This window comes from Pannonibacter phragmitetus (genome assembly GCF_050510895.1).
GTDB classification, from domain to species: domain Bacteria; phylum Pseudomonadota; class Alphaproteobacteria; order Rhizobiales; family Stappiaceae; genus Pannonibacter; species Pannonibacter phragmitetus_B.
Genome location: NZ_JBNINT010000001.1, coordinates 2453234 through 2681997, shown reverse-complemented (window position 1 = coordinate 2681997; position 228764 = coordinate 2453234). Strand labels below are relative to the sequence as shown.

Here is a 228764-nt window from a genome sequence, read left to right as displayed (position 1 = left end):
AATGACATCGCAGTGCTCCACTCCCTCGGACAGGGCAAGCTGCAGGGCATCGCGCCGGTCCGGGCAAATACCGAGATCCTTGATGATTGCCGGGCAGCTTTCCAGCAGCGATGTCAGCAGGAAGTGATTGGCATCATAGAGCCCGCCTGCGCCAAGGGCGGTGCCGGGACGGACGAGTTCATCCCCTGTCGATATGACGCCGGCGCGGATCCGCGTGAACACGGGGATCCGGGCTGTCCCGGTCGAGGCGATGGCTGCAAGGTCCTGGGCCCTCAGCCGGTGGCCCTGGGCAAGGATCTGGGTGCCGGCCGCAAGGTCTTCCCCGCCAGGCGCCGGTTGGCGCCCTTGGGCAGGCCTGCGGGAACGATAACAACACTCTGGCCGCCGCCGGTTTCAAGGTGGCAGTCTTCCTGCATGGCCACCGTGTCGGCACCTTCCGGCATCACGCCGCCGGTGAAGATGCGGGCAGCTGCCCAGGGCGTCAGGGATTGCGCGGCGGGGTGGCCTGCAGGAATGCGCGTTTCCAGCCGGAAGAAGCCGCCGCAGGGGTCGAAGTCCTGATGGCGGAAGGCGTAGCCATCCACGGCCGAGGTGTCGTGCTGCGGCACGTTGCGCGGAGCCGTGACGGGCGCCGCCAGAATGCGGCCGCGCCCTTTGCCGAGGCTGACGGTTTCATGGCCGGGCGAGGGCAGAGGCAGGCGTGCGAGCAGGTCCAGCGCCTCGTCATGGAGCAGGCGCTTGTCATCCGCCGCGAAACAATCCTCACCCCGCATCCGCTTTTCCCGCTGTCCCCGTGCCGCTGTTCCAGTGCCGCCTGTGTGCGGCTGCCCCGAACATTCCCTGCTTTGCAGCGCCGTGCAAGCTGGTTCAAGATCCTGCATCAAGAGGTCAGTGTGATGTCAGGCCCGCGCGCTCCCGTCTGGCAATGATCCGCTTTGCTTCAGCAAGATCTTCAGGCGTGTTGATGTTGAAGAACGGGTCCGTACCGTCTGCATCCAGCGGGAACTCCACTTCGGCGGCGCCGCATTCGCCCAGGAACTGGCCGGCACGGGCGTTGCCTGCTGCCACCCAGTCCTGCAATCGGGGCAGCAGCGAAACTGGCCAGCAGGCGAACAGTGGATGTCTGCGGCCATCGGATACCGCTATGGCCGGAGTGTCCATAGTGCTGGCCGCGGTGAGCCGCTCGACCAGCGTTGCAGGGAAGAATGGGCCATCGCAAGGAACGCTCACGAAATGATTGCATTCTGGGAGAGCTGCCCTTGCGTAAAGCATTGCCGTAATAATACCGACAAGAGGTCCGCCACGTCCCGGCTGAAAATCGCGGATGACTGGTAAATTCAGAGTTTCAGGCAAATGGCTTGGGTTGTTATTTATAACTATAACAGCCTCAACTTGCTTTTGGAGCAATTCCGCCACATGCGAAATCAGAGGTAGTGCCGTAAGTGTAATTGATGGCTTGTGGCCAATTTTCATCCGGGATCCAGTACCTCCAGCAATAATAAAGCCAGTTCTCATTGTGATGTCTAACTTTCCCGTGTTTGAGAGGGTTGATTGCACCATTTTTTGAGCAGGCCTTGTTAACTTCACCTAGAGATTCAGCTGCCTATTGTTGCGCAATCCAGAACAGGAGCTGTCATGTTTATCTCGACCGTTCGTGCGAAGCTTTTTGGCGGATTTGGCGCATCTGTTGCCGCCCTGCTTGTCGTATCGTACATCGGCTACAGTGGTTTGCAGACTGCTGCCACCTATTTCAGCCAATTCCGCGAAACTGCAAGGCAGAGCCTGACTGGTTATGAGGCGCAGGCCGCGCTGATGGAAGCCCGGCTTGCCGTCTTGCGGTATCAGCTGGAGGAAACTCCGGACAGCGCCGCCCAGGTGAATGACCTGATCGGGAAGATCAGCGCAGGCGCATCGCAGATCGAAGAGGTCTTCGCCGGGTCTCCCTGCTGGCGGAACTGCAGGACCTGATCCAGCAGGTTGATGCCTATCAGGCCGCCTTTGACGAACTGCGTGCGGTGAATGAGGAAGTCGCTCTCAGCCTGACCCAGGTGAAGGAGGGCGGAGATGCCTTCCGCGAGAATATGGCCGGCGTGATGCAGAAGGCCATTGAGGAGCAGAACTACCTCGTCCTCGAGACCGTGGCCCCGGCCATGCAGGAATTTCTGCTGGCGCGGATTTATGTCGAGCGTTACGCGAGCGGCGGAAACGTGGACGACCTGAACGAGGCCATGAATTATTACGATGAGGCCACGTCCCTGCTGCAGCGGCTGCAGTTTGCCCAGAAGTCGCCGGAGCTGAACCGGCTCGTGGCACCGCTGCCCGCGCAGATGGAGGATGTGATCAGCGAGGCGTCCTATCTGGAAATCGCTATCTCCAAGGCTGCCGACATTCGTGAGAACAAGCTCGAGAAGCTTGGGCCGCTGATCATGTCCGGGTATCAGACGGCCGTCGACAAGCTGATCGATGCGCAGAACGAAATGGGGCCGGAGGCCGCAGCCGGTATTGAAAACACCAGCTCGACGACGCTGACGCTGGCAAGCCTTTTCACGCTGGTGATGGCGGCCATTGCCGTGTTTCTGGGCACATCCATTTCCCGTGCCATCAACTCCATTACGGCCTGCATGCGAGCGGTTGCGGCCGGTGATCTGACCATGAAGGTCTTCGGCGCGGGCCGTTCCGATGAGATCGGCGAGATGGCTGCGGCTGTTCAGGTTTTCCAGGCCAACGGCATCGAGAAGGAACGGCTGGAGAGCGAGCAGGCTGCTGTCAAGGAGCAGCAGGAGGCCGAGCGCCGCAAGCTGATGAACGACCTGGCCGACAGCTTCGAACAGGCGGTGGGCGGCATTGTCGAGACAGTGTCCACCGCATCGCGGGAAATGCAGGCTGCGGCGAACACGCTGAGTGCCTCGGCAGAACAGACGTCGCATCAGTCGACGGCGGTTTCCGCCGCATCGGAAGAGGCGGCGGTCAATGTGCAGACGGTTGCGGCCGCCACCGAGCAGCTGGCAGCCTCGGTGCGCGAGATCGGCCGTCAGGCAGAGGAATCCTCGACCATGTCGCACCGGGCCGTCGGGGACACTCAGACCGCCAGCGAGCGCATCGCCTTCCTGTCTTCGGCCTCGCAGAAGATCGGCGACGTGCTGAACATGATTTCGGACATCGCTGGCCAGACGAACCTGCTGGCGCTGAACGCCACCATTGAGGCGGCGCGCGCTGGTGAGGCCGGCAAGGGCTTTGCGGTAGTGGCAACGGAAGTGAAGGCTCTGGCTGAGCAGACCTCCCGCGCCACGCAGGAAATCTCCGGCCAGATCGCCGAGATCCAGGCGGCGACCAATGCGTCGGTTGACGCGATCCAGAACGTCGGAGACACGATTGAGCGGCTGAATGGCATCGCCTCGACGATTGCCGCCGCCGTGGAACAGCAGAATGCGGCCGCGCTTGAGATTGCCCGCAACGTGCAGCAGGCCTCGGCCGGCACGGTGGAAGTCTCCTCCAACATCACCGGCGTCAGCCGGGCTGCCGAAGAGACGGGGGCTGCAGCTTCAGAGGTTCTGGGTTCCGCAGGCGGACTTGCCAGGGATGCGGAGACCCTCAAGGTCGAGGTCGCCCGATTCATCGCGCAGGTGCGCGCCGCGTAACACCAAGGCTTTCGATGCTGACGCATCATGCCTTGAAAATGCTTAAGCGCCGCGAGGGCCTGAGCCCTGCGTGAACCGTGACATCTATCAAGCGCTGATATCAGACGCAGCACAGGGCCGGGCAGCAATGTCCGGCTTTTTGCTGTTTGCTGCGGGTCTGGCTGCGTGCGGCTCCCGCTGGGAGGGCGAGGCGATGCCGGGCGGTCAGGTTTTTATGCCGCAGGTGCTTGCCGTACCGCTGTTCCCGACGTCAGAAATGCAACCTTTGGTGGATATGGCAAAAATTTACAATAGTTAAAATTAACAGTAACTCTGCGTCAGGTTTTCTCTGATGGACCATGTGCGGCTGGCTTGCGGTGACCTAGGATAAATTCCCTTCGTAAAAAGCAAACATGTAATAAATCATAGGGAGGAGCTTCGATTGGGGTGCTGTTTATGATGAACGCTCTGAAAGATCAAGCTTTCTGCAGATTTTTGCCCGTATGCAGCCCGGGGCTTGACTCAGTGCAAAGTGTGGCAATCTTTGGGCGCCAATCAGAGATAATCTTTCTTCCGTAGAGTTTTGTTTTGAATTTTGAAGATTTGACGTTATTATTGATGGTGGCTTAAATATATCAGAATCATTGTCTGCCGTTGATGCGTTAATTCAGGTTTTGTTTGGAGCTCAGGGCTGTTTTCTTAGATTCCGTCCTTGCTGTTAACTATGTATATATTGTTTTGGTTCAGCCTGAAGGGACCTGTTAACCGGGGATGAAAATGCTTAACCTCACTGTGCGCTCCAAACTCTTCGGCGGCTTCGGGCTTTCTGTCGCCGCGCTCCTTGCTGTGTCCTGGCTGGGCTACAACGGCCTCCAGACCGCCTCTGACTATTTCGATGACTACCGGACTGCGGCCCGGCAATCGCTTGTGATCTCTGAGTCGGCCACAACCCTGACTGAGGCTCGTCTGGCTGTGATCCGCTATGCGCTGTCGCCCAATGACACGGACGGGCAGAAGGCCGAGAAACTGCTGTCCGAGCTCAAGGCCAGCAAGGCGCAGGTCAGCCAGTTCTTTGCGGGCTCCCCCGGCTTGCCGAGTTGCAGGCGCTTGAGAGTGATGTTGTCGCATATGAGCGGGCTTTCCTTGATTTCCGCACCTCCAATACTGCCGCATTGAAGGGGCTGGAGGGACTGCAGAAAGAGGGCTCGGAATTCCGTGGGCTTTTGACGGAGATCCTCGAGGAGGCCATTGCCGAAGGCAATAACGCCGTTCTGGCGGCTGCAGCGCGCACGATGCAGGAGTTTCTGCTCGCGCGGGTGTTCATGGAACGCTATGGCCTTGCTGCCAATCCGGCTGACCTGACCACGGCCCAGACCCGCTATGCAAATGTGGAGCCGCTGCTGAAGGCGGTTGCTTCGGCACAGCAGAGCCCCAAGCTGTCTCAGCTGACAGGCAAACTTGCCGTGGAGTTCGAGCTGGTGCGCCAGCAGGCGGCTGCCGTTGAAACCGGGGTTGCGGCCCAGCAGGAGGCGCTGACCGAGCGCATCTTCAAGATCGGCCCTGCGATCTCTACGGCCTATCAGAAGATTACCGATGAGGTGGTTGCGGTACAGAACGACATCGGCCCGAAGGCCTCTGCCGGCATCTCGAGCACCCTCTCGACGACGCTGACGCTGGCAAGCATCTTCACGCTGGTTATGACGGGGATTGCTGTCTTCCTCGGCATGTCCATCTCACGTGCCATCAAGGCGATCACCGATTGCATGAAGGCTGTTGCGGCCGGCAACCTGACCATGAAGGTCTTCGGCTCTGGCCGCTCTGACGAGATCGGCGAGATGGCGTCTGCGGTCGAGGTGTTCCAGGCCAATGGCATCGAGAAGGAGCGGCTGGAGCGTGAGCAGGCGGCTGTGAAGGGGCAGCAGGAAGCCGAGCGCCGCCGTATCATGAACGAGCTGGCCGACAGCTTCGAGCGTGCTGTGGGCGGTATCGTCAACACAGTGTCTGCTGCCGCTCAGGAAATGCAGGCCGCAGCCAATACCCTGAGCGCTTCGGCAGAAGAGACGGCGCAGCAGTCCACTGCCGTATCCGCAGCCTCGGAAGAAGCTGCCGCCAATGTGCAGACGGTGGCCTCTGCCACCGAACAGCTGTCGGCCTCCGTCAGCGAGATTGGGCGCCGTGCAGAGGAATCCTCCAGCATGTCCCAGCGCGCTGTGGGGGATACCCAAACCGCGAGCGAGCGCATTGCCTTCCTGTCTTCGGCTTCGCAAAAGATCGGCGATGTGCTGGGCATGATCTCCGAGATCGCCGGCCAGACCAACCTGCTGGCGCTGAACGCCACCATCGAGGCAGCCCGTGCCGGTGAGGCCGGAAAGGGCTTTGCCGTCGTGGCAACCGAAGTGAAAGCCCTGGCTGAACAGACGTCCCGCGCCACGCAGGAAATCTCCGGCCAGATCGCCGAAATTCAGGCTGCGACCAGTGCGTCCGTAGATGCAATCCAGAACGTTGGTGACACTATCGCCAAGCTGAATGGCATCGCTGCCACCATCGCGGCGGCTGTCGAGGAGCAGAACGCGGCGACTTCGGAAATCGCCCGCAACGTGCAGCAGGCGTCTGCCGGTACTGTGGAAGTTTCGTCCAACATCACCGGCGTGAGCCGCGCAGCGGAAGAAACGGGAGCCGCAGCTTCGCAGGTTCTTGGCTCAGCCGGAGGCCTTGCGAAGGATGCGGAAACGCTGAAGATGGAAGTCACCCGCTTCATCGCGCAGGTGCGTGCGGCGTAAGCTTCAGCCGATCACGTTAAACAGCGAAGGCCGGGCAGCAATGTCCGGCCTTCTTGTTTTCTCAGCCTTCCGCTTCCTCGCGCAGCATTTCCAGCTCCAGCCACTGCTCTTCAGCTGAATCCCTTTCGCCGGTAAGCCGGGTGATTTCGGCAGAGAGCTTGGCAAAGCGGTCCGGATTTTTGGCGTAGAGGTTCGGATCGGCCATCTCCGCCTGCAGTTTCTCCAGCTTCTTCGTCAGGCTGTCGACAGTTTCCGGCAGGGTCTTGAGAAGATGCAACTGGGTGAAGGAGAGCTTCACCTTTGATGAGGTCTTGGCTTCGGTTGCAGCTGGCGCGGGGGCTTTTTCTGCCTTGGCTGCCTTCTCGGCCTTGCGGGCGGTCACGCCATCGCCGCGCTGGGCCACCATGTCGGAATAGCCACCGGCATACTCCTGCCACTTGCCATTGCCTTCCGAGACGATGACGGAGGTAGCCACACGGTCGAGGAAATCACGGTCGTGGGAGACGAGAAGGACAGTGCCTTCGTAGTCGCTGAGCAGCTCCTGCAGGAGATCCAGCGTCTCAAGGTCGAGATCGTTGGTTGGCTCGTCGAGCACCATCAGGTTCGACGGACTGGCGAGCGCCCGGGCGAGCATGGCGCGGGCACGTTCGCCGCCGGACAGAACGCCCACAGGGGTGCGGGCCTGCTCGGGGGCGAAGAGGAAGTCCTTCATGTAGGACATGACATGCTTCGTCTCGGTGCCCAGAATGACCGTGTCGCCGCGCCCGCCGGTGAGGACGGTGGCCAGCGTGTCGAGCGGATTGAGGTTCTCGCGCTTCTGATCGAGGGTGACCATCTGCAGGTTGGTGCCGAGGCGCACGGTGCCGCTGTCCGGCTCCAGCTCCCCGGTCAGCATCTTGAGAAGCGTGGTCTTGCCGGCTCCATTGGCGCCGATGAGGCCGATGCGGTCGCCGCGCTGGATGCGGCTGGAGAAATTCGAAACGATGGAGCGATCGCCATATCCCTTGGAAATGGACTTCGCCTCGATCACCAGCTTGCCTGAGGTCTCGCCTTCGGTGGCTGCAAGCTTGGCGGTGCCCTGTGGGCCACGATGGCTGCGCGCCTTGTCGCGCAGGTCCGCCAGCTCGCGCACGCGGCGCATGTTACGCTTGCGCCGGGCGGTGACGCCATAGCGCATCCAGTGCTCTTCGCGCTTGATCTGCTGGGCCAGCTTCTGCTGGTCGCGCACTTCCTGATCGAAGAGTTCGTCGCGCCAGGCCTCGAAATGTTCAAAGCCGCGTTCCATCCGGCGCGATGTGCCCCGGTCGATCCAGACGGTGGCGCGGGAGAGGTTTTCAAGGAAACGCCGGTCGTGCGAGATGAGAACGATGGCAGACTTGAGGCTCTTCAGCTCGGTTTCCAGCCATTCGATGGCCGGAAGATCGAGGTGGTTGGTCGGCTCGTCGAGGAGAAGAATATCCGGCTCCGGCGCCAGCGTGCGGGCGAGCGCGGCACGGCGGGCCTCGCCGCCGGACAGGCTCTTCGGCTCTTCCTTGCCGGTAAGGCCAAGGACTTCCAGCAGATAAGGCGCGCGGTAGGGATCGTCTCCGGGCGCAAGGCCTGCGGTGACATAGTCGAGGACGGTCTCATAGGCAGATAGATCCGGCTCCTGGGGCAGGTAGCGGATGGTGCGGCCGGGCTGGACGAAAATCTCGCCCTTGTCGGCCTCGATCATGCCGGCTGCAATCTTCAGCAGGGTGGATTTGCCCGAGCCATTGCGGCCGACAAGGCAGAGCCGGTCGCCTTCCGAAACGCTGAGTTCGGCTCCGGTCAGAAGCGGGGTGGCGCCGAAGGTGAGATGAATGTCACGCAGGATGAGAAGCGGAGGGGCCATGTGGTCCTGTTAAACGTCGTGTGCCTGAAGCGCTGCCGGTTGATGGCGGCGTGAAAATCTGGCGCAGAGGAACGCCATCTTGGGCCGCCATGCAAGAGGGAAGCGGTCTAGGGAGCGATTCTCTGCCTTCAAGCCAAGGTGTACCGTAAAAGGGTGCCCAAACGGCAGAAAACTGCCGGAAATGACCTGCTTTGAATGTAGGCATGGCGATTGTTTGAGCTTAATGCATAAATTTTCAGAGGGGAAAAATTTTTCGAATGGCTGGTGCTGCCGAAAAGAATCCGTTTTTTTACCCTCCTGCAACCCTGGTTCCCCTGTGGCAGGGTTGAACAGGGTGGGGCTGCATGGGAACGTGCCACCGCACCGGCACAGGTGCTCTTCAAGTGTTGAAGAGGGGAGACCGAAAAATGTTCAAGTCCGTTCGAATGACCGCGCTCGCCGCCGCGCTTCTGGCTGCAACCTCCTTCTCTGCCATGGCAGAGATGGTCTATCACCGCGGCAATTCCGCCGATCCTGAGACACTGGACCAGCACAAGACCTCGACGGTCTATGAAGGCAACATCATGCGCGACCTTTATGAGGGTCTTGTTGCCTACAGCGCTGCCGGAAAGATCATTCCGGGCGTTGCCGAGAGCTGGACGCAGTCTGAAGATGGCAAGACCTACACCTTCAAGCTGCGCGACAACGCCAAGTGGTCGAACGGTGACCCGGTGAAGGCTGGCGATTTCGTGTTCTCGCTCCGCCGCATCATGAACCCGGAAACGGGCGCGAAATACGCGACCATCCTCTATCCGATCCTGAATGCCGAGGCGATCAACAAGGGCGAGAAGAAGGTTGAGGAGCTTGGCGTCAAGGCAATCGACGACCATACGCTCGAAATCACGCTCGCTCAGGCGACGCCTTATTTCGTCGATCTGCTGGCACACCAGACCGGCTTGCCGGTGCATCCGGCCAGCGTCGAGAAGTTCGGCACCGACTTCGTGAAGGCGGGCAACATGGTGTCGAACGGCGCCTACATGCTGGCCGAGTTCACGCCGAACGCCCAGATCAAGATGGTGAAGAACCCGAACTTCCACGATGCTGCCAATGTGGCCATCGACACGGTGTTCTACTACCCGACGGAAGACCGTGGCGCTGCACTGCGCCGGTTCCAGGCGGGTGAACTGCATTCCAACGACGACGTGCCGACCGAGCAGATGGCTTTCATCAAGAAGGAACTGGCAGACCAGTTCAAGCCGGCTCCTTACCTTGGCACCTACTATTACGCCCTCAACATGAATGACGAGGCGCTGGCCAAGCCGGAAGTTCGCCAGGCTCTTTCCATGGCACTCGACCGTGAATTCCTGGCTGACGAGATCTGGGGCGGCACGATGATCGCTGGCTACTCGCTGGTTCCCCCGGCATCAACAATTATGGTGAGCCGGCCTATGCGGACTACAAGGATCTGCCGCAGATCGATCGCGAAGAGAAGGCCATCGAGCTGATGAAGCAGGCGGGCTACGGCCCGGACAAGCCGCTGAAGCTGACGATCAACTACAACACCTCCGAGAACCACAAGAACACGGCAGTTGCCATTGCCGACATGTGGAAGCCGCTGGGCGTGGATGTGTCGCTGGTGAACACCGATACCAAGACCCACTACGCGATGTTGCGCGACAAGCAGGACTTTGACGTCGCCCGCGCAGGCTGGATCGGCGACTATTCCGACCCGCAGAACTTCCTGTTCCTCGTTGAGTCCGACAATGCCGGCTTCAACTACGCGAACTACAAAAATCCAGACTATGACAAGCTGATGGATGAGGCCGCCGCCACGACGGACCTTGAAAAGCGCGCTACCATCCTGAAGGAGGCTGAGACCATCTTCATGCGCGATCTGCCTTTCATCCCGATGATGTACTACGCCTCCAAGAACCTCGTCTCGCCGAAGCTCAAGGGCTTCGAGACGAACCTCATGGACGTGCATCCGACCCGCTGGATGAGCATTTCCGAGTAAGACAGGACACGGCTGGCAGCAGCTTCCGAAAGGAGGCTGCTGCTGGCCGCTTTGCGTCATGACGGGCGCTGCCTTGCAGCTTCTGGCTGCCGGGCAGCGTTTCCCGCTGGCGAAGGAAAGGTCTGGGCATGTTGCGCTACGTGCTTGAACGGCTGTTGGGAGCCATCCCGACGCTCTTCTTTATTGTTACCATCTCCTTCTTCCTGATCCGCATTGCACCGGGCGGGCCCTTCGATCTGGAGCGGCCGCTGGAAGCAAAGGTGATGGAGAACCTCAACCGGATCTATCATCTGGATGAACCGCTCTGGAACCAGTACCTGATCTATCTGAAGAGCATTGCGGTTCTGGATTTCGGTCCGAGCTTCTATTTCCGTGATTTCTCCATCAACGAACTGTTTGCCGCCAGCCTGCCGATCTCGATGCAGCTGGGCCTGAGCGCACTTGCGCTGGCGCTGATCGTTGGTGGCGTGCTGGGTGTTGTGGCTGCCTTGCGGCAGAACCACGGCCTCGACTATTCCGTGATGGCGGCGGCAACCCTTGGCGTGACCATTCCGAATTTCGTGGTGGCGCCGGTGCTACAGCTCCTTCTGGGCGTGCATTTCGGCTGGCTGCCAGTCGGCGGCTGGACGGCAGGCTCCTATGTGGATGCCATCCTGCCAGTCATCACGCTTGCTCTGCCGCAGATTGCCGTGGTGGCGCGCCTGACGCGCGGCTCGATGATCGAGGCGCTGCGCTCCAACCATGTGCGCACGGCGCGGGCCTATGGCCTGTCGGCCTATACCGTCATCGTGGTGCATGCGCTGCGCGGGGCGCTGCTGCCGGTGGTCTCCTATCTTGGGCCTGCAGCAGCTGCGCTGCTGACCGGCTCGGTGGTGGTGGAGACGATCTTCGGCATTCCCGGCATTGGCCGCTACTTCGTGCAAGGGGCGCTCAACCGCGACTACACGCTCGTCATGGGCACGGTCGTCGTCGTCGCCTGCTTTGTCATCATCTTCAATCTCGTCGTGGATCTGCTCTATGCGCTGCTTGATCCGCGCGTGCGTTTCGACTGAGGACCAGCCATGAGCCTGACTTCCTCTGCAAACGGACCTGTGCCGGTGAAAGGGCGCTCCCTCTGGGATGACGCGCGTGACCGGCTGAAGGCCAACCGTGCTGCGGTTGCGAGCATGATCGTGCTGGCAGTCGTCACCGTCGTTTCCATCGTCGGCCCCTATCTGTCGCCGCATGGCTTCGATCAGGTTTACCGGGACTTCGTGAAAGTGCCGGCGAGCCTCCAGTCCTACCCGCTGCCGGAGCAGGTGGAGCCGGGGCTGATGAGCGTGCTGCGCCGTGCCCGTCTCCAGGCTGAAAACTATCAGCGCGACGGGGATACGGTGAGCGTTCGCCTGATGTCCTCGCGGGAGATCGATCCGCGCTCGGTACAGTATGTGGACCGTAGCGACTTCTTCCAGAATGCCCGTCTTGAGGACATGGCAGCCGACGGCAAGTCGGTGACGCTGAAGGCAGACGTGCGCAAACTGCATTTCTACTTCGGCACGGATGCCAATGGCCGTGACCTGATGACCCGCACGATGATCGCCGGCCGTGTATCGCTGACAATCGGCCTTCTGGCAACGGTGGTGGCAATCTCCATCGGCGTCATTTATGGCGCAGCGTCCGGCTATCTCGGTGGCCGGGTGGATCAGGTGATGATGCGCATCGTCGATGTGCTTTATTCGCTGCCGTTCATCTTCTTCGTGATCATGCTGGTGGTGTTTTTCGGCCGGAATTTCGTGCTGATGTTCATTGCCGTGGGCGCGGTGGAGTGGCTGGACATGGCCCGCATCGTGCGCGGGCAGACGCTGACCATCAAGCGGCAGGAATATGTGCAGGCAGCCGAAGCGATGGGTGTTGGCAATGCGGGCATCCTGCGCCGTCATGTCATCCCTAATACGCTGGGGCAAGTGGTGATCTACATGACGCTGCTGGTGCCGAAAGTGATCCTGCTGGAGAGTTTCCTCTCCTTCCTCGGCCTTGGCGTCCAGGAACCCATGACGAGCTGGGGCGTGCTGATCTCGGAAGGCGCGCGCAACCTGCAAGGCGGCGTTTGGCTGCTGGTGTTCCCCTCGATCTTCCTGACTTCGACGCTGTTCGCGCTGAATTTCATCGGCGATGGCCTGCGCGATGCGCTTGATCCGAAGGACCGCTGACATGACGGCACCTCAGAACCAGAATGAAGCCGTGCTGAAGATCGAAGGCCTGACGGTCAACTTCCGCACGAACGCCGGGATGGTCGAGGCCGTGCGCGGCGTCGATATCCACGTCAACCGCGGCGAGACGGTCGCTATCGTGGGTGAAAGCGGCTCGGGCAAGAGCCAGACCATGATGGCGGCGATGGGGCTCCTAGCGTCCAATGGCATCACCGGCGGGCGCGTTCTTTACCGGGACCGGAACATCCTCGGCCTGAAGACGGGTGAGTTGAACCAGGTGCGCGGCAAGAAGATCACCATGATCTTCCAGGAGCCGATGACCTCGCTTGATCCGCTCTACACCATTTCCCGCCAGCTTTGCGAGCCGATGGTGGAAAATGGTGGCCTGAGCTGGGCCAAGGCAAAGGCGCGGGCGCTGGAGCTGCTCAAGCTCGTCAATATCCCTGAGCCGGAGCGCAAGCTGAAGTCCTATCCCTATGAGCTGTCCGGCGGCCAGCGTCAGCGCGTGATGATCGCCATGGCACTGGCCAACGATCCGGACGTGCTGATTGCCGACGAACCGACGACGGCGCTGGATGTGACGACGCAGGCGCAGATCCTCGATCTTCTGGCAGATCTGCAGAAGCGGCTGGGCATGGCAGTGGTGTTCATCACCCACGACCTCGGCATCGTGCGCCGGATCGCCGACCGCGTCTACGTGATGCGCAAGGGCGAGGTGGTGGAAGAGGGCGCCACGGCGAAGATCTTCGACACGCCCGCCCACGACTACACCCGCATGCTGCTGGATGCAGAACCGGAAGGCACCAAGGCACCGGTGGATGCTTCGGCGCCGGTGGTGATCGAGGGGCAGAAGGTGTCGGTGGAGTTTGCTCTTGGCGGCGGGCTGCTGACGAAGCCTTTCATCCTGAAGGCGGTGAACGACATCTCGCTGACCGTGCGCAAGGGGCAAACCCTTGGCATCGTGGGCGAGAGCGGCTCGGGCAAATCGACGCTGGGCCGGGCGCTGCTGGGGCTGATGCCTGCACAAGGGCGCGTGTTCTTCAACGGCAATCGCATCTCGGACAAGAGCAAGGCGGAGCTGCGGCCGCTGCGAAAGCACATGCAGCTCGTGTTTCAGGATCCGTTCGGTTCGCTCAGCCCGCGTATGACCGTGGGCCAGATCATCACCGAAGGGCTGCTTGTGCATGAGCCGGGACTGAGCGCTGCAGAACGCGATCGCAGGGCCTGTCAGGCGCTGGAGGAGGTGTCGCTCGATCCCGTGATGCGCAACCGCTATCCGCACGAGTTCTCCGGCGGCCAGCGCCAGCGCATTGCGATTGCCCGTGCCATGGTGCTGAAGCCGGACCTCATGGTGCTGGACGAGCCAACCTCGGCACTGGACCGCACGATCCAGAAGCAGATCGTGACGCTGCTGCGCGACCTGCAGAGCGCCCATGGGCTGACGTATCTGTTTATCAGCCATGATCTCGCCGTGGTGCGGGCCATGTCCGATACGGTGATGGTGATGCAGCACGGCAAGATCGTTGAGGCCGGGCCTGCGGCAGATGTGTTCGAAGCGCCGCGGGAAGAATACACCCGCCGTCTGATTGCGGCTGCAATGCTGCCAACGGCGCATGCGCAGGTGTGAGCCGTAAAGAAAAGACCGCTCCCGGTGAGTGCCGGGAGCGGTCCTGAAGTGTGAAGGGCGGTTGGGGGTTATCCCTTCGCGGCCTCTGCGACCATGACGGACAGCGGCGTTGTCGGCCGGCCTGTCAGGCTGGAGAGCGTCTTGCTGTTGTCTTCCAGATCGCCTTTGGCGGTGCAGGTGTCGCAGTCGGCCAGGATTGCGGCAAAGCCCTCCGGCAGGCCGACCTGCACGAGAACATCCTTGTAGGCAGCTTCCGTGAGATTGGTGTAAGCGACCGGCTTGCCCGATGCGCGGGAAAGTTCAGCCGCATAGTCCGCCTTGCTGAAGGATGTGTCGCCGGCCAGTTCATAGATGGTGCCGGAAGGCGCGCCCTTGCGCAGGACTTCTGCTGCTGCGGCGGCATAATCGGCGCGGGCGGCGGCGGAGATACGGCCTTCTCCCGAGGCGCCAACGACCCCATGATCGATCTCGGCCTGCACAGCCGAGAGGTAGTTCTCGATATACCAGCCATTGCGCAGCAGGACGTAGTTGAGGCCCGAGGCCGTGAGCATGTCTTCGGTGGCTTTGTGCTCACCAGCAAGGATCATGCTGGACTGCTGGGCGCGCAGAACGCTGGTGTAGAGAACAAGGCCCACACCGGCAGTCTTGGCGGCGTCGATGACGGCCTTGTGCTGCGGGATGCGCTGACCGACTTCGCTGCCGGAAATGAGCAGGAGGCGGTCAACACCGGAGAGGGCGGGGGCGAGGGTTTCCGGCTTTGAATAGTCGAAGGCCACCACTTCCACACCGCGTGCGGCCAGATCGGCCACCTTTTCCGGAGACCGGACGAGCACGCGCAGCGAGACTGCCGGTTCGGTGGCGAGAAGGTTCTCTACGACGAGGCGGCCAAGCTGGCCAGAGGCACCGGTGATTGCGAGTTTCATATACGGCTCCATCTACTGATTTGCTCCGGCGGGCCGCCGGATCTGTGTGATGAGGCAGATATGAGCTATATACTTTCTTTTTGAAAGTACATACAATTTGGTAAGTTAGTGATGTGCATGCCCGAAAGGGCGTGTCATTCAGGAGAAAAGATATGGAAAACAACGGGTTGGATAGAGGTGAAAAAATCTCTGACGAAACCGTGCAGGTGGATTTCGAGCCGGATCTGGTCACGGGTCAGCCGCTTTCTGAGCTGATGCGCCGGGGCGCACTGTTCAGCGTTGCCTGTCCATCGCGGGAAATTCTCAATCACCTGACCAGCCGCTGGGGTGTGCTGATCCTTCTGGCGCTGCTGGAGGGCACGCACCGCTTCAGCGAGCTGCGCCGCAAGGTCGGTGGTGTGAGCGAGAAGATGCTGGCGCAGACGCTGCAACAGCTTGAAGCAGATTGCATGGTTGACCGGGTGTCTCTGCCAGTGGTGCCACCGCATGTGGAATACAGCCTGACGCCGCTGGGGCGGGAAGCCGCCGACCGGGTCAAGACGCTGGCGGACTGGCTGGAGGTGAACACGCCAAACATCATGGCGGCCAAGGCGGAGCGAACGAGCCGCTGAAGCAGGTTGATTCAGTGAAGAGGCAGGGGGCGACACTTTTCGGGTCTTTTTCCTCTTCGTTGACACTGCGCACTAAGGTGGCGGCTTGAAGGTGCCATAGGTTCGTTTCTGGCGGTCAGGGCAGGGGCTTCTCCGGCAGCGGGCTTCATCAGGAGGGGGATATATGTCCGAAGCAACTACCAGCTCTCGGCCCGGTGAGATCGAGACAGCACGCAAGGAGGTTGAAGCCGCTCTTGTGCAAAAGGCCCTGGAGGATGCTGACTTCCGGGTGCGTCTTGTTCGCGACCCGCAAGGCACTCTGAAAGAGCTGCTGGGGTTCAATCCCATTCCGGGTTACGCCATTAGGGTAATTGAAGAACAGCTTGGTGAGGTCGTTCTTGTGCTGCCGCGCCCGTTGGAGATTGACGAGTTGCCGGATGAAGTGCTCGATCTGGCAGCCGGGGGATGATCCCCGGCTTGATGGTAAAAACACTGGCGAGCGCGACTGCGATCGTTGTGAAGAAGTGTGAGCGCTGAGGGCTGAAGCTTAGCTGCTGTGGGCGGCCCGCCAGCCTGCCGCAATGGCTTCGGCTTCCGTGCAGAACCAGCGCTCGCCCTTGTTTTCGTTGATGCTGGTGCGGGCGTAGGAGGCGGACCAGGGCATGTGATAGATGCGCCCGTTCTTGGAGATGTTCCCCTTGATCGGGCAGTCCCTTCCGGCATCCGCAGAAGCCTGCGTCTGCCGGTTGGCGCTGGCATTCTGCCACTTGGCTGCCCTGAAATCCCACGGTGCCTGAGCTGTGCCTGCAAACAGGCCCACTTTGGCGGCGCGCGCGCGGGTTTCCTCGGCAACGTAGCTAGAGGAATAGCGGATGAATGCGAAGGCGTGTCCGCTTTCCACCATGGCGGCGTTCACGTTGAGCGCGCCGGAATAGCAGGTGCCCAGACGGCGGCCGTAGTCGTCACGCGTGGCGCCCTTGCAAACAACCGGTCCGTTTGCAAGAAATGTTCTGAGTGCATCTGCCGCCTCTTTGCCGCAACGGTACTCCTGACCTGTTGGCGTCAGGCAGCGTTGTGCCAGTTCCGGCGCATCAATTCCCTCAAGGCGGATTTTCTCGCCGTTCAGCACAATCGTGTCGCCGTCCGTGACCTTGAGCGTCTGAAGTGCGAGAGGAGCTGCGCCACCGGTGACACATGTGGCGATGACCAGTGCGCAAAGCGGAAGGCGGCTCCGGAGGGAGGTCCGGATTTCTTTCATTTTCAATGCGATAATCCCGGAATCAGGCGTGGCTGAAACAGCGTCGCGGAAAGTGTGGGGAGCAGGGGTTAACGGCTTGTTAAGATCTGGCGCCCGGTTTTAAGGACGCACGGATTTCGCCGATGTGAGCGCGAGGAAGCCCAGAACGCAGCGCGCCGGAATTGGTTCCAGCTAATAAACCAAGAAAAATATTTTTTTATTTGCCCGGATGCATTGCTCACGGGCGAGAAGACGCCTATTTTGCATCCGGAGCGAGCTGCTTTCCTGCGGCTCCGAAAGGGCTTGGCCCGCATGTTTGAATGCAGCCGGGCCGCACCACAGCTTTCCTTAAGGAGGATTTGCCATGTCTTTCGAACTTCCCGAACTGCCGTATGCCTATGACGCCCTTGGCCCCTACATGTCCAAGGAGACGCTTGAGTATCACCACGACAAGCACCATCAGGCCTATGTGACCAACGGCAACAACCTGCTGAAGGACAGCGGCCTGGAAGGCAAGTCGCTGGAAGAGATCGTCAAGGAGAGCTTCGGCAAGAACGCCGGCCTCTTCAACAACGCCGGCCAGCACTACAACCACATCCATTTCTGGAACTGGATGAAGCCGAACGGTGGCGGCAAGGCCATTCCGGGCGCTCTGGCCAAGGCCATCGACAGCGATCTGGGCGGCTATGACAAGTTCCGCGCCGACTTCATCGCCGCCGGCACCACGCAGTTCGGTTCCGGCTGGGCCTGGGTTGCCGTCAAGGATGGCAAGCTGATCATCTCCAAGACCGCCAACGGCGAAAGCCCGCTGGTGCAGGGCGCATCTCCGATCCTCGGCGTCGACGTTTGGGAGCACTCCTATTACATCGACTACCGCAACGCCCGCCCGAAGTACCTCGAGGCCTTCGTCGACAACCTGATCAACTGGGACTACGTCCTGGAAATGTACGAAGCTGCAACCAAGTAAGGTTCTGTTTCGTTGAAAGGCCCGGCCCTGCGCCGGGCCTTTCTGTTTTGGCTGAACCTAACCTGCCTGCGGCCCTTGAGTTTTGTCTGCGATACATATCTCGTTGATAGAGTGTCTGGACAGTGCATCTCCTGGTAGATTTTTCTTCCTGTAAAAGGCTATGAGCCTCCTGAATTGAGTTACAAGGATGCAAAAATGCGTACTGCCGGGAATGTTATCTGGTTTGTGTTTGGTGGGGCGATAACGGCTCTCATCTGGCTTTTGGGAGCTGCCATCTTCGCAGTTTCAATTGTCGGGCTGCCGCTGACTCGCGCAGCCATCGAGATGGCAAAACTCTCTGCATGGCCGTTTGGCAAAGAGATTGTGCATATTCGCGATCTTGACGGTCAGGGTTTGACCGCGAAGACCGCTGCCACTGGCACAATAGGTTTTATATTCAACGTGATCTGGCTTTTGAGCTTTGGTTGGGTCCTGTTTCTCGCCTATGTCTTCGCAGGCATCATCAATTGTCTGACCCTTATTGGTATTCCTCTGGGATTGCAGGCTTTCAAGCTTGCTGCCATTTCGCTGTGGCCTGTCGGACGCCGTGTCGTCTCCGCCGAACTGGCCGATCTTGCGCGCCGAGACCGTGCGGCATCGCAACTGGCCGCATACCGTGCAAATGCGTGATTATCTGACACGGTACTCAAGCCGTTTCAGGATATGATGCCACAGATCCGGGCCCGGCCTCGTGCCGGGCCTTTTGGCATTGAAGGGGAGGCTGAGAGCATGACCATCCGGCTGCGTGGACATCATCTGCTTTGCATGCTGACCTTCGTCGGGGAGGGCTATTCCCCGCGCTTTGTGGCCAATTATGCGAAGGTGATCCGGCGGATGAGAGCGGGGAGCCTATCCTGATCGTTCGCGGACCAGATGACATCTGCGCGCCGCTGTTGGGAGAGGATGGCCCGCATTGTCATAAGGATACGGTGCTGGAGCGTGACCGGCTGGCACTCGAGGGCGTAGGGCAGTTGCTGGGCAGGGGCCTTGTGCCCGGAGATGAGCTGAGACTTGATGAGGCCACGTTGCGCAGCTTCAAGCATGGGTTTGCCTCGGGCGAGACGCGTCAGGCCTGTGGCGGCTGCGAATGGTCTTCCCTTTGTGACAGGGTTGCCCAGAGTGGTTTCGAGGGGACCAGACTCCTGAGCGTACGCAGCGCCTAAGGCAGGCAAGACTTGATTCGGATGGGCAGTCCAGCGATCAAGGTTCTATTGTGCACTGCAAAATAAAAACGTCATTCAATGAATCCGACGCCGTCCGAAAGTGATGGTTTGCCGCGCTCCTCTTCGGCCCTGCAGCAGGCAAAAGGGCTCAGTCTTGCGAATATGGCGAAAAATGGTCCTTGTGGGCTTGTGCCTGATTGGAACAGTGTCTAACTCGATCAAAAATCTTAACTCTCGGCGGCTACACTGAGAGTCCCGATCTGCATGTATTGGCAATTTGCCCTAGCCGAAGAGTGAGCATGACACCCGCCGCACTCGACACCACCATCCTCGCAGTGCTTGCGCCCTTCGCGGCTGCAATCATCGCACCAATCGCCACCAAAGCGCTGAAGCACAATGCGGCCTGGCTGCTTGCCATCGTGCCGCTGCTGATCTTCCTGCACTTCACCCGCTTCGTGCCGGGTGTGTCTGAAGGCGAAGTCTACACTATCGCGAAGGAATGGGTGCCCGCCTATGGCGTCACCCTTTCTTTTTATCTGGACGGGCTTTCGACGCTGTTTGCGATGCTGATCTCCGGGATCGGCACCTTCATCATTCTGTATGCAGGAGGCTACCTGAAGGGGCATCCGCAGCAGGGCCGGTTCTTCTCGTTCCTGTTCATGTTCATGGGGGCGATGCTGGGGCTGGTGACGAGCGACAACCTGTTGTCGCTGTTTATCTTCTGGGAACTGACCTCGATCACGTCCTTCCTGCTGATCGGTTTTGATCATCTCAGGGCCGCCTCTCGCCGTGCTGCGCTGCAGGCGCTGCTGGTGACCGGTGGCGGCGGACTGGCGCTGCTGGCTGGCTTCCTGCTGATCATGCAGGTGACCGGCATGTCGCAGATGTCGCAGGTGCTGGCGGGCGGCGATGTGCTGCGCAACAGTGGCCTCTATCTGCCAATCCTCATCCTCGTTCTGGGCGGCGCCTTCACCAAATCGGCGCAGTTCCCGTTCCACTTCTGGCTTCCCAACGCCATGGAAGCTCCGACCCCGGTGTCGGCATTCCTGCACTCGGCCACGATGGTGAAGGCTGGCGTCTACCTGCTGATGCGTATGCATCCCGCCCTTGGTGGCACCGAAGTCTGGATGACCGTTCTGCCGCTGTTCGGCGGGATCACGCTGCTGGTGGGGACGATCCTTGCTGTTCGCCAGACCGACCTGAAGCTGATGCTGGCCTATACGACGGTCGCCTCACTCGGCCTTCTGGTCATGCTCACCGGCACAAGTTCGCAGAAGGCGCTGGAAGGGGCCGTGCTCTATCTGCTGGCGCACTCCCTGTTCAAGGGCGCTCTGTTCATGGTCGCCGGTATCATCGACCATGAGACGGGTACGCGCGATGTGACGAAACTGGGCGGATTGCGCAAGGCGATGCCGATCACCTTTGCGGCCGCTGCGCTTGCCGGGCTTTCCATGGCCGGCCTGCCGCCGTTCATCGGCTTCATCGCAAAGGAAGTGCTGTATTACGGCACCTGGGGCCTTTCCAGCGGTGCACTGCTTGTCACGGCGGTCGCTGTGGTGGGCAATGCGTTGATGCTGGTGATTGCGGCCGCTGTTGCGATCAAGCCGTTCTTTGGACCTGAGGTGCATACGCCCAAGCATGCCCACGAAGGCCCGGTGCTGCTGTGGGCCGGTCCGGTGGTCCTGTCGCTGACAGGCCTTGCCGCTGCTTTGCTGGCTCATTCAACGGGTGAACTGTTCATCGGGCCGATGCTGTCGTCTCTGGTGGGCTCGCAGACGGCTGTAGAGCTGCATCTCCTGCCCGGCTACATCTCCGCGCCGCTGATCCTCTCTATCATTACCGTGGCGCTGGGGATCGGGCTGTTCCTGATACTTGGCCGCTTGCGTGCGGCCGTAGCCGGCGTGCTGAAAGCCATCGGCTGGGGACCCGACAAGGGCTTCGATCAGTTTGTGGCTGCCATCGTGAAGCTCTCCACCGGCATCACCCGCTTGCTGCAGGGCGGCTCGATGCAGACCTATATGGCCGTTGTGTTCCTCGCCACGGGCGCTGCGCTGCTGTTGCCTGCGGTCTTTGCCAATGGCATGCCGCAGGTTCCTGAGTGGCCGGAGTTCCGCTTCTATGAGTGGGCCGTGATCCTGATCGCAGTGGCCGGTCTTGGTGCGGTTCTTGTGGCAAACACCCGGCTGACAGCGATCGTGACGCTTGGTATCCAGGGCTTTGCCGTGGCGCTGATCTTCATGCTGTTTGGCGCGCCGGACCTGAGCTTCACACAGTTCATGGTTGAAACGCTGTCTGTGGTGATCCTCGCCCTCGTCATGACCCGGCTCAATCTGTCGCCGCGTGACCATCGCCCGATGGTTGCACGGATTGTCAGCGTAGCAATTGCGGCCGCTGTTGGCCTTGGCTTCACGCTGGTGCTTCTGGCGATCACGCAACAGCCGTTCGATACGCGCCTGTCTGACTTCTTCAGCCAGTACAGCCGCGTGATCGCGCATGGGCGTAACATCGTCAACGTGATCATCGTCGACTTCCGCGGCTTTGATACGCTGGGCGAAATCTCGGTGGTGGTGCTGACGGGTCTGTCCGTGCTGGCTCTGATCCGCATCCGCACCAAGCCGGATGCGTCAGCTCCCAAGGGCGGCAAGTCCCCGAAAGCCAAGACGGTGGAGGCACGCTGATGCGCACGATCATCTTCCGCACATTTGCGCCCTATATCGCGGCTCTGATGGTGCTGTTCTCCATCTTCGTGCTGTTGCGCGGCCACAATGAGCCGGGCGGGGGCTTCATCGGCGGCCTGATTGCGGCCTCTGCCCTGGCGATCTACGGCATCGCCTGTGGTGTGGACGGTGTCCGCAGGGCCATCGGTGTGCATCCAATGAGCCTTGCAGCCTTCGGTTTGCTTCTGGCTGCCGTTGCCGGACTGCTGTCGGCCTTCATGGGGCAGGCTTACATGACCAGCCAATGGGCTACGGTTCATGTCTTTGGCACGGCGGTGGACCTGTCCACCCCGATGTTCTTCGACATCGGAGTTTATCTTGTCGTGGTGGGTGCCATCGGCTCCATCGCGCTCGCGCTTGAGGAAAGGGAGAGCGACTGATGGAAGCTGGACTGTCCATCCTCATCGGCCTGTTCTTCACCGTGGCCGTTTATCTGATGCTGTCGCGCATGTTTGTGCGGATGCTGATCGGCGTCGTGATCCTCGGCAATGCGGTCAACATGCTGATCTTCGTCAATGGCCGGCTGACCCGCGAAGTGCCGCCGCTGATCCCTCTCGATCAGGCGACAGTGACGCAGGCAACCGCCAATCCGCTGCCGCAGGCCCTGGTGCTGACGGCCATCGTGATTTCTTTCTCCTTCTTCGCCTTCCTGCTGGTGCTGGCCTACCGCACCTATCAGGAACTGGGCACCGATGACGTGAACGACATGCGCATCGCCGAGCCCAAGGGTGAAGCCGGTCCTCCGCAGGGGTACTGATCCATGGCCGGAACTTCCTATTCGGTTGATATTTCGCAGGCGATGACCACCGCGCCGGCAACGGCTGCGGACTGGCTCGTCATCGCGCCTTCGATCCTGACGATCATTGGCGGCTCGCTGTGTCTCATGATGCGCAAGAATACCAGCTTCCAGCCGAAGCTGGCGCTGTTCTTCCTCGGCCTGCTGGTGCTGACGACCGGCGCGCTGCTGGTGCATGTGCTGAAGACCGGTGTCGTCACCATGGTGATGGGCAACTGGCTGCCGCCTTTCGGCATCGCTTTCACGGCCGATCCTCTTGGGGCAACGCTCGCCTTTATCGCCTCTGTCGTGGCCTTCTGTGCAGGGCTGTACGGGGCAGGGACAATCGACACCTCCGGACGGCGCTACGGGTTCTATCCTTTCCTGCTGTTCCTCATGACCGGTGCCTGCGGCGCTTTCCTGACCGGCGACATTTTCAACATGTATGTCTGGTTCGAGGTGCTTCTGATCTCGTCCTATGGTCTTCTTGTGCTGGGCAACGGTAGGGCGCAGTTGGATGGCGCCGTGAAATACGGTGTGCTGAACCTGCTCGGCACGAACCTGTTCCTGATCGCCACGGGCCTGCTTTATGGCCACCTCGGCACATTGAACATGGCCGATGCCGCCATGAAATTGGCGGACGCAGCCCCTCTGGGCCGGTGATGACCATCGGTGCCCTGTATTTCCTGGCCTTTGCCATGAAGGCTGCAGCCTTCCCGGTGAACGCCTGGTTGCCTGCCTCGTATCACACCCCAAGCGTTGCGGTTTCTGCGATATTCGCCGGTCTTCTGACCAAGGTGGGCGTCTATGCGCTGCTGCGCGTCATGGTGATGCTCATGCCGGCGGTCCGTGCGGACATGAGTGAGGTGATTGCCTGGGTGGCGGCCCTGACAATGCTGGTGGGCATCATTGGCGCGCTGGCGCAGTCCGACGTCCGGCGTCTGCTTGGCTATCTGGTCATTTCCGGGATTGGGTCAATGCTGGCTGGCCTTGCCATGGGGACACCTGCGGCGATCTCCGGCGCCATCTTCTATGCAGTGCATTCGATCATTGTCATGACGGCGCTTTATCTGACTGCGGGTGTGATGGCATCCATGTGTGGCAGCAATGATCTGCGCAAGCAGGGCGGCCTTTACAGCGAGAGCCCGGCTCTTGCAGCAGTGTTCCTGATCCTTGCCTTTGCCGTGTCCGGCCTGCCGCCCTTCTCGGGCTTCTGGCCAAAGCTGATCCTCGTTGACGCCGCGCTTGAGACCGGCTGGTCGTGGCTGGCGGCAGCCATCCTGGTGACCGGTTTCCTGACTTCGATGGCCGTTGGCCGCGTGTGGATCTATGCGTTCTGGCGTGGCGGGCCCGAGGGGACGGCAGACGGTAGTCTAGTAGGCCTTAACGGCGGTGGAGCCGCCGTGGTTGCCGGGCAGGCCTCGGGTCTTGCTTCTCCGGCCCTCTGGATCCCGATTGGCGCACTTACAGCGCTGGTCATCCTGTTTGGAGTTGCCCCGGAGTGGCTGATGAATATCACCATGCGTGGTGCCAGTGGCCTTATTGATCCGGCTGGTTACTTCCTGTCTGTCTTCGGAGGCGCAGCATGAGCAGCCTGTTCCTCGTCAACATCCTGCTGGCTGTCGCATGGGGGCCGTGACCGGTTCCTTCTCGGTGGTCAATCTCGCATTCGGCTATGTGCTGGGGCTCGGGGCTCTCTATCTGATCCGGGAACAGATCAACACGGGCGGATATTTCCGCCGTGCTTCGCGCGTCATAGGGCTGATCCTGCTTTTCCTCTATGAGCTGGTCATCTCGGCCTGGCGCGTGGCACGGATTGTGGTGCGCCCGAAACTTGACCTCAATCCGGGTTTCATCGCGTTTCCCCTGACGGTCGAAAGCGACTTCGAGATTGCGCTTCTCGCCAATCTGATCACGCTGACGCCGGGCACGCTCTCGGTGGATGTCTCCGAGGACCGGAAGGTGCTCTACATCCACTGCATTGATGTCCCTGACCCTGAGGGGACCATTGAAGACATCCGCAACGGTTTTGAACGCAAGATCATGGAGGCCTTCCGTTGAGCCCGCTTGACCTTTTTGCCGAAAACTTCCTCGCGGTCTGCATCCAGATTTCTCTGGTGCTTCTGGTCTTCACCTTTGCCATGACGGTGGTGCGCACGGTGCTCGGACCGAGCCTTCCGGACCGGGTCGTCGCCCTCGACATGCTGGTGGCCACGGCGATCGGCTTCATCGCCGTCATCGGCATTTCGACCGAATTCTATCTCTACGTGGACATTGCCATCACGCTTGGCCTTGTCGGTTTCCTCAGCACGGTGGCGCTGGCGCGTTTCATCCTGAACCGGGGGCAGGTCGGTGATCCGACCATCTCCGCAGAGGTGAAGGAAAATCTCGCCCGCAGAAAGGCCGGAAAATGAACGCGGCAATCGAAATTGCAAGTGGCTTGCTCATGGTCGCCGGGGCGCTCTTTGCGGCGGCTGCGGCAGTCGGCATTATCCGCTTTCCTGACGTCTTCTCGCGGATGCATGCTGCTTCAAAGGCCGGCACGCTGGGATCTGGTCTGATGCTGATTGCACTGGCCCTGCACGCCGGGGAACTGGATGTAATCACCAGAGCAATCGCGGGTGTTGTCTTCTTTCTGCTGACTGCCCCTATTTCCGCTCATCTGGTTGCCAAAGCGGCTCTTGCGGCTGGATACCGCCCCTGCGCGATAACCAAAATGGACGTTCTCGCTCCGCTTCTTGATCAGAGAAAGAAGCAACCAAAGAGCTGATTTGCCTGCCCTGCAGGGCAGGAGAGGCAAGTGCTTGTTGCAAGGCCCGGTGTTACGCACCGGGCCTTACTTTGCGCTGGCAAGTGTCGGGTTGGTTAAAGCTAGCAAAGCCGGACTCGATGCAGCCAAAGGTTGGCTCTGCCTGGAATGCGGGAATGCCGCAAGTGGATCGCACTACTGCGGGTTTTTACCACAATATGGACAAATTTGGACTACAGATAACGGAGGTGTTTCGTTGAAAACAGGCCGTTTTACTTTTTCTTGTTTGTTAGGGCTTGTCCAATGAATGAAGCATCTATATAAGCACGAATACGTTGCCTCTGCATAAGAATCAAAATTCTCGCGTCGCGCTTCCCAAGTAAGCTTTTGCTGCAAAGCGTCGATTGTTGAAGACCTTCGGTTTGTGCAGGAATGCGAACACGCGATAAATTTACGAGATGGGTGAGAAATGACTGATACTCCGGTAGATGCAAACCTGATCGACCTGACCGCTGAGATTGTTTCCGCTTACGTGAGCAATAATACCGTTGCGGCAACTGAGCTCCCGAGCTTGATCAACGAAGTTTACGGTGCATTGCAGCGTACGTCTGGCGCCCAGGTTGAGCCTGAGCCGGAGCCGCTGAAGCCCGCCGTTCCGGTCAAGAAGTCGGTGATGCCGGACTACATCATCTGCCTGGAAGACGGCAAGAAGTTCAAGTCGCTGAAGCGTCACCTGCGCACGCACTATGACATGACCCCGGAAGAATACCGCGAGAAGTGGGATCTGCCGGCCGACTATCCGATGGTTGCTCCGAACTACGCTGCTGCGCGTTCTGAACTGGCCAAGAAGATGGGTCTGGGTCAGCAGCGCAAGCGCGTCAAGTAACTGGCAGCCCCACTTTGTGGGGGTGATTTTGAGGCCGCTGCGGGAAACCGCGGCGGCCTTTTGCATTTTCGGGTCAAGTCTCTGAAGAAAGCATGCGGCCCTCGCAAGAACGCTCTTCCTGCGCATGGAGGCACTGAAAGTGCGGCCCTCCTTGTTCTCAACCGGCCCCGTCTACTGCAGTTGCTCAAGATGAGTAGCAAACTCACTGCCGCCGGTAAGCGTGACGCAGGGGCCACAAGGCGCGGAAAGACGAACGCAGTCCGGCAAGGCGATTGAGATCGCCTGTCCAATGAGCTTGCCGGCATCTTGCCCGCTCTGCCCGTATGGCACGGACGAGGCTGAACAGCAGTGCGTAGATGCCGATACTGCGGCCGAGGCGCTCAGTCCCTCCGATTTCTGCACCAAGCCCGAGACGCGCAAGGCGCACCCAGAACAGTCGATCTGACACTGGCGGTCTATGCATCTGGCCTCCCTTCAGGCTCCGCTTTCCTGTCCGCAGCGGCAGGCAGGAATTTATCCATCATCACCGGATTGGCGGGAGCGGGGAGAAATGGCGGATATCTGCGCTCCATTAAAGGTTGCTAGGAAACTTATCCCTCACCCCGGATTGCTGACGTACAATGTAGGAATATAAGCCTAACGGGGAAGCCCACGGGGAGATTGGTGATGGAGTGCGTAGCGAGGACTTCTATCCGGCAGCAGCGTCAGGGTGGTGACGAGGGAAAGGCGGGAGAAGTGAGGAACAGAACCGTCATGGCCCGGCTTTTACTGATCGAGGGATTGGTCGCGGAGGTTTACGGCATCAGTCCGCCTGAGCTGCTCAGTGAGGGGCGTGGCGTCAGGCTGATTGCCGATGCCCGGCAGCTGGTGATGTATCTGGCCCATGTTGCCCTTGGCCTCTCCTGTGCCGAGGTCGGCGACTACTATGGCCGGGACCGCTCCACTGTGGCTTACGCCTGCCGCAAATGGGAGGACCGGCGCGATGACCCTCATGTCGACGGCGTGCTTCTGAAAATCGAGCAACTGATTGCCGGAGGCATGACGGTTTATGGACTGGCCCGCTGGGAGGGATTCCGATGAGCAGAGCGTTGACAGAGGAAGGCCGCAAGGTTCTCAAGTTTCTGGCCGCGACGGGGGCTGTCATTGTCTCTGGCAGCGGTCAGGAAGAAGCTCCGGTACGGCTTGAGGGGCGCCAGGAGACGGCCGGGAAACGCCGGCAGATGATCGTGACAGTGCGTGTGCTCCACGAGTTGAAGCGTCTTGGCCTGACGCGGGAGGCGCCGGATGGCGCGTTGAGGCTTTCGACCGAAGGCCGCCTGTATGTGCGGAGGATGTTGAGTGGGGGCCAGGACAGCTTTCAGCAGCAGCATCAGGTCCGCGAGCCGGTGATGCTGCATTCAGGAGCAGGTGACCCGATCCGGGTCACGGTCAACCTTGCGGAAAGCCCTCTTGCCTGGCTGGCGCGGCGAAAGGATGGAAAGGGCAAGGCTATGCTGACGCCTGCGCAGTTTGAGGCCGGTGAGCGCCTGCGGGAAGACTACACATTCGCCGCGTTGATGCCGGGTCTTTCTGGCGGCTGGCGCACGGAAGCCGGAGGCGGGCGCAACACCGGCAGCGGCCCGGCTGGAGCTGATATGAGCGACAATGTAATGGCTGCGCGGCTCCGTGTGGAGCGGGCTCTGGATGCCGTCGGACGCGGTCTTGGTGGCGTGCTGGTTGATGTCTGCTGCCTGCTCAAGGGGTTGGAAACTGTCGAGCGGGAACGGGGCTGGCCTGCCCGTTCGGCAAAGGTGGTACTTGGTATCGGCCTGTCTGCCCTGGCCTCGCATTACGGCATGGCGGGGGCGAAAAAGCCCGCCAGAAATGCGAGGGCCTGGCGGTCACACCCCTGCCAGAGCCGAGGCCGCGTCGTCCTTGATGCGCTGGACCATGGACTTCAGCCCATTGGAACGCTGCGGCGTAAGATGATCCTTGAGGCCGATGCGGGCAAAGATTGCATCCACATCGGTCTCCAGAATGTCCCGCGCAGAATGTCCCGAGAAGACGGCAAGGACGATGGCAACGAGACCCTGTACGATCAGGGCGTCACTGTCTCCGAGGAAAGTAAGAATGGCGCTTCCATCCTCGCCATGGGTGACCTGGGTTACCAGCCAGACCTGAGACACGCAGCCGCGCACCTTGTTGTCTTCCGTGCGCTGGTTGTCAGGAAAGGCGGGCAGGGCGCGGCCCAGCTCGATGACGTATTTGTAGCGGTCTTCCCAGTCGTCGATGAATTCAAAGTTCTCGAGGATTTCTTCAAGACTGGAGGTCATGTGCCTAGGTTCCGCTTTCTGGAGCACGTCGAGTGCGCAGATATAGACGTTGCGGCCAGTGAGGCAAGTGTGCCCGGCAGGGCGGCGGGAAAAAGACGCCGCAAGTGGAAGGGGCAGCAATCCACTTGCGGCGCGGCGGCATGGCCACCGAGTTTTTCCGTCTCTCCAGTCCGGCCCCGGGTCAGGACGGGGGACCGGTCCGGTCATGCGGGCGCAAACCACCACGGTCCGGAATGACAGGCCCGGTGCCGCGGCAGGGTCGGTCAGACCCGTGGGACTGACCTGGGATTGGGCCGTGGCACCGGCCCAAAGGAAGTCTCCGGAACGGAGGAATTCTGCTGTACAATCTCCGGCGCAGGCAAATGCCACGACGGGATGGTGAGTTCGCCACCGGATGTGCCATCTGTGGCCGGGATCGAATTTGTAATGTCGCCTGGAGCAGGCGGAATGACCTGCGCCGGACCTTCTGTTCCACTTCCTGCCTCTGCGCCGTCGAAATACTGGTAGACCAGCTTTGCGCCGTCGCGGGCATTGGCACCGATGGCCGCAATGGCCTCGCCGCCGGTTTCGCAGGCCTGCGGATTGCGCCCGCAGAACCCTGTCAGATCGCTTACTGTTGCCTGAGCGGCCATGAAAGCCGCCACAGGGTCGACGTTGAAGCCGCCTGCCTGGTCCTTGCCAGCGAAGAACGGCACCATCGCCAGCACCAAGACAAGCCAGAAGGCTTTCCTGACGAGGAAGAACATTGCGCTACCCTTCAGTTTTCCGCTTCCGCCAGTCACCGTGCCAGGGGCTGACGGTTTTGTTATGACACGACACTAACAGGTACATCCAAAAGCGGCGTTTCTCGCTGACTGGCGATTTTCTTCAAAGAAAACAGAATGTTGAATATATTTTTCGGCAAACTTGATTCAAATTTGAACGGATATGAGCCAAGGGGCTGCGGGGCGTTGGGATTTTTTGCCCTTGCTTTTGAGGAGTTTCGATCCGCCTTCAACGTTCCTTAAGTGATCCGCGCGAAAAATCGGGTAACGAGAAACTGGAGGTACCGGGCTTACCGGTCCCGTGGTGAGTGTGTTGCGTAGCGTATCCAGGTTCCTGAGCATCTATGGCCAGCCCATAGCCCGTTTTGTCGAGGGACTGGTTCATCCGTCCGTCGAAGGGGATGAGCTGCGTGCGCCACGCCACAAGGCCTTTATCACGGCCAATCTGGTGACGGGCTCGGCCGCTCTCCTTCTTTTTCCGCTCCATCTGGCTGTCGCCGGGCCAGCATCGCTGCCCCTGACGCTGATTCTCGGCTGGGCTTTGGCTCAGTGGCCGCTTGCGCTGTTTTTGTCGCGCACTGGCAACCTCATACTGGCGCAAGCCGCCTCTGCGGCGGTCTTCGCGCTGTTCATTGGCGGCATTGCGGCGCTCACGGGCGGGATTGCTTCTTTCGCTCTCATCTGGCTGATCCTGGCGCCTGTCGAGGCTGCCTTGACCGCTGACCGGCGTGCGATTCTCTACGTTACGGCGCTCTGCCTTGCAGAGGTAGGGCTTCTGGCTCTGTTGGGTGCAGGTGCTCCTGGCTATTCGATTGCCGTGAGCACAGAGGCGGCGCTTGCCATTTCCTCCGGCGGTGCTCTCGCCTATGCCATGATGATGGGCGTCAAGATTGCGCAAGAGCAACAGCGTGGCGAGGGCCTGTTCCGCCATCTGGAAAGCCGTCTGAAGATGGTCAATGACGAGGCAAGCGGCATGGTCGCTCTGCTGGGTGAAGGCGGTGATGTGATCTCTATTGGCGGGTCCTGCGAGGCATTGCTTGGCGCCAGCGCGCGTCAGGTGCAGCGCGAGGGGCTGTTCCAGCGGCTGCATGTGGCAGACCGGCCGGCCTTCCTGAAGATGGTGTCTGACGTAGAACGCGACCGCTGCTCTATGAGCCTTGAGGTTCGGCTGCGGCAGGGCCGGAACCGGCCAGGTGAGGCCGGAATGGCGGACTATCGCAGCGTTCTGATCGAATGCCGCCCGGCTTCGCGGGCAGATGCGAGGGAGAGGTCAGGCCGTGTGCTGGCAGTGCTTCGGGAAGGGGCGGGCCACAGCAATGCGGGAAGTGACGAAGAGAACTTGTCGCGGACGGTCGCGGAAGCCGGTCATGAACTGCGTGCACCGCTGACCGCGATTGCTGGTTTCTCCGAAGTGTTGCGTGAACGGCCAGACAGCCTCAGCGATGCTGTTCGCAGGCGCGAATATGCTGATCTGATCCATGCTTCGAGCACACATATGCTGGACGTGGTGGATGGGATGATATCCGGGCAGCAAAAGCCGGTCGTTCCTCTCAAGCCCGTCAACCGGGCTGAAGCGGATCTGGTCGCCTGCTTGCAGGACTGTGTGCGGGTGGCGGCCGATGAGGCGCGGCTGCGCAATGCTGCCCTGGTCAGTGAAATCGATCCGGCGCTGGGGAGCTTCCCAGCGGACGAGGTTGCTTGTCGCCAGATCGTAATCAATCTGCTTTCCAACGCAGTGAAGTCGGCGCAAGCCGGAGGGCGGGTCGAACTTCTGGCCCGGCATCTCGGCAACGGCGCGGAATTCCGCGTGACGGCGACGGGGATGTTGCCTGATGCAGGCGCGGCCCCGCGCCGCGGACAGCCGGAATTGTTGCCTGGGGCTGAGATCGGGCTTGCACTGGTGAAGGGCCTTGCCGAACTGCACGGGGGCAGCTTCCGGGTTGATGCCACACGAGGCAATGGCACAAGCATGACAGTTCTTCTGCCGCCCAGTGCGGCAGGGGCAAAAACAAATTCACCGCGCAAGGCAGCTCAGCTGCCGGTGCGAACGGTGGCCTGAGGCCGGAAAGCGGAGAGCGGACTGGAGCGCATGGCACGCAAGCGAGTTGACCCTGAACCGCCGCCCCGCGAGGGGCTGGTTGCCCGTATGGGCACGGCTGCGATGGATAATCCTGTCGCGGCCGGTGGTTCCATCGTCATGGCGCTGACCGGGTGCCTGATCATTGCCAATGCTGTTGGACTTCAGCCTGGCCGCCATCCGGCGCCGCTGGTCGTGACACGCGAGCGGCAGAGCGAGGTGGTGCCACAGGAGAACCGTGTGGTGATGCCGCAGGCGGTCTCGACGCTGGTTCTGGACGTACAGACCGAATTGCGCCGTCTCGGCCTTTACGAGGGGCTTCTGGACGGCATGGTGGGGCCTGCAACGGAACGCTCTGTCCGCCGTTACGAGATTTTGACCGGTCTGCCGGAAACCGGCGAGGTGAACAGCGCCCTGCTTGCACGTCTTCTGATGGAGACCGAAGGTCTTGTGGAGCGCGCCGCTGCCAATGGCGGCGTTGGGGCAGTGCCTCTGCCCAGACCCTCGCCCTTCGCCAGCCCGGCACACCGCAACAGTGCCGCTGCGGCGATCCCTTCACCGGCGGCTGTCACTCAGCCTCCGGCGACAATTGCAGCTCTGGTCGAACAGGCGCAGCCGGTGCGTCATGTACCGCTTCCCACTGCAACAGGCACTGTGCCTGTGCCTCCGCAGGAAGCCGGACGGAGCGTGCAGGTTGCAGAGAATAGTGGCGGGCAGCTTGCCAAGGTCCAGCGGCTTCTCTCTGAACTTGGTTATGGCCCCTTGCGGGCAGACGGCATGATGAGCGACAACACCGCAAACGCGATTCAGCGCTTCGAGCTGGACCGGGGGCTTGCCGTTACCGGTCAGATGTCCCCCTCGCTCATTCGTGAGCTCGAAGATTTTACAGGGATTCCGTTCGAGGGATAACCGGGCCTGCCTTGCGGGCTGGCCCGCAGGAAGGAAATGCGCATGCCGCGGCTTACATCCAGATTTTTCGTCAGCGCACTGGTGCGGCAGGTCTTTACGGACGGCAGCTTTGCCGCGACCACCCGCAAGGGCGCGGAGGAGGCTGGGGTTGTTTTTGTCCTAGTGGACCGGATGGATGGCACGGTTGATCTATACGGTCCGGCTCCGCAGGCCTTCATGGATACGGCCGCCGATGACCGGGCTTTCGAACTGTTGATCTCTCAGGGCGCGCGCGAGGACGCGCAGGCGCGGCTGGAGAGCGAAAAGCGGATGGACCCGGATTTCTGGGTCGTCGAGATCGAAAGCAAGGGTGGCACGGATCTGTTGCAGGTGGTCGATACAGACGCCTGACCTGCAGGCTGCGAAGAGAACCAGAGCACTTTCGTTGCAAGCGCAGGCAGCGAAAGTGCCCCGTCTCTTTGGTCTTACGCAATCGTGGCGCAAAACCGGTTGCCATTTTTGCCGAATTTTCTTTGATTCCCGCCCAGCTCACGCCATGGCTCTGGCCGGGCGCAGAGTCACCTTCGTGAACATCACCAGATTACCGAGCCCTGTGAGCGCAAGACCGGCGATGGCCTCAGGCGTCCACTGATAGCCTTCAAACAGGCTGGAGGCCGCAAGGGCGATGACCGGAAACAGCACCGTGGCGTACCCTGCCTTGGCCGAACCGATGCGTGCGACAAGCATCAGATAGGCAGTGAACCCTGCGACAGAGCCGAATACGGCGAGATACCCGGCTGCGAGCCAGTAGGTCGAAGAGGGCGGGGTCACCAGCGTGTTACCAGTGGCATAGATAATCCCTAGCAATGCAATGGCGCCAAAGCTCATGCCCCAGGCATTGGCCGTGACTGGCGGCACGCCTTCTGCCGTGTTGCGCCGGGAGGCCATGTTGCCGAGCGAAAAGAAGCAGGTGCCGAGTGCCGCCCAGCCGATGCCCTGCAGCACGGAAATGTCGAAATCGACCGTCAGGTCGTGCCAGAACAGCAGCAGAAGCCCACAGGCGCCGAACGCCGCGGCAACAAGCGTGCGCGGAGTGATCCTGTCGCCGAAGAATATCCGCGCGTTCACCGCATTGAAGAGTGAGGCCAGCGAGAAAATGACCGAGACGAGGCCGGAAGGAATGAGTGTTGTGGCCGTGTAGAGCGCAATGAAGTTGCAGCAGAACAGGCAAAGTGCCTGCGCAAATACAAAGCGCCAGACACGGGGACGGCGCAGGCGGCGCATGAGCGCCAGCCCTGCCATCATGACGAGCGCGGCCAGCGCAAAGCGGTGAAAGATGGAGACGAAGACCGGGATGGGCGCAGCATCAATCTGGAAGGCAATGGCGATCCAGGTGGTGCCCCAGAGCAGGACGGTGGAAGCGAAAAGCAGAATGTTGGTCATGGGCAGTCTCCTTGCCTGCCGGTGTTACGCTGTCTCATGAGCGCAAGGCTTGCACGATCTTGCGGTATTCTCCGCGTCCCCTCTGCCCGAGAGGCCGGCGATGATGTAAACAGAGATCATGCGCCAGACCGTTCACGACTTTCTCAGCCAGTCTTCCACCGCGTTCGCTGCCGCCCATCTCGGCATGGGGGCAGAACGCGCTGTGACCGTCTGGGAAAATCACGACGATGAGATGTCCTATGAGGCGCCGGAGCGGCATACATTCAGCCTCTATCTTCAGGGCGGAACAGGCACGTCACGGCTCGACAAGGGAGCCTTGCCCGGCTGGCAGGGCGCCGTCTGCGTCATGCCGGAAGGAGAGGCATCGGATTGGAAGATTACCGAGCCTTTCCGCTTTGTGCATCTCTATGTCAGCGACAAGGCGTTGCGGGCAGCCTTTTCCGAGGTGCATGACTGTGACGCGCGGCGGCTTGACCTGAAGGATGAGACCTTCGTGGCGGCACCTGCCATCGCTGTACCGCTGTTCCAGATGGCGGAGGCGGCCATGACAGAAAATGCTCTCAAGGCAGATGAGGCATTTGCCGTGATGGTGGGGCATCTTTCGCGTGGCGCGCCCGTGCTGAAGGGCGGGCTCAGTCCGCATCAGCTGCGGCGGGTGGATGACTGGGTGCGGGCCCATATGGACGCTGTGATCCATCTGGAGGACCTTGCTGCGCTGACGGGCCTTTCCGTGTTCCACTTCCACCGCATGTTCAAGCTGGCGCGCGGCATGGCGCCCAGCGAGTGGGTCATGATGCAGCGGATCAATCTGGCCAGGCAGCTTCTGCGGGCAGGGGAAACGGCCGCAGGGGTCTCTGCCGCCTGCGGATTTGCCAACCAGAGCCATATGACGCGTGCCTTCCGCAAGCAGACTGGAATGACTCCGGGACGCTTCCGGGAGCTCGCTGCCGGAAGCCGAGGGTAATTGTGACTGCTTCTGTGCCGCCGTCAGCTGCTGGTGATGCGGCGGGTTGACGGCGCCGTGCGGGGCGCTGGCCGATGGGTTGGCAGCGGGCGTTCGCCGGGACGGGCAATGTCCTGCGGGCGTTGGCCGGCGCGGGCGCCTCCCGGCTGGTGAAGCCGGGCGGCTGCGGCCTGCTGAATCTCGCCGTCGATGATTTCGCTCCTGTGGCGCCAGCTGGTCAGCAGGCAATCCGCCGCATCAAGGGACATGTTCTCGAACAGGTGCTGAAGCTTGCGCAGACGTGCAAGATCAAGCGTGGTACCGCCAAGGCGCACCAGCATTGCAGTTGCGCTTTCACTGTCGAAGCCGAGAACCTTCAGACAGACCGTCAGGGCCTCCCCTGTTCGTCGGTTGCCAGATGCAAGGCGAATTCGGTGTCGAGCCCCAGCGCATAGGCAACCCCTTCGGCGAACGCCTCATGGCCACCAGACAGGGCAATCTCACGCAGCCGTTGCAGCAAGGCGGGCTTGAACGCTGGACGGGGCGGGCGCTTGCCACCCTGCCGGGTCAGATTGCCAAGGGCGCGCAATTCCGCCGCGCCAATGGCCAGCAGGCGGTTTGCGTGGTCCAGGAAAGGAAAATTGGCGAGCAGAAGCGGAGACGGCAGCAGGGCACGGGCAGCCAGATCCGGACCGATCGCAGCCATGACATCGGCGCGCTCGCTGAGAGCGGCGAGGATTTCCGGGCGGGTTGCAAGATCAATGCGGGGCAGAAGCTGCTGAAGCGATTGAGCATCAGCATGGCGGGCAAGCACAATCTGAGCGGCTGGGACAAGATCTTCGCGACGGATCAAGGCCCGCCGCAGGCTCTCCGGCCCACGCTCGGCAACGAGAAGCTGTGCCTGAGTGCTGATCATTGCCGCGTGGAGAACGACAGGATAGGCAACGAGCGCGTCGTCGTCGCGGGCAAGAAGATCAAGGAATTCGGCGGGAATATCACTGGCGCGGGCGGCAAGACAGGCGATACGGCGCCGGTCGGCCACATCCGTTCCCTCGTAGAGATTGATGGCCAGCTCTCCAAAGGTGCGGATTTCCTGCCGGTCATGCCGTTCACGCGCCACGAACAGCTCAGTGGCCGCAAGAAGCAAGCGTTCGCGCCGGGTGAGATCCGGGTTGCCGCTCAGAAAGTTGGGACCGCGACCAGGCGGAACTGATGACATGATGCGCGCCGCTACAGCCAGATACTCAATACAAGGACGGACAGGCTACTCCCGATCCAGTGGCTAAAATTAGACGTAAACCGTTAGCAGCCTGTTAACCCTGACCGGGCGTTACTCTGAAAACCTGCGTATGTGTCCACAGTCCTGAAACCGCCCGAGCCAATTGCCGGAGCAGCAGCTGATGGAGGAAGCGATGGGTTACGTGCTTGATTTCCGCATGGCACCAAGGCGGCCGCAGCGCAAAGCAGCGGGCGGGCAAGGGCCAGTTTCACAGGAAGACGTGGTCGTTCTGTTCCCTGGAGTGCGTATCGAACGGGAAGCGCTTGATCTTGCCGCCCGAATCGGGACCATCGGAACACCAGCCGGACAGGCTGCGCCCGAGGCGGAGTGACGCAAAAGGCGTGCCTGCCGCCACCCATGGCCAGGGAACGCCAGCATGACCAATACCAGGGCCAACAATGCCCGGCCGGCCCATCTGGCGACCCGGCACTCGCGAACGGCACGCGGTCTTCTGAATGCAGCCGTTCTGCCGTTGATCTGCTCTGCCGTGCTGGTTGCTGGATGCAGCCGGCCAACGGGAGACTTCGGCAGGGCTCAACCCTCCGTCATCCACGACACGATCATGCCTGAAGCAGGCAAGCTGGCGGCGCGGGTGCGCGGAGAGCCTGTCTCGGAGTTTATTCTCACGGACGATGAAAAGCTGTTGCGGGATCTTGGCTGGGGACTGATCCGACCGCCCTGGGCGAAGGACTGGATTGGTGGCACCAAGGTGGAGCTGACCCGCACAAGGCTGCTGCCGGAAAAGGACGGCAAGGTGCCGGTGACACTTTATTCGGTGTTCCTCGGATCGGAAAAGTTCAACTCCAGTGAAGCGCGGTTTGACAGGATTGCGGCAGATGCGCGCGGTGACGCCAAGCTGGTGCCACCATTCTGCGAGGTTGCAACGCGTGTGGAGGCGGCCGACCGGGAGCGCCTGGCTGCGGTGTCGCGCCGGGATATCCTGACACAGGACACGTTCGAGGGTGCCAATGCCCGTGTGTGGGAGAACCGTGCCTATATTGGCTGGGTGGCACAGGCGCTCCGCTTCCGCATCCAGGCCTATCAGACCGCAGCCGACCATTTTGAGATCGAGACGCCATCCGGCTCTCGGCTCTGGGACACAAACCGGGCGATCAAAGAGCTGGAAGAGGTGGTCCGGCTGACAGAAAATGGCTGCTCGGCAGAGAACCGTTTCGATACGCCTGACGATTTGAAACGCTCACGCATCTACAACAACTGGGGACTGGAGCGTCCCGCAGATCAAAAATGAGCCGGATCCAGAGCCATTGAGGTCACTTTTCAAGCGTGGAGAGATCTTTGCATTGGGCCGCACCCAGCTCGTCTGCAAGGACGGGCTCTGCCGCTGCATCCGGAACGAAGGCACGCAAGAGGGCGAAGCCCTCGTTCTGATCGGTCTCGATGACGATCATCTCATCCAGGTTTTCGGGCGGGTTCTCCCGCAGTATCGAGAGCTGGCTCGAGGTGAGAACCAGCATGGCCAAGGCGCCTGAGCCGGAGGTCCGGTTGTTGAGGCTATAGACGACCTCTCCACGCCCGTTGAACAGAGCCATGGACCAGAAGGGCGAATCCACATTGGCAGCGAGAGCGAGAGGCCCATCTTCCAGGCGGAACCAGCACACGGCATGGCGCATGGCCGGGTCGAGCATTGGGGCGAGTTCTTCCCCGCCGGAAATGGGGGCAAGACGTGGAAAATGCGGTCCGGGCCAAGGTGACGCAACTCGGCAAATGCCTTGGCGCGCACGTGGCCGGGAACAGTCAGAACCACGAAGATATGAATGATGCCGCCAATCAGCAGCATCGCGAGCAGCCAGAGCAAAAACCGTGGAAGTTTGGTCCGGATGCGCCGCGATACGCGGCTCAGGAAATGGGCCAGGCGCGGAGATCCGGTGAGGGTGCCGCTCATGAGCAGGATACCTCCGTGATCGCTGGCATGGTCAGCCCTGCGAGGGAAGAGCCCGTGGTAATGGGTGCATCATAGAGGCGCAGGATGAAGGAAAGCCCATCGCCTTGACCTGTCGGCAGCCAGTTTCCGGGCGCCGGGCGGGCCGATGCGATGATATCGAATGAGCCGTCCAGTTTGCGCAGGATCTGCGTGCTGTCGAGATAAAGCCGGCCCATCGGCACCGGAACGAGACGGGCTTCTCCGTCAGCGGATGTCAGCGTCCAAAGGCGTGCAGATGGCGTGAGGCCTGAAATCAGATAGGTGCAGCCAGGGCGGAGCGGGCGGCCCTCTGATGTTTCCCGGGCGATGAAAGCTACACCTTCGCCAGAGGCCAGGGGAACACGTCCCAGCCGGGCAAAAATGGCGGCAGAATAGGGATCAGCTTCGGGCGTTCCGGCCAGCGGATGGGCGCCCCAGACACCGATGCGGACGCTCTGGAAAAGATCTTCCCGGCTGAGTGCGAAATAGGCTGAACCTACGCCGATGACGAGGGCACCGGCAAAGAGCAGGGTAATGGTGAAAGCCCGCCAGAGCGGGTGTGGCTTACGCAGCGACAGGACAGCCGGTGTCTCCAGCTCTTTCCAGTTCAAGTCCGGGCCAGCTTCGAAACGGGCGTTCATGGCTGGACCGCCCCACTGTTTTCCGTGCTTGCTGCACTGGCTGTCTGGCCAATGGCTGCGAGAGCGTCGCCGATCTGTGTGATGACTGCCAGCGAGCGGCTGTTGAGGATCCTCGGCTGGTTGCCGGTGCCGGCCACTTCCGGCCTTGCAGCCAGCTGTTTGGCAGGTTTGATCTTGGCCGCATCGACACCGGGAATAGGCTGGATTTCGATGCCGTCATGGGCATAGGCCATAAACCGCTGCCAGATCATTGCGGGGAGCGTGCCGCCGGTGACGTTGTTTGTGCCGGTGAAATCGTCGTTGCCCACCCACACGGCAGCGGTGAAGTTGCCCGTATAGCCAACGAACCATGCGTCTCGATAGGCAGAGGTGGTACCGGTCTTGCCTGCTGCCACGACCCCGTCCAGCAGGGCGCGCCTGCCGGTGCCCCGCTCCACCACGTTGACGAGAATTTCGTTCATCTCGAAGATCTTCTCTTCCGGGAGAATGCGCTGTGGAGCGGGCTCATTACGAGCGCGGTCATAAAGAACTGTGCCCTCAGAGTTACGTACGTCCAGAATTGTATAGGGAGTTGCCTTGTAGCCGCCGTTGGCGAACACCGAGTAGCCTGCCGCCATGTCAATGACCGAGACATCCGAAGAGCCGAGCGCCAGAGAGGTGGAGTTCTGCAACTCGTGACTGATGCCCATGAGATAGGCCATCTCGATGATCTTAGGGCGGCCCAAGGCAATGGACAGGCGCACGGGGATGGTATTGATCGAGCGGGTGAGGGCATCCTTGAGAGTGATCGGACCGGCGTAACCGCGTGAATAGTTGCGCGGGCTCCAGTTTCCGATGGAAACGGGTGCATCCGGAACGATGCTGTCCTTGGAATAGCCGTTCATGAAGGCCGTCATGTAGACGAAAGGCTTGAAGGAAGAGCCGGGCTGGCGAAGGGCATCCACAGCGCGGTTGAATTGGCTGGCGCCATAATCCCGGCCGCCGACCATGGCGCGTACTGCGCCATCCGGCACCATGGCGACAACGGCGGCTTCGCGGGCACGCCGCTCTTCCGAGAACTGGCGCATGATCGCATCGACGGACTGCTCGGCCTCCCTTGCAGGGCCGGATCGAGGGTTGTGCGGACGGTTACGATACGGTCCCGTGCCAGCACCGGATTGCGGCGGGCGAGGCGCTTGACCTCGTTAAAGGCCCAGTCGAGATAGAAATCGGGCGCCTGTTCCTGAGACCGGTCCACGGCGACGGCAGGATTGCGGCGCGCGCCAATGACCTGGCCTTCGGTCATGAAGCCGGCCTGCACCATGTTGCTCAGCACCTCGTTGGCGCGGGCGCGGGCAGCGGGCAGGTTGATGTGAGGGGCATACTTCGTGGGCGCCTTGTAAAGGCCGGCCAGCATGGCGGCCTCCGCCAGCGTCAGCTCCCGGACATTCTTGCGGAAATAGAATTCGGAAGCTGCCGTGACACCGAAGACGCCTCCGCCCATATAGGCGCGGTCAAGATAGAGCTTCAGAATCTCGCGCTTGGAGAGATTGGCCTCCAGCCAGAAGGCGAGGAAGGCCTCCTTGATCTTGCGCTCGAGTGTGCGCTCGTTTGAAAGGAAGAGGTTCTTTGCAAGCTGCTGGGTGAGCGATGAGCCGCCCTGTACAACGGTGCGGGCGCGCAGGTTCTCCACCATGGCGCGGGCGGTGCCCAGCACATCAATGCCGAAATGCTCGAAGAACCGGCGATCTTCGGTCGCGAGTGTGGCCTTGATCAAGATGTCAGGGATCTCATCCAGAGGCACCGTGTCGTTGAGCACGATGCCGCGCCGCCCGACTTCCTTGCCGAAGCGGTCGAGGAAGGTGACAGCGAAATCGTCCGTTGTGCGCCAGTCCGCCACCCGTGTCGCCTCAAAGGCAGGCTGTGCAAAGGTGAGGAGGATGATGAAGCCAAGGAGGCCGAATGTGAAGCCATCCGAGCCCAGTTCCGCAAGGCCGCGCCAGATGCCGCGTGCTCTGAAACGGCGCAGGAACCTGGAATAGGCATCCCAGCCATCGGCGATGGCCTGCCAGCTGCGCCAAAGGGCCGTATCGAGCCAGGCATCAAGGGACATCAGAATAGCGGGCAGTGACCGCCTTGGGCGGGTGGCAAAAGGCTGCCGCGGTTTCTCCCCGGAAGGCGGCTGGACTGGTGGGGTGATGGCGCTGGACAGCGTGTTTGTTTCAGAGCGCGCAGCGTCAGGCTGGGCAGAGTCTGTCACTGCAGCCTCAGAAAGGCTGTCCAAATCCGGTTTGCTGCCGTTCTCCGGCGCGCTTCCGTTGCCGTTGTGCTGGTCCGACGTCACCGCAAGCTACCTGTGCCCTGCAGATGGTGATAAGGAAACTATCGAGTGACATACCCTGTCCCGCAAGGGAAGCCGAAAGCGAACATGAAATCAATGACCGAAGCGGAAAACCCCGGAAATGCGCCCTTCTGGAAAACAAAAACTCTGGAGGAAATGACGCAGGCCGAATGGGAATCGCTGTGCGACGGCTGTGCCCGCTGCTGCCTGAACAAGCTGGAAGACTGGGACACGGGTGCAATCGTATGGACCGATGTGGCGTGCGAACTGCTGGATGGCACGACATGCCGCTGCCGGGACTATGCGAACCGGACCGATACGGTGCCTGATTGCATCCAGCTGACGCCTGCTGAAGTACGGACGCTGACATGGTTGCCGCCGACCTGCGCCTATCGACTGGTCCGCGACGGGGAGGATCTGGCCTGGTGGCATCCGCTGATCTCAGGCTCGCAGGAGACCGTGCATCTGGCTGGAATTTCTGTCTCCGGCCGTACGGTGACGGAAGCGGGGATCGAGATCGAGGACTACGAGAACCATGTGGTCAGCTGGCCAGAGGAATGGCCGGAAGAAGCGCTGGAAAAGCCTGCGCAAGAGGTTTGAAACCTGCCGCCGGCCAGCACCTTGATATGCTGACCGGCGACTTTGACTACAGGTGAGCCCCTGCAAAGGCGGCAAGTGCCTGTATCTCGCCCTGGCGCAGTTCGTGGCCACCCTCATGCCACACCAGTTCCACGGCCGCCTTCTGGCCGGTGAACCAGTCTGCGAGCGACTGGGTGAGAGGCGCCGGGCAGATTGGATCACGCTGTCCGGCGGTGATCAGGACAGGCAGGCCGGAGAGGGCTGCATTCTCCTTCGGCGTGAAGGGAATGAGCGGATGCAGCAGCGCAATGGCGCTGAACAGGTCTGGCCGCTGGAATGCGGCACTCGCCAGAATGTTGGCGCCGTTGGAATAGCCATAGGCAAAGACCTTCGACGGTGCGAGGCGCGCCGTCTGATCCTCTATGAAGGCTATCATCCGATCAGTGCGGGCTGCGAGGTCCGCCATGTCGTAGACGCCTTCACCCGTGCGGCGGAAGAAGCGCAGTGCGCCGCCTTCCGACACGTCCCCCTGGGGTTGACGAGCGTGGCCTGCGGGAAAAGCTCCGCAGAAAGCGCCGCAAACTGACGCTCATCCCCGCCCGTGCCATGAAAGGCGAAAACGAGGGAGCAGGCGCCCCGCCGGGGGCGGGGCGCTCGTAAGTGGCGTAGAGTGCTGTAGTCATGTCAGCCCTCAAGTGAAACCAGCTGCTTTTCCAGATAAGGGCGCAGGTGGGCATGCTGGGTGGGAAGCTTGAGTGCTTCGCCCAAGTGTGCCGTGTCCTCATCCCGGTTGAAGCCCGGCTCGTTGGTGGCGATCTCGAACAGCACGCCACCGGGCGTGCGGAAATAGATCGCGTAGAAGTAGTCGCGGTCGATCACCGGCGTGACCTGATAGCCCGTGTCCATGAGGGCCTTGCGGACCTCCAACTGGGCGGCCCGGTCCTCCACCGCGAAAGCGATGTGGTGGACGGAACCGGCACCTGACACGGCGGGGGCAATCGAGGGCATGGTTTCCACATCGATCACATGGGCGCCATTGCCGCCGGGCACCACAAAGCGCTTCGCACCCTCAGCGGAGTCTGCCAGTTCATATCCCATGAAGCCGAGCAATTCCGCCGTTGCACCATCATCGCGAAGGCGCAGGCTGGTGGAATGGAAGCCGCGGATCGCCGCATCTTCCGGCACGCCGGCGGCGGTCCACGGCGTGCGGGCATCTCCGTCAACTTCGACGAGCGCGAAGGCATCGTTGTCGGGGCCGAAGAAATGGAGGCGCTTTTGGCCGAAGGATGCGTCTTCCAGCAGTCCGGCAGCACCTGCATCAGAAAGCCGCTTCTGCCAGAAGCCAAGGGAGCCCTTCGGGACAGAGAAGAGCGTCGTGCCGACTTCGCCCGTGCCCGGCCGGCCCTGACGGGCGCCAGGGAAGGGAAAGTAGGTCATCACCGTGCCAGCCGAACCGGTCTCGTCACCATAGTAGAGATGATAGACATCGGGTGCATCGAAGTTGACAGTCTTCTTCACGCGGCGCAGGCCGAGCACGCGGGTGAAAAACGCATTATTTGCCACGGCATCGTCAGCGATCGACGTGACGTGGTGCAGGCCTTTGATCTGCGTGATCATTTCCTATCTCCTGATCTCGTGCGGCGGGGCCACACTTCGTTCTGGAGTGAACATAGGCAGTGAACGGCCATATGATTAGCCGGTACAAACTTGGACTTATGTTCAGTGTATGTGAACAGTTTGCGTGGTGCAGCCTTACTTCGTGAAAGTCAGATCAACAGTTCCGACGATGATGCCATATTTCATGATGGTGGCGGTGTTGCGGACCGTGCGAGGGCCGGTCTGGGTGAGCGTGTCGTAAAAGCGCAACGCAACGCTGCCATCCTTCAAAGGCACTTCGACCGGATAGGTAAAGACGAGGCTGTTCCCCTGATAGCCGATATTGACCGGGGTCAACACATCGGAACGCTGTCCGATGTAGCGGTCTTCGGCAACCTTCTGGAAAAACCAGGTCTTGGTGTCCTTTTCTCCGTCATCGTAAATAAAGTCTTCACGTAGTCGCAGAGTGAAAGTCTTCGGGTCCCAGCTGCCAGTCAACTTGACCGTGAACTCGCGCCGGACACCGGCGATCTTGCTTTCGAATATGCCGTGTGCAGTGGTGGTGCCTCGAAAATAGTCTTCGAGCATAAATCGGCTTTGTGCTGGGGCGGTATTTATGGTGATAAAGCTTAAAATTAAGGTGAGTATTGCTGCCCTTACGGAAAAATTTGCCAAATCAATGAATGGTAATCTTGGTTTTGGTTGCATTTTCGACCTCCTAAACAAAAAATTTACGAAGAGATTTAGGGGTGGATCTGCTTTGTGTTCGTTTTTTTAGGCGTATAAGTATTTTCCCGTACTTATTTGCATTTGCTGGTCAGGATTTAATTAATTTTTGGGGGGATTTTCGAATGAGGCAACCACCCTTGCAACCCGCTCGGATTATGCAGGTTGAGGAACGGTTCTTTGAGGTGCTTCCCATGCTTACCCATATCTCGCTTTCCAAATCCAAACTCGACGCAATCGGGCGCTCGCAGGCCATTATTGAGTTTGACACTGAGGGGCGGATCATTTCGGCAAACCAGAATTTTCTGGATGTCATGGGGTATACGCTGAGCGAGATTACCGGCAAGTCTCATAGCCTTTTCGTCCCGGCTGAAGAGGTGAACACGCCGGCCTACAAAGACTTCTGGCGGGATCTTGCGGCCGGTAAATGGTCATCAAGGGAGTTCCGGCGCATTGCAAAGGGTGGCCGTGATGTATGGATCCAGGCGTCCTACAACCCGATTGTCGGCCGTGGCGGCAGGGTAACCGGTGTCATCAAGGTAGCGGCGGACATAACTGCCGCAAAACGCGCGGCGCTGGAGACCGGGAGCAAGCTCTCCGCCATCAACCGCTCGAATGCCATTATCGAGTTCGACCCGGATGGCACGATCGTTGATGCAAACGAGAATTTCCTGAGAACGGTCGGCTACCGCCTGGAAGAGATCAAGGGACGGCATCACAGCATTTTCATGCCTCCGGAAGAGGCTAAGAGCGCGAACTACCGGGCATTCTGGGATAACCTGCGCCAAGGGAAGTTTCAGTCCGGTGACTTCCACCGCTTGGGTAAGGGCGGGGCAGATGTCTACATTGCCGCAAGCTACAATCCCGTTCTCGATGAAGCGGGCCGGATTGTGAAGGTGATCAAGTTCGCCGTCGACCGGACCGAAGCCGTGCGACAGAGAATGGCACGCGAGCAGATTCAGAGGCAAATCGTTGCTGAGCTGGCGAACATCGCTGGTGAAGTGGATATCGCCAATGACCAGATCCGCGAAGTTTCGGCGGCATCTAACAACACATCGGATAATGTGCAGACCGTTGCAGCAGCTTCAGAGGAACTGGTGGCTTCGATTGCTGAAATCAGCCGTCAGGTGAACCAGGCCAGTGGAATCTCCGCGCAGGCGGCCGAAGAAGCAGCTCAGTCCCGCCAGATCATGGAAGGGCTGAATGCCAACTCGCAGAAGATCGGTGAGGTGCTTGAACTGATCGAAGCCATTGCCGGTCAGACCAACCTTCTGGCCCTCAACGCCACGATCGAAGCTGCGCGCGCCGGTGAAGCTGGCAAGGGCTTTGCGGTGGTGGCATCGGAAGTGAAGAACCTCGCCTCCCAGACCAGCAAGGCGACGGAGGACATTGCTGCACAGATTGCCTCGGTGCAAAGCTCCGCAGACCGGGCTGGAAATGCGATTGGCTCCATTTTGGCGACGATCGAGAGCATCCGGTCCATTTCTTCCACGATTGCTGCGGCTGTGGAAGAGCAGACGGCGGTGACACGGGACATCTCGCATAACATGCAGGCGGCCTCGACTGGCGTACAGTCGATCACATCCAGCATGGGTGATATCAGCAATTCCTCGGAACGGATTGCGCGTGCGACGTCTGAAGTGAGGGAAATGTCGCGCAGGATTGCCTGAGGCGGAGAGATTTGAGACCGGCCCGGACCTGGGCCGGTTTTTTGCTGCAAGAGAATAGGAAAATAATCCTTGACACCCGCACGCTGTTTGGATATGGTTTTGCCATGATCCAAAAGTGCGGCTGCGGCGCGCATTAGGTTCTGCTGGCAGTTTAGGCTGCCATGGACCAGTGAGGGATAGAATTCGGACGAAGATTTGGCGGGCGCCAGCGAGGGCTGGTTGGCCCGCTTTTTGTTTGAGCTGAGACCGGCGGGCAGCTGTTTGTCTGCGTGGGCTTTAGACGTGGTTTGAACACTCCGGAGATGACGGGATGACAGGGGATGCAGCGGCGGAGGAGCCGGGCAGGGCCGGGACACGTGCGTCTGCAGCGCGCCAGGCGATCCACAGTCGCAAGAGCAAGGCTTGCAGCGTTGAGGCGGGCGGTGAAGGGCCGGAAACTGTGGCACCAGCCTATCCGCCAGTGAGGCGCAGGCGGACGGCGAAAGGCTCAGCGGAGACTGTTGCGCCATCGCTGGATGCGGCGGCCTTCGCGGCGGCAGGGCCCGAGGCGCGGGGTGTGATGGTGGCGCGGCTCTACCGGGCCTTCGAGGCGCAGGTGGCGCAACTGGAAGAGCGGCTGGCGGGGCTGGCCAAAGGTGAGCTGAAGCTGACCGAGATGGATCAGGGCGCCAAGACACTGGCGAGCCTGGCCCGGACACTCGACACGCTGCTGGAATTGCATAGGGACCAGAGCGGGGAGGCGGATGAGACAGGCGATCCCGAACAGATGCGCGAGGAACTTGCGCGCCGCCTTGGCAGCCTGCCGGACGTCGGGGCGGATCGGCACGGTGCTGGACAGCCTGACCCCGGCGGAGATGGCTTTTCTGCTGCATGACTGGCCGACCTTCGCCCACGACCATCAGCTGCCGCCTGAGGGGGACTGGGGCATCTGGCTGATGATGGGAGGGCGCGGGGCGGGGAAGACGCGGGCGGGGGCGGAATGGGTGCGGGCGATGGCGCTGGGCCACCACTGGTGCGCGCCGCATGGACCTGCGGGCCGGATTGCGCTGGTGGGGGAAACCTATGGCGACGTGCGGGAGGTGATGATCGAGGGCGTCTCGGGCCTTCTCGCGATCCATCCCAAGGCGGAGCGGCCGCAGTGGAATGCCAGCCGCAGGCGCCTGGAGTGGCCCAATGGCTCCATTGCTCAGGCCTTTTCTTCGGAAGACCCGGAAGCCCTGCGGGGCCCGCAATTTGACATCGCCTGGGCCGATGAACTGGCCAAGTGGCGCCACGGCGAGGAGACTTTCGACATGCTGCAATTCGGATTGAGACTGGGGCTTCGGCCCCGGCAGCTTGTGACCACGACGCCGCGTGCCGTGCCCTTGCTGAAGCGCATTTTGGAGATGCCTGCAACGGTGCTGAGCCGGGCAGGGACGCGGGACAATGCGCTGTTTCTGGCTCCGGGTTTTCTGGAGCAGGTGGTGGCCCGTTATGCGGGCACGCGGCTGGGGCGGCAGGAGCTGGACGGCGAACTGATCGAGGACCGGCCCGGGGCCTTATGGCGGCGCGATCTGCTGGAGGCTTGCCGTGTGAACCGGGCACCGGAAAGTTTTGCCCGCATCGTCATTGCGATAGATCCACCAGCCAGCGCGACCAAACGGTCGGACGCCTGCGGTCTGGTGGTGGCAGGGATAACCGAAGCCGGGCAAGCCTATGTGCTGGGAGATCACAGCATGGCACAGGCGCGCCCTTCCGACTGGGCGGCGAAGGCGGTGGCGTTGTGGCATCACCATGAGGCGGATTGCCTGGTCGCAGAGGTGAACCAGGGCGGTGACATGGTGCGGGAGGTGATCCATGCGGCAGATCCCACCGTGCCGGTGAAGTCTGTGCGGGCGAGCCGCGGCAAGTTTGCCCGGGCCGAGCCGGTGGCGCTTTTCTATGAGCAGGGCCGGGTGCATCACGTTGGCACCATGCCGGAGCTGGAAGACGAGATGGCCGACTTTGGGCCTTCGGGGCTATCGAGCGGGCGCTCGCCGGACCGGATGGATGCGCTGGTTTGGGCGTTGACTGAGCTGCTCATGGGAGGGCGGGCAGAGCCGCGACTGCGGCAGCTCTAACCTCCTGCGCGAACTTCCGATCACTGAATCACAGTCTCAAGACGCTGACTCACCACGTGAAGACGGCGCAAAAAGAGTCTGAAATCATGAACTTGCGATGGCTTCTGGACTCATTTCGCAAGGCGCCTGCTGTTGAGGAGAAAGCTTCAAGAGCGGCGCCGGTGATCGCCTGGCAGACAGCAGGGCGGCCTGTCTGGAGCCCTCGTGACTATGGGGCTCTGTCACGCGAGGGCTATTGCCGGAACCCGGTTGTCTACCGGGTGATCCGAATGGTGAGCGAGGCAGCGGCGAGCGTGCCGCTGCTGCTATTCGAAAGGGACGAGGAGCTTGTGCGCCACCCGCTGCTGGAGTTGCTGGCGCGGCCCAATCCCGGGCAGAGCGGCCCTGATTTTCTTGAGCAGGTTTATGGCCATCTGCTGACGGCGGGCAATGCCTATATGGAACAGGTGCCGCTGGACGGGAGCCCCCGTGAGTTGCATGCACTGCGGCCTGACCGGGTGAAGGTGGTGCCAGGGGCGGATGGCTGGCCGGCGGCTTTTGACTACAGCAGCGGGGCAAAGACGGTGCGGTTGTCCGGCGATAGCGGAGGCGCGGGAGAGCCGGCCCAGGTGCGGCAGCTGAAGCTGTTCCACCCGTTGTCTGACCACTATGGCTTTGCCCCCATCGAGGCAGCGCAGGTGAGCCTCGACATTCACAATGCGGCATCTGGCTGGAACAAGGCGCTTCTGGACAATGCAGCGCGGCCTTCCGGTGCGCTGGTTTATGGCGCGGGGGAGGGAGTGAACCTCTCGGCAGACCAGTTTGACAGGCTGAAGGCGGAGCTCGAGGCGGGCTATCAGGGCGCGCGCAATGCTGGGCGTCCGCTGCTTCTGGAAGGGGGCTCGACTGGCGGCCCATGGGGCTGACGCCGAAAGACATGGATTTCATCGAGGCCAAGCGCGAGGCGGCACGTGAGATTGCGCTGGCCTTCGGGGTGCCGCCGATGCTGATCGGCATTCCGGGCGACAACACCTTCGCCAACTATCAGGAAGCCAACCGGGCCTTCTGGCGGCAGAGCGTGCTGCCAATGGTGCGCAGAACGGCGCTGAGCCTTTCTGCCTGGCTGGCGCCTGCCTTTGGCGAAGGACTGAAACTGGAGCCGGATTTGGATGCCATTGAGGCTCTTTCCGCCGAGCGTGAGGCGCTCTGGCGGCGAGTAGGGGAGGCGGACTTCCTGAGCCGGGACGAGAAGCGGCAGGCTGTTGGCTATGGTACGGAAGGCGATGAGGCTGGGGCATGAGCGGTGTGACTCAGGCGGTGATCGAACGGGGGACCTTGCCCATCTGGCGCTGTTCCTGTGGGCCGCCTCCGCTTCGGCGCTGGCCGTTGCGCTGCTGAAGGAGCTGACAGCCTGTAACCGGCGCTTCGGTGACTTCGTGGATGAGATCGACCGCCTGAATCAGATCTTCAACGATCGTGATGCGGGTTGAAGCGATGCAGGCAGAGCGTTGGAATGACTCACGGATCGGGCTGCACTCTGACGTCAGGTGAATGTGGCTGACGCGGCAGTCCGGATTCAGAATGTGAAGTTTCTGACGTGGCGTCAGAAATCCCTCGTCTGGAATCAGGCCGGACAAAAGAGGAAAGAACCTCATGACATTGCTGAGATTTTTGCGAGGGCGGGCGCCGGGTGCCCGCCGCGAGGGCTCGAGCTTGCCCAAACACGTGGCGAACCGCTGCCATCGCTTTGTTTTTGCAGCGTTTGTCTGCCGTCTGGCGCAACTGGGCGGTGCTGGTGAGCGGACCGGGCAAGGGAGGGCGTCATGACGGCAGGCGCCAAGCGCCTGGCCGCAGCTTCTGCCGGTGATCCTGCCTTGCGGATCGCGGGCTATGCCAGCCTGTTCAACCTGAGTGATGGCGGCGGCGATGTGGTGGCCAAAGGCGCCTTCCGCAGCGCGCTGGGCCGCCGGGGAGCATCCGGCGTCCGCATGCTGTGGCAGCACGACCCCTCGCGCCCCATCGGCATCTGGGACCGGATCGAGGAGGACCAGCTGGGCCTTTATGTGGCCGGGCGGTTGCTGACCGGACTGGAGCTTGGGCGGGAGGCCGCTCTGCTGATCACTGCGGGGGCGCTGGATGGCCTCTCCATCGGGTTCCGGGCGATCAAGGCCCAGAAGATGGCGGGGGTGCGCTGCGGCGGCTTGCCGAGATCGATCTTTGGGAAGTGTCGCTGGTGACCTTTCCGCTGCTGGATGCGGCGCGGCTGAAGCCCGTGCCGTCTCCGTCCTCTTTTGCAACTGGAGACGCATGATGGATTGCGAGATGAACGGCATGACGGTGGATCACGGCCTTGAGACCAAGAGCGCGCCGCCCTACGAGACCAAGGCGGGCGCTGCTCCGTCCGTCTCCGGCGAGCATCCACTGAACGAGATGTATGCGGCCTTTGCGGCTTACCGTGAGGCCAATGAGGAGCGGCTTTCCGATATCGAGCGGCGTGGCTCGGCCGACGTGCTGACGCTGGAGAGGCTGGACCGGCTGGATACGGCGCTGGATGCCACCCGCCGCCGCCTTGACGAGCTGTCGCTGAAGAGCCGCCGTCCAGAGTTGAGCCACAAGAGCTTTGAAGGCAGCACACAGGTGCTGGAGCATAAGGCGGCCTTTGAGAGCTACATGCGCTCTGGCCGTGAAGAGGGATTGCGGCCGCTGGAGGTGAAAGCCATGTCCATCGGTTCTGATCCCGACGGCGGGTATCTTGTGCCGGAAGAGACGGAAGCAGGCATCCTGAGCCGCCTCGCTGCGGTTTCGCCGATCCGGGCAATTGCGGGCATCCGGCAGGTTTCGTCGAGCATCTTCAAGAAGCCCTTCGCCATCTCCGGCCCGCAGACCGGCTGGGTGGGAGAGACTTCGGCACGGCCGCAGACGGCAGCTCCTACGCTGGCTGAGCTGACCTTCCCGGCAATGGAGCTCTATGCCATGCCGGCGGCCACTGCTTCGCTGCTGGAGGATGCGGCGGTGAACGTAGACGAGTGGCTTGCCGAGGAGGTGGAGACCGCCTTCGCCGAACAGGAGGGCGCGGCCTTCATCAATGGCGACGGGGTGAACAAGCCGGTTGGGTTTCTCTCGGTGCCGCGTCTTGCGGACAGTGGCTGGGCGTGGGGCTCGCTCGGAACGCTTAACACCGGTGTCAATGGTGGTTTCGCAGCCAGCAGCCCGGGGGACAAGCTGATCGACCTCGTTTATGCGCTGAAGAGCGGCTACCGCCAGAACGGGCGCTTTGTCATGAACCGCAGGACGCAGGCGGCCGTGCGCAAGATGAAGGATGGTGAGGGCAATTACCTCTGGCAGCCGCCTGCGAGCGCAGATGCGCCGGCAACATTGCTGAACTTCCCCGTCAGCGAGGCCGAGGCGATGCCGGATATTGCCACGGGAGCGGCGGCGATTGCCTTTGGTGATTTCCGCCGCGGCTATCTGGTGGTCGACCGGACTGGCGTACGCATTTTGCGCGATCCCTATTCTGCTAAGCCTTACGTCCTGTTCTACACGACCAAGCGCGTTGGCGGTGGCGTGCAGGACTTTGCGGCGATCAAGCTGCTGGTGTTCTCCGCCTGAGGGCTGGCTGAACTGATGAGATGAGAATGGGCCGTCCCGGCAGACTGGGGCGGCCCTTTTTCTTGCCCGCCCTTTTCCTGTCCGCCTGGCGGACAGCGCTATTTTTCCGAGGACGAGATGACCCATGTGGTGACGGGCCCGCCTGCTGTGGAGCCGGTGAGCGTGGCTGAATTGCGGGCGCAGGTGCGCCTTGTTCACACGCAGGAAGATGCCCTGCTGGAGCATTACATCAAGGCGGCGCGCCAGCACGTAGAAGGCCTGACGCGGCGGGCACTGATCACGCAGACGCTGCGTCTGATGCTGGATGCCTGGCCGGCCGGGCGGGCCGTGCGTCTGCCGGTGGGACCGGTGCAGGATGTCTTGTCGGTGAGCCTGATGGACGGCGACGGGATGCCGCAGCCTTTGCCTGCCAGTGCCTGGCGGTTTTACCGTGGCTCCGAACCGGGGAGCCTCAGGGCTGCTCCGGGAATGGGGCCTGTTGAGCCGGTGAATGGGATCCAGATCGAGTTCATCGCCGGCTATGGGGCTGATGGTTCTTCGGTGCCTGAGCCTCTGCGGCAGGCAATCCTGCTGTTGGCGGCGCACTGGCACGACAACCGGGAAGCCTCCGTCGAATTTGGCAACGGCAGCATGCCACAGGCGCTGGACCGGCTGCTCTCCACATACCGTCTGGTGCTGTTGTGAGCGGCGCAGGGGATCTGCGCTGTCTGGTGCGGCTGTGGAAGCCTGGGCGGACGGTAGATGCCGGTGGCGCTGTGCAGACAAGCTTTGAGGACATTGGTGCAGACCACGCCGCGGTGCGGCTGCGCAGGCAGACAGAGCGGGCAAGCGATGCGCGTGCTGACGGTGTGGCGACGCATGAGATCCGCTTGCGCCACAGGGAGGACATTGGCGGGGGATGGCGCATTGCGGACGAGGCGAAGAGCTACCGGGTGCTGGCGGCGGCGGACCCTGACGGGCGGCGGCGCTGGACGCTATGCCTGTGCGAGGAGGAAGAGGCATGACCAGCGAGATGGCCTTGCGCGATGCGCTGATTGCCCGGCTTTCCGGCGATGCTGACCTGACGCTGATACTCGGTGCCGGGCACGTCCATGACGGGGCGCCGCGCAGTGCAGCCCATCCCTATATGACACTTGAAGGCATCACATCCCGGCCGCTGGCAGGCGAGCCCGACGATGGCATGGAGCATCAGGTGGTGCTGGCGCTTTACTCCCGTGCGGACAGCCGCGACGAGGCGGTGAAAGGCGTGATGGCAGCGGCGGCGGCGCTTTTCGGTTCCAGCCTCAGCTTGAGCGGTTGGCACCTGGCTGATCTGCGGGCGGTGGAGACCTCCAGTGAGCGGCTGAGAGACGGACGGAGCTGGCGAGCGGCCCTGCGGCTGCGCGCTGTGACAGGTCCGGAAGACTGACGGTAACACCTTCAACGGCAAGGAGCGCGCAATGGCAGCGCAACGTGGACGTGACCTTTTGCTGAAGCTCGGCACGGGCAGCGGCAATTCCTTTGTGACCCTGGCTGGGCTTCGGGCCCGCAAGATCGCGCTCAATGCAGCAACGGTGGACATCACCAATGCGGATAGCGCCGGGCGCTGGCGCGAATTGCTGGCGGGGGCTGGCACCCGCAGTGCCAGCATTTCGGGCTCAGGGCTTTTCCGGGATGCGACTGCAGACGAGACAGCGCGGGCGCTGTTTTTAGCGGTGAGATCCGGGCCTTTCAGGTGGTGATCCCGGATTTCGGGACATTGCAGGGCCCATTCCAGATTACGGCGCTGGAATATTCCGGACAGCACGACGGGGAGGTGACCTATGAGATCGCGCTTGAGTCGGCTGGTGAACTGGCCTTTGCGGCACTTTGAGAGGATTGGCGGCGATGACGAACCGGCTGAGAGGCGAAATCAGCGCCATGCTCGACGGGCGGGAATGGACGCTCGTGCTAACACTGGGTGCGCTGGCGGAGCTGGAGGCGGCCTTTGCCTGCGAGGATCTGCAGGGGCTGGTGGAGCGCTTCGCCAGTGGACGGCTGGCGGCACGGGACATCATCCGGGTGCTGGGAGCTGGTCTGCGCGGTGCGGGCAACAGCGTGTCTGATGAGCAGGTGGCGATGATGCGGGCGCCCGGTGGTGTGGCCGGATTTGCAGCCATTGCAGCGGATTTGCTGCGGATCACCTTTGGTGCCGCCGATGAGACAGCGGAGGCAGCCATGGGCATCGCGCGCCCTTGAGAGGCGGCACGGGGCAAAAGATGCCGCCGGCCGGGGCCGGGGCGTTTCCATGGGAGGCGGTGCTTCATGCCGCCATGGGACGCCTCGGCTGGAGCCCGGCTGAAACCTGGGCCGCGACGCCGCTTGAACTGGCCTTTGCGCTGGGCCTTCGCCGGGGCGCGGGCAGCCTCAACCGCCGGGGTCTTGAAGCGCTGATGCAGCGTTTTCCCGATGAAGGAGGAACTGGATGGCAGACGACAGCCTGATTGGCGCGGGGAGCTCAGATCTCGACCGCATGGCGCAGCAGATGCAAGACATGCAGAGAACCGCGGGTGACTTTTCACGAGTGTTGAATGCGGGGCTTCGAACGGCGGTGGCCAGCGGCAAGTCGCTGGATAGCGTGATGAAGTCGATGGTGCTGAGCCTCTCGTCGCGGGCGCTTTCCAATGCGCTGGCACCACTGACAAGCCTGGCAGGCAATGCGGTGAGCGGCCTGCTTGGGTCTGCTGCTTCAAGCGTGGCAGGCGGTGTGTCCGGATTATTCAGCTCCGGAGTATCGCTGTTTGCCGACGGAGGTGTGGTGTCCTCACCGACCTTTTTCGGCCATGGCAGCGGGCTGGGGCTGATGGGGGAGGCGGGAGCGGAGGCCATTTTGCCCCTACGGCGCGGCGCTGACGGGCGGCTGGGGGTGGCTGGGCCTGCTGGCAATGGCGGTGGAACAGTGGTCGTGAACGTGACCACGCCGGATGCGCCAAGCTTCCGAAGGTCAGAGGCGCAGGTCTCGGCAATGGTGGCCCGCGCCGTCGGACGGGGACGGCGCGGGCTCTAACACCGGCTTGAAGAGGAGGGGCTCAATGGCCGGTGTTCCCGGGAAGCATTGGCCGGTCAGGTGAGGTACCGGACCGGCCAATGCCTGCATTTCCAAATTTCAGGCAGCCAGTATGGCCGCGATCTGGTCCTTCAGGTGAAGGCGCTTCTTCTTGAGGTCTTCCGTGGCTTCATCGGACGCGGGCGCGAGGCCTGTTTCGATGCGGTGAATCTCGCGATTCACGTCGTGATACTCGTCCGCGAGCTTGGCGAAATGGGCATTGGACAGCTTCAGGGCATGAAGCGCCTCAGCCGCCTGCGGGAATTCTTCGTGAAGCTCGTGTGCAACGTGACTCATGCAGGTCCTCCTTGATGGGTTGACCATGGCTGCATGCCTGACTGCAGTCCTTGAGCAAGATCAAAAAACGCAAGAACACTGGGGAGCATGCCGTGGCTGGATTTCTGGACGAGAGCTTTCCATTGCCGGTGGCCTTTGGTGCAAGAGGTGGACCTGAGCGCCGGACCGAGGTGGTGCAATTGGCGAGCGGTCAGGAGGCGCGCAATGCAAGATGGGCCGACAGCCGCAGACGATATGATGCGGGCTCGGGGGTGCGGTCGCTGATGGACTTGCGGGCGGTGGCCGGGCTCTTCGAGCGTGCGAGGGGGCGGCTTTACGGGTTCCGGTTCCGAGATCCCTTTGATAACAGTTCTGCCCAGACTGGCGGTGCACCCGGAGCAGGAGATTGCCTGTTGGGGCAAGGGGATGGATCGCGGACCCGGTTTGCGCTGGTGAAGACCTACGGGACAGGCAATCTTTCCTATACGCGGCGTATCGTACTGCCTGTTGCCGGGAGCCTGCATGTCAGTGTGGAAGGTGCTGCGCTCGGTCCGGCGGCGTTCAGTCTTGATGCCGGGACGGGCGAGGTCGTGCTCACTGCCGCGCCTGCAAACGGTGCAAGGGTACGGGCGGGATCCTCTTTGACGTACCCGTGCGGTTTGACACCGATACGCTGGATTTCAGCCTGACCCACTTTGAGGCGGGTGAGGCGCCGGCCATTCCGTTGGTGGAAATCCGGCTCTAGGAATTTTTGCCGCAAGGCGGGCAGGTCGTCCGCGCCGGACCAAGCAGGAAAATCTTCCATGAAAACAATTGACGAGGCTCTGGCCGCCCATCTGGCGGGCCGGATCACGACACTTTGCGCCTGCTGGCTTGTGACGCGGAGTGATGGAGTGACGCTTGGCTTCACCGACCACGACCGGGCACTTACGGTGCAGGGCGTGATGTGCCACCCGGCCAATGGACTGGAGCGCAGCGCGGTGACGGAAGGACCGGGACTGGCCGTGGGCGGCGGTGAAGTGAGCGGCAGCCTGACGAGCGAGGGCCTCAGCGACGCCGAACTGGAGGCGGGATTGTGGGATGGCGCCGCAGTGCGGGCCTATCTCGTCAACTGGGCGGACCCGCCGCAGGTGTTGCTGGAGCGGCGGGCCACGATTGGCGAGGTGACACGGGCTGGGTTGGTGTTCAGGGCGGAGCTGCGCGGTCTTTCGCAGGCGCTGGAGGCGCGGCGGGGACGGGTGTTCTCCGGCCAATGCGATGCGGATCTGGGGGATGCGCGCTGTGGGGTGGATCTGTCCGCTGCCACCTTCCAGGGGACGGGAACAGTTGCTGTCTCGCATGACGCGCGGCGGCTGCGGGTCTCAGGACTTCATTCCTACACTAGCGGATGGTTCGACGGCGGGCGGCTGGTGGTGACCAGCGGGGCCTTGTCCGGCTTTGCTTGCGAGGTGGCCCGGCACGACCGGACAGATGAGGGGGCAGAGCTGGTTTTGTGGCTGGCGGCACCGCAGATGCTGGCGGCCGGGACCAGCATTGCAGTGACGGCTGGCTGTGACAAGCGCTTTGCCACCTGTCAGGCGAAGTTCATCAACGCGCTGAACTTTCAGGGCTTTCCGCATATGCCGGGGACGGATTTTGTCCTGTCCTACCCGAACCGCAATTCCGGCCAGAACAATGGAGGGGCGATTGTTTCCTGACGGGATCTCACGGCTAGAGTTGCTGGCCGAAGCTCGCAGCTGGATCGGCACGCCCTACCGGCATCAGGCCTCGCTGAGGGGCGTGGGATGCGACTGTCTCGGCCTGATCCGTGGACTGTGGCGCGTGTTCCTTGGGCCGGAGCCTGTGCCGCTGCCTGCCTACTCGCCGCAATGGGCAGAGGCAGGCAGCGCGGTGGAGAGCCTTCTGAGAGCGGCCGAGACCTGGCTGGTGCCCGTTGCAGGGGCCGGCACGCCGGGAGATGTGGTGCTGTTCCGCTGGCGCGACGGCGCTCCGGTGAAGCATGCAGGTCTGCTGAGTGAAACAGGCGGACTGATCCATGCCTATGAGCGGGCGGGTGTAATCGAGAGCCCGCTGGTGCCTGCGTGGTCGCGGCGCATCTCGCATGTGTTTTCCTTTCCTGGAGTTCTGCCATGGCAACCCTGATCCTTGCAGCGGCCGGTCAGGCTCTTGGCAACATGGCCGGAGTTGGAGCCATTGGCGGCATTCTGGGCCGGGCGGCAGGCGCTGTCGCCGGGAGCCTGATCGACAACTCCCTATTCGGTGACAGCCGGACAGTGGAGTCCGGACGGCTGGCTGACCTGTCGGTCCAGTCCTCCGCTGAGGGAGCCTCTTTGCCACTGATCTACGGCCGGGTGCGTCTGGCCGGTCAGGTGATTTGGGCGACACGTTTCGAGGAAGAAGTCAGCGAAGAGAGCGCGGGCGGGAAAGCGGGCGGCGGCTCGAGCACGACAGTGCGCAGCTACAGCTATTACGGCAATTTTGCTGTGGCCCTGTGTGAGGGGCCGGTGGCACGGATCGGGCGCGTGTGGGCGGATGGCAAGCTGCTGGATCTCACCGGCATCAATCACCGCATCTATACGGGCACGCGGACACAAGGTCCCGATCCGTTGATCATGGCAGTGCAGGGCGCAGCCCCGGCCTATCGCGGAACGGCCTATGTGGTGTTTGAGCGGCTGCCGTTGGAGGGCTTTGGCAACCGTTTGCCGCAGCTGTCCTTCGAGGTGGTACGGGTGGTGGAGCGGCTGGAGCCAATGGTGAAGGCGGTGACGCTGATCCCCGGAGCCGGTGAGTTTGTTTATTCCCCTATCAAGGTGACGGATGAGCCTTCGCCCGGCACGACAGTTGTTGTGAACCGGCACACGCCGATTGCTGCCAGCGACTGGCATGCGGCGCTGGATGAATTGCAGGCGCTGTGTCCGGCACTTGAGAGTGTGGCCCTCGTTGTGGCCTGGTTCGGCAGTGACTTGAGGGCTGGACAATGCTCCATCCGGCCAAAGGTTGAGACGGCCAGCCGCAACACCTCCGGCATGACCTGGCATGTGGGGCCTTTGTCCCGGGAGAGCGCGCAGCCTGTTTCTCAGATTGACGGCAGGCCGGCTTTTGGCGGGACGCCTTGTGATGCCAGCGCGATCGCAGCCATCCGCGACCTGAAGGCGCGGGGGCTGAGAGTGCTGCTCTATCCCTTCATCCTCATGGATATTCCGGCTGGCAACAGCTTGCCTGCGCCTGAGGGCGCCGCCTCTCAGCCGGTCTATCCCTGGCGGGGGCGGATCGTACCCTCGGAGAGTGTCTCAGCAGATATTGCGGCCTTCATGGGAAGCGCGATGCCGACCCATTTCAGTGTGAGCGGGGAGGCGATTGGCTTCAGCGGCAATGCAGAAGACTGGGGCTACCGGCGTTTCATCCTGCATCTTGCGTATCTGGCAGAAGCTGCGGGCGGTGTTGATGCCTTCCTGACCGGATCGGAAATGCGCGGGCTAACAAGGGCAAGCGCTGGAGGAGGCAACTACCCCTTCGTGACAGCCTTGAAGGGGCTGGCGGCAGACTTGCGGTCTGTGCTGAGGGCCGGAACGAAGATCTCCTATGCGGCGGACTGGTCCGAGTATGGCGCGCATCAGCCGCAGAAAGGGGAGCTGCGTTTTCCGCTTGATCCGCTTTGGGCCGATCCGGCGGTGGATTTTGTTGGTATCGACAATTACCTGCCGCTGTCGGACCTGAAGGGCGAAGATGGGGAGGCGCCCTACGACCTTGAAGCCTTGCGGGCAGGAGTGGCGGGCGGGGAGTATTTCGACTGGTATTACCGGTCGGATGCGGAGCGGCGGTCTGGACAGCGCACGCCGATCACCGATGGGGCCTATGGCAAACCATTCGTCTACCGAGCCAAGGATATCCGGGGATGGTGGGAAAACCCGCATGTGGAGCGGGTGGGCGGAGTGGAACAGGCTGTTGCGACGGCCTGGGTGCCCAGGTCCAAGCCCATCTGGTTCACCGAACTGGGCATTCCGGCAATTGACCGGGGGGCGAACCAGCCGAATGTGTTTGTCGATCCGAAATCGTCGGAATCCACGCCGCCGTACTTTTCCAGCGGCACCCGCGATGACGCCATGCAGCGCATGGGGCTGGAGGCGGTGCTGAGCTACTGGGGCGGCAGTCATCCGGGGCTGGCGCGAGGGGATAATCCGGTCTCGCCTGTCTATGGCGGGCGAATGGTGGATGAGGCCAATCTGCATCTGTGGACCTACGACGCGCGGCCTTTTCCAGCCTTTCCAGTTTATGGGGATGTCTGGTCGGACGGGGGCAACTGGGAGGTCGGGCACTGGCTGAACGGGCGGCTCGGCTCGGTGACTATTGCCGGGCTGATCCGGCAGATGCTGGAGGACTTCGGCATCAATAGTGAGGCCTGCGAAGTACTGGGACCGGCCGCAGTTGTCGAGGGGATGACGCTCGCGGGGCCTGTTTCATTGCGAGATGCCATCGAACCGCTTCTGCAGGCCTTTGGTGGGCAGGCGCTGGATCTGGGGGACAGGCTGCGCTTTGCCGTTGCCGGAGCAGGCCGAGTGCATGCGCTGGAAGGAAATCTGCTGGCTGAAGAGGCGGAAGACCAGCCGCTGCTGAGCCGGGTGCGGGCGCAGAATGCCGAGCTGACGAGCGAGATACGGCTGTCAGGTGAAGACCCGCAGCAGGATTTCCGCCGGCAGGTGGTGGCCAGCCGCCGTCTGGAAGGTGGAAGCCGGATGGTGAGTTCGCAGGATCTGGCTGTTACCGCCAATCCTGTTGTGCTGATGCAGGCGGCGGATGCCCGGCTGCAGCGGGTTTGGGCGGAGCGGGAGCGGGTGGAATTCTCCCTGCCGCCAACAGAGGCCAGATTTGAGTTGGGCGATCTGGTGGAGATTGCCGAAACACCGGACCAAGTGTTTTCGCCTGCGCTGCGTCTGCGGATCGAGCGGATCGAGACTGCGCAAACACGAAAGGTCGAGGCGGTACGCAGCGCGCCGGTTCTGGCGGTGGCCCGCACGCCACAGAGCTGGGCATCTGTCTGGCAGGACACGGAAGCGGGGCCGCCGCATGTGGTGATGATGAACCTGCCGCTTCTGCAGGACGAGGATGGTGCTTTCTCGCCGGTGCTTGCGGCTTTTGCTCGGCCCTGGCCAGGGAGCTCGTGGTTCTGCGCAGCCGGGCGGGGGACAGCTTCGAGGAAGCGGCGCGACTGGAGCGGCCAGCCACCACAGGCACGCTGATGGCAGATCTGTCACCGGGCCCTGTTTGGCGATGGGATGAGGCTTCCATCTGTGAGGTGGAGATTCACGGCGGGGTGCTGCAAAGCCGCAGCGTAGAAGCAGTGCTCTCTGGTGCCAATGCGCTGGCTGTTCTGAGCCGGACGGGTGGATATGAGCTGTTGCAGTTCCGCCATGCGGAGCTGACGGGCCCCCGGAGGTACCGTCTGACGGGGTTGCTGCGCGGGCAGAAGGGCAGCGAGACTGAAGCGGCCGCTGGAGCTGAAGCCGGGGCAGCTATGGTTTTGCTGGATGGCTCCCACAGGGCTCTGCCGCTGGATGCGGATCTGGTCGGGCGGGAGCTGATTTATCGCATCCTGCCCGCTGGTGCGGCTCTGGATACGGTGGCCCGCAGGGATCTGGCCTTTGCGGCGAACGGCCGGGCGGCACAGCCGCTTGCTCCCGTGCACCTGAGAGCATCGCGGGAGAGCGGGGGCATTCGCCTGTCATGGATCCGGCGGACCCGAAAGGGCGGTGACTCCTGGGATCTTGCCGAGGTGCCACTGGGCGAGACGGCGGAAGCATACCGTGTGGACATTCTGTCTGCCTCTGGCGGGAGTGTCTTGCGATCGCTGACCAGCGGCACCCCCAGCGTGATCTATCCGGCATCTGATGAAGCTGCCGATTTCGGCGGGCCGGTTGCCAGACTGGCTGTCCGGGTTTGCCAGATTTCGCCCGAGGCAGGACCGGGCGCATTCCTGAAAGAGGTGTTGAATGTCTGAGACAGCTAGGCTGGGTCTACCGCTGATTGCGGCGGCGCAGGCGCAGAAACACGTGACCCACAACGAGGCGCTGGCGCGGCTGGATGCGCTGGCGCATCTGCGGTTGATCGAGGAGCGGCAGGCGCCGCCTGCGGCTGCTGGAGAGGGCGATACCTTTCTCGTCGCCACTGGCGCATGGGGCGCTTTTGCCGGGCATGAGAAAAAGGCGGCGCATTACAGCGGCGGGGCCTGGGTGTTCTATCCGGGCTTTGAGGGGCTGCTGGCCTTTCTCGTATCCGAAGGCAGGCTGCTGGTTTTCTCCGGAGGGGCTGGCGGGACTATGCCGCACTTCTCGGTCCGCAGATGGTGCTGGCGCGAAGCAGCGGCGGGGCGACGGCTGGCTTCTCCGTCCTGGAGGCGACGTGCTCAGGGATGAGCGGTGCCTATGTCGAGGCTGAGGGGCTGATTCCGGATCGGGCAGTGGTCTTCGCCGTCTCCTGCCGGACACTCACAACAGTCACAGGTGCAGCGTCCTACGACTGCGGACTTTCTTCCGAAAGGTCGAAGTTTGGCGGGTCTCTGGGCATCAGCGCCGGCGCGCAGAATGCGGGGGTGATTGGCCCGACCGCCTTTTATGCACCCACCAGCGTGCGGCTGTCGGCCAATGGCGGGAACTTTACGGGCGGTGCAGTCCGCGTGGCAGTTCAGTGCCTGGTGGCGGGCGTGCCTGAAGCGTGAAGGCGCAAGGCCAGGAGTTCAAGTGTTGTCGAGGGAGTGATGATCATGAATGTCAGTCCTGAAGGGCTTGCCTTTATTGCCCGGCACGAGGGCTTTTCCTCGCGGGCCTACAGGGATCCGGCGGGGGTGCCGACAATCGGCTACGGCTTCACCCTGGCGTCCCGGCTGTTCCGTGACTGGTGGGCGAAGCGGGGGCGCAAGGATCTCAAGGCGGGAGACATGATCGACCGGGCAGAGGCCAATACCGTGCTGAAGACTCTGGCGGATCATGAGTATGGCGTTGCTGTGCTGCGCCGTTTCGGCAAGCTGCCGCAGAACCAGTTCGATGCGGTTGTTTCTGCTGTCTACAATCTTGGGGAACAGTGCCTTACCTGGCGTTGGGCGGCGGCGCTGGCGGCTGGAAACGTGGCCGAGGCTGCACGGCTGCTGGCCATGACCGGGATCCGGGCAGGAGGGCGCATTCTGCCGGGGCTTGTCCGGCGCAGAACTGAGGAAGCCCAGCTTCTTCAGGGGGCGACTATGGCTTCAACGGCCACAATCCTCTGCCTGAGCCTGACCCTGAAGTCATGCGGGGCCAGCAGATGCTGGCACGGCTTGGCTTCAAGCCTGGCCCTGCCGACGGAATCGAAGGACCGCTCACACGGGCGGCGGTGCTGGCATTCCAGATCGAGCACCCTCCGCTGAGGCTCGACGGCAAGCTGGGCCCTGCCACGATCTCCGAATTGGAGCGCGCCGTTGGAAAGCAAAGAGGCGTTGCAGGAACGCTGATCAGCGGTGCGACGGGTGCGTGTGTCTCCGTCTCGAATGGTGACACCTGGATGGAAGTTCTCGGCTGGGGGCTGGCGCTGGCTGGCCTTGCCTTCGTGATCTATCTGGTTTGGGCAAACCGGGGCCGTATCCGGCTGTTTGCCCGCCAGTTCATTTCCTGAAACCTGAAGCGGAGGGACGGGCATATGAATGGTTGGAAGACATTTGCCTTCAATGGTGCAGTTGGTCTTGCCAGTCTGGGGGCGGGATCATGGATCAGTTGGATCTGATCGATTGGAGCAAGGTCCTGCCGGATGGCTGGGCGCCGTTTGCCGTCATGGTGATCGGCATCATCAACATCCTTCTGCGGCACGTGACCACGGAACCTGCCGCCTGGCGCAAGTAAGCGGGAGTTCTGAAAAGATGTGCGGGACTGGCGGGAGACTGTCAGCCCCGTTCATTTGCCATTCAGGCAAGGGCAGTTACAAAAGGGATACTTCCGGCCCGAACCGAAGCAGGAACAGTCCCGTGACCAGAGCCTTTGCCGCCGCCATTCTCTTTCTTCTTGCCGGACTTGTCCCGGCAGCCGCCAATTGCCTGTCACAGGGCGAGGCTCAGCAGGCTGTCTCAAGCGGGCAGGCTCAGCCGCTGGGTGCTGTCGCAGGCTCCGTGGGCGGCGAAATCGTCAAGGCGCAGCTTTGTGTCGAGGGCGGGCGCTATGTCTACCGGCTCTCCGTGCTGGCCAATGGACAGGTGACGACAGTCGTCGTCGATGCCAGCCGGTAGGCACTGGGCGTAGACTCGCCTAAATGTGAGCGTAGACAGATCCAGCCGGGAAAACACATGCGCCTCCTGATTGTTGAAGACGACAAGGACCTGAACCGCCAGCTTGCCGAGGCACTGACCGAAGCGGGCTATGTTGTGGACCGCGCCTATGACGGCGAGGAGGGGCACTATCTGGGCGACACAGAGCCCTATGACGCGGTGGTGCTGGATCTCGGTCTTCCTGTTCTCGATGGGCTCTCGGTGCTGGAAAAATGGCGCCGCAACAAACGCACGATGCCTGTTCTGATTCTGACCGCCCGCGACCGGTGGTCTGACAAGGTGGCTGGCATTGACGCTGGCGCAGATGATTACGTGGCCAAGCCATTCCATATGGAAGAGGTGCTGGCGCGGGTGCGGGCGCTTGTACGCCGGGCTGCTGGCCTTGCCTCCAATGAAATCGAGTGCGGTGACCTGCGTGCAGATTTGCGCACCAGCCGGGTTACTGTGGGCGGCAGTCCGGTGAAGCTGACTTCGCTGGAATACCGTCTTCTGGCCTATCTCCTGCACCACAAGGGCAAGGTGATTTCCCGGACAGAACTTGTGGAGCATCTCTACGATCAGGACTTTGACCGGGATTCCAATACGATCGAAGTTTTGTCGGACGCCTGCGCAAGAAGCTGGGCGGGGACTATATCGAAACCATCCGCGGGCTTGGCTACCGGATTGGAGAGCCGGTGTGACCGGGGCGGACCACGTGTCGCAGATTGAGGCTGCAGGGCTGCCGCGGCGTAGGTCTCTGGCAACAAGGCTGGTGCTGGCCGCCTCGCTCTGGTCGACGGCGGCGCTTGTCATCGCAGGCTTGATTCTGGTTGGCCTTTATCGCGATGCGGTCGAGCGCGGCTTTGACAGCCAGCTTGAGGTTTACCAGAAGAGCATCATTGGCGCGATGGCGCCTGCTGTTGCTGGAGAGCCGCTGAACAGGCCGGACAACCTGGGAGAGCCTCGCTTCTCCCTGCCGCTTTCCGGCTGGTACTGGACGGTGACGGATCAGGCTAGTGGCGAGCGGGTCTTCGCCTCGCCCTCACTGCTCGGAGATCCGCTGAGTCTCCCGGCGCTTGGCGAGGGGAGCGCAGCGGCAGCGCCGCCATGGCAGGCCCAGGCAACGATGAATTGCGGGTGACGCAGCGGATCATCTCCTTCGGCGGTAAAAGCTATCTCATTGCGGTGGCCGGGCGCACTGCCGGGCTGCGGCAGGACGTGAGGGCCTTTGCCGGGCAGGTGGCTTTGACGCTGTTCGTCTTTGGCCTGGGCTTGGTGGCTGCCGTGTTCCTTCAGGTCCGCTATGGACTTGTCCCACTGAAGCGGCTGCAGGCGTCGCTGGCGGCGGTTCGTCAGGGCGATGTGGAGCGTGTGGAGGAGGATCTGCCCTCGGAGCTTGCGCCGCTTGCGGCAGAACTGAATGCGCTGATCGTCTCAAATCGGGAAGTGGTGGAGCGCGCCCGCACGCATGTGGGCAATCTGGCCCATGCCCTGAAGACGCCGCTGAGCGTGATCTCCAATGAAGCGCGGGCACAGGGCGGGGCTTTTGCGGAGAAGATGACCGAACAGGCTGGCATCATGCGCACGCAGGTTGACCATCATCTTGAGCGGGCTCGGATGGCTGCCCAACGGCGGGTGATCGGTGTGGCAACTCCGGCCGAACCGATTCTGACAAAACTGGCCCGCGTGATGGAGCGCATCCATGATGCCAAGGGGCTGGATATCTCCGCCGACTGCGCTGTCGGGATGCGCTTTCGGGGCGAGCAGCAAGATCTCGAGGAAATGGCCGGGAACCTCCTGGACAATGCCTGCAAATGGGCAAGGTATGAGGTGCGGCTGACATCGCGGCTGACTGACACCGGAACGCCAGGCCGGCAATTCATCGAAATCATCGTCGAGGATGACGGTCCAGGCCTTACCGAGGAGCAACGCAAGGAAGCCGTGAAACGCGGCAAGCGGCTGGACGAAAGCGTTCCCGGCACCGGGCTAGGGCTTTCCATCGTTGCGGATCTGGCGGGGCTTTATGGGGGGCGTTTCGAGCTGTCGTCTTCTGAACTCGGCGGATTGAAAGCACGCCTGCTGCTGCCCGCCGTCTGATGCCAGGCCTTTCGAGGCTAAAATATCTCAACCTAGATCTGCCCGTGCTGTGCAAGGTCAGTATGCGCTTCTCTGTAAGGTTGGGTAATGCAGCTTTACTGGACGCCTGGCAGCCTGTGACCTACATCACTATGAGTGCGCTGCAACATCCCTAATGTTTCATCAAGATGGCGTGATTCGGCCATAAATTTGGGAAATTTTAAGGATAACGGGCGCAGTATGGGAACCTTGTTACCATTCTTGCGTTGTCGCGCTTGAGAACGCGCGAACCGGCCGTAGAGGCTGGTTGATGGAGTGCGAGATGCGGTTGAGCAAAAGTGGGTTGATTGTACTCTTGTCTGCAGGCCTTTCGGCTTGCGGCTCGCTCGGCAGTGACAGCAGCTCCGGCGGCGTGGATCTGTGGGGGTCGGCTTTTGGCCGTTCCGAGAAGTCGATCGCCGAGGCCGAAGCCAATGCAGCTATTAACAAGCTGCTGGAGGGCACGCCAGGTCTTGTGCTTGAATCGAGTGACCGGCGCGTGGCCGCAGAAGCGCAGAAGCAGGCGCTTGCGACCCCAGGTGCAGGCGGCGCTGTGCGCTGGGACAATCCGCGGACCGGCCGTCAGGGCGAAGTTCGTCCGGGGCCCAGATATCAGGTGAACGACACTGAGTGCCGGGAGTTTACCCATCAGGTGACATCCAAGGGAAACCCTGTTCCTGTTGTGGCGCGTGCTACGGCCTGCACAGATGAAAAGGGATTGTGGCGCCCGATTGGCTGAGCCTGATCTGATCCTTGCTCATGGTTTGACCCGCCGGTTTCCGGCGGGTTTTTTTGTTTGTCTGCAACCGCTCGAACACGCAGACGCTTAAGATTTTAATAGCGGGATCAACCCGCTGGAAAGGAACGTTTAAGCCCTGAAGTGCTAGGTTTATCGTCAGTCTTATCCGGTTGATCAAAGTTCTGCGTATCATGACCGATCAGGATCTTCTCAAAAAGAAGATAGAATCCTATCTCGGAGAGCTGTCTCCGGGAGCTGTTACCATCTTGGCCAGGAGCCTGGAGAGGACGCAGGCACTTGGACAGAACGAGCCGCACGCAGAGCTTATTCTAGCAGCGGCGCTGGCGCTTTTGTCTGGGCAATCTTCCGGCGAGGAGCCTGCGGATGATACATCAAGCCTCCACTCCGGCCTCAATTGGCGCCAGAAACTGGAACGGAGCTTTTTCGCGCCGCTCGATGCCTTTGCCATAGATGAACAGCTTCCCCATAAGCAGGCGGGCCGGATCTATCGCCCATATCTGGGTGAATTCTGGGGCTGGATGGAGCGAGATGTCCTCGCGGACGACATCTCGAGGGCAGTTGATTTTCTGGAGAAACGCCCCGGCGATAAAGAGCGGGTTCACCGCGTCGCTGCGGTCTTGCGCAAGAAGGCGGGAGAGGCGTTGGCAGGCATTCTCGAGACCTGCACGGCCTCAGAACGCGAGGAGCGCCGGCTGAAGATGATGCTGGGCGGCGAACGCGCCTTGCAGGATCTTGCTGATGTGGCGAAAGTCTTCCGGGCTGAGCCTTGGCTGAGAGCCTTTCTCCGGCGCATTCCTGACACGCTGAGCGAACGGGCCTTGAAACAGGATGGGAACATTCTGGATCTGGTTTCCGCATATGCCACGCGTCATCCTGAAGATGTTCCGGTGATCGCGGCTGCCATGCTTGACCGGGCAGAAGCTCCCTGGTCGCTCGGACCCTTTGCGGAGCGGCTGGCGAAGGTGCGTGGCGCAAGGTGGCTGACGAAGACCCGCTATGCGCCTTTTGCTTCAATCGTGATTTCGGAGGTAGAGCGGCTGCATTTACTGGCCCATGACCACCGCAAGAACAATCCCGATCCTGTTGGCTTCGCCGGAGCTCTGTCGGCATATGCGGCCATGGTCAAGGGGTGGAGCGGGACATGGATCTGACCGGAGCGGAGCAGTGGCGCGCCCGGATCGCAGAAACCCGCCGGAGTATCTCGGCTGCTGTTTCTGATGAACTGGCCGGTGCTGCCGGAACGGTTCGCCGTGCTCTGCAGGTGCCCAAACCTGATGCTGATGGTGAGTGCCGCGCTGATGAAGCAGCCCTCGATGCTGCCGTCCGCACTTTGAGAGTGCTGGACCTGAGTCGCAGCGCTGCAGAGGTCCTAGCGGTAAATGAAGCAGGAAAACGGGCGCGCCAGTCTGTCGAGCAGACATTGGAGATCATTTCCCGGTCGTTGATTTCCGATCTGGGAAAGGCCAAAGGACCAAACCGCGACGCAGTGGCGTCTGCCGCAGAGGCTGCCATACAGCTTTGCGAAATTTGTTTTGGTCATGAGTATGCCGCCCTTTTGAGGCGAAGCCGGCAGAGCGCGATGTCTGCAGCAGCCTGAAAAACCTGCTTGCTTTCCAGATCCGTGTTTTCACCGCGACCCAAGGTCACACACTCTTTTGTTGCCAGACCGGGTGTGTAACGATCTATATGGCGGCATGACACTCTGGATCTTTTTCGCTCTTCTGACCGCGGCAGCGGCGCTTTCCATTCTTGTGCCGCTCAGGCGCAGCGCAGTTACGGGCCTTGCTGCCGGTGACGCTGCAGCGGCAGAAGCCGTTTACAAGGCCCAGCTGGACGAGCTGGACAAGGATCTTGCGCGCGGTGTGATTGACGAGACTGGGGCCAAGGCAGCGCGCATCGAAATTGCGCGCCGTCTGATCGCCCTGCGCCGGGATGGTGGCCTGTCTGCTGGCCGGCAGGATGTTCCGGGGAGCTACGGGGGCAGCCGTGAAAAGATCGTCATGGTCCTGGCGATTCTGGCTGTGCCTGCGGCAGCGCTTGGCATCTACATGGCGGCTGGTTCGCCATCCTATCCGGATCAGCCTCTTTCTGCCCGTTTGAATACGCCTGTTGAGACCCTTCCGGTGAACCAGATGGTTGCTCGCGTCGAACAGCATCTGGCGCAAAATCCTTCAGATGGTCGCGGATGGGAAGTGCTTGCACCTGTATACCTCTCACTGGGCCGGCCAGAGGATTCTGCAAGGGCGTTCGGTAACGCAATTCGCCTGAATGGCAGCCGTGAGGAGCTCGAGTCTGGTCTTGGTGAGGCGCTTGTAGTTGCCGCCCGCGGCGTTGTGACTGCGGATGCCAAAGCTGCATTTGAACGGGCCGTCGCCTTGTCTCCTGATGCTGTGAAGCCACGGTTCTTCCTGGCGATGGCCTATGGCCAGGAAGGCAGAAAGGATGAGGCTGTGAAGGCCTGGATGCAATTGCTTGCGGGAGCAGACGAGAACGAGCCCTGGGTGCCTGTTGCGCGGCAGGAACTGGCTGCGGTCCAGGGCCAAGTTCCGCCAGCGGCCATGTCTGGTCCCACGGCAGACGACGTGAAGGCTGCCAGCGAAATGAGCGCAGAAGATCGTCAGTCCATGATCCAAAGCATGGTAGACGGCTTGCAGGAGAGGTTAGACAGAAGCGGTGGCTCCGTTGAGGAGTGGGAGAGGCTTCTCCGTTCACAGATTATCCTAGGGGCAAAGGAAGCCGCTCAAGAAACACTTGGCAAGGCAAGGCAGGCAATGGGCGCAGACCAGTCTGCGCTGGCCCGTTTCGACGAGCTTGAGAAGGAACTCGGGCTCGCACGCTAAGAACCGTCGCAAAGGAACCGTGAGGGAGCGGACAAGGGAATGACCAGAAAACAGCGCCGCCTTACGCTGATTGGTGGAGCCGGAGTGGTGCTGGCCGCTGCTGCCGGATTGATCCTTTATGCGCTGAGCGACCAGATCGTCTTTTTCCAGACACCGACGGATGTGATGACCAAGCAGATCGCGCCCGGTCAGCGTATCCGGCTGGGGGGCTGGTCGAGGAAGGTTCCGTCGAACGCCGTGCCAACGCTGAAGTGCTGTTCCGGGTGACGGATACGTCTAACACCGTCCAGGTGGCTTATACGGGCATTTTGCCGGACCTGTTCCGTGAGGGGCAGGGTGTTGTGACTGAAGGCATGATCGGCCCTGATGGAGTGTTCAAGGCAGACAATGTCCTGGCCAAGCATGACGAGAATTACGTTCCGAAGGAAGTCGCTGATGCGCTGAAGCAGCAGGGCGTCTGGAAGGGCGAAGAAGAACAGAAGAGCAATTAACCGCTGGCCGGGCTGGTGCCTGGACTGGCCTGAGGGAGTAGGGGACGCATGATCGTTGAGGCCGGCCATTTTGCGCTTGTATTGGCGCTGGTCATGTCGCTGGTGCAGTCGGTGGTGCCCGTGTGGGGTGCCAAGACCGGTGACTTGCGGCTCATGTCGATTGCCGCGCCTGTGGCCAACCTGATTTTTGTGCTGGTTGCAATTTCCTTCGCATCGCTGACCTGGGCATATCTGAACTCCGATTTCTCCGTTCTGAATGTCTGGGAAAACTCCCACTCCGCGAAGCCGTTGATCTTCAAGATCTCGGGCGTCTGGGGCAACCACGAAGGCTCCATGCTTCTGTGGGTCTTCATTCTGGCGCTGTTCGGCGCACTCGTCGGGTTGTTCAGCGGCAATGTACCCGCGCCGTTGCGAGCCACCGTACTGGCCGTTCAGTCATGGGTGGCGTCTGCCTTCCTCCTGTTCATTCTCATCACATCGAACCCTTTCCAGCGAATTGCGGATGCCCCGTTCGAAGGTAACGATCTCAATCCCATCCTTCAGGACATCGGCCTGGCGATCCACCCTCCGCTGCTTTATCTGGGGTATGTCGGCTTCTCGATCACCTTTGCCTTTGCAGTCGCAGCACTCATTCTCGGACGGATCGATGCAGCCTGGGCGCGGTGGGTGCGCCCCTGGACTTTGCTGGCCTGGCTGTTCCTGACGCTTGGTATCTCCATGGGCTCTTATTGGGCCTATTATGAACTCGGCTGGGGTGGCTGGTGGTTCTGGGATCCGGTCGAGAATGCTTCCTTCATGCCCTGGCTGGCGGGAACGGCATTGCTGCATTCAGCCATCGTCATGGAGAAGCGCGAGGCACTGAAGGTCTGGACGGTTCTGCTCGCGATCTTCACCTTTTCCCTGTCTCTGCTGGGGACGTTTCTCGTTCGCTCGGGTGTTCTGACCAGCGTGCATGCCTTTGCGGTCGACCCGTCACGTGGTGTGTTCATTCTGGCCATTCTTTGTGTGTTCATCGGCGGGTCTCTGGCGCTTTACGCCTGGCGGGCACCTTTGCTGAAGCAGGGCGGCATTTTCTCGCCGATCAGCCGAGAAGGTTCGCTGGTGCTGAACAACCTGTTCCTGACGGCAGCCTGTGCGGCGGTGTTTGTCGGAACGCTTTATCCGTTGGCGCTTGAAGCGCTGACCGGTGAGAAGATCTCCGTTGGCGCTCCATTCTTCAATCTGACCTTTGGTCCGTTGATGGTGCCGCTGCTGATCGCCGTTCCCTTCGGGCCGTTGCTGGCGTGGAAGCGCGGGGACATGCTGGCAGCCTGTGAGCGGCTTTATGCGGCGCTGGGACTGGCTGTTCTTGCGATGCTGTTCGTCTTCTGGCTCTGGGGTATGGATCGTGTTCTGGCCCCGATCGGCGTTGGATTGGCTGTTTGGGTGATGGCAGGCGCGATTGCCGAGATCATTTCCCGCAGCCGCATCCTGGAGGTCGGGCTTGGCCGTGGCCTGCCGCGCCTCTTCGGTCTGCCGCGTTCCGCCTGGGGCACTGTCCTAGGGCACTTTGGCCTTGGCATGACCGTTCTCGGCATTGTCGTGGCTTCTGCTTTCCAGATTGAGGTGGTGCGTAACGCCAAGCCTGGCGATACGTTTGACGTATCCGGCTATCAGTTCACGTTTGATGGGATCGCGCCCCAGCAGGGACCGAACTTTACGGCACAGGTGGGGCACTTTACCGTGCGTTCGGGTGGAAACGAGGTCGCAAAGCTTGCTCCCTCGAAGCGTGTCTATACCGCGCGGGGCATGCCGACGACCGAGGCGGCGATTGCCACTTTCGTGTTCTCGCAGCTCTATATCTCTCTGGGTGAAAGCCATGCGGACGGCAGTGTGGACCTGCGCGCCTATCACAAGCCGCTGATTACCCTGATCTGGTTGGGTACGCTGGTCATGGCGCTGGGCGGTGCCGTGTCTCTGACGGACCGGCGTTTGCGTGTCGGTGCGCCCAAGCCTGCGAAGACGAAGGCCAGCAAGCCGCAACCCGTGGCAGCGGAGTGAGCCGGATGAGAAGAATTCTTGCAAGCCTGCTCATGGTCTTTTCGCTGTGCGGCGCCTCCCTCGCCATCGGACCGGACGAAATCCTGCAGGATCCTGCGCTAGAAGCGCGCGCGCGGGAGCTCTCTGCGCAGCTGCGTTGCATGGTTTGTCAGAATCAGTCGATTGATGACAGCGACGCTCCGCTCGCCAAGGACCTGCGTGTGCTTGTCCGTGAACGTCTCGTCGCGGGCGATAGCAACGAGGCGGTCATCGACTATCTCGTGTCCCGCTATGGTGAGTTCGTGCTGCTGAAGCCCAGGATTGGCTGGAATACGATCTTTTTGTGGGCCGCTGCCCCCTTGCTCTTTTTGCCGGAGGGATCGCTGTTCTGATGGCATCCCGGCGTCAGAAACGAAGAGCATCCATAGCCGAAACAGAGCCTCTGACAGCAGCCGAAGAAGCAGAGCTGGCAGCTATCCTCCAGGAGAAACCTGAGGCTGGCGAATCTGGAAGCGGCAGATAATCGCCAGCTCGCGATACTGGTGCTTCACGCTGCCGCCGCTGCCATAACGGACAGGCGGACCTTGATGAAGCGCATGGTGCGCTGCGCTTCTGCTTCTGAAAGGATGCGGTACTCGCCCTCCCAATGATCTACCTGCGCGGAGGTACAGCGCATGTGGCGGCAGCGCGCCTTGCAGAGCGCACCGAAAGCGGTGTCCCCTATTCCAATTGATTTGCAGAGAACAGCAATTGCCTCCACGTCAGGCCGCACCATTATATTTCGAACAAATCTCTCGTCGATGAGGGCGAACTGGCTCAACAGGAAGGCAAGCTCGTACAGTTCATTGGAAAGGCTGTACTCGATCACAGTCTGATCCAGCTGCTTGTGACCATCGCGCAGATCCTTCAGGGTTGCCTTTGCATTAAGGCGTGACTTGCGCCGTTCCAATCTCCCTTCGTCAACAAGAGCACTCGCCTCCTTGAAGAGGTTGCGGGCCATGCGTTCATTGTTCTCAAAGATGTAGCGCAGCTTGGCCTGCCGGTCAGCCGGAAGCATGGACAAAAGCCTGTCGAAGTTTTGCTTGGACAAATCATGCCGTTCGGTGAGAGCTTCACGCAGGTCCCGGTCACTCTCGGCGAGTTTCACGAGAAGCCGTCCGCCCCAATCCGAAAGTTCTGCGCCTGAATTGGCCGCAACCGAGTGCTGTACGGGCCTCTCACCGCGCTCAAGAAGTATATCGGTGATCCGGGGCTTGAGTTTTTCGCGCTGTGAGATGGCAAGAAGATGTTCCTGCCCCTTTGTTCGGGCCAAGGTGAAGAGGTCATCATCTGTCAGCACTTCGGAATGCCGCAGGACAGGAGCAGCCACATCTGCCTTGTCATTTGCCAGTTTGAGAATGAGCGGCCTTGGTGTCTCCGCCACGTGGGCAACCTTGCCGGAGAACTCCTTTCGGTCTTCGACCTCAACGAGATCCAGGAGATTTGTGAGGATGTCATTGAAGAGCGACAGCTCCTCATTCGAGTAGCGGTCTGCGCCATCAATGAAAAGACTGGCGATATGCCCCATCAATTCGCGGCGTTTCTCGCTACAGCTCTCCTTCGCCAGATCAACAAGCGACCTCAGCATTATTCCCTCTGTCAGATGTAATTCATTCCACGTGGACACTGCAGAAAACAGATTTACAGGGCGATAAAATGAATTATTAAAATTCGATCTTTCTATCTATATTTTTACTAATTGTTACTTGTGACGATGTCTGATTTCGCATGAGTCACAACACATTACAAAGGTTTAATCCGCCGGTCAGGCACCTGTAATGCGGCGTTCTCCATATTCGTTTGCAACAAGGCGCGGTGCCCCGCCTGCGCCGGAAAGACAGCCAAACGATGAGGAGTGATTTCATGTCCGAGCAGCAGAATTCTGAACAGTCCGGCAAGCCTTCCGCAGGATTCTTCGCCCGCCACAAGGCAGGCCTTTTGGCTGGCGCCATGGCTCTGGGCCTTGCCGGTGCACTGACCGTTCAAGGTCTCGTTCCCTCCAATTATGCTTTTGCCGCTCCGGTCGAAGTGAGCCAACCCGCCCCGCTGAATTTTTCCAACGTGGTATCCGCCGTGCAACCGGCCGTGGTAAGCGTCAAGGTCAAACAGGCCGCCCAGCCGCGCATGATGAACTTCCGCGGCGGAGAGGATTTCTTTGGCTTCCCGGGCATGGATGAGCTTCCGGATGGTCATCCGCTGAAGCGTTTCTTTGAGCGCCGCGGCCAAGAAGGGCAGGGTGGCGGTCAGCAGAACTCGCGTCCCTACGAGATGTCCCAAGGCTCCGGTTTCTTTATTTCGGATGACGGCTATGTGGTGACCAACAACCATGTTGTCGACAAAGGCACGGAGTTCACCGTTACCGACAATGAGGGGCATGACTACAAGGCCAAGCTGATCGGGGCGGACCCGCGGACGGACCTTGCTGTCTTGAAGGTGGAATCTGACAAGAAGTTCACCTATGTGACTTTCGCAGACGATGCCCCTTCCGTGGGCGAGTGGGTGGTTGCCATTGGTAATCCCTTTGGTCTTGGTGGTACCGTCACCGCCGGTATTGTCTCGGCGCGTGGCCGTGACATCGGCGCAGGTCCGTATGACGATTTCATCCAGATCGATGCCCCGGTCAACCGTGGCAATTCGGGCGGTCCGGCCTTCAACATGAAGGGCGAAGTGATCGGCATCAACGCCGCCATCTACTCGCCGTCCGGCGGCAACGTTGGCATTGCCTTCGCCATCCCGGCGTCGACGGCGCGCGATGTGGTTGCCTCGCTGCAAAAGGACGGCGCGGTGACGCGTGGCTGGCTGGGCGTGCAGATTCAGCCGGTGACGGAGGATATCGCGGCAAGCCTCGGCCTCGCCGATGCGCAGGGAGCAATCGTCTCCGATCCGCAGAACGGCAGCCCTGCCGCCAAGGCCGGTATTGAAGCTGGCGACACGATCCTCAAGGTCGATGGCGCGGCAGTTAAGGGGCCACGTGAGCTGTCCCGCATGATTGCCGCCTATGCGCCCGGAACCAAGGTGGATCTTACGGTCTGGCGTAATGGCAAGGAGAAGGACGTCTCCGTTACGCTTGGCAAGCTGACCGACAGTCAGCAGCTGGCTTCAGCCGGTGATGAAGGCGCAGGCAAGACCGAGTTGGAAGATCTGGGAGTTGATCTGGCATCCGCATCCCAGGCTGGCCTTGATGTTGACGGCGTGGTTGTCCTCAATGTGGATCCGGCGGGGCCTGCGGCTGAAAAGGGGCTGGCCCGGGGCGATGTGATTGGCGAAGTGGCTGGTCAGAAGGTGGAAACACCGGCAGATGTCCAGGCAGCTCTTGCCAAGGCCGAAAAGGATGGCCGCAAGGCTGTTCTGATGCGGGTCTACCGTGACGACAGTGCCCGCTTTGTCGCTCTGCCGCTGAACGTCGGCTAAGACACGACCATCGAGGCGGGGCCAGCCGATAGCCTCCGGTCAGTTCCGCCTCATGCCTGTCCTCACGGGCTTCCGCTGCCCCCCGATCCCGCCCCGAAGAGGTCAGGCCAAGTGTCCGCAGCAGCCAGTTCCGGTTGCTGCGGACACTTCTTTCCGGTTCTTTCTGCGCAAAAGCTCAGGTAAAAGATTGGCATGCTGAAAATTCTCATCATCGAAGACGACAAGCAAGCCGCCGCCTATGTTGCCAAGGGGCTGCGCGAGGTTGGCCACTCTGCGGATCTTGCCGCCGATGGCGAGGAAGGACTGCAGATGGCGCAGGACAGCTGCTATGACGTGCTGATTGTCGACCGGATGCTGCCGCGACTGGATGGCCTTGCTGTCATTCAGTCACTGCGCAAGAGCGGTGACCATACACCTGTGCTGATCCTCTCTGCACTCGGTCAGGTCGACGACCGGGTGACGGGCCTTCGGGCTGGTGGCGATGACTATCTGCCCAAGCCTTTCGCCTTCACAGAGCTGCTGGCCCGTGTCGAGGCGCTGGGGCGCCGGCCCAAAGCCGGTGGTGACAGCGAGACGACCTACCGGGTTGCAGATCTTGAGCTTGACCGTCTGGCACACCGCTGCACCCGCAGCGGCAAGGATATCCCCTTGCAGCCGCGCGAGTTCCGCCTGCTCGAATACTTGATGCAGCATGCCGGTCAGGTGGTGACGCGCACCATGCTGCTGGAGAATGTCTGGGAGTATCACTTCGACCCCCAGACCAACGTGATTGACGTGCATGTGTCCCGGCTGCGGTCCAAGATCGACAAGGATTTTGACGTGCCGCTGCTTCACACTGTCCGTGGTGCGGGATACACGATCCGTGACAGCGCTGGCTGGACTCATCCGCACGACTGCTTTCAAGCTGTCGCTGCTCTATCTGGCTGTGTTCACCGCGCTGTCCGGGTTTCTGCTTTTCTCCATTTCCAGCAACACCAACACGCTGATCACCGGTCAGGTTGTGCAGACCGTCGACGCCGAAATCGAGGGTCTCTCCGACCAGTTCGCACGCGGCGGGGTGCGGGCACTGGTTGCCGCGATTGACGCCCGCGCGCGCCGTCCCGACGCCAGCATCTATCTTCTCATCGACTTTGCCGGAAACGCTCTGGCGGGAAATATCTCCCGCCTTCCGACGACGGTGCTTGAAGAGGCGGATGGCGGCGTGCGCAGAGTGACCTATTTCCGCCGCGAGGCCGATGGCGAAGTCAACCGGGAGAGCGAGCGCCAGGCCGTCGTGCGGACCTTCGAAATCCCCGGAGGTTTCCGTCTCCTTGTTGGGCGTGACCTGGGTGAACAGCAGCGCTTCAAGGATGTATTGGCCGGGGCCATGCGGGTCTGGCTGCTGGTGGTTCTGGCGATGGCTGGCGTGTCGTGGCTCTTTGTCTCGCGTTATGTGCTGCGCCGCATTGATGCAATGGCCGCGACCAGCACCCAGATCATGGAAGGCAATCTTTCCCGACGCCTGCCGGTGGCGGGAAACGGAGACGAATTCGACCGTCTCGCCCTCAGCCTCAACAGCATGCTCGAGCGCATCGAGCAGCTTATGCAAGGCTTGCGCGATGTGACTGATAACATCGCCCATGATCTCAAGACGCCGCTCACCCGCATGCGCACCCGTATTGAGGCGGCGCTGCGTGATGGGGAAACCGGGACGGACTACCGGCAGGCGATGGAAGAGACGCTCGAAGACTGCGATGGCCTCTTGCGGATCTTCGATGCGCTGCTGCGGATCGCCCGTGTTGAATCCATGTCGCCGGAAGCCGGGCACGAACAGATCGATCTGAAGCAGGTCGCGCTTGAAGTGGCTGATCTTTATCAGCCTGTCGTCGAAGATGACGGGGAAGCCTCGCCGTTGTCGGCGAGGGAGAATTCCACGCATTGGCCAACCGCGAGCTTGTCGCACAGGCGCTGGTCAATCTCATTGAGAATGCTCTGAAATACGGCCAGCCCGAGGATGGACAGCCGCTCGCGATCACCTTAAAGCTCGAACAGGTGCATGACCGGATCGCAATAAGCGTCGCTGACAATGGGCGGGGCATTGAAGAAAAGGATCGCGGGCGTGTTCTGGACCGCTTTGTCCGGCTGGAGGAGAGCCGGACCGAGCCGGGATACGGGCTGGGCCTGAGCCTTGTGAAGGCGATTGCCCGGCTGCATGGCGGCTCTCTTGCACTGGGGGATGCCGGGCCGGGGCTTGTTGCGAGGATTGATCTTCCGGCAGCTCAAGTAGACATGCCGGGAGGCGCAAGACGTGACGACAGAAGCAGGGAAGCGGGAAGCCGGAGCTGAGAAGGGGCCGCTGCGCCAGCGCATCAAGGTCGTTCCGCGGCCACAGTCTTCCGAAAGGGCAGAGAGCGTTCTCTCCGATCTGCTGATCCGGGCAGCAGAGGATGCAAGTACCTCGGATCTTGCGGCATGGCTCGATCAGGATGCTCAGCTTCGTGCATTTCTCGCTGGTGTCTTTGCCAATGCTCCTTATCTCCGCGAACTTGCCATGGTGCGTCCGCAGCGGTTGCAGCGGGTGCTGGGCGAGGATCTTGAAGGCCTGATCTCCGGCACGGTCCGTGCTGCCCGGGAAGCACGGCCCGCTGACGAGGCCGCGCTGATGCGCGAGTTGCGCCAGCTCAAGCAGGATCTTGCACTTGCCGTTGCACTGGCCGACATTGGCGGGGCGATTGACCTTGATGATGTGACGCGCGCACTTGCTGAACTGGCCGATGCCAGTCTCACCGCCGCCATTCGTCTGTGCCTGCGCGAGCTGGCCGCGCGCGGCAAGTTCTCGCCGCAGGACTTAGACGAGCCGGAGAAGGGCTCCGGCCTGATTGTTCTTGCCATGGGCAAGCACGGTGCCTTCGAGCTGAATTACTCCAGCGATATCGATCTCATTGTCTTCTATGATCCGGAAATTGCCCCGCTTTCCGCCAACGCTGAGGCTCCAGTCGAGTTCGTGCGGCTGACCAAGCGGCTGGTAAAAATCATGCAGGAGCGCACGGCGGATGGCTATGTCTTCCGCACAGACCTGCGGCTCCGGCCGGACCCCGGCGCAACGCCTGTGGCCATCTCTGTGCCGGCGGCTCTGGCCTATTATGAGGCTCTGGGGCAGAACTGGGAGCGCGCGGCGCTGATCAAGGCACGGCCCTGCGCTGGTGACATTCCAGCGGGCGAAGCCTTCCTGCACGAGATCGTGCCCTTCATCTGGCGCAAGTATCTGGACTTTGCCGCCATTGCGGATGTGCATTCCATCAAGCGCCAGATCCACATGCACAAGGGACACGGCAAGATCGCCGTTGCCGGGCACAATGTGAAACTGGGCCGTGGCGGTATTCGCGAGGTTGAATTCTTCGTCCAGACGCAACAGTTGATCGCCGGCGGGCGTAATCCCGAACTGCGCGGGCGCCGCACGCTCGACATGCTCGACCGGCTGGTCGCCTTCAATTGGATCAAGCCGGACACCCGCGATGACCTGAAAGTTGCCTACCGTTTCCTGCGCAAGGTCGAGCATCGCATCCAGATGCTCAATGACGAGCAGACGCATCTGCTGCCGCAGTTGGGCGAAGGCCTTCAGCGAGTAGCTTTCCTCGCCGGTTTCGATGATCTGCCGTCCTTTGAGGCCGAGTTGCTCAAGCAGTTGCAGACTGTGCAGCGGCACTATGCCGGTCTGTTTGAGGATGAGCCGGAACTGGCTTCGGATCTGGGCAATCTTGTCTTCACCGGCGATGACGATGACCCGGACACGCTGGAGACCCTTTCCCGCCTTGGCTACCGTCAGCCTTCGGATGCGGCGAAGATTATCAAGGCTTGGCATTTCGGACGCTATCCTGCCATGCGCTCGACCAAGGCGCGTGAGCGGCTGACCGAGCTGCATCCGGCGCTGATTTCCGCACTTGCCCGCAGCGACAACGCTGACGCGGCACTACGCGCCTTTGATGCATTTCTCGCCCGTCTGCCAGCAGGTGTGCAGCTCTTCTCCCTGCTGCGCTCCAATCCCCAGCTACTGCATTTGATGGCAACAGTCATGGGCTCTGCCCCGCGCCTGGCCGAAACGGTGGCGCGCCGGGTACATGTGCTGGACGCGGTGCTGGATCCGGCCTTCTTCGGTGCAATGCCCAGCCGGGAGGAATTCCGGGCTGGTCTTGATCAGACACTTGCCCTTGCCCGCTACTATGAAGAGGCGCTGGACAGAGCGCGCATCTTCGCTCAGGAGCAGCAGTTCCTCATTGGCCTGCGGCTGCTGTCGGACACACTGTCAGCCGATCAGGTTGGCCATGCCCTGGCCCGGCTTGCCGAAGTGGTGCTGGACCGCATTCTGGCGCGGGTCGTGGAGCATGTCGCTGCATCTCATGGGCATGTGCCGGGCGGAGAGTTTGCGCTTCTGTCCATGGGTAAGCTCGGCGGCGAAGAGATGACGGCGAGTTCCGATCTGGATCTCATCCTGCTCTATGAGGTGCCGGAAGATGCCTCTGGCTCTGACGGCGCAAGGCCGCTTCCTGTCAGCCAATACTATATCCGCCTGACCCAGCGGCTCGTGACGGCCTTGTCCGCGCCGACAGCGGAAGGCAGCCTTTACGAGGTGGATTTCCGTCTGCGCCCCTCCGGCAATGCCGGGCCGCTGGCCACCAGCATCTCCGCCTTTGAAACCTATCAGCGCAACGAAGCCTGGACATGGGAGCATATGGCCCTGACACGGGCACGTGTGCTGACAAGCTCGTCGGAAGCCTTCTCCGCCAAGGTTACCGCCTTTTTGCAGGAGATCCTCTGCCGGCCGCGCGAGGCGCAGAAGATCGCCGCTGACGTGGCATCCATGCGCGGGCGTATCGAGAAGGAGAAGGGCACCAAGGATATCTGGGACCTCAAGCAGGTCGCAGGCGGGCTCGTTGATATCGAGTTCGTAGCCCAGTATCTGCAGCTGGTGCATGGCCATGCGCATCCGGAGGTTCTGGCCCCCAACACGGAGATTGCCCTTGGCCGGGCGCTGGAGTTCGGGCTGCTGAATGCAGATGATGCTGGCGGGCTCTTGCAGGCGCTGCGGCTCTATCACCGCCTGACGCAGATCCTGCGCATGACGTTGACGGGCAAGTTCCAGCCGGTTGAGGCGCCGGGCGGTGTGCTTGCGCTGCTTCGCAACGCAGCGGCGGCACCTGATCTCGCTCATCTTGAGGTGGAACTGGCCGAGACACAGGCCAAGGTCCGTAGCATCTTCGAAAGGCTGGTCGGCCCGGTCAATCCGGACTGACGTCCTGTTCTTGCTGTCCGTTGAAGAATAAATCCCGGGATGCGCCGTAGCGCATCCCGGGATTTTTGTTTCAGGAAGCTGTTCCTGCGTTCACGCAGCCACGGCGTCCTGCGTCAAAGGAAGTGTGAAGGATACAGTGGTGCCCTGGCCCGGTACGGAGTCGATCATCATGGCGCCGCCCTGCATTTCGATCAGCGACCGGGCGATGGCGAGACCGAGGCCTGAGCCCTTGTGGGTCTTGGTGAACTGGTTCTCCACCTGGACGAAAGGCTTGGCGAGGCGTTCTACGTCCGACTTGCGGATGCCGATGCCGGTGTCCGTAACTTCGATGCGGGCAAATCCATCTGCGGTTGTGGCCTTCAGGCGCACCTCACCGTGGTCGGGGGTGAATTTGATGCCGTTGGACAGGAGGTTCAGCAGCACTTGCTTGAAGGCGCGCCGGTCGGCTGTGATGTCGAGTCCATCTTCGACTTCGCAGGTGACCTCAATGTCCTTCTCCTGAGCCGGAGCGCGGATGATGCGAACGGCTTCCTCGATCACCGACTGGGCGTCAAAGGGCGTCATGCTCATGTCCATGCGGCCAGCTTCGATCTTCGACATGTCGAGAATGTCGTTGATCACGTTGAGCAGATAGGTGCCGCTTTCGTAGATGTCGCGGCAATACTCGGCATAGCGCTCGGAGCCGATGGGGCCGAACATGGCCTTGTCCATGATATCGGAGAACCCGATGATCGCGTTGAGCGGCGTGCGCAGTTCATGCGAGATGTTGGCCAGGAACTCGGACTTGGCGCGGTTGGCGTTTTCCGCGTTGGTCTTTTCCTGTGCGTATTTGTCGGCCAGTTCCACAAGCTGCTGCGCCTGCATTTCCAGCGTCTGGCGCGACTTGCGCAAGTCCGAAACGGTGGCCATCAGGCGCCGCTCGCTCTCCATCAGCCGCTCTTCCTGCCGCTTCAGCGGGGTGATGTCCGTGCCCACCGACACGAAACCGCCGTCCTTGGTGCGCCGCTCGGAAATCTGCAGCCAGCGGCCATCGTCGAGCTGTGCCTCATAGGCAGTGTTACTGCCGGGTATCAGCGTTGAGGGCAGGGACGGCACGGTCTTGATGTGCGAGTTGCGCGCCGCTTCCATGACGGTTGTGTAGGGCGTGCCGGGGCGCACCACCGTGTCAGGCAGATTATGCAGCGACTGGTAATTTGAATTGCAGATCACCAGCTCGTTCTCCGAGTTCCACAGCACGAAGGCTTCGGAGATCGTCTCGATGGCGTCGCGCAGGCGCAGGTCGGCGGTGCGGCCCTGTTCAGCAAGTTGATGCTGCTCGGTCACGTCGATGCAGATGCCGATTAGATGCGGCTCATGGCGGCCCGGCTCGGTCTGGACTTCGCCGCGGGCCCGCAGCCACACCCAGGAACCATTGGCATGGCGCATGCGGAACATGCGGTCCACCGTCGTCTCGCCATCCGCCAGCAGGCTTTCGGCCAGAGCGTAGAGATTGATGTCTTCCGGGTGCGTCAGGTCGGAAATCTCGGCAAAGCCAAGGATGTCGTCCTTCGGCTCGCGGCCCAGCAAGTGGTAGAGCGAGGCAGACCAGAAGATCCGGCCGCGCGACAGGTCCCAGTCGAACAGGCCGCATCGGCCATGGGTGAGGGCCGTGTCGATGCGGCTGCGGGTGGCGGCGTAGATTTCATCCGCCTGCTCGGCGCGGGTCGCCTGCGCGAAGAACCCGTAAATCATCACCAGCAACACTGTCGATGTGCCGACAAACAGGGTGACGTTGGTCGATACATCCGAGCGCCATCCGGCGAAGAGCTGATGCTCCGGCTGCATGACGGCAACCATGCCCAGCCGTCCGGCCAGATGATGTACGGTTGCCAGTGCGGCCTCGTCACTGCCCTTGTTGATGGTCAGCACACCGGCGCGCGCACCAAAGACCGTCAGCGGCTGCGACGGGCCGAACAGGTCGGCAATCATCGTGCCTTCCAGCTCTGGGCGCATCGGGGAGGAGGCGACAATCTGGCCTTCCGGATCGGTCAGCAGGATCTGGCGGCCTTCGCTGGTGGCACCTGCGGGCAGGAGTCGGCCAGAACACGCTGGAGGGCGGTTCTGTAGCCGACTTCCGGCATGGCGCTTTCCTCGCTGACGAGGCGCGACGACAGGACAGAGGCGATCAGCGCGATCTTGTCACGTGCCTGCTGCTCGGTCTCCTGATAGGCGAATGTCAGCTCCAGCACGCGGTAGAGCGCAAGGCTGGCAATGAAGACGAGGCACAGCGCCGGGATCAGCCGGCGGAACAGGGGTTCGGTCCGCAGCAGCCGCTGATAGGTCGGCTGCGCCAGAAGCCGGATATGTCCCGTCAGGGAATTGGCGGCCTTGTTAGATCCAGTGATTTGGGCAAGGCGTCGCATGGACGCGCTGCCGGCAAAAGCCCGCGCCATCGGCAAGGTCCCGATTGTGGTGAATTTCGTTGATCCGGTAATTGGTTACGTCCGAATCATTTGCATTTGAATCTAGCTTTAATGTTTTGTCCAGATGCAAAATAAAAAAATGGTTAACGCCAAGGGCTTGGGTAAACCTCTGGCGTTAACCTCTTCCGGTGCGGTGTTTTCGCCGGTCAGGCGAGGCAGCGTTCCACGATGTCGCTGCAGTCGCGCGACAGGCCGGGCTGCGCGGCGATCGACTTCAGCGCCGCTTCGGCAAGCGCCGCACGGCCCGGCTCATAGGCCTTCCACGAGCGGAACACGGTCAAAAGCCTTGCAGCCACCTGCGGGTTCTTCGGGTCCAGCCGCTTGATCGCCTCTGCGACAAAGATGAATCCTGCCCCGTCCGCTCTTGCAAATTGCGACTGGTTTCCTGTGGCGAAGGCTCCGATGAGTGCGCGTACCCGGTTGGGGTTGAACCAGTCAAAGGCAGGGTGATGCGTGAGACTGTCGGTCGTGGTCAGAGCGGAGGGGTGAGGCCGTGTCGCCTGCACGGTGAACCATTTGTCCATCGCCAGCGCATGGTCTCCATGCCGGGCCTCGAAACTGAGCAGTGCCTCTTCGGCCACCGTCATGCCTTCGTGAACGGCAGCCGTCAGTGCGGCCAGACGGTCGGTCATGTTGCCTGCGCTCCGCACGGCGCGGGCCACAAGCTCAGGCGCTTCCCGCATCCCGGAGGCCGCAGCATAGCTCAGGCACAGGCCTTTCAGGGCGCGCAGTCCGGCGCTGGCTGCATCAGGGCGGAAGGGGCCGCAGTCATCCAGCCTTGCCACCATTTCCGCAAGAAGTGCCCCATGCTGACGGCCGATGGCCTGCCGCAAGGCCTTGCGCGCGGCAAGGATAGCGTCCGTATCCACGTTGCTGCCGATGTCACGGGCAATGTCCGCCTCGCCTGGCAGGGCCAGAATCTGGGCCCTGAAGGCGTGGTCCAGGTCCTCGTTAGCCAGAACCTCTCCCAGTGCATTCACCAGAGCTATGTCGCATGTGAGTGCTCCGCCCCGGCTGGCTTCGTCGTAAAGCCGCATCAATTCGCGTGTCGCCAGATCCTGTCCGGCCTGCCAGCGGTTGAATGGGTCGCTGTCCTTGCGCAGCATCGTCAGCAGATCGGCCGGTGTCAGTCCGGCCTCCAGCTTCACCGGCGCGGAAAAACCGCGCAGCAGCGAGGGCAGGGGCTTTTCGAAGATGCCTTCAAATGTGAAACTCTGCCGCTGCTCGGTCAGTACCAGAACGCCTTCCCGGCCATAACTGCCGTGCTCAAGCGGCAGATCCCTGCCGTCAGGGCCGATGAGGCCGAAACTGACCGGAATCTCGAAGGCGTTGCATCCTGCATCCTGCGCAGCCTTGGAGAGTTCCTGCGTAAAGGTCAGGGTCAAGCGCCCGCCAGCGGCATCATGATGAACGTCTACCTGCAGGCGCGGCGTACCGGGATGGTCGTACCAGCGCGCAAATTGCGTCAGATCCCGGCCTGAAGCCTCGGCAAAGCAGGTGATGAACTCCTCGATTGTTGCCGCCGTTCCATCATGCCGTTCCACATAGAGATCAAAGCCCTTGCGAAATGCTTCTGCTCCCAGCAGGGTCTTGAGCATCCGAATGATCTCGGCGCCTTTTTCGTAGACCGTCGCTGTGTAGAAGTTGTTGATTTCCTTGTAGGCGCGCGGCCGCACCGGGTGGGCGAGGGGACCGGCGTCCTCCGGGAACTGATGCGAGCGCAGCAGCCGCACATCGGCTATGCGCTTCACCGGGCGCGAGCGCATGTCCGAGCTGAACTCCTGATCGCGGAACACGGTCAGCCCTTCCTTGAGGCACAGCTGGAACCAGTCGCGGCAGGTGATGCGGTTGCCGGTCCAGTTGTGGAAATACTCGTGCGCGATGACGGCTTCGACATGGGCATAGTCCTGGTCGGTTGCCGTTTCCTGATCGGCCAGAACGTATTTGTCGTTGAAGATATTGAGGCCCTTGTTCTCCATCGCGCCCATGTTGAAGTCGGACACGGCAACGATGTTGAAGACATCAAGGTCATACTCGAGGCCAAAGACCTCCTCGTCCCAGATCATGGAACGGCGCAGGCTGTCCATTGCCCAGCCACACATATGCTCCTTGCCAGGCTCCACATAGATGCCCAGTTCTACGCCACGGCCCGAGCGGGTGGTGAAGGAGCCGGAGAGCCGGGCCAGATTGCCCGCAACCAGCGCAAACAGATAAGCGGGTTTGGGATGAGGGTCATGCCAAACCGCATAGTGACGGCCCGTGCCCTCGATCCGCCCATGCTCCACCGGGTTGCCGTTGCCCAGCAGCACCGGGGCCTCGGTCTCATTGGCTTCGATCCGGGTGGTGTAGATGCTCAGCACATCCGGCCGGTCGAGGAAGTAGGTGATACGCCGGAAGCCCTCAGCCTCGCACTGGGTGCAGTAGGTGCCTGACGACCGGTAGAGCCCCATCAGCGTGCTGTTGGCCTCCGGATTGAGGCAGGTCACGAATGTCAGGGTGAAGGGCACCTGCGGCGTCTGCTTCAGTTCAAAACGGCTGGGTGATGCGTCGTAACTGTTCCGGTCCAGCAGCGCGCCGTTCAGATACACCTCCAGCAGGGCCAGGCTGTCTCCGTCCAGAACGAGCGGGCTGCGGTTCTGGCTGGAAGGCTCGACTTCCAGCGTGGCTGTTATGCGCGTGTCATGGGGTGCAAGCTGTACATCCAGCGAGATGCGCGGGATCTGAAACTCGGGCGCCTGATAGTCTTCGAGGCGTATGGTGGCGTTTTCCTGCGATGACATGGGCACTCCTGAAGGCTGGCTGGATGCCTGTTCAAACAGACACGGGCGCCGCTTGCAACCCTGTGAAAAAGCGAAGCTCCTGCTTGTGGCTGGTTTGAACACCTCAGGCCGGAGCTTGTGGTGATTGCGCCCGTGCGCCCAAGGCGCTACGCAGGGTCCTGCAATTGTTGATGAGGAGATTCCATCGTGGGAGCACCGCTCGAAGGTCTCAAGGTCCTGGAACTTGCGCGTATTCTTGCAGGCCCCTGGGCCGGGCAGACTCTGGCAGACCTCGGTGCGGATGTCATCAAGGTGGAGAGCCCGGCCGGAGACGATACCCGTACCTGGGGGCCTCCTTTTCTGACCGGCGTGGATGGTGAGCCGTCCGATGCCGCCTACTACCATGCCTGCAACCGCGGAAAACGCTCCATAACGGCAGATTTTACCACGGCCGAGGGCCAGGCTCTGGTGCACCGCCTTGTGCAGGATGCCGACATTCTCATCGAGAATTTCAAGGTCGGTGGCCTTGTGAAATACGGCCTGGACTATGACAGCCTGAAGGCAGTCAATCCGCGGCTGATCTACTGCTCCATCACTGGATTCGGCCAGGATGGGCCCTATGCCCACCGGGCGGGTTATGACTTCATGATTCAGGGCACTGGCGGTCTCATGGACCTCACGGGAGACCGGGACGGGGAACCGCAGAAGGTCGGGGTCGCGATTGCGGACATCTTCACCGGCGTTTACGGCGTCATCGGCATTCTGGCAGCACTCCGCCGTCGTGACATGACCGGCGAGGGCGAGCATGTGGACATGGCCCTTCTGGACACGCAGGTCGCGGTGCTGGCCAATCAGGCGGAAAATTATTTTATCTCCGGCAAGGCACCGCGCCGTCTGGGCAACGCGCACCCTAACATCGTGCCCTATCAGGTCTTCCCCTCCAGTGACGGGCACCTGATCATCGCTTGCGGCAACGATGGCCAGTTTCAGCGCCTGTGCGGCATCCTTGGCTGCCCGCAATTTGCCAAGGATCCGGCCTATGCCACCAACGCAGGCCGTGTCGCCGGGCGGGACGTACTGGTGCCGCAACTGGCGGAACTCACGGCCCGCTTCACGCGTGATGATCTTCTGGCGGAGCTTGAGAAGGCAGGCGTGCCCGCCGGTCCTATCAACACGGTCGCCGATGTCTTCGAGGACCCCCAGGTTTTGCACCGCCAGCTCAAGGTGGACCTGCCGGCAACGCATGTTGCAGCCGGTTCCGTGCCTTCGGTGCGCACCCCCATCCGCTTTCGCAACGCTGAGCTTTCCCTAAAGACGGCAGCGCCGGGCCTTGGCGAGCATACGGCGTCCGTCCTTGCCGAAATCGGCTGGGATAAGGGGGAATAGGCGCCTTCACGTTTGCATTGCCCGGCAAAGCGGAACAAGGATGTGAGGACGCCTGACGACGGGGCAGGTGCCATAGGTGTTTGGAGGATGGTGCGGAATTGAATATCTTCCGGATTTTCGGCGGCAGACGGCGAAACTTTGCCCTGACCCGCATCGTGAGCTTCAGCTTCGGGCTTTTGATGGCCTCAGGCATGGCGCTGGTGCTCTTTATGTCCGTGAAGGCCAATTTCGAAAACACATTTTCCCTGCTCAACGACAAGGCAATCCTGACGATCCAGAGCATGGAGCGGCAGGTCCGTGGTCATTTGGATCAGGTCGAGGACGCTGCTGTTGCTCTCAAGCAACTCTTTGACGACGGAAAGATGAAGCCGGAGCCAAGCGATCAGACGCTGGCCGATCTCAGCGCCGCCGTTGCTGCCAACGGCCGCATTTCCGTGATCGTCATCCGGGATATGCGCGGCAACAGATTTGGGATCTTCAAGGCTGACAACGGCAAGCTCTGGCCTTTCAAGGAGGCCGCTGACGTTCCGGGCCGCGCACCGGACAGTTTGCCACGGCTGGAGCCGTCGTCGCGCCCGGTTTGGGGGCAGCTGGTCACGCATTCCACCGGTGTCTACGCCAATGTGACGGTCCCTCTGCTGAGTGATGGCCAGACTGTCGGCTACCTGACAGCGGCAACCTCGCTTGCCAGCATCGGCGAAGCTGTAAAGGCGCTGGACGAAGGGCCGGATACCACGACGTTCGTGGTCACATCCGAGGGGCAGGTTCTTGTGCATTCCGACCAGCATCTGCTGATCACCGGCTCGGCGCCGGCCAAAGCGCCCCCTGCCAGCCTGGAGGAGTTCGGTGATCCTGTGCTGTCCGGCGTCGCCGCGGGGCAGCGTTATCCCACTTTCCAGCGCGCCGCCGATCTTGGCATCGAGGTGCTTGGCGTGGAAGCGGCGGAGCAGGAATTCATCGTCATGCGGGTGCCTGTCACAGGCTACAGTCCGGAGCCCTGGATTATCGGTCAGTACTTCCGGGCGACATCCGTCTCGCGGGAAATTCAAAGGATGTCCGGGTCCGCGCTTGTTGGCGTTGCCGCCATTATAATCGGCGTCCTGATTGCAGTCTGGCTCGGACGCCGCGTTGCCCGGCCCTTGCGGCTCCTGGCTGCCCAGTCGGAACATGTAGGCCGTCTGGCGCTGGATGAGGTCACCCCGCTTCCACGCAGCCGCGTGAAGGAAGTCGATCAGGTTGCGCTGGCCTTCAATGCCATGGTGATCGGCCTCAAAGCCATGAACACCTACGTGCCGCGCTCCCTGTTCCGCAAGCTTATGCGGATTGGCCTTGAGCAGGCAGCGCTGGCGCGTGAGGCGGAACTGAGCATTCTCTTCACCGACATCATGGGTTTCACCTCCCTGTCCGAGAGCCTGACGGCCTCGGAGACGGCGGCCATGCTGAACGAGCACTTTGCCATTCTCGTTGCGGCCGTCGAGGAGGAGGGGGCACTGTCGACAAGTTCATCGGCGATGGCATGATGGCCTTCTGGGGCGCCCCTGATGCGCGGGAGGATCACGCTCTGGCAGCGGCCCGTACAGCCCAGAAAATCGGTCAGGCCATCATGAAGCAGAACCGGCAGCGCAGGGAAAGGGTCTGGTCCCGGTTCGCGTGCGCGTCGGCCTTCATTCCGGACCGGTTGTGGTCGGCAATGTCGGGGCCCAGGACCGCTGGAACTACACGATCGTCGGAGATGCGGTGAACGTCTGCGAAAGGCTGCAGTCTTTGGGGCGTGAGTTCGCCGGTACGGAGGATGTGATTGTCCTTCTCAGCAACGCCACTGTCCGAATGCTTCCTGATGGAGCTTGTGTGGAGCGGGTTGGAAACCAGCAACTGCGTGGCCGCAGCGGGGATGTGGAAGTCTGGAAACTCGACCTGCGCGGGCCGCTCCTTTCAGCACAGCCTGCTAAAGGTGCATCGGCTGCCGAGTAAGTCCCCGTCAGCACTGCATTTCTCCGGATGATCAACGGCTGTCTCTTGCCGCGGGGTATTCACTGCGGATAGGCTCAGCGTGTGATGGCTGTCACGGAAGCGGCATGACTTCCCTGTACCCTGATAAACACAGGCACTACGGGAGCAGGCACGCCATGCAGCGGGCGGTCATCGTGTGCAGCAACTGTCTCTTGGGGGAGGGACACCAGAGTGAATGTACTCACGATCAACGGCCTGACCGTTGATTTCCACACGGACGAAGGCGTGTCGCGCGCCGTCGACGGAATTTCTTTCGCCATTCCCCAGAACAAGACTGTAGCCTTGGTGGGCGAGTCCGGTTCCGGCAAGACTGTCGTGTCGCAGACGATCATGGGCCTGCTGCCCGCATCGGCCCGCGTCACGTCCGGTGAAGTGGTGTTGAGCGATCCCACTGGCAAGATCCCGCCGGTGAATATTGCAGCGCTCGACCGCAAGGGTCCGCAGATGCGGCACTTGCGCGGCAACCGGGTGGCCATCATCTTCCAGGAGCCGATGACCTCGCTCTCGCCGCTGCACACCATAGGCGACCAGATCGGCGAAGCGGCACGGCTGCATCGCAATTGCGGAGCTGGCGAGGCGCGGGAGCTGACGCGCGAGATGCTGCGTCTCGTGCATTTTCCCGACCCCGCACGCGCGCTCGACAACTATCCTTTCGAACTGTCAGGCGGGCTGCGCCAGCGTGCCATGATTGCCATGGCACTGATCTGCCGGCCGGCGCTGTTGATTGCAGATGAGCCAACAACGGCCCTCGATGTGACGATCCAGGCTGAAATCCTCAAGCTCATCAAGGAAGTGCAGTCCGAGCTGCAAATGTCCGTTCTGATGATCACCCATGATTTTGGCGTCGTCGCGAACATGGCTGACGAGGTCGTGGTGATCTATCACGGGCGCATCATGGAAAAGGGCACTGCCAGCCAGCTGTTTTCTGCGCCGGGCCACCCATATCTCAAGGCGCTGCTTCACGCCGTGCCCCGGTTCCACATGGATAAGGCCGAGCGTCTTCAGCCGATCCGTCCGATTGCCGTAGACACATCCGGCATCCGCAGGATGGCCTGTGCAGCCTCCAGTCTCGAACCCGGCAAGCCCCTGATCGAGATCAAAGGCGTCTCCAAGGATTATGGCACCCGCAAGGGCAGCCTCTTCTCGGGCAAGCCACGCACGATCAAGGCTCTGGATGACATCAACCTGACAGTGCGCAAGGGGAGTGCCTCGGCATCGTTGGCGAGTCCGGTTCCGGCAAGACCACCCTTGCCAAGGCAATTCTGCGGGCCATTCCCGTGTCTAGCGGTTCGATCATGTATCACGGCGGCAAGACACCGGCCAATGTGGCGGAACTTTCCGGGGCCGAACTGCTGGACTACCGCCGCCGGGCCCAGTTCATCTTCCAGGACCCGTTTTCCTCGCTCAACCCGCGCATGACGGTCAACGAGATCCTCAGCGAGCCGCTGCAGATTCACAAGGTCGGTACGCCAAAGGAACAGGCCGAACGGGTGCGCGAGCTGATCCAGCTTGTCGGGCTCGATCCACGTTATTTGCGCCGCTATCCCCATTCCTTCTCCGGCGGCCAGCGCCAGCGCATTGGCATCGCCCGCGCTCTGGCTCTCGGGCCGGAGTTCATTCTTTGCGATGAGCCCACGTCTGCGCTTGATGTGTCCGTGCAGGCGCAGGTGCTGAACTTGCTTCAGGATCTCAAGGCCGATCTCGGCCTCACCTATCTTTTCGTCAGCCACAATCTCGCGGTGGTCGACTACATCGCCGACCGCATCGCCGTCATGTGCCGCGGACGGCTGGTGGAGCTTGGCCGGACAAGGGACATCATTTCCAATCCGCAGCATCCCTACACACAGGCGCTGCTGGCCGCTGTTCCGGAGCCCGACCTGAACTGCCCGCTGGACTTTGCCGCCCTTGGCGCCCAGCGGGCCTCCGACCCCTCAGCCTGGCCAGAGCCATACCGTCTGGGTGAAGGCATGGCGCCCACGCTAGTGGAGGTGGCTCCAGAACATCTGGTTTGCGCCCCGGGCCTTGCCGCAGGCGGCCCTCTGAAGGAGACCGCAGCATGAGCGCGCATGTTCTGGCAGCGGGCCAGCGGCTGGCCGCAGCCTGTATTGCCGCCGCTTTGCTTCTGTCTCCGGCTTCCGCGCTGGAGCTGAAGGAAACGGAAGGCCTTGAGCAGCTTGGTTTCATCAATCCGCCGCCGGTCAGCGAGCGCGTGCCTCAGGAGCCGCTGATCGTGGATATGGAAGCCTCGGGCCGCAAGACCGGTGTGCCGGGCGGTGAAATCAATACCCTTATCGGCCGCGCGCGTGATGTGCGCCTCATCAACGTTTGGGGCTATGCGCGGCTTGTCGGCTACAACGAGGACCTTCAGCTTGTTCCTGACATTCTAAAGGATGTCGACGTGGTGGATGGGCGGATCTTCACGCTGCATCTGCGCAAGGGCCACAAGTGGTCCGACGGACGGCCCTTCACCTCCGAGGACTTCCGTTACTTCTTCGAAGATGTGGTCAGCAATCCGGAACTGACACCCGCTGGTCTGCCGCCCTTCCTGCTGGCAGGGGGCAAGGGGCCGCTGTTCGAGGTTCTGGACGAGACAACCGTTCGCTACAGCTGGGATAGCCCCAATCCACTGTTCCTGCCGGAACTGGCGCTGTCCCGCCCGCCCTTCATCTACCGCCCGGCGCATTACCTGAAACAGTATCACACCCGCTACGGCGATCCGGCCATCATTGAGCGGGCAGCGGCGGCACAGAAGGCCCGGAGCTGGGCTGCGCTGCATAACAAGCTGGACGACATGTATAACGCCGGTAATCCGGATCTGCCCTCGCTGCAGCCCTGGGTCCGGATCACGGGCGAGAGCGACCAGCGTTTCGTGCTTGTGCGCAATCCATACTACCACCGGGTAGACAGCACCGGCCAGCAGCTGCCCTACGTTGACCGGGTCATCATGACCGTGGCTGACGGCAAGCTTATTCCGGCCAAGACACAGGCCGGAGAAGCCAATCTTCAGGCGCGAAACCTCTCCTTTGCCGATATCACTGTCCTCAAGAAGGGCGAAAAGAACCAGGGTTACAAGACGCTGCTCTGGCCGATCTCCAAAGGCGCGGAGATTTCGATCCTTCCCAATCTCACCGTGAGGGATCCCGTATGGCGGGCCCTTCTGCGTGACGGCCGTTTCCGTCATGCCCTGTCTCTGGGCATCGACCGGGAAATGATCAACCGGGTGCTGTACTTCGGCCTTGCCGTGCCGGGCAATGACACGGTCATCGACATGAGCCCGCTCTACAGGGAAGAGTACCGCACCCGTTGGGCAGGCTTTGATCTGGACAAGGCCAACGCCCTTCTGGATGAGATGGGGCTGACCAAGCGGCGTGGTGACGGTATCCGCCTCATGCCGGATGGCCGCCCCTTGGAGATCATCGTGGAGACCTCGGGCGAAAGCCAGACGGAATCCGATGCGCTGGAGCTGGTGGGCGAGACCTGGCGGGAGATCGGCGTGAAGCTGTTCGTCAAGCCGAGCCAGCGCGACACCATGCGCGACCGTGCCATTTCCGGCGATCTTGTCATGGCGGTCTGGTCAGGGCTCGACAATGGCATCCCGACGTCGGAAATGCCGCCTACCGAGCTTGTCCCCTCCCGCGTCGACTGGCTGTCCTGGCCATCCTGGGGTGATTTCTACGAGACCGGCGGAAAGAGCGGCGAGAAGCCCGACTGGGAGCCTGCGGTAAAACTCATGCAGCTCTACGAGGCCTGGCTCACGTCCATCTCGCCGGAACAACGCGAAGAGATCTGGCATCAGATTCTTCAGATCCACGCAGACGAGACCATTCGCATCGGCCTTGTCTCCCAGGTACGCCAGCCGGTGGTGGTGAAGGGCGTCGAAAACGTGCCGGAGGAAGCGATCTATGGCTGGGACCCCGGTTCCCAGTTCGGGCTTCACCGCATGGACGAGTTCTGGCTATCCGGTCAGCGTTGAGGGGGCGTGAGAGAGAATGACTTTCCTGTTGTTTGAGCAGGTGTGCGCCGTCCGCGCCGGACAGAGAGAGGGCTCTGATGTTTGTCTACATCCTGCGCCGGGTCCTTACGATGATCCCGACGCTCCTTGTGATCAGCCTGCTGATCTTCTTCATCATCGAGCTGCCGGCGGGTGATTACATCTCCAACCAGATCGCCATGCTGCGCTCCACGGGTGAAGCCTCTTCCATCGCCAAGCTGGAGTTCTTGCGCGCAGAATTTGCAATGGACCGGCCGTTCTTCGAGCGCTATCTCGTCTGGATAGGCGCATGGCCAGGGCCTCATGGCTTTGACGGTCTGCTTCAGGGCAATTGGGGCTGGTCCTTCGAGTTTGAAAAGCCGGTAGCAGAAGTGGTGGGGCCAACCCTGCCGCTCACCCTGATCCTCAATGCCGCGACCATCCTTTTCGTCTATGTGGTATCCTTTCCCATCGGCATCTACTCGGCAACACGCCAGTATTCCTGGGGGGATTATGGTTTCACCCTGCTGGGTTACCTCGGTCTTGCGACGCCCAATTTCCTGCTGGGCCTCATCCTGCTTTACTTCTTCAATCAATGGTTCGGCCTGTCGATTGGCGGCCTGATGGATCCGCAATACATCGGTGAGCCTTGGAGCATGGATAAAACCATGTCCGTCATGGCGCATCTGATCGTGCCGACCATCGTCATCGGCACCTCCGGCACGGCCGCAATGATCCGCCGCCTCAGGGCCAATCTGCTGGATGAGCTGCACAAGCAATATGTCACCACCGCCCGCGCCAAAGGCCTCAGCGAGGGCAGGGCACTGATGAAGTATCCGCTGCGCATGGCGCTGAACCCGTTCATCTCCGACATTGGCAACCTGATCCCGTCGCTTGTGTCCGGCTCGGTCATCGTCTCCGTGGTGCTCAATCTGCCCACGGTCGGACCGGTGCTTTTGTCGGCGCTGCAGTCTCAGGATCAGTTCCTCGCCGGCTTCATTCTGCTGTTCGTTGCTGTGCTGACACTGCTGGGCATGCTGGTGTCCGATCTTCTTCTGGCGGTCCTTGATCCGCGCATCCGTCTGGGCGGGAGGGCCGGCGCATGAGTGCAACCGATCGCAACGAGGGGCATTTCGTTGACGAGGCCCCCTTCAACCCGCGTGAAGCCAAAGCTCTGACGCCGGAGCAGGAACGCTATTTCCAGGCTTCCCAATGGCAGATCATGTGGTGGAAGTTCCGCCGCCACAAACTTGCCCTGTGGTCCGGCGTCATTCTGCTGCTGTTTTACCTCTGCGTGCCCTTTGCCGAGGTGATTGCGCCCTACAAACCGTCAGAGCGCGATTCCCAGCATCTCTATGCACCACCGCAGATCGTGCGTTTCTTCCATGAGGGCAGCCTGACCACGCCCTTCGTTTATGACCTCAAGGCTGAGGTCGACATGGAGAACCTGAGCTGGGTCTATACCGAAGACAGAAGCACGCCGCGGCATTTGCGCTTCTTCTGCCGCGGCAGCACCTATCAGTTCTGGGGATTGTTCGACGCCAGCTTCCGTCTCGTGTGCGCGCCGGCGGACGGCACATTTTATCTTCTTGGCACCGACCGCCTTGGCCGGGACCAGTTCTCCGGCCTCATTTATGGCGCTCGACTGTCTCTGACGGTTGGCCTCGTTGGTGTTGCCATTTCCATCGTGCTGGGCCTCTTCTTCGGCGGCATCGCGGGTTACTTCGGCGGCTTTGCCGATGCGGCCATCCAGCGTCTGATCGAGATCATGCGGTCCCTGCCGGAACTGCCGCTTTGGATGGCACTTTCTGCGGCCCTCCCGGTGACGTGGAATCCGGTCTGGATCTACTTCGGCATCACCATCATTCTGGGGCTGCTCGACTGGCCGGGCCTCGCCCGTGCGGTGCGCTCCAAGCTCCTGTCCTTGCGTGAGGAGGAGTATGCGCAGGCGGCCCAGCTGATGGGGGCATCGTCCTCCCGCGTCATCCGCAAGCATCTGCTTCCCGGCTTCACCAGCCACATCATCGCCTCGGCGACCTTGTCCATTCCGGGCATGATCCTTGGCGAGACGGCGCTGTCCTTCCTCAATCTTGGCCTGCGCCGTCCTGCCGTCTCCTGGGGCGTGCTGCTCAACGAGGCGCAAAATATCTCGGTGGTGACGGTTTATCCCTGGCTGATGGCGCCGATCATTCCGATCATCATCGTCGTCCTCGCGTTCAATTTCCTGGGAGATGGTTTGCGCGATGCCGCCGACCCCTATAAGTGAAGCGCATGAGGGAATGGGCGCGGCTGGCGCTACAGGAGATTACAGGGTGTGATGCAGCTGCCTGCAGGCACCCTGGAACAGGAGTTTTGATATGTCGAAGAATGCCACCACCGCCGAAGGCTGGGATGAGGAATACGAGGCCGGCCGCTGGGCTTTCCTGCGTGATCTTCCTGAGAGCGGGCGCTACGGCATCATCGGCATGTGGCTGCTGCTGAACAAGGCCTTTGACCGGGTGCTGGACATTGGCTGTGGCGAAGGGCTTCTGTATGAGCGCCTCGCCCCGCTTGGCCTCAAGCATTACACCGGCGTGGACCTTGCCCCGCGTGCGCTGGAAATCGCCAATGTCGATCCGTCCATCGCTTCGCTGCGGGCGGGCGACATGCACAGCTTCATCCCCAATGAAGGTGAGCGCTATAGCGCTGTTGTCTTCAATGAGGTGCTGCATTTCGCCGATGATCCAGCAGCTGTTGTCTCCCGCTACGTGCCGTTCCTGGCCGAAGACGGGGTGATCGCCCTGTCGATGTATTCCCCGAAGCGGCCCGAGTCTGGTGCCAACAAGCTCATTGCACGTCTCTGGGAAGCCACGGACGATGCCAGCCGCTGGCAGGTGCTGGATGACTACCGGCTGGTGTCGGACAAAAAGGGCGTCACCTGGCGCCTGCGCCTGATCAAACCGGTGCGTTAAACGCGGCCTCTGATGCCTCCCGCAGCCGCAGGGTGGCATCAAGATCCGGGGCGGAGGCCACCAGCAGTTTCGTATAGGGATGGGATGGCTCCGTCAGCACGGCGGCAGTCTTCCCCTCCTCGACGGCCATACCTCCGTTCATGACCACCACCCGGTCAGTGATCGCCCGCACCACCGTCAGATCGTGCGAGATGAACAGGTAACTTAAGCCCAGGCGGTCCTGCAGGCTGGCGAAAAGATCCAGCACCTGCGCCCGGATCGAGACGTCCAGCGCCGACACCGGCTCGTCTGCGATGATCAGCTTCGGTTCTGTCACCAGCGCCCGGGCAATGCCGATGCGCTGGCGCTGCCCGCCGGAAAACTCATGCGGGTATTTTTTCCCGTCCTCGGGTGTGAGGCCGACGGATACCAGCGCATCCGCCACGCGCCGCCGTTTCTGCGCAGGCTTCAGATCCGGATAAAGATGGAGCGGCTCGGCAATCGCCTGTTCCACCGTCTGGCGTGGATCGAAGCTGCCATAGGGATCCTGAAATACCACCTGCACCTTGCGCCGCAGCGCCCGCATGGCCTCGCCGCGCACCTCGTGCGGTGCCTCGCCGTCAATCAGGATCGTGCCGCCGGAAGGTTTCTGCAGGCCGAGAATGGTCCGCGCCAATGTGGATTTGCCGCATCCGGATTCGCCCACCAGGCCAACACTTTCCCCTTCCGCGACTTCAAGGCTGACACCATCCACCGCACGCAGCCGTCCGCCGCGGCCGGTCAGACGGGAGAGAAAATCTGCGCCAGGAATGGGATAATCAACCGTCAGCCTGTCGACCTTCAGCAGCGGCGTTGCCGCCGTCTGCTTGCGGCCGGCAACTGCCGGGCTTGCCGCAAGGCGCTTCGGCATATGGCTTGAAGCCTTCAGCAGGCGGCGGGAGTAGGGGGCGTTGAAACCACGCAACAGCTGGCTGGTGCGGCCTTCTTCCACCAGTTCACCATCTTTCATGATGGCGATACGGGCAGCCATGTCGGCCACCACAGCCAGATCATGACTGATCAGCAGCAGCGCAATCATCTCACGGTCGACGATTTCCTTCAGCAGATCGAGGATCTGCGCCTGGACGGTCACATCGAGCGCCGTTGTTGGCTCGTCGGCAATCAGCAGCTTCGGGCGGCAGGCAATGGCCATGGCAATGACAACGCGCTGGCGCTGGCCGCCTGACAGTTCATGCGGAAACCTGTCTGGCGAGACGCGCGCACGGGAGAGGCCGACCCGGTCCAGCAACAGGTTTGCTTCGGTTGCGGCCTCCGCCCGGCTGGCCTTGCCATGCACCACGAGGCTTTCCGCCACCTGTGCGCCGATGGTCTTCACCGGGTTCAGTGCCGTCATCGGCTCCTGAAACACCATCGAGACGCGGTTGCCGCGCAAGGTGCACATGGCCGCCTCGCTCTTGTCCGTCAGCTCCTCGCCGTCAAGGCGTATGGATCCGGAGAGCTTCGCCTGGTGCGGCAGCAGACGCAAGATTGACAGCGCCGTCAGCGACTTGCCCGATCCGCTCTCCCCCACCAGCCCCAGCACTTCGCCCGCCCTGATCTCAAGGTTGAGATCGCGGATGATCTCGCGGGAGCCAATGTCCAGCGACAGATTGTTGATGCTCAGCAGCGGCTCGGTCATGCACGCCCCCGCAGTTTCGGATCGGTCAGGTCGCGCAGGCCATCCCCCAGCAGGTTGAGCCCCATCACCGTCAGCACGATGGCAAGTCCGGGATAGAGTGCCAGCTGTGGGGCAAAGGCCATCATCGTCTGCGCTTCATTCAACATCCGTCCCCAGCTTGTCAGCGGCGGCTGGGCGCCAAGGCCGATGTAGGAAAGCGACGCTTCTGCAAGAATGCCAAGCGAGAACTGGATGGTCGCCTGCACGATCAGCAGGTTGGCGATGTTTGGCAGCACGTGTTCCACCGTCACCCGTACCTCGCCTTTTCCGGCCACCCGTGCCGCCATCAAATACTCGCGTGAGGAGAGCGCGAGTGCCGCTCCGCGTGCGACGCGGGCGAAAACGGGAATGTTGAAGAGGCCGATGGCAATAATAGCGTTGAATGCTCCAGGGCCTGCCAGCGCCGTGATCAGCACGGCGGATAGAAGCGCCGGGAAGGCAAAGACCAGATCGTTGAAGCGCATGATCGCTTCGTCTATCAGTCCGCGCCGGTTCGCCGCCCATAGGCCGAGAGGAACGCCGATCGCCATGCCGATACCCACTGCCAACAGGGCCACGGCAATCGAGGTGCGTGCTCCCACCATGAGCAGAGACAGGATATCCCGGCCATAGTGATCGGTTCCCAGCCAGTAGGTGAGGCTGGGGCCCTGCAGTTTGGCAGACACCTTGAAGGTGGCGATATCATGCGGTGTCCAAACCAGCGACAGCAAGGCCGCGCCGAGGACCAGCAACGTTAGCGCAAGGCCGAGTGAGAAGGATAAATGCCGTCTGCTCACGCTGCCCTCCGCCGCAGCCGCGGATCGGCCAGCGCATAGGCCGCATCCACAAGGAAGGTCACGAAGATGACGAAGCCCACCATCAGCACCACAACGCTCTTGACCACGATCAGGTCGCGTTGGGTGATGGCCTGGAAGATCAGCCGCCCAAGCCCCGGCAGGTAGAAGACGTTTTCGATGATGATCGTGCCGGTCAGGAGGAACGAGAGCTGCAATCCGAGAATGGTGAGGACCGGGATCATCGCATTGCGCAGGGCGTGGCCCCAGAGCGCTGCGCTCTCCGTCAGCCCCTTGGCCCGCGCTGTACGGATGTAATCCTCATGCAACGTGTCCACCAGCGCCGAGCGCATGATGCGGGCAAGGATCGACGCCTGGGGCAGGGCCAGTGCAATGGCTGGCATGATCAGCGCGGCAAATGACGCCCCAATGCCCTTCTCCCAGCCCGGAAAGCCACCGGAGGGCAACAGCCGAAGGCTGACAGCGAAGACATAGACCAGCAGCATGCCGAACCAGAAGTTCGGCACGGCGACGCCAACCTGCGTCAGCGCCATGATGCCCGTATCCGCAACCCGCCCCCTGCGGCTCGCCGCCCAGACGCCGGCCGGAATGGCAATCACGATGGTCAGCAGAAGAGAAGAGAGCCAGAGGCAAGGTCACAGGCAGGCGTGCGGCTACCAGATCCCGCACAGGCACCGAGTATGTATAGCTGACGCCCATATCCCCTTGCAGCAGACCTGCAATCCAGATCAGGAAACGTTCTGCCGCCGGGCGGTCAAGGCCCATCTGGCTGCGCAAGGCCTCCAGCGTGTCGGGGCGCGCCTCAACGCCCAGCATCAGCTGGGCCGGATCGCCGGGGATGACTTCCAGAATCAGGAACACTGCCAATGCCGCCGCCAGCAGCGTCAGGCACAGGCTCACGAACCGGCGCAACAGGAAGCCGGTCATGCGGCCATCCTGCCGGACACGGAGGACTGACGCCGCTGTTGCGTGCTGGCTCCCATGTGCCTCAGTCTTCCCAATAGACGCCGGTCAGGTCATTGGCCTGCACCGGAGCGTTTTCCCACAGGCCCTTCAGCTTCGCGTCCCAAACGCCGGTCTTGGGCAACTGGAAGAGAAAGCCGTTAACGGCGTCCTTTGCGAGTATTTCCTGCGCCTGCCGCAGCAGTGCAGTCCGCTCGGTCTCATCGCTCGTGACGCTGACTTTAGCCATCAGATCGTTGAAGTCAGGGTTCTTGTAGCCGAAGTAGTAGTCGTCACGCGCATAGATATCGATGTCATTGGCCTCGGTGTGGGCGACTATGCTGAGGTCGTAGTCCTTGCCCTTGAACACCTGTTCAAGCCATTGCGCCCATTCCAGAGGAACGATTTCCAGCTCGATGCCCGCCTCTCTGAACTGTGCGGCCAGAATCTCGCCACTGCGGCGGGCATAGCTTGGCGGCGGCAGTTTCAGCGTTGCCTTGAAGCCATCGGGATATCCCGCTTCGGCCAGAAGGGCCTTTGCCTTTTCTGGGTCGAAGGGATAGGTGCCCGTCAGGTCTTCATAGGCTGGGGCGTGCGGGGCGAAATGTGAGCCGATGGGCGTGCCGTAGCCGAACTGTGCGCCGTCAATCAGCGCCTGCCGGTCAATCAGATGCGCCATGGCCTGCCGTACGCGCAGGTCATCAAAGGGCTTGCGCGCGTTGTTGGTGGCCAGCACCGTCTCGCCTTCGGTCGTGCCCACCACGACGGCAAACCTGGGATCAGCCTCGAACTGCGGCAGGTTTTCCGGCGCCGGATAGATCGGGAAGCCGTCTACATCACCGGACATCAACGCCGAAAAGGCTGCGGCATTGTCACCGATGATCTTGAATACGGCCTTGTCCAGTTTGACGGGTGGGCCCCAGTAGCCAGTGTTTTTCTGCAGCTCCAGCCGGTCGCCCTGCACCCACTGTCCGAAACGGAAAGGCCCGGTACCGACAGGGGCGGTCTTGTTGCTGCCTGCGCTTTCCGGCGCCACGATCACGGCGTCGCCCGTGCCCAGCAAGGTGATGAAATCACCCACCGGCTGCTTCAGGGTGATGGTCACCTCGGACGGGCTGGAGGCCTCGACGCTTTCAATTGCTTCGAAGCGGGCCTTCTGGGCATTGACGCTGTCCGCAGCCTTGGCCCGCTCCAGCGAGAACTTCACATCCTCGGCATCAAAGCTGGTGCCGTCATGGAAGGTCACGCCTTCGCGCAGCTTGAACTTGTAGGTCTTGCCATCGTCCGAGATGGTCCAGCTTTCGGCGAGCGCCGGCTTCACCGTGCCGTCGGCTGCAACCTGTGTCAGGCCCTCGAAAAGGTTGATGAAGACGACTTCGTCGATCGCGGCTGCCGCGCCGGCGGTCGGGTCAAGATGAGGCGGTTCCAGCCGGATGCCAAGCATCACATCCGTGCGCGCTGCCTCAGCAGGAACTGCGGCAAGAACCGCGAACACTGAGAGACTGCATAGTGCCATCCGGCGCAGGCCAAGGGCTGAAATCCGCGTCATTTCCCATTCCCCCCAACGGTTGAACTCCGCTTTGTGATCAGGAGTTTAACCAGCCAGACGGGGAAGGGAAGGGAAAATTCGGCAAAGCCCTCGTGCCTTGTCCGTCAGGCTTCTCCTCTCATGCCTCGGGCAGCGGGATGAAGTCTTCCTCATCGCCCGGCACGATATCAAACCGTCCCTTGCGCCAGTCTTCCTTCGCCTGCTCGATCCGCTCCTTCGAGGAGGAAACGAAGTTCCACCAGATGTACCGCCGCCCGTCCATCGGCTCGCCGCCCAGAAGCATGAAGCGGGCAGGCCCTTTGGCTGTGGCGCGGATCTCCAGCCGGTCGCCCGGTTTGAAGACCAGCAGCTGCGCCGGGCCAAAGGTCTGGCCGGACACTTCGATTTCGCCCTGAAGCATGTAGATGCCGCGCTCTTCATAGCCTGCATCCAGCGGAATGCGCGCGCCTGCTTCCAGATGCACATCGGCGAAGAAAAGATCCGTTGCCGTTGTCACCGGCGATTGTGCCCCGTAAAGCCCGCCCGCAACAATGCGAACGGTTGCCCCCTGATCGTTCAGGGCAGGCAGGGCTGCATCGGAATGGTGGGCGAAGAACGGCTCGCTTTCCTCCAGGTGTTTGGGCAAAGCCACCCAGCTCTGGGTGCCGAACAGGGGCCGGGGTGCCGCCTTGCGCTCGTCTCGCTCCCGCTCGGAATGGACGATACCGCGTCCGGAGGACATCCAGTTCAGTTCGCCCGGCTTGATCAGTTGATCCGACCCGAGGCTGTCGCGGTGATAAAGCTCGCCTTCCAGCAGATAGGTGACTGTGGCAAGGCCGATATGAGGATGCGGACGGACATCCACCCCGCCACCAACAATCAGTTCCGCAGGGCCGATCTGGTCAAAGAAGATGAAAGGCCCGACCATGCGGCGCCGGGCCGAGGGCAGGGCGCGCCGCACCTCGAAACCGCCAAGATCCGACGTGCGCGGCATGATCACGGTCTCGATCTGGTCACAGCTTGCTGCATCGCCGGGAACCGGATCAGGTGCATTCAGCCAGGTCATCGTCTTTCTCCTCGTGCCAATGCTTGCCATATTTGAACTTTAAGGTGGCCTTCTTCGTTCGGCCTGTCCATTGAACAGTCTGTTTCCCCTTTCGTTCCCCCCACACTTCGACAGAGAAAGAAGATGCAGCGCGTGATGATTGTTGGCGGCCCCGGTTCGGGCAAGAGCATCCTTGCCCGCATGCTGGGCGAGCGTACGGGCTTACCCGTCTTCCATATGGACCAGATCCACTGGCTGCCTGGCTGGGTCGAGCGCAGCAAGGAAGACAAGGACCGCTTGAGCAGCGAAGTCCATCAGCAGGAGCGCTGGATCTTCGAGGGCGGTCATTCGCGCACCTATCCGGAGCGGATCGCCCGGGCGGATACCTTCATCTGGCTGGATGTGCCGGTCTGGCTGCGCATGGTCCGGGTGCTGCGCCGCAGCTGGCGCTACCGCGGGCAGAGCCGTCCGGACCTGACGGAAGGCTGCCCGGAGCAGTTCAGCAAGGAAACATTCAAGTTCCTGCATTTCATCTGGACAACCCGGCACTCCGCCAGAGCAAAGCTGCTGGAGGTCTGGCAATCCCCGCCGCCGCATCTGACCGTGCACCGCCTGAAAAATCTTGCGGAGGTCAGGGCCTTCCTCGAAACGGTGGAGCGGTCATAAGTTCCCCGTGCCTTACCCGAAGATCGCCCTGTCCTCTGCCACGCAGGCGCGCAGGAAGTCCTGAACGGCGGCGATGTGGCGCAGCGGGCGGGAGCTTTCGTGCGTCACCATCCAGTAGGCGCGCTTCACCTGCACCTCCGGCAGAACGGGCCTGAGGTTTGCATCACTGCGGGCAATGAAGGCGTGGAGAATTCCGATGCCAGCCCCCGCCCGCACGGCCTCCGTCTGACCAAGCGCCGAGGCGATTTCGAAGCGGGATGTCCAGTTGCGGGTGAAATCCGCAGCATAATTGAGGGCAGGAGAATAGATGAGATCTTCCACCGAACCAACGAGATCATGCCCTGAAAGGTCCGTGAGCGTCTGTGGTGTGCCGCGCTGGGCGAGATACTCCGTAGAGGCATAAAGGCCGAGGGCATAATCCACCAGTTTCGCCGCCACCAGCCGCCCGTGCTCCGGCCGTTCGATGGTCACCGCAATATCCGCCTCGCGCCGGGAGAGCGAGAAGGAGCGCGGCATCGGCACAAGCTGGATGGTCAGGCCCGGATGCGCCCGTGTCAGCCGGGCAAGGCGCGGCGCGAGATAGGTGACGCCAAAGCCATCCGGCGCGCCGATGCGCACCGTGCCGCTGATGCCCGGATGCGTGCCGGACAGGCTGGAGCTGGCCGCCAGCAGTTCCGCCTCCATCCGCTCGGCTGCGGGCAGCAGCCGTTCGCCCGCTTCCGTCAGGCTGCATCCCGTCGTGCCGCGCTCCACCAGCCGTGTGTTCAGGCTGTCCTCCAGCGCGGTCAGCCTTCGGGCGACCGTGGCATGGTTCACTCCCAGCCGCCGCGCTGCGCCCAGCATCTGGCCCGAGCGGGCGACAGCCAGAAAGATCTTCAGGTCATCCCAGTTCATGCTGCGCTCCTTGATGTGCAAATATGCACAGCGGTTGCGGGAAATGCGCTGTTGTTTTTGCAAAATAACACAGGCAAGACAAGGGCATCAAAATGGATGCCATGCGAGGCATCACCAGCCCGGAGGAAAGCAGATGCGCAAGATCGGACATTTCATCGGCGGCAAGCACGTGGAGGGCACCTCTGGCCGCTTTGCCGATGTCTTCAACCCGGCCACCGGTGAAGTTCAGGCGCAAGTAGCGCTGGCGACGAAGGCCGAGCTGCGCGCTGCCGTCGAAAATGCCGCTGCCGCCCAGCCTGCCTGGGCCGCGCAGAACCCGCAGAAGCGCGCGCGTGTGATGATGAAGTTCGTCGATCTTCTGCACCGCGACATGGACAAGCTGGCCGAGGCTCTGTCCCGCGAGCATGGCAAGACCATTCCGGACGCAAAGGGCGACGTGATCCGCGGCCTCGAAGTGGCCGAGTTCTGCATTGGCGCTCCGCATCTGATGAAGGGTGAGTTCACCGAAGGCGCCGGTCCCGGCATCGACATGTATTCCATGCGTCAGGCGCTGGGCGTTGTCGCAGGCATCACCCCGTTCAACTTCCCGGCCATGATCCCGATGTGGAAGTTCTGCCCGGCCATCGCTGCGGGCAACGCTTTCATCCTGAAGCCCTCCGAGCGTGATCCCTCCGTGCCGCTGATGCTGGCCGAACTGATGATCGAGGCCGGTCTGCCTGCCGGTATCCTCAACGTGGTCAACGGCGACAAGGACAGCGTGGACGCGATTCTGGATGACGATATCATCCAGGCAGTCGGCTTCGTCGGCTCCACCGCCATCGCCCATTACGTCTACTCACGCGGCTGTGCGGCCGGCAAGCGCGTGCAGTGCTTCGGCGGCGCCAAGAACCACATGATCATCATGCCGGATGCGGACATGGATCAGGCGGTGGATGCTCTGGTCGGCGCCGGCTATGGCGCGGCAGGCGAACGCTGCATGGCGATTTCTGTGGCCGTTCCGGTGGGCGAAGACACGGCAGACCGCCTCATTGCCAAGCTTGCTCCCCGCGTTGAAAGCCTCAAGATCGGGCCTTACACCGGTGGCAATGACATCGACTTCGGCCCGCTGGTCACGAAGGATGCCTACACCCGCGTCAAGGGGCTCGTGGACAAGGGCGTTTCGGAAGGCGCCAAGCTCGTCGTCGATGGCCGCAACTTCAAGCTCCAGGGCTATGAGAACGGCTATTTCATCGGCGGCTGCCTGTTCGACAACGTCACCAAGGACATGGAGATCTACAAGACCGAAATCTTCGGTCCGGTTCTCTCCGTTGTTCGCGCCAAGACCTATGAGGAAGCCATCGACCTGCCGATGAGCCATGAATATGGCAACGGCGCTGCCATCTTCACCCGTGATGGTGATGCCGCCCGTGACTTTGCCTCGCGCATCAACATCGGCATGGTCGGCATCAACGTGCCGATCCCTGTTCCGCTCGCCTACCACACCTTCGGCGGCTGGAAGAAGTCCGGCTTCGGTGACCTGAACCAGCACGGCCCGGACGCCTTCAAGTTCTACACCCGCACCAAGACGGTCACCTCCCGCTGGCCGTCGGGCATCAAGGATGGCGCCGAATTCGTCATCCCGACGATGCGCTGATCCGGTTTGGATTGAAATGGAAAGGGCGGCCACCGGGGCCGCCCTTTTTGCTTCTGACTGATGTGATCGCCAAAGCGGCGTCTACACTGGCAACGCATTCTCTGGCTCGATCACCAGATGCGGTTCTCCATTGGAGTTGCGCTGGGGCGAAACGCCGTTCACATCCACGATTGCCGCAATGCGGCGGCGGAAGGCGGAGAAGCTGTCGAAAGTGACCACGTCGACGGGTTCGTCGAACTGGATACCGATTTTGAAGCGCTTGCCACCAGACATGGAGGTGACAGATAGAACCGTGCCCTCGAACATCTGGCCCAGATAGCGGCCGCGCACCCTCGCGCTGACCTGAAGAAAGTGCGGAGTGGCTATCTCTGCCGGTTGCATGATTGACGCCGGAGCTGCTGCCCGGGCGGCAAGCGTGTTCCAGTCGCGGACCCCATGGGTCTCTGCGATGAGCTCAAGCGCACGGGAATGAGAAACCGGTGTTCCTTGCGCAGCCATAGCGTTGCGCAGCCTCTTGGCCTGCGCTTTATAATCCCCGGCTGTCACGGGAGGTGTTCTGTTTGTCATTGGATCTGCCTTCATCAGCATGTGCATGCTAGAAAGCCACGGGTGCTCGCGTTGCCATGAGCGCATGCGCTGGTCTGGCTGATTTCTTCCCGAGGGCTTCACCACAAATAAACTGCGAGCGGCCGGTGCCTCGAACCGGCCCCAGATGTGGTGTGTGGCCGGTCCGTGTCAAGGGGCAGGACGAGATGGAGCGGGCAGGATTGGGCGGCTATCCTTCCTTCCGGCATAGGGAACTTGTTCACTGCCTCGTCCAAATGCGACAAAACGCGTTTTTTCCCAAGTTGCCTCACCGCTCAGCCAGTCTATAACCAGACCAAGGTGAAGCTGGCTGCCGTGACCCGCATGGCGGCTGGCCCTGTTGGGGGACGGACAAGGCTGCTTCGTGCAGCCGGTCAGGAAACGCATGAGTGAGCAGACAAGCGCCCACCCTGCAGCGGACGGCTGTGAGGCGCATGGCGTGGATGCAGGCAAGGCTGCGGTAAAACCCGTTCCGGCAGGAACGGCGCTGCTGCGCGCCATAACAGAGCCGGAGCGCCGGACCATATCCCGTGCTGGCATGCTGGCCGGGTTTGCGGATTGCCTTTGGATTGTCCAGGCTGCCGCCATCGCCACGGCGGTGCTGCAGATTGCCTTTCCAGTCGCTCTGAAACTGCCCGGCTGGCCCACGCCGCTGTCTTCCCTTGAAACGGCGCAGGTTATGGCAGGCATCGTTATCCTGCTGGCTGTTTTGCGCTACGCCCTGTCCCTTACCGCAAGCCGCATGGCCTTCGACGCATCCGAGCGGGTGAAGTCAGGCCTGCGCCGCCGTTTGCTAACCGGCCTTGCAAAGGCCGGTCCTGCCGTACAGCTGCCCGTCAGCGGTGCCGTGGCGGCCGCCGTTACCGATCAGGTGGAGGCCGTGGGGCCATATGTCCGCCGCTTCCTGCCCATCCGCACCCGGCTGGTTCTGGCTCCGCTGGCCATTCTGCTTGTCAGCCTTTGGGTCAACTGGTTCGCGGCCGTGATTCTGCTGGTGGCAGGCCCCATGATTCCGCTTTTCATGGCGCTTATCGGCATGCGGGCACAATCCGCTTCGGATGAACAGCAGGGCGAACTGACCCGGCTTGGCGGTTTCCTGATGGACCGGCTGGCTGGGCTCGAGACCCTCAAGCTGCTGGGCGCGGCAGATCGAACAGGCCAGCAGGTGGCCGATGCCGGACAATCCTTCCGCGTGGCCACGATGAAGGTGCTGCGCATCGCCTTCCTGTCCTCCACGGTGCTGGAGCTGTTCAGCGCGCTGGGCGTTGCCTTTGTCGCGGTCTATGTCGGCTTTTCCCTCCTCGGCCAGATCGGTTTCGGCACCTGGGGCGCTCCGGTTGATCTGTGGTCTGGCCTGTTCGTGCTGCTGCTGGCCCCGGAGTTTTTCTCGCCCCTGCGCGCCTTTGCGGCTGCCTATCACGACAAGGCTGGTGCACAAGCCGCAGCCGGGCATCTGGCTCTCCTGCCCATGGCTGAAAGCGCCGCTGCGGCTGCAGCGGACCAAGCGGTGATGACACTGCCCGCCGGGCCGGTGGCCGTCACGTTCCGCTCTGTCACGCTTGGCCATGAAGACCGGCCCGTGCTTGCCGGACTTGATCTTGATCTGCGCCCCGGCGAGTTGCTGCATCTGCGCGGGCCGAGCGGGGCGGGCAAGTCTACCCTGATGGATGCGTTGATTGGCCTCAATCCGCCGCTTTCGGGCGAAATCCGGATCAGTAGCACGCCGCTTTCTGCTCTGGATCAGGGCCTCTGGCGCAGCCGCATTGCCTGGCTATCGCAGGACCCGCGCCTGTTCTTTGGCTCCGTGCGGGCCAATCTGCGCCGCGCCGCGCCAGACGCGACCGATGCAGATCTGTGGGCCGCGCTGGAACTGGCCGGTGCGAAGTCCCTTGTCGAGCAGATGCCTCGCGGTCTTGCCACTAGCCTCGGCGAAGACGGCTTTGGCCTGTCAGTTGGCGAGGCGCGCCGCATCGCGTTGGCCCGCGCCATGCTGCGGCCCGATCCGCTGCTGGTGCTGGCAGACGAACCGACGGCAGGCCTTGATGAGGACACAGCTGCCATTGTCATCGAGGGCCTCAAGGTTCTGTGCAAGAACCGCAGCTCCCTGATCGCCAGCCACGATCCGGCTCTTCTCGCGCTGCCGGGCCGGGTGTTCGATCTGGAACCGCGTTGCCTGCAAGAGGTGGCCGAATGAGATCCGTTCTCCAACTCCTCCGTCTGCAATTTGCCGCAGGCCGGGCCAGCTTCCTTCTGGGTATTGCCGCAGCCCTGGTTCCCGCGCTGGCCGGGTTCCTGCTGCTTGGCGTCTCCGGCTGGTTCATCACCGCCTGCGCGCTTGCGGGCGTTGCAGGCACGATGGTCAATTATTTCGTTCCCAGCGCGCTCATCCGCGCTTTCGCCATCGCCCGAACCGCCGGACGTTACGGCGAGCGGATGCTGACCCATGACGCCACCTTCCGCTTTCTGGCGGACCTGCGCGCCCGTGTCTTCACGGGCTTTGCCCACCGCCGCGCAGCCAGTGCCCAGCAGAGCCGCAGTGGCCTGAAGCTCTCGCGCCTGACGCTGGATATCGATCAGCTCGACCGGGTCTATCTGCGCCTTGCCGTGCCTGCCGCGACGCTTGCCGCTGTGCTGGCGGTGGCAGCGCTTATGGCGGCAAGCCTTGTGCCTGCTGCCTTGCTGCTCGTCGTGCTTGGCCCGCTGGTCCTGCTTGGCGCCGCCCACCGCGTCATGGCACCGGTCATGGCGGGTGAAGCGCGCCGTGCCGAAGCTGCCGAAGAGGCCATCCGCCTGCGCACCGTTGATCTGGTTGCAGGACGCCGTGACCTTGCCGTCTACGGCGGGCTGGACCTGCCGGTGGAGGCTGTTCTTGCTGCAGACCGGCGCCGTGCACAGGCGGCCCGCCGTATCGAGCATGTCACCTCCCGTGCCGAGCTTGCCGTCATGGCGTCCGGGCAAGCGATTGCCGCCATTGCGCTCGCCGTCATGGCGCGAGAGGTGGAAGGCGGGTTGGCCGGAGCCGCAATTGCTGCAGGTGTCATCCTTGCGTCGCTGGCGCTGGCCGAAACACTGGCCGGATTGCTGCCCGGCCTTGCCGCCTTCACCCGCACCCGCCGTGCGGCTGACCGCTTGGTGCCGCTTGCTGCTGGTGCGGAGATCCGACCTGCAGAACCTGCCGCTGGTTCTCATGCAGGAACGGCGCCCGCTGGTGCCGTCCTTGCGCTTTCGTCGGTCAGCTTCACCTATCCCGGCGCCATCCGTCCTGTGCTGGAGGACTTCAGCCTTACGGTTGCGCCGGGCGAATGGCTCTGCCTTGCCGGTCCCAGCGGCTGTGGCAAGTCCACGGTTCTGGCCCTTGCCAGCCGCCTGATGCCGCCTGATAGCGGCCAGATCTGGCTGCAAGGCCAGCCAATCGGTGCGCTGGACGAGGCAGCCCTGCGCCGCACCGTTGCCGTGGTTACGCAAAAGCCTGTCCTCTTTGCCGGGACAGTGGCCGAAAACCTGCGCCTTGCAGCACCTGATGCCACGCCGGATGACATGTGGCAGGCGCTGGAACGTGTGGGGCTTCAAGATGTGATCGCTTCCCGTCCGGGAGGCCTCATGAGCCAGCTGGGGCAGGGCAGCACGGGCCTCTCCGGTGGCGAAGCCCGGCGCTTCACGCTGGCGCGGTCGCTGCTGCTGCGTCCCCGCCTCTGGCTTCTGGATGAGGTGACGGAGGGGCTCGATCCACAAAACGCTGCCCTTGTGCTGGACACCGTTGAAAGCCTGCGTGGTGATTCTGCCATTCTGATGATCTCGCATCAGAAGCGGGAAATGGACCGCGCCACCCGTATTCTACGCCTCCACCAGTCTTGATTTCGATCAGGCTGAGCGCGAAATCTTGATCGGTGATTATACGTATCGAGTACCGCTCAGGCCTTTGAAATCAAGGCATAATCAGTCTGACATGCTCTACGGGTCTGACCTTGCTTCGCATGCGCGAAACCGCCGCGGCGACTGCCGGTAACAAAACGTCCACCAGCGGTCTATTATAGTTTGTCTAATCCGAAACTATGTCGCCGGTAAAACGTGAGATGGGGCTCTTGCGCCAGTCCGGGACGGGAGACAAGCCATGGATATCGGGGTCGTAGAACTCTCGCGCCTGCAGTTTGCCATGACTGCGCTTTATCACTTCCTCTTCGTGCCTCTCACTCTCGGGCTCTCTGTCATTCTTGCGGTCATGGAAACCGTCTATGTGATGACAGGCCGCGAGATATGGAAGCGCATGGTCAAATTCTGGGGCACGCTGTTCGGCATCAATTTCGTGCTGGGCGTGTCCACCGGCCTCACGATGGAATTCCAGTTCGGCATGAACTGGAGCTACTACAGCCAGTACGTGGGCGATGTCTTCGGCGCGCCGCTTGCCATCGAGGGGTTGATGGCCTTCTTCCTGGAGGCAACCTTCGTCGGCCTGTTCTTCTTCGGGTGGGACCGCATGACCCCGCGTGGCCATCTGGCCGCCACCTGGACCATGGCGATGGGTACAAACTTCTCCGCCCTGTGGATTCTTATTGCCAATGGCTGGATGCAGCATCCGGTGGGTGCGGTGTTCAACATCGACACCATGCGCATGGAAGTCGCGAGCTTCTATGAGGTGATGTTCAACCCGGTGGCGCAGGCCAAGTTCGTGCACACGGTCTCTGCCGGCTATGTCACGGCGTCTCTCTTCGTGCTGGGCGTCTCGGCCTGGTACATGCTGAAAGGCCGCCACCTGGAGCTCGCCCGCCGTTCGATCGCCGTTGCTGCTGCCTTCGGCTTTGCTTCTGCCCTGTCGGTCGTCGTGCTGGGTGACGAAAGCGGCTACGAAGCCAACACGAACCAGAAGATGAAGCTGGCCGTGATGGAAGCCATGTGGGAAACCGAACCCGCGCCCGCGTCCTTCAACATCATCGCCATTCCGGACATGGAAAAGCGCGAGAACAGCTTTGCCATCCACGTGCCTTATGTGATGGGCCTTATCGCCACCCGCTCGCTGGACCAGAAGATGGCCGGCATCAAGGAGCTAGTGGAGCAATCGAAGGAGCGGATTCTGTTCCGGCGCCATTGCCCTGGAGACCCTGCGCGAGATCCGCGCGGGAGACGATACGCCGGAGAAGCGCGCCCTGTTCCAGCAGCATGTTCAGGATTTGGGCTATGGCTATCTGCTTGAGCCCCACACGGACACGCTCACACAGGCCACAGAGGCGCAGATTGACGCGGCTGCCTGGAACACGGTGCCCAATGTCTGGCCGATGTTCTATGCCTTCCGCATCATGGTCGCCTGCGGCTTCTTCTTCATCCTGCTGACGGCAGTGTTCTTCTACATGACCTCGGCCGGCAAGCTGGAGACTGTCCGCCAGAACCACCGTTGGCTGCTGCATGTGGCCGTATGGTCCATTCCGCTGCCTTGGCTTGCCTGCGAGATGGGCTGGTTCGTCGCCGAATATGGCCGCCAGCCGTGGATCATCGAGGGCATGCTGACAACGGCTGCCGGTGTGTCCAGCCTGTCGGTCACGGAAGTGCTCATGACGCTGGCCGGTTTCGTGGCGCTCTACAGCACGCTGCTGGTCATTGAAGTGAAGTTGCTCCTGAAGACTATCCGCAAGGGGCCGGAAGAGCCCTCGCAGCCCGAAACGGGCATGAGCGCACCCCGTCCCATCCAGATTGCAGCGGAGTAAGATCATGGTCCTCTTTGAACTCATCGACTATTCCGTCCTCAAGCTCATCTGGTGGGGCCTGCTCGGCATCCTGCTGATCGGCTTTGCCGTCACAGACGGCTTCGACATGGGCGCCGGTACCCTGATGCCCTTCGTCGGGCGCACCGACATCGAACGGCGCGTGGCCATCAACTCCATTGCCCCCACCTGGGAAGGCAATCAGGTGTGGTTCGTGCTGGGGGAGGGGCCATCTTCGCCGCCTGGCCGCCGCTCTATGCGGTCAGCTTCTCCGGCTTCTATTTCGCCATGTTCGTGACGCTTGCAGCCATGATCCTGCGGCCCGTCGCCTTCAAGTACCGCTCCAAGAGCCCGGATCCGGTCTGGCGCAGCCGCTGGGACTGGGCTCTCTTCACCGGTAGTGCAGTGCCTGCACTGGTCTTTGGTGTGGCCGTCGGCAATGCTCTGCAGGGAGTGCCTTTCAGCTTCGACAATGACCTGCGGATGACCTATTCCGGCTCCTTCTTCGGCCTGTTCTCGCCCTTCGCCCTGCTGTGCGGCCTTCTGTCCTTCTCCATGCTGGTCATGCACGGCGGGGCCTGGCTTGGCCTTCGGGCTGATGGTGTGGTGGCACGGCGGGCGCGTTTCTACGGCACCGTGGCCGCACTTGCCGTCATCGTGCTCTTTGCCCTTGGCGGCCTTGCCATTTCCTCCGGCTTTGTCGAAGGCTACCGCATCACCAGCACAATTGACCCGCAGATGCAGGCCAATCCGCTGGCCAAGATGGTGGAGCGGGCACCCAGCGCCTGGATGGACAATTACAGCCTCTATCCCTGGATGATGATTGCCCCCGTGCTCGGCTTTGCCGGGGCGCTGGGCGCGCTCATCGGCCTCAACACCCGCTTCGAGGCGCTGACCTTCATTTCCTCGAAACTCTCCGTCTTCGGCATTATCGCGACGGTGGGCGTGTCCATGTTCCCCTTCATCCTGCCCAGCTCGTTGCAGCCGCAGGCCGGTCTGACGGTGTGGGACTCGTCCTCCAGCCACGCCACCCTGTTCAACATGCTTGTTGCGACCATCATCTTCCTGCCGCTGATCCTCATGTACACCGCTTATGTCTACCGGGTGCTGTGGGGCAAGGTGAGCGAAGAGAGCGTCGCCAACGATCATTCGGCTTACTGAAGGAGACCGTCCATGTGGTACTTCGCCTGGATCCTCGGCATGCCTCTGGCCTGCTGCCTCGCTATCCTCAACGCCATGTGGCTTGAAATGCGCGAGGACGCCGAAAAGCAGAAGAAGGCTGGTTAAGCCTGTGCGGCGCTTGAGCAAATTCAAGGCGTGATGCGTCGGCATCTCAGCGCCTTGGTATAAGAGAAGTGGGGCAGCACATCCGCGCTGCCCCATCCCTGCAACTTTGCAATGCCGCGGCCTCTCATTCCGCGCAGCCCCGAAAAAACCGGCCTTTCAGCCAGCGCGGCGCGCAAACTCCTTTGCAAGATCCAGAAACGCCCGCACGCCAGCTGAAAGATTGCGGCGGCCGGGATAGTAGAGGCACAGCCCTGGATAAGGCGGTGTCCAATCCTCAAGGACCCGGACAAGGCGCCCCGCCTCGATGTCCGCAAGAGCTTCCTGTTCCATCGTATACCCCACACCAGTGCCCGCAAGCGCTGCCGCCCGCACGAGGCTGGCCTCATCGAGCGTAATTGGTCCTGGGACATCAATATGCAATTGCTCGCCATCTTTCTCGAACCGCCAGCGGAACAGCGCCCCATCGGGCAGGCGGACGCGGATGCATCGATGATTGAGCAGATCTGGCGGAACGATGGGCTTGCCATATTGCTCGAAGTAGGCAGGACTGCCAACCACCGCATGGCGCTGCGGCCTGCCGAGTGACACAGCGATCATGTCGCTCGGTACGAGGCCCGCGACCCTGACGCCCAGGTCGAAGCCATCCCTTACGATATCGACCATCTTTCCTTCTGTAACGATATCGGCATGCATCTCAGGATAGCGGCGTAGAAACTCAAGCACGAGCGGTGAGAGGATCGCACGGGCCGCAAAGGGGGCAGCGTTGATCCGTATTGTGCCGGAAGGGGTGTCGCGTTGCGCGCGCACGCAGTCCAGCGCCGCATGCAGATCCTGTAGCGCAGGCGAGATCTGCTGCACGAAGAGCCTGCCGGCCTCTGTCAGTGACACGCTGCGCGTGGTGCGGTTGAACAGCCGCACACCCAACCCTGCCTCCAGTTTGCCGACCGTATGACTGAGCGCCGTCGTCGACATATTGAGTTCGATCGCAGCCGCCCGGAAAGTTCCCCGCCGTGCAATGGCGATAACGGCCTCAAGTTCCCTCAGGTTTGCCTGTTCCATTATCCCGATCCATTCATCACGCTATGCATATTTGTCCTGCTTATCGATACAATGATCGAAGGATAAAGTCGTGTCATCGGAAAAGGAGAAACACGATGGAAATGCCCGGCATTGTGAAAGCGTTTTTTGACGCAGACCGCCACAACGACGCAGAGGCCCTGTCGCGTGCGTTTGCGGCAGACGCAGTCGTTCAGGACGAAGGCGCCCAGCATCAAGGCAGAGCCGCCATTCGCAGCTGGTGGAGCGCAGCCAAGGCGGCATCCCAGTTTGTTGCCGAGCCCCTTGAAGCCACATCAGGCGATGGCACGGCTTTCGTCCGTGCCAGAGTAAGTGGTGACTTTCCCGGCAGCCCGCTCACGCTCTCCTATGCATTCACCGTCAGGGAAGGTGAAATCGCCAGTCTGGAGATCAAGGCATGAGCAGCTTTCTTGATCTGAAGGGCAAGCGGGTGCTCGTTACCGCCGGAACCAAGGGGACTGGCGCTGCGGTAGTGAGCCTGTTCCGTGAACTTGGCGCGCAGGTCCTGACGACCGCGCGGGCGCGTCCGGCAAGCTTGCCGGAGGAGCTTTTCATCCAGGCCGATCTGACCACCCCTGAGGGCTGCCAAGTCGTAGCAGAGGCCGCGCATCAACGGCTCGGTGGCGCGGATATCATTGTCCACATGCTGGGGGGATCGTCAGCACCTGGAGGCGGCTTTGCGGCGCTGACGGATGTTCATTGGCAGGAAGAGCTGTCGCTCAATCTTTTGCCTGCAGTCCGGCTGGACCGGCTGCTGGTTCCGGACATGGCCGCACGGGGCAGTGGCGTGGTCGTGCATGTCACGTCCATCCAGAGCGTGACGCCGCTACCGGAGGCGACGACCGGCTATGCTGCTGCCAAGGCGGCGCTGTCAGCCTACAGCAAGGCCCTCTCGAAGGAGGTCTCGCCCAAGGGAGTCCGTGTTGTCCGGGTATCCCCCGGCTGGATCGAGAACGAAGCTTCGGTTCATCTGGCACAGCGCCTTGCAAGGGAAGCGGGCACGGACCTTGAGGGCGGCAAGAAGATCATCATGGATGCGCTGGGTGGCATACCGCTTGGCAGGCCGTCAAAGCCGGAGGAGGTCGCCAATCTGATCGCTTTCCTGGCTTCCGGCCGTGCCGCTTCGATCACGGGCAGCGAGCACATCATCGACGGGGGAACCGTGCCGACGGTGTAGCCGCCATGGCTTGTGCCCATTGATCAGGCGGGTGTGTCCCATCCGCCAAGCCGGGCGTAGACAGCATCGCGCAGATGGCGGATGCCGCGGTTCAGATCTGCCAGTTCTTGCGGCGTCTGGGCCGAGGCGGCAAGCAGAGTGTCGCTGAGACAGCCTGCCTTGTGCTTCAAGGCGAGGCCCTCTTCCGTCAAGGCGATCACCACCTGACGTTCGTTGCTCAGGTTCCGGGTTCTGCGCAGCAATCCGGATGTCTCAAGGCGCTTCAGGACCGGTGTAAGCGTGCTGGATTCCAGAGCGAGAGCGCGGGCGATGGCACCCACCGTCTGGCCATCTTCGCTCCACAGCACGTTGAGCACCAGATACTGCGGATACGTCAGACCCAGCTCGTCGAGCAGGGGCTTGTAGGCGCGTTGGATGGCGATGCCGGCACTGTAGATTGCGTAGCACAACTGGTCCTGCAAGGGCGGCGGATCATTGGGGCGTTCGGTCATTCTATGCTCCTGTCAGCCGGTAATTAGCCCAGGGTACGGCAAAAAACAATATCGCGATAACAATTCGCTTGACGCGCCTGATGTCACTTGATAGCGAATATATCGCGATAACAGTTATCGCAAAAACAAAGGAGAGTGTCATGACGAACCAGACCAGGACCACCATGGCCGCGATTGCTGCGGCCGCCGTATTGTCTGGCGCGCAGATGGTGAGTGCTGCTGACAGCATTCCTCACGATCAGTCCGTCAAGAATGTCGTACTTGTCCATGGCGCTTTCGCGGACGGCTCGGGCTGGAAAGGGGTTTACGACAACCTCACTCAGCGTGGGTACCGCGTGACCATTGTCCAGAACCCGCTGACCTCACTTGAGGACGATGTTGCGGCCACACGGCGTGCGCTTGAGCGGCAGGATGGTCCGGTCATTCTCGTCGGGCATTCCTGGGGCGGGACCGTCATCACGGAAGCAGGCATTGACCCCAAGGTTGCAGGCTTGGTCTATGTCTCCGCGCTGTCCCCGGATGCGGGCGAGACGACAGCCCAGCAATATGAGGGCTTTGCTCCTGCATCGGAGTTTGTGCTCGACATCACGCCGGATGGATTTGGCTATGTCAGCCCGGAGAAGTTCAAGGCCGGCTTTGCGCATGATACGACTGATGCCGAGGCAGCCTTCATGCGGGACTCGCAGGTTCCAATCAACATGTCGGCATTCGGCACAAAGCTCCAGAATGCAGCCTGGCGCTTGAAGCCCAGCTGGGCGGTGATCGCCACTGAAGACAAGGCATTTGACCAAGCAATGCTGGTCCACATGGCCGAGCGGATCAATGCAAAGATCACCCGGGTGAAGGCGAGCCACGCTCTGTTCATGACGCAGCCGGCAGTCGTTTCCGGCACTATCGATGAGGCCGCGAGGACCGTCTCAGCCGTCAGCAAGTGATGGCCGTGCGAGCGGGTGACATGCCGCAATTTCCAAACAACAAACCCCGGCGCGAGGGATCGCGCCGGGGTTTGTCTTGTCCGTCAGCCGGAAAGCCGGATCAGGCAGCCTTGGTGGCCGCGTCCGCCTTCAGGGCTTCGAGGATGTTCTGCGGCGAGGAAACGCCATAGGGGTCGGTAGCGCAGTTGTCGGAGAAGCCTTCTTCCTCGAACCACTTCTCGACGCGGCCATTGTCCACAACGGCCGCATAGCGCCAGGAGCGCATGCCGAAGCCGACGTTGTCCTTGGCAACCAGCATGCCCATCTTGCGGGTGAACTCGCCCGAGCCATCCGGAATGACCTGAACGTTCTTGATGTCCTGAGCCTTGGCCCAGGCGTTCATCACGAAGGCATCATTGACCGAGATGCAGTAGATGGCATCAATGCCGAGCGCCTGGAACTCGCCGGACAGCTTTTCGAAATCCGGCAGCTGATAGGTGGAGCAGGTCGGCGTGAAGGCGCCGGGCAGGGAGAACAGCACCACGCGCTTGCCGCCAAAATAGTCAGCCGTGGTCTTGTCTTCCCAACGGAACGGGTTCGGCCCGCCAATGCTTTCGTCACGTACGCGGGTGCGGAAGGTCACATCGGGAACGTTTCTGCCGAGCATGGATCAACTCCTTGAAGTCATGAGTATTTCCAGCAGCGCCGGGAGGTGCGCCGGGAAAAGGGGCTTGCCGCCCCTGAATTTGGGTGCCTGGACAGCCGGAAGAAGCTATCCGGAAAAACCGCTACCCCAAATGCTGCAACGCCGCAACCCCATGCGGCAGTGCGGCGCAGGGGGCAGCCTGCCAAATGATGCGGCAAGGCTGACATGGCGGCGCCCGTTCTGGAATTTTGGCGGGAATGGGCGTATATGCGGCGCCATGACAATCAAGACACCCAATGCGGCCGGGGCAAATGCCTCCGATGCCTCCAGCGCAATCTACACGCAGAGCGCTCCGGTTTTCTCCGTCGCCCCCATGATGGACTGGACGGACCGGCATTGCCGGATGTTTCACCGGCAGTTTTCGGCGCGGGCGCTGCTCTATACGGAGATGGTGACGACCGGGGCGGTGATTCATGGGGACCGGGAGAAGCTGCTTGGCTTTTCGGGCGGGGAGCATCCGGTGGCCTGTCAGCTGGGCGGGTCGGAGCCGCAGGATCTGGCGGTGGCGGCGCGGATTGTCGAGGACTTCGGCTATGACGAGGTGAACCTCAATGTCGGCTGCCCGTCCGACCGGGTGCAGTCCGGCTCTTTTGGCGCGTGCCTGATGCAGGAGCCGCAGCTGGTGGCCGATTGCGTGGCGGCGATGAAGGCGGTGGTGAAGATCCCCGTCACGGTGAAGTGCCGCATCGGCGTTGATGATCAGGACCCGGAAGAGGCGCTGGATGCCTTGGCTGACCGGGTGCTGGCAGCGGGTGTGGATGCGCTCTGGGTGCATGCGCGCAAGGCCTGGCTCAAGGGCCTCAGCCCCAAGGAAAACCGCGATATCCCGCCGCTGGATTATGGCCGGGTGCGGCGCCTCAAGGCGCGGCTGCCGCAGCTTTTCATCGGCATCAACGGCGGCATTCCCTCGCTTGATGCCTGCGAGGCGCTTCTGGCGGAGACTGACGGCTTGCCCGGTCTTGACGGGGTGATGCTGGGCCGCGCTGCCTATCACGATCCGGCGCTGATGGGCGCTGTGGACCGGCGGATCTATGGGCTGGAGACGGGCGATGTCAGCCCGCGTCAGGCCATCGAGGCCTATATTCCCTATATCGAGGATTGCCTGTCGCGGGGCATCCGCCTGTCGCACATCACGCGCCACATGCTGGGGGCCTTTACGGCTGTTCCGGGGCTCGGCTGTTCCGCCGCATCCTCACGGTGGAGGGTGTCAAGGCGGGTGCCGGCATCGAAGTACTCACTTCTGCCCTTGCTGCCCTTGACGAGGCGCAGGAAAGGGCGGCAGATCGGATTGCGGACAGCGCCGCCTGATCAGACCTCTGAACGGGCGCGCTGACTGCGCCTGATCGTCTTTTCTGCCTGCCTGCGTCCTTTCAAGAGGCCCCCATGGATATGTCCCTTCTCACCGGCGAGACGCTGGGTCTCGTTGCCGCGCTCATTGCTTCCGGCGTGGTGGCCGGGCTCATGGCCGGGCTCTTCGGCATTGGCGGAGGGGCGGTGCTGGTACCGGTGCTCTATCAGTTTCTTGCCATTCTTGGCGTGGATGAATCCGTGCGTATGCATGTGGCGGTGGCGACTTCGCTCGGCATCATCGTACCGACGTCCTTGCGCTCGTTCTTCGCCCACAAGGCACGCGGCGCGGTGGATCTGGAGTTGCTGAAAAGCTGGCTCATCCCGCTGCCGCTCGGCGTTGTCGCAGCTTCTCTGGTGGCTGCGCATGTGTCGGGGCAGGGGCTGAAGGGCATCTTTGCGGTGATTGCCGTTGTCGTCAGCCTGCGCATGTTCTTCAACCGGGACAGCTGGCGCCTTGGAAACGACATTCCGGGCTTTCCCATCCGCCCGCTCTGCGGCGCTCTCATCGGTTTCTTTTCAACGCTGATGGGCATCGGCGGCGGCGTGATGAACAACACCTTCATGACGCTTTATGGCCGCCCGATCCATCAGGCCGTGGCAACATCGGCGGGCACGGGTGTGCTCATCTCCATTCCCGGCGTCATCGGTATGATCTGGGCGGGGTGGGGCGAACCGGCGCTGCCGCAGTTTTCGCTGGGATATGTGAACTTGCTGGGTGTTGCCGTCATCATGCCGCTCACCACCTTCGCCGCGCCCTTTGGCGTCAAACTGGCGCACCGCATGCCCAAGCGTGCGCTGGAGCTGGCCTTTGGCACCTTCCTGATGCTGGTCGCCATCCGCTTCGGCATCAGCCTGATGTGAGGACTTGGGCTCGCGGCACTGTCCTCACGGTTTCAGCATCAGCCGTTCGCCCTCCACCTGCCAGCCAGAGAGGCGGGAGAGGGCGCTCATGCCCAGTAGGCTGGTTTCAAGGCTTCCGGGGCGGGCGACGAAGCCGCGCACGTTGGACAGGGAAATGCTGCCGATGCTGACCTGCGCCAGATTGACTGGCGCCACCATGGTGCGGCCATTGGCGGTGGACACGGGCACGGAATAGGACAGGCTCGCCGGATCAATGCCCGAGGCCTCTGCATCGCGTGCCGTCAACACCACGGCCGAGGCGCCGGTATCGACAAGGAACCGGACCTTGTTGTCATTGACCAGCGCTTCCAGCTGAAAATGACCGGAGGCATCGCGCATCACCGCAACGGTGCCATCGGTCTGCGGCACTGTCATGCCCGGCGCCAGCGCCCCCAGAATGCGGTAGCCGCCGGCGACCAGCTCTGTCCGGTAGGTGTAGCCGCCCACGAGCACAAGGCCGAGCAGGCCCCATATCACGACCGCCCGCAGCACCTCACCCGCGCGCGGCGCCCCGAAGACAAGACTTGCCATCACCACGAAGCCAAGTGCTGAAAGGGCAACGATGCGTGGGGTTTCGGAGGTATCGGAAAAGGTCTCCTCAAGAGCCGGAAACTCGAAGAGATAGGTCAGCCCGGCCGCAATCATGAGAAGCACGATGACCGCCAGCGAAAGTCCATAGATCTGCCGCATGGGTGCTCCTGATCAAATGGCAGGGACAGGCGATGAACTGACGCCCATAGCGCTCATCCGCGCCCGCCTTGCCTCAAGCTCCGCCATCACCCTGCGGCGATGTTCGGGCGGAAATCCCGCCCAGCCGGCGATTTCTTCCAGCGTCCGGGCACAGCCTCTGCACAGCCCGCTCAACGGGTCCATAATGCAGATCTTCACGCAAGGGCTTTCAATGCCCGCCATCCGTCAATCCTGTTTCCTGCTACGGCCTTGGCCTAACGGCCTCCCGTGACGATCTCAACCGGCGTTGTCACCAAAGTCACAGGCAATGTCACGGCGATGTTGACCGTGCCAGTGACGAAGCTGCCAAGTGTCCGGCCCGTGCTGGCCAGTGCGCCGCCATCCCCATTGGGAACGTCCAGCTTGTTCTGGCCCAGAACGGCCGACAATTGTGGCGCGATGGCGGCGAGGGCGGCAAACTTGGAGTGATTGATCGCGTCCGGCCCCTTGAGATCCGTGAGATCAACGACAACCGCGCCAAGCTTGGCCAGCGCCGCCTCATCGTCATAGCCGCCGACGCGTGCCTTTCCGCCCGCGATCAACTGCGAGAAGCCAAGCGCCCTGTCATCACGTGACAACAGCAGGATCAGGGGCTTTTCAGCTTTCCGATGCGCTGCATCTGGTCCTTGAAGACATCAAGGTCAATGTCGGGTGCGGCCAGGACCACCTGATTGATGCGGCCCCGCTGCGCCGGTGTCATCTGACGCAAGGTCTCCATCAGAAGCCACGTTCCCATCGAATGGGCGAGGACGTTGATTTGTGTTGCTCCGCTGGCGGCAAGGTCTTCAAGCGTTGCCTGCAACTCGTCGCGGGCCACCGTGGCGCTGTTCAGGTCATAGACATACTCGGTGACATCCCCGCGCGAAGCCCAGGTGAAAAGCACTGGCACGCCTGGGAAGTCCGCATCATGCACCACCTGCGTGAAGCGGTAGAGCCCTTCGGCAAACAGCGTGTTGTAGCCGTGGATGAACAGCATCACCGAGCGCTGTTTCGGCGGGCGGGCAGCCAGTTCAGCCCTCAGTTCCTTCCGGAAGGCCGCTGCATCCTTGAGATAGCCGGCTGAACGGGGCACCATTTCCCGTGTTGGGTCTCCGGGAAGAACGGTAGGCCATTCGATGGCGCCGGAGACATGCGTGGCTGGCACGGAAATGACCGCTTGCGCAAAATCACGTCCGCTGCTGCGCTCTCCGTCAAACAGGGTGTTGGGCGTGTCCGTGCGGCTGCGCGTGGTGGCGATCAGTATCTTGTGGTCCTTCGCGCCTGGAGCAGGCTTGTCCGTGGGCACCAGCGCTCCAGAGACAGGGCGGCTTGCACAGGAACACAGCAAAAGTCCCGCAAGAGACATGCTGAAGCTACGGCGTGACATGAGCACCGGATTTGTCATCAGAAGGCTGTATCCCTTCAAGTCCAGGCCAGAAGCCCGCCAAGAAAAACGGTCAATGTGACCTGCTGAATAGCTCCTAACACGTCTCCAGTGACGCCGCCAATCGCCTTGAGCGCCAGTCTTGCTGTGAACATGGCACTATAAATCGCAAGACCAAGTCCGAGGATAAGACCGAATGCAGGTTGCACAATGAACAGGCAAAGAAAAACGGGTAGCGCAAACAGCCCGGCTTGAAGGGCAGCTTCGCCTCCCGGCACGCCGAAGCGCGCACCCAGCCCGTCCGGCCGGGCGGAGGGCAGGGCACTCCATTGCCAGAGCATCAGGGTCCGGCTCAGCATCTCCGCCGCTACCAGAACCAGCATGGCGGCAGGCACGCCTGCCCGCTCCAGCAGGGCTGCGGTCAGTGTGACGCGCAGGGTCAGGAACAGGATCAGCGCCATGGCACCAAAGGCGCCGATGCGGCTGTCCTTCATGATTTCAAGGCGCCGTTCTGGTGTGGCCCCGCCAAAAAACCGTCCGCCACATCCGCCAGTCCATCCTCATGCAGCGCACCGGTCACGGCGGCAGCCGTCATCACGGTCAGCGTGGCAATGGCAAGGGCGGGCAGGGACGTGAGAGAAAGCAACCCTAGAACCAGCGCCGGAATGAGCCCGATCATCGCCCCGGCCAGCGGCATGGCCCTCGCGGTCTTGCGAAAGTCAGGAACAGCCGCCGGGTTATCTAGGTTATTGACGGCAGGCAGCGGCAGGCGTGAAAAGAAGCGGATGCAGGCTGCCGTATCGGCGGCGAGTTGCCGCAGCCATCCGTTGTCCTCTGGCGTGCTTTCAGGCTCCTGCGGCTGGCCTTGCGGTGTCATGCGCCCTCGCTATCTGCCATGGCGGTTGTCTTTTGCCGGAGGAGCCTTATAGAACGGCAAACCTTTGGCGCCAATCGCTGCCCGCAAGTCCGGAGAACACCCCTCGTGTCCATGTCCCCGTCCGCTCTTCCTTTCGATGATATCCGCAACCTTGTGGCCGAAATGCCGGGGCCGGATGAAGCGGCGGTGGCAACCGTTCGCGCCCGCGACAGCCAGCTGACCAAACCGGCCGGTTCTCTCGGCCAGCTGGAAAGCATTGTCGAGTGGCTGGCCGCCTGGTCCGGCAAGCCGGTGCCGAAGATCACCCGTCCGCTGGTTGCCATCTTCGCCACCAATCACGGCGTCGCTGACAAGGGCGTTTCAGCCTATCCGCAGAGCGTGACGCGCCAGATGCTTGAGAACTTCGCGGCAGGCGGTGCGGCGATCAACCAGATCTGCGCGGCCTATGATCTGGGCCTGAAGATCTTTGATTTGGCCATCGACATGCCAACGCCCTCCATCACCGATGAAGACGCTCTCGACGAGCCGAACTGCGCCGCGACCATGGCCTATGGCATGGAAGCGATTGCAGGCGGCACGGATCTCCTGTGCCTTGGCGAGATGGGCATCGCCAACACCACTGTTGCCGCCGCCGTCTTCAACGGCCTGTTCGGCGGCACGGCGGCGAGACTGGGTTGGGCCGGGCACAGGCGTGGACGCAGCCGGGCTGGAGCGCAAGCGCACGGCTGTGGAAATGGCTGTGTCGCGCCTGGGTGCCGCCGCCAAGGATCCTCTGGAAGTCCTGCGCAAGGTTGGCGGGCGCGAGATTGCCGCGATGGCAGGCGCCATTCTGGCCGCCCGACTGCAGCGCACGCCGGTGATCGTGGACGGTTTCGTCTCCACGGCAGCGGCTGCGGTGCTTTACAAGATGGACCCGTCGACGCTTGACCACTGCCTCTTCGGCCATGTGTCGGCAGAACCGGCACACCGCCGGGCGCTGGAGGCCATGGGCAAGACGGCGCTGCTGGATCTCGGAATGCGTCTGGGTGAGGGGACGGGCGCGGCGATGGCCGCAGGCATCGTCAAGGCTGCTGCGCAGGTTCATGCGGACATGGCGACATTCGGCAGCGCCGGCGTTTCGCAGAAGGACTGAGCGCCCGCTCTGATCAGGACGCCCGGCGGCGCAGATTGGGCCGCCGGACCGGCAGCGTGTAGATGTCATCGAACAGCTGCGGCATGGCGGGAAGCACGCGGGCGGAGGGCAGCGTCACGCGCACTTCCGTCCCTTCGCGCAGGCGGGACTTCAGCTCGAATGTTCCGCCGTGCTGGTTGACCAGCGCCTGGACGATGGACAGGCCAAGGCCGGTTCCCGGCTCTGCGCTCTTGATCGCCATCGAGCCCTGACCGAAGGCCTGAAGGACGATCGGAATTTCTTCTTCCGGAATACCGGGGCCATTGTCCTTGATGGAAACATACTGGCCGCCGTCGCTTGTCGAGCCGATGCGGATGAGAACCTCGCCATTGGACGGTGTGAACTTCACGGCATTGGACAGGAGATTGAGGATCACCTGACGCAGCGCGCGCTCGTCGGCCCAAAGGCGCGCAAGGCCTTCCTCGTGGCTCTCCCGGATGGCAATCCCCTTGGCCCTTGCGCGAACCTGCATCATGCTCTGGCAGTCTTCCACCACATCCTGCAGGGAAACGGCCTCCTCATTCAGCTCATATTTGCCCGCCTCGATGCGCGACAGGTCGAGGATCTCATTGATGAGGTTCAGCAAGTGCTGGCCGGAGCCGTGAATGTCGGAGGCATAGCCCCGGTAGATCTTGTTATTCATCGGCCCCATCACCTCATCCTTCATGATTTCGGAGAAACCGAGGATGGCGTTGAGGGGCGTGCGCAGCTCATGGCTCATGGTGGCGAGGAAGCGGGATTTGGCAAGGTTTGCCTCTTCGGCGCGGCGGCGCGATTCATCGGACACCGCATTGGCCTGTTCCAGCTCGGCGATCAGATGATCCTTCTCGGCCCGGAAGGCCAGCATGGCACGCGAGGAATTCAGCAGCTGGTTGCCCAGCACCAGGAAGAAGCCCTGCGCGCCTACAGCCATGGCAGCCATCGCATAATGCAGCGGCGCATGGCGCTGCAGCAGGGCAAGCGACATGGCCAGCGTCACCGGCAGGGTGCTGGCCAGAAGCGCATGGGGCAGGGTGGAGGACTGCATGGTCGCCATGGCAATGACGATCAGCATGATTGAAAACTGGAAGATTTCAATGCCTTCCGCCGTGCCGTTGGATGCGGGCAGCAGGAAGAAGGCTCCCCAGCACAGGCCATAGAGGAAGTCGCCGACCGCAAAACGCCGCCGCCAGGGGCTGGTCTGGCGCTCTTCCTGCGTCATACGCTCGAAACGCCGGCAGGTGGAAACGGTCAGAACCCAGATGCTCACCGTGAACATGAGCCAGCAGGCCACCAGAACCGGCGAAATCCACATGAGAGATACGGCGGCCACAATGACGAGGAACATGGGCCCTGCGAAGGCGGCGCTGACACGCGCCCTTGCAAACAGCAGCAGCAGCTCGGTGTTGAAATCAGGTGGAATACCTTCCTTCGCCGACAGGCGGTCGCGGACCTGGCTGACTGTGCGCGCAACCTCACGGCGGCGCTGGGCACGCTCGCGGTTGATCGCTGTCTTTGGGTCGCCCCTGCCGGGGAAGTCTGGGACATTGCGGTTCTGGCCCTGGGTGGCCATCCTCCTCACGTGGTTTCCTGACACTTGACACAACTGTGCCTCTTTCTGTGTTTTGGATCAGCAACCCTTAAGAAGCGGCTCAAGGACTTGGTTAAAAAAGACAAAACAGCGGCAGACAGTGATTCGGAAAAGGCAGCTGGCATCGTGGCTTCGCCGGGGCTCGCTCTGTTGGCCCAGCGGGTGTCGCTATGCCGGGTATGTCTCGAAACACCCCGCGGCAGGCCTCTTCCGCACGAGCCGCGCCCGGTCGCCCGCTTGTCAGAGACCGCAAGGCTCTGCATCGCGGGGCAGGCGCCCGGCACCCGCGTGCATGCGTCTGGCACACCTTTCACGGATCCTTCGGGCGATCGTCTGCGTAACTGGCTCGGTATTGGTGATGACGATTTCTACGATGTGTCACGCGTTGCGATCGTGCCGATGGGCCTTTGTTTTCCTGGTCTTGACGACAAAGGTGGTGATCTGCCACCGCGCCCGGAGTGCCGTGCCACCTGGCATGACGGCCTCTTTGCAGCGATGCCTCAACTGAAGCTGGTGCTCGTCATCGGACGCTATGCGCAGGCCTATCATCTGCCGCATCTCAAGGGTGCCGGACTGACGGAGATTGTCGGCAACTGGCGCTCCATCCTGGCAGATAGCGAGGGGCGGGCTGGCCCGGCCTACCTGCCGCTCCCCCATCCCTCCTGGCGCAACAACACCTGGCTGCGCCGCAATCCCTGGTTCGAGAAAGAGCTGGTCCCGGAACTGCGCCGCCGGGTGGTGCAACTGCTTCAGTCTTGAGGCAGACGTGCTGAGTTGAGGAAAATTGTTCCCCGATATGTCATAATTTCAGTGCCAGGGTCCGTTCAGTCTTCCATTTGCCACTTGCCAAGGAAACAAAAATCCATTCTCTCAAGAGAGGTAGCGGGATTGTGTCCGGCTGCCGCTGTCCCATATCTGGAACCTGAACATGATTGACCGTATCGACCGGCGTATTCTGTCCATCCTGCAGGAGGATTGCACTGTTCCTGTTGCCGAGATCGGCCGCCGGGTCGGTCTGTCCACCACGCCTTGCTGGCGCCGCATCCAGAAGCTGGAGGAAGACGGCGTGATCACGGGCCGCGTCGCCCTGCTCGATCCGGAGAAGGTCAATGTCAAGGTGACAGCCTTTGTCGCCATCACCACCAACCAGCATACGGAAGACTGGCTGCGCAAGTTTGCTGATGTGATCAAGGAACTGCCGGAGGTGGTGGAGTTCTACCGCATGGCCGGTCAGGTGGACTATCTGCTGCGCGTCACCGTGCCGGATATCGCCGCCTATGATGCGTTCTACAAGAAGCTGATCTCGAAGATCGACATCACCGATGTGTCGACCACCTTCGCCATGGAACAGATCAAGTGCACGACGGAACTGCCGTTGAGCTACATCCCTGTTGAGAAGACCCGTTCGGAAAACCAGGGGTGAAGTGTTGAGGCCAAGACGTGCCGGGAGCTGTCCTTTCGGAAGCTGCCGGCCGCCTCAATACTCTTTTTCGTAAAAGATACCGGCCTTTGACGAGCCGTCAGCCCCCACTTCACCGCGAGCCTTGAGATTGCGGTTGATGTCGATATCTACCTTAACCCGGCTGGAACTGGCTGACGTTCCCTGTTCAACGCCCAGATAGATGTTTTCGTTGATGTAGCGTCCGGCCGAGAGTGAAGGTCCATCCGCGCCGCCAAGGTTTACATCCACCGCATCCAGCCCGAGAGATTTGCGCAGCTGTGACAGCGGTCCTGTGTCACTGCCACCAGTTAGCGAAGTCACAGCAGCGGCCAGCTGGGCGATCTGCGTCGGCGACAGGTTGGTCACCGACCGGTCGAAAAGCAACTGCGCCAGAATTTCGTCCTGTGGCAGGGCAGGGCTTGAGGTGAGGTCGATCACCGGGTCCGCTGCACTGCCGGTCACCGTCACGTTGACCGATGTCGAGCTGGCTGACGTCGCCGCCAGGAAGTCCAGATTCGGCGTCAGCGAGCCTGTGAAACCGATGGAGCCGCGCGAGAAGGTTAGCCGCCGTGTCAGGATGTCGAGCAGGCCACGGCGCAGCGTGAAGCCGCCAAGGGCCTGTGGATTGGCTGTGGTGCCTGTCAGCCTCAGGGTGCCGCCCAGCTCCGCATCGACGCCCCGGCCGCGCACGAACACGCGGGAGGGCGCTGACAGTGTGATGTCCAGCCCGATCGGGGCCGAGGCGGAGCTTTGCTGCCCTCCACTGCTGCCGTCTTCCGCCTGCAGCTCTGCAATCTGTGCCCGCACCGGCTTGGGTGCATTGACATGCCGCACTGCCAGGGGCGAAAGGGCACCAGGCAGGCTTTGCGGAATGTTGATGTTGGCGGTGCTGATGTTGACGGTACCACTCAACTGTCCGCCCGTGCCGGTCCCAGCCAGAGGGCCGGAGAGCCTGAGGTCCGCATTCAGATCTGCCGTCACCACACGCCCGTCGCTGTAGCGTGCGTTGACTGCCTGAATTGCCAGGTCCGCCGGGAGCCCCTCACCAAGTCCAACCGTGCCATTGGCCGAGACCCGGCCGCCCGCCGAAATCGCGGCGTTGAGGTTGGAGATGGTAATCTGCTCACGGGTGACACCGATGGCCCCGGCAAAATCGCGCAAGGTGAGGCCGGTGGCGAGCTCCGTCAGCTCCAACCCTTGCGGCTGCATCTGAACATTGACCGCCGGATTGGTGAGCGGTCCACTGATCCTGCCGCTGACCGCAAGCGTCCCCGCGCCCCGGTATCCCATTTCCGTCAGGCGCACGCGGGCAAGCCCCAGCGGCACCGAACCGTTGACGCCGATATCCAGCGAGCCTGCCCCTGCCAGATTGACCGGGCCTTCCGCCGTCAGCGCCAGTCCGTCCGCGCCGGTGATGCGGGTGGTTTGGGTGAGCTGGTTGCCAGCATAGGAACCGGTACTGTCCAGTCCGAGCGCAGCGATGCCGTTCTGTGCCAGCAAGGATGCGGACAGTCCCCGTCCGGAGAGGTTCCACGACGCTTGCGGCGCGGAGGCCGCTCCCGTGACCGTGGCTGTACCGCTTAGCGTGCCGCCAAGGCCGTAGCCGGGCGCAAAGGCATTGCCAAGTGCCACAGGCACATCGGCCAGCGCGACCTTGATATCGAGCCTGTCTCCCGCTGTGCCTGAGATGTCCAGCCTGCCGCTGCCGAGCGCCAGCCGTAACGGCTCGATGCGGGCCACTGCTCCCTCGTAGGTCAGCCGGGCTGGCCGGGCGAGGGTTGTTTGAAGGCCGCTGTAGCTGCCCTGAAGGCGTTTCAGCGCCAGATCAAAACCGGCCGCTGTCGCCGTCAGGCTACCTGCGGCCGACACGCCATCGGCCCCTTGAAGACGGGTGTCCAGGGTAAAGGCGGTTCGCGTGCCATCGCTTTCAGCCGAAAGCGTCAGGCTCTCGGCAATTGTGGCCCCGGTCATGATCTGGCGGGCCTCCAGCTTGCCGCGCGCCTGGGGCACACTGAGGAGATCGAAGACTTCGCCATTAATGGACAGGCTGCCAACGCGGTTGTCCTGATAGGCCACATTGCGCCCGCTGGCCGTCAGGCTGACCTGTGGGCCGCTCTGATTGGCGGAAATGCGTGCCGTCGCATCCAGCGTCCCGGCGACGGGCGTCAACAGCAGTGGCGACAGATCCTCAAGCGCAGCGCCCTTGAAGACTAGCTCGCCTGTCAGGGTTTCGAGGGCCCGGTTCAGGTTGGCAACGCTCAAGGCGCCATTGAGTTCGTTGCGCCCGGCGACAAAGGAGATGTTGCGGACCTCGGCTGCGCCTTGCGAGGAGCTGACATCGGCCCGGGCGGTCAGCGGCGCGCCGTTGAGGCTGCCGCTCAGGCGCAGGGAGCCTGCCGGGGCCGCTGCATCGGCCTTGCCGTCCAGTTCGAAAGTCAGATCTGTCAGGGGCGTGCCTGCAAGCGTCATCCGCGCTGATTTGGCGCTCAGGTTCACGTCGGGGCCCGACAAGGGGCCATTCGCCCTCAAAGTTGCTTCCAGTGCACCCGTGAGGCGCGGGTCGATGTCTTCCGCCCGCGTCAGCTCCGCCTTCACCTCGCCGTCGACAGTAGGGGTCTCGCCGCCTGTCCCGAGCTTTCCGCTGCCTTCCAGCTTCAGCGCAGGGGTTCCAAGTGCGACACGGCGGAGGGCAATTTCCCCGCTGCTGCTGACGCCAGCTTCCAGCTGTCCTTCCAGCGCCCCCGACAGCAATCTGTCCACCTGCTCAAGGCCAATGGCCACATTCGTTCCGGCGATCGAGGCGCGGATAGAACCTGCCTGCTGGGATGGATTGCCCTCCACCACCATGTTCATCGCCAGTGCGCCGGATGTGGCAAGACCGGTCATGCCCGAGAACCGGGAAAGGTCAGCAAGGGTAAGCTCTGCGGCAAGCCGGGCGTTCGACTGGGCGATCACGCCGTCTTGCAGACGAACCTGTACGCCCGGAGCGCTCAGGGTGCCGCGGCCAATTGACACTTGCTTCTGGTTGCCCAGAAACTGTCCGACGACTTCCAGTGTGGAGTCGCCCGCCAGGCTGGAGAGACTGGCTTCCGCAGGTTGCAGCCCGCCCAGAGTGAGCCGGGCAGAGAAGGGAAGGCGGAACGCGTTTTGGAGTTCGGCGCCAATACCTGTGGCTGAGAGTTGCAGCCGCTCCAGTGCGCCTTGCGGTGACGAGAGACGGTCTCCCTGCAGATTGAGGTTCCAGTCTGCCTTGGTCAGGGACCCTGAAATATTGCCCGTCAGCGACAGGGCCTGCATGATGTAGCGCTGGCCGTCAGCTTCAAGAGCCAGAAGCGCATCCCCGCCTGCGGCAATCCGTGCATCCGTTTTGGCGGATAGGGCACCTGACACAGGGTCCAGACTGCCGCTGGCATTGGCCTGCAGGGTACGGGTGGTCACGGCAAGGGAGGCCGATAGGGGCTGGTAGTCCTGCGACATGATAAGGCTGAGATCAGCCTGCGTGTCGCCTGCTGCCAGTGCCGAGGCTGCCGGTGGAACCAGGGGCTCCAACTGGCCGGTCAAAGCCAGCTTCAGCTCTCTGCCGGTATCTGTGCGAGCCAGCTGTGCAGCCCCGGTGACGGTTCGCCGTCCATCCAGTGCAATGGCCAGGTTGGCTGCCCAGTTGTCCAACGGCCCGGAGCCGTCAAGGTTGAGGTCAACCGCTGGAAGGCCCTCGATCCCGGCAAGCCGGGCGACAAGCCCTCCGCGCGGCTCGCTCGCCTTGAGAGACAAGGTGAGGGCGCTGGACTGGGAGACATAGGCAAGCTGGCCCGAAATTGCACCGCGTATGCCGTCGATCCGCTCGATGTTCAGCGTTGCATTGATGGAATCAGCAGCCCCTGAGGCCGACGCCTGTCCCTTGACGGAGAAGCGCATCGGGGCGCCTGCGACGTCTTCACCGAGGTCTGCTTCGACGATGTTGAGACGGCCAAGCGTGATCCTGCGCAATGGAGGCTTGAAGCCACCTTGCTGCTCATCGCTTACGGTCTCGGGCAGGGCAGGGCGGCGCGGCAGGGCAACGCGTTGCGCAGTCACACTATCGATGTTCAGCGAAAGCCCGAACAGGGACAGCGGACTCCAGACGATGCTGAGATTTTCAATTTCGCCATAGGTGCCAACGGGATCTGTAAGTTCCAGCCTATCGAGCCCGACGCTGCCGTTCCAGCCGATGGTAAGGCCGGAAAGCCGCGCACCACCTTCTGGCGTATCCAGAAAACGGTTGGCCAGCCGCTCGGCCGCGGCCTCGCCAAGGGGCGTCGGCAGCAATGCCAGCGCAAGGCCGGTCAGTGCCGTCGTCGTCAGGGCAGCAATGCCAAGCCCCTTCAGGATGCGTCGTGTTGCGGTCATGGGCCTTTAGAATGCCTGGCTAAGTCCAAGATAGATGCCGAACTTCGGATCATCTTTTTCCGGCGAAAGTGGGACTGCCACATCCAGCCGTAACGGGCCGATCGGGGTGAAATAGCGGATGCCGCCGCCCACGCCAATCTTGAACGGGCGGGAGAGATCTGGCGCTATGGCGCTGTATGCATTGCCGGCATCGACAAAGCCAACCACGCCAAAGCTCTCCGTGATGCGAACGCGCACCTCGCCCGAGAGTTCCAGCAGGCTGCGTCCGCCGGTCACCTGGCCATTCCGGCGCGGACCGGTGTTACGGTAGGCATAGCCGCGGATTGATCCGCCGCCGCCAGCAAAGAACCGCCTGCTTGCCGGCACATCATCGACGCCGGGCGCCACAATGCTGCCTGCCGCCACACGCCCGGCAAGGATGAACCGTTTGGCCTCATCCAGCGCGGCATAGGTGGAGAACGAGCCTTTCATGAACATCATGCCGTTGCCATTGCGGATGTCATAGGCGGGTTCTGCAAAGGCGACGGCAAGTACCCCGCGCGAAGGATTGAACACATCATCGCGGGTGTCATAGGTCAGTTCTGCAGGGATGCCGGCGAGAAGGTATGTGCGGTTACCAAAGGCATCCGTCTCGTCAATGAAGCTGACTTGCGTCCCCACCCGGCCAGACAATTGGTCGGAGAAAGTGCGCTTCAGATAGGCATCGCCTGAAACTGACCGGCTTGTGTAGGCTTCGGGTGTTTCCTGCTTGGCGCTGATGCTCGTTGAGAAGCTCGTCAGCGGTCCGAAGACGCCCGGTTTCTCGAAGGCGATCCGTGCCGCATATTCCATGTCCTTTGCCGACTGGTTGCCAAGCCGCCCGACGGAGCCTTCAACGCTCAGAAGCTCGCCCTTGCCAAACAGGTTGCGGCGCCGCCAGTAGGCCTCGGCACCGCCGCCTTCGGAGCTGGACCATGTGGCACCTGCGCCAAGAACATGGCGCTTGCGCTCGGCGACCTGAATGGTGATGGGCATCCTGCCATCGGCTTGGTCAACCTCGCCCTCGGCCATGCTGACTGTTGCGAAGATGCCGAGATCATTCAGCCGCTTCTGTGCCTTGGCCAGGATCTCAGGATCGTAGCGTGCGCCCTCGGGGATATCGGCCATTTCCGCAACAAACGCTGCATCGGTGACCTTTGTCCCCTCCACTGTCACCATGCCGAAGGCGGCCTCCGGTCCGGCATCGGCCGTCAGCTCCACGTCCAGCCTTTCCGTGGCATGGTCTGCGGTGATGTCGCGCTTCGCAATCCGGGCCTTGGGATAGCCATTCTGGCGTAGCGCGTTCACGATCTGCCGTTCGGCGGCAACGATTTTTGCAGAGTTGGCGGTTTCCCCAGGCACGAGGCCCCAGTTCTGGGGGCTATTGGGAACACCGGGCGCACCGGTGGAAACCTTGAGGTCACCAAAGGTGAATACCGGTCCTGCGGTAACGTCAACCGACACCTGCACAGGGCGCGGACCTGGAATTTCCCCCGCTCCAGCACACTCCGCAGAGCCTGCCCGCCAAGCGAAATATTGACCGTGCCGCCGTAAAAGCCTTGCAGATAGAGCTGAGCCACCAGCCTGTCGAAATCATTGAGGGCGCGAGCGATCAGGCCATCGCTGCCGGATGGCGGTGAGCTGCTTTCGGATATCAGGACGGAGGCTGCCTCCAGCTGTTCCTTGAGGTCATCGGAACCGCCAGAGAGTGTCAGCACCACCTCGTAGGGCATGGCATCGGGTGCAGCGGTTTCGCTGCTGCCCCACAGGCGCACGCCAAAAAGTTCAAATGCGGCAGCAGAATAGGTCAGTGGGGATGCGGACAGCACAAGAGCCACGGCAAGGCATGCGGCCGGCAGCCGGAGTTTGCGCGGCAACCTCACCTGGCAAACGGCCTGCACGGCGGCGGTGCGCCGGAACCGGAAATTCCCGCCGGGCCTGTCTTCTGACGGAAGACGCATCAACTTGCTACCGTCCCACACCTCATGCCGGAACTGACCCGGCGTGTCCCATATCCTCGCGCGAAGCGCAGCGTCATGCCCCTGTATGGCACGGCCGGACGCCGTTGGCGAGCTTCTTGCTAACCATACAGGAGTCCGGAAATACCCCAATCCCCGGCGTCAGTCTGACGAAGAAGTGTCAATAGTTTCCAAAGATTGACGCCACGCCGGCACGCATTCCGCAAGCCAGCGAGAACACAGGAAGCCTCAGAACAGCTCCGGCTCCGGTGCCACGCCAAGCTGCCGGCGGGCGGCGGTGAGGGTATTGGCCATCAACATGGCGATGGTCATCGGACCGACACCGCCAGGCACTGGTGTGATTGCGCCTGCCACTTCGGCAGCTTCTGCAAAAGCAACGTCACCCACGAGCTTTGTTGCTCCTTCCCCATTGGCAAGGTTCGGCACGCGGTTGATGCCGACGTCGATCACGGTTGCTCCGGGCTTGATCCAGCTGCCGCGTACCATTTCCGGACGGCCGACAGCGGCCACGACGATATCGGCGCTGCGCACGACGTCAGGAAGATCCTTCGTGCGGCTGTGCGCAATCGTTACAGTGCAGCTCTCGGCCAGCAGCAGCGCAGCCATCGGCTTGCCGACGATGTTGGAGCGGCCGATGACAACCGCATTGAGACCTGCAAGCGGTGTCTGGAGTGTACGCTTCAGCAGCACGAGGCTGCCAGCCGGAGTGCAGGGCACAAGTGCTGTGTCGCGGGCACCGGTTGCCAGAAGGCCTACGTTGACCGGATGGAAACCGTCCACGTCCTTCTCAGGGCGTATCAGGCGCAGCACCTTGGTTTCATCGATATGGCCGGGCAGGGGCAGCTGCACCAGAATGCCGTGAATGGCCTCATCTTCATTGAGTTGAGCGACCAGTGCGAGCAAATCTGCCTCGGACGTGTCTGCGGGCAGCGTGTGCTTCACCGAATGGAAGCCGCAAGCCTCCGCCGCCCGGTCCTTGTTGCGCACATAGACCTGGCTCGCCGGGTCCTCACCCACCAGAACCACCGCGAGCCCCGGACGTTTTCCGGTTTCTGCCAGAAGCCGGGCTGCCCGGGCGGTGATTTCGTTGCGCACGGAGGCAGCAATCGCCTTGCCGTCGATGAGGTTTGCCTTGCTCATGGGTCACGTCTTTCACAAGCGGCGCGAAAGGCGCACCGGCTGGGTGATTTTGCGCGCACCATAGGCAGCATGCCCCGTGCTGAAAAGAGGTTTCAGGCCAGTTTCCTGTCTTTTTGCCAAAGCCTTTTTGCCAGAACCTTCCAGCTTGGTCAGAGCTTGCGAACGAAGGATGTGAGGCAGGAAATGGCGCAGACGATATGATAGAGTGAGCTTGCTGGTGCAGGCTCTTCCACAAAGCTTCCGTCTGCAAGCCACTTGTCGCGCCACAGGCCCTGGACCGGCACGTCGAAGTAGGTCTCCAGCGCCTTGCCGGCTCTCAGGGCGGAGGCGATTGCCGCGTCACGTTTATCCCCGGTCTGGACGTCAGCAAGGGCAATGCCGGCCTTAAGCCATTCAGTCTGCACCCACAGGCGTGCGACCTTGTCGCAGGGTGTCAGATCCCCATGGAGCTGCATGATAGCCGCGTCACGGGATGGATCGACTCCATATGCTTCTGCAAGGCTGGCGAGCTTTGTCGCAACGGGCAGCACATCGGCGGTCTTTCCGCGCCGTTTCGCCCAGTTCAGCAGCAGCCAGGCCCATTCAAACTGATGGCCGGGCTCTACAGCCTGTATCGACGCGTCCTGCGGCAGAGACCAGTCGAGTGCGAAAAATTCGTGCAGGGCGCCGGTAGCCGGGTCGATGAACCGGGTGAGAGCAAGTGTTACGATCTGGTCCGCCAGATCCTTCCAGCGCATGCCGCCACCGGCATCTTCCATGGCAAGACAGGCTTCCAGCATGTGCATGTGCGGGTTGGACCGGAGAGGTGCCTGCGGTGGATTGGCTTCATGGAACCCGCCACCAGGATGGGCAAACTTGTTGCTCAGCTCCAGCAATGTCCGGTCGGCGCTTGCCAGAAGATCTGCATGCCGGTGGGGGATGGCGTGTCTGCCATGGGCAAGGGCAAAAATCAGGAAAGCCTGATTGTAGAGATCAAAGGTGGTGTCGCGGGTCAGGCCGTCCCAGCTGACGGCATTTACAGCAAGCCGGTTCTCGTCTCTAAAATTATCCAGATAGAAGCAGAGCCCCTTGTGGGCCTGTTCCCGAACAGCTCCCTTGTAGCCGATTTGAGCTCCCTCAATCAGACTGTAGATCTGCCGTGGGGCAACACGCGCCCGCACTATGCCACTCTCTGGTGCCTGGGCAGTGTCGATAGACAATGTTTCGGCAAAACGGCCCGTTTGCGCGTCAAACCCGGCCTGAAGCCAAAGCGGCAGAGCCTTCTCGCAAAGCCAGGTTCGCAGGCGCAGGTCGAGATCTTTGAGTGCGGCGATCGCCGGAGACGTAGAAGCGTAGGATATCACAGCGCAAGCCAGCTCCCTGCGGCGGGGTCTTGTTTGCAGGTTCTCAGTATTTCTACTAGCACAGCTGCTCCCGCAGGGACAGTGCGTGTTGGACCTTTAGGGTCAGACAACCAGACATGAATACTGTCTGATTTGCGGAGGCTTGAAAAGGTGCATCCATCCGCAAATTGTCCGATGCCTCAAAGAGAAGAGTGGTCTGGCCTGCGCCTCAGAACAGTCCTTCCACCTGACCGTCCGCGTTCAGATGAATGTCCAGGGCGGCCGGATGGCGGGGAGGCCGGGCATGGTCATGATGTCCCCGCAGATGGCCACAATGAACCCGGCTCCTGCCGACAGCCGAACCTCGCGCACCGGCAGAACGTGCCCTTCCGGCGCGCCAAGAAGGGCAGGGTTGGCCGAGAAGGAATACTGCGTTTTCGCCATGCAGACCGGCAGGTGGCCATAGCCGCTTTCCTGCCAACGCTCCAGCTGGCGGCGCGCGGCGGCGTCGAAGGAGATCGAGCCTGCCCGGTAGATCTTCCGGGCCACGGTCTCGATTTTGTCCGTCAGGGGCATTTCATCGGGGTAGAGCGGCGCAAAGCGGGCGCTGCCCTCTTCCACCAGTTCCACCACCTTGCGGGCGAGAGCTTCCGTACCCTTCGAGCCTTCCGCCCAATGGGTCGCCAGAATGGCTTCAACGCCAAGATTGCGGCAATAGGCCGTAATGGCGGCAATCTCCGCATCTGTGTCTGAGGTGAAGTGATTGAGCGCTACCACCACCGGAACGCCAAACTGGCGCAGGTTTCCGATGTGGCGCCCGAGATTGCACAGGCCTGCTTCGACGGCAGACACATTCTCGTGGCCAAGATCGGCCTTGGCGACGCCGCCGTTCATCTTGAGGGCGCGGACCGTGGCGACAAGAACAACGGCTGCCGGCTCAAGGCCTGCCTTGCGGCATTTGATGTTAAAGAACTTTTCAGCCCCCAGATCTGCGCCGAAGCCTGCTTCCGTCACCACATAGTCAGCCAGCCGCAGGGCCGTCTGCGTTGCCACAACGGAGTTGCAGCCATGGGCGATGTTGGCAAAGGGGCCGCCGTGGACGAAGGCAGGCGTGTGTTCCAGCGTCTGGACCAGATTGGGTTGGAATGCCTGACGCAGCAGTACGGTCATGGCACCGTCGGCACCCAGATCACGCGCTGTCACCGGGCTGCGATCCGAACGGGTGCCCACCACGATATCACCGAGCCGCCGCTGCAAGTCGTCCAGATCCGTCGCAAGACAAAGGATTGCCATGACTTCCGATGCCACGGTGATGTCAAAGCCCGCTTCCCGTGTCACCCCATTGGCCCGTCCGCCGAGGCCGGTGACAATCGAACGCAGGGCCCGGTCATTCATGTCCATCACCCTGCGGAAAGCGATGCGCTGCGGGTCGAGCCCCAGCGCGTTGCCCCAATGCAGGTGATTGTCGATCAGCGCTGCCAAAAGGTTATGGGCCGAGGTGATGGCATGAAAATCGCCGGTGAAGTGGAGGTTGATGTCTTCCATCGGCACCACCTGTGCCTTGCCGCCACCCGCAGCTCCCCCTTGACGCCGAAGCAAGGGCCGAGGGACGGCTCCCGCAAGCAAATGGCGGTCCTCCGGCCGATCCGCGAGAGGCCATCGCCAAGGCCGACGGTTGTCGTCGTCTTGCCTTCACCTGCAGGCGTCGGGTTGATGGCGGTGACGAGGATCAGGCGGCCCTTCGGGCGGTCCTGCAGACTGGCGATGAATTCGCCTGAAACTTTGGTCTTTGACTTGCCAAAGGGTTCAAGTGCTTCTTCTGGAATGGCGAGCTTTCCGGCAATATCCCTCATCGGCAGCAACTGTGCTGCCCGTGCGATCTCGATGTCGCTCGCCATGTCTGCTTCCTTGAATCAGTCTTGTTCCTCTTTCCTTGGTAGCCTGTCAGAGGCTTGCAGGGGAGAGAGATTTTTGTTTTCGCAGGTTACGAGCTGGCCAAGGTGTCGATCAGCGTGAAACGGCTTCTGCCGGTCGGGTCCTGTGTCAACAGGCCGTGCCCTCCGGCCTGGTCCATGATCTTTGCGGCCAGCACTTCCAGTGGCACTGCTGCTCCGAACAGATATCCTTGCCCCTTTGAGCATCCGGCCTTTTGCAGCAGCGCCTGCTGTTCCAGGGTCTCCACCCCTTCCACTGTCACCTCAATCTTCAAGTCGCGTGCCAGGCCAACCACCGCTTCGATGATCGACTTGCTTTGAGGGTCTGAAGAGAGGGATCGCACGAAGCTCCTGTCGACTTTCAGCTCGTCCCAATCGAACTGCCGCAGGTACGAGAGGGACGAATAACCGGTGCCAAAGTCATCCAGGGCTATCGTCACGCCAAGCTTCTTTAGTCTCTTCAGGGTCGAGATGCAGCGGGCCGTGTCGCTCATCAGAATAGATTCGGTCACTTCCAGCCGAAGCCGCCCTGGCGCAAGCCCGGTGTCCAGCAGGATCTGGCGCACGGTCTCGAGCAGGTCGTCACGCAGGATCTGGGCGACGGACAGGTTCACCGAGACCGGCAATGTACCGAGAACGCGGGCTGCATCCGCGCAGGCCTGCTGCAGAATGGAACGGCCCATATCGACAACCTTGCCTGAGCCTTCGGCTATGGGCACGAATTCATCCGGTCCGATACGCCCCAGCTGAGGATGCGTCCAGCGGGCGAGAGCCTCCACACCGATGATGCGCCCGGTGCCGAGTTCCACCTGCGGCTGGTAAAACGGGAGAATATCGCCGGCCATGATTGCCGGATGCAGATCCGCCTCGATTTGCCGCCGCCGCGACAGGTTGGCCCGCATTCCTGCATCGAACAACTGCACGATCCCTTTGGCCCGGCCCTTGGCAAGGCTCAGGGCAAGGTCGGCGTTGTCCGGGAGCTGCGTCCTGTCCTGAAGCCCTGGGCCATCGACGGCAAGACCGATCGTGGCATCCACCAGCACGGTGCCGTGCTTCATGTGATATGGCTCACGCAGGGCCTTCAGTAGAAACTCAGCCTTCTGGCGGGCATCCTGAAGCCCGTTCTCCGTGCGCAGCACGACGAGAAACTCATCGCCGCCGAAGCGGGCTGCCATGGCGTTTTCCCAAAGCGAAACGATACTGGCGAGCCTCTGGCCGACACCGTTCAGCAAAGCGTCACCTGCCGCGTGGCCGAGCGTGTCATTGACAGTCTTGAATCCGTCGAGATCAATGGCAAGAACGGCAAGTGGGCGGCTGCTCTTGCGCTCCAGTTCACTGCGGAAGAAGTCGTGAAAGGCGAGGCGGTTCGGCAGTGAGGTGAGCTGGTCGTGACGGGCGACGAATGCATGATCGGCTGCCGAGCGCTCTGCCTGGGCCCGAGCGGTAGCGAGTGTTCTGTTCTGCAAGAACAGGCTCGCCAGAAGCACTCCGCCGACGGCGAGAAGCGCATAGGTCAACCAGTTACCTGCCTTCATGGAAGATTGAAGCCGTTCCCGGATACTGTCTGCTTCGACAAGGCTCAGGCTATAGGCTTCACCGCCAATACGGTCGACAGCGGCCTTGACCGGAACCATCCGGTCCATGATTTCGAGCTGTGCGCGAGGATCATCGATCCGGTCGAACAACGGTTCAAGAGCCTCAAGGTCAGCTGTCAGCTGCTCGAACCGGGCAAATCGCTCGGCGGACAGCTCTAGAAACGTCCGGAACTGTCCTGAGCCCCAGGTCTTCACCCGGCCAATCATGATCTGATAGTAGAGTTGCGCCTCATCTGCGGCGGACTTTTCACCCGTCGCAACATAGCGCGCGACCAGCTCGCGCAGGGTCGAGACCTCCAGACGGCCGTTGAAGCCAGTCCAGGCAATATCGTACCGCTTGGCCTGAATGACGGCGCTCTGGTTGGCCGCAGTGATATAAGGCTGGATCACAGCCGCAGCTGCCAGACAAATGAAGAGCAATACAGTTATTCGCCGGAACCACATCGTCATGGCAACAGTCACCGGTAAGAGGGAAGGGCTTGTTACCTGATAGTAATCTGGCGGATCTGCCAGACCGCGCGCGAATAGTAGCTTTCCGTTTTGAGATCAGGTCTGTCACTGAATGGGAAAATCAGGAAAAGGGGACCTTTGTCGGCCACCGGCATGTACTTGCCGTTCTGCCGCGTCGCCAGAAGTCCTTTCGCCTGGATGACGTCCTCAAACGGCATTTGGACGAAGTAGCTGTTGAGCGCCATCACTTCGACCATGCCGCCTTTCACGCCTGCATGGGCCATAAGCTTGGCAAAGGGCACCCCCTCAAAAGTTACCACGCCATCATGCCAGGGCGTCACGGTGGTCATGCTCTCCAGCCCCAGCGCCTCAATTTCGTTCATGCTCATGGAGATGGGTCCAGAGGGTACGTTCCCATCAATCGTGAGGATTGCCGTTTCCGCAGAAACTGTTGATGAACCTTGAATAATTGAGATGAAAAAAACAACGCTGGCAAAAATAGCAGGAAGGAGGCGCATGGGAACTCTCCGCAATATGAATAAAATTAGAGTAGCCTTTTCCCGTCCAAGGCTGGGTAAAGGAAGCTATTAAAATTTTAGGCAATTCGCTTTTTTGACCTAACGTCAGACAAGGCACCTAAAGATAATGCGTGCTCCCAAGGCTACGGCTCAGGAGATTAGGTCAACTCGCTAAGGAAAAGGTAAAAACTGGCGCATAAGGATAAATCATGCGCGCATAACGTGAAAATTGCCGTACCAGCTTGCCGGACGGATGCGGCTCTCACAGTCTCAGGTCTGTCACTCGGGCTCAGACCTGTACGGCTGCCTGCCGCAGCTGCGCGCGTGTGCTGCGCGAAGCCCGGTTGCCGCCCTGATATGTGTTGCGCTCTTCCGTTGGAGTTACGAGAAAGCGTTCCCGGTAGCATTTGGTGAAATGCGAAGTAGAGGCAAAGCCGCAGGCAATTGCCACATCCAGAACAGCCCGCGAAGTGCGCCGCAGAAGGTCACGGGCCGTCTCAAGGCGCAGCTTCAGATAATATTGTCCCGGCGTGCAGTTGAAGTGCCGCCGGAACAGCCGCTCCAGCTGGCGCGGGGACAGGTCCACCGTCATTGCCAGCTGCTGGCAGGAGAGGGGATCTTCGATATGCATATCCATGATGCGGATGGCTTCGAGGATCTTGGCATTTGAAATCCCGGTGCGTGCCTCGATGTCATGGCGCTGTGCACTCTCGCCCGAGCGCATGTTCTGGTAGAGGGCCACTTCCGCCACTTCATGGGCCAGCGCTGCCCCGTGGCGGATGGCGATCAGGCGCAGCATCAAGTCCAGTGAGGCCATGCCACCGCCGCAGGTGATACAGTTGCGGTCGATGGCGAAAATGTCGGACGATACGTCCACGCCGGGAAACTCTTCACGGAAGGACCTGAGGTTTTCCCAGTGCAGCGTGCATCGGCGCCCTTCCAGAAGGCCGTAGCGGGCCAGCAAATAGGCGCCGGTGCAGATGGAGCCGAAGGTGCGCCCGCGCGCATTCAGTTTCCGCAACCGTGTCCCCAGTTCCTTGTCCAGCGGCAGCCGCTCCACATCAATGCCGCTGCACAGCAAGGTAATATCCGCATCGTCCAGCTCGTGGACGCTGTGATTGACGCTGATTTCGCAGCTATTCGAGGCGGCAACCGGCGATCCATCCAGTGAATAGGTTTTCCAGCGGTAGAAATCCCGCCCCAGAACCCGGTTGGCAAGACGCAGCGGCTCGACGACAGAGGTGAAGGCTATCATCGAAAAGCGGTCAAGGAGCACGAGGGCAATGGTCTGCCCCTCAACATCTGCTCTGTGTGGCTGCGGACCGGAATAAGACATGGAACGCGGCACCCGTAACTCTGGAAGATTATGTATTTTCCAGTATGGAGCGCTATCATTGGTTCGTCTGTCAATGAAAATTTACACAAGCCCGCCACCGCGGAAACCATTCTTGGAAATTGCCGCCGATTAGATTTTTTATGCCAAAGGCATTTTCCAGGGCGCTTGTTGCTTCATATCAAGGCAAGGAAAGTGGTAGGTGATACGCCACAATAGCCCGTGTCTTGCCGGTGAGGGGCGGCCCTCTCTCATGCGCAAGTGCGGGCCGCTCCAATGGACCGGCCGTTGACGTGATGTGTCGCGGCGTAACATGACTGGACCGCCATGAACGTTCTTGCCAAACCCGCCGACCTGGAAGCTGTCGCAGGCCCGAGCGCCTTCGTGCAGGAAGTGACGGAGGTCAAGCATTACACCGACCACCTGTTCAAGTTCCGCACCACGCGGCCTGCCGCTTTCCGTTTCCGCTCCGGCGAATTCGTGATGATCGGTCTGCTGATTGACGGCAAGCCGCTGTACCGCGCCTACTCCATCGCCAGCCCGTCCTGGGATGAGGAACTGGAGTTTTTCTCCATCAAGGTGCCGGATGGCCCGCTGACGCAGCATCTGCAGAAGATCCAGCCCGGTGACGCGCTGCTTCTGAAGAAGAAGCCGACCGGCACGCTCGTCAACGACGCCCTGACGCCGGGCAAGCGCGTTTACATGTTCTCCACCGGCACCGGCATTGCACCTTTCGCCAGCCTGATTCTGTGACCCGGAAACCTATGAGAAATTCGATCAGGTCATTTTGACCCACACGTGCCGTGAAGTTGCAGAACTGCGCTACGGCGAGGAACTGGTCGAGGCCACGAAGAACGATCCTCTGATCGGTGAACTCGCCAGCGAGAAGCTGGTGCACTACACGTCCGTCACCCGCGAGGACTTCCCGCGTCGGGGCCGCATCACCGATCTGATCGAGAGCGGCAAGCTCTTCACGGATCTCGGCGTGCCGCCTTTGGACCCGGCCATCGACCGCGGCATGATCTGCGGCTCCATGGAAATGCTGCGCGACACCAAAGCCCTGCTCGAAAAGGCCGGCCTCAACGAAGGCGCCAACAACAAGCCCGGTGAGTTCGTCGTGGAGCGGGCATTCGTAGGCTGACATCAGATCCGATGGGTTTAACTCATCGGGATCTGCTCAACCCATGTGAGGCATGAGGCATTTCAAGGCATCATGCGCCTGCCTCTCACAGCTTTGGGATAGGGTATTCTACCGGAATGCGTCCGGCCCGGTCAGGGCCGGACAAAGAATGCGGGTACGCGGTAGTTCGGCAGCTTCTGCAAGCTGAGTCCTGCCGCTGCGCCTCCCGCAGCTCTCAGGAAGCCGTCCACCGCATTGGTGGCTCCTGCAACTGCGTTATAGTCATCAACGAGGACCAGCCCACCCGGCACGACCCGTTCAAAAAGCTGCTCCAGCGCAAAGCGTGTCGGTTCCCCCACATCCATGTCGAGATGCAGCAAAGATATGCGAAGATGCGGGTGGCGGGCCAAGTAGTCCGGCAGGGTCTGGAACACGTTTCCTTCCACCAGATCCACATTGCCGATCCTCTTTGCCTCAAGGATTGCGGCCAATTCGGCTTTTGCCAGTCCCTTGCCTGCCTCCGTCTCGAATTTCTCGATGAACTTGTGGTCCGATGGATCAGACAGCCCCTCTGCCGGAAAGTCTCCGAAGGCGTCGAAGCCGATGATGCGGCGCGAAGCCTCTGCTTCAAGCAAGGCGCGGAATTGGGCGAATCGGATCAGTGACAGACCTTTGAACACACCAAACTCCAGCACATCTCCCGGTAAGCCTATGATCCTCTTGTAGAGCTCGTAGTGGGCCAGCATCTTGTTGAGACGGCTTGGGTCGGAGAACCAGTAGAAGCCATTCTCGTAATCCCAGACTTTGCCGGGCGACAGGCCCTGTATGCTGTCCGTGCCCTGTGTCATCCACCTTCTCCCCTGGCATGTCTGTTGGTGACCGGAATGTCCGGGTGCATCTCAAGGCCAGAATCGTCAGATGCCAGATGAGATTACGCCGGGCTGGCCGGTTTTCCCTATGTTTTTCCCTGTATGTCGGGGTGTGCTCACCTAAGCTATCCTAGGCCGTGGTGGACAGTGATTCCACTGCTCCGGCAGCGGGCGAGACGGGAAAGGTGCAGCAATGGCGGTCTGGGACAGGTTTTCTATCGTGCCCGCAGCCTTTGCCATACGCGAGCTGCCGCAAGAAATTGCCCCACGCTCAGTGCCGGAAGGCATCAGCAATGCGGACGACTGGATCATCTTTCGGGGTGGCGGGGAGATCCGCGTCTATGACCGCATCTGCGATCACAATGGTGGGCGCCTGATCTTCAACAACGGCCGCGTCTCCTGTCCCATGCACGGCTGGGAACTGGATCCTGCCTCAGGGCGCTACAAGAATGTCGAATGTACCAAGGTGCCTCTGGCTGTGGTTGCAGATGGTTCAGCCTCAGCTGAACCGGTGCGTTTCGCCCTGAAGTCCATGTCGCGTTCACTGGCAGGATATTCAAAGCCTCTGCCGGTCGAGATTGAGTTTCTCAACCACGCCTGCCTCATCATCCGTACGGAAGGCTTGAGCTTCGCTACAGATCCTTGGTTGCTGGGTCCTGCTTTCTGCAATGGCTGGTGGCTGGCATTGCCCACGCCGGCCGATGCGTTTGAGAAAATCAACGCCTGTGACTTTCTTTACATCTCTCACAATCACCCGGACCATCTTCACCGTGAAACTCTGGAACGCGTGCGCAAGGACATGCCGGTTCTAACGCCTGCTTTCGATAGTGGGTCGACCGTCCGCTATCTGGAGGAGCTGGGATTTGTCAGCATTCTGGCAGCTCCCTTCGATGCCGCTTTGCGCGACGATGCGGCAGAAATCTCACTTTCGGTGCTGAAAAGCGGAGATTTCCGTGATGATAGCGGCCTTCTGGTGGAAATTGGCAGTTTCAGTGCCCTGCTGGCCGTCGATGCCAATTTCATCGACTTCTACCGCTTCCCGGAGGGGCTGACCGTTTTTGCGTCGTCCTTTGCCAGTGGTGCGAGCGGCTTTCCCCTCTGCTTCGACAACTACGATGAGAGGGAGCGTCAGCAGATCATCGTCCGCAATCGCAACACGGTCAAATATCTGGCATCTCAGATCCTCGAGAAAACGTCTCCCGCTGCGTTTCTCCCTTATGCAGGGTTCTTCTCGGAAGCCGCGCCGCGGGACAGTTACATCAAGGAGCATAACCGGAAAAACGCGGTTTCTGACTACAGCGACATCTGTGAGGATCGGGGTGTCCGGCTTCTGGATGTGACCAAGGACACGCGGTTTTTGTTCGAGGGGCGGAACTTCAAGGCAAGCCTGCCCCGGCATGGGGCCGTTCTGGATCAGGCGCCAACGCAAGCCTATCTTGCCGCGCCACCTCCGGGCGGGGAAGCGCTCGATCCAGTTGAGGTGTCCGCTTATTTCCTCGGATCAGGCTACGCCAGGCCGCTGAACCTGCTTGTCCGCCTGACCGATGATGATTTTGAAGAAGGAGAGGAGGCCTTTTTCTGTCTTTTCGACGAAGAAGGCCCGAGAAGCGTCACGCCAATCGTCCGCGCGGACTATGAGGCTTATCTTCTCAGCCTCGACCGGTTTCTGTCCCTGCGCATCCGCCGTAGCGAGTTCATCCGGGTCATCCGGCTCGGACTGCCCTGGGAGGATCTGTCGATCGGTTTCCAGTGCAGGGTGAAGCGCCAGCCCAATATTTACCATTCAGAATTCTGGTATCATTTTTCGAATGTCTACGTGAACAACAGGGTCAAGCGTGCCTCGCTCGCGTGCGACGCCTGTATCAACATTCAACATGAATTCGTGGTGTGAAACGGATGGAACAGGACACGAGACGTAACGAATGGAACGCCGCCTATAACCGTGGCGATAACTTTCTTTTCTACCCCAATGAGGAAGTGATCCGTTTCTTCGCCCGTCGCGTTGCCAAGCGTTCCGGGCTGGAAACAGTGCAGTACATGAAAGGCTTTGGCCCTGGTTCCCGTATTCTGGACTTCGGTTGCGGCCTCGGCCGTCATGTCCGCCTTGCGCTGGATCTGGAGTTGGATGGCCGGGGCATTGATCTGTCTGACAAGGCAATTACGGCTGGCCGTCGCTGGCTTTCTGCTGCTGGCTATACGGATGCAGAAGAGCGGCTTGTTTGCGGCGACGGGCGCAGTTTGCCATTCGAGGATGGCTTTTTTGATGCCGCCGTCTCCCACGCGGTTCTCGATTCCATGCCCTTCGAGCATGCCAGAGCGGCAATGGAGGACATTGCAAGGGTGATGAAGCCCGGATCCCTTTTCTATCTCGATCTTATCAGCCCGGAAGACAGCGAGCTTCAGGATCAGGGATTTGCCGGGGAGTTGACTGTCTCCAAAGACCATGAGTTTGGCACGGTCCAGAGCTATTTTAATCCAGACAAGATTTCCCGGCTGCTGGAGGGATGGTTCCAGTTACAGGAGCTGGTGCTGGTCCGGCGCAGTGTGTTGACCGGTCCGGCGCACGCCTCCCGTTATCATGTGGTGGCACAGCGCATGGTACCAAGGCTCTGAATTGCTGATGCATCACGCCTTGAAAAGCTAGAAGCCGGGCATGAGTGCCTATTGCCCGGCGCTGTAGAAATGCTTTTGCAGCGGGGCGTCCCAAAAGCCGGCACCACTCAGGATCTCGACAAAACGGGATGCCGAATTGCCTTGCCCGAAGCTGCGGTCGGAGGCATAGCGCTGGCCCCATCTGTTGGTCAGGAAGTCCGCGATGGCCTCGCGGTCGAAGGCAGAGGCTTCCGTAATGGCGGGCGCCACTGATCTGTTGAGCTGCCGTGTTCCGAGATTGAGGCTGGGGATGCCAAGGAACGGCGCTTCGCGCACACCGGCGCTGGAGTTGCCGATAATGGCTGCCGCATTCTTCATGAGCTCGGAAAAATAAGCAAAGCGCATGTTCGGCAAATGCCGGAAGCGCGTCGGGTCGAGCTTCTCGATTTCGGCAAAGATATCCTCTGAGCCGGGATCGTTGTTTGGGGAAATGACGATGAAGTTGCGGCCGCTTGCCGACAACGCAGCGAACAGGCTCTGCGCCTGTTCGCCGATCGTGTCCCGCTCCGATGTCACCGGATGGAACACGGCAATTCCGTATTCCGTGAAGGGAATGGCGTAGCGCCGGCGCACTTCATCCAGAGTGACGCCGGAGGGGCCGCCATGAAAGTCCAGCTCCGGCGAGCCGATATTGAAGACCGTCCCCGGCTCCTCGCCAAGCGTCAGAACGCGCGTGCGGGCAGCTTCGGAACTGACAAAGTGATACGTGCAGAGCTTGGTGTTGCAATGCCGGTAGACCTCGTCAATCGTGCCTGACACCTCACCGCCTTCAATATGGGCACAGCGGATGTAGTTGGTGGCGCAGACAAGAGCCCCGGCAAGGGCTTCGATCCGGTCGCCATGCACGATGGTCAGATCCGGCCGGTTCTCATGCACCCAGTCCGAAAGGCCAAGGATTGTCTTGGACAGGATGATGTCCTGTGGGTCGCCCAGCCGCTGGTTTATGAACTCGTGCTTGATCACGCCAGGCAGCCGCTGCACCTCGTTGCGGGTGAGGCCGTATTTTTCCAGCATATGCATGCCTGTCACGAAGAACGTCACCTCGTGGCCTGCATTCCTTGCGGCGATGGCGAGAGGCTCCAGCTTACCGAAATCGGCTCGGGTGCCAGTCAGAAACAGGAGCCGTCTGGCGGTCATTGGCCGGGCTCCAGATCACTCCAGCGCAGCTGCTGATTGCGCTTGACCGCTAGCGTCAGCTTGCGCCCGATGATCTCGTCAAACCGCGAGACAGGAATCTCGCCATTGCCCGGCCGCCGCGCCCAGATGTCGGTTTCAGTGATCACATGGCCTTCCGGCAGATCCCGGTCTGCCACAACAGATCCGCGGGCGAAGCGGTAGACGTCTTCTTCCGGTGCCGTGCGCTTCTTTTCGTTGTGAAGCGCAATATGGATCTCCCGGGAGCGCTCGATCAGAAACCGCAGTTCGGATGGGTCCATGGAGCAGGAAATATCCGGTCCCTTGCGGTAGCGTGTGTCGGTGAAGTGCCGCTCCAGAATGCAGGCACCCAGCGCCACGGACGCCAGCGCCATTTCCGGGCCGATGCTGTGATCGGAGAAGCCGACAACTGCATTGGGAAATGCCGCCTTCAGGTCTGTCACACCCCTGAGGGATACGATCTCGGGCGGGGAGGGATAAAGGTTCGTGCATTCCAGCAGGGCATAACCAATGCCAGCCTTGTCGAGAATCTCGACCGACGGGCGGATGCTCTCCAGCGTCTGCATGCCTGTGCTCATGATCACTGGCTTGCCGAAGCCGGCGATATGCCGGATCAGAGGCAAATGATCACACTCACCACTGCCGATCTTGAATCCGGGCACATCGATTGAGTTCAGGAAATCCGCAGCGGCGCGCGAAAACGGCGTGGAGATGTAGATGAGGCCGAGGCTTTCCGTATAGGCCTTTAGCTCTTTCTCTGCCTCCAGCGGCAAGGCGCAGCGGCGCATCACCTCGAAGATGGAGACATCGGCATTGGGCGGAAAGATCTCCCGGGCCTCATCGGTCATCTCGTCTTCGACGATATGGGTCTGGTGCTTGATCATTTCGCAGCCGCTCTGCGCTGCGGCACGCACCATGGCTTTGGCGGTATCAAGACTGCCGCCGTGATTGATGCCGATCTCGGCAATAACCAGCGGCGGGTGGGATGGGCCAATGTCTCTGTGAGCTATTTTCACGTCAGTTATCCCTTCGCCATCAGGTCTGCGCAGCGCTGAAAGTCTTCGGCCGTATCAATGTCCTGAGCCTCGTCTGTTGCAACCGGCAATACGCGGATCGATTCAGCGGAAAAGTTGCCTTCGGCGATGAACTGCGCCGCGTCGAAAACATACAGAACACCATTGGGCCTGATCAGAGACGGCAAGTCCTGCCGGTTCGCAAAGCAGAAGTCTGGAGAGACCAGCGGCACGAAGCGGTCTCCATCCGCAAAACCCCACTTAAGCACGGCGGAGTTTGCCGGAGACACGCTCATGACCATGCTGGCTCCGCCCTCCTGGAAAAGGTCGATGCCCTTGCGCACGGTCTCGGCCTTGCGCAGTGGTGAGGTGGGCTGCAAGAGAACGGCGAGGCCTGAGGTTACGCCGGCGGCAGGCAGCAACTCCCGCAGCACCTCTGCCATAGTGGTGCTGTCCCTTGCCAGTTCCTGCGGGCGCCGGACGCACTCGACCCCCGGGGGCAGGTCATGGGCAAAAATCTCGTCGATATCTGTGCTGATAATGACACGGTCTGCTCCAGCGGCAACCGCAGCATCGACGCTATGCCGGTAGAGCGGTTTGCCAGCCAGCAGCCGTATGTTCTTGCCCGGAAGTCCCTTTGACCCGGCTCTTGCAGGAATGATGGCGGTGACTTGCGCTGACGCTGCCATGTTGCCTCACAGCTGCAGGCGCTTCATGCGCTTTTCGGAAGAGAATGATGACTTCCAGTGCTCAAGCCTCTCGACAAGTCCCGGAATCAATTCAACGACAGCCTGTCCGGGAGCAAGTTTTGTGTAGGTCGTATCCTGGAACCAAGGGGCAACTTCCTGACCAAAGAGATAGTGATGGATGTTCTCACCAAAGGTCCAATGGGGAATACCGTAGCATCCAGCGATATCTGCGACGCTTGTGTTCACAGTCACGATAAGATCGCAGCAATTCGCGAGCGCTGCTGCGTCTTCAATATTGTTCATCTGATCAATATCGCTAAAATGGACGAGGTTTGCTCCTCGTCCTTGCTGCAGATATATGATTTCACGCTCAAGATAAGTGTATTGCAGATTGACAAAGACAATGTCTTCGACCTCCACAATCGGTGCAAAGTCCATGACAGACAGGTAGTTCTTTGAGCGGGCAGGGGCGAGCCGGCTGGAGCGCCAGGAGATACCGACGACAGGCTTGCTGTCAGCATCAGGAATTTTGCCGTAGAGTTCCCTCGATCGTTCGAGGTTCACTTTGAACACGGGGTGCCTGGTCTTCTGGAATGACTGCAGGTCTGGACGGATATGCCGCGGAAGGTCGGCTGAAGAGATCTGAAAGTCGTAGTCGTCCGAAGTTGAGGTCAGCCCTGGCGTCTCGAATGTGGGAGTGCGTATGACGGCATCCGGGAAGCTAAGCCTGAAAGGAGCCAGCAGTTTTTGCGGTAATTCGATGATCACCTTCCCCGCCACGTCCATGATGTCTTGAATCAGCGTACCATAGCGAAGGCAATCGCCAACACCCTGATCATTCCAGATCATGATCGTCTTGCCGGTCAGGTCGGAGCCATCCCACTCAGGCTTGTTGAATTTCCGGTTGAGACATGACGCGATGTTGGCTCTGAAACGTGCACCGTAGTGTTTCCAGCCATTTTTCAGGTCTCCTGCACCAAGATAGGCGAGAGCCAGATTCCATTCGATATTGGGCTGGTCGTTGTTGCTTTGCGCCAGTGCCTTTTCCAGAAGCTGGATCCCCTCTTGAGGCCGGTCCAGTTTCAGCAAAATGATCGCGAGTGTCACGTCCACTGTCGGTTCGTGCGGGGCCGCAGCGGCTGCTTCAGCATAGGAAAGCGCCTCCAGGGGCTCCCCGAGCGCAAACAGCACGCGCGCCATCTCGTGCATGAGTTCGTGATCGCCGGGGAATTTGTTGACGGCTTCCCGCAGTTCTTCGTGGGCAATATCGAGCTGCTCGGCAGACATGCGTGAACGGGCACGTTGCAGCCAGATGTTCGGATTGTCAGGAGCAAACTGAACCGCTTTGTCGAAGAATTCAACGGCTTCGGCGTGCCGCTTCTGATCCCGCAGCAGAACCCCATAATTGCGGTATGCGTCGCCGTAATTCGGGTGGTCTACTATGATTTGCTTGAAGATCTCTTCAGCTTCCTGCTCCCGGTCCAGTTTGGTCATGGCCACGGCACGCAGGCTTTGCGCCTCGGCAAGTCCGGGATTCAGCGCCACGGCCCGCTCGGCTGCAGCCAGCACTTCCGCGTGGTTCTCTGCGCCAATGTCAGACAGGGCGCGTGCCAGATTGGCATGGTAGGGAGCGCGGTCGGGGGCGAGGCTGATTGCCTTGCCGATAAACTCGACAGCCCGCTTGGGGAAACCCAGCTGCCGGTAGCAGACGCCAAGCAGGTGATTGGCATCCGGAGATGATGGGTTTTTCTTCAGGACGGTTTTGTAGAGCCGCTGTGCTTTCTCGATTTCACCAGCCTGCTGCAGGGCCACGGCCTTGCGCATTGTCTCAAGTGTCGTGTTCGCGGCGTTTGCCGGCTTGAAGCTCATTCGTCCATCCGCTGACTTCGGAGAATCACTGCCCAAAGTCTAGCAAGAAAAACTCGCGAATGGGTGAGCTGCCCGCATTCGCCTGTTCTGACACTGATTTGCCTTTGGAAAGATCGCAAAGGCAAAGGCTCGACGCAAACAGGCAGGCTCGTGGAGCCTGCCTGCCGTTTTTCCGGAAGATGTCTTCAGGCTGCCTTGGTGGCGGCCGCCGCAATCTTCTGCAAGTTCTGGAAGAAGTCGCGCACATCATTTCCGATTTGCGCCGAGCAGCTCTTGAGGCCATCGGCCGCAACCTGGAAGTCTGCAGCTGCGGTGCCCGTCTGGGCGATAGCACCGGCCACTCGGTCAACGTTTCCAGCCAGAGACTGCGAGCCAGAGGCCGCGCTCTGGATGTTTGACGAGATCTCGCGCGTCGCAGCGCCCTGTTCTTCCACTGCGGCTGCAATGGTGGCAGTCATATTGTCGACTTCCTTCACAGTGTCGGAAATCGCATTGATCGACTTCACGGCGTTCTGGGTCGCCGACTGAATGGCGGAAATCTGGGACGAAATCTCTTCAGTTGCCTTGGAGGTCTGGTTCGCCAGTTCCTTCACTTCTGCTGCCACAACAGCAAATCCGCGTCCGGCTTCGCCAGCGCGCGCTGCCTCGATGGTCGCGTTGAGCGCGAGAAGATTGGTCTGTTCTGCAATCGCCTGAATGAGGCTGATGACGTCACCGATCTTCTGGGCAGAATCCGACAGGCGCCCGACTTCGGCGGAAGTCCGGTTCGTTTCGCCATTCGCCCGGCGCGCCACATCCGAAGCACCGGTGATCTGGCGCGAGATCTCGGCGATGGAACTGGACAGTTCTTCCGTCGCGGCGGCAATCATCTGAATGTTGTTCGTCGTCTGTACGGAGGAATGCGCAGCTTCGGAGGCTTCAGTCGTCGCTGATACGGACATGTCCGAGAGGGAGATGGCTTGGCGGGTCACCTTTTCCGCGCTGTTGCCCACCTCTGCCATGGAGGCGTCCACCTTGAGCTTGAAAGAATCTATGGCACGACCGATCTCACGCGCCTGTTCCTGTTGCTGCTCCATCAGGACTTCCTGATAGGTGGAGATTGCTAAGTCGAGGTCAAACAGGACTGCCTTGTTGAGCGCCTGCATGGCAGTCAGCGCCTTGCGCTGTGAGAAGCGGTGCTTCTTGAGGATAATACTGACCAGCTCGTTCAGGACGTACTGATATCCGGCGATATACCACTTCGGCTCCAGTCCGATGCGCACATGCGCGCGGCCAATCCGGTCGATGCTCTCGAAATAATCCCGGTCAAACCGGCCGGAGAACAGTTTGGCCCAGTGTCCGCCTTGGGCCTTCTTGAGCATATCCTCACGATTGCCGACGAGGGCTGCCATCTTGGGCTGCGACTTGATATGAGAATAGAATCCGTCAAGCACTGCAGGCAGTGCTTTCTGGACGAAAGGCCAGAGTTCCGTAAGGGTCGACTTCGTCTCCGCGTCAATCCTTGCGAAGCTCAGACGGCTCCTCATTTCCTCATCGCTGTTTAGCATGATCATTCCCCGATTTCGTTACGATCAGGGTAGGCAACGCCATTGAAGGAAGCGTTAATCCGCGACAGTAATGGTTGGAAGAGATCAACTTTTGCAAGCACAAGTCAGAGAAAAAACGTTTCTTCTATAATGACTTCGCAAAATTACCTAGGGGAATTCGGCGTCTTTTTGCTGCTTGCGTTGCGCCGGAAGTAAGGTGCTTTATAAATACTGCAGCCTTGAGTTGGCTTTACGGCCTGCAAACAACCTGCAAACATTAATCAGGAGAATGGTGGGCGATGCAGGGATTGAACCTGCGACCTTTCCGGTGTGAACGGAACGCTCTCCCGCTGAGCTAATCGCCCGCCGCTGTGCAGCGTGGATCGGCTTCTATGACATTCTTTGAACCGGCGCAAGAGGGGCATGCGCAAGAATTTCTGGGTTTTGAACAGGCCGGTCAGTGTGGTCCCGTGCTGATGCCGAGTGTGTCAATCGCAGCTGACAGTTCCGAAAAGCTGGAAATCACCCTGTCTGGGCACAAATCTGCCACCGGGACGCTGGCGTAACCGAAATCGACTGCAATGACAGGGATTTGTGCCGCCCTTGCCGCAGCGATATCGGTTGCCGTATCGCCGATCATGATTGCCTTGCAGGGTTCTCCGCCCGCCCGCCGGATGGCGCCGAGCACCGGCAAGGAATCCGGCTTGGGCCGTGGATATGTGTTGCCGCCAACGATGGAGCCGAACAGACTGGTCAGGTGCAGCTCATCGAGCAGCCTGCGGGCCAGGTTCTCTGGCTTGTTGGTACAGATTGCCAGCCGCCAGCCTCCGCCAGCCAGCGTCTCCAGTGTTTCGGGGACACCTTTATAAGGACGGCTGAATGCGGCGATGTTCGCCTCATAGTAGTCGAGGAAGTCAGCCCGCATTTTATCCAGCGGGGCTTTGGCTGGATCTGCGTCATGAAAGAGCAGCCCGAGCCGGATCAGTGCCGCCGAGCCGTTGCCAGCTTGTGGTCTGGCAAGCTCCAGCGGCACAGGGCCGTATCCTGCCCCAGCGAGCGCTGCATTGAGAGCTGCCACCAGATCTTCCGCCGTATCGGCCAGTGTTCCGTCCAGGTCAAATACGAGCGTGGCCAAGCGAGGGCCTCCCTGTCACATGCCGCAGCTGATTCTCGGCACATTCTGCAACTTGCAGCGGGCAGGCGTCTGCTGTCAAAGCTTGTAAGCTGTCCTGAAACCGCCCCAATGGATACCGTTCACAGTGATCGGCGCGTCGACCTCCTGCAACCATACGACGTTACCATTCCCCATATCACGCGCATAAGACTGTACAAGTACGGGTCTTGTGTTGCGCGCAGCGCTCAGGCCCGCCCTGTCGTCGAAAATGCGCTTGTTCCGGCAGTTTGCCGCATTCCAGACCGGATCATCCGGCCGCTGTGGATGTGAGTAGGCTTTGTTGTGCACCGGCAGATAGCCGTTCCGGTCAATCGCCACACAGAATGTCATTGCCGTATCTTGCGCGAGTATGGCGTCCTGGATCTGCGGCAGTATCTGTTCCAGTTGCGCAAGCGCGCGGTTGCTGTGTTGAGGCGGATTGGAGCCTTGGATGATTTTGTAATCGGTGTCGAACAAAGCGTCCCGCGTGAGCCGCCCGTTTTCGAGAAGCTTCTCCATTGCCTCGCTGATCCTGGCGGCCCCTTCCTGAGCCCGTTGGACCGCTGACGCATTCCTTGCCTGAATGCCATGGATAAGCTTGTCGAGGGCTGCTGCCGTCATGTCGTCCATGCGGGAGAACTGGCAGTGCAGGCCGTTGTCACTCCTGTTGACGATCCGCAGATCGATCTGGCCCACGCCCTCAAGTGAAAGGCGGGCGCTGGCGGGGGCAGTAATGTGCGCGCCGCTGCCTGTCTTCAGCAGAACACCTGCATGGGAAATGTCGCGTGCTTCGACAGCCGTTGTTTGTCCGGCCAGGGAAAGCGTGCCGTTGATCCGGCAGGGCAGGCGGTCTTCGACGCGCCGGTCGCCAGCGGGGCTCTGGCGCAGCATCATCGTGAAGCGTGGCCCCAGCGCCGAAACCGAGGCTGCCATCTTGCCCACGGCACCGTGGACGCTGGTTCCGCTTTCTTCGGCGAGGGAGACAGAGTTGTTGATGGTGCTGATGCGTTTGCCAACCTCATCGATGAAGGCCGCCGTCTGGTTGGCCCTCTGGCTGATGTCAGCGGTGGTTGCCACCTGATCACGGATCGCATTCTCGACTTCGGCAAAGCTCGGACGCAGTTCAGCGACGGCGTCAATGATGCGGCTGACCGATGAGGTGCTCAAATCCGCCGAAGCCTGAAGCCGTTCGATCTTGCTGACGATTTCTTCCGTGGCTTTCTGCGTTTCCACCGAAAGCGCCTTCACTTCGCTGGCAACAACCGCAAACCCCCGTCCGGCGTCTCCGGCGCGCGCCGCCTCAATGGTCGCGTTCAGCGCCAGAAGGTTGGTCTGTTTGGCAATGCCCGAGATCAGCCGCACAACATTTGCAATATCCGAGATTGCAGCCGTCAGCTCCAGAACCCCCGAGTTAGCCTCGGTCGCGGCACCTGTGGCGTCCTGCGCCAGTTGGCCCGAGCGTTCGACCAGTGATCCAATCTGTCCGCTGGATCCGGCCAGTTCTTCGATGGATGCCGCAAGCTCCGACATCGTACCGGTCGCCTTGCCAGCTTCTGATTGCAGGTCCAGCGCATCCACACGTATCGTCTTCAGCGCATCCTGCTGCGAAGAAAGAAGTTTTCTCAAGTCTTCCGTCTCTGAGAATACCTGTGCAGTTGCCCTGCGCAGGTCCACTTCAATCATATCGATTGCGTTAGCGATCCGGCGTCTGGTCTCGTTCTGATCTTCGTGTGTATCTCTCAGTGCTTCGACTTGAATCTGCTGCTCAAGTTCATCCCTTGCCTCAGGCTTGGGAGGCTTTGAAAAGGAGAGGGAACTGAACTTCGAGCGCATTTTATTGTCCTGGACATGCCGAATGTCCAACGTTCGCAACGTCATCTGAACGGCTGGTTAATTTCCGGTGCCGCTTTGCAACTATTCTCCCCGGAGGAAGCTTGGCCGGACAGACTTCGGCTTTGCCCTGGGCATGCCGGCATGCTAATCACGCGCACAACATGCGGCTTCGGCCGGGGGCGCCGCCAGGAATGCCTCTTCCTGCCGCCGCCCATGGGTTTTCAACGATTGCCGGAAGGGACAGGATGAGCGACGAGTACAAGCGCCAGGCCGCCGAGCGGGCTATGGAAGAAATCCGTGACGGCATGAAGGTCGGCATTGGCACTGGGTCAACCGCAGAGCATTTCGTCCGCGCTCTTGGGCGGGCAGTCCGCGCCGGACTCAAAGTGACTGGCGTGCCGACATCAGAGCGCACTGCGGCGCTGGCCCGCGAGGAGGGCATTCCGCTTTCCACTCTGGAAGACATGCCCGTGCTCGATGTGACCGTCGACGGCGCAGACGAGATAGATCCGGACATGGCCCTCATCAAGGGCGGTGGCGGTGCCTTGCTGCGGGAGAAGATTGTCGCAGCGGCATCCGGCAAGATGGTTGTGATCGCGGACAGCGGCAAGCTGGTGGAGCGTCTTGGAAAGTTTCCGCTGCCTGTCGAAGTCGTTCCTTTCGGGCTTGGCGCCACCCGCATTGCCGTGCGCGCTGTTCTTGATGGTCACGGGCTGGCTGGGGAACTCTCGCTGCGAGGCGGTGAGGAACATCCTTTTGTCACAGATGGCGGTCACTACATTCTGGATGCTTCGCTGGGAGCCATTCCGGATGCTGCGAAATTGGCCGCTGACCTGAATCTCATACCTGGTGTCGTTGAGACCGGCCTGTTTATCGGGCTGGCAGCCAAGGCCTATGTGGCCGGGCCACAGGGTGTGGACGTCATAATGAAAGATTGAAGAGCTGGCTGCGGTCATTGCCGCAGCCAGGCACAGACAATGCACGCTGGAGTTTGCAAATGAATCTTAAAGCCCTCTTTTCCGCAGGGGTCGTGGTTGCCGGTCTTGTCTTCGCGCCGTCCGCCATGGCACAGGACCTGACCGAAAGCCATCTTGCAGCTGCACGCCGCGCAGTGCTCGCAACGGACGCTCTTTCCGCGTTCGATACCATCATTCCCGAGCTGGCAGAGCGGACCACGGGTATCTTCATTCAGGCCGATCCGTCCCTGACCGGTGTGCTCGATGAAGTGGTGACCGAAGTCGCTCTCAAGATGACCGGCGAGCGTCCCGAGCTGAACAAGATGGTCTTTGAAGTCTGGGCCCGCCGCCTGACTGAAGAAGAGCTGACGGAGATTGCAAACTTCTATGAGAGCCCGACGGGCAAGAAGCTGACCCAGCTGTCGCCGGAAATCAGCGCGCTGTCGATCGGGGCGGCCCGCCAGTGGCAGGACAAGCTGTCTCAGGAAATGGTCGTGCAGGTGCGCGGCGAGCTTGAGAAGCGTGGCCTGATCAAGCAGTAAGCGGCTTCCGCTTACCCAGCGGCCCCGGAGACGGGGCCGTTTGTTTTTCGACATGACCTGAAGGATCTCACAGGATGAGCGAGTTCAACTACGATCTGTTCGTCATCGGCGGCGGCTCTGGCGGTGTCCGGGCGGCGCGGATTGCTGCGACCCATGGCGCGCGCGTCGCGATTGCTGAAGAATACAGGTATGGCGGAACCTGCGTCATCCGAGGCTGCGTGCCGAAGAAGCTGTTCGTTTACGCCTCAAAGTTCTCCGAAGAGTTCGAGGATGCGGCTGGCTTTGGCTGGACGGTCGGCGAGCGCAGCTTCTCCTGGCAGACGCTGATCGAAGCCAAGGACAAGGAAATTGCGCGGCTGGAAGGCATCTACCGCCGCAACCTTGACCGTACCGGCGTCGAACTGTTTGACAGCCGTGCCGTCATCGAGGGCCCCAACAGCGTGCGGTTGCTCTCGACGGATCAGGTCATCACCGCCCGCTACATCCTGATCGCAACGGGCGGCACGCCGAATGTCGATCCCTCGCTGCCTGGCTGCGAGCACGTCATTACCTCCAACGAGGCCTTCCATCTGGCCGAAATGCCGAGGCAGGTGATCGTCGCCGGTGGCGGTTATATCGCCGTCGAGTTCGCCGGCATCTTCAACGGCCTCGGCGCGGAGACGACGCTGCTCTACAGGGGCGAAGAAATCCTGCGCGGCTTTGACAATGATCTGCGCAAGGCCGTACGTGAGGAGATGGAAAAGAAAGGCATCAAGATCATCTGCGGGGACACGTTCTCAGCGATCGACAAGGATGCAGAAGGCAAGCTCACGGGCCATACCAAGGGTGGCAAGGCGCTGCCTGCTGACCAGATCCTTTTGCCATCGGACGCCGTCCCAACATTGCAGGCCTTGGCCTCGAAAAGGCTGGCGTGGAGGTGGGGGAGGACGGAGCCATCCGGGTGGATGAAACCTCTCGCACATCCGTTCCCTCGATCTATGCCGTGGGCGATGTGACCAACCGGGCCAACCTGACGCCTGTGGCCATCCGCGAAGGCCATGCCTTTGCCGACACCGTCTTTGGCGGCAAGCCCTGGACGGTGGATCACAGCCTCATTGCGACGGCCGTCTTCTCCCAGCCGGAGCTGGGAACGGTTGGCCTCACTCAGGAAGAGGCGCTGAAGCGCACGCCGAACCTCGACATCTACAAGACCAGCTTCCGTCCCATGAAGCATACCCTCTCGGGCCGGGATGAGAAAATGGTCATGAAGCTGATCGTCGATGCAGATTCGGACAAGGTTCTGGGCGTCCACATCATGGGCCCCGATGCTGGTGAACTGGCACAGGTGCTTGGAATTACCCTTCAGATGGGTGCAACCAAGGCCGACTTTGACCGGACGGTCGCAGTGCATCCCACTGCAGCCGAGGAGCTCGTGACCATGCGTGAGCCTACGGAGCGCCTGCGCGGCTGAAGCCCGCCGACATGACCTGAAAAAGGAAGGGCCCCCGTTCCCTGTGCGCACGTTGCACCGGGAACGGGGGCCTTTTCTTTGAGCCTTTGAGGCGTGACGTGATGGTTACCGGTTAAAGACGGCGTATTCCTGCCGCCTCAGTGCCCGCGCCCTTTCGGCGGGCGCTTGACCACAGTGCCCCCATCGCTGATGGCCAGAGGGGATCTCAGAGGAGCGGCAGCCGGTATCGTGGCCGCGACAGCGTCCGTGTCTGGCAGATCATCCTCTGCACGTGGCAGGCTAGCCGCAAAGACGAGCGTGCCGTCACGTGCGGATTTGGCGGCGTAGAGGGCTGAATCTGCTGCCGCAAGCAGAGCCTCATCTGTGCTGCCGTCAATGGGGGCGATGGCAATGCCGAGGCTGACGCCGAGCTCTGCGTGGATGCCATTGGGCATCGGAATCTTCTCGTCCAGCGCAGCCATGATCCGGCGGCCCAGAGCGGCCAGCTGGTCGATGTCCGCGAATTCGATCACCACGATCACGAACTCGTCGCCGCCCATGCGGCCGGCAACGCCTGCGCTGCCAACGGTGGCTTCAATCCGGCGGGCGACGGTTGCGAGAACGTCGTCGCCTGCAGCATGACCGTAGGTATCGTTGATCTGCTTGAAGCGGTCGAGGTCACATCCAATCAGCGCGAAAGGTTTGTCCGGCAGGCCGGAAATGGCATTGGCGAGAATGGCGCTGATCTGCCTTCTGTTGGCAAGTCCTGTGAGCTGATCGTGGTCAGCAAGATAGGCAAACTCCTGTTCGCGCTGTTCCAGCGATTTGGTCAGGGTTCCGACCTTGCGCGATACGGCGAAGGCGGAGCCTGCCAGCATGGCCCAGAGCAGCAGGATGCTCGGCAGGATCATGCGCCAGACATGCTCGCCAGGTGTTTCACTGGTCCAATGGAAATGGCCTATGATGGTACCGTCTGGTGACCTGATAGCCCAGCTCGTGCTGCCCGAAGGTGGCGTCTCTCCTGGCACAAACTTCATATCGCGGAAGGCGAGCTGCGAATTAATGTCGGCCGTGAAGCCTTCGTCGATCAGCCGTGCAGACATCAGAATGACCGGAGGTCCGGGAGGCTGCGTCACGGCTCCGTCGTCCGGGATAATCGGCATGGCGCTGATGAATGTCGGTGTATGGTCAAGCAGAACATATGTGAATGTAGCCATGTCATCGACGGCGGGCGGCCCGCTGCGGCCTGCAGCGGCCTCTGACGTTTTGCGCAGGGCCTCGAATTTGCGCACTGCGGCCTGAGACACTGTCAGCAGTACAGACGAAGGCGGCAGGCTCTTGCGGCCGATGCGGGAGATCTCCCTGCGTGACTCAGCGAGCAATGTGCCTTGCGGGTCAACGAGGAAAGCCCGCTCATGCCCAAAATCGTACCAGAGCGAGTCAAGCAGCTCATAGCGGACAAAGGCCGGATTGAACTTGACCGAGATGTTAGCCACCGCCCGGTCCCAGCGCGCCAGGGTCATCTGGTCCCTCGCCATCAGCCGTTGCCGGTCGTGAAGCGCACTTTCGATAAGGCGCATTTCGTTCCGCACAGCTTGCCGGTCGGCCGCGCGAGAGGCGATGTAGCCGACATAAAGCAGGGATGCTGTTGCCAGCACCATGAGAAGCGATGCGAGAAAGTAGACCTGATGAGTAAGACTCCAGCGTCCTGCCGGGTTCTTGCCGATGCCTGTCACGGATGACACGCTGCCAATCCTTTCTGGATGTGATGGCCCGCGCTATGCGGAAGGCCTGCGTAAGTATCTGCAGGCTACGACATACCTGTAAAAATGATGTAGGGTATAATTGGAAACAGGCTCTTAAATTCATCAAGGGTATTTGGTGTCTTTTTCCTTCCAATTCATGTCTGCGTTACTCTACTTTTCATTCCTCCGTATTTTTACGATGGGGTGCCCGGAGTGCCGTCGGTTTCCGTTCCGGCAGGCCGGACGCGTGCGCAGCGGCCAGGCTTGCATGGCGGCACAGCAGCCACGGTCATCCGGAATGCTGGCGGGCTACTGTCCTGGACTGTAGTCTTGAGCCGTCAAGCCGTGTATAAGGCCGCACGTTTCTTGTCCTTCGGGGGAGACGTTTGAAGCACGTGATGTGAGGAAGTTCCGGCGCCCGGTCTTTTGACGGCAGCGGGCTGACGGCAGGTGTAGGATCTGCCGCCCGTTTGCTCAAGGCAGGGCAATGCAGCCGGACCGTATTGGAGACTGTGTGATGGCGGAGAAGTGGACACCGGACAGCTGGAGATCCAAGCCGATCTTGCAGGTGCCGGATTATCCCGACAAAGAGGCCCTGGCGGACGTCGAAAAGCGTCTGTCGACCTATCCGCCGCTGGTTTTTGCAGGTGAGGCGCGTCTTCTGAAGCGCCAGCTTGCGGATGTTGCGGCAGGACGGGCATTCCTTCTGCAGGGTGGTGACTGTGCGGAGAGCTTCGCAGAGCATCATCCGGACCACATCCGTGACTTTTTCCGCGTCTTCCTGCAGATGGCTGTCGTCCTCACCTATGCGGCCTCCCAGCCGGTGGTGAAGGTGGGCCGCATCGCCGGCCAGTTCGCCAAGCCCCGCTCCTCGGACATCGAGAAGCAGGGTGACGTGGAGCTGCCGAGCTACCGCGGCGACATCATCAACGACATCGCCTTCACCCCGGAAAGCCGCATCCCGGATCCGAACCGCCTGTCCATGGCCTACCGCCAGTCGGCCGCGACGCTGAACCTGCTGCGCGCCTTCGCGCAGGGTGGCTTTGCCAACCTTGACCAGGTGCACCGCTGGATGCTGGGCTTCGTCAAGGACAGCCCCCAGTCGCACCGTTATCAGGAGCTGGCGGACCGGATTTCGGAATCGCTCTCCTTCATGCGGGCTTGTGGCGTCTCGCCCGATAGCGTGCCGCAGCTGCGCTCGACCGATTTCTTCACCAGCCACGAGGCGCTCCTGCTCGGCTACGAGCAGGCCTTCACCCGTGTCGATTCCACCTCGGGCGACTGGTATGCGACCTCGGGCCACATGCTGTGGATCGGCGACCGCACCCGCCAGCCGGATCATGCCCATGTGGAATTCTTCCGCGGCATCAAGAATCCGATCGGGCTCAAGTGCGGCCCGTCGCTTTCACCGGATGGGCTGCTGAAGCTGATCGACATGCTGAACCCGGAGAACGAGGCTGGGCGCCTGACGCTGATCTGCCGCTTCGGTGCGGACAAGGTGTTCGATCATCTGCCGCAGCTGGTGCGCGCCGTGGAGCGGGAGGGGCGCACGGTTGTGTGGTCCTGCGATCCGATGCATGGCAACACCATCACCGCAGCCGGCTACAAGACCCGTCCGTTCGAGCGTATCCTGAAGGAAGTGGAAGCCTTCTTCGCGGTGCACCGCGCCGAGGGCACCCATGCTGGTGGTATTCATATCGAAATGACGGGCCGCAACGTCACCGAATGCACCGGCGGCGCCCATGCGCTCACCGCCGATCAGTTGGGTGACCGCTACCACACGCACTGCGACCCGCGTCTCAATGCCGATCAGGCCATCGAGCTTGCCTTCCTTGTGGCCGAAAACCTCAAGAAGGAACGCGAGGCACGCACGGACAAGATCGCTGCCAGCGCCTGAACGCAGCAGCTTTGACATGTGTCAGAAAGGGCAGGCCAGCGGTCTGCCCTTTTTGCGTTTCTCTCCGCAGGCAGTGGCTCCGTTGAAACTGCAACTAAGTTTCTCCCCTAACCTTGGTTTAACGTGGAGGCACTTAAATCTTGTTTTTGGGCCCCGGGGGAGTTGCAATGCGGATGAGGGTGGATCTGTCGGAGGTGTCGGTCCTCGTGGTCGATGACAATGCGCATATGCGCTCGATTCTCCGCTCCATCCTTGCCGGATTCGGCGCGCGTCGCATTTTCGAGGCTTCTGATGGAGCCGATGGGCTCGAAATCGTCATTGACCGCGCACCCGATCTTGTCTTGCTGGACTGGGCCATGGCGCCGGTTTCCGGTGAGGAGTTTCTGAAGCTTCTGCGAGGGGAAAGGGACCCTTTGCTGGCGACAACGCCGGTTATCGCCGTTTCAGGTCATGCGCGGCGCAGCGTCATTCTGGATGCAATGCGGCTGGGTGTGCATGGTTTTGTTGCGAAACCCGTCGCTCCAGCTGTGCTTTACCAGCGGATAGAGGACGCGCTGCTGCGCCAGGAAAGGAACGGCCGCAGCAAGGGCCTGCGGCGTGAGCGCTCCACATTTGCCGGATCAGATGCTGCTTTTGGTGCTGGCCACATCGCTCCAGATTCTCAAATCTCCGCCGGTGGTGTCGCATTGCTCTAACCATTGATGGCAAGTGGTTATCGTCCGATTGCAAGGCCAGCGCGGGCGCGCTAAATCAGGTGTCATGAGCACAAGCACCCGTCCCGAGGCCCTTTCTGGCCACCTTCGCCTTGCCATTGCCCAGCTGAACCCGGTCGTCGGCGGTATTGCCGGCAATGCGGATATGGCCCGCCAAGCCCGTGCCGAAGCGGCAAGGGCTGGGGCGCATCTCGTGCTGTTGTCTGAAATGTTCCTGTCGGGCTATCCGGCAGAGGATCTGGTGCTGAAGCCCGCCTTCGTCCGCGCCTGCCGTGCCGCGCTGGAAGCCCTTGCGGCTGAGACCGCAGATGGCGGCCCCGGCATGATCATCGGTCTGCCATGGGCGGAAGGCGGCAAGCTTTACAATGCGGTAGCGCTGCTGGATGGCGGCAAAGTACAGGCGCTTCGCTTCAAGTATGACCTGCCGAACTACGGCGTCTTTGACGAAAAGCGTGTCTTTGATCAGGGGCCGCTGCCGGGGCCGGTAGATTTCCGTGGCCTCCGGCTTGGCCTGCCGATCTGTGAGGACACATGGACCGATGAAGTGGTCGAATGCCTGACGGAAACCGGCGCACAGATGCTACTGGTGCCGAACGGTTCGCCCTATTGGGCCAACAAGGCCGACGAGCGGCTTCAGATCATGGTCGCCCGTGTGGTGGAGAGCGGCCTGCCGCTTGTCTACTGTAACCAGACCGGCGGGCAGGACGAGCTTGTCTTCGACGGCGCCTCCTTTGCCCTCAATGCGGACCGGTCGCTTGTCTTCCAGATGCCCCAGTTCACTACGGCGCTGGCCATCAGCGACTGGCGCGAAGGGAGTGATGGCGTCTGGCGGGCGGAGCAGGGCGAATTCGCCAAACTGCCAGATGCGGACGAAGCCAACTGGCTCGCCTGCGTCATGGGCCTGCGCGACTATGTGGAGAAGAACCGCTTCCCCGGTGTCGTGCTCGGCCTCTCGGGCGGCATCGATTCTGCCATCTGCGCTGCCATGGCGGTCGATGCGCTGGGGCCGGAGCGGGTGCATGGGGTGATGATGCCCTACCGTTTCACCTCCTCCGACAGCCTTAGGGACGCTGAAGCCAGTGCAAAGGCGCTCGGCATCCGCTACGACATCGTGCCCATCGAGGCGCCGATGACTGGCTTTACTGAAGTGCTCGCGCCGCTCTTTGCTGGCCGTACGCCCGACATCACGGAAGAGAACCTGCAATCGCGCAGCCGTGGCGTCATCCTCATGGCAATCTCCAACAAGTTTGGCGCCATGGTGGTGACCACGGGCAACAAGTCGGAAATGTCGGTCGGTTATGCCACGCTCTATGGCGACATGAATGGCGGCTACAATCCGATCAAGGACCTCTACAAGACCGAGGTTTACCGTCTTGCCGCCTGGCGCAACGTCAACCTGCCGCAGGGTGTGAAGGGACGGGCAGGCGAGATGATCCCTGATCACGTCATCACCAAGGCTCCCACGGCGGAACTGCGCGAGAACCAGACCGATCAGGACAGCCTGCCGCCTTACGAGGTGCTGGATGCCATCCTGCAAGGGCTGGTCGAAAATGAACTTTCCATTGGTGAGATCGAGGCGCTGGGCTATGAGCGTGCGACCATCGAACGGGTGGAACATCTTCTCTACATCGCCGAGTACAAGCGCCGTCAGGCGCCTCCGGGCGTCAAGATCACCCGCCGCAACTTCGGCCGCGACCGGCGCTACCCCATCACCAACCGCTTCCGCGACCGCTGACCCGCCACGCGCAAGCACCTGATACATCGTAAAGAAAGGGCTGGCTTCACCGCAGGTGGGAGCCAGTGGCATGCCATGAGCAAACCGCAGACCTATGGTGCCTTTCTTTCCGGGAACGCCCGCTGGCTTGGGGCTGCCTTCCTGATGACCGCCTTCTCCGGCTTCGGGCAGACCTTCTTCATCTCCCTGTCTGCCGGGGATGTGCGGGCGGAGCTTGACCTGAGCAATGGTGCCTTCGGTTCGCTCTATATGGCGGCAACGCTTGGCAGTGCTCTAACGCTGCCCACCCTTGGCCGGGTGCTGGACCGCTTCTCCGTGGCGCAGGTTGCGGCTGGCGTCATGGTCATGCTCGGGCTCTTCTGCGCGCTGATGGCCTCTGCCACCTCCATCTGGATGGCCGGCATCGCGCTTTATGGGCTGCGCCTTTTCGGCCAAGGCATGATGAGCAACACCGCGATGACGGCGGCCGGGCGCTGGTTTGATGCGCAGCGCGGCCGCGCCGTTGCGGTGATCGGCCTTGGCTTTCCGGCATCGGAAGCCATCATGCCGGTTACCTTCGTCGCCATCATGACCACCTTCGGCTGGCGGCAGGGCTGGTGGGTGGCTGTGGCTGTGATGCTGGCGCTGGTGCTGCCGCTCGTGCTGCTGCTCCTGCGCAAGGAGCGGGTGCCGGTGAACACGGCCACGGACATCAAAGTGGTGGAGCGCCGGCACTGGACGCGGGCCGAAGTGCTCCGGGATCCGATGTTCTACCTTGTCTCCGCCGGTGTACTGGCTCCACCTTTCATCGTCACGGCGGTGCTGTTTCATCAGTCCTATCTGGTGGAACTGCGCGGTTGGACAAGAGAGCTCTTCGCAATGGCCTTCATCGTCATGTCTGCTTCGGCTGTGCTGTCATCGCTGGTGCTGGGGCAGTTGATCGACCGCTTCACGGCGCGGCGCATCTTGCCTTTCATGCTGGTGCCGCTCGCCTGCGGCACGGCGGTTCTGGCGCTGGTGCATGCTCCTTACGCGCCTTTCATCTTTATGGCGCTGATCGGCCTCTCCAATGGTTTTGTGGCCACCTTCACCGGTGCGCTCTGGCCGGAGCTTTACGGCACCCGGCACCTGGGCGCTGTGCGTTCGGTCGTCTTTGCCTTCATGGTCTTTGCCTCTGCACTCGGGCCGGGGCTGGCGGGCTGGCTGATTGACTTCGGCGTGCCTTATGACGGCCAGATCCTCGGCTTCTCGCTCTATTGCGTGGTGATGACGGCGGCGCTCGCCAGTGCTTCCCGCGTGCTGCTGAAGCGGGATGATCTTGCCAGCACGGCGGACTGAGGGTAGGGGAAACGCATGACCGTAAAGCTCCGCTTCGCGCCCTCTCCGACGGGCCTCATCCACCTCGGCAACAGCCGTACCGCGCTTCTCAACTGGCTCTATGCCCTGAAGAACGGCGGCGAGTTCGTGCTGCGTTTCGACGACACGGATCTGGAGCGCTCGCGCCGGGAATATGCCGATGCCATTGAGGCGGATCTCGCCTGGTTCGGCGTCAAGCCTGACATGATGGTGCGCCAGTCGGACCGGATCGCGCTTTATGACGCGGCGGCGGAAAAGCTGAAGGCGGCAGGGCTGCTCTACCCCTGTTACGAAACGGCGGACGAACTGGAGCGCCGCCGCTCCCGCGCCCGTGCGATGGGCCGGCCGCCGGTCTATGACCGTGCTGCCCTGAAGCTGACGGCGGAGGACAAGGCAAAGCTGGAGGCCGAGGGCCGCCAGCCGCACTGGCGCTTCCTGCTGCCCAATCATGACGGCGACCCGCTGGCTCCGCGCCGCACGGATGTTACGTGGGATGATCTGTGCCGTGGCAGCCAGTCGATTGACCTTGCCTCGCTGTCCGATCCGGTGCTCGCCCGTGCGGACGGCAGCTATCTCTACACTTTCACCTCGGTGGTGGATGACGCGGACATGGGCATCACCCATGTCATCCGCGGCGAGGATCACGTCGCCAACACGGCTGTACAGATCGCCATCTTTGAGGCTCTGGGGGCGCAGCTGCCGCGTTTTGCCCACCACAACCTGCTGACCACGCTGGACGGGGAGGGGCTGTCCAAGCGCAAGGGCGCGCTGTCTATCAGCTCCCTGCGGGAAGCTGGCATCGAGCCGATGGCCGTTGCCTCACTGGCCGTTCTCACCGGCACCAGCCACGCCGTGGAGCCGGTGCGGGACATGGAAACGCTGGCAGGCATGCTGGACCTTTCCGGCATCTCCCGCTCATCCGCCAAGTTCGACCCGCAGGAGCTGGACAGCCTGAATGCCCGGCTTGTCCATGCCATGACCTACGAAGACGCTGCCCCGCGCCTTGCAGCGCTTGGCATCGGCGGCGGCGAGGCCTTCTGGCTGGCGGTGCGGGAAAACTGCGCCCGCTTCGGCGATGCCAGCAGCTGGTGGGACATCATCTCCGGCGATCTGCCTGCCGATGCAGCGCAAGTGGCGGAAGAGGACCGTGCCTATCTGGCCGAGGCCCTCGCTCTCTTGCCCGAAGGTCCGCTGGATGGCGAAAGCTGGGGCATCTGGACCGGCCTTCTGAAGGAGAAGACCGGGCGCAAGGGCAAGACCCTGTTCATGCCGCTGCGTCTGGCTCTGACCGGCCACGGCCACGGCCCCGACATGAAGGCGCTGCTGCCACTTATCGGTCGGGAAAGAACTGCGGCCCGACTTTCCTGACAGGCCCGCGCGCCTCGCCTCTGGCATCCTCGGCCGGTGTTTCCGGTGAGGATGCCTGTCCGCTGGGCTGTTCCCCCTCGTCAGGTACCTCTGCGCCTTCGGCACCCTCCTGCGCCTTGCGCCCAAGCGCGGGCAGCGACGGGCGCATGCTCTCTGCTGCAAGCGGCACATCCGTTGCGGGGAGGGACGCGGTGACGAGACTTGAGGCGTCAAACCCTTCGCGCAGGTTGAGTGACGTGTCCGGATCTGCATCCTGCGGCATGTCATCCGCACTTACCGGAGGCATGGACATCCGGATCGCGTCTGTCTTCGGGTTGCTTGCGCCTTGTCCGGCCACTGCACGTCCTCCGGCGAAGGACAAAATGTCTCCTGCGGTTCCGGAAACCGGCGTCAGTGAGGACGCTGCTTGCTGTGCGGCCTGACAGCTGCAGCCGTTCACATATTCCTTGCGATGGCGGAAGGCGTTGGGCAGATCGCTGTAGCGCTCGCCCGCCAGCGAGATCATGTCTTCCGGATCTCCGCCCGGATTGTGGTAGACGAAGAGACCCGTCTCCGCACCCGGACACATTGCATTGCAGGCAGCCGCATCCTGACCGAATTGGCCCGGCCTCGCGCTGAAGCTGATGGGAAAGAAATAACCGTCACAGGTGCGGACACAAAGGGTGCGGTATGTGGCATTGCGCGGAAATTTGTAGGCTGGAAATGCAAGGCCGTCGCGGGTGCGCTCCTGATCCTGAGGGCCAGCATCCAGAGCCGCGCGGCGCTCCGGCTGCGCCGGCAGCATGACGGTCTTGCGGCTGGGCTGAAGCGGCACGATGGGCGCAGCCGGCGCGTCAGGCTGTCCCGATGCACGGGTGAGAAATCCCCGCGGCTGCTGCGGCGCCAGCTTGGCATTTGTCTGAATGTCCTGCGCCCCCTGCTCCTTGCCGCACATGTTGCGTTGCATCGCTTTGCGGATTCGCAGAATTTCCGCCCGGTTCGCCGCAGTGGCGCCCCGGCCTGCATTTGCCTTGCCTGCCTTCGCGCGCTGGCGCTCGATCTTCGCGAGGTTTTTCTCCATGCGCTGTATCTTGTCGAGGAGAGACGGGCAGCGCGCATTGGCGCCCATGAGGCTGCATTGATAATAGGCCGCATCGCGCCGGGCTGACATGATGGCACGGGCCTGCGCATCTGCGGCCACGTCCCATTTTGAAGCAGCGGATGGCTTTGCAGCTGTCTCAAGACGGGAAAGCTGACGGGCGAGGGCTTCACAGCTCGAAGTGCCGGCAAAGGCGGCAGATGCCCCAATCGCAAGTGTCATGAGGCCAGAAAGGGCCAGAAGCCTGAACTTTACGCGCTTCATGGTGGCAGCCATCCCCAAACCCGGCCACGCATCGGCCTGGTCACTTGTGCAGGCCCAGCCTGCTTCCCAACTTTCCCCGACGCAACTATCAGGGCTTGATCCCCGCATTGCAAGCAACGGGCCAGCCCGGAGCTGCCACGTCAGGCTTTCCCTGGTCTGAACTGGAGCCGCACGCGTTCCATTGCGCCGCAGCAAGCCAAAAGAAATCCGGCAGGCAAGCTTCTTCACACGTGTTTTGGCTGGTGCTGATACGCCATAGGCCGGGCTGTAGTGGCACAGATATCGAGGCCGAATATTGCCTTCTTCACTCCTCTTTTCTGCCAAAGATCTGAATGCCCTACGGCATCCCGGCTGTTCTTGTTGATAAAAAACAGGAGCTGCCATGATTTGCCTGCAATTGTTTGCAGAATCGAACCGGTCCGCGCTGAACTCTCACGTTGAAGTGAAGAGATGAGAGAAGTGGATGGAGGCAAGCGCATTGCGCCCTGTCCCGGCATTTCTCCGGCGCGGCGGGCCCTGAGGGCCCGGCAGCAACGCGGGCCTCGTGGCCCCGCCAGAACGAAAGTGGACGCCATGAGCGAAGACAGCAAGGCGCCGGAAGGCAAGATTCCCGCCGTTTCCGTGTCGGAAGTGGCCAGCGGCTGCTATGCCCTGATGCGGGATGGCTTTCCAACAATTGGCGCCGTGCGCGGCGATGAAGCCATTCTCGTGGTTGACGCCCCGCCTAGCGTTGAGGCTGCGCAGGGCATCACCGAGGCGTTGGAGCGGATCAGCGGCAAGCCGGTGCGCTATCTCGTGCTCACTCATTATCACGCGGGACGCACAGCCGGAGCGCATGCGCTGGAACCGGGCGAAATCCTCGCGTCCGACCTCACCCGGCGTTTGATTGAAGAGCGGGGCGAAGCGAACCTTGAATGCGAGCGCCGCCGTTCGGCTGATGGCGCGCCTGCCGTCAGCAATTCCCTTGTCTGGCCGGGGCTCACCTTTGCTTCCTCCCTGTCGCTGCGGCTCGGCTCGCGCGAAATCCGGCTCATGCATCTGGGGCGCGGACACACCATGGGGGACATTGTGGTCTGGGTGCCGGATTCAGGCACAATCTTTGCCGGTGATCTGCTCAATCCCGGTGGGGTGCCCTATGCTGCCGATGGCCATCTTTCCGACTGGGTGAAGACACTGGAGCGCCTGCGTGCCTTCAGGGCCAATGCCCTTGTTGCAGGCTCTGGCGCGCCCTTGCGCGGGGCGCAGATGGTCAACGATGCCATCACCCGCGCCAAGGAGTTCATCGAGACGTTGCGCGCCTCGGCTGCCGCCTGTGTGGATCAGGGGCTCGACCTCAAGGCCACCAACGACGCGGTGCGTGACGCCATGGATCCGCGCTACGGCAAACTGCCAGGCTATGACAAGGTCATGCCGCTCAACATCGCCCGCGCTTATGATGAAGCCAAGGGCATCGACATGCCGCAGATCTGGACGCCGGAACGCGAACAGATCGCCATCAGCCGCCTCAGCCGTTCCGCTTCCAGCGAGGATGCTGCGTGAGGTGACAGCAATTGCCGGGGAGCGCCCGCCGTTCCCCGTTCTGCTCTTCCGGCGCTATCGTGTCACAGGTAGCGCCGCTTTGCTTATTCCGCTCTTTGGCGCTTTTGCCGCTTGTTTGCCGTGCCTGAACGGTTTCGTTCTGGTGCCTGCATGATGGCGGCCCGCCTGCCGCTCGTCTGAGAGCTGGCTGCTCGGTAGATGCCCTTCTCCCGGTAGCGGGAGGACGCCCGGGTCCCGGTGCCGCAGGGAAGCCATTCTCACCTTCCGGTTCTTCATCGCATTGCCATTCCGGGTGCGCCCCAATGCCCTTCGCCCGGCGGAGGGCTTATTGCCCGCAATTTTTCCCGGCTTTTCAAGGCATTTGGATCGCGCCTCTGCGCGGGGCCATGTCCGTTGAACGGTATTTTGGCGCAATGATGTTTCAGTATATGGAATGATGTGCTATTCAGTAGAACGTAGTGGAGGAGGAAGCCCATGAACAAACTGAAACTCGCGCTTTTTGCGTCTCTGATGGCTGCCAGTGCCCTTGCGCCTGCGGCTGCTGCAACGAAGCTGATTCTGGCGGAAGCTGGCCCGGATCGCGGCCCGAGGGCGGAAGCCACCAAGTGGTTTGCCAAGGAAGTGGAAAGCCGTACGGCCGGGAATGTGACCGTGGAAGTGCATTGGGGAGGTGCGCTGTTCTCGGCAAATTCCGCAGTATCTGCACTGCGCAACGGCGTTGCGGATCTCGGCACCGTCATCGGTGTCTACTTCCCGCAGGACATGCTTGCCTATGATATGGCTGACATTCCCATCCCGAACGAAGACCCCTGGGTCGGCATGCGTGCCGTTGATGACATCATGCGCACCGATCCGAAGGTTCAGGAAAACCTGGCGGAGCAGAACCTCGTTTACGTCGGCACCTTCACCACGTCCGCCGTTCAGGTGGGCTGCAAGGGCAAGACCATCCGCACCCTTGAAGACCTGAAGGGCGTCAAGGTTCGCGGCGTGGGTGCTTACGGCAAGGCCTTCAAGGATCTTGGCGCGGTGCCGGTCGACATGAGTGTCTACGAGGCATATCAGGGCCTGGAAACCGGCCTCCTCGATTGCACACAGACCTATCCCTATCTGGTGAAGGCCTTGAAATTCAACGAGGTCTTCGACAGCTACACCGAGCTGGACTGGGGGCAGGTTGGTGCTCTTGGCGTTTTCATGAACAAGGACAGCTTCGATGCCTTGTCTGAAGCGGATCAGGCAGCCGTCATGGAAGCTGGCAAGGGCATGGCCGATGAATTCGGCAAGCTCCTGATGAAGGCGAACACCGAGTCGGTCGATATCCTGAAGGCCGAAGGCAAGGAAGTTCTGAAGCTCAGCGACGCCGACCATCAGAAGCTTCTGGCTGCCGGTGAGCCCTACATCGCCGAATGGGTCCAGCGTGCGGATGCTGCCGGTCTCGATGGCAAGGGAATGGTCCAGCAATACAAGGACCTCATCAAGCAGTATCGCGCCGAGCGTGACGCCAAGGGTTACCCCTGGGACCGGAAATAACGGTCTGCCGGGCAGGCTTTTGCCTGCCCGCTTGCCCAAAAGGTGATGCGCCGGGCTGAACCGGTGCGTCATCTGTCTGCTCACGGCCTGGGAGGGTGCTGATGAAACTCATAGAACGGATCATGCTTGAGCTGGCGGTTGTCTCCGTCCTCGCACTTGTCGTTCTCATTACGGCGTCGATCATCGCGCGCGGCGTCTTTCATGCGAATGTGCCGGACACCATCATCCTCGTGCGCGAGCTGATGATTCCGTCGATCATGCTGCCCCTCGCAGCTGCCACCGCCAACCGCTCGCATATTGCTGTTACCTTTGTAACGGATGCCATGAGCCCGGCCTGGCGCAGCCGTCTTGTCCTTCTCGGCTGGGTGGTGGCGATGATTGCCGTGATGCCGCTGATCTATGCCGCCTGGCGCGATTTCTCCCACGCCTGGAACCGCAACTCCTTCTATGACGGCGAGCTTCAGCTGCCCCAGTGGCCGATGCGCTTCGTTTTCCTCGCGGGCCTAGCTGCCATGTGGCTGCGGCTGGCGCTCGTCTTTGTTGCCGATCTTCGCGAATACATGAGCACTGGGGCGATCCATGAGGATGCGCATAGCGGCGGGGAGACCCTGTAATGGACGCCTCAACAATCGGCCTCGCTGGCTTTGCCGTCGTCATTCTGCTGCTCGCTGCGCGGGTTCCCATTGCCTTTGTGCTGGCATCGGTCGCAACGGTTGGCACCTTCTTCGTCTACGCCTTCCGCACCGGCGGCTTCACGCCTGAGCGGGCCATCAATCCGACCGCATCCATGGTCATGTCGAGCTTCTTTGACCTCATTCACAGCTACGATCTGTCTATGATCCCGCTGTTCATCGCGCTCGGAAACATTGCCCATCACACGCAGATCACGACACGCATCTATGATGCTGCCAATGTCTGGCTGCGCGGGTTCCGGGGCGGGGTCGGCATTGCATCCGTCACCGGCTGCGCCGCCTTCTCGGCGATCTCGGGTTCCTCGATTGCCTGTGCTTCGACCATGGGCCGGATCTGCGTTCCCGAAATGCGGCGTCTTGGATACGATCCGCGCCTTGCCACTGCTTCTGTGGCCGCAGGCGGCACGCTTGGGTCTCTGATCCCGCCGTCGGTTCTGTTCATCCTCTATGGGATCTTCACGGAAACATCGATCAGCAAGCTGTTTCTCGCAGGGATTTTGCCCGGTCTGCTGAGCCTTCTGGGCTATGTGCTCGTCATCATGTGGTGGGTGCGCCGCGATCCCTCGGCAGCTCCCATTGACCAGACACCGCTGGAGAGAGGCGCCCGCCGCAAGGCAGCACTTCAATCCTGGCCGGCAGTCCTGCTTTTCGCCGTCATCATTGGTGGCATCTATGGCGGCATATTCACGGCCACGGAGGCGGCTGCAGTCAGTGTGGCCCTGACGATCGCCATCGGTTTTCTTCAGCGCACTCTGACCTTCGCCAGCATGTGGTCGGCCATCCGGGAAAGCCTCACGCAGACGGCTTCCATCTTCCTGATTGCGGCCTGTGCCAAGGTCTTCGTGTCCTTCGTGGCGCTGACCGGGTCCGCATCGACCGTTGTAAACCTTGTGACGAGCGCGGATCTGCCCCGCTGGCGCTGATTGCCGTCATTGCGGTCATCTACATCTTCCTGGGAATGTTCCTGGACCCGATCGGCATCATCGTCCTGACTTTGCCCTTTGTCATTCCGGTCATTGACGGCATGCACATGGACCTCATCTGGTTCGGCGTTATTGTCGTCAAGCTGCTTGAAATCGGGCTGATTACGCCGCCGGTGGGTCTCAATGTCTTCGTGATCGGAAATGTCACGGGGCGGGACGTCCGTGTCGATCAGATCTTCGCCGGCATCATGCGGTTCCTGCCGGTCGAGTTCCTCGTTCTGGCGATCCTCATTCTAGTGCCGTGGATCTCCACGGCCCTTCCGAACGGTATGTGACCCATGAAGGACGAAAACGATCCGCGCTTTGCTACCACTCTTGCCCGCGGCCTCTCGGTGCTGCGTGCTTTCCGGATGGGAGAGGATGGCCTTTCAAACGCGGAAATTGCCCAGAGGACCGGCTTGCCGAAGTCCACGGTCTCGCGCCTCACATGGACGCTGGTTCGGCTCGGCTATCTGGTGCAGTCCTCGAATGACGACCGCTTCCGGCCCGGCCCCACGCTGATCGCCGTCGGACAGGTGGCTGGAAGCTCGCTGTCCTTCCTTGTGCCCGCGCATGAACTGATGAGCGAGCTGGCCGATGCCACCGGCACGCTGGTGGTGCTCAGCGTCCGTGATGGTGACAAGCTGGTGCTGATCCGCACATGGCGGCCAAGGGGTGTTTCGTCCATCTGGCTGGAGGTGGGCCAGCGCATTCCGATGCGCCGGACGGCTTCGGCCAGGGCCTACAGTGCTGCGCTTACTTCCGCTGAATTTGAGCAGCTGCTGAACGCGCGGGATTTTCTGAAGCTGAGGAGCTGCACGGCTGGGAGGAGGAGCGCAATCAGGCCCTTTCCGAGCTGGCAGCCAAGGGCTTCGTGCGCACGGCGGGCGGCGCCCAGAGCGGGGTTGCCTATAACGCCGTGTCGGTTCCCTTCCGCCCCAGCGAGCTTGCCGAACCCGTGACCTTTACCTGCGGCGCCCTCCCGGACACCGCAGACCTTGACCGCATCGATACGCAGATCGGCCCGATGCTGAGCGAGGCCGTGCGCCGGCTTGAGCGCATGACTGGCCAGATGAGCAGCCTGATACGAAAGGATCTCCGCCCGTGACCGAGAGCCCCGTTGCCTACGAAAGCGCAGGCGAAATCGGATACATTGCCGTCGACAATCCGCCAGTGAACTCGCTTTCGGCTGCCGTACGTAAAGGGCTGGTCGAGGCGATTGATGCCTTTGCCGCCGATGCTTCTGCAGAGGTGGCTGTTCTTTACTGCAAGGGCCGCACCTTCATCGCCGGCGCCGACATCTCGGAATTCGGCAAACCGATGGTGGAGCCTTACCTGCCGGATGTCATCTCCCGGATCGAGAGTTGCGCAAAGCCGGTGATCGCGGTGCTGCACGGCACGGTGCTGGGTGGCGGACTGGAAGTGGCGCTCGGCGCCCATGGCCGTGTTGCCATGCCCGGCACGCGCATTGGTCTGCCGGAAGTTACGCTTGGTCTGATGCCGGGAGCTGGCGGCTCTGTGCGGCTTCCGCGACTGGCAGGCTTTGCTGCGGCCGTGGATCTCATCACCTCCGGCCGTCAGGCAGGGGCTGACGAAGCGGTTGCGCTCGGCATCATTGATGGCATCCCGGATGCCGTTGATCCGCGGGCAGCAGGAGAGGCGGAAGCGCGCCGCTGGATTGCGGAAAGCCGCAGCCCGCGCCGGATCTCCGGTCTACCCGCACCTCGCCCGGAAGAGGATGAAGTCAAGGCAGCCCGCACCCGGGTTGAGCGGTCTGCCCGTGGGCAGATTGCCCCGGTCCGGGCCTTCAATACGCTTGTTGCGGCACTGGGCATGCCCTTCGCTGAGGCGATGACCTTTGAACGGTCAGCCTTTCTGGATCTGATGAAGACGCCGCAGCGTGCGGCGCTCATTCATGCATTCTTTGCCGAACGCAAGGTGGCGCAGCAGAGTGGCCTTAAGGGCATCGAGCCGCGCCGGATTGCGAAGGTGGGGATTATCGGCGGCGGCACCATGGGGCAGGGCATTGCCGCTTCCGTTCTGAATGCCGGGCTTGATGTCACCGTGATCGAGCGGGACGAGGAGGCTGCGGCGCGGGCTGCTGCCGGTCTTGCAAACATGCAGCAGGGTGCCGTGAAGCGTGGAAAGCTGTCTCCTGAGGCATGCGATCAGATGCTGCGCGAGAAGTTCCGCACCGCAGTTGATTATGCTGCGCTGGCGGACGTCGATCTGGTGATCGAAGCCGTCTTTGAGAGCATGGATGTCAAGCAGGAGATCTTCCGCAAGCTGGATGCCGTGTGCCGTCCGGGGGCAGTGCTGGCCACGAACACATCCTATCTGGATGTGGACGCCATCGCGGCGGTGACGGCCCGCCCCGAAGACGTGATCGGCCTGCATTTCTTCTCGCCCGCCAACATCATGCGCCTTCTTGAAATCGTGGTCGCAGACAAGACCGCGCCGGAGGTTACCGCCACAGCCTTTGCTCTGGCAAAGGCCCTGGGCAAGACAGGCGTCCGCTCGGGCGTCTGTGACGGCTTCATCGGCAACCGGATGATGAACACCTACCGGACCGCCGCCGACCACATGGTCCTCGATGGGGCATCGCCCTACGATATCGACCGGGCACTGGTCCGGTTCGGCTTTGCCATGGGCCCCTATCAGGTGGGCGATCTGGCCGGGCTGGACATCGGATATGCCGCCCGGCAGCGCAGGGCGGCCTCCCGTGACCCGCGTGAGCGGGTGCCGGTGTTCGCCGACCGTCTGGTGGAGGCCGGACGGCTGGGCCGCAAGACGGGCCGTGGCTATTACATCTATGACAGCGAAACGCCGCAAGGCCGTCCAGACCCTGAGCTTGAGGCTCTTCTCACGGAGGTGAGAGCCGGTCAGCCCGGGAATGCCGCCGCCTTCAGCGATGAGGAAATCGTCGCCCGCTATATGGCGGCGATGGTCAACGAAGGGGCGAAGATCCTCGAAGAAGGCATTGCTGCCCGTCCGCTCGATATCGATGTGGTTCTGCTTCACGGCTATGGCTTCCCGCGCTGGAGAGGCGGCCCGATGCATTGGGCTGATGCGGAAGGCCTTGGCGCAATTGCTCAAAACATCACGCGCTTTGCAGAAACGGATGACTTCTTCTGGAAGATCTCGCCGCTTTTTGCGCGGCTTGCCGCCGAAGGGCGCACCTTTGAAACACTGAACACGGGCGAGGGGGCATGATGAGGGAGGCTGTAATTGTTTCGACAGCACGCACCGGGATTGGCAAGGCAGCCCGGGGCAGCCTGAACCTGACACATGGTGCATGGATGGGCGGGGAGACGGCCCGCCATGCGATAGAGCGGGCGAAAATCGATCCGGCGCTGATCGAGGACAGCATCTGGGGCACTGGCTATCCCGAGCACGCCACCGGCGGCAACATTGCCCGGCAGATCGTTCTGCGTGCCGGTTTGCCCGTGACCGTTGCCGGCACCACGGTCAACCGCTTCTGCGCCTCCGGGCTGCAGGCGCTGGCGATGGGTGCGCATATGGTGCGTGCGGAAGGTGCGGGTGCCGTGCTGACTGGCGGACTGGAGTCCATCAGCCTGAACCAGCCGCCTCCGCGCCACTCGCGTGAGGCCTGGCTCGAGGAGCATCACCCTGATCTCTACATGCCCATGATCGACACGGCGGATATCGTCGCATCGCGCTATGGCATCAGCCGAGAGGCGCAGGATGAATATTCACTGCGTAGCCAGCAGAGGATCGCCGCGGCGCAGGCTGCTGGGTTGTTTGCCGAAGAGATCATCCCCCTGAAGGTGACGCGGCGCGTCGCCGACAAGGCAACCGGCGAAACGAAGGACGAGGAGATTGTCTTCGCCAGCGACGAATGCAACCGCCCGTCCACCACGCTTGAGGGGCTTGCTGCACTTCAGCCGGTGAAGGGAGAGGGCAAGTTCATCACGGCGGGCAATGCGTCCCAGCTCTCCGATGGTGCAGCCTCTCTGGTGGTGATGAGCGGCGAGCTTGCTGCCCGTGAAGGCATTGAGCCGCTGGGAGCTTTCCGTGGCTTTGCGGTTGCTGGCTGCGAGCCGGACGAGATGGGCATCGGCCCCGTCTTCGCTGTGCCCCGCCTTCTGGAACGGGCAGGCCTCAGCATTGAGGACATCGGCCTGTGGGAGCTGAACGAAGCCTTCGCCAGCCAGGTTCTCTACTGCCGTGACCGTCTCGGCATTGATCCGGAGAAGCTGAACGTCAATGGCGGTTCCATTGCCATCGGCCACCCCTTCGGCATGAGCGGGGCGCGCATGGCAGGGCACATCCTGCTGGAGGGGCGCCGCCGGAAGGCAAAGTGGGGCGTTGTGACCATGTGCATCGGTGGCGGACAGGGTGCCGCCGGCCTGATTGAAATCTTTTGAGCCGGGATAACCATGGATATGACCTTTTCGCCTGAAGATCAGGCTTTCCGCGCCGAAGTGCGCCAGTTTCTCAAGGACCGTCTGCCTGCGCGGCTTTCGGAAAAGGTGCGCCTGCAGAAGGAGCTCACCAAGGCCGAGATCGAGGAATGGCATGCCATTCTGAATGAAAAGGGCTGGCTGGCCGGTGTCTGGCCGAAGGAGTTTGGCGGTGCAGGCTGGACAGCGTTCCAGCGCCATATCTTCGAGGAAGAAAGCGCCACGGCCTATGCGCCCCGCATTCTGCCCTTCGGCATCATGATGCTCGGGCCGGTTCTTCAGAAGTTCGGCTCGAAGGCGCAGCAGGACTACTTCCTGCCGCGCATCCTCAATGGTCAGGACTGGTGGTGCCAGGGCTATTCCGAGCCGGGCGCCGGGTCCGATCTTGCGTCTCTCAAGACAAGCGCCGTGCGGGATGGCGATCACTATGTGGTCAACGGCCAGAAGACCTGGACGACCCTTGGCCAGCACGCCAACTGGATCTTCTGTCTGGTGCGCACGAAGGCTGACGGCAAGCCGCAGGAAGGGATCAGCTTCCTTCTGATCGACATGAATACACCGGGCATCACCGTGCGCCCGATCGTGCTTCTGGATGGCACGCCGGAGGTCAACGAGGTCTTCTTCGATAATGTGCGTGTGCCGGTGGCCAATCTGGTTGGCACGGAGAACGAGGGCTGGACCTACGCCAAGTATCTGCTGACCCACGAGCGGACGAACATTGCCGGTGTCGGTTTTGCCACCGCTGGCCTTGCCTCGCTGAAGCGCATGGCCAGGGCTCAGGTGGCCAACGGCAAGCCGCTGCTGGAAAATCCGCTGTTCGCCGCAAGGATTGCGGAAGTCGAAATTGATCTCATGGCCATGGCAACGACGAACCTGCGCATGCTGGCGCAGGCCGCTGCGGGGCAGGCGCCGGGGCCGCAGAGCTCCATGCTGAAGCTCAAGGGCACGCAGATCCGCCAGACCATCAATGACCTGACCCGCCGGGCCGCTGGTCCGTGGGCGCTTGCTTTCCCTCCGAGGGGCTGGGCAACGAGGAAGCCGCACCCGGGCCGGAAGAAGCGGCTGCGGCAACCCGCGCATATCTCAACAACCGCAAGCTTTCGATCTACGGCGGATCAAGCGAGGTCCAGCGGACGATCATCGCCAAGCAGATTCTGGGCTTGTGAGGGGGCTGTCATGAATTTCGAATTTACCGAAGAACAGACAATGCTTGGCGAAAGCCTTGCCCGAACGCTTCAGCGCGGCAGTGATCTTAATGCGCTGCTGGAGCTTGGCGTCGGGGCTGCCCTTCTGCGGGAAGAGCACGGCGGATTTGGCGGGCTTGGTCCCGATATTCTGCAGGTCTTTTCCACGCTTGGCCGCGCCGCTGCCGTGATGCCCTTTCTGGACAGTCTGGTTCTGGGGGCTGGCATTCTTGCGGAAGCTGGCGAGACGGAGCTTGCCGAGGCTGCGGCCTCCGGCGAAATCCGGCTTGCGGTGGCGCTTGATGAGCCCGGCACCCGCTACGACGGCACGGTGAAAACCTCAGTGCAGGATGGCAAGCTGAGCGGCGAAAAATCTCTGGTTGCCGGAGCTGATACGGCGACACATTTCATTGTCAGCGCGGTGGATGGGCTTTACCTGATCGAAGCTCAGGCGGACGGTGTTTCTTCACGCGCATACCCGTTGATGGACGGCGGGCGGGCAGCCGAGATCAGCTTCGCGGCCACTCCGGCCCGCCGGATCGGAGGTCCGGAGCTTCTGGCCCGCCCTCAGGCTGCGGCGATCCTGGCTGTGTGTGCCGATGCGCTGGGCGTGATGGAGCGCACGGTGGATCTGACGATCGACTACCTCAAGACCCGCAAGCAGTTCGGCCGGCCGATTGGCTCCTTCCAGGCGTTGCAACACCGCTTTGCCGATGTGATCACCGAAGTGGAACAGGCCCGTTCTGCGGTCTGGAATCTGGCCGGGCATCTCGACAGTGCAGACCGGGACCGGCAGGTGGCCGCCACCAAGGTTCTGGTTGGCAAGGTGGCGCGGCTGGTTGCCGAAGAGGCGGTGCAGCTTCACGGCGGCATCGGCATGACCGAAGAGTATGAACTTGCCTCTCTGGTGCGCCGCCTGCTGGCCGCAGATGCCCGCTTTGGTGACAGTGACGTCCATCTGGAGCGCTTCATCGCGTTGTCTGCCGCATGACACTGCGTGGCGAAAGCTCCCGGCTGATCACGGAGGAAACCGGCAGCCAGCGGCTGATCGGCTATACGCTGGAGGTTGGCCATCCTGATGGTGGAGCCCGCTGCCGCCTGATCGTGGATGAGCGGCATGTCAACCGCCAGAACACCCTTCACGGCGGCATCGCCACGCTGCTTCTGGACAATGCCTGTGCGGTGTCGGCCAGCCTGACTGTGGATGATACCGGCCGCCAGCCCTTCACGACCCTGTCGCTCAATGTGAACTTCCTTGCAGCCGGGCACATGGGTGGCGTCACGGCCATTGGCCGGGTCACTGGCGGGGGACGGAAGATCATCTTCGCCAGCGCCGAACTGTTTCATGACGATGGCACGCTCATCGCAACCGCTTCTGGGGTGTTCAAGCGTGCGCCTGTTCCCCCGCCGGAAGCGGCGAAGGCGGCGCAGCCGGTGCCTGACGGTGTCTGACAGCGTTCCGGGCGGGGGAGGACCCAGCCCGGAGCAATTGGGATTACCTAGACCTAGCAAAAGGGACGCAGCTGGCCCGCCAGAATGGCCATCGGTGGTCCGGGAGGAACTTCATGTCTTTCAGCCGTATCCATCAACCGCTTGACGTCCATCTCGCTGCCCGGCCCGAGGCCATCGCCTTCCGTGACTTCGATGGGAGCAGCATAGCCTACGGCGCCCTCAACGAAGCGGTAGATGCCATGGCCTCCGAACTTTCCGGCCTTGGGATTCAGGCTGGCGACAGGCTGCTCATTCTGGCTGAAAACTGCGCGGCACTGGTCGGCCTCGTCATGGCCGCTTCCAGACTCAACGCGATTGCCGTCCCCGTGAATGCGCGCATGACCAGCCACGAGCTGCAGCGCATTGCCCCGCATGCGGACCCGAAGCTGACCGTCTATCTCTCCAACGTGTCGCCTGATGCAGCCGCTCATGCGGCGGAGGCGGGCGCGCGGTCCTGGCGGACCGCCCTTGGCGCACTTGAAATTTCCGGTCCTTTCCCGGACGCCGTTCCCGAGCCTGTCCGTCCCGGCCGGGAAGCGGTGGCGGTGATCCTCTACACCACCGGCACGACAGGCACGCCCAAAGGCGTCATGCTCACTCATTCCAATCTGCTGTTCGGCGGTGAAACCTCCGTGCGCATGCGCAAGATTGTGAGCGAAGACCTGATCCTCGGCGTTCTGCCCATGACCCATGTTTTCGGCCTGACGTCGATGATGATCGCAAGCGTCGTCGCTGGTGCCAGTCTCTGGCTCTTCCCGCGCTTCAACGCGGCTACCGTGCTCGAGGCGCTGAATTCCGGAGTCACCGTGATGCCGGCAGTGCCGCAGATCCATGCACTGGTTATGGCTGAAGCGGACAAGCAAGGCCTGGCGCAACTGCCCACGAAGACCTTGCGCTACGTTTCCTCCGGCGCCGCGCCGCTCGATCCTGACTGGAAGCGCCGGGCGGAGCATTTCTACGGCTGCGCCCTGCAGAACGGCTATGGAATGACCGAAACGACGGCGGGTGTGACCCTGACCGTCAATCCGCGTGGTGTGGCCGATGTCAGCGTCGGCCCTGCGCTGCCCGGCGTGGAATTGAAACTGCGCAATCCGGGCAGCGACGGGGTGGGCGAAATCCTGACACGCGGCCCGCATGTGATGCCCGGCTATTTCCGCAACCCGGCGGAAACGGCAGCCGTTTTTGACGAAGAGGGCTTTCTGCGCACCGGCGATCTGGGCCGCATTGATGACGAGGGCAATCTCCACATTGCCGGGCGCGCCCGCGAGCTGATCATCCGGGGCGGCTTCAACGTTTATCCGCCGGAGGTGGAGAGCGCGCTGAACGATCATCCGGGCGTGCTGCAATGTGCTGTTGTTGGCCGCACGGTGAGTGGCGGCAATGAGGAGGTTCTTGCCTTCTGTCAGGTCCGCGATGCTGCGGCGCTGACCGAAAAGGAACTGCATGACCATGCCGCCAGCCGCCTCTCGCCCTACAAGGTGCCCTCCCGCATCATCATCACCAACGCCCTGCCTGCCGCACCGACGGGCAAGATCCTGAAGAACAAGCTGATTGAAACCTTCAGGCAGGATCTCGACTGAGGAGGAAGGGCCCAGCGGCGAACGGCAGAAACGCCGCCGCACCCGCAAGAAAAAGCCGCACGCTTCTCATTCTCCGGTCATCAGCCGGTAGCCGACGCCGGGTTCCGTGCGCAGGATGGCGGGGGCGGCCGGGTCGCGCTCGATCTTCTGGCGCAACTGGCCGATGAAGACGCGCAGATACTGCAGGTCATCCCCGTGTGCCGGGCCCCAGACGGAGGTCAGCAGGATGCGATGGGTGACGACGCGCCCGGCATGGCGGGAGAGCAGGGCAAGCAGGTCATATTCCTTCGGTGTCAGCCGGATCTCGCCGCCATCACGCGAGACAGTGCGGCGGATGGTATCGATCACAAGCCCGTCCGTCTCCAGCACCTGCGGCAAGGCTTCGGTCTGCCCCCGGTGGCGCAGGGCGGTGCGGATGCGGGCAGTCAGCTCGCCGATGCCGAAGGGCTTTTCGATGTAGTCGTCGGCGCCCAGGTCCAGCGCGGCGATCTTCTCGCTCTCCCGGTCGCGGGCGGAGAGGATAAGGATCGGCAGGGTGCTCCAGCCGCGCAGGCTGGCGATCACGTCCTTGCCGTCCATGTCCGGCAGGCCGAGATCAAGGATGACAAGATCAGGCGCGGCGGTTGCCACCGCCTTCAAGGCGTCGCCGCCGGTTGCCGCTTCCACAACGTCATAGCCCGCAGCCGTTAGCGCAGGCTTGAGGAACCGCTGGATCTGCGGCTCATCGTCAACGACAAGGATGCGTGCGCCGGAGGACTGTCCTGTCATTCTGGCAATTTTCCTTCCTCTGCGGGGCCGGCGGGAAAGCGCATGACCAGCCGTGTTCCCTTGCGCCGGATGGCCGGGCTCTCGGCATGAATGCGCCCACCCATGGCTTCCACGAAACCGCGTGCGATGGCAAGGCCAAGCCCGGTGCCGGGCGCCCGGCCATCTGCCTTGCCGCGCCGGTAGAACTTCTCGAACACCCGCTCAAGATCCTCCGGCGGAATCCCCTTGCCCAGATCTGTGACGGATATGAGCACGTCCTCCCCGTCCTGCCTTGCATAAACGTTTACCGGCTCCTGCCCGCCATACTTGATGGCATTGTCCAGCAGGTTGAACAGCACCTGACCTAGCAGCACGCTGTCGCCGCGGATCAGCGGCAGGCCGGGGGCTATGCCGGTGTCAATCGCCCGGCCGGGGAAGTAGCGCCTTGCCCGCTCGACGGAGGACTGGATCACGTCCGTCACGTCCAGCCATTCCTGCCGTGGCTCAAGGCTGCCCGCCTCGATCCTCGTCATGTCCAGCAGGTTGGCGACGAAGCGGCTCATGCGGCTGCTTTCCTCCTCGATGGATTGCAGCAGGTCATCCTGACTTTCCGGGCTCATGCGCCGGCCAAGCTGGCGCAGGCTTGTGACGGAGCCTGTGATCGTTGCCAGAGGTGTCCGCAGGTCATGCGAGATGGAAGACAGCAGCGCATCGCGGTAGCGCTCGCTCTCCTGCCGTGCGGTCTGGGCGGCGCTGGCTTCCGACAGGCGGGCCCGGTCGATGGCGATGGCTGTCTGGTCGAGAATGGCCGACAGCGCCCGTTCCTCATTGATGCCAATGCGCTCGCCTGTCTGCTCCACACCGCAAACGCCCACTGGACCGTGAGGGCTGAGCAGGGGGCGGAACTCGAAGCGGCAGTTGGGCAAGGTGCCTGTGCCGTGTCCGGCGCGCTCCTCCTTGTCCAGCGCCCAGCGGGCAGCGGTGAGGGCTGTTACGTCCAGCTCCGTATCCGGTGGCCAGGCCCCGGCGATACGCAGATCTCCGTTCTCTGGCACCAGCATGACGATGTTGCGCTTCAGACTGGCCTGCAACTGCGAGACAGATGCCCAGATCACATCCTCGGCCTTTTCCGTGCCAGACAGCTTGCGTGAAAAATCATAGAGCGCCTGAAGCGCAGTCGCCCGCTTGCGCGCCGTCTCCGCCTGTTCGCGGATACGCGAAGCAAAGCCGCCCGCAATCACGGCCACGCAAAAGAACACGAAGAACGAAAACACCTCGTGCGGCGCAGCGATGGTGAAGGTGTGGCGCGGATTGATGAAGAAGAAATTGTAGCAGAGCGCCGAAAATATCACTGCCAGCAAGGCTGCCGTATAGCCTGAGGTGACGGCTGCCCCCAGAACCGCCAGCAGGAACAGCAGCGAAATGTTGGGCAGGTGCACGAAGAGATCGATTAACTGACCGAAGGCCGTGACGCCTGCGGCAAACAGCAGGGCGGTTGCCGCAGCATGCGGCAGGTCCTTCCAGGAAAAACGCGGACGCCATGCGATGGGGCGCAGTGTTTCCTTGCGCTCGGGGGTTACCAGATGCAGGCCAATGCCAGAAGCGCGGCGGGAGAGAGCCTCGGGCAGGGAGGGTGTGAAAAAGCGCCGCCAGTCCCGGTTCTTGCGCACGCCGATGACGATCTGCGTTGCATGCTCCCGCCTTGCAAGGCGCAGGATTTCCTCAACGAAATCGGTGCCGATGATGCGCCGGGTTTCTGCGCCTAATTGCTCTGCCAGATGCAGGATATGTTCGATGCGGGCCAGATCCGGGCTGGTCTCTGCTTCCCGGTCGGCACGCTCCACCGAAACCGCCATCCACGGTGCGTTGAGGCCAGAGGCGAGGCGGCTGGCCACCCGGACGACCTTCTCCGAAAGGTCATCCGGCCCCACGCAAACGATCAGCCTTTCGCTCGTGGCCCAGGGCCCTTCGATGGCATGCTGCTTGAGAAAATCGACCATCTGGTCATCGACGCGGCCAGCCGTCCGCCGCAAGGCCAGCTCGCGCAGCGCGGTGAGGTTGCCAACCCGGAAGAACCGTTCGGTCGCCCGGCGGGCATTGTCCGGCAGGTAGACCTTGCCCTCTTGCAGACGCTCGATCAGCTCGGCAGGCGTCAGATCAACAAGGATCACCTCGTCCGCCCGTTTCAGCACCACATCCGGCACACGCTCGCGCACGGTTACGCCGGTGATCTGCGTCACCAGGTCTGCCAGGCTTTCCAGATGCTGGATGTTGAGCGCGGTCCACACATCAATGCCGGCGCCGGTCAGTTCCTCGATGTCCTGATAGCGTTTCGGATGGCGGCTGCCCTCCGGGTTGGAGTGGGCCAATTCATCGACGATCAGAATGCGCGGACGGCGCACAAGGGCGCCGTCCAGATCAAAGGCTTCCAGCATCCGTCCGCGGTGCAGCACCCGCTTGCGCGGCAGGACATTCAGCCCGTCCAGCAAGGCAGCGGTTTCGCTGCGCCCATGGGTTTCGACGACCCCAACTGCGACTTCGATGCCATCGGCCTTGAGGCGTTGCGCGCGGCTCAGCATGGCGAAGGTCTTGCCGACGCCTGGCGCTGCCCCGAGGAAGACCCTCAGCTTGCCCCTCCGGTCCTTGTCCGCAAGGGCGAGCAGGGCATCCGGATCGGGCCTGCGGTCTTCCTCGGCCATGCGGCTCACTCCTTGAGGCTGTCGAGCGCCAGATTAAGCGCCAGCACGTTTACACGAGGTTCCCCGAAGACGCCAAGCATCGGCTCTTCCGTGTGCTCGCGCAGCAGGGTTCTGACCTTCGCCTCGGCAAGGCCGCGTGCCTGAGCAACGCGTGGCACCTGTGCCAGCGCGAAAGCGGGCGAGATATGCGGGTCAAGGCCGGAGCCCGAGGCCATAAGAGCGTCTGCGGGCAGGGGCGCCCTCAAGCCGCTGGCGGTGAGCCTTGCAGCCTCTGCCTCCACACGCGCCTTGAGGGCGGCGGAGGTGGTGCCGAGGTTCGAGCCGGACGAGGCGCCTGCGTTGTAAGGCGTGTCCGGAGTTGCGGAAGGACGGGACCAGAAGTGGCGCGGATCGCTGAAGGCCTGACCGATGTAGAGCGAGCCTGCGGGCTTCCCGTCCTGCTCGATCAAGCTGCCGTTGGCTGCCCCCGGCATCAGAACCTGCGCGGCTCCGGTGATGGCGAGCGGATAGGCCAGTCCGGTCAGGACGGTCATGGCGAGAGTGAGCACGATGGCGGGTCTGAGATGGTTCAGCATAGGGTTACACCAGATTGAGAGCGCTGACGGCCATGTCGATCAGCTTGATGCCTGCGAAAGGCAGGATCAGGCCGCCAAGGCCATAGAGGGCAAGGTTCCGCCGCAGCAGGGAGGCCGCGCCTGCCGGACGGTAGGCAACGCCCTTCAGCGCCAGCGGGATCAGTGCCACGATGATCAGTGCGTTGAAGATAACCGCCGACAGGATGGCCGAGCGCGGCGAGGCCAGGTCCATGATGTTGAGGCTGCCAAGCGCCGGATAGGCGGCGATGAACAGCGCCGGGATGATGGCGAAGTATTTGGCCACATCATTGGCGATGGAGAAGGTGGTCAGCGAGCCGCGTGTCATGAGCAGCTGTTTGCCGATCTCCACGATCTCGATGAGCTTGGTGGGGCTGGAGTCCAGATCCACCATGTTGGCAGCTTCGCGGGCTGCCTGGGTGCCGGTCTGCATGGCAACACCCACGTCTGCCTGCGCAAGGGCAGGGGCATCGTTGGTGCCGTCGCCGCACATGGCGATCAGGCGCCCGCCTTGCTGCTCGCGGCGGATATACGCCAGCTTGTCTTCGGGCGTTGCGCTGGCCAGAAAGTCATCGACGCCGGCTTCCGAGGCGATTGCAGCGGCTGTGACCGGATTGTCGCCGGTGACCATGACCGTGCGGATGCCCATGGCGCGCAGGGCGGCAAACCGCTCCTTGATGCCGGGCTTGACGACGTCCTTGAGGTGGATGACGCCGAGCAGCCGCTTACCATCAGCCACAGCCAGCGGGGTGCCGCCGCTGCGGGCGATCAGGTCCACGGCGCGGGAGAACTCTGCCGGAGCCGTTGCCGCCGTGAGGCCAGCGAAGGCCAGCACCGCATCCACCGCCCCTTGCGCAGGCGGCGCTCTCCCATGTCCACGCCGGACAGGCGCGTCTCGGCGGAGAAAGCGATGACGGCATCAGGCGTTACCCGCGGCAGGGCGATGCCGAAGTCACCGGTGGCGAGGGCAACGATGGAGCGGCCTTCCGGCGTTTCGTCGGAAAGGCTGGCCAGAAGCGCCGCTTCCGCCAGTTCGGGAATGCTGACGCCGGGAGCAGCGGCAAAATCGCTGGCCATGCGGTTGCCGAAGGTGATCGTGCCGGTCTTGTCGAGCAGCAGCGTATCCACGTCGCCTGCGGCCTCAACTGCACGGCCCGAGGTGGCAATGACGTTGAAGCGCACCAGCCGGTCCATGCCGGCAATGCCGATGGCTGACAGCAGCCCACCGATGGTGGTGGGGATCAGCGTTACCAGCAGGGCCGCCAGCACGGTGACGGAAATGACCGCGCCGGAATAGGCGGCAAGGCCCCAGATGGCGGTGCAGACAAAGAGGAAAATCAGCGTCAGGCCAGACAGCAGGATCGACAGGGCTATCTCGTTCGGCGTCTTCTGGCGCTGGGCGCCTTCAATGAGGGCGATCATCCGGTCCACGAAGCTGGAGCCGGGCGCCACGGTTATGCGCACACGGATCTCGTCGGACAGCACCTCCGTGCCGCCTGTCACCGCCGAGCGGTCGCCGCCCGATTCACGGATGACAGGGGCTGATTCACCGGTGATGGCACTTTCGTTGACCGTGGCAACGCCCTCGATCACCTCGCCATCGCCTGGGATCAGCTCCCCGGCTGCCGCCAGCACCTCGTCACCTACGGACAGGCTGGCGGCGGGGATGCTCTCCGTACTGCCGTCCGGCAGGAGGCGGCGGGCGGTGAGTTCGGACTTGGTGCGCTTCAGGCTATCGGCCTGCGCCCGCCCGCGTCCTTCGGCTACAGCCTCTGCGAAGGTGGCAAACAGCACCGTGAACCACAGCCATGCGGCAATCTGGCCGGAGAAGACGGTGTCTTCCGCTCCCAGCGCCAGATCACGGGCGAACAGCACGGTCACCAGTGCCGCCACCACTTCGGTGACGAAGATGACCGGATTGCGCACCAGCTGGCGCGGGTCCAGCTTCACGACCGCATCACGCAAGGCGGGAAGCAGAATTGCGGGGAGAGCATGTTCGGGCCGTGAGGCAGCTTCTGCCCCTTGGCATCCCTTGTGTCAGTGGACATGGGAATAACCCTTTCAGAAGGTCTGGCCGGCAAGCATCGCCAGGTGTTCGGCAATGGGACCGAGGGCGAGAGCCGGGAAGAACTGCAGACCGCCGAGAATGAGGATGATGGCGATGAGAAGGCCGGTGAACAGCGGCCCATCGGTCGGGAATGTGCCCGATGAAGGGGGAACCTTGACCTTCGCCGCCAGAGACCCGGCAATCGCCATCACCGGTATGGCATAGGCAAAGCGGCCCAGCAGCATGGAGAGCCCGAGGGTGGTGTTGTACCAGGGCGTGTTGCCACTGAGCCCGCCAAAGGCCGAGCCATTGTTGCCCGCAGCCGAGGTGTAGGCATAGAGCATCTCCGACAGGCCGTGCGGGCCAGCGGAGCCGAGGCTGGCAAGGGCTGCGGGCAGCATGGCGGACACGGCCGTGAGCCCGAGGATCACCAGCGGCAGGATGAGAACGGCCAGCATGGCGAATTTCATCTCGCGTCCGTCGATCTTCTTGCCCAGAAACTCCGGTGTACGGCCCACCATGAGGCCCGCAACGAAGACCGACAGCAGGGCAAAGACGAGCATGCCATAGAGGCCCGAGCCTACGCCGCCCGGCAAAACCTCGCCAAGCTGCATCAGGAACATCGGCACCAGCCCGCCAAGGCCGGTGAATGACCCATGCATGCCATTGACGCCGCCATTGGAAAGGCCTGTGGTGACGGCGGCATAGAGCGCGGTCATGGCCTGCCCGAAGCGCACTTCCTTGCCTTCCATATTGCCGCCCGCCGCATCCGCGCCAAGGGCGGTCAGGATCGGGTTGCCTTGCGTTTCTGCCCAATAGATCACGGCAACGCCAGTGATCAGCAGCAGCGCCATGGCACTGAGCAGAGCCCAGGCCTGACGGCGGCAGTTTGCCATCACGCCAAAGGCATAGACGAGGGCGGACGACACGCTCAGCATGGCGAACATGTTGAGATAGTTGGAGAAGGCCGTCGGATTCTCGAACGGATGGGCGGCGTTGACGTTGAAGAAGCCGCCGCCGTTCGTGCCAAGCTGCTTGATGGCTTCCTGGCTGGCGACGGGTCCGAGCGCAATCACCTGCTGCGCGCCTTCCAGCGTGGTCACCGTGGCAGAGGCGCTCAGCGTTTGCGGCAGGCCCATGGCAACGAATGCAAGGGCCACGAGGATCGCCAGTGGCAGCAGGATATAAAGCACAGCCCGTGTCATGTCGGCCCAGAAGTTGCCAAGGGTGCAGGCCTTGGAGCGGGCGAAGGCGCGGGTGAAGGCGACAGCCAGCGCCATGCCGGTGGCAGCAGACAGGAAGTTCTGCACCGTCAGACCGGCCATCTGGCTGAAGTGGCTCAGTGTGACCTCACCGCCATAGTTCTGCCAGTTGGTGTTCGTGACAAAAGAGACGGCCGTGTTGAAGGCAAGGTCCGCCGGCATGCCGGGAAAACCCTGCGGATTGAATGGCAGCAGGTGCTGCAGCCGCAGGATGGCATAAAGGGCAAGGAAGCCTGTCAGCGAGAAGGCAAGCATGGCGAACGTGTAGCCAAGCCAGCTCTGTTCCCGCTGCGGATCTATGCCCGCAGCCTTGTAGAAGCCGCTCTCGATGGGACCGAGAACAGGTGAAAGCCATGTGCGCCTGCCTGAAAAGACATAGGCCATGTAAAGCCCGAGAGGCTTGATGATGGCGAGAACGGCCAGAAAGAACAGGCCGATCTGCAGCCAGCCGGAAAGGGTCATGGGTGCGCTCCGTAGAGGATCAGAACCGCTCGGGCCGCAGCAGCGTAACCACGAGGTAGATGCCAAGGCCGCAAACCACGGCAAGGCCGGACAAAAGCTCGAACATGGCTTTGGTCCTCACAGCCGGTCGAGGCCGCGGGCATAGAGCGCAAGCACGCCAAGACAGCCGCAGCCAAGGGTCAGAAAGATGATGTCGGACATGATCCGGTCTCCTGTTGTGACCGGCACAAAATCGACGCAAATCGCATCAGGGTTCGATTGGGAAGTCAGCCAGCGCGCATAAGGAAAAGATAAAGGCCAGCCTTTTGGCGGGATCTGGCCTTGCAGGTGCCACTTCCCGTCCGGCTGTCCCCGTCAGAGGTCCCGAGACTTGCAACACATATGGAGTTCCAATGGGCCGCTCATGGCAGCATGTGCGGCAGCGGCATGCGCAAGCTATGGAAAACGTCCAAAGGAGCGGCCACATAGAGGGAACATTGATTTGCAGAACAGGAAAGGGCAACGGGCATGAGCATCAGACACGGAGGCGTGGCTGCGAAACTTGCAGGTGGCATTTTGGCTTTTCTGCTTGCGGCGGGTGCTGCGGGCGCGGCGGAAGAGCCGGATCTCATCTTCAAAAAGTCAACTGTCTGGAAATTCCTCACGCCTGACCACAAGCTTGCCACCTATGCCATTGACGACCCGGTGGTGGAGGGTGTCGCCTGTCATTTCACCGTGCCGGAAAAGGGCGGTCTTGAGGGCTGGCTGGGCGTTGCGGAGGAGGTTTCGGACATTTCACTGGCCTGCCGCCAGGTGGGGCCGGTCAGCTTCAAGGCGCGCTTCGAGCAGGGCGAGGAGATGTTCCGCCAGCGCCGGTCGTTCCTGTTCAAGAAGATGCGGATCGTGCGCGGCTGCGACGCCAAGCGTAATGTGCTGGTCTATCTAGTCTATTCCGACAAGCTGGTAGAGGGCAGCCCGAAGAACTCCACGTCCACCGTTCCCATCATGCCGTGGGGCAGTGGGGAAGCGCCGCGCTGCGCTGATTTTCTGGATAAGTGACGATCGAAGTCCCGCACTGGCTTACAGGGCGGGCTCTTCCTCGTCCTCGGTCTGGGGGCGTCCTGAGGCTTGGCATCGGGCGAGCAGAAGTGCGTGTAAAGCACGCCCATGATATCGCGTGCCGCATCACTCGCCAGCCGGTAGTAGATCGTCGTGCCTTCCCGGCGGGTACGCACGAGGCCTTGTGCACGTAGCAGGCTCAGCTGCTGGGAGACGGTCGGCATGCGCATGCCGGTCTGCTCGGCCAGATCGCCAACCTTGCATTCCCGGTCAGCCATCATGCACAGCAGCATCAGCCTCGGCGTCGAGGCGATGGTCTTGAGAAACTGTGTGGCCGCTTCGGCCTTTTCTTCCAGAGCCTTGGTTTCCATGCGCGCAAGATGGCACCTCGCCCCGATTGTTTCAAGCCACGCCGTTGCACTGATTAAAGGCTGGCTGCCCTGTCCGGATGGGAGGCGCCTGAGGGCTGCGCTTATCCCCGGAACATCGCAGGCAGCAGGATGTGGCCAGCGCCGCAGCTGACGCCCGTGGTCATGCACATGCTCTTCTGGGCCGAGACACCTGCGGGCATTGGCTTGCTGGAGGCAAGGGCCGCAAGGCCTGCAAAGGGAGAGGCGATGATGGCGAGAACGAAGCAGACCGAGACAAAACGCGCAAACATGATAAGCCCCATTTTTCATTTTGCCCGGCCGCTGCGGCGGGCTGTGTTCAACTCATGGCGCTACTGTGGCAGGGGCGCGCTGAACCGGGTCTGAGGGGCAAATTCAGCTGGCGTTCAGCTTCATGAACAGGTGTTTGGAACCTTGATGATCCGCGGGCTGCAGCTTGCGTGGCGCGGCAGATGAATGCTTGACCGGAAACGGGAAACCGGTCACAACAGAGCCATGAATACGGCCAGCCGGACCCTCATTCCGATCACCATTATTTGCAGCTAGCACCTTTGCTGGCTGTGGCCGTTCCCTCCTTGCGCCAATTCCAAAGAGACGGACGCCCCCGGCCAGCAGGCCAGGAGACGACGTGTCATGACCAAAGCCAGCCCGGACGCCCCGGTTCTGCGCCTGACCAATACGCTCACCCGGACGAAGGATGTCTTCCATCCGATCGATCCGCAGAACGTGCGCATGTATGTGTGCGGACCGACGGTCTATGACTTTGCCCATATCGGCAATGCACGGCCGGTCATTGTCTTTGACGTGCTCTACCGCCTGCTGCGCCATCTCTATGGAGCCGATCACGTCACCTATGTGCGCAACATCACGGACGTCGATGACAAGATCAACGCCCGCGCCCTGCGTGATTTTCCTGGCCTGCCGCTGAACGATGCCATCGCACGGGTGACCTCCACCACTGCGGACCAGTTCCATGCGGACGTGAAGGCACTCGGCTGCCTTGAGCCCAGCCATGAGCCGCGCGCGACCCAGCATATCGCGGGCATGGTTTCGATGATCGAGACGCTGATTGCCCGCGGCCATGCCTATGTGGCGCAGACGGAAGACGGCGGCGAGGTGCTGTTCGACACCGGCTCCATGGCCGCTTATGGCCAGCTCTCCAAGCGCAATCTGGAAGACCAGAGGGCAGGCGCACGCATTGCCGTTGACGCCCACAAGAAGAACCCGGGCGACTTCGTGCTGTGGAAGCTGTCTTCGCCCGAGGAGCCAGGCTGGGACAGCCCCTGGGGCCGTGGCCGCCCCGGCTGGCACATCGAATGCTCGGTCATGAGCGCCCATCATCTGGGCGAGGTGTTCGACATTCACGGCGGCGGGCTGGATCTCATCTTCCCGCACCACGAAAACGAAATCGCCCAGTCCTGCTGCGCCCATGGCACCAGCGTCATGGCAAATTTCTGGCTGCACAACGGCTTCGTGCAGGTGGAGGGGCGCAAGATGTCCAAGTCCGAAGGCAACTTTGTCACCATCCACGACCTGCTGCACACGGAAAAATTCGGCGGCCGCAAGTGGCCGGGCGAAGTGCTGCGCCTTGCCATGCTGATGACGCATTACCGCGAGCCGATTGATTTTTCGGTCAAGCGGCTGGAGGAGGCTGAACGGCTGCTGGCAAAGTGGCCCGAGGTTCAGGAGAGAGCTGCTGCTCCCGCCTCCGAAGTGCTGGCGGCCTTGACGGATGACCTCAACACGGTTGCCGCCGTGCAGGCACTCCATGGTCTGGCACAGGACGCGTCCAAGGACAGCGCCCTGCTTCCGGTCTATTGGGCCAGTGCGCGTCTTCTTGGGCTCGCGCCTGTTGCCGCCGTGCTGGAGGGCGTGGATACGGGCCGCATTGAAACTCTCGTTGCCGATCGTCTCTCCAGCCTTGAAGCCAAGAACTGGGCCGAAGCCGACCGCATCCGCGACGAGCTTTCCGCCATGGGGATCCAGCTCAAGGACGGCAAGGACGCCGCCACCGGCAAGCGTGTGACCACGTGGGAGGTGAAGCGCTGAGGGGGATTCATCCCTTGAGAGTCTGCCCACCCCTTCCCACGGGGGAAGGAGTGGGGGCTCAGCGGTTGCAAGGAAACTGGCCAGTGTCGCGTCCGTCATGACGATACGCAGGAGACAGGGAGAACCAAAATGACCAATGAACGGTCTGGCGGATGCCAGTGTGGGGCGGTGCGGTTCCGGGTGCGGGGGCAGCTTGGGCATGCGTCGGTGTGCCATTGCCGCATGTGCCAGAAGGCCTTTGGCGGCTTTTATGCTCCGCTGGTGTCGGTGCGCGAGGCGGATAGTGTGGAGTGGACACGCGGAGACAGAGCCATTTTCCGCAGCTCCAATCTGGTTTCCCGCGGCTTTTGCTCCGCTTGCGGCACGCCTCTGACCTATGAGGCGCCGGACGGCATGGCCATCGCCATCGCCGCATTTGACGATCCGTCCGGGATCGTGCCCATCGTTGCCTATGGGGTCGAGGGCAAGCTGCCCTTTGCAGATGCCGTGCCGGGGTTGCCGGAGCGCAGGACGGAAGACGACTTTGCGGCGGCTGCGTTCCTTGCCTCCCTCGTCACCTACCAGCATCCAGATCACGATACGGATGTTTGGCCTGCGGCAGACAGAGTGGAAGAGGATTGATTTGATGACGGAATTGCGCGGCCTTTATCCCGAGATCGAGCCCTATGCCTCCGGTATGCTCGATGTGGGCGATGGCCACACCATCTACTGGGAGCGCTCGGGGACGCCAGGGCGCAAGCCAGCAGTGTTCCTGCATGGCGGGCCGGGCGGCGGCATTTCGCCCGCACACCGGCGGCTGTTCCATCCAGATCACTACGACGTTCTGCTGTTTGACCAGCGCGGCTGCGGCCGCTCCACGCCGCATGCGGAGCTGGAAGCCAACACCACATGGCATCTGGTTGAGGACATCGAGCGTCTGCGCAAGATGGTGGGAGCCGACCAGTGGCTCGTCTTCGGTGGCTCCTGGGGCTCGACGCTGGCACTGGCCTATGCGCAGACCTATCCCCGGCAGGTGAGCGAGCTGGTGCTGCGCGGCATCTACACGCTGACCAAAGGGGAATTGGACTGGTACTACCAGTTCGGCGTCTCGGAAATGTTCCCGGAGAAGTTCGAGCGCTTTCAGGCCCCCGTTCCAGCGGGCGAACGCCATGCGATGATGGCGGCCTATCAGCGCCTGCTGACCCATCCGGACAAGGCCGTGCGTGTTGAAGCTGCCAAGGCCTGGAGCCTGTGGGAGGGCGAGACCATCACCCTGCTGCCCAGCCTCGACAACAGCCAGCATTTCGGCGAGGACGAATTCGCCTATGCCTTCGCCCGCATCGAGAATCACTTCTTCATGCATGGCGGCTGGCTGGAAGAGGGGCAGCTGCTGCGCGACGCCGGAAAGCTGAAGGATATTCCGGGCGTGATCGTGCATGGCCGCTACGACATGCCTTGCCCGGCGCGCTATGCCTATGGCCTGCACAAGGCCTGGCCGCGGGCCGATTTCCACCTCATCGAGGGGCCGGGCACGCCTTCAACGAGCCGGGCATCCTCGACCGGCTGATCCGCTCCACCGACATGTTCGCAGGCCTTCCCGAGGCCTGAGGTCCAAAAACAGCCAGAAACCGGTATCCAGACATATGACCCGCGAAAAACTCTATCTGTTCGACACCACGCTCCGTGACGGGGCGCAGACCAGCGGCATCGACTTTTCCATCGCGGAAAAGATCGCTATTGCCGAGCTGCTGGAGCGGCTGGGTGTCGATTACATTGAGGGCGGCTATCCGGGTGCCAACCCGACGGATACCGAGTTCTTCTCGGAAAAGCGGACGAAGACCGCCCGCTTCACCGCCTTCGGCATGACCAAGCGGGCAGGGCGCTCCGCTTCAAATGATCCGGGCCTGCAATTGCTTCTGGAAGCCAAGGCGGACGCGAACTGCTTCGTGGCCAAGTCCTGGGACTACCATGTCGAAGTGGCGCTTGGCTGCACCAACGAGGAAAACCTCGAAAGCATCCGTGACACGGTGAAGGCTGCAGTCGCGGCCGGCCGGGAAGCGATGATCGACTGCGAGCATTTTTTCGATGGTTACAAGGCCAATCCGGACTACGCGCTGGCCTGCGCCCGCACGGCCTATGAGGCCGGGGCACGCTGGGTGGTGCTCTGCGACACCAACGGCGGCACCCTGCCGGGCGAGGTGAAGGAAATCGTCGCCCGGGTGAAACAGGTGGTGCCCGGCAGCCATCTGGGCATCCACGCCCATAATGATACGGGCCAGGCGGTGGCCAACTCGCTGGCGGCGGTGGAAGCGGGTGTGCGCCAGATCCAGGGCACGCTCAACGGCATCGGTGAGCGCTGCGGCAATGCCAATCTGATCAGCCTCATCCCCACCCTGATGCTGAAGGCGCCGTACAAGGATACCGTGGAGCTTTCCGTCCAGCCGGAACGGCTGAAGGACATCACGGCCATTTCGCATGCCTTTGACGAGATGCTGAACCGCGCGCCGGACCGGCACGCGCCCTATGTGGGCGAAAGCGCCTTTGCCACCAAGGCCGGCATTCATGCCTCTGCGCTGCTCAAGGACCCAAGGACCTACGAGCATGTGGAGCCGGAAAGCGTCGGCAACAAGCGCAAGGTTCTCGTGTCCGATCAGGCGGGCAAGAGCAACCTGCTGGGCGAGCTGTCCCGTCTCGGCATCGACGTGGACAAGGCCGATCCGAAGCTGGACGCCCTGCTGACCGAAGTGAAGGAGCGCGAGGCGAAGGGCTATGCCTATGAGGCGGCGGATGCTTCCTTCGAGCTGCTGGCGCGGCGTATTCTGGGCAAGGTGCCGCGTTTCTTCGAGGTGAAGTCCTTCCGCGTCATGGTGGAGCGGCGCTTCAATGCGGTGGGCGAGCAGGTCACCATGTCCGAGGCAGTGGTGAAGGTGGATATCGACGGGGAGACCCGCATGTCCGTCTGCGAGGGCAATGGTCCCGTCAATGCGCTGGACGGGGCGCTGCGCAAGGATCTGGGCAAGTACCAGTCCGCCATCGAGGGCCTGGAACTGGTGGACTACAAGGTGCGTATCCTCGATGGCGGCACGGGCGCCATCACGCGCGTGCTGATCGAGAGCCATGACAAGACGACACACCAGCGCTGGTTCACCATCGGCGTGTCCGCCAACATCGTCGATGCCTCGTTTCAGGCACTGACAGATTCAATCACCTATGCGCTGTTGAAATCGACGCGATAAACGCTGCGAGGGTTGGCCCCTGCCACATGCGGCAGGGGCTGGCGCGAAGGGTCAGGAGGCAACCAGCTGGTTGCGGCCGGCATCCTTTGCGGAATAGAGACGGCCATCTGAGGTTCGGATCGCTTCGGACAGATCGTGTCCCGGAATGACCGACAGGCCAATACTGGCGGCAATGCGGAAGGTCTGCCCGCCTGACGTGATGTCGAGGTTCTGAAGGCGGCAGCGGAACGCTTCCAGCCGGGTCGTAACTTCTGCTTCGTTCTCTCCGGACAGTACCGCGCAGAATTCGTCGCCGCCCAGCCGTACCGCCAGACCGTCTTCACCGGCCAGCCGCAGAAGCTCGTCAGAAAGGGCAATCAATGCCCGGTCTCCGGCCTCGTGACCGTAGGTGTCGTTGACATGTTTGAACTTGTCCACGTCAACCAGGGCCAGCCAGCGAACTTCACCGCGGTCCTGTGCTTCCGACGCCAGCCGGATGCCTTCACTGAACAGGAAACGGCGGTTGTATAGGCCGGTCAGAGCATCCCGGAAACTGCGGTCGCTGAGATCGGCAAACCGGTCGATCACGTCGAGATTCTGGGAGATTCGAAGCAGAAGCTCCTCCGGCGGGCAGCTCTTGTGCAGGAAATCGCTGGCGCCGTACTTCAGGAAGCGGATGCGGTTCTCCATGTCTTCCGAGCCGGAGATACCGATAACGGCAAGGGATTCCCGGCTGCGTTTGCGCCGGATTGCCTTCAGGAACGAGAAGCCGTCCTCCTCGGGCATGAAGTAATCGACAATGACCAGCCGGATCTCCGGGAAATCCTGCAGATACTGCATGCCCTCCTTGGCGGATCGGGCCATGAATATCTTGTAGCGGTGGCGGGCGATCGTCTCGCTCATATAGGTCCGCTCGACCACTGCGTCATCGATGACCAGCACGCCAATGGACGAGTTCCGGCCCAGCCGCTGCACCAGATCGCCAAGATAGTCGAGGCTGGAGGGGCTGTCCTTGATGATGTAGTCGAGCACCCCTTTGTCCCGCATGGCCTTGCGCAGGCTGGGTTCAAAGCGGCTGGTGAAGACCACTGTCGGGACATTATGCGCGATACACAGATCCACGATCTGACCGTCCGGAGCATCCGGCAGGGTGAGGTCGACAAGCGCCAGATCAAAGGCCTCTGCACCGCCCTCAAGCAGCGCGGCAGCCTGTGCGAGGTTCCGTGCCACCTTGACCCGGCGCTCTCCGATCTCAGCGAGCTTCTTGAGCGCTGCCTTCTCAAAGAAGGCGGCATCCTCGACGAGAAGGATCTTTTGCATTTTTGTCCGCCGGCATTGATAAAAGTGAGGCGGAGTGTGACCGGCAAAACCCAAACAAAGAGTTATCCTGAGGCGTCAAATTTTCTCAACTAAGGGACGTGTCTGCGAACCGACCTGGTGGGAAAAGTCCAGAATATCAATAGTTTGACAAGATGTGCAGGTGGCTGCGTGCGTGGAAGAGCCGCACACGCAGAGCGAGGTTTTCCGCAATTATACGGATATGCGGATTAGAAGTTCTCGAGTCCTGCTTCGGCTTCAAGGGCTTGAGCCGTTTCCTGTTCCCCGCAGGCCTTTGCCAGCATCGGAATAATGCTGCTGATATCCCCCGTGACCAGATAGGGCACGTCCTGTTCAGGGCGGATGAATGCCTCGTTGCGCATGTGATCCAGAAGTTGCAGCAAAGGCGACCAAAAGCTGTTGATATTGGCGAGCAGCACGGGCTTGCGGTGTTGGCCGAGCTGAGCCCAGGTCATCATTTCGACGACCTCTTCCAGCGTTCCCACGCCGCCGGGCAGCGCAACGAAAGCGTCTGACTTCTGGAACATCAGTTTCTTGCGTTCGTGCATGTCGCGGGTAACGATGAGATCGCTCACCTCATGCAGCATGACTTCGCGCTGCTCCAGAAACTCTGGAATGATACCGGTCACCTGTGCGCCATGGTCGAGCGCGGCCTTGGCGACGGCGCCCATAAGGCCAACGGAACCTCCGCCATAGACAAGCGACAGTCCGGCCTCGCCGATCAACCGGCCAAGACTGCGGGCAGCGTCCAGATAGGTTGCGTCATGGCCGAAGCTTGATCCGCAATAGACACAGATGCTTTTGAGATTCGTCATGCGAAAGTGTTTGGCATTGGCAGACAGCCATGGTCAAGCATTGCCTTCGGTAACAAGGCTTGCGCGCCTTGTGCAAAAAGCCGTTTTTGCGGCGAATCTGCTAGATCTTGTGGTGTTCTTCGTGAAACGCTGGGGAACTGTTCAGAAAATGGCTGTCTGATGCAGCCGGGCATGTGGCAGGGGGCGAGTTGTGCGGCCGTTGAAGAGAGCTTGCGCACCTCCAATCAGGGTTTGGGGTCTGAAATGACACGTAAAGGGGTTACCGTCAGTCTGGTCATCGCTGTGATTGTAGGGATCATTGCGCTTGTGACAGGCTATCTGAGCCGGAAGGACGCGGGAGCGCCCCAGCAGACGGCAACTGCGCCTCAGCCTGGTGTGCAGGCGCCGGCCCCCGAAGCCGCTCCTGCCCCCGCGCCAGCCGCCCCGGCAGCACCGCAGCCACCCACCACGGCAGCCCCTGCGGCAGAACCGGCACCGGCAACACTGCCCGAACCTGAGGCGCCCAGTTTTGACGTTGCAGGCATTGAACCGGATGGTGCTGCGGTCATCGCAGGGCGTGCTGCCCCAGGCTCCAAAGTCTCTCTTCTTGCCAATGGTGAAGTGAGTGGTACCGCCACTGCCAATGAGGCAGGGGAATGGTCAATGGTTCCCGAAAATCCCCTGGCGCCCGGCGACTATGACATGCAGCTGCGCATGGAAATGCCTGACGGGAGGATCGTCGAGTCAAAGCAGCGGCTGACCGTTTCCCTGTACGGTTCGGGCAAGGAGCGCCCTCTCATCGTCCTGAACAGCCCGGATGCTCCGTCCAGCGTGCTTCAGCAGCCCGCCGCCATTGAGGTGGCGAGCGCCGAGGCAGAACCCAAGCCAGAGGAAGCCAAGCCTGAAGCTGCTGCAGCACCAGAGCCTGCTGCAGCACCTGTGCCTGAACCGGCTCCATCTGCCGCCGCTGAAGCTGCTCCGGAACCTGCTGCAGTTCCTGCTCCTGCCGCTGACAGCCCGCAGCCGGCAGCTGCGCCAGAGGCTGCGCCTTCATCTGCACCACAGACAGAACCGGCGGCCGACGCCCCTGCGGTTGCCGCCACTTCCACGCCCGCAGAGGCCCCGGCGGCAGAGGTCAAGCCCGTCATCGCGCCGGTCACCGTGGAAGCGGTCGAATCTGAAGATGGTAAGCTTTACGTGGCTGGAACCAGCACGGCGGATGCGCTGCTGCGTATCTATGTGGCGGATGCTCTCGTTGGCGAGACGAAGGCGAACGGGGAAGGGCGCTGGCTGCTGGAAGCCACGGCAGAGGTGCCGGTTGGCGATGTGGAAGTGCGTGCCGACCATGTGGACCCAGTTACCGGTGCAGTGCTTGCCCGCGCTGCCGTGTCCTTCCGCAAGGCCGAGCCGCAGGAGATCATTCTCAGCAAGGTGGAAGAAGCCAAGCCAGAGGGCGGGGCTGAGGCCGAAGTCACTCAGCAGATGCCGAATGTCATCATCCGCAAGGGCGACAATCTCTGGAACATCTCCCGCCGCCTCTATGGCTCGGGCTTCCGCTACACCACCATTTATCAGGCCAACAAGGACCAGATCCGCAATCCGGACCTGATCTATCCGGGACAGGTGTTCCTGACACCGGGGGCGGAGCCGGAAGAGACAGAAGCGAAGTAAGCTGAGGCTGCAGCCTGATCTTTTTGCGGGACGCCGGGAAACTGGCGTCCCGTTGCCTTTTCAGGCTGCGGCAAGCGCCCGCTGACTCCTCACCTCAATGCATTGACTCAACGGCATCAAGCGCTTGCACGGGCAACATGAATCACCCACCCCGATTTGGCCGGAAAACCGGATTCAGAATGCCAAGTGCTTGAATCATTTTGTGAAGAAGCCGAATCTGTCTCTCAGCTCTCAAGGCCAAGTGCCTGAGCTGACTCCACAATCCGGTCGATCAGCGCCGCCGATTCCCCCATGTGGAGCGCAGGGTCCTTGAGGGTGCTCCAGTCACCGGGAACCGGGGTCATTGCGGCCAGCACATCGAAGAGATGAGTGCCGGTCGACAGGACTGTAGCACAGGCTTTCTTTACCAAATCTTGCGCCTGCGGACGGGGCATGGTGGCGGCGAGCGCGAAGCTGGCGGCCTCTGCCAGCAGCAGGCCGTTGCTCGCCTCAATGTTGGCTCGCATGCGGGCGGTGTCGATGACGAGGCTGTCCAGCAGGCTGGTGGCGGTGGTGAGTGCCTTGCCGGTGGCGGCTGCGATCTGCGGCAGGCTCAACCACTCGATCAGCCAGGCCGCGCCGCTGCGCTCATACTCGGCGATGGCGGCCTGTTGCAGGGTGCCGAGCTGACTTCCGGTGTGGCGTGCAAGGGCGATAAGCACCTCTGCGCCCACCGGGTTGGCCTTGTTGGGCATGGTGGACGAGCCGCCGCCGCTGCCGGGGCGCAGCTCGCCGATCTCGTTCTGGGAGAGGAGGGCAATGTCCTGCCCGATCTTGCCGAGGCTGCCGGTGACGAGGGCGCACCAGGCAGCGAATTCCATCAGCCCGTCGCGGCACACGTGCCAGGGCACGGGCGAGATCGCGAGACCAAGCCGCTCCGCCAGCTTTGCCTCCACCGCAAGCCCATGCGGGGCCAGCGCGGCAAGGTTACCCGAAGCCCCGCCGAGAGACAGGCGCAGCAAGCGGGGGCGCAGCTGGGTGAGGCGCTCCAGATGGTAAAGGAGCGGCGCCAGCCACACGGCGGCCTTCAGGCCAAAGCTTGTAGGCGTTGCCTGCTGCATGCGGGTGTGAGCCGCCATGGGCGTTGCCCGGTGCGCCTCAGCCATGCGCAAGAGAAGGCTGGCGAGATCACGCAGGCGGGTCTCGAAAAGGTCTGCCAGCTGCGACAGCCGCAGCACCAGGCCGGTGTCTGCAATGTCCTGACTGGTCGCGCCCCAATGGACGAAGGGGGCATGTTCGGCCGGCACTGCCTTGCGCAGGGCCGCGACCAGTGCAGGCACAGGCACGCCATCCTGCGCGGTGGCGGCCGACAGCGCTGCCGGGTCCAGTTTCAGGCGCCTAGCCGCTGCGCTGATCGCCTTCGCCGCCTCTTGCGGAATAAGGCCGCAGTCGCCCTGCGCCAGCGCTAGCGCCGCCTCCACTTCCAGCATGGCTGCAAGGGCGGCTGCATCACTGAACAGGCCAGCGGTTTCGCCATCCTGCAAAAGGCCGGACAGGAGAGGAGAATCGAAGGGGCTGACGGTCATAGCTGTCCCTGTTGCGGCCGGAAATGGCGCTGGTGCGTATTGGTACCGGAATGACAAGGGCCCGCCAAGGGCGAGCCGGGCGCCGGAGCTTCGTAGAAAAAGCTGGGGCCGGGCCGGGGTGGCCCGGCCCCATGCACGGTGCCTGATCAGGGTTTGAGGGCTATGTGAATCACCCCTGGTCAGGACCGTATCTTGCCCGCCTGCGATCAGATGTCGAAGAACACCGTCTCGTTTTCGCCCTGGATGTGGATGTCGAAGGTGTAGACCACCTCGCCATTCCGCTCCCCGCGCTGGGCGATCAGCGTCTTGCGGCGCACCGGGTGTTCCACGAGGTTGATGACCGGGTCCTTGGCATTGGCCTCTTCTTCATCGGAGAAATAGAGCCGGGTATTGAGGCCGATATTGATGCCGCGTGCGACGATCCACAGGCTGATGTGCGGGGCCTGCGGACGCCCATCCCGCCACCGGACGGAGCCGGGCTTGATGGTCTCGATGACGAAAACGCCGGTGTCGAAATCCGAGCAGCTGCGGCCCCATCCCCGGAAGTCAGGGTCAAGCTGACCCGGCCCCTTGTCTTCGGGGTGGTTGTAGCGGCCATCGCTGTTGGCCTGCCAGCTTTCGATCAGCACATCCTTCAGCGGCGTGCCGGAGCCGTCGAAGACGCGTCCCTCGATGCGGATGCGCTCGCCGCGCGTGTCTGGCCCGGCCACCACATGGGAGAAGTTCTTCTCGAAAATGTCGAACCCGGCCGCCTGCGGGGCAAGGCCGATGTGGACATAGGGGCCTGCCGTCTGGCTGGCGGTTTCCTGAAGATAGGGAAGCGGCAGAACCATGGCTCAGTTTCCTTCCAGACGGTTTTCGAAAAGCGTGGAGCGGCGGCCGCGCAGCACGATGTCGAAGCGGTAGGCCCGGTAGTCGAGAGGGGCAGAGGCCTTCATGTCCAGCGGGGCGATCAGCCGCTCGATAGCGCCAGCATCCGGGATGGTCTTGACGATCGGGCAGATGTCGATCAGCGGGTCGCCCTCGAAATACATCTGGGTGATCAGGCGCTGGGTGAAGGAATGACCGAACACCGAGAAATGGATATGGGCCGGGCGCCAGCTGTTGATGTAGTTGCGCCAGGGGTAGGGCCCCGGTTTGATGGTGCGGAAGAAATAGTAGCCGTTCTCGTCCGTCAGGGTGCGGCCGCAGCCGCCGAAGTTCGGGTCGATCGGGGCGAGATAGGTGTCCTTCTTATGGCGGTAGCGCCCGCCAGCATTCGCCTGCCAGGCTTCCACCAGCACTTCCGGCAGCCCGCGCCCGTTCTCGTCCAGCACGCGGCCATGCACCACGATCCGCTCGCCGATGGGCTCTCCCGTCTTGGCGTAGTTGAGGATCATGTCATTGTCGAGCGGACCGAGGTCGTTGTGGTTGAAGGCCGGACCTGTGATCTCGCCCATGCCCTGTTCCAGCGACAGAAGCGCCTTCTGCGGCGAGCGCAGGACAGAGCTCTTGTAGCCTGGCGCATAGGCAGGCGGATGCATCGACAATTCGCGCTGGTAGTAGTCGCCCAGTCCCGGGCGCGGAAAATTGTTTGGGCTCTCGCTCATGACTGGCCTCCCTGGTCCAGATCAGCAGGTTTGCGCATTTCCTCCACTTCGCCCATCCGCCCATTGGCGGCGAGGGTTTCGCGGGCAATCTTGAAAGCGGTGTTGGCCGCGGGCACCCCGCGTAGATCGCCACATGCAGCAGCGCCTCGCGGATGTCGCGCGCGCTGGCTCCCGTGTTGGCGCTGGCCCGCACGTGCATGGCCAGTTCCTCATGGTGGCCGAGCCCGGCCAGCAGGGCAATGGTGACAAGGCTGCGCTCGCGCTTCGTCAGGCTGTCATCGGCCCAGACCGTGCCCCATGCGCTTTCCACGATCAGTGTCTGGAAATCCTCGTCAAAGGGCGTCTGATTGGCAATGGCCCGGTCCACGTGGGAATCACCCAGAACGGAGCGGCGGGTCTTCATGCCGGTGGCATGGCGAGAGCCGGGGAACGGTCAGACAAGGGAATGCTCCTCAAGGAAACGATCAACGGCAGCACAGAAGGCCTCTGGCGCCTCGACACAAGGGATATGTCCGGCGCCATCGATGAGGGTGAAACGGGCGCCTTCAATGAGGTTGGCGGTGCCGCGCACCAGATCCGGCGGGGTCGATCCATCTTCGCTGCCTGCAATCACCAGCACCGGCAGCTTCAGTTTTGCCGTGGAGGCGGTGAGATCGGCGCCAGCCAGCGCATGGCAGATACCAATGTAGCCCTCCCGCGTGGTGCGGGTGAGCATGGCGCGCCAGCCGGTCAGTTCGTCCGGGCGGCTCTGACGGAAGGCGGCAGAGAACCAGCGTTCCAGAATGGGCTCCGAGAGTGAGGCGATCCCGCCCGCTTCAATCGCTGCGATGCGCTGGCTCCACATTTCGGCCGTGCCCACCTTGGCAGCAGTATTGCTGAAGACGGCGGCCCGAACCAGACCGGGGCGCAGCGCCGCCAGCCCCTGTGCCACCAGTCCGCCCACGGACAGACCCACGACGATTGCAGAGGTGATGCCGAGCGCGGCCAGTAGCTGATCGAGATCGGCGACGAGATCCTCAATGGAATAGGGGCCATCGGGGCATTCGGACAGGCCGTGGCCGCGCATGTCATAGCGCAGGATGCGGAACTTGCCGGAGTAATGCGCCGCCACCTGGTCCCATGAGCGGAAGTCCGTGCCAAGCGAATTGGCGAAAACGATAACGGGCAAGTGCCGCTCGCCGCTGTCGCTCACATGCAGGCACACACCGTTTGCGCGGATCATCTGCAACGCACTCTCTCCCTCTTGCCGCGATCCACTTGCGTGGCGCGTCCTCTCCTGGGGCAGACTATTTCATTCATTCATCGGTTATGTAAAATGACAAATCAGATAATCAGCATAACCGGAGGGAATGGATGATCATTGATGGCCGGGTGAAATACCGCCACATCCAGTGCTTTCTGGAAGTGGCTCGCAGGCGAAGCCTCGTGAAGGCGGCCGATGCGCTGGCCATCACTCAGCCGGCCGTATCCAAGACACTGAAGGAGCTGGAGGAAATCCTGGGCGTGCGCCTGTTCGAGCGCTCGCGCAAGGGTGTGGAATTGACCCAGTTCGGCGACGTGCTGCTGCATTATGCTGGAGCGAGCCTCGCTGCGCTGAAGCAGGGGCTCGACAGCGTGGCGCAGGCGCGCATGTCGGGGGATCTCGTTCCTGAATGTAGGGGTCCTGCCAAGCGTTGCGGCGCGTATCTTTCCGGAGGCGGTGCAGCGTTTCGAGGCAGAAGCCATCGGCACGGTGCTGACCATGGAAACTGGGCCGAACCGTTTTCTGCTGGGCCGTCTGAGAGTGGGCGAACTGGACCTGGTTGTCGGGCGGCTTGCGGATCCTGAACAGATGCAGGGCCTCTCCTTTACGCATCTGTATTCCGAAAGCGTGTCGCTTGTGGTGCGCCGTGGGCATCCGCTATTGGACGAACCTTTGGCAGACCTGTTGCGGATTGCGGATTACACCGTGCTTTATCCAACGCGAGAGGCGATCATACGGCCCTATGTGGAGCGGCTGCTGATTGCCAACGGCGTCACCCATTTGCCAAAGCGGGTGGAGACAATCTCCGACACCTTCGGGCGCATTTATACGCTGGACAGCGATGCTGTGTGGATCATTTCCAGCGGCGTGGTTGCCCGCGACATTGCCAATGGCGATCTTGTCGAACTGCCGGTGAAGACGGCGGAAACGCTGGGCCCCGTGGGGTTGACCACCCGCGCCGACACGCCGCCGACACCGGCGCTGATCCTCATGCAGGCCTGCCTGCGTTTTGCCGCTGAAAAGGCGCGCTGACCGATTGATACATGCCCGGCTGCGGCAGGTGCGGCCTGAGTCCAAGCCCGCGCCCTTATCACGGGCATGAATTGATGCTGCCGAAGGGATTTCTCCCAGAACCGCAAAAGGCGGCACTAAAGGTCCTGCATCCCGCATTCTGCGCAAAACTGTTTCTTATGCCCGGAAGCTGTGCCCGGTAGTCTCTCGCCCACGTTTCCGGTGCTTCAGCCAGCGGCCGGAAAGAGGGAAAGGCAATCGCATGTCAGACCGGCTCAGCAATCTCCGGCGTCTTGAGGCGGAGAGCATTCACATCATCCGGGAGGTGGCGGCAGAGTTCCGCAATCCGGTGATGCTCTACTCCATCGGCAAGGACTCCTCCGTGATGCTCCATCTGGCGATGAAGGCCTTTTATCCTTCCAAGCCGCCTTTCCCCTTCCTGCATGTGGACACGGGCTGGAAGTTCCGCGAGATGATCACCTTCCGCGACGAAACCGCGAAGCGGCTCGGGTTGGAACTGATCGTTCACACCAACCCTGATGGGCTGGCGCAGAACATCAGTCCCTTCGACCATGGTTCGCAGGTCCATACTCACATCATGAAGACCGAGTCGCTGAAGCAGGCGCTGACGAAATATGGATTCGATGCGGCCTTTGGCGGCGCACGGCGCGACGAGGAAAAGTCCCGGGCCAAGGAACGCGTCTTTTCTTTCCGCACGGCAGCCCACACATGGGACCCGAAGAACCAGCGGCCGGAATTGTGGAACCTCTACAACGCCCGCGTGGCGAAGGGTGAATCCATCCGCGCCTTCCCGCTGTCCAACTGGACCGAGCTGGACATCTGGCAGTACATCCTGGCGGAAAACATCCCCATGGTGCCGCTCTATTATGCTGCCACCCGCCCGGTGGTGGAGCGCGATGGCATGCTGATCATGGTCGATGACGACCGGATGAAGCTGCGGGCCGGGGAGACGGTGGAGGAAAAGTCTGTCCGCTTCCGCACACTCGGCTGTTATCCGCTGACAGGCGCGATTGAATCACAGGCTGATACGCTTCCCGCAGTCCTGCGCGAGATGCTGATCGCCCGCACCTCCGAACGCTCCGGCCGGTTGATTGACCACGACGACAGCGCCTCGATGGAAAAGAAGAAGCGCGAGGGGTATTTCTGATCATGGATTTTTCCGAAAACCTCACGTCCGAAGAGGCCGTGCTCGACTATATCCGCTCGCAGGAAAACAAGGACCAGCTCCGCTTCCTCACCTGCGGCAGCGTGGATGACGGCAAGTCAACGCTGATCGGGCGCCTGCTCTATGACACCAAGCTGATCTTCGAGGACCAGCTGGCGGCACTCGAAAAGGACAGCCGCAAGCACGGCACCGTGGGCGAGGACATGGACCTTGCCCTGCTGGTTGATGGTCTTGAGGCTGAGCGCGAGCAGGGCATCACCATCGATGTCGCCTACCGCTTCTTTGCCACCGACAAGCGCAAATTCATCGTCGCCGATACGCCGGGCCACGAGCAATACACACGCAACATGGCGACCGGTGCTTCCACCGCCGACCTCGCCGTTCTGCTGGTGGATGCCCGTCACGGGCTGATGACCCAGACCCGCCGTCATGCCTTCATTGCGTCTCTGCTGGGCATCCGCCACGCGGTGCTGGCAGTGAACAAGATCGATCTGGTCGACTTCTCGCAGGACCGTTTCGACGAGATCCGGGAAGCGTTTGAAGAGCTGGCCCAGAGCTTCGGGTTTGAGACGCTGCAGGCGATTCCCATCTCTGCCCGCTACGGCGATAACGTCACCACCCGCAGCGCCCGCATGCCCTGGTACGACGGTCCGGTGCTTCTTCAGCATCTGGAAAGCGTCGATGTGAGCCTTGCCGGGACCGGTCAAGCTTTCCGGTTTCCGGTGCAGTGGGTGAACCGTCCGAACCTCGACTTCCGCGGCTATTCCGGCACCATCGCCAGCGGGCGCGTGGCCGTTGGCGATGGACTGGTTGTTGCCGCTTCAGGCAAGACATCGACGGTTACGCGTATTCTTGGAACTCATGGTGATGTGCAGAGCGCAGGCACCGGTGAAGCCGTCACCATTGTCCTGAAGGACGAGATCGATATTTCCCGGGGTGATGTACTGGCTCCCGTTCAGTCCCGCCCGGACGTGGCAGACCAGCTTTCGGCTAATGTGATCTGGATGGCAGAGGACGCCCTGCTTCCGGGCCGCTCCTATCTGCTGAAGATGGGCGCGCGTACGCTCACCGCGTCGGTGACGGACATCCGCCACAAGATCAACGTCAACACCTTCGAGCAGACGGCAGCCAAGACGCTGGCGCTGAACGAGATCGGCCTTTGCAACATTTCGCTCGCGGCTCCAGCCGCTTTCGAGGCCTACGGCACTAACCGTACTATGGGAGCCTTCATCCTCATTGACCGCATGACCAATGCGACAGTGGGAGCGGGCATGGTGGCTCATGCGCTGCGCCGGGCCAACAACATTCACTGGCAGGCACTGGATGTGGACAAGGCGGCACGCAGCGAAAGCCTGCGGCAAAAGCCGGTGGTGCTGTGGTTCACCGGCCTTTCAGGCTCCGGCAAGTCAACCATCGCCTCCATCGTGGAGAAGAAGCTGCATCTGGAAGGCCGGCATACCTATGTCCTCGACGGTGACAACGTGCGCCACGGCCTCAACCGGGATCTGGGCTTCAGCGATGCCGACCGGGTGGAAAATATCCGCCGGGTTGCCGAGGTGGCACGGCTGTTCACTGATGCGGGCATGATTACGCTGGTGTCCTTCATCTCGCCCTTCAAGGCCGAACGCCAGATGGCGCGAGACTTGCTGCAACCGGGCGAGTTTGTCGAGATCTTCGTTGATACTCCGCTGGAAGACTGCAAGGCGCGTGATCCCAAGGGGCTCTACAGCAAGGCAGTAGCCGGGGAGATCCCGAATTTCACTGGCATCAGCAGCCCCTACGAGGCCCCGGAGAAGCCGGAGCTGCATCTCAGGACGGCAGGGCGCGACCCGGAGGCGCTGGCCGAAGAGGTGCTGCATTACCTGCGCCGTGAAGGTCTCATTCCTGCAACCGGCTATTTCACAGGCGGTGACGGCATCTGAGTTCCGGATGCTCCGGACAAGATAAAGGGCGCGGATCATCTCCGCGCCCTTGGTGTTTCGGCTCTGCCTTGTTTACGCGATCAGCCCTGGCCGGAGAGGCAGGTCTTCAGTGAGGCGGCCATGTTGCGGGCAACCTCGAAATAGAGGTCCTTGCCATTGGCCGCATCCGCGCCGAGGGGTCGAGAACGCCGGTGCGCACATCCGTGCCTTCAATCAGCACGCTCACGAGCTTGGGCTCAAACTGCGGCTCGGAGAAGATGCAGACGGCACCCAGGTCCTTCAGTTTGGCCTGAAGGGCCGCAACGCGCTCGGCACCCGGCTGCACTTCCGGGCTGAGGGTGACGGAGCCAGCTGCCCGCACGCCGAAGCGGTTTTCGAAATACTGGTAGGCATCATGGAAGACGACGAAGGGCTTGTCCTTGACTGGCTCCAGCTCCGCAGTCAGCTCGGTTTCAAGCGCCGTCAGCTTCTCTTTCAGGATCTTGGCATTGGCAGCATAGGTGGCTGCATTTGACGGGTCGGCTTCAGACAGGTGGTGGGCAATGTCATCTGCCATGGCCTTGGCATTCTCCGGATCCAGCCACACATGGGCGTCAAACTCGCCGTCTTCGTGACCATGGTCATGCGAATGACCGTGATCGTGGCCAGCTGCCTCCTTGCCCTCTGAGCCATGATCATGGCCTTCGTGACCGGCTTCGCCTTCTTCATCGCCGTGGTGGTGCGGTTCGAAGTTTGCATTCTCGCGCACTGGCAGCTTTTTGACGCCCGGCGCTTCCGAAAGTTCGATGGCCTCGGCTTTTTCGCCCAGCGTTTCCAGCGGCTTTTCCAGGAAAGGCTCCAGCTCCGGCCCGACCCAGAACACGACATCCGCATTTGCGATCAGCTTGGCCGTCGAGGGCTTCAGCGCGAAGGTATGCGGCGAGGCGGCACCGTCAACGATGACGGCAGGTTCGCCCACGCCATCCATGACGGCGGCAACAAGGCTTTGCACCGGCTTGATCGAGGTGACGACCTTGGGCGCGGCGAGTGCAGGGGAGAGGCTAAGCAGCATCAGGGCCGTCCCGGCCATTGCTGCGCGGACAAGGCGGCTCTTCGAGCCGGTTCGGGAAGTCTGGGACATGCGAAGTCTCCTTCAGTCCTCGGGGGAAAGGCCCGGCGCGGGAGGTGCGTCAGGCAGAACTTGTGATGTTATGTTGTTACATCGTTTGCGTGACCGTATAACGTATGAGATAAGTCCCCGCAACCCCGATCCTCACACTGGAAAGCAACCGGCTTGTCTCCCAGCGGTTCCAATCTCATCCAACTGTCCAATGCGGGCGTGCAGCGCGACGGCCGCTGGCTGGTGCGCGGCGTCGATCTGACCGTGGCTCCGCGTGAAATCGTCACGCTGATCGGCCCCAACGGGTCCGGCAAGTCCACCACGGCCAAGATGTCCCTCGGCATCATCGTGCCAACGGAGGGCTCCGCCACCCGGAAGAACGGGTTGCGCGTTGGCTATGTGCCGCAGAAGGTTGCCATCGACTGGACGCTGCCGCTGACGGTTGGCCGCTTCATGCGGCTCACCTCGCCGCTGTCCGAGGCTGAAGCCCTTGAGGCCTTGTCCGCCACCGGCATCGCCCATCTGATCAAGGCCGAGATGCGCAATCTCTCGGGCGGAGAGATGCAGCGGGCACTGCTGGCGCGTGCCTTTGCCCGCAAGCCAGACCTCCTCGTCCTGGACGAGCCGGTGCAGGGGTGGATTACAACGGCGAGATCCTGCTTTACGACCTGATCAAGGATCTTCGGGACCGGATCGGTTGCGGAATCCTGATGATTTCCCATGACCTGCATGTGGTGATGGCGGCTACCGATCAGGTCATCTGCCTCAACGGCCATGTCTGCTGCCGGGGCACGCCGGTCAATGTTGCCCGTTCCAGCGCCTACCGCGAACTCTTCGGCATCCGTGCTGCCGGGGCGCTGGCGGTTTATGAGCACAGCCATGATCACGAGCATCTGCCCGACGGACGCGTGCGCCATGCAGATGGCTCTGTCACCGACAGTTGCCATCCGGGCGATGGCCATCATGACCACGGGCATGATCATCACCATCATGAGCACCATCACCATGGACATGACCACACCCATGAAGCGGGCGCAGAGCCTTGTGGCGGCATGAAAGAGGACGGGCGCCATGCTGGATGATTTTTTCACCCGCGCCATTCTGGCCGGCATCGGCGTTGCGCTTGTGGCGGGACCGCTTGGCTGTTTCATTGTCTGGCGGAGGCTGGCCTACTTCGGCGACACGCTGTCCCATGCCTCACTGCTGGGTGTGGCGCTGGCGTTCCTGCTGAATATCAACATCACGCTGGCGGTCTTCGTCATCTGCACGCTGGTGTCGCTGCTGCTGCTCACGCTGCAACGGCGAGGCGGTTTGTCTTCCGATGCGCTGCTGGGCCTTCTTGCCCATTCCTCGCTGGCGCTGGGCCTCGTCTGCCTTGCCTTCATGACCTGGATCCGCATGGATCTGATGGGCTTCCTTTTCGGCGACATCCTGTCCGTTTCGCGGCTGGACATCGGGATCATCTATGGCGGCGGAGCGGTGGTGCTTGCCGTGCTGGCCATGATCTGGCGTCCGCTTTTCGCCGGCACCGTCAATGCGGATCTTGCCGAAGCCGAAGGCATGCAGCCGCAGCGCGCCAATCTCATCTTCATGGTGCTCATGGCGACCGTGATTGCCATTGCCATGAAGATTGTCGGCGTTCTGCTGATCACGGCACTGCTGATCATTCCTGCCGCAACGGCCCGCAGGCTTTCCTCCGGACCGGAGCAGATGGCCATCATTGCCGCGCTGGTGGGGGCTTGCGCCGTCGTCATGGGGCTTTTGCCTCACTGGACTTCGACACGCCCTCCGGACCGTCCATCGTGGTGGCGGCGATGCTGCTTTTCGGTGTAAGCCTGTTTCCGGTCCGGGCGATGCTGGGCCGCAAGCGCAGCACTGACAGTGCGGGCTGACCGGCGGCGGAGAGAAGGAAACGACGATGAGTGACCACTATGACCATCATCACCCCCATCACCACGACCGCTCCGGCCTGACGCGCAATCAGAACCTCGTGTTTGGCGCATTGGAAGAGGCGCATGGGCCGCTGACCGCCTACACTATCCTCGACAAGCTGCGTGTGGAAGGCTTCCGTGCGCCGCTGCAGGTCTACCGGGCGCTCGAAAAGCTCGTTGAAATGGGCATGGTGCACCGGCTGGAAAGCCTCAATGCCTTCGTGGCCTGCCGCCACCCCTCCTGCGAGGACCACGCCAGCACGGCCTTTGCTATCTGTGAAACTTGCGGGTCAGTGACCGAGTTTGCTGACGAGGAGATTTCCCGCCGTCTTGGCGGCTGGGCCAAGGGCGAAGGCTTTGCTCTTCAGAAGACGGTGATCGAGCTGCGCGGGCTTTGCAGCACCTGCCGTGAGGCTGCCGCCGCGCAGTGACGTTTGCTTATTCCTGGAAAAGCCCAGGCACGTCCGGCCAGGCCGCGCCGGGGTGATGCGCGGCAATGGCGAGAAACTCTTCCAGAAACGCTTGGCATCCTTCGTCATGAACGAGGTGATGGGTGAGGATGCCCAGTGGCTCACCGTCTGTGTTGCGGCGGCGCAGAAGCTGAAGGTCCAGCCGTTCGCGTGCACTTTCCCAGCCGATGAAGCGTCTGTCCTTCTTCCATTTGATGATGTCCACATGCGCCTGCACCACATGCGGGCCGTGATAGTGCCATGTGAAGGTGGACAGGCCAGTCAGCCCGGCCTTTGGCAGAAGGCGGATAATACTGGGGGCAATCCGGTTCCAGGGCGGCACCATGGCCGGAACGAAGCGCGGCCCGAAAAGCTGTTCAAGCCGGGCAAAGCCCTCCTTCAACTCTGCCAAAGCTTCCGCCTTGTCCCGCCGCGAGCCGAACTCGGAGGCTTTTTCGCCAAGATCCTTGAGCTGATGGTTGAGATGCTGCCAGCCATGTTGCAGCACGACAGCATGGGGATCATCCGCCAGCCGCTGCGCCAGCGCTTGCGTCGCCGTGCGGGGAATGACGGCAAGGGCCACCTGAACCTTGTGGGCGCGGGCAAGGCCCAGGATTGCCTCCAGCGCAGGCGTGGGCTCAATGGCGTCGTCATCACGCCACCAGAGACGCACCTTCCGGTCCCGCTCCGCAAACCAGTCGAGATGAGCCTTGAGACTATCCCGGAACGCGGCAAGCTCAATTGTCATGTGCGGAACTCTTCCAGATCCTTGAGGAGAATTTCGGCGCTCGCCTCTGCGCCGCCAAGGCGCACGGAGGTGGCGGTAGGGGGAGCGATAGGGCTTCGTCCACCGCACGCGCCAGGGCCGCGGGGAGAGGTCCTTCTCGGCCAGAACGACGGCGCGGCGGTGGCCAGCCAGCGCTTCGGCCCGTTGGGTCTGCTCGGTCTCTTTCACCTGTGCAAAGGGCACGAGCACGCTGGGCACACCTGCCCGCAGGATATCCAGCACCGTATTGTAGCCGGCCTGGCTGACCGACAGTCTTGCGCGGGCAAGAAGGTTCGGGAAATCCCGCCTTGCCCGCTCCACGATCATGCCATCCGCTGCGCGTGCCACATAGGAGGCAAAGGCTTCCGCGTCCACGTCGTGTCCCACCAGCAGCCGCCAGCGTGCATCTCCGGCGCGGGTGGAAAGGGCGCGGGCACCAAGAGCCGCTTCAATCAGGGAGGCGGAGACAGCGCCGCCGCCGCAGGAGAGGATCACCTCGTCCAGGCCCTCTTCGCCGGGCGCCTCGGGCCGTCCGTCCGTGCTGACATAGCCGGTGTAGCGCACAAGGTGGGCTATGCGGTCCGCGAAAGGGAAGCTGTCACCAAGCTCGACGAAGTCCGGATCGGAATGAACCAGCACCCGGTCATAGGAGGCCAGTGCCTGATCCGCCATCCACTCTTCCTTCCAGAGCTGCTGCTTGCGCACCAGAATGTCGCGGATGGAACTGGCGATCAGCGGACGCTGCGGCAATGCGCCTGCATGGGCCAAGAGCGGGGCCAGCTCGAACTCGAACTGGCGGCGGCCAAAGGGATAGGTTTCGGTCAGGAGGATATCGGCTGGCCGTGCCGTGAAGGCAGCCATCGTGGCCTCGGCCCGGCGGGCCATCCATGCCTCGTCAATCTCAGCGCCTTCCGGTGTCACCAGCCGGTTGAACACCGCATCGGGGCTGCGCACCGGGGGCAGGGTGATGACATTAAGCCCGCTGACATCCAGCGTCGGCGGCAGGGTGTTGCCGGTCGCAAGCGTCACCGATACGCCGCGTGCCGCCAGCGCCTGCCCGATGGCTGCCGCCCGCACCGCGTGGCCAGTGCCGAGAAGGTGCTGAACGTGGATGAAGGCGTGAAGGGATTGGCTGGGTGTCTTGGTCATCAGGGTTTCGTCCTCACACCCAGATAGTGCTTTTGCGCCGAATGGAGAAGGGCATCGAGACGGGCAGCGCCTGCGCCGAGATCATGCCGCGCCAGAATATGCGCACGGGCAGCCTCTCCCATTGCAGTGCGGAGGGGGCGGTTCAGGATCAGGCGGCGCAGGCTGGCGGCGAGGGCGCACGCATCGCCTTCGGGTGACAGAAGCCCGGTGCGGCCATCCTCAACTATATCCGGCACCCCAAAGGTGGCGCCGCCTGCTACCGGCAAACCGCTTGCCTGCGCTTCCAGAAAGACAAAGCCGAAGGCTTCGCGGATGGCTGGCCAGACGAAAACGTCATGGCAAAGATAGTGCTGCGGCAGCGCTTCCGGCGGCAGGGCTCCGGCAAAGTGGCAGCGGGCAGAGGGGAAAAGCGGCGTCAGATTTTCACGGGAAGGGCCATCGCCAACGAGGGTCAACTCCCAGTCGAGGTCCATCAACTGCGCCAGCGCCTCGGCCAGAACCCGGTATGAAGCTTCCTTGTCACCGGGGCGCATCATCCCAACGGCCAGTAGCCGCACAGCGCCTTCGCCGGGCCGGGTGGGACGCGGTTTCAGGAACGGCGTTGCATCAAGAAACGGCGGAAAGAGTTGCAACACGTCTGGTGCGAGAACCGGCTCAAGGCAGCCAGCATCGGCCCAGTGGATTGCCCCCACCGCATCCGCGCGCTGAAGGGCCTCATCGGCAGCGGCAAAGCCGAGGGCCCATGGGCCGGTCTGGCGCTTGGGCGCACGGCTTGCTTCCAGCACCACATAGGGAATGGCGAAATGGTCCGATACGGCAGGGCCAAGCCAGTCCGGGGCCTTGTGGTAAAGGTGATAGGTCACCCACACATCCGGCCGCCAGCCTTCGGCTTCCCAGTCTTTGATGATCCGCTCTGCTTCGCCCTGCGCTGCCGCTTGAGCTTGCGGCAGGTCTTCCGGCGCGGCGCGCCATGTCTTCAGCCGGCTGGCGGTCCGGGTCTCATGGCCGCCTGCTTCCAGCGCCCGCAGGATGAGCTGGGCAAAGGTCCGGTCGCCGGAGGGCTCCGGATCATCGGCAGGCTTCATCGGCGCATAGAAGGCGGCGCGCATCCCGGTCAGACCAGCGACCTGAATTTCACCGCGAGCCGGTCCAGTCCCGGTGCGGTGGCAAATTCGGCCCGCACCTTGCGCGAGGCGGCCAGGCCCAGGTCATCACGCAGGGCCGGTGTGGTGATCAGCCGGGCCATCGCCTCTGCCAGAGCTGCGGGGTCTGCCGGAGGCACCAGAATGCCGGTTGCTCCGTTATCGATCAGCTCCGGAATGGCGGAAACGGCGGTGGAAAGGCAGCACAGGCCCATGGACTGAGCCTCCATCAGCACGTTGGGCAGGCCGTCCCGGTCTCCGCTTTTCGTCACCTTGGATGGCAGGACGAAGAGATCAGCGTCAAGGGAGGCTGCAATCACCTCCTCACGCGGGCGTGCGCCCATCCAGGTGATGCGGGCGGACAGGCCAAGCTTCTCTGCCTGCGCCTTGAGGCTGTTGGACAGTTCGCCGCCGCCGATATGAGTGAAGTGCCAGTTCAGCCCCGCCGGCAGGCGGGCGAGGGCGGACAGCAGGTCATCGTATCCCTTCTTGGCCACGGCCCGTCCAACGGAGAGAAGCCGTACCGGCTCGCCGGTGCCATCACGGGTCGAGGGGCGTCCTGAAGGTTCAGGGAAGCCGGTGAAGTCCAGCCCGTGATAGACCAGCTCCACCTTGGAAGGGTCGGCGGAAAGGCTGCGCAGGTAATCAACGTTGACCGAAGTGCAGGTGACACCCCACGCAGCATCATCAAGCTTGGTGCGCAGCTCCCATTCTGGACTTGTCCAGATGTCCTTGGCATGGGCCGAGAAAGACCAGCCGCGCCCGGACAGATGTGCCGCATAGCGCGCCACTGAACAGGGCGTGTGCAGATAGTGAGTGTGGATCCACGTCACGTCTTCCGGCAGCTCATGGGCAAAGACGCAGGCCTGACCCCAGCGCCGGTGCCGTCCAGCGTTGCTCTCATGCTTCAGGTCCGCCTCGAACAGAGCGCGGGCGGCGGCATAGGTGGGCTGGTGTTCCGCCCAGCGGCGGGCGCGGGCGACCCGTTTTGGATCGTCCTTCAGATATTCCGGCAGATACAGCACCTCGGCACTGATCTGCCGGTGCAGCTCATGAATGAAGGGATCATAAGGCTTGCGCAGTGCGACGATCAGCTGGCCGATGCCCCGGCGCTCCAGCCCGAGGATTTCCTGCGCGATGAAGGTTTCCGACAGGCGCGGATAGCCTTTCACGACAACAGCAATGCGGGACATGGAACAGGCCTCTGGTCTTGATCGGAAAGGGCGCGCTCAGACGGCGGAGCGGCGCGGCTGCTGGAAGCGGGGGCGGGTGAACAGGATTTCCTCAACGCGGGTCTCGATCACTTCGATGCCGCCAAGCAGATTGTCAACGCCTGCTGAGGATGGACGGGCCTGTCCGGGCAGGGCTGCAAGCGCATTCAGCATGGGCTCAACTTCTGGATACCGCTCGATCGGCAGCACCGTCAGCAGTCCCTTTTCCTCTGCCTGAGCAGCGCGGATCGCCTGCTCCCGGCGCGGGATGATCCGCGGCACCAGCAGCGTCGGCTTATCGAAGGACAGGATCTCGCAGAAGGTGTTGTATCCGCCCATGCCGACAATGGCTGTTGCCGCCTGAAGGTAAGGCTCGATCTGTGGCGTGAAGCGCATGATATGCACGTCGCGCAGCTGCTCGGCGCGCGCCATGAAATCCGCGACGGCCGCCGCCGGCATGAAGGGGCCAAGCACGATCAGGGCCGGAAAGAGCGGCCGTCCGTGCGATTCATAGGCCCGCATCACCCAGTCCACCATTTCCACCCCGTCACCGCCGCCGCCGGGCGTGACCAGAATGAAGGGCTCATCGCCAAAGGGCAGGGGTTCGGACAGTTTTGCGCCCTTGGGCATCTCTCGGCGCAGGAAGCCGGTGTAGAGCATCTTGTCGAAGACGGACTCCGGCAGGTCGATCCCGGCCAGTGGATCGCACATACCTTCGGGGCCGTAGACCCACAGTTCGTCATACAGGTCTTCCAGGGCGGGATGCACGTTTTTGCGCTCCCACTCCTGCTGCAGGATCTGCGGGTCATCCATCACGTCACGCAGCCCCAGAACCAGCCGGGTGCCGGCCTTCTTCAGCATTTCCAGCGTGCCCAGCACCTCACCGCGCAGGCCAAGAGGCTCCTTGTCGACGATGAAGATGTCCGGGGCAAAGACCTGCGCAGTGTGCTCGATGATGGACGAGCGGATCTCCAGCGTGTGGTCGATGTTGAGATGCAGCGACAGGGACGTGTACTCCCCGTTGCGCAGCTTGATGACGCCAGGAATTCTTACAAAGTCCACACGCGAGCGGAATTCGAAGCTGCCGATGATGGGCGAGCCAGACAGGATCAGGACCGACAGGGTATCGAACTTGCCGACCAGCGATTGCGCAATGGCACGGCACCGGCGCAGATGCCCGAGGCCAAAGGAGTCATGGCTGTAGATCAGGATTCGTGGCGATTCGGACTTCATGTGCCCCCGCGTGCATGCCCCGTCTTGTGTCTCTGTCGCGGCCTTCCGGAGCGTTAGATGCTCCGGCATGAAGCCGATCCCTGTCCGTCCTGCGCTCTTGCTCTCTTGAATTCCGGCAGTTTTGGGGCGGATCAGAAAAACTTTCTGCCTCTATGGCATATCCGGCGTTGCGAGTTAACTGGCAACGTCATACCAGTACAGGGATGGCAGCAATTTCGCCAGACTGGACTTCACTATGGAAAAAGCCTTTTTCGCTTCATCTGGAAGTTCAGTGCCCGGCAGCAGCTCTTCATTCTCTTTCTCACGGTCCTGTCTTATCCGGTCAGCTACATCCTGCTGGAATTGCCCAAGCAGATCGTCAACGATGCTGTGCAAGGTGACGGTTTCCCAAGGGAAATGCAGGGCTTTGAATTTGATCAGATCTCCTATCTCTTCCTGCTCTGTATCACCTTTCTGGGTCTCGTTGTCGTCAGCAACGGGCTGAAACTCTGGATCAACGTCTACAAGGGACGGCTGGGCGAGCGCATGCTGCGCCGTCTGCGCTTCGAGCTTTTTCAGCGCGTGCTCAGGTTCCGCCTGCCGCATTTCCGGAAGGTGAGCTCCGGGGAAATCATTCCCATGATCACAGCGGAAGTGGAGGATGTCGGCGGCTTCGTCGGCGATGCCTTTGCGCTCCCGGCCTATCAGGGCGGGCTTCTGGTGGTGCAGGTGGGTTTCATCTTCATGCAGGACCCGCTGCTGGGGCTTGCTGCCGTCAGCTCCTATCCCCTGCAGGCCTACATCATTCCGAAGCTGCAGAAGAAGGTTGTTCTCCTATCCCGTCAACGGGTGAAGAACGTTCGTGTGATTTCGGACAAGCTGGGAGAGGCGATTACCGGCGTTCACGAGATCCACGCCAATGATACTTCGGCACTGCATTCCGCCGACATTGCAGATCGGCTTTATGAAAATTTCAAGATCCGATACGAGATCTACAATCGAAAGTACTTCATCAAGTTCGTGAATAATTTCATGAACCAGTTGACGCCTTTCTTCTTCTATCTGATCGGCGGCTATCTGGTCATCCAGGGCAATCTCAGCATCGGCGCCCTTCTGGCGGTCATCGCAGCCTATAAGGATCTGGCCGGCCCCTGGAAGGAACTGTTGGCCTATTATCAGCTCGTGGCTGACGTGCAGGTGAAGTACCAGACTGTGGTGGAAAACTTTGATGCCGCTGACATTTATCCAGTCGAGCGGCTCGTGGGTGACGAGCGCACAGCGCTCACTGGCGCACTCGAGATGCACAATGTCAGCTTCTCAGGAGGCGCGGCGGGGCAGGAAGTCCTCGGAGTTTCTCTCGATGTGCCGGAAGGAACCCATTGCGCCATCATCGGTGGCGATGGCTCCGGCCGCTCCGAAGTGCTGCAATTGGCGGCGGGGCTGGTCAGCCCCACCTCGGGCCGGGTGGAGATTGGCGGCCACGATCTGGAGCGGCTTGGGGAGGCAACCCTCGGCCGGGAAATCGCCTATGTCGGCGGCGCGGTTCATATCTGGACCGGCACCATCCGCGACAATCTCTATTACGGCCTGAAGCACCGCCCGCAGAACGAGGTGGAGCGCGCCGGCAAGGATCTCGACAGTTTCCTGCGGGCGATACGCGAGGCGCGGGAGACCAGCAATCCGCTGCATGACATCCACGCCACCTGGGAGGATCTGCGTGCTGCAGGCGTCGCCTCGCGGGAGGATCTGGATGTACTCGCGCTGGCGCTGCTGGCAGCGGCCGGGATGGAGGGGGACATCTACCGTCTCGGGCTCCAGTCCCGCTTTGATCCGCTCCGCGATCCGGTGTTTGCCGAGCGCATTCTGGCGGTACGTGCCCGCATTGGTGAGCGTATTGCCGGGGACGATCGCATCGCTGCGCTGGTCGAGCTGTGGGACGTCAACGCCTTCAATCAGAACGCCTCGCTGGCCGAGAATCTCTTCTTTGCCGTGCCGTCTGATCCCAATGTGATGATGGACCAGATGCCGACCATGCCGGAGGTCAAGCAGTTCCTGTCTGACACCGGACTCGAAACCAAGCTGCAGTTGCTGGGGCTGCGCATTGCCGAGACGATGGTGGAGCTTTTTGCCAATGTCAGCGGCGATTCGGGACTTCTCAGCACCTATTCCTTCATCACGCAGGATGATTTGCCCGAGTTTGACCGGATCGTGCGGGCGTTCCGCTCCGAAGCACTGAAGAACACGATTACGCCAGCTGACCGGGCACGGCTTGTAACGCTCGCTTTCCGGCTCATTCCCGCCCGGCACCGCCTGGGTGTTCTGGACGAGGACATGCGGGCAAAGGTGGTCGATGCCCGGCGCGATTTCCGGCGCAAAGTGGTTGAGGGCAGCCGCAACTTCATCGCAGTTGACCCGGCCGTCTATCTGCCGCCGCTGAGCATCGAGGACAATCTGCTCTTCGGCCGCGCCCGTCTGGACCGGCGAGATGCGCGCCAGCGGATTGACGCGCTGATGCGTCAGGTCGTGGAAGAAGAGGGGCTTCGTGAACCGATCATCTTCACCGGCTTCGACTACCACGTGGGCGTCAGCGGCTCGCGCCTGTCCGCCGGTCAGCGCCGCAAGCTTGCGCTTGTCAGAGCCCTTCTGAAAAATGCACCAGTCACAATTCTTGACGATGTTGCAGCCGGTCCCGGCGACGATGACAAACAGCTGCGCAGCATATTGCGGGAGATCCTTGCGGGCCGTACGGTACTGTTCGGAACGGCGCACGCTGGCATAGCATCGGAATTCGATCAGGCCGTGATCATGGATCAGGGCCGCACCGTCCGGCAGGACAATAGGGAAGAGCAGGCCTGAAAAACTCTGGCTGTAAGTAATGGTGTAATGGAGGTTCGCCGTGTCTCTCGATCTGGAAGTCGACGCCCTGCGCAAGGTGCCCCTGTTCCGTGGCATCGATGAAACCAAATTGCGGCTTTTGGCATTTATCAGTGACCGGATCGGTTTCCAGCCGGGGGAGCATCTGTGCGAGCAGGGAGAGGAAGGCGATACGGCCTTCATCATCCTGAAGGGGGAGGCAGATGTGAAGGTGCGCAGCAACGGTCATGACCAGACTGTGGCTGTCGCGCGTCAGCATTCCATCGTTGGTGAGATCGCCATCCTCTGCGATGTGCCGCGAACCGCAACGCTGGTTGCCAAAACAGATATGGATGTGCTGTCTGTCAGCAAGGACGATTTCCTGAAACTTTTGAAAGAGTTTCCCGATATGTCATTGGAAGTGATGAGAACTCTGGCCCAGCGTCTTGAACGCACGACCCGCGATCTGGCTGCTGCCAGGTCTGGTGAAGCGGCAGCATAGGGAGAGGCCGCGTGGCGGAAGATTTCTGGCTCCGGTGCTGGGGCGTGCGTGGATCGACACCCACTCCTGGGGCTGGCACCTTGAAGTATGGCGGTGAGACGACCTGTTTTGAACTGAGGGCGGGGGACGCGCTCGTTCTGGTCGACTGCGGCTCTGGTGCGCGCAAGCTTGGCACGGACCTGTGCGCTCAGGGCAGCCGGTCCTTTGACCTGCTCTTCACACATACGCATCTCGATCACATCTGCGGTCTGCCCTTCTTCAAGCCCGCCTATGATCCCACGTTCACCATCAATGCCTGGGCGGGGCATTTTCAGGACGAGACTGATCTGACAGATATCATCTGCCGGATCATGTCACCCCCATCTTTCCCGTGGCCGCCAACACGCTGAAGGCGGTGACTTTCCGCAGCTTCCGCGCCGGTGAAAATCTGCCGCGTGAAGATGGCCTGTCGATCCGCACAATCCGCCTCAATCATCCGGGCGGCGCATGCGGGTACCGCTTTGATTTCCAGGGCAAATCCATTTGCATCATTACCGACCACGAGCACGGCGACCCTGAGATCGACGCTAACGTGGAGCGCTTCGTCGCAGGCGCCGATGTTATGGTCTATGACGCCATGTTCACAGATGAGGAATATCCCACCTATCGCGGGTGGGGCCATTCCACATGGCAGAAGGCCGTCGAACTGTCGCAGAAGGCCGGGATCAAAACCCCTGTTCTCTTCCACCACGACCCGCGCCGTATGGATGACGGGATGGACGAGATTGCCGCGGCCGCAAGCGCTGCCTATCCGGGCTGTCTGACCGCCATGGAAGGCATGATCCTGCGGCCATGAGGGCCGCAGGGAAAGCGCGCCGCTTTTCCCATTCTATCTTCATTGCCGTTCAATGCGGCTGAGAGCGCAATCTATCCCCCTTTTCGCCGAAGGCCTGGAGCCTTGACCGTCTACGCCTTTAGGCGCAGAGTGCCTGCATGTGACGCTTTCGTCAATGAATGCGTAAAAAGCCAATATTAATCATTGGCTTGATAAGAATTTCAGGAGGAGCACATGCAGCTTTCATCGGCCATTGCGGCAGTCGTCACCGGTGGTGCATCAGGCCTGGGGGCCGCGACAGCCCGTCTGTTGGCTGCCAGCGGCGTGAAAGTGGCCCTGTTCGACCGCAATGCGGAGCAGGGCGAAGCGGTTGCCCGTGAGATTGGCGGACTGTTCGTCAGCGTCGATGTGACGAATGAGGAGAGCGTCAAGGCTGGCTTTGCCGCCGCCCGCGCCGCGCATGGCGTGGAGCGCATTCTCGTCAACTGTGCGGGCATTGCGCCTGCTGCCAAGACCACCTCGCGCGGTGAGCCGCATTCGCTGGAGCTGTTCGAGAAGGTGATTGCGGTCAATCTCTCGGGCACATTCCGCTGCATCGCCCACGCGGCCACCGCAATGTCGGCACAGGACCCGCTGACCGCAGACGGCGAGCGCGGCGTCATTGTTTCCACCGCGTCGGTCGCAGCTTTTGACGGGCAAGTGGGGCAGGTGGCCTATGCCGCTTCCAAGGCCGGGATTGCCGGCATGACGCTGCCGATCGCTCGTGACCTGTCGAAGTCGGGCATCCGTGTCATGACCATCGCCCCCGGCATCTTTGAAACGCCGATGCTCCTCGGTCTGCCGGAAGACGTGCAGAAGTCACTGGGTGAGCAGGTGCCGTTCCCCTCACGCCTCGGCAAGGCCGCGGAATATGCACAGCTGGTGAAGGCCATATGCGAGAACGAAATGCTCAACGGCGAGACAATCCGTCTCGATGGCGCTATCCGGATGGCTCCACGCTGATACTGGCCACGGTTGTCCGCCGCTTCAAGCAGCAAGATACTGCAAGTCATTGATGCCCATGGGGCAGATCGCAAGGCGCCGCATCAGATCTTGATGCGGCGTTTGTTTTGCCGGACAGCATATGACTGCCGGGCAGGGGGCGTCATTCTTGCTTTTTTCCACAGACCACTTCCGCTGCCGTCAAAAAAGCTGCCAACATGGCCGCCAAAGGGGAACTTTGTGATGTGGATGCCAGTTCTGGACTTTGCATCTCCATAGAACTCACAGGGATTTTCACCTGCCAGTTGCGAGAAAGAGGTCTCATGGCTCCCCGACTGCTTGATTTACCCGCACGCCCCCTTTCCCTGAAAGGTGACGTTGTATCCACGCCGAAAGCCGTGTTCTGGGCGTTGCCCCTGGTGCTGGCTCTGGGTGTCTTCCTGCTTGTCTGGGAAGGGCCGGATCTTTGGCGGGATATCCGCATCAACTCCAATCCGGTTGAAGTGGATGGAGATGTGCGCAATGGCAAATGCACCACGCGCCGCGGTGTCTTCACCGATTGCGAGGCGCAGGTGGTCTATACCTTCGAGGGTCAGACCTATCAGAGCGATGTCCGCATCATGTTCCTCGACATTCACATGGGGGACTATGAAGCGGGTATCGTCATTTCGCGGGACAATCCTGAGCTGGCCACGCTCACTCTCGGCATCGACAAGCTCTGGAACCGTATTCTGACGCTTGGCGTGTTCTGCCTGCTGCTTTTCGGTATCTGCTTCTACACGGTCTTTCAGCACATCCGGGCTCTCGGAGTGCAGAAGCGCCTGCGCAATCCCGCAGTCTTGAAGGAGATCCCGGTCGAAGTGACTGGCTTCGAGAGCAAGAAGGATGGTTTGTACATCACCTATACGGACAATCTGGCAGAGGACAAGACGGGCCGCGTTACCCATACGAAGCTGGAAAATGGCCAGCTGCCGATGATTGTCGGTCAGCAGAAGGGCCATGCTGTGGCTCTTGCTGTACGCCATGGCAACTCCGCGCTGCCGGTGCTTCTGGATGATCAGCTCACCCGCATCGAGATGACCGATGAGGAACGCCAGACCGCTCTGCGCCCGCTGGAAGGCCTCGAAGTGCCTGCCGATGAAGGTACGGCCACTCAGGCGATGGCTGGCCCTCCCGCCCCGTCGGCCGGTCAGGTCGTCATGCGCGGCGTGAAGGCCTTCGTGGGCATCATCCTGCTGATGATCGTCGGTGCGGTTGGCTTCTGGGTTTGGTACGTCACCAGTTCGCCCACTGCCTTCCAGCAGCCGGGTATGGAGATCAACAACATGATGCCCGGTCCGCTCAACCGTTGGGGCTGTGACCAGCTGAAAGCCCGTTTCGGCAATGACCGCGCCCCCTATGGCTGCACCGCCGCTGATCACCAGAGCTGGAAGTAATTCCGCTCTGGTGAGTGAAAAGAAAGCCCGGAACCTTGCGGTTCCGGGTTTTTTCGTTTGGCAGCGGGCGTGTGCCGTTATCATCCCCGCGAAGGTGTGGCTGACAACGGATGGCGAGCTTCTTTCCCTCACAGCCTCTGCAGCAAGGCAGGTGTTGGCCAGCCGTCGGCGGGGATGCCGAGGCGCTGCTGTTCGATCTGAACGGCGCGGCGGGTTCCGGAGCCGAGGATGCCGTCGATCTTGCCCACGTCATGGCCGCGAGCCTGCAGCTTGGTCTGAAGCGCGCGCATGCCGGCATCATCAAGACCCGGCTCGGGTGAGGTCTTGGCCATTACCGGTGCTCCGGCCAGGCGCGTGGCAAAATAGGCGGCGCTTGTTGTGTAGATGAAGGACTGGTTCCATTTCAGATAGATGCCGAAGTTGGGGAAGGCGAGGAAGGCCGGCCCCTTGCGCCCCTGCGGCAGAATGAGAGATGCGGGCAGTCCGCCTGCGGGAAGCGAGCCGTTGCGGGCCCTGACGCCAAGGCCCGCCCATTCGGAGACGGGCTTGGTCTTGTCGAGACTGCTTTCTTCCCACGGGAGATTGGCCGGAGTTTCCACCTCGATGAGCCAGGGCTGGCCGCGCTGCCAGCCGAGCGACTGGATGAAATGCGCTGCCGTCAGGATAGCGTCAGGCGCTGAGTTTTTAAGGTCAACGTGATTGTCGCCATCGCCATCGACGCCATAGCGGATGATGTCTTCGGGCAGCATCTGCACCTGGCCGATTTCACCCGCCCAGGCCCCGGTGGTGGTAGCAGGATCAAGGTCGCCATGCTTCACCATGTGCAAGGCGGCGATCAACTGTGGCCGGAATAGGTGAGGTCGGCGGCAGTCATGCGCCAGAGTGGCGAGGGCGTTGAAGGTGTTGAAATCGCCCTGCACCGCGCCAAAATCCGTCTCCAGCCCCCAGAAGGCGGTGATGACGGCGGCGGGAACGCCATAGTCGGCTTCAGCGCGGGCAAAGACCTGCGCGTATTTCTTCATGTTCTTGGCGCCGTGCTGCAGGCGCGCTGAACTGACCGAGCGTGCAGAAAACTCGATGAAGGTCTGCTTGAAGACGGCCTGTCCCCGGTCACGGGAGAGGACCTTCTTGTCGATCTGTGCGCTTGCCAGTGCCCGCGCCGCAATTTCCTGCTGGACGCCGCTGGCGACGGCTTCCTGCTCGACACCGGCCAGGAACGCCTTGAAGTCTCCGCCACATTGCGGTTGGGCGGCAAGGGCAGGCAGAGTGGCAATGCCGGTGAGAAGGGCGATCGCAGCGGTGCGGACGCTGCGGGGAAGGGCTTTCATCAGGCGACTCCGTCTCTCCATGGTTGCGAGAGGGTGGCCCGTCAGGCGGGAACCGTCAACCGCCCGCAAAAGGGAGGCGGCAGGATTGTTCCTGCCGCCGCTCCGTCAGAGAAGGCCTGCGCTCAGGCGAGCGAGAGCTTGACGTCGATGTTGTTGCGGGTGGCGTTGGAGTAGGGGCAGACCTGATGGGCGTCCTCGATCAGCTTCTGAGCCTGTTCCTGCGGCAGGCCCGGCAGCGAGACGGCGAGGGCAACCTCAAGGCCGAATCCGCCTTCCGAGCGCGGGCCGATGCCCACAGTTGCGGTGACCGAAGCGTCAGCCGGAACCTTCACGTCGCTCTGACGGGCAACCGCCTTCATCGCACCAAGGAAGCAGGCCGAGTAACCGGCGGCAAACAGCTTTTCCGGGTTGGCAGCATCACCGCCTGCGCCGCCCAGTTCCTTCGGCGTGGACAGGTTGACCTTGAAGGTACCGTCGAGAGTCTCGGCGGAGCCGTCACGGCCACCGGTTGCGCGGGCTGCGGTGGTGTACAGAACGTTCACGGGCATTTCGGTCTCCTGTATTTCTATCGTGTGCGATTTAATCGCAAGAGATAGATATGTAGTTTACGTCCGCTTGTCAAGCGTTGCGATTTGATCGTGTGCGAACTAAATTCCTCTTCTGAAGGAGTAACCCATGACCCCATCCACCTGTTCCCCCGAAAGTGAAGCATCTGGCTCGTTGACGCTTGGGGACCTCCTGTGCTTCTCCATCTATTCGGCCAGTCACGCCTTCAACCGGGCCTACAAGCCGCTGCTTGAGGGGCTGGGTCTCACCTATCCGCAGTTTCTGGTGATGATGGTGTTGTGGGAGGAAGATGATCAGACGGTTGGCGGGCTTGGCCAGCGGCTGGGGTTGGAATCCAACACGCTGACACCGCTGGTGAAACGGCTGGAAGCCATGGAGCTCGTTGCCCGCCGCCGCGATGCAGCGGACGAGCGGCAGGTGCGGGTGAAACTGACGGACAAGGGCGCGGAGATGCGCAAGGCCGGTCAGGCCATCCCGAGATGCCTTGGCGGAGCCGCCGGTTTTGATCTTGCAGAGATCCGGGACTTGAAGCGCAGGCTTGGCGCGCTTCAGCAGGCACTTGAAAAGGCCACGGCAAGCCTCACGGCCTGAGCGCGGGCTTTATTGGCAATTGCCACCGGACCTTGCGGTAAATGTGGATGGCTGGGTGCCGGGCGCAAATTTGCGGTAGCTGGCGCTGGAGCCGCAGGGGCCGCCCGAAGACTGAAACTCTTCCAGTGGCACGGACGGGGCAGGCTGCTGTTGAGGGAGAGCCTGCGGTAGCGAAGGCACCTGTACCGCTTGTGCCGGAACGCCGTAAGAGGGCAAGCCATAGGTGGGCGTGCCGTAAGCCGGTGTGCTGTATCTTTGGCTCACGCAGGTGCGGTAGGCGCTGTCGTAAAGCGCCTGCCAGACGCGCGGGTCCTGCGCCATGGTGCCGAGCACACCAAGGGCTGCGCCAGCATGGGCACCACGCTCTGCACCGGAGGGGCCAGCCCATGCGCCGCCCGCTACCGTGCCATTCATGGCGCCTTCCAGTATGTTGCTCATCATGTCGCGCCTGCCGCCGCCATGGGCGTTGGCAAACTCCCGGGCCGAGGCGTCACATGCCATATCCTGGCCCTGAGCGCCCGCAGGCAGCACGGTTCCCGCCGCCGCAAGAGCGGCGGCGAGGCCGAGGACAGAAAACATGGCGCGGGCAGTGGGCATCGATGAACTCCTTGGCTTCAAGCCTAGCACAGTCCTGCCTTCAGCGCCCACAGGGGCCTGAAAATCACCCGGCCGCCTGAGGGGCCATTGCCGCCATCACATCCTTCAGGGCCTCCACCGTGCGTGTGAAGGACGCCTTGCGGGCAGCGGGATCGTGGATGTTGCCGTTGAACATGATTTCGTCTGGCTGGTAGCGCTCGATCAGGCTGGCAAGCTGGCTGCGGATGGCTTGTGGCCCGCCGGTGACGCTGCATGAAAGAGCCATCTCCACCATGGCCAGCATCTGCGGGTCGAGCACGGCGTGGATGTCCTCAACGGGGCGGGGCAGGGGCCTGGCCGTCCGCTGCGCAGGTTGGCAAAGGCCTGCTGCATGGACGTGCGCAGATAGGCGCCCTCCGCGTCATCCTCCCCGGCAAAGGCATTCACCGCCAGCATGAAATGCGGGCGCTCAAGATGGCGCGACGGCTGGAAGCGGCTGCGGTAGATGGTGACTGCCTGATCCAGCGCCTGCGGGGCGAAATGGGACGCAAAGGCATAGGGCAGGCCGAAATGGGCGGCCAGCTGCGCGCCATAAAGGCTGGAACCAAGGATCCAGACCGGAACTTCCGTGCCTTCGCCGGGGATGGCCCGCACCTGCGCGCCAGGCTGGGCGGGAGAGAGATAGCCGATCAGCTCCTCCACATCCGCCGGAAAGTCATCGGAGGCCTGTAAGGTGCGGCGCAGGGCGCGGGCGGTGCCCATGTCAGTGCCGGGCGCCCGGCCCAGGCCAAGGTCGATGCGGCTGGGGAAGAAGGTTGCCAGCGTGCCGAACTGTTCGGCCACCACCAGCGGGGCATGGTTCGGCAGCATGATGCCGCCTGACCCGACACGGATGCGCTTCGTCGCATTGGCCACCTGACCAATGACGATGGCTGTCGCTGCGCTGGCGATGCCCGGCATGTTGTGGTGCTCGGCCAGCCAGTAGCGGGTGAAGCCGAGGTCTTCCGCGTGACGGGCAAGATCGAGGGTGCTGGCCAGTGCGTCACGCGCCGACGAGCCTTCCGGGATGGGAGAAAGATCCAGCATGCTGTAGGGCAGCATATGCGCCTCCGTGCTGTTTGCAGTGCAAAGGGTGGACAGGCGGGATGGCCTGTTCTGCTCCCCTTGAATTACGGACTGGACAGTCCATATTCAAGGCCATGATGAAAAAGACCGCCGAACCACGCCTTTCTGCTGCCGGTGCCAATGCCGGTCCGGGTCGCCCGCGTTCATATGACGAGGGTGAGGTTCTGCGTGCGGCGCTTGAGCTTTTCCGCCGTCAGGGCTTCGAGGCGACTTCGCTGGATGACCTGACACAGGCGATGGGCATCAGCCGTTCATCACTTTATGCGGCCTTTGGCTCCAAGCAGGATGTGCTGCTGGCTGCTCTGCGGCGCTACTCGGCAACGGCGCTTGAGGCGCTGAAATCCATCGGCGATGCGCCGCATGCGCACCGGGCAGAGGCGGTGGCCGCCATGCTGCGGGCGCTGGCGGACCCGTCGGGCGGCAAGCATGGCTGCCTGCTTGTCAACTGCATCACCGAGCTTGCGCCCCAGAACGAGGAGGTGGCCGCACTTGGCCGCCATCATCTGGAGCGGATCGAGGCGATTATTGCCGAAGCGCTGGATGAAAACGGGCCGGACGCCCTGCGGGGCCGGGCAAGGGCGCTGGCTGCGCTCGCCATTGGTACGCTCACCTTGCGCAAGTCCGGTCTCGATGAGGCCTACATCACGTCGGCGCTGGACGAGGGGCTTGCCCGGCTTCTCGCGCCGCCCCAGGCCGTTCCCGCCTAGAAACCCGCACACTCAACTCAATCCCCAGTAATGCCCAATTATGGACTGATTGATCCAAAAAGGGATGAAGACAACCCGGAAGAAGGAATGATCCATGACTGAAGCAAAGCTTTTCTCACCCGTTCAGGCTGGCAGCATGAAGCTGGCGAACCGCATTGCCATGGCGCCGCTGACCCGCAACCGCGCCCGCGCGGAAGATGATGCGCCCTATGACATTCACGTGGAATACTACGCCCAGCGCGCCAGCGCCGGCCTGATCATCACCGAAGCCTCGCAGATCAGCCCGCAGGGCAAGGGCTACGCCTGGACGCCGGGCATCTATTCCGATGCTCAGGTGGAAGGCTGGAAGAAGGTGACGGATGCCGTGCATGCCAAGGGCGGCAAGATCGTGATCCAGCTCTGGCATGTGGGCCGCATTTCGCACAACGTTCTGCAGCCGGGTGGGGCCGCGCCGGTTGCCCCGTCTGCTATCGCTGCTCAGTCCAAGGTCTATGACGGCAACGGCTTTGTCGACACGCCGCAGCCGCGTGCGCTGGAGGCGTCCGAGATCGCAGGTATCGTCGCTGACTACGTGAAGGCCTCCCGCAACGCGATTGCTGCCGGGTTTGATGGCGTCGAGATCCACGCAGCCAACGGCTATCTCATCGACCAGTTCCTGCGCACCGGCTCCAACACCCGCACGGATGCCTATGGCGGCAGCCTGGAGAACCGCACCCGTTTCCTCAAGGAAGTGATGGACGCGGTGGTGGATGCCATCGGCGCGGACAGGGTGGGCGTACGCCTCAGCCCCTTCTCAAATGCCAACGGCATTCATGACGACAACCCGGTCGAGACCTTCTCCCGCGCCGTGGACATTCTCAACGGCTACGGCCTTGCCTATCTGCACATGGTGGAAGGCCAGACCGGCGGCACGCGCGAGCTGAAGC

General features: G+C 61.7%; 185 protein-coding genes, 1 tRNA gene and 34 pseudogenes (2 of these 220 running past the window's edge). 138 read left to right on the top strand and 82 right to left on the bottom strand.

Annotation, left to right across the window (positions count from 1 at the left end):
• From ACQB61_RS12720 to mobA, 3 genes are all read right to left on the bottom strand, one after another.
• Nucleotides 1–222, bottom strand: the 5' end (the start) of a protein-coding gene (locus ACQB61_RS12720; protein ID WP_430512906.1) for a molybdopterin molybdotransferase MoeA. The gene continues 489 nt to the left of window position 1, outside the view; 222 of the gene's 711 nt are visible here — the first part of the coding sequence; the start codon lies at nucleotides 220–222; its stop codon lies off the left edge, out of view.
• A gap of 50 nt (nucleotides 223–272) precedes the next feature.
• On the bottom strand, nucleotides 273–773 hold the full coding sequence (locus tag ACQB61_RS12715) for a hypothetical protein (protein ID WP_430512905.1): 501 nt from the start codon (nucleotides 771–773) through the stop codon (nucleotides 273–275).
• Nucleotides 774–888: 115 nt separating this feature from the next.
• The gene (gene mobA / locus ACQB61_RS12710; RefSeq protein ID WP_430512904.1) at nucleotides 889–1515 is read right to left on the bottom strand and encodes a molybdenum cofactor guanylyltransferase MobA; all 627 of its coding nucleotides are present in this window, start codon (nucleotides 1513–1515) and stop codon (nucleotides 889–891) included.
• 120 nt (nucleotides 1516–1635) lie between these two features.
• Here mobA and ACQB61_RS12705 point away from each other — a divergent pair, with 120 nt between their 5' ends.
• From ACQB61_RS12705 to ACQB61_RS12685, 5 genes are all read left to right on the top strand, one after another.
• Complete coding sequence (locus ACQB61_RS12705) at nucleotides 1636–1968, top strand: hypothetical protein (protein WP_430512903.1); 333 nt, start codon at nucleotides 1636–1638, stop codon at nucleotides 1966–1968.
• A gap of 47 nt (nucleotides 1969–2015) precedes the next feature.
• Nucleotides 2016–3638: a methyl-accepting chemotaxis protein gene (locus tag ACQB61_RS12700; RefSeq protein WP_430512902.1), complete on the top strand. Its 1623-nt coding sequence runs from the start codon at nucleotides 2016–2018 to the stop codon at nucleotides 3636–3638.
• Nucleotides 3639–3708: 70 nt separating this feature from the next.
• On the top strand, nucleotides 3709–3936 hold the full coding sequence (locus tag ACQB61_RS12695; protein ID WP_430512901.1) for a hypothetical protein: 228 nt from the start codon (nucleotides 3709–3711) through the stop codon (nucleotides 3934–3936).
• Nucleotides 3937–4394: 458 nt separating this feature from the next.
• A complete protein-coding gene (locus tag ACQB61_RS12690) occupies nucleotides 4395–4793 on the top strand; it encodes a Tar ligand binding domain-containing protein (RefSeq protein ID WP_430512900.1) in 399 nt (132 codons plus the stop codon).
• A 47-nt stretch (nucleotides 4794–4840) separates the two neighbouring features.
• On the top strand, nucleotides 4841–6397 hold the full coding sequence (locus ACQB61_RS12685; protein WP_430512899.1) for a methyl-accepting chemotaxis protein: 1557 nt from the start codon (nucleotides 4841–4843) through the stop codon (nucleotides 6395–6397).
• Nucleotides 6398–6458: 61 nt separating this feature from the next.
• Here ACQB61_RS12685 and ACQB61_RS12680 read toward each other — a convergent pair whose 3' ends face one another.
• On the bottom strand, nucleotides 6459–8270 hold the full coding sequence (locus tag ACQB61_RS12680; RefSeq protein ID WP_430512898.1) for an ABC-F family ATP-binding cassette domain-containing protein: 1812 nt from the start codon (nucleotides 8268–8270) through the stop codon (nucleotides 6459–6461).
• Between the two features lie 407 nt (nucleotides 8271–8677).
• Between ACQB61_RS12680 and ACQB61_RS12675 the strand changes: the two are divergent.
• From ACQB61_RS12675 to ACQB61_RS12660, 4 genes and pseudogenes are all read left to right on the top strand, one after another.
• Nucleotides 8678–10263, top strand: a pseudogene (locus ACQB61_RS12675) (peptide ABC transporter substrate-binding protein).
• Between the two features lie 128 nt (nucleotides 10264–10391).
• Nucleotides 10392–11315 carry an oligopeptide ABC transporter permease OppB gene (gene oppB, locus ACQB61_RS12670; protein ID WP_430512897.1) on the top strand — a complete coding sequence of 308 codons (924 nt, stop codon included), beginning with the start codon at nucleotides 10392–10394 and terminating at the stop codon, nucleotides 11313–11315.
• A gap of 9 nt (nucleotides 11316–11324) precedes the next feature.
• Entirely contained in the window at nucleotides 11325–12452 is a 1128-nt protein-coding gene (locus tag ACQB61_RS12665; RefSeq protein WP_430512896.1) for an ABC transporter permease subunit, read from the top strand.
• A 1-nt stretch (nucleotide 12453) separates the two neighbouring features.
• A complete protein-coding gene (locus tag ACQB61_RS12660) occupies nucleotides 12454–14079 on the top strand; it encodes an ABC transporter ATP-binding protein (protein WP_430512895.1) in 1626 nt (541 codons plus the stop codon).
• A gap of 68 nt (nucleotides 14080–14147) precedes the next feature.
• Here ACQB61_RS12660 and ACQB61_RS12655 read toward each other — a convergent pair whose 3' ends face one another.
• Complete coding sequence (locus ACQB61_RS12655) at nucleotides 14148–15002, bottom strand: SDR family oxidoreductase (protein WP_430512894.1); 855 nt, start codon at nucleotides 15000–15002, stop codon at nucleotides 14148–14150.
• A gap of 254 nt (nucleotides 15003–15256) precedes the next feature.
• On the opposite strand from ACQB61_RS12655, the gene ACQB61_RS12650 reads away from it, so the two are divergent.
• Nucleotides 15257–15613, top strand: coding sequence for a winged helix-turn-helix transcriptional regulator (locus ACQB61_RS12650; RefSeq protein ID WP_430514364.1), 357 nt, complete (start codon nucleotides 15257–15259; stop codon nucleotides 15611–15613).
• Between the two features lie 163 nt (nucleotides 15614–15776).
• Nucleotides 15777–16061, top strand: coding sequence for an NHLP leader peptide family RiPP precursor (locus ACQB61_RS12645; RefSeq protein ID WP_430512893.1), 285 nt, complete (start codon nucleotides 15777–15779; stop codon nucleotides 16059–16061).
• A gap of 78 nt (nucleotides 16062–16139) precedes the next feature.
• Here the strand turns inward: ACQB61_RS12645 and ACQB61_RS12640 are convergent, their stop codons facing one another.
• Nucleotides 16140–16850: a thermonuclease family protein gene (locus ACQB61_RS12640; RefSeq protein WP_430512892.1), complete on the bottom strand. Its 711-nt coding sequence runs from the start codon at nucleotides 16848–16850 to the stop codon at nucleotides 16140–16142.
• Nucleotides 16851–17193: 343 nt separating this feature from the next.
• Here ACQB61_RS12640 and ACQB61_RS12635 point away from each other — a divergent pair, with 343 nt between their 5' ends.
• The 13 genes and pseudogenes from ACQB61_RS12635 to ACQB61_RS12575 form a co-directional block, all read left to right on the top strand.
• Entirely contained in the window at nucleotides 17194–17796 is a 603-nt protein-coding gene (locus ACQB61_RS12635; protein WP_430512891.1) for a superoxide dismutase, read from the top strand.
• A 195-nt stretch (nucleotides 17797–17991) separates the two neighbouring features.
• On the top strand, nucleotides 17992–18465 hold the full coding sequence (locus tag ACQB61_RS12630) for a YccF family protein (protein WP_430512890.1): 474 nt from the start codon (nucleotides 17992–17994) through the stop codon (nucleotides 18463–18465).
• Nucleotides 18466–18564: 99 nt separating this feature from the next.
• Nucleotides 18565–18998 (top strand): annotated as a pseudogene (locus ACQB61_RS12625) (DUF1284 domain-containing protein).
• A 299-nt stretch (nucleotides 18999–19297) separates the two neighbouring features.
• Entirely contained in the window at nucleotides 19298–21676 is a 2379-nt protein-coding gene (locus ACQB61_RS12620) for a putative monovalent cation/H+ antiporter subunit A (RefSeq protein WP_430512889.1), read from the top strand.
• Nucleotides 21676–22095: a Na+/H+ antiporter subunit B gene (locus tag ACQB61_RS12615; protein WP_334251264.1), complete on the top strand. Its 420-nt coding sequence runs from the start codon at nucleotides 21676–21678 to the stop codon at nucleotides 22093–22095. Before ACQB61_RS12620 ends, ACQB61_RS12615 begins: the two co-directional genes overlap by 1 nt.
• Nucleotides 22095–22472 (top strand): Na+/H+ antiporter subunit C, encoded by a 378-nt coding sequence (locus ACQB61_RS12610; protein WP_050471095.1) that lies wholly within the window; start codon nucleotides 22095–22097, stop codon nucleotides 22470–22472. Before ACQB61_RS12615 ends, ACQB61_RS12610 begins: the two co-directional genes overlap by 1 nt.
• Nucleotides 22473–22475: 3 nt before the next feature.
• Nucleotides 22476–24079 (top strand): annotated as a pseudogene (locus ACQB61_RS12605) (Na+/H+ antiporter subunit D).
• Nucleotides 24076–24551: pseudogene (locus tag ACQB61_RS12600) on the top strand (Na+/H+ antiporter subunit E). The pseudogenes ACQB61_RS12605 and ACQB61_RS12600 overlap by 4 nt, the downstream one beginning before the upstream one ends.
• The gene (locus tag ACQB61_RS12595; RefSeq protein ID WP_430512888.1) at nucleotides 24548–24904 is read left to right on the top strand and encodes a cation:proton antiporter; all 357 of its coding nucleotides are present in this window, start codon (nucleotides 24548–24550) and stop codon (nucleotides 24902–24904) included. Before ACQB61_RS12600 ends, ACQB61_RS12595 begins: the two are co-directional and overlap by 4 nt.
• A complete protein-coding gene (gene mnhG / locus ACQB61_RS12590) occupies nucleotides 24901–25260 on the top strand; it encodes a monovalent cation/H(+) antiporter subunit G (RefSeq protein ID WP_430512887.1) in 360 nt (119 codons plus the stop codon). Before ACQB61_RS12595 ends, mnhG begins: the two co-directional genes overlap by 4 nt.
• A gap of 448 nt (nucleotides 25261–25708) precedes the next feature.
• Nucleotides 25709–26125 (top strand): MucR family transcriptional regulator, encoded by a 417-nt coding sequence (locus tag ACQB61_RS12585; RefSeq protein ID WP_019962770.1) that lies wholly within the window; start codon nucleotides 25709–25711, stop codon nucleotides 26123–26125.
• Nucleotides 26126–26878: 753 nt separating this feature from the next.
• Nucleotides 26879–27205 (top strand): helix-turn-helix domain-containing protein, encoded by a 327-nt coding sequence (locus tag ACQB61_RS12580; protein ID WP_430512886.1) that lies wholly within the window; start codon nucleotides 26879–26881, stop codon nucleotides 27203–27205.
• A pseudogene (locus tag ACQB61_RS12575) lies at nucleotides 27202–27900 on the top strand (DUF6456 domain-containing protein); the annotation flags it as partial. The gene ACQB61_RS12580 and the pseudogene ACQB61_RS12575, both read left to right, overlap by 4 nt.
• A gap of 105 nt (nucleotides 27901–28005) precedes the next feature.
• On the opposite strand, the gene ACQB61_RS12570 reads toward ACQB61_RS12575, so the two are convergent.
• Complete coding sequence (locus ACQB61_RS12570; RefSeq protein ID WP_430512885.1) at nucleotides 28006–28437, bottom strand: SufE family protein; 432 nt, start codon at nucleotides 28435–28437, stop codon at nucleotides 28006–28008.
• A 263-nt stretch (nucleotides 28438–28700) separates the two neighbouring features.
• A complete protein-coding gene (locus ACQB61_RS12565; protein ID WP_430512884.1) occupies nucleotides 28701–29183 on the bottom strand; it encodes a DUF5330 domain-containing protein in 483 nt (160 codons plus the stop codon).
• Nucleotides 29184–29514: 331 nt separating this feature from the next.
• Between ACQB61_RS12565 and ACQB61_RS12560 the strand changes: the two genes are divergently transcribed.
• Genes ACQB61_RS12560 through ACQB61_RS12550 form a run of 3 tightly spaced genes read left to right on the top strand, consistent with a single transcriptional unit; the run spans nucleotide 29515 to nucleotide 32577 of the window.
• Nucleotides 29515–31260, top strand: coding sequence for a sensor histidine kinase (locus tag ACQB61_RS12560; RefSeq protein ID WP_430512883.1), 1746 nt, complete (start codon nucleotides 29515–29517; stop codon nucleotides 31258–31260).
• Nucleotides 31261–31290: 30 nt separating this feature from the next.
• Entirely contained in the window at nucleotides 31291–32187 is an 897-nt protein-coding gene (locus ACQB61_RS12555; RefSeq protein ID WP_430512882.1) for a peptidoglycan-binding domain-containing protein, read from the top strand.
• Between the two features lie 42 nt (nucleotides 32188–32229).
• Nucleotides 32230–32577, top strand: coding sequence for a DUF1491 family protein (locus ACQB61_RS12550; protein ID WP_430512881.1), 348 nt, complete (start codon nucleotides 32230–32232; stop codon nucleotides 32575–32577).
• A gap of 138 nt (nucleotides 32578–32715) precedes the next feature.
• On the opposite strand, the gene ACQB61_RS12545 is transcribed toward ACQB61_RS12550, so the two are convergent.
• On the bottom strand, nucleotides 32716–33609 hold the full coding sequence (locus ACQB61_RS12545; RefSeq protein WP_430512880.1) for a DMT family transporter: 894 nt from the start codon (nucleotides 33607–33609) through the stop codon (nucleotides 32716–32718).
• A gap of 118 nt (nucleotides 33610–33727) precedes the next feature.
• On the opposite strand from ACQB61_RS12545, the gene ACQB61_RS12540 reads away from it, so the two are divergent.
• The gene (locus ACQB61_RS12540) at nucleotides 33728–34573 is read left to right on the top strand and encodes a helix-turn-helix transcriptional regulator (RefSeq protein ID WP_430512879.1); all 846 of its coding nucleotides are present in this window, start codon (nucleotides 33728–33730) and stop codon (nucleotides 34571–34573) included.
• 23 nt (nucleotides 34574–34596) lie between these two features.
• On the opposite strand, the gene ACQB61_RS12535 is transcribed toward ACQB61_RS12540, so the two are convergent.
• Together ACQB61_RS12535 and ACQB61_RS12530 are read right to left on the bottom strand one after the other, a co-directional pair.
• Nucleotides 34597–34893 (bottom strand): hypothetical protein, encoded by a 297-nt coding sequence (locus tag ACQB61_RS12535; RefSeq protein WP_430512878.1) that lies wholly within the window; start codon nucleotides 34891–34893, stop codon nucleotides 34597–34599.
• A 47-nt stretch (nucleotides 34894–34940) separates the two neighbouring features.
• Entirely contained in the window at nucleotides 34941–35771 is an 831-nt protein-coding gene (locus tag ACQB61_RS12530; protein ID WP_430512877.1) for a hypothetical protein, read from the bottom strand.
• Nucleotides 35772–35952: 181 nt separating this feature from the next.
• Between ACQB61_RS12530 and ACQB61_RS12525 the strand changes: the two genes are divergently transcribed.
• Together ACQB61_RS12525 and ACQB61_RS12520 are read left to right on the top strand one after the other, a co-directional pair.
• Entirely contained in the window at nucleotides 35953–36162 is a 210-nt protein-coding gene (locus ACQB61_RS12525; protein WP_430512876.1) for a hypothetical protein, read from the top strand.
• A 45-nt stretch (nucleotides 36163–36207) separates the two neighbouring features.
• Complete coding sequence (locus tag ACQB61_RS12520) at nucleotides 36208–37080, top strand: hypothetical protein (protein ID WP_430512875.1); 873 nt, start codon at nucleotides 36208–36210, stop codon at nucleotides 37078–37080.
• Between the two features lie 22 nt (nucleotides 37081–37102).
• Here the strand turns inward: ACQB61_RS12520 and ACQB61_RS12515 are convergent, their stop codons facing one another.
• The 3 genes and pseudogenes from ACQB61_RS12515 to ACQB61_RS12505 all read right to left on the bottom strand — a co-directional run bounded on the left by ACQB61_RS12515 (nucleotide 37103) and on the right by ACQB61_RS12505 (nucleotide 40485).
• Entirely contained in the window at nucleotides 37103–37477 is a 375-nt protein-coding gene (locus ACQB61_RS12515) for a DUF1254 domain-containing protein (protein WP_430512874.1), read from the bottom strand.
• A 253-nt stretch (nucleotides 37478–37730) separates the two neighbouring features.
• A complete protein-coding gene (locus tag ACQB61_RS12510) occupies nucleotides 37731–38393 on the bottom strand; it encodes a DUF1214 domain-containing protein (RefSeq protein ID WP_430512873.1) in 663 nt (220 codons plus the stop codon).
• Nucleotides 38390–40485 (bottom strand): annotated as a pseudogene (locus ACQB61_RS12505) (transglycosylase domain-containing protein). Before ACQB61_RS12505 ends, ACQB61_RS12510 begins: the two are co-directional and overlap by 4 nt.
• A gap of 324 nt (nucleotides 40486–40809) precedes the next feature.
• Here ACQB61_RS12505 and ACQB61_RS12500 point away from each other — a divergent pair.
• The gene (locus tag ACQB61_RS12500) at nucleotides 40810–41313 is read left to right on the top strand and encodes a YcgN family cysteine cluster protein (RefSeq protein ID WP_430514363.1); all 504 of its coding nucleotides are present in this window, start codon (nucleotides 40810–40812) and stop codon (nucleotides 41311–41313) included.
• Nucleotides 41314–41359: 46 nt separating this feature from the next.
• Here ACQB61_RS12500 and ACQB61_RS12495 read toward each other — a convergent pair.
• From ACQB61_RS12495 to ACQB61_RS12485, 3 genes and pseudogenes are all read right to left on the bottom strand, one after another.
• Nucleotides 41360–41970: pseudogene (locus ACQB61_RS12495) on the bottom strand (alpha/beta hydrolase); the annotation flags it as partial.
• Between the two features lie 6 nt (nucleotides 41971–41976).
• On the bottom strand, nucleotides 41977–42909 hold the full coding sequence (locus ACQB61_RS12490) for a VOC family protein (RefSeq protein WP_430512872.1): 933 nt from the start codon (nucleotides 42907–42909) through the stop codon (nucleotides 41977–41979).
• A 135-nt stretch (nucleotides 42910–43044) separates the two neighbouring features.
• Nucleotides 43045–43476 (bottom strand): DUF3833 family protein, encoded by a 432-nt coding sequence (locus ACQB61_RS12485; protein ID WP_430512871.1) that lies wholly within the window; start codon nucleotides 43474–43476, stop codon nucleotides 43045–43047.
• A gap of 332 nt (nucleotides 43477–43808) precedes the next feature.
• On the opposite strand from ACQB61_RS12485, the gene ACQB61_RS12480 reads away from it, so the two are divergent.
• The 14 genes and pseudogenes from ACQB61_RS12480 (at nucleotide 43809) to ACQB61_RS12415 (ending at nucleotide 53996) form a co-directional block, all read left to right on the top strand.
• On the top strand, nucleotides 43809–45284 hold the full coding sequence (locus ACQB61_RS12480) for a methyl-accepting chemotaxis protein (protein ID WP_430512870.1): 1476 nt from the start codon (nucleotides 43809–43811) through the stop codon (nucleotides 45282–45284).
• A 310-nt stretch (nucleotides 45285–45594) separates the two neighbouring features.
• Complete coding sequence (locus ACQB61_RS12475; protein ID WP_430512869.1) at nucleotides 45595–46158, top strand: hypothetical protein; 564 nt, start codon at nucleotides 45595–45597, stop codon at nucleotides 46156–46158.
• Nucleotides 46139–47383, top strand: a complete 1245-nt coding sequence (locus tag ACQB61_RS12470; RefSeq protein WP_430514362.1) for a DNA-packaging protein — start codon at nucleotides 46139–46141, stop codon at nucleotides 47381–47383. Before ACQB61_RS12475 ends, ACQB61_RS12470 begins: the two co-directional genes overlap by 20 nt.
• 86 nt (nucleotides 47384–47469) lie before the next feature.
• A pseudogene (locus tag ACQB61_RS12465) lies at nucleotides 47470–48662 on the top strand (phage portal protein).
• Nucleotides 48646–48852, top strand: coding sequence for a hypothetical protein (locus ACQB61_RS12460; protein ID WP_430512868.1), 207 nt, complete (start codon nucleotides 48646–48648; stop codon nucleotides 48850–48852). The pseudogene ACQB61_RS12465 and the gene ACQB61_RS12460 overlap by 17 nt, the downstream one beginning before the upstream one ends.
• Before the next feature lie 333 nt (nucleotides 48853–49185).
• Nucleotides 49186–49599, top strand: a complete 414-nt coding sequence (locus ACQB61_RS12455; protein ID WP_430512867.1) for an HK97 family phage prohead protease — start codon at nucleotides 49186–49188, stop codon at nucleotides 49597–49599.
• A gap of 85 nt (nucleotides 49600–49684) precedes the next feature.
• Nucleotides 49685–50971 carry a phage major capsid protein gene (locus tag ACQB61_RS12450; protein ID WP_430512866.1) on the top strand — a complete coding sequence of 429 codons (1287 nt, stop codon included), beginning with the start codon at nucleotides 49685–49687 and terminating at the stop codon, nucleotides 50969–50971.
• A gap of 117 nt (nucleotides 50972–51088) precedes the next feature.
• Nucleotides 51089–51655 carry a head-tail connector protein gene (locus ACQB61_RS12445; RefSeq protein ID WP_430512865.1) on the top strand — a complete coding sequence of 189 codons (567 nt, stop codon included), beginning with the start codon at nucleotides 51089–51091 and terminating at the stop codon, nucleotides 51653–51655.
• Nucleotides 51652–51975 (top strand): phage head closure protein, encoded by a 324-nt coding sequence (locus tag ACQB61_RS12440; protein WP_430512864.1) that lies wholly within the window; start codon nucleotides 51652–51654, stop codon nucleotides 51973–51975. Before ACQB61_RS12445 ends, ACQB61_RS12440 begins: the two co-directional genes overlap by 4 nt.
• Nucleotides 51972–52379 (top strand): DUF3168 domain-containing protein, encoded by a 408-nt coding sequence (locus tag ACQB61_RS12435; protein WP_430512863.1) that lies wholly within the window; start codon nucleotides 51972–51974, stop codon nucleotides 52377–52379. The genes ACQB61_RS12440 and ACQB61_RS12435 overlap by 4 nt, the downstream gene beginning before the upstream one ends.
• Nucleotides 52380–52410: 31 nt before the next feature.
• Nucleotides 52411–52823: pseudogene (locus ACQB61_RS12430) on the top strand (phage major tail protein, TP901-1 family).
• 14 nt (nucleotides 52824–52837) lie between these two features.
• Nucleotides 52838–53188, top strand: coding sequence for a gene transfer agent family protein (locus tag ACQB61_RS12425; protein ID WP_430512862.1), 351 nt, complete (start codon nucleotides 52838–52840; stop codon nucleotides 53186–53188).
• 20 nt (nucleotides 53189–53208) lie between these two features.
• Nucleotides 53209–53433, top strand: coding sequence for a phage tail assembly chaperone (locus tag ACQB61_RS12420; protein ID WP_430512861.1), 225 nt, complete (start codon nucleotides 53209–53211; stop codon nucleotides 53431–53433).
• Entirely contained in the window at nucleotides 53415–53996 is a 582-nt protein-coding gene (locus tag ACQB61_RS12415) for a phage tail tape measure protein (protein ID WP_430512860.1), read from the top strand. The genes ACQB61_RS12420 and ACQB61_RS12415 overlap by 19 nt, the downstream gene beginning before the upstream one ends.
• A gap of 99 nt (nucleotides 53997–54095) precedes the next feature.
• On the opposite strand, the gene ACQB61_RS12410 is transcribed toward ACQB61_RS12415, so the two are convergent.
• Nucleotides 54096–54332: a YdcH family protein gene (locus ACQB61_RS12410; RefSeq protein WP_430512859.1), complete on the bottom strand. Its 237-nt coding sequence runs from the start codon at nucleotides 54330–54332 to the stop codon at nucleotides 54096–54098.
• Between the two features lie 92 nt (nucleotides 54333–54424).
• On the opposite strand from ACQB61_RS12410, the pseudogene ACQB61_RS12405 reads away from it, so the two are divergent.
• From ACQB61_RS12405 to ACQB61_RS12305, 21 genes and pseudogenes are all read left to right on the top strand, one after another.
• Nucleotides 54425–54990: pseudogene (locus ACQB61_RS12405) on the top strand (phage distal tail protein, Rcc01695 family); the annotation flags it as partial.
• A gap of 124 nt (nucleotides 54991–55114) precedes the next feature.
• The gene (locus tag ACQB61_RS12400; RefSeq protein WP_430512858.1) at nucleotides 55115–56008 is read left to right on the top strand and encodes a DUF2163 domain-containing protein; all 894 of its coding nucleotides are present in this window, start codon (nucleotides 55115–55117) and stop codon (nucleotides 56006–56008) included.
• 19 nt (nucleotides 56009–56027) lie between these two features.
• A complete protein-coding gene (locus tag ACQB61_RS12395) occupies nucleotides 56028–56453 on the top strand; it encodes an NlpC/P60 family protein (protein WP_430512857.1) in 426 nt (141 codons plus the stop codon).
• Entirely contained in the window at nucleotides 56441–59548 is a 3108-nt protein-coding gene (locus tag ACQB61_RS12390; RefSeq protein WP_430512856.1) for a baseplate multidomain protein megatron, read from the top strand. The genes ACQB61_RS12395 and ACQB61_RS12390 overlap by 13 nt, the downstream gene beginning before the upstream one ends.
• Nucleotides 59470–60306 (top strand): phage tail baseplate protein, encoded by an 837-nt coding sequence (locus ACQB61_RS12385; RefSeq protein WP_430512855.1) that lies wholly within the window; start codon nucleotides 59470–59472, stop codon nucleotides 60304–60306. Before ACQB61_RS12390 ends, ACQB61_RS12385 begins: the two co-directional genes overlap by 79 nt.
• Nucleotides 60299–60721 (top strand): DUF2793 domain-containing protein, encoded by a 423-nt coding sequence (locus tag ACQB61_RS12380; protein WP_430512854.1) that lies wholly within the window; start codon nucleotides 60299–60301, stop codon nucleotides 60719–60721. The genes ACQB61_RS12385 and ACQB61_RS12380 overlap by 8 nt, the downstream gene beginning before the upstream one ends.
• Nucleotides 60718–61023, top strand: coding sequence for a hypothetical protein (locus ACQB61_RS12375; RefSeq protein WP_430512853.1), 306 nt, complete (start codon nucleotides 60718–60720; stop codon nucleotides 61021–61023). The genes ACQB61_RS12380 and ACQB61_RS12375 overlap by 4 nt, the downstream gene beginning before the upstream one ends.
• Nucleotides 61024–61068: 45 nt before the next feature.
• Nucleotides 61069–61707: a lysozyme gene (locus ACQB61_RS12370; RefSeq protein ID WP_430512852.1), complete on the top strand. Its 639-nt coding sequence runs from the start codon at nucleotides 61069–61071 to the stop codon at nucleotides 61705–61707.
• Nucleotides 61590–61952 carry a peptidoglycan-binding domain-containing protein gene (locus tag ACQB61_RS12365; protein WP_430512851.1) on the top strand — a complete coding sequence of 121 codons (363 nt, stop codon included), beginning with the start codon at nucleotides 61590–61592 and terminating at the stop codon, nucleotides 61950–61952. The genes ACQB61_RS12370 and ACQB61_RS12365 overlap by 118 nt, the downstream gene beginning before the upstream one ends.
• Before the next feature lie 89 nt (nucleotides 61953–62041).
• A complete protein-coding gene (locus ACQB61_RS12360) occupies nucleotides 62042–62176 on the top strand; it encodes a hypothetical protein (protein ID WP_430512850.1) in 135 nt (44 codons plus the stop codon).
• Nucleotides 62177–62298: 122 nt separating this feature from the next.
• On the top strand, nucleotides 62299–62556 hold the full coding sequence (locus tag ACQB61_RS12355) for a PepSY domain-containing protein (RefSeq protein WP_430512849.1): 258 nt from the start codon (nucleotides 62299–62301) through the stop codon (nucleotides 62554–62556).
• A 57-nt stretch (nucleotides 62557–62613) separates the two neighbouring features.
• A pseudogene (locus tag ACQB61_RS12350) lies at nucleotides 62614–63275 on the top strand (response regulator transcription factor).
• Complete coding sequence (locus ACQB61_RS12345; RefSeq protein ID WP_430512848.1) at nucleotides 63272–63715, top strand: hypothetical protein; 444 nt, start codon at nucleotides 63272–63274, stop codon at nucleotides 63713–63715. The pseudogene ACQB61_RS12350 and the gene ACQB61_RS12345 overlap by 4 nt, the downstream one beginning before the upstream one ends.
• On the top strand, nucleotides 63682–64671 hold the full coding sequence (locus ACQB61_RS12340; RefSeq protein WP_430512847.1) for an ATP-binding protein: 990 nt from the start codon (nucleotides 63682–63684) through the stop codon (nucleotides 64669–64671). The genes ACQB61_RS12345 and ACQB61_RS12340 overlap by 34 nt, the downstream gene beginning before the upstream one ends.
• 301 nt (nucleotides 64672–64972) lie before the next feature.
• The gene (locus ACQB61_RS12335; protein ID WP_430512846.1) at nucleotides 64973–65428 is read left to right on the top strand and encodes a lipoprotein LipA; all 456 of its coding nucleotides are present in this window, start codon (nucleotides 64973–64975) and stop codon (nucleotides 65426–65428) included.
• Between the two features lie 266 nt (nucleotides 65429–65694).
• Nucleotides 65695–66600, top strand: coding sequence for a hypothetical protein (locus ACQB61_RS12330; protein WP_430512845.1), 906 nt, complete (start codon nucleotides 65695–65697; stop codon nucleotides 66598–66600).
• Nucleotides 66591–67046 carry a hypothetical protein gene (locus ACQB61_RS12325; protein ID WP_430512844.1) on the top strand — a complete coding sequence of 152 codons (456 nt, stop codon included), beginning with the start codon at nucleotides 66591–66593 and terminating at the stop codon, nucleotides 67044–67046. The genes ACQB61_RS12330 and ACQB61_RS12325 overlap by 10 nt, the downstream gene beginning before the upstream one ends.
• Nucleotides 67047–67143: 97 nt before the next feature.
• Nucleotides 67144–68289 (top strand): c-type cytochrome biogenesis protein CcmI, encoded by a 1146-nt coding sequence (gene ccmI / locus ACQB61_RS12320; RefSeq protein ID WP_430512843.1) that lies wholly within the window; start codon nucleotides 67144–67146, stop codon nucleotides 68287–68289.
• Nucleotides 68290–68328: 39 nt separating this feature from the next.
• Nucleotides 68329–68780, top strand: a pseudogene (gene ccmE / locus ACQB61_RS12315) (cytochrome c maturation protein CcmE).
• Between the two features lie 48 nt (nucleotides 68781–68828).
• A complete protein-coding gene (locus tag ACQB61_RS12310; protein WP_430512842.1) occupies nucleotides 68829–70820 on the top strand; it encodes a heme lyase CcmF/NrfE family subunit in 1992 nt (663 codons plus the stop codon).
• Nucleotides 70821–70825: 5 nt separating this feature from the next.
• On the top strand, nucleotides 70826–71191 hold the full coding sequence (locus tag ACQB61_RS12305; protein ID WP_430512841.1) for a cytochrome c-type biogenesis protein: 366 nt from the start codon (nucleotides 70826–70828) through the stop codon (nucleotides 71189–71191).
• A 155-nt stretch (nucleotides 71192–71346) separates the two neighbouring features.
• On the opposite strand, the gene ACQB61_RS12300 is transcribed toward ACQB61_RS12305, so the two are convergent.
• The gene (locus tag ACQB61_RS12300) at nucleotides 71347–72426 is read right to left on the bottom strand and encodes a DUF2336 domain-containing protein (protein WP_430512840.1); all 1080 of its coding nucleotides are present in this window, start codon (nucleotides 72424–72426) and stop codon (nucleotides 71347–71349) included.
• Nucleotides 72427–72701: 275 nt separating this feature from the next.
• On the opposite strand from ACQB61_RS12300, the gene ACQB61_RS12295 reads away from it, so the two are divergent.
• The 5 genes and pseudogenes from ACQB61_RS12295 to ACQB61_RS12275 all read left to right on the top strand — a co-directional run bounded on the left by ACQB61_RS12295 (nucleotide 72702) and on the right by ACQB61_RS12275 (nucleotide 79518).
• Nucleotides 72702–74249, top strand: coding sequence for a Do family serine endopeptidase (locus ACQB61_RS12295; protein WP_430512839.1), 1548 nt, complete (start codon nucleotides 72702–72704; stop codon nucleotides 74247–74249).
• A 192-nt stretch (nucleotides 74250–74441) separates the two neighbouring features.
• Nucleotides 74442–75122: pseudogene (locus ACQB61_RS12290) on the top strand (winged helix-turn-helix domain-containing protein); the annotation flags it as partial.
• Nucleotides 75028–76224, top strand: a complete 1197-nt coding sequence (locus ACQB61_RS12285) for a HAMP domain-containing protein (RefSeq protein WP_430512838.1) — start codon at nucleotides 75028–75030, stop codon at nucleotides 76222–76224. The pseudogene ACQB61_RS12290 and the gene ACQB61_RS12285, both read left to right, overlap by 95 nt.
• A complete protein-coding gene (locus tag ACQB61_RS12280; RefSeq protein ID WP_430512837.1) occupies nucleotides 76167–76574 on the top strand; it encodes a sensor histidine kinase in 408 nt (135 codons plus the stop codon). The genes ACQB61_RS12285 and ACQB61_RS12280 overlap by 58 nt, the downstream gene beginning before the upstream one ends.
• Nucleotides 76537–79518 (top strand): bifunctional [glutamine synthetase] adenylyltransferase/[glutamine synthetase]-adenylyl-L-tyrosine phosphorylase, encoded by a 2982-nt coding sequence (locus tag ACQB61_RS12275; protein WP_430512836.1) that lies wholly within the window; start codon nucleotides 76537–76539, stop codon nucleotides 79516–79518. The genes ACQB61_RS12280 and ACQB61_RS12275 overlap by 38 nt, the downstream gene beginning before the upstream one ends.
• Before the next feature lie 90 nt (nucleotides 79519–79608).
• Here the strand turns inward: ACQB61_RS12275 and ACQB61_RS12270 are convergent, their stop codons facing one another.
• The 3 genes from ACQB61_RS12270 to pepN all read right to left on the bottom strand — a co-directional run bounded on the left by ACQB61_RS12270 (nucleotide 79609) and on the right by pepN (nucleotide 84760).
• Complete coding sequence (locus ACQB61_RS12270; protein WP_430512835.1) at nucleotides 79609–81486, bottom strand: ATP-binding protein; 1878 nt, start codon at nucleotides 81484–81486, stop codon at nucleotides 79609–79611.
• Between the two features lie 59 nt (nucleotides 81487–81545).
• Nucleotides 81546–81920 (bottom strand): hypothetical protein, encoded by a 375-nt coding sequence (locus tag ACQB61_RS12265; RefSeq protein WP_430512834.1) that lies wholly within the window; start codon nucleotides 81918–81920, stop codon nucleotides 81546–81548.
• A 206-nt stretch (nucleotides 81921–82126) separates the two neighbouring features.
• The gene (gene pepN, locus ACQB61_RS12260) at nucleotides 82127–84760 is read right to left on the bottom strand and encodes an aminopeptidase N (RefSeq protein WP_430512833.1); all 2634 of its coding nucleotides are present in this window, start codon (nucleotides 84758–84760) and stop codon (nucleotides 82127–82129) included.
• A 186-nt stretch (nucleotides 84761–84946) separates the two neighbouring features.
• Between pepN and ACQB61_RS12255 the strand changes: the two genes are divergently transcribed.
• From ACQB61_RS12255 to ACQB61_RS12220, 8 genes and pseudogenes are all read left to right on the top strand, one after another.
• The gene (locus ACQB61_RS12255; protein ID WP_430512832.1) at nucleotides 84947–86125 is read left to right on the top strand and encodes a CaiB/BaiF CoA transferase family protein; all 1179 of its coding nucleotides are present in this window, start codon (nucleotides 84947–84949) and stop codon (nucleotides 86123–86125) included.
• A gap of 155 nt (nucleotides 86126–86280) precedes the next feature.
• Complete coding sequence (locus tag ACQB61_RS12250; protein ID WP_430512831.1) at nucleotides 86281–87645, top strand: HAMP domain-containing protein; 1365 nt, start codon at nucleotides 86281–86283, stop codon at nucleotides 87643–87645.
• Nucleotides 87646–87775: 130 nt separating this feature from the next.
• Complete coding sequence (locus ACQB61_RS12245) at nucleotides 87776–88096, top strand: adenylate/guanylate cyclase domain-containing protein (protein ID WP_430512830.1); 321 nt, start codon at nucleotides 87776–87778, stop codon at nucleotides 88094–88096.
• Between the two features lie 210 nt (nucleotides 88097–88306).
• Nucleotides 88307–90195 (top strand): annotated as a pseudogene (locus ACQB61_RS12240) (dipeptide ABC transporter ATP-binding protein).
• Entirely contained in the window at nucleotides 90192–92108 is a 1917-nt protein-coding gene (locus tag ACQB61_RS12235; protein ID WP_430512829.1) for an ABC transporter substrate-binding protein, read from the top strand. Before ACQB61_RS12240 ends, ACQB61_RS12235 begins: the two are co-directional and overlap by 4 nt.
• Nucleotides 92109–92185: 77 nt before the next feature.
• Nucleotides 92186–93211, top strand: coding sequence for an ABC transporter permease (locus ACQB61_RS12230; protein ID WP_430512828.1), 1026 nt, complete (start codon nucleotides 92186–92188; stop codon nucleotides 93209–93211).
• Nucleotides 93208–94371, top strand: coding sequence for an ABC transporter permease (locus tag ACQB61_RS12225; RefSeq protein ID WP_430512827.1), 1164 nt, complete (start codon nucleotides 93208–93210; stop codon nucleotides 94369–94371). The genes ACQB61_RS12230 and ACQB61_RS12225 overlap by 4 nt, the downstream gene beginning before the upstream one ends.
• A 91-nt stretch (nucleotides 94372–94462) precedes the next feature.
• Complete coding sequence (locus ACQB61_RS12220) at nucleotides 94463–95056, top strand: class I SAM-dependent methyltransferase (RefSeq protein WP_430512826.1); 594 nt, start codon at nucleotides 94463–94465, stop codon at nucleotides 95054–95056.
• Here ACQB61_RS12220 and ACQB61_RS12215 read toward each other — a convergent pair.
• From ACQB61_RS12215 to ACQB61_RS12195, 5 genes and pseudogenes are all read right to left on the bottom strand, one after another.
• The gene (locus ACQB61_RS12215) at nucleotides 95040–96713 is read right to left on the bottom strand and encodes an ABC transporter ATP-binding protein (RefSeq protein WP_430512825.1); all 1674 of its coding nucleotides are present in this window, start codon (nucleotides 96711–96713) and stop codon (nucleotides 95040–95042) included. The two genes, ACQB61_RS12220 and ACQB61_RS12215, sit on opposite strands and share 17 nt — an antisense overlap.
• Nucleotides 96710–97528: an ABC transporter permease gene (locus ACQB61_RS12210; protein ID WP_430512824.1), complete on the bottom strand. Its 819-nt coding sequence runs from the start codon at nucleotides 97526–97528 to the stop codon at nucleotides 96710–96712. The genes ACQB61_RS12215 and ACQB61_RS12210 overlap by 4 nt, the downstream gene beginning before the upstream one ends.
• A pseudogene (locus tag ACQB61_RS12205) lies at nucleotides 97525–98473 on the bottom strand (ABC transporter permease). The gene ACQB61_RS12210 and the pseudogene ACQB61_RS12205 overlap by 4 nt, the downstream one beginning before the upstream one ends.
• Nucleotides 98474–98534: 61 nt before the next feature.
• Nucleotides 98535–100037 carry an ABC transporter substrate-binding protein gene (locus tag ACQB61_RS12200; RefSeq protein ID WP_430512823.1) on the bottom strand — a complete coding sequence of 501 codons (1503 nt, stop codon included), beginning with the start codon at nucleotides 100035–100037 and terminating at the stop codon, nucleotides 98535–98537.
• Nucleotides 100038–100155: 118 nt separating this feature from the next.
• The gene (locus ACQB61_RS12195; RefSeq protein WP_430512822.1) at nucleotides 100156–101082 is read right to left on the bottom strand and encodes a pirin family protein; all 927 of its coding nucleotides are present in this window, start codon (nucleotides 101080–101082) and stop codon (nucleotides 100156–100158) included.
• 123 nt (nucleotides 101083–101205) lie between these two features.
• Between ACQB61_RS12195 and ACQB61_RS12190 the strand changes: the two genes are divergently transcribed.
• Nucleotides 101206–101727: a DNA topology modulation protein FlaR gene (locus tag ACQB61_RS12190; protein ID WP_430512821.1), complete on the top strand. Its 522-nt coding sequence runs from the start codon at nucleotides 101206–101208 to the stop codon at nucleotides 101725–101727.
• 12 nt (nucleotides 101728–101739) lie between these two features.
• On the opposite strand, the gene ACQB61_RS12185 is transcribed toward ACQB61_RS12190, so the two are convergent.
• Nucleotides 101740–102621, bottom strand: coding sequence for a LysR family transcriptional regulator (locus ACQB61_RS12185; protein ID WP_430512820.1), 882 nt, complete (start codon nucleotides 102619–102621; stop codon nucleotides 101740–101742).
• Nucleotides 102622–102754: 133 nt separating this feature from the next.
• On the opposite strand from ACQB61_RS12185, the gene ACQB61_RS12180 reads away from it, so the two are divergent.
• Nucleotides 102755–104254, top strand: coding sequence for a CoA-acylating methylmalonate-semialdehyde dehydrogenase (locus tag ACQB61_RS12180; protein WP_430512819.1), 1500 nt, complete (start codon nucleotides 102755–102757; stop codon nucleotides 104252–104254).
• A gap of 81 nt (nucleotides 104255–104335) precedes the next feature.
• On the opposite strand, the gene ACQB61_RS12175 is transcribed toward ACQB61_RS12180, so the two are convergent.
• Nucleotides 104336–104821, bottom strand: a complete 486-nt coding sequence (locus ACQB61_RS12175; RefSeq protein ID WP_430512818.1) for a glyoxalase superfamily protein — start codon at nucleotides 104819–104821, stop codon at nucleotides 104336–104338.
• A gap of 403 nt (nucleotides 104822–105224) precedes the next feature.
• On the opposite strand from ACQB61_RS12175, the gene cydD reads away from it, so the two are divergent.
• From cydD to cydX, 5 genes and pseudogenes are all read left to right on the top strand, one after another.
• Nucleotides 105225–107033: a thiol reductant ABC exporter subunit CydD gene (gene cydD, locus ACQB61_RS12170; protein WP_430512817.1), complete on the top strand. Its 1809-nt coding sequence runs from the start codon at nucleotides 105225–105227 to the stop codon at nucleotides 107031–107033.
• Entirely contained in the window at nucleotides 107030–108694 is a 1665-nt protein-coding gene (gene cydC / locus ACQB61_RS12165; protein ID WP_430512816.1) for a thiol reductant ABC exporter subunit CydC, read from the top strand. Before cydD ends, cydC begins: the two co-directional genes overlap by 4 nt.
• Before the next feature lie 256 nt (nucleotides 108695–108950).
• Nucleotides 108951–110535, top strand: a pseudogene (locus ACQB61_RS12160) (cytochrome ubiquinol oxidase subunit I).
• A gap of 4 nt (nucleotides 110536–110539) precedes the next feature.
• Nucleotides 110540–111693: pseudogene (gene cydB, locus ACQB61_RS12155) on the top strand (cytochrome d ubiquinol oxidase subunit II).
• A 12-nt stretch (nucleotides 111694–111705) separates the two neighbouring features.
• Complete coding sequence (gene cydX, locus ACQB61_RS12150) at nucleotides 111706–111819, top strand: cytochrome bd-I oxidase subunit CydX (RefSeq protein WP_430512815.1); 114 nt, start codon at nucleotides 111706–111708, stop codon at nucleotides 111817–111819.
• A 156-nt stretch (nucleotides 111820–111975) separates the two neighbouring features.
• On the opposite strand, the gene ACQB61_RS12145 is transcribed toward cydX, so the two are convergent.
• Nucleotides 111976–112878 carry a LysR substrate-binding domain-containing protein gene (locus ACQB61_RS12145; RefSeq protein ID WP_430512814.1) on the bottom strand — a complete coding sequence of 301 codons (903 nt, stop codon included), beginning with the start codon at nucleotides 112876–112878 and terminating at the stop codon, nucleotides 111976–111978.
• A gap of 95 nt (nucleotides 112879–112973) precedes the next feature.
• Here ACQB61_RS12145 and ACQB61_RS12140 point away from each other — a divergent pair, with 95 nt between their 5' ends.
• Both ACQB61_RS12140 and ACQB61_RS12135 read left to right on the top strand, forming a co-directional pair.
• Nucleotides 112974–113297: a nuclear transport factor 2 family protein gene (locus ACQB61_RS12140; RefSeq protein ID WP_430512813.1), complete on the top strand. Its 324-nt coding sequence runs from the start codon at nucleotides 112974–112976 to the stop codon at nucleotides 113295–113297.
• The gene (locus ACQB61_RS12135) at nucleotides 113294–114073 is read left to right on the top strand and encodes an SDR family oxidoreductase (RefSeq protein WP_430512812.1); all 780 of its coding nucleotides are present in this window, start codon (nucleotides 113294–113296) and stop codon (nucleotides 114071–114073) included. Before ACQB61_RS12140 ends, ACQB61_RS12135 begins: the two co-directional genes overlap by 4 nt.
• Nucleotides 114074–114096: 23 nt before the next feature.
• Here ACQB61_RS12135 and ACQB61_RS12130 read toward each other — a convergent pair whose 3' ends face one another.
• A complete protein-coding gene (locus ACQB61_RS12130; protein ID WP_430512811.1) occupies nucleotides 114097–114564 on the bottom strand; it encodes a MarR family winged helix-turn-helix transcriptional regulator in 468 nt (155 codons plus the stop codon).
• A 140-nt stretch (nucleotides 114565–114704) separates the two neighbouring features.
• Here ACQB61_RS12130 and ACQB61_RS12125 point away from each other — a divergent pair, with 140 nt between their 5' ends.
• On the top strand, nucleotides 114705–115499 hold the full coding sequence (locus ACQB61_RS12125; protein ID WP_430512810.1) for an alpha/beta fold hydrolase: 795 nt from the start codon (nucleotides 114705–114707) through the stop codon (nucleotides 115497–115499).
• Between the two features lie 100 nt (nucleotides 115500–115599).
• Here the strand turns inward: ACQB61_RS12125 and ACQB61_RS12120 are convergent, their stop codons facing one another.
• On the bottom strand, nucleotides 115600–116145 hold the full coding sequence (locus ACQB61_RS12120; RefSeq protein ID WP_430512809.1) for a peroxiredoxin: 546 nt from the start codon (nucleotides 116143–116145) through the stop codon (nucleotides 115600–115602).
• A 352-nt stretch (nucleotides 116146–116497) separates the two neighbouring features.
• Between ACQB61_RS12120 and dusA the strand changes: the two are divergent.
• Both dusA and ACQB61_RS12110 read left to right on the top strand, forming a co-directional pair.
• Nucleotides 116498–117492: pseudogene (gene dusA, locus ACQB61_RS12115) on the top strand (tRNA dihydrouridine(20/20a) synthase DusA).
• Nucleotides 117493–117573: 81 nt separating this feature from the next.
• Complete coding sequence (locus ACQB61_RS12110; protein WP_430514361.1) at nucleotides 117574–118395, top strand: sulfite exporter TauE/SafE family protein; 822 nt, start codon at nucleotides 117574–117576, stop codon at nucleotides 118393–118395.
• Nucleotides 118396–118419: 24 nt separating this feature from the next.
• On the opposite strand, the gene ACQB61_RS12105 is transcribed toward ACQB61_RS12110, so the two are convergent.
• From ACQB61_RS12105 to cobS, 4 genes and pseudogenes are all read right to left on the bottom strand, one after another.
• Nucleotides 118420–119124: a retropepsin-like aspartic protease family protein gene (locus tag ACQB61_RS12105; RefSeq protein ID WP_430512808.1), complete on the bottom strand. Its 705-nt coding sequence runs from the start codon at nucleotides 119122–119124 to the stop codon at nucleotides 118420–118422.
• Nucleotides 119125–119136: 12 nt separating this feature from the next.
• The gene (locus ACQB61_RS12100) at nucleotides 119137–119346 is read right to left on the bottom strand and encodes a DUF1289 domain-containing protein (RefSeq protein ID WP_430512807.1); all 210 of its coding nucleotides are present in this window, start codon (nucleotides 119344–119346) and stop codon (nucleotides 119137–119139) included.
• A 32-nt stretch (nucleotides 119347–119378) separates the two neighbouring features.
• Nucleotides 119379–120238 (bottom strand): annotated as a pseudogene (locus ACQB61_RS12095) (alpha/beta hydrolase).
• Nucleotides 120239–120564: 326 nt separating this feature from the next.
• Nucleotides 120565–121403: pseudogene (cobS, locus tag ACQB61_RS12090) on the bottom strand (adenosylcobinamide-GDP ribazoletransferase).
• A 111-nt stretch (nucleotides 121404–121514) separates the two neighbouring features.
• Between cobS and cobT the strand changes: the two are divergent.
• Nucleotides 121515–122535: pseudogene (cobT, locus tag ACQB61_RS12085) on the top strand (nicotinate-nucleotide--dimethylbenzimidazole phosphoribosyltransferase).
• A gap of 13 nt (nucleotides 122536–122548) precedes the next feature.
• Here cobT and ACQB61_RS12080 read toward each other — a convergent pair.
• A complete protein-coding gene (locus tag ACQB61_RS12080; RefSeq protein ID WP_430512806.1) occupies nucleotides 122549–124126 on the bottom strand; it encodes a sensor histidine kinase in 1578 nt (525 codons plus the stop codon).
• A gap of 144 nt (nucleotides 124127–124270) precedes the next feature.
• Here ACQB61_RS12080 and ACQB61_RS12075 point away from each other — a divergent pair, with 144 nt between their 5' ends.
• Together ACQB61_RS12075 and ACQB61_RS12070 are read left to right on the top strand one after the other, a co-directional pair.
• Entirely contained in the window at nucleotides 124271–124903 is a 633-nt protein-coding gene (locus tag ACQB61_RS12075) for a uracil-DNA glycosylase family protein (protein ID WP_430512805.1), read from the top strand.
• Between the two features lie 169 nt (nucleotides 124904–125072).
• Complete coding sequence (locus tag ACQB61_RS12070) at nucleotides 125073–125567, top strand: Lrp/AsnC family transcriptional regulator (protein WP_430512804.1); 495 nt, start codon at nucleotides 125073–125075, stop codon at nucleotides 125565–125567.
• A gap of 54 nt (nucleotides 125568–125621) precedes the next feature.
• On the opposite strand, the gene ACQB61_RS12065 is transcribed toward ACQB61_RS12070, so the two are convergent.
• The 9 genes and pseudogenes from ACQB61_RS12065 to ACQB61_RS12025 form a co-directional block, all read right to left on the bottom strand.
• Nucleotides 125622–129971, bottom strand: a complete 4350-nt coding sequence (locus ACQB61_RS12065) for a translocation/assembly module TamB domain-containing protein (protein ID WP_430512803.1) — start codon at nucleotides 129969–129971, stop codon at nucleotides 125622–125624.
• 6 nt (nucleotides 129972–129977) lie between these two features.
• A complete protein-coding gene (locus tag ACQB61_RS12060; protein WP_430512802.1) occupies nucleotides 129978–131351 on the bottom strand; it encodes an autotransporter assembly complex protein TamA in 1374 nt (457 codons plus the stop codon).
• Complete coding sequence (locus ACQB61_RS12055) at nucleotides 131294–131827, bottom strand: hypothetical protein (protein WP_430512801.1); 534 nt, start codon at nucleotides 131825–131827, stop codon at nucleotides 131294–131296. The genes ACQB61_RS12060 and ACQB61_RS12055 overlap by 58 nt, the downstream gene beginning before the upstream one ends.
• Nucleotides 131828–132196: 369 nt before the next feature.
• The gene (gene folD / locus ACQB61_RS12050) at nucleotides 132197–133108 is read right to left on the bottom strand and encodes a bifunctional methylenetetrahydrofolate dehydrogenase/methenyltetrahydrofolate cyclohydrolase FolD (protein ID WP_430512800.1); all 912 of its coding nucleotides are present in this window, start codon (nucleotides 133106–133108) and stop codon (nucleotides 132197–132199) included.
• A 149-nt stretch (nucleotides 133109–133257) separates the two neighbouring features.
• Nucleotides 133258–134451: an AGE family epimerase/isomerase gene (locus tag ACQB61_RS12045; protein WP_430512799.1), complete on the bottom strand. Its 1194-nt coding sequence runs from the start codon at nucleotides 134449–134451 to the stop codon at nucleotides 133258–133260.
• 208 nt (nucleotides 134452–134659) lie between these two features.
• A pseudogene (locus ACQB61_RS12040) lies at nucleotides 134660–136328 on the bottom strand (formate--tetrahydrofolate ligase).
• Nucleotides 136329–136414: 86 nt separating this feature from the next.
• A complete protein-coding gene (locus ACQB61_RS12035; protein ID WP_430512798.1) occupies nucleotides 136415–138349 on the bottom strand; it encodes a putative bifunctional diguanylate cyclase/phosphodiesterase in 1935 nt (644 codons plus the stop codon).
• Nucleotides 138350–138441: 92 nt separating this feature from the next.
• On the bottom strand, nucleotides 138442–138927 hold the full coding sequence (locus ACQB61_RS12030; RefSeq protein WP_430512797.1) for a molybdopterin-dependent oxidoreductase: 486 nt from the start codon (nucleotides 138925–138927) through the stop codon (nucleotides 138442–138444).
• A 289-nt stretch (nucleotides 138928–139216) separates the two neighbouring features.
• Nucleotides 139217–140263, bottom strand: a complete 1047-nt coding sequence (locus tag ACQB61_RS12025; RefSeq protein WP_430512796.1) for a GlxA family transcriptional regulator — start codon at nucleotides 140261–140263, stop codon at nucleotides 139217–139219.
• A gap of 324 nt (nucleotides 140264–140587) precedes the next feature.
• On the opposite strand from ACQB61_RS12025, the pseudogene ACQB61_RS12020 reads away from it, so the two are divergent.
• Nucleotides 140588–141401, top strand: a pseudogene (locus ACQB61_RS12020) (ferredoxin--NADP reductase).
• 131 nt (nucleotides 141402–141532) lie between these two features.
• Here ACQB61_RS12020 and ACQB61_RS12015 read toward each other — a convergent pair.
• Nucleotides 141533–142228, bottom strand: a complete 696-nt coding sequence (locus ACQB61_RS12015) for a TylF/MycF/NovP-related O-methyltransferase (protein ID WP_430512795.1) — start codon at nucleotides 142226–142228, stop codon at nucleotides 141533–141535.
• A 214-nt stretch (nucleotides 142229–142442) separates the two neighbouring features.
• On the opposite strand from ACQB61_RS12015, the gene ACQB61_RS12010 reads away from it, so the two are divergent.
• Together ACQB61_RS12010 and ACQB61_RS12005 are read left to right on the top strand one after the other, a co-directional pair.
• The gene (locus tag ACQB61_RS12010; RefSeq protein WP_430512794.1) at nucleotides 142443–144140 is read left to right on the top strand and encodes a Rieske 2Fe-2S domain-containing protein; all 1698 of its coding nucleotides are present in this window, start codon (nucleotides 142443–142445) and stop codon (nucleotides 144138–144140) included.
• Between the two features lie 5 nt (nucleotides 144141–144145).
• A complete protein-coding gene (locus ACQB61_RS12005; RefSeq protein ID WP_430512793.1) occupies nucleotides 144146–144862 on the top strand; it encodes a class I SAM-dependent methyltransferase in 717 nt (238 codons plus the stop codon).
• A gap of 48 nt (nucleotides 144863–144910) precedes the next feature.
• Here ACQB61_RS12005 and neuC read toward each other — a convergent pair whose 3' ends face one another.
• The 8 genes from neuC to ACQB61_RS11965 all read right to left on the bottom strand — a co-directional run bounded on the left by neuC (nucleotide 144911) and on the right by ACQB61_RS11965 (nucleotide 153932).
• The gene (gene neuC / locus ACQB61_RS12000; RefSeq protein WP_430512792.1) at nucleotides 144911–146038 is read right to left on the bottom strand and encodes a UDP-N-acetylglucosamine 2-epimerase; all 1128 of its coding nucleotides are present in this window, start codon (nucleotides 146036–146038) and stop codon (nucleotides 144911–144913) included.
• Complete coding sequence (locus ACQB61_RS11995; RefSeq protein WP_430512791.1) at nucleotides 146035–147072, bottom strand: N-acetylneuraminate synthase family protein; 1038 nt, start codon at nucleotides 147070–147072, stop codon at nucleotides 146035–146037. The genes neuC and ACQB61_RS11995 overlap by 4 nt, the downstream gene beginning before the upstream one ends.
• A gap of 5 nt (nucleotides 147073–147077) precedes the next feature.
• On the bottom strand, nucleotides 147078–147758 hold the full coding sequence (locus ACQB61_RS11990) for a cytidylyltransferase domain-containing protein (protein ID WP_430512790.1): 681 nt from the start codon (nucleotides 147756–147758) through the stop codon (nucleotides 147078–147080).
• Between the two features lie 6 nt (nucleotides 147759–147764).
• Complete coding sequence (locus ACQB61_RS11985) at nucleotides 147765–149627, bottom strand: tetratricopeptide repeat protein (protein ID WP_430512789.1); 1863 nt, start codon at nucleotides 149625–149627, stop codon at nucleotides 147765–147767.
• Nucleotides 149628–149812: 185 nt separating this feature from the next.
• A complete protein-coding gene (locus ACQB61_RS11980; protein WP_430512788.1) occupies nucleotides 149813–151174 on the bottom strand; it encodes a protoglobin domain-containing protein in 1362 nt (453 codons plus the stop codon).
• Nucleotides 151175–151443: 269 nt separating this feature from the next.
• Nucleotides 151444–151518: transfer RNA gene (locus tag ACQB61_RS11975), tRNA-Val, on the bottom strand.
• A 92-nt stretch (nucleotides 151519–151610) separates the two neighbouring features.
• Nucleotides 151611–152288, bottom strand: a complete 678-nt coding sequence (locus ACQB61_RS11970) for an HAD-IA family hydrolase (RefSeq protein ID WP_430512787.1) — start codon at nucleotides 152286–152288, stop codon at nucleotides 151611–151613.
• Nucleotides 152289–152363: 75 nt separating this feature from the next.
• A complete protein-coding gene (locus ACQB61_RS11965) occupies nucleotides 152364–153932 on the bottom strand; it encodes a methyl-accepting chemotaxis protein (protein ID WP_430512786.1) in 1569 nt (522 codons plus the stop codon).
• A gap of 452 nt (nucleotides 153933–154384) precedes the next feature.
• Between ACQB61_RS11965 and rpiA the strand changes: the two genes are divergently transcribed.
• From rpiA to gor, 3 genes and pseudogenes are all read left to right on the top strand, one after another.
• Nucleotides 154385–155077 carry a ribose-5-phosphate isomerase RpiA gene (rpiA, locus tag ACQB61_RS11960; protein WP_430512785.1) on the top strand — a complete coding sequence of 231 codons (693 nt, stop codon included), beginning with the start codon at nucleotides 154385–154387 and terminating at the stop codon, nucleotides 155075–155077.
• Between the two features lie 59 nt (nucleotides 155078–155136).
• Entirely contained in the window at nucleotides 155137–155637 is a 501-nt protein-coding gene (locus ACQB61_RS11955) for a DUF2059 domain-containing protein (RefSeq protein ID WP_430512784.1), read from the top strand.
• A gap of 74 nt (nucleotides 155638–155711) precedes the next feature.
• Nucleotides 155712–157087 (top strand): annotated as a pseudogene (gene gor, locus ACQB61_RS11950) (glutathione-disulfide reductase).
• Nucleotides 157088–157224: 137 nt separating this feature from the next.
• Here the strand turns inward: gor and ACQB61_RS11945 are convergent.
• Nucleotides 157225–158811 (bottom strand): diguanylate cyclase domain-containing protein, encoded by a 1587-nt coding sequence (locus ACQB61_RS11945; RefSeq protein ID WP_430512783.1) that lies wholly within the window; start codon nucleotides 158809–158811, stop codon nucleotides 157225–157227.
• A 517-nt stretch (nucleotides 158812–159328) separates the two neighbouring features.
• Here ACQB61_RS11945 and ACQB61_RS11940 point away from each other — a divergent pair.
• From ACQB61_RS11940 to gltX, 5 genes are all read left to right on the top strand, one after another.
• Nucleotides 159329–160708, top strand: coding sequence for a class II 3-deoxy-7-phosphoheptulonate synthase (locus ACQB61_RS11940; RefSeq protein ID WP_430512782.1), 1380 nt, complete (start codon nucleotides 159329–159331; stop codon nucleotides 160706–160708).
• Nucleotides 160709–160875: 167 nt separating this feature from the next.
• Complete coding sequence (locus ACQB61_RS11935) at nucleotides 160876–161403, top strand: response regulator (RefSeq protein WP_430512781.1); 528 nt, start codon at nucleotides 160876–160878, stop codon at nucleotides 161401–161403.
• A gap of 64 nt (nucleotides 161404–161467) precedes the next feature.
• Nucleotides 161468–163156 (top strand): NAD+ synthase, encoded by a 1689-nt coding sequence (locus ACQB61_RS11930; RefSeq protein WP_430512780.1) that lies wholly within the window; start codon nucleotides 161468–161470, stop codon nucleotides 163154–163156.
• A gap of 75 nt (nucleotides 163157–163231) precedes the next feature.
• Nucleotides 163232–164473 carry an MFS transporter gene (locus ACQB61_RS11925; RefSeq protein ID WP_430512779.1) on the top strand — a complete coding sequence of 414 codons (1242 nt, stop codon included), beginning with the start codon at nucleotides 163232–163234 and terminating at the stop codon, nucleotides 164471–164473.
• Between the two features lie 15 nt (nucleotides 164474–164488).
• Entirely contained in the window at nucleotides 164489–165859 is a 1371-nt protein-coding gene (gene gltX / locus ACQB61_RS11920) for a glutamate--tRNA ligase (protein ID WP_430512778.1), read from the top strand.
• Here gltX and ACQB61_RS11915 read toward each other — a convergent pair.
• Nucleotides 165822–167201, bottom strand: coding sequence for a DUF2865 domain-containing protein (locus ACQB61_RS11915; protein WP_430512777.1), 1380 nt, complete (start codon nucleotides 167199–167201; stop codon nucleotides 165822–165824). The genes gltX and ACQB61_RS11915 overlap by 38 nt on opposite strands.
• 573 nt (nucleotides 167202–167774) lie before the next feature.
• On the opposite strand from ACQB61_RS11915, the gene ACQB61_RS11910 reads away from it, so the two are divergent.
• The 12 genes and pseudogenes from ACQB61_RS11910 (at nucleotide 167775) to ACQB61_RS11855 (ending at nucleotide 180600) form a co-directional block, all read left to right on the top strand.
• Nucleotides 167775–168740 carry an MBL fold metallo-hydrolase gene (locus ACQB61_RS11910; RefSeq protein WP_430512776.1) on the top strand — a complete coding sequence of 322 codons (966 nt, stop codon included), beginning with the start codon at nucleotides 167775–167777 and terminating at the stop codon, nucleotides 168738–168740.
• A gap of 474 nt (nucleotides 168741–169214) precedes the next feature.
• Entirely contained in the window at nucleotides 169215–170267 is a 1053-nt protein-coding gene (locus tag ACQB61_RS11905; protein ID WP_430512775.1) for a C4-dicarboxylate TRAP transporter substrate-binding protein, read from the top strand.
• Between the two features lie 101 nt (nucleotides 170268–170368).
• The gene (locus ACQB61_RS11900) at nucleotides 170369–170881 is read left to right on the top strand and encodes a TRAP transporter small permease (RefSeq protein ID WP_430512774.1); all 513 of its coding nucleotides are present in this window, start codon (nucleotides 170369–170371) and stop codon (nucleotides 170879–170881) included.
• A pseudogene (locus ACQB61_RS11895) lies at nucleotides 170881–172217 on the top strand (TRAP transporter large permease). The gene ACQB61_RS11900 and the pseudogene ACQB61_RS11895 overlap by 1 nt, the downstream one beginning before the upstream one ends.
• A gap of 3 nt (nucleotides 172218–172220) precedes the next feature.
• Nucleotides 172221–172883, top strand: coding sequence for an IclR family transcriptional regulator (locus ACQB61_RS11890; protein WP_430512773.1), 663 nt, complete (start codon nucleotides 172221–172223; stop codon nucleotides 172881–172883).
• Nucleotides 172880–173029 (top strand): hypothetical protein, encoded by a 150-nt coding sequence (locus tag ACQB61_RS11885; protein ID WP_430512772.1) that lies wholly within the window; start codon nucleotides 172880–172882, stop codon nucleotides 173027–173029. Before ACQB61_RS11890 ends, ACQB61_RS11885 begins: the two co-directional genes overlap by 4 nt.
• Nucleotides 173026–175134, top strand: a complete 2109-nt coding sequence (locus ACQB61_RS11880; protein ID WP_430512771.1) for a 3-hydroxyacyl-CoA dehydrogenase NAD-binding domain-containing protein — start codon at nucleotides 173026–173028, stop codon at nucleotides 175132–175134. The genes ACQB61_RS11885 and ACQB61_RS11880 overlap by 4 nt, the downstream gene beginning before the upstream one ends.
• The gene (locus ACQB61_RS11875; protein ID WP_430514360.1) at nucleotides 175134–176309 is read left to right on the top strand and encodes an acetyl-CoA C-acyltransferase; all 1176 of its coding nucleotides are present in this window, start codon (nucleotides 175134–175136) and stop codon (nucleotides 176307–176309) included. Before ACQB61_RS11880 ends, ACQB61_RS11875 begins: the two co-directional genes overlap by 1 nt.
• Before the next feature lie 12 nt (nucleotides 176310–176321).
• Nucleotides 176322–177511, top strand: a pseudogene (locus ACQB61_RS11870) (acyl-CoA dehydrogenase family protein).
• 10 nt (nucleotides 177512–177521) lie between these two features.
• Entirely contained in the window at nucleotides 177522–178520 is a 999-nt protein-coding gene (locus tag ACQB61_RS11865; protein ID WP_430512770.1) for an acyl-CoA dehydrogenase family protein, read from the top strand.
• Entirely contained in the window at nucleotides 178517–178981 is a 465-nt protein-coding gene (locus ACQB61_RS11860) for a PaaI family thioesterase (RefSeq protein ID WP_430512769.1), read from the top strand. Before ACQB61_RS11865 ends, ACQB61_RS11860 begins: the two co-directional genes overlap by 4 nt.
• Before the next feature lie 113 nt (nucleotides 178982–179094).
• Entirely contained in the window at nucleotides 179095–180600 is a 1506-nt protein-coding gene (locus ACQB61_RS11855; RefSeq protein ID WP_430512768.1) for a class I adenylate-forming enzyme family protein, read from the top strand.
• Between the two features lie 66 nt (nucleotides 180601–180666).
• On the opposite strand, the gene ACQB61_RS11850 is transcribed toward ACQB61_RS11855, so the two are convergent.
• The 6 genes and pseudogenes from ACQB61_RS11850 to kdpF all read right to left on the bottom strand — a co-directional run bounded on the left by ACQB61_RS11850 (nucleotide 180667) and on the right by kdpF (nucleotide 188531).
• Entirely contained in the window at nucleotides 180667–181368 is a 702-nt protein-coding gene (locus tag ACQB61_RS11850) for a response regulator (protein WP_430512767.1), read from the bottom strand.
• Nucleotides 181365–184046 (bottom strand): ATP-binding protein, encoded by a 2682-nt coding sequence (locus ACQB61_RS11845; protein WP_430512766.1) that lies wholly within the window; start codon nucleotides 184044–184046, stop codon nucleotides 181365–181367. Before ACQB61_RS11845 ends, ACQB61_RS11850 begins: the two co-directional genes overlap by 4 nt.
• A gap of 5 nt (nucleotides 184047–184051) precedes the next feature.
• Nucleotides 184052–184621, bottom strand: a complete 570-nt coding sequence (gene kdpC, locus ACQB61_RS11840; protein ID WP_430512765.1) for a potassium-transporting ATPase subunit KdpC — start codon at nucleotides 184619–184621, stop codon at nucleotides 184052–184054.
• A 4-nt stretch (nucleotides 184622–184625) separates the two neighbouring features.
• Nucleotides 184626–186619, bottom strand: a pseudogene (kdpB, locus tag ACQB61_RS11835) (potassium-transporting ATPase subunit KdpB).
• A gap of 81 nt (nucleotides 186620–186700) precedes the next feature.
• Nucleotides 186701–188410 (bottom strand): potassium-transporting ATPase subunit KdpA, encoded by a 1710-nt coding sequence (gene kdpA / locus ACQB61_RS11830; protein WP_430512764.1) that lies wholly within the window; start codon nucleotides 188408–188410, stop codon nucleotides 186701–186703.
• A gap of 19 nt (nucleotides 188411–188429) precedes the next feature.
• Nucleotides 188430–188531: a K(+)-transporting ATPase subunit F gene (gene kdpF / locus ACQB61_RS11825; protein ID WP_197717589.1), complete on the bottom strand. Its 102-nt coding sequence runs from the start codon at nucleotides 188529–188531 to the stop codon at nucleotides 188430–188432.
• Nucleotides 188532–188917: 386 nt separating this feature from the next.
• Here kdpF and ACQB61_RS11820 point away from each other — a divergent pair, with 386 nt between their 5' ends.
• Nucleotides 188918–189448 carry a CreA family protein gene (locus tag ACQB61_RS11820; protein WP_430512763.1) on the top strand — a complete coding sequence of 177 codons (531 nt, stop codon included), beginning with the start codon at nucleotides 188918–188920 and terminating at the stop codon, nucleotides 189446–189448.
• Here the strand turns inward: ACQB61_RS11820 and ACQB61_RS11815 are convergent.
• Both ACQB61_RS11815 and ACQB61_RS11810 read right to left on the bottom strand, forming a co-directional pair.
• On the bottom strand, nucleotides 189337–189819 hold the full coding sequence (locus tag ACQB61_RS11815; protein WP_430512762.1) for a metalloregulator ArsR/SmtB family transcription factor: 483 nt from the start codon (nucleotides 189817–189819) through the stop codon (nucleotides 189337–189339). The genes ACQB61_RS11820 and ACQB61_RS11815 overlap by 112 nt on opposite strands.
• A 101-nt stretch (nucleotides 189820–189920) precedes the next feature.
• Nucleotides 189921–190109, bottom strand: a complete 189-nt coding sequence (locus ACQB61_RS11810; protein WP_430512761.1) for a sugar transporter — start codon at nucleotides 190107–190109, stop codon at nucleotides 189921–189923.
• Nucleotides 190110–190470: 361 nt separating this feature from the next.
• On the opposite strand from ACQB61_RS11810, the gene cysS reads away from it, so the two are divergent.
• The 4 genes and pseudogenes from cysS (at nucleotide 190471) to cimA (ending at nucleotide 195101) form a co-directional block, all read left to right on the top strand.
• Nucleotides 190471–191886, top strand: coding sequence for a cysteine--tRNA ligase (gene cysS, locus ACQB61_RS11805; protein ID WP_430512760.1), 1416 nt, complete (start codon nucleotides 190471–190473; stop codon nucleotides 191884–191886).
• Between the two features lie 129 nt (nucleotides 191887–192015).
• Nucleotides 192016–192507 carry a GFA family protein gene (locus ACQB61_RS11800; RefSeq protein WP_430512759.1) on the top strand — a complete coding sequence of 164 codons (492 nt, stop codon included), beginning with the start codon at nucleotides 192016–192018 and terminating at the stop codon, nucleotides 192505–192507.
• Nucleotides 192508–192511: 4 nt separating this feature from the next.
• Nucleotides 192512–193473, top strand: a pseudogene (gene pip, locus ACQB61_RS11795) (prolyl aminopeptidase).
• A gap of 35 nt (nucleotides 193474–193508) precedes the next feature.
• Nucleotides 193509–195101, top strand: a complete 1593-nt coding sequence (gene cimA / locus ACQB61_RS11790) for a citramalate synthase (protein WP_430512758.1) — start codon at nucleotides 193509–193511, stop codon at nucleotides 195099–195101.
• A 51-nt stretch (nucleotides 195102–195152) separates the two neighbouring features.
• On the opposite strand, the gene ACQB61_RS11785 is transcribed toward cimA, so the two are convergent.
• Complete coding sequence (locus ACQB61_RS11785) at nucleotides 195153–196400, bottom strand: diguanylate cyclase (protein WP_430512757.1); 1248 nt, start codon at nucleotides 196398–196400, stop codon at nucleotides 195153–195155.
• Between the two features lie 227 nt (nucleotides 196401–196627).
• Nucleotides 196628–197233, bottom strand: coding sequence for a TIGR00730 family Rossman fold protein (locus ACQB61_RS11780; RefSeq protein WP_430512756.1), 606 nt, complete (start codon nucleotides 197231–197233; stop codon nucleotides 196628–196630).
• Nucleotides 197234–197476: 243 nt separating this feature from the next.
• Between ACQB61_RS11780 and ACQB61_RS11775 the strand changes: the two genes are divergently transcribed.
• Nucleotides 197477–198883, top strand: a complete 1407-nt coding sequence (locus ACQB61_RS11775; protein ID WP_430512755.1) for a LysM peptidoglycan-binding domain-containing protein — start codon at nucleotides 197477–197479, stop codon at nucleotides 198881–198883.
• A gap of 224 nt (nucleotides 198884–199107) precedes the next feature.
• Here ACQB61_RS11775 and ACQB61_RS11770 read toward each other — a convergent pair whose 3' ends face one another.
• The 5 genes and pseudogenes from ACQB61_RS11770 to pcaD form a co-directional block, all read right to left on the bottom strand.
• On the bottom strand, nucleotides 199108–200448 hold the full coding sequence (locus ACQB61_RS11770; protein WP_430512754.1) for a 3-carboxy-cis,cis-muconate cycloisomerase: 1341 nt from the start codon (nucleotides 200446–200448) through the stop codon (nucleotides 199108–199110).
• A 206-nt stretch (nucleotides 200449–200654) separates the two neighbouring features.
• Entirely contained in the window at nucleotides 200655–201281 is a 627-nt protein-coding gene (gene pcaG, locus ACQB61_RS11765) for a protocatechuate 3,4-dioxygenase subunit alpha (protein ID WP_430512753.1), read from the bottom strand.
• Nucleotides 201282–201284: 3 nt separating this feature from the next.
• Nucleotides 201285–202037, bottom strand: a complete 753-nt coding sequence (gene pcaH / locus ACQB61_RS11760; RefSeq protein ID WP_430512752.1) for a protocatechuate 3,4-dioxygenase subunit beta — start codon at nucleotides 202035–202037, stop codon at nucleotides 201285–201287.
• A pseudogene (gene pcaC, locus ACQB61_RS11755) lies at nucleotides 202034–202440 on the bottom strand (4-carboxymuconolactone decarboxylase). Before pcaC ends, pcaH begins: the two are co-directional and overlap by 4 nt.
• A 30-nt stretch (nucleotides 202441–202470) precedes the next feature.
• Nucleotides 202471–203265 (bottom strand): 3-oxoadipate enol-lactonase, encoded by a 795-nt coding sequence (gene pcaD, locus ACQB61_RS11750; protein ID WP_430512751.1) that lies wholly within the window; start codon nucleotides 203263–203265, stop codon nucleotides 202471–202473.
• 128 nt (nucleotides 203266–203393) lie between these two features.
• On the opposite strand from pcaD, the pseudogene pcaQ reads away from it, so the two are divergent.
• From pcaQ to cysN, 3 genes and pseudogenes are all read left to right on the top strand, one after another.
• Nucleotides 203394–204312: pseudogene (gene pcaQ, locus ACQB61_RS11745) on the top strand (pca operon transcription factor PcaQ).
• A 241-nt stretch (nucleotides 204313–204553) separates the two neighbouring features.
• Nucleotides 204554–205459, top strand: coding sequence for a sulfate adenylyltransferase subunit CysD (gene cysD, locus ACQB61_RS11740; protein WP_430512750.1), 906 nt, complete (start codon nucleotides 204554–204556; stop codon nucleotides 205457–205459).
• A 2-nt stretch (nucleotides 205460–205461) separates the two neighbouring features.
• Complete coding sequence (gene cysN / locus ACQB61_RS11735; protein WP_430512749.1) at nucleotides 205462–207399, top strand: sulfate adenylyltransferase subunit CysN; 1938 nt, start codon at nucleotides 205462–205464, stop codon at nucleotides 207397–207399.
• A gap of 80 nt (nucleotides 207400–207479) precedes the next feature.
• Here the strand turns inward: cysN and znuA are convergent.
• Nucleotides 207480–208519, bottom strand: a pseudogene (gene znuA, locus ACQB61_RS11730) (zinc ABC transporter substrate-binding protein ZnuA).
• A 153-nt stretch (nucleotides 208520–208672) separates the two neighbouring features.
• On the opposite strand from znuA, the pseudogene ACQB61_RS11725 reads away from it, so the two are divergent.
• The 3 genes and pseudogenes from ACQB61_RS11725 (at nucleotide 208673) to ACQB61_RS11715 (ending at nucleotide 210860) form a co-directional block, all read left to right on the top strand.
• Nucleotides 208673–209580, top strand: a pseudogene (locus ACQB61_RS11725) (ATP-binding cassette domain-containing protein).
• Nucleotides 209570–210390, top strand: a pseudogene (locus ACQB61_RS11720) (metal ABC transporter permease). Before ACQB61_RS11725 ends, ACQB61_RS11720 begins: the two co-directional pseudogenes overlap by 11 nt.
• 26 nt (nucleotides 210391–210416) lie before the next feature.
• Nucleotides 210417–210860, top strand: coding sequence for a Fur family transcriptional regulator (locus ACQB61_RS11715; RefSeq protein WP_430512748.1), 444 nt, complete (start codon nucleotides 210417–210419; stop codon nucleotides 210858–210860).
• Between the two features lie 7 nt (nucleotides 210861–210867).
• On the opposite strand, the gene ACQB61_RS11710 is transcribed toward ACQB61_RS11715, so the two are convergent.
• The 5 genes from ACQB61_RS11710 to ACQB61_RS11690 form a co-directional block, all read right to left on the bottom strand.
• Complete coding sequence (locus tag ACQB61_RS11710; protein WP_430512747.1) at nucleotides 210868–212793, bottom strand: glycosyltransferase; 1926 nt, start codon at nucleotides 212791–212793, stop codon at nucleotides 210868–210870.
• Nucleotides 212793–213902, bottom strand: coding sequence for a glycosyltransferase family 4 protein (locus tag ACQB61_RS11705; RefSeq protein WP_430512746.1), 1110 nt, complete (start codon nucleotides 213900–213902; stop codon nucleotides 212793–212795). Before ACQB61_RS11705 ends, ACQB61_RS11710 begins: the two co-directional genes overlap by 1 nt.
• Before the next feature lie 5 nt (nucleotides 213903–213907).
• Nucleotides 213908–215128 carry a glycosyltransferase family 4 protein gene (locus ACQB61_RS11700; RefSeq protein ID WP_430512745.1) on the bottom strand — a complete coding sequence of 407 codons (1221 nt, stop codon included), beginning with the start codon at nucleotides 215126–215128 and terminating at the stop codon, nucleotides 213908–213910.
• A gap of 36 nt (nucleotides 215129–215164) precedes the next feature.
• Nucleotides 215165–216379: a glycosyltransferase family protein gene (locus tag ACQB61_RS11695; RefSeq protein WP_430512744.1), complete on the bottom strand. Its 1215-nt coding sequence runs from the start codon at nucleotides 216377–216379 to the stop codon at nucleotides 215165–215167.
• A gap of 174 nt (nucleotides 216380–216553) precedes the next feature.
• Entirely contained in the window at nucleotides 216554–216754 is a 201-nt protein-coding gene (locus tag ACQB61_RS11690) for a hypothetical protein (RefSeq protein WP_430512743.1), read from the bottom strand.
• Between ACQB61_RS11690 and ACQB61_RS11685 the strand changes: the two genes are divergently transcribed.
• From ACQB61_RS11685 to ACQB61_RS11660, 6 genes are all read left to right on the top strand, one after another.
• Complete coding sequence (locus ACQB61_RS11685) at nucleotides 216749–219214, top strand: ATP-binding cassette domain-containing protein (protein ID WP_430512742.1); 2466 nt, start codon at nucleotides 216749–216751, stop codon at nucleotides 219212–219214. The genes ACQB61_RS11690 and ACQB61_RS11685 overlap by 6 nt on opposite strands.
• Before the next feature lie 40 nt (nucleotides 219215–219254).
• A complete protein-coding gene (locus tag ACQB61_RS11680) occupies nucleotides 219255–219713 on the top strand; it encodes a cyclic nucleotide-binding domain-containing protein (protein WP_430512741.1) in 459 nt (152 codons plus the stop codon).
• Between the two features lie 11 nt (nucleotides 219714–219724).
• Complete coding sequence (locus tag ACQB61_RS11675; protein ID WP_430512740.1) at nucleotides 219725–220102, top strand: MBL fold metallo-hydrolase; 378 nt, start codon at nucleotides 219725–219727, stop codon at nucleotides 220100–220102.
• Complete coding sequence (locus ACQB61_RS11670) at nucleotides 220084–220548, top strand: MBL fold metallo-hydrolase (protein ID WP_430512739.1); 465 nt, start codon at nucleotides 220084–220086, stop codon at nucleotides 220546–220548. The genes ACQB61_RS11675 and ACQB61_RS11670 overlap by 19 nt, the downstream gene beginning before the upstream one ends.
• Nucleotides 220549–220761: 213 nt before the next feature.
• A complete protein-coding gene (locus ACQB61_RS11665; protein WP_430512738.1) occupies nucleotides 220762–221529 on the top strand; it encodes an SDR family NAD(P)-dependent oxidoreductase in 768 nt (255 codons plus the stop codon).
• 302 nt (nucleotides 221530–221831) lie between these two features.
• Nucleotides 221832–222944 (top strand): hypothetical protein, encoded by a 1113-nt coding sequence (locus ACQB61_RS11660; RefSeq protein ID WP_430512737.1) that lies wholly within the window; start codon nucleotides 221832–221834, stop codon nucleotides 222942–222944.
• Between the two features lie 128 nt (nucleotides 222945–223072).
• Here the strand turns inward: ACQB61_RS11660 and ACQB61_RS11655 are convergent, their stop codons facing one another.
• The gene (locus ACQB61_RS11655) at nucleotides 223073–224272 is read right to left on the bottom strand and encodes a lytic murein transglycosylase (protein WP_430512736.1); all 1200 of its coding nucleotides are present in this window, start codon (nucleotides 224270–224272) and stop codon (nucleotides 223073–223075) included.
• Between the two features lie 122 nt (nucleotides 224273–224394).
• Nucleotides 224395–224820 carry an organic hydroperoxide resistance protein gene (locus tag ACQB61_RS11650; RefSeq protein ID WP_430512735.1) on the bottom strand — a complete coding sequence of 142 codons (426 nt, stop codon included), beginning with the start codon at nucleotides 224818–224820 and terminating at the stop codon, nucleotides 224395–224397.
• Nucleotides 224821–224947: 127 nt separating this feature from the next.
• Here ACQB61_RS11650 and ACQB61_RS11645 point away from each other — a divergent pair, with 127 nt between their 5' ends.
• Entirely contained in the window at nucleotides 224948–225430 is a 483-nt protein-coding gene (locus tag ACQB61_RS11645; RefSeq protein WP_430512734.1) for a MarR family winged helix-turn-helix transcriptional regulator, read from the top strand.
• 9 nt (nucleotides 225431–225439) lie between these two features.
• Here the strand turns inward: ACQB61_RS11645 and ACQB61_RS11640 are convergent, their stop codons facing one another.
• Both ACQB61_RS11640 and ACQB61_RS11635 read right to left on the bottom strand, forming a co-directional pair.
• The gene (locus ACQB61_RS11640) at nucleotides 225440–226027 is read right to left on the bottom strand and encodes a hypothetical protein (RefSeq protein WP_430512733.1); all 588 of its coding nucleotides are present in this window, start codon (nucleotides 226025–226027) and stop codon (nucleotides 225440–225442) included.
• A gap of 64 nt (nucleotides 226028–226091) precedes the next feature.
• Nucleotides 226092–227107, bottom strand: a pseudogene (locus ACQB61_RS11635) (LLM class flavin-dependent oxidoreductase).
• Between the two features lie 98 nt (nucleotides 227108–227205).
• On the opposite strand from ACQB61_RS11635, the gene ACQB61_RS11630 reads away from it, so the two are divergent.
• Nucleotides 227206–227838, top strand: coding sequence for a TetR/AcrR family transcriptional regulator (locus tag ACQB61_RS11630; protein ID WP_430512732.1), 633 nt, complete (start codon nucleotides 227206–227208; stop codon nucleotides 227836–227838).
• Between the two features lie 94 nt (nucleotides 227839–227932).
• Nucleotides 227933–228764: the 5' portion of an alkene reductase gene (locus ACQB61_RS11625; protein ID WP_430512731.1), read on the top strand. It continues 269 nt past the right edge of the window; only the first 832 of its 1101 coding nucleotides appear in the window; it begins with the start codon at nucleotides 227933–227935; the stop codon falls past the right edge of the window.

What these genes read in the sequence shown, in the direction of transcription:
- ACQB61_RS12715 (WP_430512905.1), bottom strand. Translation starts at nt 773, where the DNA reads ATGCGGGGTGAGGATTGTTTCGCGGCGGATGACAAGCGCCTGCTCCAT.
- mobA (WP_430512904.1), bottom strand. Translation starts at nt 1,515, where the DNA reads ATGAGAACTGGCTTTATTATTGCTGGAGGTACTGGATCCCGGATGAAA.
- ACQB61_RS12705 (WP_430512903.1), top strand. Translation starts at nt 1,636, where the DNA reads ATGTTTATCTCGACCGTTCGTGCGAAGCTTTTTGGCGGATTTGGCGCA.
- ACQB61_RS12690 (WP_430512900.1), top strand. Translation starts at nt 4,395, where the DNA reads ATGCTTAACCTCACTGTGCGCTCCAAACTCTTCGGCGGCTTCGGGCTT.
- ACQB61_RS12680 (WP_430512898.1), bottom strand. Translation starts at nt 8,270, where the DNA reads ATGGCCCCTCCGCTTCTCATCCTGCGTGACATTCATCTCACCTTCGGC.
- oppB (WP_430512897.1), top strand. Translation starts at nt 10,392, where the DNA reads ATGTTGCGCTACGTGCTTGAACGGCTGTTGGGAGCCATCCCGACGCTC.
- ACQB61_RS12665 (WP_430512896.1), top strand. Translation starts at nt 11,325, where the DNA reads ATGAGCCTGACTTCCTCTGCAAACGGACCTGTGCCGGTGAAAGGGCGC.
- ACQB61_RS12660 (WP_430512895.1), top strand. Translation starts at nt 12,454, where the DNA reads ATGACGGCACCTCAGAACCAGAATGAAGCCGTGCTGAAGATCGAAGGC.
- ACQB61_RS12655 (WP_430512894.1), bottom strand. Translation starts at nt 15,002, where the DNA reads ATGAAACTCGCAATCACCGGTGCCTCTGGCCAGCTTGGCCGCCTCGTC.
- ACQB61_RS12650 (WP_430514364.1), top strand. Translation starts at nt 15,257, where the DNA reads ATGCGCCGGGGCGCACTGTTCAGCGTTGCCTGTCCATCGCGGGAAATT.
- ACQB61_RS12645 (WP_430512893.1), top strand. Translation starts at nt 15,777, where the DNA reads ATGTCCGAAGCAACTACCAGCTCTCGGCCCGGTGAGATCGAGACAGCA.
- ACQB61_RS12640 (WP_430512892.1), bottom strand. Translation starts at nt 16,850, where the DNA reads ATGAAAGAAATCCGGACCTCCCTCCGGAGCCGCCTTCCGCTTTGCGCA.
- ACQB61_RS12635 (WP_430512891.1), top strand. Translation starts at nt 17,194, where the DNA reads ATGTCTTTCGAACTTCCCGAACTGCCGTATGCCTATGACGCCCTTGGC.
- ACQB61_RS12630 (WP_430512890.1), top strand. Translation starts at nt 17,992, where the DNA reads ATGCGTACTGCCGGGAATGTTATCTGGTTTGTGTTTGGTGGGGCGATA.
- ACQB61_RS12620 (WP_430512889.1), top strand. Translation starts at nt 19,298, where the DNA reads ATGACACCCGCCGCACTCGACACCACCATCCTCGCAGTGCTTGCGCCC.
- ACQB61_RS12615 (WP_334251264.1), top strand. Translation starts at nt 21,676, where the DNA reads ATGCGCACGATCATCTTCCGCACATTTGCGCCCTATATCGCGGCTCTG.
- ACQB61_RS12610 (WP_050471095.1), top strand. Translation starts at nt 22,095, where the DNA reads ATGGAAGCTGGACTGTCCATCCTCATCGGCCTGTTCTTCACCGTGGCC.
- mnhG (WP_430512887.1), top strand. Translation starts at nt 24,901, where the DNA reads ATGAACGCGGCAATCGAAATTGCAAGTGGCTTGCTCATGGTCGCCGGG.
- ACQB61_RS12585 (WP_019962770.1), top strand. Translation starts at nt 25,709, where the DNA reads ATGACTGATACTCCGGTAGATGCAAACCTGATCGACCTGACCGCTGAG.
- ACQB61_RS12580 (WP_430512886.1), top strand. Translation starts at nt 26,879, where the DNA reads ATGGCCCGGCTTTTACTGATCGAGGGATTGGTCGCGGAGGTTTACGGC.
- ACQB61_RS12570 (WP_430512885.1), bottom strand. Translation starts at nt 28,437, where the DNA reads ATGACCTCCAGTCTTGAAGAAATCCTCGAGAACTTTGAATTCATCGAC.
- ACQB61_RS12565 (WP_430512884.1), bottom strand. Translation starts at nt 29,183, where the DNA reads ATGTTCTTCCTCGTCAGGAAAGCCTTCTGGCTTGTCTTGGTGCTGGCG.
- ACQB61_RS12555 (WP_430512882.1), top strand. Translation starts at nt 31,291, where the DNA reads ATGGCACGCAAGCGAGTTGACCCTGAACCGCCGCCCCGCGAGGGGCTG.
- ACQB61_RS12550 (WP_430512881.1), top strand. Translation starts at nt 32,230, where the DNA reads ATGCCGCGGCTTACATCCAGATTTTTCGTCAGCGCACTGGTGCGGCAG.
- ACQB61_RS12545 (WP_430512880.1), bottom strand. Translation starts at nt 33,609, where the DNA reads ATGACCAACATTCTGCTTTTCGCTTCCACCGTCCTGCTCTGGGGCACC.
- ACQB61_RS12540 (WP_430512879.1), top strand. Translation starts at nt 33,728, where the DNA reads ATGCGCCAGACCGTTCACGACTTTCTCAGCCAGTCTTCCACCGCGTTC.
- ACQB61_RS12535 (WP_430512878.1), bottom strand. Translation starts at nt 34,893, where the DNA reads ATGCTGGTGCGCCTTGGCGGTACCACGCTTGATCTTGCACGTCTGCGC.
- ACQB61_RS12530 (WP_430512877.1), bottom strand. Translation starts at nt 35,771, where the DNA reads ATGTCATCAGTTCCGCCTGGTCGCGGTCCCAACTTTCTGAGCGGCAAC.
- ACQB61_RS12525 (WP_430512876.1), top strand. Translation starts at nt 35,953, where the DNA reads ATGGAGGAAGCGATGGGTTACGTGCTTGATTTCCGCATGGCACCAAGG.
- ACQB61_RS12520 (WP_430512875.1), top strand. Translation starts at nt 36,208, where the DNA reads ATGACCAATACCAGGGCCAACAATGCCCGGCCGGCCCATCTGGCGACC.
- ACQB61_RS12515 (WP_430512874.1), bottom strand. Translation starts at nt 37,477, where the DNA reads ATGCTCGACCCGGCCATGCGCCATGCCGTGTGCTGGTTCCGCCTGGAA.
- ACQB61_RS12510 (WP_430512873.1), bottom strand. Translation starts at nt 38,393, where the DNA reads ATGAACGCCCGTTTCGAAGCTGGCCCGGACTTGAACTGGAAAGAGCTG.
- ACQB61_RS12500 (WP_430514363.1), top strand. Translation starts at nt 40,810, where the DNA reads ATGACCGAAGCGGAAAACCCCGGAAATGCGCCCTTCTGGAAAACAAAA.
- ACQB61_RS12490 (WP_430512872.1), bottom strand. Translation starts at nt 42,909, where the DNA reads ATGATCACGCAGATCAAAGGCCTGCACCACGTCACGTCGATCGCTGAC.
- ACQB61_RS12485 (WP_430512871.1), bottom strand. Translation starts at nt 43,476, where the DNA reads ATGCTCGAAGACTATTTTCGAGGCACCACCACTGCACACGGCATATTC.
- ACQB61_RS12480 (WP_430512870.1), top strand. Translation starts at nt 43,809, where the DNA reads ATGCTTACCCATATCTCGCTTTCCAAATCCAAACTCGACGCAATCGGG.
- ACQB61_RS12475 (WP_430512869.1), top strand. Translation starts at nt 45,595, where the DNA reads ATGACAGGGGATGCAGCGGCGGAGGAGCCGGGCAGGGCCGGGACACGT.
- ACQB61_RS12470 (WP_430514362.1), top strand. Translation starts at nt 46,139, where the DNA reads ATGGCTTTTCTGCTGCATGACTGGCCGACCTTCGCCCACGACCATCAG.
- ACQB61_RS12460 (WP_430512868.1), top strand. Translation starts at nt 48,646, where the DNA reads ATGAGGCTGGGGCATGAGCGGTGTGACTCAGGCGGTGATCGAACGGGG.
- ACQB61_RS12455 (WP_430512867.1), top strand. Translation starts at nt 49,186, where the DNA reads ATGACGGCAGGCGCCAAGCGCCTGGCCGCAGCTTCTGCCGGTGATCCT.
- ACQB61_RS12450 (WP_430512866.1), top strand. Translation starts at nt 49,685, where the DNA reads ATGAACGGCATGACGGTGGATCACGGCCTTGAGACCAAGAGCGCGCCG.
- ACQB61_RS12445 (WP_430512865.1), top strand. Translation starts at nt 51,089, where the DNA reads ATGACCCATGTGGTGACGGGCCCGCCTGCTGTGGAGCCGGTGAGCGTG.
- ACQB61_RS12435 (WP_430512863.1), top strand. Translation starts at nt 51,972, where the DNA reads ATGACCAGCGAGATGGCCTTGCGCGATGCGCTGATTGCCCGGCTTTCC.
- ACQB61_RS12425 (WP_430512862.1), top strand. Translation starts at nt 52,838, where the DNA reads ATGACGAACCGGCTGAGAGGCGAAATCAGCGCCATGCTCGACGGGCGG.
- ACQB61_RS12420 (WP_430512861.1), top strand. Translation starts at nt 53,209, where the DNA reads ATGCCGCCGGCCGGGGCCGGGGCGTTTCCATGGGAGGCGGTGCTTCAT.
- ACQB61_RS12415 (WP_430512860.1), top strand. Translation starts at nt 53,415, where the DNA reads ATGGCAGACGACAGCCTGATTGGCGCGGGGAGCTCAGATCTCGACCGC.
- ACQB61_RS12410 (WP_430512859.1), bottom strand. Translation starts at nt 54,332, where the DNA reads ATGAGTCACGTTGCACACGAGCTTCACGAAGAATTCCCGCAGGCGGCT.
- ACQB61_RS12400 (WP_430512858.1), top strand. Translation starts at nt 55,115, where the DNA reads ATGAAAACAATTGACGAGGCTCTGGCCGCCCATCTGGCGGGCCGGATC.
- ACQB61_RS12390 (WP_430512856.1), top strand. Translation starts at nt 56,441, where the DNA reads ATGGCAACCCTGATCCTTGCAGCGGCCGGTCAGGCTCTTGGCAACATG.
- ACQB61_RS12380 (WP_430512854.1), top strand. Translation starts at nt 60,299, where the DNA reads ATGTCTGAGACAGCTAGGCTGGGTCTACCGCTGATTGCGGCGGCGCAG.
- ACQB61_RS12375 (WP_430512853.1), top strand. Translation starts at nt 60,718, where the DNA reads ATGAGCGGTGCCTATGTCGAGGCTGAGGGGCTGATTCCGGATCGGGCA.
- ACQB61_RS12370 (WP_430512852.1), top strand. Translation starts at nt 61,069, where the DNA reads ATGAATGTCAGTCCTGAAGGGCTTGCCTTTATTGCCCGGCACGAGGGC.
- ACQB61_RS12365 (WP_430512851.1), top strand. Translation starts at nt 61,590, where the DNA reads ATGCGGGGCCAGCAGATGCTGGCACGGCTTGGCTTCAAGCCTGGCCCT.
- ACQB61_RS12360 (WP_430512850.1), top strand. Translation starts at nt 62,042, where the DNA reads ATGGATCAGTTGGATCTGATCGATTGGAGCAAGGTCCTGCCGGATGGC.
- ACQB61_RS12340 (WP_430512847.1), top strand. Translation starts at nt 63,682, where the DNA reads ATGGCAGGCCCAGGCAACGATGAATTGCGGGTGACGCAGCGGATCATC.
- ACQB61_RS12335 (WP_430512846.1), top strand. Translation starts at nt 64,973, where the DNA reads ATGCGGTTGAGCAAAAGTGGGTTGATTGTACTCTTGTCTGCAGGCCTT.
- ACQB61_RS12325 (WP_430512844.1), top strand. Translation starts at nt 66,591, where the DNA reads ATGGATCTGACCGGAGCGGAGCAGTGGCGCGCCCGGATCGCAGAAACC.
- ccmI (WP_430512843.1), top strand. Translation starts at nt 67,144, where the DNA reads ATGACACTCTGGATCTTTTTCGCTCTTCTGACCGCGGCAGCGGCGCTT.
- ACQB61_RS12310 (WP_430512842.1), top strand. Translation starts at nt 68,829, where the DNA reads ATGATCGTTGAGGCCGGCCATTTTGCGCTTGTATTGGCGCTGGTCATG.
- ACQB61_RS12305 (WP_430512841.1), top strand. Translation starts at nt 70,826, where the DNA reads ATGAGAAGAATTCTTGCAAGCCTGCTCATGGTCTTTTCGCTGTGCGGC.
- ACQB61_RS12300 (WP_430512840.1), bottom strand. Translation starts at nt 72,426, where the DNA reads ATGCTGAGGTCGCTTGTTGATCTGGCGAAGGAGAGCTGTAGCGAGAAA.
- ACQB61_RS12295 (WP_430512839.1), top strand. Translation starts at nt 72,702, where the DNA reads ATGTCCGAGCAGCAGAATTCTGAACAGTCCGGCAAGCCTTCCGCAGGA.
- ACQB61_RS12285 (WP_430512838.1), top strand. Translation starts at nt 75,028, where the DNA reads ATGTGTCCCGGCTGCGGTCCAAGATCGACAAGGATTTTGACGTGCCGC.
- ACQB61_RS12270 (WP_430512835.1), bottom strand. Translation starts at nt 81,486, where the DNA reads ATGATTGCCGACCTGTTCGGCCCGTCGCAGCCGCTGACGGTCTTTGGT.
- ACQB61_RS12265 (WP_430512834.1), bottom strand. Translation starts at nt 81,920, where the DNA reads ATGCGACGCCTTGCCCAAATCACTGGATCTAACAAGGCCGCCAATTCC.
- pepN (WP_430512833.1), bottom strand. Translation starts at nt 84,760, where the DNA reads ATGTCATCGCAGGAAAACGCCACCATACGCCTCGAAGACTATCAGGCG.
- ACQB61_RS12235 (WP_430512829.1), top strand. Translation starts at nt 90,192, where the DNA reads ATGAGCGCGCATGTTCTGGCAGCGGGCCAGCGGCTGGCCGCAGCCTGT.
- ACQB61_RS12230 (WP_430512828.1), top strand. Translation starts at nt 92,186, where the DNA reads ATGTTTGTCTACATCCTGCGCCGGGTCCTTACGATGATCCCGACGCTC.
- ACQB61_RS12225 (WP_430512827.1), top strand. Translation starts at nt 93,208, where the DNA reads ATGAGTGCAACCGATCGCAACGAGGGGCATTTCGTTGACGAGGCCCCC.
- ACQB61_RS12220 (WP_430512826.1), top strand. Translation starts at nt 94,463, where the DNA reads ATGTCGAAGAATGCCACCACCGCCGAAGGCTGGGATGAGGAATACGAG.
- ACQB61_RS12215 (WP_430512825.1), bottom strand. Translation starts at nt 96,713, where the DNA reads ATGACCGAGCCGCTGCTGAGCATCAACAATCTGTCGCTGGACATTGGC.
- ACQB61_RS12200 (WP_430512823.1), bottom strand. Translation starts at nt 100,037, where the DNA reads ATGACGCGGATTTCAGCCCTTGGCCTGCGCCGGATGGCACTATGCAGT.
- ACQB61_RS12195 (WP_430512822.1), bottom strand. Translation starts at nt 101,082, where the DNA reads ATGACCTGGCTGAATGCACCTGATCCGGTTCCCGGCGATGCAGCAAGC.
- ACQB61_RS12190 (WP_430512821.1), top strand. Translation starts at nt 101,206, where the DNA reads ATGCAGCGCGTGATGATTGTTGGCGGCCCCGGTTCGGGCAAGAGCATC.
- ACQB61_RS12185 (WP_430512820.1), bottom strand. Translation starts at nt 102,621, where the DNA reads ATGAACTGGGATGACCTGAAGATCTTTCTGGCTGTCGCCCGCTCGGGC.
- ACQB61_RS12180 (WP_430512819.1), top strand. Translation starts at nt 102,755, where the DNA reads ATGCGCAAGATCGGACATTTCATCGGCGGCAAGCACGTGGAGGGCACC.
- ACQB61_RS12175 (WP_430512818.1), bottom strand. Translation starts at nt 104,821, where the DNA reads ATGACAAACAGAACACCTCCCGTGACAGCCGGGGATTATAAAGCGCAG.
- cydD (WP_430512817.1), top strand. Translation starts at nt 105,225, where the DNA reads ATGAGTGAGCAGACAAGCGCCCACCCTGCAGCGGACGGCTGTGAGGCG.
- cydC (WP_430512816.1), top strand. Translation starts at nt 107,030, where the DNA reads ATGAGATCCGTTCTCCAACTCCTCCGTCTGCAATTTGCCGCAGGCCGG.
- cydX (WP_430512815.1), top strand. Translation starts at nt 111,706, where the DNA reads ATGTGGTACTTCGCCTGGATCCTCGGCATGCCTCTGGCCTGCTGCCTC.
- ACQB61_RS12145 (WP_430512814.1), bottom strand. Translation starts at nt 112,878, where the DNA reads ATGGAACAGGCAAACCTGAGGGAACTTGAGGCCGTTATCGCCATTGCA.
- ACQB61_RS12140 (WP_430512813.1), top strand. Translation starts at nt 112,974, where the DNA reads ATGGAAATGCCCGGCATTGTGAAAGCGTTTTTTGACGCAGACCGCCAC.
- ACQB61_RS12135 (WP_430512812.1), top strand. Translation starts at nt 113,294, where the DNA reads ATGAGCAGCTTTCTTGATCTGAAGGGCAAGCGGGTGCTCGTTACCGCC.
- ACQB61_RS12130 (WP_430512811.1), bottom strand. Translation starts at nt 114,564, where the DNA reads ATGACCGAACGCCCCAATGATCCGCCGCCCTTGCAGGACCAGTTGTGC.
- ACQB61_RS12125 (WP_430512810.1), top strand. Translation starts at nt 114,705, where the DNA reads ATGACGAACCAGACCAGGACCACCATGGCCGCGATTGCTGCGGCCGCC.
- ACQB61_RS12120 (WP_430512809.1), bottom strand. Translation starts at nt 116,145, where the DNA reads ATGCTCGGCAGAAACGTTCCCGATGTGACCTTCCGCACCCGCGTACGT.
- ACQB61_RS12110 (WP_430514361.1), top strand. Translation starts at nt 117,574, where the DNA reads ATGTCCCTTCTCACCGGCGAGACGCTGGGTCTCGTTGCCGCGCTCATT.
- ACQB61_RS12105 (WP_430512808.1), bottom strand. Translation starts at nt 119,124, where the DNA reads ATGCGGCAGATCTATGGACTTTCGCTGGCGGTCATCGTGCTTCTCATG.
- ACQB61_RS12100 (WP_430512807.1), bottom strand. Translation starts at nt 119,346, where the DNA reads ATGGCGGGCATTGAAAGCCCTTGCGTGAAGATCTGCATTATGGACCCG.
- ACQB61_RS12080 (WP_430512806.1), bottom strand. Translation starts at nt 124,126, where the DNA reads ATGGCCACCCAGGGCCAGAACCGCAATGTCCCAGACTTCCCCGGCAGG.
- ACQB61_RS12070 (WP_430512804.1), top strand. Translation starts at nt 125,073, where the DNA reads ATGATTGACCGTATCGACCGGCGTATTCTGTCCATCCTGCAGGAGGAT.
- ACQB61_RS12065 (WP_430512803.1), bottom strand. Translation starts at nt 129,971, where the DNA reads ATGACCGCAACACGACGCATCCTGAAGGGGCTTGGCATTGCTGCCCTG.
- folD (WP_430512800.1), bottom strand. Translation starts at nt 133,108, where the DNA reads ATGAGCAAGGCAAACCTCATCGACGGCAAGGCGATTGCTGCCTCCGTG.
- ACQB61_RS12030 (WP_430512797.1), bottom strand. Translation starts at nt 138,927, where the DNA reads ATGCGCCTCCTTCCTGCTATTTTTGCCAGCGTTGTTTTTTTCATCTCA.
- ACQB61_RS12025 (WP_430512796.1), bottom strand. Translation starts at nt 140,263, where the DNA reads ATGTCTTATTCCGGTCCGCAGCCACACAGAGCAGATGTTGAGGGGCAG.
- ACQB61_RS12015 (WP_430512795.1), bottom strand. Translation starts at nt 142,228, where the DNA reads ATGACACAGGGCACGGACAGCATACAGGGCCTGTCGCCCGGCAAAGTC.
- ACQB61_RS12010 (WP_430512794.1), top strand. Translation starts at nt 142,443, where the DNA reads ATGGCGGTCTGGGACAGGTTTTCTATCGTGCCCGCAGCCTTTGCCATA.
- ACQB61_RS12005 (WP_430512793.1), top strand. Translation starts at nt 144,146, where the DNA reads ATGGAACAGGACACGAGACGTAACGAATGGAACGCCGCCTATAACCGT.
- neuC (WP_430512792.1), bottom strand. Translation starts at nt 146,038, where the DNA reads ATGACCGCCAGACGGCTCCTGTTTCTGACTGGCACCCGAGCCGATTTC.
- ACQB61_RS11990 (WP_430512790.1), bottom strand. Translation starts at nt 147,758, where the DNA reads ATGGCAGCGTCAGCGCAAGTCACCGCCATCATTCCTGCAAGAGCCGGG.
- ACQB61_RS11985 (WP_430512789.1), bottom strand. Translation starts at nt 149,627, where the DNA reads ATGAGCTTCAAGCCGGCAAACGCCGCGAACACGACACTTGAGACAATG.
- ACQB61_RS11980 (WP_430512788.1), bottom strand. Translation starts at nt 151,174, where the DNA reads ATGCTAAACAGCGATGAGGAAATGAGGAGCCGTCTGAGCTTCGCAAGG.
- rpiA (WP_430512785.1), top strand. Translation starts at nt 154,385, where the DNA reads ATGAGCGACGAGTACAAGCGCCAGGCCGCCGAGCGGGCTATGGAAGAA.
- ACQB61_RS11955 (WP_430512784.1), top strand. Translation starts at nt 155,137, where the DNA reads ATGAATCTTAAAGCCCTCTTTTCCGCAGGGGTCGTGGTTGCCGGTCTT.
- ACQB61_RS11940 (WP_430512782.1), top strand. Translation starts at nt 159,329, where the DNA reads ATGGCGGAGAAGTGGACACCGGACAGCTGGAGATCCAAGCCGATCTTG.
- ACQB61_RS11935 (WP_430512781.1), top strand. Translation starts at nt 160,876, where the DNA reads ATGCGGATGAGGGTGGATCTGTCGGAGGTGTCGGTCCTCGTGGTCGAT.
- ACQB61_RS11930 (WP_430512780.1), top strand. Translation starts at nt 161,468, where the DNA reads ATGAGCACAAGCACCCGTCCCGAGGCCCTTTCTGGCCACCTTCGCCTT.
- ACQB61_RS11925 (WP_430512779.1), top strand. Translation starts at nt 163,232, where the DNA reads ATGAGCAAACCGCAGACCTATGGTGCCTTTCTTTCCGGGAACGCCCGC.
- gltX (WP_430512778.1), top strand. Translation starts at nt 164,489, where the DNA reads ATGACCGTAAAGCTCCGCTTCGCGCCCTCTCCGACGGGCCTCATCCAC.
- ACQB61_RS11915 (WP_430512777.1), bottom strand. Translation starts at nt 167,201, where the DNA reads ATGAAGCGCGTAAAGTTCAGGCTTCTGGCCCTTTCTGGCCTCATGACA.
- ACQB61_RS11910 (WP_430512776.1), top strand. Translation starts at nt 167,775, where the DNA reads ATGAGCGAAGACAGCAAGGCGCCGGAAGGCAAGATTCCCGCCGTTTCC.
- ACQB61_RS11905 (WP_430512775.1), top strand. Translation starts at nt 169,215, where the DNA reads ATGAACAAACTGAAACTCGCGCTTTTTGCGTCTCTGATGGCTGCCAGT.
- ACQB61_RS11900 (WP_430512774.1), top strand. Translation starts at nt 170,369, where the DNA reads ATGAAACTCATAGAACGGATCATGCTTGAGCTGGCGGTTGTCTCCGTC.
- ACQB61_RS11890 (WP_430512773.1), top strand. Translation starts at nt 172,221, where the DNA reads ATGAAGGACGAAAACGATCCGCGCTTTGCTACCACTCTTGCCCGCGGC.
- ACQB61_RS11875 (WP_430514360.1), top strand. Translation starts at nt 175,134, where the DNA reads ATGAGGGAGGCTGTAATTGTTTCGACAGCACGCACCGGGATTGGCAAG.
- ACQB61_RS11865 (WP_430512770.1), top strand. Translation starts at nt 177,522, where the DNA reads ATGAATTTCGAATTTACCGAAGAACAGACAATGCTTGGCGAAAGCCTT.
- ACQB61_RS11860 (WP_430512769.1), top strand. Translation starts at nt 178,517, where the DNA reads ATGACACTGCGTGGCGAAAGCTCCCGGCTGATCACGGAGGAAACCGGC.
- ACQB61_RS11855 (WP_430512768.1), top strand. Translation starts at nt 179,095, where the DNA reads ATGTCTTTCAGCCGTATCCATCAACCGCTTGACGTCCATCTCGCTGCC.
- ACQB61_RS11850 (WP_430512767.1), bottom strand. Translation starts at nt 181,368, where the DNA reads ATGACAGGACAGTCCTCCGGCGCACGCATCCTTGTCGTTGACGATGAG.
- ACQB61_RS11845 (WP_430512766.1), bottom strand. Translation starts at nt 184,046, where the DNA reads ATGGCCGAGGAAGACCGCAGGCCCGATCCGGATGCCCTGCTCGCCCTT.
- kdpC (WP_430512765.1), bottom strand. Translation starts at nt 184,621, where the DNA reads ATGCTGAACCATCTCAGACCCGCCATCGTGCTCACTCTCGCCATGACC.
- kdpA (WP_430512764.1), bottom strand. Translation starts at nt 188,410, where the DNA reads ATGACCCTTTCCGGCTGGCTGCAGATCGGCCTGTTCTTTCTGGCCGTT.
- ACQB61_RS11820 (WP_430512763.1), top strand. Translation starts at nt 188,918, where the DNA reads ATGAGCATCAGACACGGAGGCGTGGCTGCGAAACTTGCAGGTGGCATT.
- ACQB61_RS11815 (WP_430512762.1), bottom strand. Translation starts at nt 189,819, where the DNA reads ATGGAAACCAAGGCTCTGGAAGAAAAGGCCGAAGCGGCCACACAGTTT.
- ACQB61_RS11810 (WP_430512761.1), bottom strand. Translation starts at nt 190,109, where the DNA reads ATGTTTGCGCGTTTTGTCTCGGTCTGCTTCGTTCTCGCCATCATCGCC.
- cysS (WP_430512760.1), top strand. Translation starts at nt 190,471, where the DNA reads ATGACCAAAGCCAGCCCGGACGCCCCGGTTCTGCGCCTGACCAATACG.
- ACQB61_RS11800 (WP_430512759.1), top strand. Translation starts at nt 192,016, where the DNA reads ATGACCAATGAACGGTCTGGCGGATGCCAGTGTGGGGCGGTGCGGTTC.
- cimA (WP_430512758.1), top strand. Translation starts at nt 193,509, where the DNA reads ATGACCCGCGAAAAACTCTATCTGTTCGACACCACGCTCCGTGACGGG.
- ACQB61_RS11785 (WP_430512757.1), bottom strand. Translation starts at nt 196,400, where the DNA reads ATGCAAAAGATCCTTCTCGTCGAGGATGCCGCCTTCTTTGAGAAGGCA.
- ACQB61_RS11780 (WP_430512756.1), bottom strand. Translation starts at nt 197,233, where the DNA reads ATGACGAATCTCAAAAGCATCTGTGTCTATTGCGGATCAAGCTTCGGC.
- ACQB61_RS11775 (WP_430512755.1), top strand. Translation starts at nt 197,477, where the DNA reads ATGACACGTAAAGGGGTTACCGTCAGTCTGGTCATCGCTGTGATTGTA.
- ACQB61_RS11770 (WP_430512754.1), bottom strand. Translation starts at nt 200,448, where the DNA reads ATGACCGTCAGCCCCTTCGATTCTCCTCTCCTGTCCGGCCTTTTGCAG.
- pcaG (WP_430512753.1), bottom strand. Translation starts at nt 201,281, where the DNA reads ATGGTTCTGCCGCTTCCCTATCTTCAGGAAACCGCCAGCCAGACGGCA.
- pcaH (WP_430512752.1), bottom strand. Translation starts at nt 202,037, where the DNA reads ATGAGCGAGAGCCCAAACAATTTTCCGCGCCCGGGACTGGGCGACTAC.
- cysD (WP_430512750.1), top strand. Translation starts at nt 204,554, where the DNA reads ATGTCAGACCGGCTCAGCAATCTCCGGCGTCTTGAGGCGGAGAGCATT.
- cysN (WP_430512749.1), top strand. Translation starts at nt 205,462, where the DNA reads ATGGATTTTTCCGAAAACCTCACGTCCGAAGAGGCCGTGCTCGACTAT.
- ACQB61_RS11715 (WP_430512748.1), top strand. Translation starts at nt 210,417, where the DNA reads ATGAGTGACCACTATGACCATCATCACCCCCATCACCACGACCGCTCC.
- ACQB61_RS11710 (WP_430512747.1), bottom strand. Translation starts at nt 212,793, where the DNA reads ATGACCAAGACACCCAGCCAATCCCTTCACGCCTTCATCCACGTTCAG.
- ACQB61_RS11705 (WP_430512746.1), bottom strand. Translation starts at nt 213,902, where the DNA reads ATGCGCGCCGCCTTCTATGCGCCGATGAAGCCTGCCGATGATCCGGAG.
- ACQB61_RS11700 (WP_430512745.1), bottom strand. Translation starts at nt 215,128, where the DNA reads ATGTCCCGCATTGCTGTTGTCGTGAAAGGCTATCCGCGCCTGTCGGAA.
- ACQB61_RS11695 (WP_430512744.1), bottom strand. Translation starts at nt 216,379, where the DNA reads ATGAAGTCCGAATCGCCACGAATCCTGATCTACAGCCATGACTCCTTT.
- ACQB61_RS11665 (WP_430512738.1), top strand. Translation starts at nt 220,762, where the DNA reads ATGCAGCTTTCATCGGCCATTGCGGCAGTCGTCACCGGTGGTGCATCA.
- ACQB61_RS11660 (WP_430512737.1), top strand. Translation starts at nt 221,832, where the DNA reads ATGGCTCCCCGACTGCTTGATTTACCCGCACGCCCCCTTTCCCTGAAA.
- ACQB61_RS11655 (WP_430512736.1), bottom strand. Translation starts at nt 224,272, where the DNA reads ATGAAAGCCCTTCCCCGCAGCGTCCGCACCGCTGCGATCGCCCTTCTC.
- ACQB61_RS11650 (WP_430512735.1), bottom strand. Translation starts at nt 224,820, where the DNA reads ATGCCCGTGAACGTTCTGTACACCACCGCAGCCCGCGCAACCGGTGGC.
- ACQB61_RS11645 (WP_430512734.1), top strand. Translation starts at nt 224,948, where the DNA reads ATGACCCCATCCACCTGTTCCCCCGAAAGTGAAGCATCTGGCTCGTTG.
- ACQB61_RS11640 (WP_430512733.1), bottom strand. Translation starts at nt 226,027, where the DNA reads ATGCCCACTGCCCGCGCCATGTTTTCTGTCCTCGGCCTCGCCGCCGCT.
- ACQB61_RS11630 (WP_430512732.1), top strand. Translation starts at nt 227,206, where the DNA reads ATGATGAAAAAGACCGCCGAACCACGCCTTTCTGCTGCCGGTGCCAAT.